184 protein-coding genes, 3 tRNA genes and 1 pseudogene (1 of these 188 only partly in view) are annotated in these 200,631 nt (G+C 31.8%); 63 read left to right on the forward strand and 125 right to left on the reverse strand.

Translation table 11 applies throughout. The features are described 5' to 3' along the window. On the forward strand, positions 1-422 hold the final stretch of the coding sequence (locus tag BUC29_RS11190; protein WP_073416264.1) for a glycoside hydrolase family 130 protein. 1,045 nt of this gene lie to the left of the window's left edge; the window shows 422 of its 1,467 coding nt (coding positions 1,046-1,467); its start codon lies beyond the left edge, outside the window; the stop codon is at positions 420-422. A 38-nt stretch (positions 423-460) separates the two neighbouring features. On the opposite strand, the gene BUC29_RS11195 is transcribed toward BUC29_RS11190, so the two are convergent. After that, positions 461-1,237, reverse strand: coding sequence for a TIGR03915 family putative DNA repair protein (locus BUC29_RS11195; RefSeq protein ID WP_073416265.1), 777 nt, complete (start codon positions 1,235-1,237; stop codon positions 461-463). A 5-nt stretch (positions 1,238-1,242) separates the two neighbouring features. Further along, entirely contained in the window at positions 1,243-2,502 is a 1,260-nt protein-coding gene (locus BUC29_RS11200; protein WP_073416266.1) for a putative DNA modification/repair radical SAM protein, read from the reverse strand. A gap of 339 nt (positions 2,503-2,841) precedes the next feature. Here BUC29_RS11200 and BUC29_RS11205 point away from each other — a divergent pair, with 339 nt between their 5' ends. Further along, positions 2,842-3,084: a hypothetical protein gene (locus BUC29_RS11205; RefSeq protein ID WP_073416267.1), complete on the forward strand. Its 243-nt coding sequence runs from the start codon at positions 2,842-2,844 to the stop codon at positions 3,082-3,084. A gap of 11 nt (positions 3,085-3,095) precedes the next feature. Here BUC29_RS11205 and BUC29_RS11210 read toward each other — a convergent pair whose 3' ends face one another. Continuing rightward, entirely contained in the window at positions 3,096-3,695 is a 600-nt protein-coding gene (locus tag BUC29_RS11210; protein WP_073416434.1) for a 5'-methylthioadenosine/S-adenosylhomocysteine nucleosidase family protein, read from the reverse strand. Positions 3,696-3,867: 172 nt separating this feature from the next. Between BUC29_RS11210 and BUC29_RS11215 the strand changes: the two genes are divergently transcribed. The 3 genes from BUC29_RS11215 (at position 3,868) to BUC29_RS11225 (ending at position 5,625) form a co-directional block, all read left to right on the forward strand. Further along, positions 3,868-4,431: a DUF6642 family protein gene (locus BUC29_RS11215; protein WP_073416268.1), complete on the forward strand. Its 564-nt coding sequence runs from the start codon at positions 3,868-3,870 to the stop codon at positions 4,429-4,431. A gap of 2 nt (positions 4,432-4,433) precedes the next feature. After that, complete coding sequence (locus tag BUC29_RS11220; protein WP_073416269.1) at positions 4,434-5,354, forward strand: AraC family transcriptional regulator; 921 nt, start codon at positions 4,434-4,436, stop codon at positions 5,352-5,354. Between the two features lie 70 nt (positions 5,355-5,424). Further along, positions 5,425-5,625 (forward strand): hypothetical protein, encoded by a 201-nt coding sequence (locus BUC29_RS11225; protein WP_073416270.1) that lies wholly within the window; start codon positions 5,425-5,427, stop codon positions 5,623-5,625. Between the two features lie 123 nt (positions 5,626-5,748). On the opposite strand, the gene BUC29_RS11230 is transcribed toward BUC29_RS11225, so the two are convergent. The 4 genes from BUC29_RS11230 to BUC29_RS11245 all read right to left on the reverse strand — a co-directional run bounded on the left by BUC29_RS11230 (position 5,749) and on the right by BUC29_RS11245 (position 14,134). Continuing rightward, complete coding sequence (locus BUC29_RS11230; protein WP_084538629.1) at positions 5,749-7,323, reverse strand: DUF5123 domain-containing protein; 1,575 nt, start codon at positions 7,321-7,323, stop codon at positions 5,749-5,751. A 38-nt stretch (positions 7,324-7,361) separates the two neighbouring features. Further along, the gene (locus BUC29_RS11235) at positions 7,362-9,152 is read right to left on the reverse strand and encodes a RagB/SusD family nutrient uptake outer membrane protein (protein WP_073416272.1); all 1,791 of its coding nucleotides are present in this window, start codon (positions 9,150-9,152) and stop codon (positions 7,362-7,364) included. A 20-nt stretch (positions 9,153-9,172) separates the two neighbouring features. After that, entirely contained in the window at positions 9,173-12,388 is a 3,216-nt protein-coding gene (locus BUC29_RS11240) for a SusC/RagA family TonB-linked outer membrane protein (protein WP_073416273.1), read from the reverse strand. Between the two features lie 579 nt (positions 12,389-12,967). Further along, complete coding sequence (locus BUC29_RS11245; RefSeq protein WP_073416274.1) at positions 12,968-14,134, reverse strand: MFS transporter; 1,167 nt, start codon at positions 14,132-14,134, stop codon at positions 12,968-12,970. A 103-nt stretch (positions 14,135-14,237) separates the two neighbouring features. On the opposite strand from BUC29_RS11245, the gene BUC29_RS11250 reads away from it, so the two are divergent. From BUC29_RS11250 to BUC29_RS21530, 7 genes are all read left to right on the forward strand, one after another. Continuing rightward, positions 14,238-15,071: an AraC family transcriptional regulator gene (locus BUC29_RS11250; protein ID WP_073416275.1), complete on the forward strand. Its 834-nt coding sequence runs from the start codon at positions 14,238-14,240 to the stop codon at positions 15,069-15,071. 70 nt (positions 15,072-15,141) lie between these two features. Further along, positions 15,142-15,525 (forward strand): hypothetical protein, encoded by a 384-nt coding sequence (locus tag BUC29_RS11255; protein WP_073416276.1) that lies wholly within the window; start codon positions 15,142-15,144, stop codon positions 15,523-15,525. A gap of 155 nt (positions 15,526-15,680) precedes the next feature. Further along, the gene (locus tag BUC29_RS11260) at positions 15,681-16,211 is read left to right on the forward strand and encodes a DUF3347 domain-containing protein (RefSeq protein ID WP_073416277.1); all 531 of its coding nucleotides are present in this window, start codon (positions 15,681-15,683) and stop codon (positions 16,209-16,211) included. Position 16,212: 1 nt separating this feature from the next. Then, positions 16,213-16,773 carry an AraC family transcriptional regulator gene (locus tag BUC29_RS11265; protein ID WP_073416278.1) on the forward strand — a complete coding sequence of 187 codons (561 nt, stop codon included), beginning with the start codon at positions 16,213-16,215 and terminating at the stop codon, positions 16,771-16,773. 231 nt (positions 16,774-17,004) lie between these two features. Next, entirely contained in the window at positions 17,005-19,533 is a 2,529-nt protein-coding gene (locus BUC29_RS11270) for a heavy metal translocating P-type ATPase (protein ID WP_073416279.1), read from the forward strand. A gap of 9 nt (positions 19,534-19,542) precedes the next feature. Then, positions 19,543-21,777, forward strand: coding sequence for a multicopper oxidase family protein (locus BUC29_RS11275; RefSeq protein WP_073416280.1), 2,235 nt, complete (start codon positions 19,543-19,545; stop codon positions 21,775-21,777). Positions 21,778-22,198: 421 nt separating this feature from the next. Next, complete coding sequence (locus tag BUC29_RS21530; RefSeq protein ID WP_167369535.1) at positions 22,199-22,354, forward strand: hypothetical protein; 156 nt, start codon at positions 22,199-22,201, stop codon at positions 22,352-22,354. A gap of 114 nt (positions 22,355-22,468) precedes the next feature. Here BUC29_RS21530 and BUC29_RS11280 read toward each other — a convergent pair whose 3' ends face one another. Both BUC29_RS11280 and BUC29_RS11285 read right to left on the reverse strand, forming a co-directional pair. Continuing rightward, positions 22,469-25,864: a trifunctional glycoside hydrolase family 18/polysaccharide deacetylase/glycosyltransferase family 2 protein gene (locus BUC29_RS11280; protein WP_073416281.1), complete on the reverse strand. Its 3,396-nt coding sequence runs from the start codon at positions 25,862-25,864 to the stop codon at positions 22,469-22,471. A gap of 385 nt (positions 25,865-26,249) precedes the next feature. Further along, positions 26,250-26,702, reverse strand: coding sequence for a DUF4442 domain-containing protein (locus BUC29_RS11285; RefSeq protein ID WP_073416282.1), 453 nt, complete (start codon positions 26,700-26,702; stop codon positions 26,250-26,252). 247 nt (positions 26,703-26,949) lie between these two features. Between BUC29_RS11285 and BUC29_RS11290 the strand changes: the two genes are divergently transcribed. The 5 genes from BUC29_RS11290 to BUC29_RS11310 all read left to right on the forward strand — a co-directional run bounded on the left by BUC29_RS11290 (position 26,950) and on the right by BUC29_RS11310 (position 31,262). Continuing rightward, positions 26,950-27,408 carry a DUF4870 domain-containing protein gene (locus BUC29_RS11290; protein ID WP_073416283.1) on the forward strand — a complete coding sequence of 153 codons (459 nt, stop codon included), beginning with the start codon at positions 26,950-26,952 and terminating at the stop codon, positions 27,406-27,408. A gap of 126 nt (positions 27,409-27,534) precedes the next feature. Further along, positions 27,535-27,867, forward strand: a complete 333-nt coding sequence (locus BUC29_RS11295) for a PadR family transcriptional regulator (RefSeq protein WP_017498072.1) — start codon at positions 27,535-27,537, stop codon at positions 27,865-27,867. Positions 27,868-27,870: 3 nt separating this feature from the next. Continuing rightward, complete coding sequence (locus BUC29_RS11300) at positions 27,871-29,604, forward strand: PspC domain-containing protein (RefSeq protein WP_073416284.1); 1,734 nt, start codon at positions 27,871-27,873, stop codon at positions 29,602-29,604. Between the two features lie 3 nt (positions 29,605-29,607). Further along, on the forward strand, positions 29,608-30,342 hold the full coding sequence (locus BUC29_RS11305) for a head GIN domain-containing protein (RefSeq protein ID WP_073416285.1): 735 nt from the start codon (positions 29,608-29,610) through the stop codon (positions 30,340-30,342). A gap of 86 nt (positions 30,343-30,428) precedes the next feature. After that, positions 30,429-31,262 (forward strand): GIN domain-containing protein, encoded by an 834-nt coding sequence (locus tag BUC29_RS11310; RefSeq protein WP_073416286.1) that lies wholly within the window; start codon positions 30,429-30,431, stop codon positions 31,260-31,262. 147 nt (positions 31,263-31,409) lie between these two features. On the opposite strand, the gene trxB is transcribed toward BUC29_RS11310, so the two are convergent. Continuing rightward, positions 31,410-32,357 (reverse strand): thioredoxin-disulfide reductase, encoded by a 948-nt coding sequence (gene trxB / locus BUC29_RS11315; RefSeq protein WP_073416287.1) that lies wholly within the window; start codon positions 32,355-32,357, stop codon positions 31,410-31,412. A gap of 176 nt (positions 32,358-32,533) precedes the next feature. On the opposite strand from trxB, the gene BUC29_RS11320 reads away from it, so the two are divergent. Further along, positions 32,534-32,608 (forward strand) — tRNA-Pro (locus BUC29_RS11320). Between the two features lie 174 nt (positions 32,609-32,782). Then, entirely contained in the window at positions 32,783-32,911 is a 129-nt protein-coding gene (locus BUC29_RS21840; protein ID WP_394332991.1) for a hypothetical protein, read from the forward strand. A 280-nt stretch (positions 32,912-33,191) separates the two neighbouring features. Here the strand turns inward: BUC29_RS21840 and BUC29_RS11330 are convergent, their stop codons facing one another. Continuing rightward, positions 33,192-35,360, reverse strand: a complete 2,169-nt coding sequence (locus tag BUC29_RS11330) for a pectate lyase family protein (protein ID WP_073416288.1) — start codon at positions 35,358-35,360, stop codon at positions 33,192-33,194. A 203-nt stretch (positions 35,361-35,563) separates the two neighbouring features. Here BUC29_RS11330 and BUC29_RS11335 point away from each other — a divergent pair, with 203 nt between their 5' ends. The 7 genes from BUC29_RS11335 to BUC29_RS11365 all read left to right on the forward strand — a co-directional run bounded on the left by BUC29_RS11335 (position 35,564) and on the right by BUC29_RS11365 (position 41,513). Continuing rightward, positions 35,564-35,965: a septal ring lytic transglycosylase RlpA family protein gene (locus BUC29_RS11335; RefSeq protein ID WP_073416289.1), complete on the forward strand. Its 402-nt coding sequence runs from the start codon at positions 35,564-35,566 to the stop codon at positions 35,963-35,965. A 249-nt stretch (positions 35,966-36,214) separates the two neighbouring features. After that, complete coding sequence (locus BUC29_RS11340) at positions 36,215-36,982, forward strand: ParA family protein (protein WP_073416290.1); 768 nt, start codon at positions 36,215-36,217, stop codon at positions 36,980-36,982. A gap of 5 nt (positions 36,983-36,987) precedes the next feature. Then, complete coding sequence (locus tag BUC29_RS11345; protein ID WP_073416291.1) at positions 36,988-37,890, forward strand: ParB/RepB/Spo0J family partition protein; 903 nt, start codon at positions 36,988-36,990, stop codon at positions 37,888-37,890. Next, positions 37,890-38,450: a DUF5683 domain-containing protein gene (locus BUC29_RS11350; RefSeq protein ID WP_073416292.1), complete on the forward strand. Its 561-nt coding sequence runs from the start codon at positions 37,890-37,892 to the stop codon at positions 38,448-38,450. Before BUC29_RS11345 ends, BUC29_RS11350 begins: the two co-directional genes overlap by 1 nt. A gap of 39 nt (positions 38,451-38,489) precedes the next feature. Further along, entirely contained in the window at positions 38,490-39,191 is a 702-nt protein-coding gene (dapB, locus tag BUC29_RS11355) for a 4-hydroxy-tetrahydrodipicolinate reductase (protein WP_073416293.1), read from the forward strand. 56 nt (positions 39,192-39,247) lie between these two features. Further along, positions 39,248-40,801 carry a signal peptidase I gene (gene lepB / locus BUC29_RS11360; protein ID WP_073416294.1) on the forward strand — a complete coding sequence of 518 codons (1,554 nt, stop codon included), beginning with the start codon at positions 39,248-39,250 and terminating at the stop codon, positions 40,799-40,801. A gap of 97 nt (positions 40,802-40,898) precedes the next feature. Beyond that, positions 40,899-41,513 (forward strand): WbqC family protein, encoded by a 615-nt coding sequence (locus BUC29_RS11365; RefSeq protein WP_073416295.1) that lies wholly within the window; start codon positions 40,899-40,901, stop codon positions 41,511-41,513. Here the strand turns inward: BUC29_RS11365 and BUC29_RS11370 are convergent. The 7 genes from BUC29_RS11370 to BUC29_RS11395 form a co-directional block, all read right to left on the reverse strand. Then, a complete protein-coding gene (locus BUC29_RS11370; RefSeq protein WP_073416296.1) occupies positions 41,510-42,562 on the reverse strand; it encodes an endonuclease/exonuclease/phosphatase family protein in 1,053 nt (350 codons plus the stop codon). The genes BUC29_RS11365 and BUC29_RS11370 overlap by 4 nt on opposite strands. 16 nt (positions 42,563-42,578) lie before the next feature. Then, the gene (locus tag BUC29_RS11375) at positions 42,579-43,442 is read right to left on the reverse strand and encodes a rhomboid family intramembrane serine protease (RefSeq protein WP_073416297.1); all 864 of its coding nucleotides are present in this window, start codon (positions 43,440-43,442) and stop codon (positions 42,579-42,581) included. Positions 43,443-43,487: 45 nt separating this feature from the next. Continuing rightward, a complete protein-coding gene (locus BUC29_RS11380; RefSeq protein ID WP_084538631.1) occupies positions 43,488-44,285 on the reverse strand; it encodes a rhomboid family intramembrane serine protease in 798 nt (265 codons plus the stop codon). After that, the gene (gene mutL, locus BUC29_RS11385) at positions 44,282-46,198 is read right to left on the reverse strand and encodes a DNA mismatch repair endonuclease MutL (RefSeq protein WP_073416298.1); all 1,917 of its coding nucleotides are present in this window, start codon (positions 46,196-46,198) and stop codon (positions 44,282-44,284) included. The genes BUC29_RS11380 and mutL overlap by 4 nt, the downstream gene beginning before the upstream one ends. A 163-nt stretch (positions 46,199-46,361) precedes the next feature. Next, entirely contained in the window at positions 46,362-46,739 is a 378-nt protein-coding gene (locus BUC29_RS21345) for a hypothetical protein (RefSeq protein ID WP_139260488.1), read from the reverse strand. 6 nt (positions 46,740-46,745) lie between these two features. Continuing rightward, positions 46,746-47,318 (reverse strand): 6,7-dimethyl-8-ribityllumazine synthase, encoded by a 573-nt coding sequence (gene ribH / locus BUC29_RS11390; protein ID WP_073416299.1) that lies wholly within the window; start codon positions 47,316-47,318, stop codon positions 46,746-46,748. 80 nt (positions 47,319-47,398) lie between these two features. Continuing rightward, entirely contained in the window at positions 47,399-48,178 is a 780-nt protein-coding gene (locus BUC29_RS11395) for a tetratricopeptide repeat protein (protein WP_073416300.1), read from the reverse strand. Positions 48,179-48,418: 240 nt separating this feature from the next. On the opposite strand from BUC29_RS11395, the gene recF reads away from it, so the two are divergent. The 12 genes from recF (at position 48,419) to BUC29_RS11455 (ending at position 57,972) form a co-directional block, all read left to right on the forward strand. Further along, positions 48,419-49,498, forward strand: a complete 1,080-nt coding sequence (recF, locus tag BUC29_RS11400; protein ID WP_073416301.1) for a DNA replication/repair protein RecF — start codon at positions 48,419-48,421, stop codon at positions 49,496-49,498. Positions 49,499-49,611: 113 nt separating this feature from the next. Next, positions 49,612-50,286, forward strand: a complete 675-nt coding sequence (locus BUC29_RS11405) for a DUF2461 domain-containing protein (protein WP_073416302.1) — start codon at positions 49,612-49,614, stop codon at positions 50,284-50,286. A gap of 90 nt (positions 50,287-50,376) precedes the next feature. Continuing rightward, positions 50,377-51,420: a glycosyltransferase gene (locus tag BUC29_RS11410; protein ID WP_073416436.1), complete on the forward strand. Its 1,044-nt coding sequence runs from the start codon at positions 50,377-50,379 to the stop codon at positions 51,418-51,420. A 9-nt stretch (positions 51,421-51,429) separates the two neighbouring features. Further along, positions 51,430-51,972: a hypothetical protein gene (locus BUC29_RS11415; RefSeq protein ID WP_073416303.1), complete on the forward strand. Its 543-nt coding sequence runs from the start codon at positions 51,430-51,432 to the stop codon at positions 51,970-51,972. Between the two features lie 96 nt (positions 51,973-52,068). Beyond that, a complete protein-coding gene (gene murB / locus BUC29_RS11420) occupies positions 52,069-53,082 on the forward strand; it encodes a UDP-N-acetylmuramate dehydrogenase (protein ID WP_073416304.1) in 1,014 nt (337 codons plus the stop codon). A gap of 32 nt (positions 53,083-53,114) precedes the next feature. Continuing rightward, positions 53,115-53,615 carry a hypothetical protein gene (locus tag BUC29_RS11425; RefSeq protein ID WP_073416305.1) on the forward strand — a complete coding sequence of 167 codons (501 nt, stop codon included), beginning with the start codon at positions 53,115-53,117 and terminating at the stop codon, positions 53,613-53,615. A 10-nt stretch (positions 53,616-53,625) separates the two neighbouring features. After that, positions 53,626-54,084 (forward strand): GNAT family N-acetyltransferase, encoded by a 459-nt coding sequence (locus tag BUC29_RS11430; RefSeq protein ID WP_084538632.1) that lies wholly within the window; start codon positions 53,626-53,628, stop codon positions 54,082-54,084. Positions 54,085-54,093: 9 nt separating this feature from the next. Beyond that, positions 54,094-54,708 (forward strand): FMN-binding negative transcriptional regulator, encoded by a 615-nt coding sequence (locus BUC29_RS11435; protein ID WP_073416306.1) that lies wholly within the window; start codon positions 54,094-54,096, stop codon positions 54,706-54,708. Between the two features lie 83 nt (positions 54,709-54,791). Beyond that, the gene (locus BUC29_RS11440) at positions 54,792-55,898 is read left to right on the forward strand and encodes a glycosyltransferase (RefSeq protein WP_073416307.1); all 1,107 of its coding nucleotides are present in this window, start codon (positions 54,792-54,794) and stop codon (positions 55,896-55,898) included. After that, entirely contained in the window at positions 55,889-56,440 is a 552-nt protein-coding gene (locus tag BUC29_RS11445) for an RNA polymerase sigma factor (RefSeq protein WP_073416308.1), read from the forward strand. The genes BUC29_RS11440 and BUC29_RS11445 overlap by 10 nt, the downstream gene beginning before the upstream one ends. 155 nt (positions 56,441-56,595) lie before the next feature. Continuing rightward, positions 56,596-57,426, forward strand: coding sequence for an energy transducer TonB (locus BUC29_RS11450; RefSeq protein WP_073416309.1), 831 nt, complete (start codon positions 56,596-56,598; stop codon positions 57,424-57,426). A 165-nt stretch (positions 57,427-57,591) separates the two neighbouring features. Then, positions 57,592-57,972 carry a PH domain-containing protein gene (locus BUC29_RS11455; protein ID WP_073416310.1) on the forward strand — a complete coding sequence of 127 codons (381 nt, stop codon included), beginning with the start codon at positions 57,592-57,594 and terminating at the stop codon, positions 57,970-57,972. A 61-nt stretch (positions 57,973-58,033) separates the two neighbouring features. Here the strand turns inward: BUC29_RS11455 and BUC29_RS11460 are convergent, their stop codons facing one another. Next, the gene (locus BUC29_RS11460; protein WP_073416311.1) at positions 58,034-58,894 is read right to left on the reverse strand and encodes a M48 family metalloprotease; all 861 of its coding nucleotides are present in this window, start codon (positions 58,892-58,894) and stop codon (positions 58,034-58,036) included. A 195-nt stretch (positions 58,895-59,089) separates the two neighbouring features. Next, positions 59,090-59,953: a M48 family metalloprotease gene (locus BUC29_RS11465; protein WP_073416312.1), complete on the reverse strand. Its 864-nt coding sequence runs from the start codon at positions 59,951-59,953 to the stop codon at positions 59,090-59,092. Between the two features lie 296 nt (positions 59,954-60,249). Here BUC29_RS11465 and lipA point away from each other — a divergent pair, with 296 nt between their 5' ends. The 3 genes from lipA (at position 60,250) to BUC29_RS11480 (ending at position 64,415) form a co-directional block, all read left to right on the forward strand. Beyond that, a complete protein-coding gene (gene lipA, locus BUC29_RS11470) occupies positions 60,250-61,116 on the forward strand; it encodes a lipoyl synthase (protein ID WP_057124173.1) in 867 nt (288 codons plus the stop codon). Between the two features lie 102 nt (positions 61,117-61,218). After that, on the forward strand, positions 61,219-62,217 hold the full coding sequence (gap, locus tag BUC29_RS11475) for a type I glyceraldehyde-3-phosphate dehydrogenase (protein ID WP_073416313.1): 999 nt from the start codon (positions 61,219-61,221) through the stop codon (positions 62,215-62,217). 26 nt (positions 62,218-62,243) lie between these two features. After that, positions 62,244-64,415, forward strand: a complete 2,172-nt coding sequence (locus BUC29_RS11480; RefSeq protein ID WP_073416314.1) for a tetratricopeptide repeat-containing hybrid sensor histidine kinase/response regulator — start codon at positions 62,244-62,246, stop codon at positions 64,413-64,415. Between the two features lie 27 nt (positions 64,416-64,442). On the opposite strand, the gene lpxK is transcribed toward BUC29_RS11480, so the two are convergent. Beyond that, a complete protein-coding gene (lpxK, locus tag BUC29_RS11485; RefSeq protein WP_073416315.1) occupies positions 64,443-65,465 on the reverse strand; it encodes a tetraacyldisaccharide 4'-kinase in 1,023 nt (340 codons plus the stop codon). A gap of 104 nt (positions 65,466-65,569) precedes the next feature. Between lpxK and BUC29_RS11490 the strand changes: the two genes are divergently transcribed. The 5 genes from BUC29_RS11490 (at position 65,570) to rluF (ending at position 69,816) form a co-directional block, all read left to right on the forward strand. Then, positions 65,570-66,664 carry a Nif3-like dinuclear metal center hexameric protein gene (locus BUC29_RS11490; RefSeq protein ID WP_073416316.1) on the forward strand — a complete coding sequence of 365 codons (1,095 nt, stop codon included), beginning with the start codon at positions 65,570-65,572 and terminating at the stop codon, positions 66,662-66,664. 3 nt (positions 66,665-66,667) lie between these two features. Then, positions 66,668-67,447: a zinc ribbon domain-containing protein gene (locus tag BUC29_RS11495; protein WP_073416317.1), complete on the forward strand. Its 780-nt coding sequence runs from the start codon at positions 66,668-66,670 to the stop codon at positions 67,445-67,447. Positions 67,448-67,636: 189 nt separating this feature from the next. Continuing rightward, positions 67,637-68,497, forward strand: a complete 861-nt coding sequence (locus tag BUC29_RS11500; protein ID WP_073416318.1) for an alpha/beta fold hydrolase — start codon at positions 67,637-67,639, stop codon at positions 68,495-68,497. A 67-nt stretch (positions 68,498-68,564) separates the two neighbouring features. Further along, positions 68,565-68,909, forward strand: a complete 345-nt coding sequence (locus tag BUC29_RS11505; RefSeq protein ID WP_073416319.1) for an antibiotic biosynthesis monooxygenase family protein — start codon at positions 68,565-68,567, stop codon at positions 68,907-68,909. Positions 68,910-68,994: 85 nt separating this feature from the next. Next, the gene (rluF, locus tag BUC29_RS11510) at positions 68,995-69,816 is read left to right on the forward strand and encodes a 23S rRNA pseudouridine(2604) synthase RluF (protein ID WP_073416320.1); all 822 of its coding nucleotides are present in this window, start codon (positions 68,995-68,997) and stop codon (positions 69,814-69,816) included. 32 nt (positions 69,817-69,848) lie between these two features. Here the strand turns inward: rluF and BUC29_RS11515 are convergent, their stop codons facing one another. The 11 genes from BUC29_RS11515 to BUC29_RS11565 form a co-directional block, all read right to left on the reverse strand. Continuing rightward, positions 69,849-71,240 carry a DUF4153 domain-containing protein gene (locus BUC29_RS11515; RefSeq protein WP_073416321.1) on the reverse strand — a complete coding sequence of 464 codons (1,392 nt, stop codon included), beginning with the start codon at positions 71,238-71,240 and terminating at the stop codon, positions 69,849-69,851. Between the two features lie 59 nt (positions 71,241-71,299). Further along, positions 71,300-71,590: a winged helix-turn-helix domain-containing protein gene (locus tag BUC29_RS11520; RefSeq protein ID WP_008464519.1), complete on the reverse strand. Its 291-nt coding sequence runs from the start codon at positions 71,588-71,590 to the stop codon at positions 71,300-71,302. 4 nt (positions 71,591-71,594) lie between these two features. Next, positions 71,595-72,209, reverse strand: coding sequence for a hypothetical protein (locus BUC29_RS11525; RefSeq protein WP_073416322.1), 615 nt, complete (start codon positions 72,207-72,209; stop codon positions 71,595-71,597). 718 nt (positions 72,210-72,927) lie between these two features. Next, entirely contained in the window at positions 72,928-73,854 is a 927-nt protein-coding gene (locus BUC29_RS11530; RefSeq protein WP_073416323.1) for a magnesium transporter CorA family protein, read from the reverse strand. Positions 73,855-74,072: 218 nt separating this feature from the next. Beyond that, positions 74,073-74,960: a bifunctional 5,10-methylenetetrahydrofolate dehydrogenase/5,10-methenyltetrahydrofolate cyclohydrolase gene (locus tag BUC29_RS11535; protein WP_073416324.1), complete on the reverse strand. Its 888-nt coding sequence runs from the start codon at positions 74,958-74,960 to the stop codon at positions 74,073-74,075. A 130-nt stretch (positions 74,961-75,090) separates the two neighbouring features. Next, complete coding sequence (gene ffh, locus BUC29_RS11540; protein WP_073416325.1) at positions 75,091-76,455, reverse strand: signal recognition particle protein; 1,365 nt, start codon at positions 76,453-76,455, stop codon at positions 75,091-75,093. Positions 76,456-76,710: 255 nt separating this feature from the next. Continuing rightward, the gene (locus tag BUC29_RS11545; protein ID WP_073416326.1) at positions 76,711-78,390 is read right to left on the reverse strand and encodes an MBOAT family O-acyltransferase; all 1,680 of its coding nucleotides are present in this window, start codon (positions 78,388-78,390) and stop codon (positions 76,711-76,713) included. 1 nt (position 78,391) lies between these two features. After that, complete coding sequence (locus tag BUC29_RS11550) at positions 78,392-79,720, reverse strand: GDSL-type esterase/lipase family protein (protein ID WP_244160821.1); 1,329 nt, start codon at positions 79,718-79,720, stop codon at positions 78,392-78,394. 82 nt (positions 79,721-79,802) lie between these two features. Next, entirely contained in the window at positions 79,803-81,284 is a 1,482-nt protein-coding gene (locus BUC29_RS11555; RefSeq protein WP_073416328.1) for an SGNH/GDSL hydrolase family protein, read from the reverse strand. 279 nt (positions 81,285-81,563) lie between these two features. Then, positions 81,564-82,646 carry an HmuY family protein gene (locus BUC29_RS11560; RefSeq protein ID WP_073416329.1) on the reverse strand — a complete coding sequence of 361 codons (1,083 nt, stop codon included), beginning with the start codon at positions 82,644-82,646 and terminating at the stop codon, positions 81,564-81,566. Positions 82,647-82,664: 18 nt separating this feature from the next. After that, positions 82,665-84,776: a TonB-dependent receptor plug domain-containing protein gene (locus BUC29_RS11565; RefSeq protein ID WP_073416330.1), complete on the reverse strand. Its 2,112-nt coding sequence runs from the start codon at positions 84,774-84,776 to the stop codon at positions 82,665-82,667. A gap of 103 nt (positions 84,777-84,879) precedes the next feature. Between BUC29_RS11565 and BUC29_RS11570 the strand changes: the two genes are divergently transcribed. Further along, entirely contained in the window at positions 84,880-85,782 is a 903-nt protein-coding gene (locus BUC29_RS11570; protein ID WP_073416331.1) for a DUF6607 family protein, read from the forward strand. Between the two features lie 71 nt (positions 85,783-85,853). On the opposite strand, the gene BUC29_RS11575 is transcribed toward BUC29_RS11570, so the two are convergent. From BUC29_RS11575 to argS, 3 genes are all read right to left on the reverse strand, one after another. Continuing rightward, positions 85,854-87,293, reverse strand: coding sequence for a RagB/SusD family nutrient uptake outer membrane protein (locus tag BUC29_RS11575; protein ID WP_073416332.1), 1,440 nt, complete (start codon positions 87,291-87,293; stop codon positions 85,854-85,856). A gap of 4 nt (positions 87,294-87,297) precedes the next feature. After that, positions 87,298-90,489 (reverse strand): SusC/RagA family TonB-linked outer membrane protein, encoded by a 3,192-nt coding sequence (locus tag BUC29_RS11580; RefSeq protein ID WP_073416333.1) that lies wholly within the window; start codon positions 90,487-90,489, stop codon positions 87,298-87,300. A 485-nt stretch (positions 90,490-90,974) separates the two neighbouring features. Beyond that, positions 90,975-92,753: an arginine--tRNA ligase gene (gene argS / locus BUC29_RS11585; protein WP_073416334.1), complete on the reverse strand. Its 1,779-nt coding sequence runs from the start codon at positions 92,751-92,753 to the stop codon at positions 90,975-90,977. Positions 92,754-93,075: 322 nt separating this feature from the next. Here argS and BUC29_RS11590 point away from each other — a divergent pair, with 322 nt between their 5' ends. Then, a complete protein-coding gene (locus BUC29_RS11590; protein WP_073416438.1) occupies positions 93,076-95,493 on the forward strand; it encodes a TonB-dependent receptor in 2,418 nt (805 codons plus the stop codon). A 95-nt stretch (positions 95,494-95,588) separates the two neighbouring features. On the opposite strand, the gene BUC29_RS11595 is transcribed toward BUC29_RS11590, so the two are convergent. The 6 genes from BUC29_RS11595 to BUC29_RS11620 all read right to left on the reverse strand — a co-directional run bounded on the left by BUC29_RS11595 (position 95,589) and on the right by BUC29_RS11620 (position 100,522). Continuing rightward, on the reverse strand, positions 95,589-96,260 hold the full coding sequence (locus tag BUC29_RS11595; RefSeq protein WP_073416335.1) for a copper homeostasis protein CutC: 672 nt from the start codon (positions 96,258-96,260) through the stop codon (positions 95,589-95,591). 104 nt (positions 96,261-96,364) lie between these two features. Next, on the reverse strand, positions 96,365-96,688 hold the full coding sequence (locus BUC29_RS11600) for a GIY-YIG nuclease family protein (RefSeq protein WP_073416336.1): 324 nt from the start codon (positions 96,686-96,688) through the stop codon (positions 96,365-96,367). Positions 96,689-96,995: 307 nt separating this feature from the next. Continuing rightward, complete coding sequence (locus tag BUC29_RS11605) at positions 96,996-98,003, reverse strand: 3-oxoacyl-ACP synthase III family protein (protein ID WP_073416337.1); 1,008 nt, start codon at positions 98,001-98,003, stop codon at positions 96,996-96,998. A gap of 251 nt (positions 98,004-98,254) precedes the next feature. Further along, complete coding sequence (locus BUC29_RS11610; protein WP_073416338.1) at positions 98,255-99,205, reverse strand: ABC transporter ATP-binding protein; 951 nt, start codon at positions 99,203-99,205, stop codon at positions 98,255-98,257. 105 nt (positions 99,206-99,310) lie between these two features. Continuing rightward, on the reverse strand, positions 99,311-100,006 hold the full coding sequence (locus BUC29_RS11615) for a YiaD family glycine zipper/OmpA-like lipoprotein (RefSeq protein ID WP_073416339.1): 696 nt from the start codon (positions 100,004-100,006) through the stop codon (positions 99,311-99,313). A gap of 18 nt (positions 100,007-100,024) precedes the next feature. Beyond that, positions 100,025-100,522, reverse strand: coding sequence for a lipocalin family protein (locus BUC29_RS11620; protein ID WP_073416340.1), 498 nt, complete (start codon positions 100,520-100,522; stop codon positions 100,025-100,027). 203 nt (positions 100,523-100,725) lie between these two features. On the opposite strand from BUC29_RS11620, the gene htpG reads away from it, so the two are divergent. The 3 genes from htpG (at position 100,726) to BUC29_RS11635 (ending at position 104,476) form a co-directional block, all read left to right on the forward strand. Then, on the forward strand, positions 100,726-102,609 hold the full coding sequence (htpG, locus tag BUC29_RS11625; RefSeq protein WP_073416341.1) for a molecular chaperone HtpG: 1,884 nt from the start codon (positions 100,726-100,728) through the stop codon (positions 102,607-102,609). Between the two features lie 175 nt (positions 102,610-102,784). Continuing rightward, positions 102,785-103,603: a hypothetical protein gene (locus tag BUC29_RS11630; RefSeq protein WP_073416342.1), complete on the forward strand. Its 819-nt coding sequence runs from the start codon at positions 102,785-102,787 to the stop codon at positions 103,601-103,603. Between the two features lie 135 nt (positions 103,604-103,738). Further along, positions 103,739-104,476 carry a DUF4369 domain-containing protein gene (locus BUC29_RS11635; protein ID WP_073416343.1) on the forward strand — a complete coding sequence of 246 codons (738 nt, stop codon included), beginning with the start codon at positions 103,739-103,741 and terminating at the stop codon, positions 104,474-104,476. Between the two features lie 54 nt (positions 104,477-104,530). Here the strand turns inward: BUC29_RS11635 and BUC29_RS11640 are convergent, their stop codons facing one another. From BUC29_RS11640 to idi, 8 genes are all read right to left on the reverse strand, one after another. Then, the gene (locus BUC29_RS11640) at positions 104,531-104,983 is read right to left on the reverse strand and encodes a DUF5362 family protein (RefSeq protein ID WP_073416344.1); all 453 of its coding nucleotides are present in this window, start codon (positions 104,981-104,983) and stop codon (positions 104,531-104,533) included. Between the two features lie 207 nt (positions 104,984-105,190). Continuing rightward, positions 105,191-105,264: transfer RNA gene (locus BUC29_RS11645), tRNA-Thr, on the reverse strand. A gap of 107 nt (positions 105,265-105,371) precedes the next feature. Further along, positions 105,372-105,445: transfer RNA gene (locus tag BUC29_RS11650), tRNA-Thr, on the reverse strand. 76 nt (positions 105,446-105,521) lie between these two features. Continuing rightward, positions 105,522-105,788: a hypothetical protein gene (locus BUC29_RS11655; RefSeq protein WP_012022371.1), complete on the reverse strand. Its 267-nt coding sequence runs from the start codon at positions 105,786-105,788 to the stop codon at positions 105,522-105,524. 57 nt (positions 105,789-105,845) lie between these two features. Further along, complete coding sequence (locus BUC29_RS11660; protein WP_073416345.1) at positions 105,846-106,817, reverse strand: type I phosphomannose isomerase catalytic subunit; 972 nt, start codon at positions 106,815-106,817, stop codon at positions 105,846-105,848. 63 nt (positions 106,818-106,880) lie between these two features. Further along, positions 106,881-107,339 carry a peroxiredoxin gene (locus tag BUC29_RS11665; protein ID WP_073416346.1) on the reverse strand — a complete coding sequence of 153 codons (459 nt, stop codon included), beginning with the start codon at positions 107,337-107,339 and terminating at the stop codon, positions 106,881-106,883. Positions 107,340-107,342: 3 nt separating this feature from the next. Beyond that, a complete protein-coding gene (locus BUC29_RS11670) occupies positions 107,343-107,753 on the reverse strand; it encodes a 6-carboxytetrahydropterin synthase (RefSeq protein ID WP_012022374.1) in 411 nt (136 codons plus the stop codon). Positions 107,754-107,774: 21 nt separating this feature from the next. Beyond that, positions 107,775-108,302 (reverse strand): isopentenyl-diphosphate Delta-isomerase, encoded by a 528-nt coding sequence (gene idi, locus BUC29_RS11675; protein ID WP_073416347.1) that lies wholly within the window; start codon positions 108,300-108,302, stop codon positions 107,775-107,777. A gap of 292 nt (positions 108,303-108,594) precedes the next feature. On the opposite strand from idi, the gene msrB reads away from it, so the two are divergent. Next, positions 108,595-109,149 carry a peptide-methionine (R)-S-oxide reductase MsrB gene (msrB, locus tag BUC29_RS11680; RefSeq protein ID WP_073416348.1) on the forward strand — a complete coding sequence of 185 codons (555 nt, stop codon included), beginning with the start codon at positions 108,595-108,597 and terminating at the stop codon, positions 109,147-109,149. A 7-nt stretch (positions 109,150-109,156) separates the two neighbouring features. Then, on the forward strand, positions 109,157-109,762 hold the full coding sequence (msrA, locus tag BUC29_RS11685; RefSeq protein WP_073416349.1) for a peptide-methionine (S)-S-oxide reductase MsrA: 606 nt from the start codon (positions 109,157-109,159) through the stop codon (positions 109,760-109,762). 60 nt (positions 109,763-109,822) lie between these two features. Here the strand turns inward: msrA and BUC29_RS11690 are convergent, their stop codons facing one another. Beyond that, positions 109,823-110,260: an META domain-containing protein gene (locus tag BUC29_RS11690; RefSeq protein WP_073416350.1), complete on the reverse strand. Its 438-nt coding sequence runs from the start codon at positions 110,258-110,260 to the stop codon at positions 109,823-109,825. 272 nt (positions 110,261-110,532) lie between these two features. Between BUC29_RS11690 and BUC29_RS11695 the strand changes: the two genes are divergently transcribed. Further along, positions 110,533-111,936 carry an aminopeptidase P N-terminal domain-containing protein gene (locus tag BUC29_RS11695; RefSeq protein ID WP_073416351.1) on the forward strand — a complete coding sequence of 468 codons (1,404 nt, stop codon included), beginning with the start codon at positions 110,533-110,535 and terminating at the stop codon, positions 111,934-111,936. A gap of 188 nt (positions 111,937-112,124) precedes the next feature. After that, positions 112,125-113,084 (forward strand): quinone oxidoreductase family protein, encoded by a 960-nt coding sequence (locus BUC29_RS11700; protein ID WP_073416352.1) that lies wholly within the window; start codon positions 112,125-112,127, stop codon positions 113,082-113,084. 365 nt (positions 113,085-113,449) lie between these two features. Here the strand turns inward: BUC29_RS11700 and BUC29_RS11705 are convergent, their stop codons facing one another. Then, positions 113,450-114,541, reverse strand: coding sequence for a DUF6630 family protein (locus BUC29_RS11705; protein ID WP_073416353.1), 1,092 nt, complete (start codon positions 114,539-114,541; stop codon positions 113,450-113,452). A gap of 66 nt (positions 114,542-114,607) precedes the next feature. Beyond that, complete coding sequence (locus BUC29_RS11710; RefSeq protein ID WP_073416354.1) at positions 114,608-116,167, reverse strand: NAD(P)/FAD-dependent oxidoreductase; 1,560 nt, start codon at positions 116,165-116,167, stop codon at positions 114,608-114,610. Positions 116,168-116,472: 305 nt separating this feature from the next. Between BUC29_RS11710 and BUC29_RS11715 the strand changes: the two genes are divergently transcribed. Next, positions 116,473-116,715 (forward strand): hypothetical protein, encoded by a 243-nt coding sequence (locus BUC29_RS11715; RefSeq protein WP_073416355.1) that lies wholly within the window; start codon positions 116,473-116,475, stop codon positions 116,713-116,715. A gap of 63 nt (positions 116,716-116,778) precedes the next feature. On the opposite strand, the gene recQ is transcribed toward BUC29_RS11715, so the two are convergent. Then, complete coding sequence (gene recQ, locus BUC29_RS11720) at positions 116,779-118,974, reverse strand: DNA helicase RecQ (protein ID WP_073416356.1); 2,196 nt, start codon at positions 118,972-118,974, stop codon at positions 116,779-116,781. Between the two features lie 88 nt (positions 118,975-119,062). Here recQ and BUC29_RS11725 point away from each other — a divergent pair, with 88 nt between their 5' ends. From BUC29_RS11725 to lptB, 4 genes are all read left to right on the forward strand, one after another. Continuing rightward, the gene (locus BUC29_RS11725) at positions 119,063-120,028 is read left to right on the forward strand and encodes a KpsF/GutQ family sugar-phosphate isomerase (RefSeq protein WP_073416439.1); all 966 of its coding nucleotides are present in this window, start codon (positions 119,063-119,065) and stop codon (positions 120,026-120,028) included. Then, positions 120,028-120,843, forward strand: coding sequence for a twin-arginine translocase subunit TatC (gene tatC, locus BUC29_RS11730; protein ID WP_073416357.1), 816 nt, complete (start codon positions 120,028-120,030; stop codon positions 120,841-120,843). Before BUC29_RS11725 ends, tatC begins: the two co-directional genes overlap by 1 nt. Beyond that, complete coding sequence (locus BUC29_RS11735; protein WP_073416358.1) at positions 120,836-121,189, forward strand: carboxymuconolactone decarboxylase family protein; 354 nt, start codon at positions 120,836-120,838, stop codon at positions 121,187-121,189. The genes tatC and BUC29_RS11735 overlap by 8 nt, the downstream gene beginning before the upstream one ends. Before the next feature lie 86 nt (positions 121,190-121,275). After that, positions 121,276-122,016: an LPS export ABC transporter ATP-binding protein gene (gene lptB / locus BUC29_RS11740; RefSeq protein WP_017494919.1), complete on the forward strand. Its 741-nt coding sequence runs from the start codon at positions 121,276-121,278 to the stop codon at positions 122,014-122,016. A 108-nt stretch (positions 122,017-122,124) separates the two neighbouring features. Here the strand turns inward: lptB and BUC29_RS11745 are convergent, their stop codons facing one another. After that, positions 122,125-122,979, reverse strand: coding sequence for a glycoside hydrolase family 25 protein (locus BUC29_RS11745; protein ID WP_073416359.1), 855 nt, complete (start codon positions 122,977-122,979; stop codon positions 122,125-122,127). A 9-nt stretch (positions 122,980-122,988) separates the two neighbouring features. Next, positions 122,989-123,723 (reverse strand): CDP-alcohol phosphatidyltransferase family protein, encoded by a 735-nt coding sequence (locus BUC29_RS11750; protein ID WP_073416440.1) that lies wholly within the window; start codon positions 123,721-123,723, stop codon positions 122,989-122,991. 206 nt (positions 123,724-123,929) lie between these two features. On the opposite strand from BUC29_RS11750, the gene BUC29_RS11755 reads away from it, so the two are divergent. Further along, positions 123,930-124,997 (forward strand): putative type IX sorting system protein PorV2, encoded by a 1,068-nt coding sequence (locus BUC29_RS11755; protein ID WP_449403971.1) that lies wholly within the window; start codon positions 123,930-123,932, stop codon positions 124,995-124,997. 33 nt (positions 124,998-125,030) lie between these two features. Beyond that, the gene (locus BUC29_RS11760) at positions 125,031-126,170 is read left to right on the forward strand and encodes a lipoprotein N-acyltransferase Lnb domain-containing protein (RefSeq protein WP_073416360.1); all 1,140 of its coding nucleotides are present in this window, start codon (positions 125,031-125,033) and stop codon (positions 126,168-126,170) included. A gap of 4 nt (positions 126,171-126,174) precedes the next feature. Here the strand turns inward: BUC29_RS11760 and BUC29_RS11765 are convergent, their stop codons facing one another. The 69 genes and pseudogenes from BUC29_RS11765 to BUC29_RS12105 all read right to left on the reverse strand — a co-directional run bounded on the left by BUC29_RS11765 (position 126,175) and on the right by BUC29_RS12105 (position 199,672). Further along, entirely contained in the window at positions 126,175-127,569 is a 1,395-nt protein-coding gene (locus BUC29_RS11765; protein WP_073416361.1) for a sugar transferase, read from the reverse strand. Positions 127,570-127,633: 64 nt separating this feature from the next. Further along, a complete protein-coding gene (locus tag BUC29_RS11770; RefSeq protein WP_073416362.1) occupies positions 127,634-128,968 on the reverse strand; it encodes an O-antigen ligase family protein in 1,335 nt (444 codons plus the stop codon). Positions 128,969-128,982: 14 nt separating this feature from the next. After that, positions 128,983-130,071, reverse strand: coding sequence for a glycosyltransferase (locus tag BUC29_RS11775; protein WP_073416363.1), 1,089 nt, complete (start codon positions 130,069-130,071; stop codon positions 128,983-128,985). Further along, positions 130,068-131,186, reverse strand: coding sequence for a glycosyltransferase family 4 protein (locus tag BUC29_RS11780; RefSeq protein ID WP_073416364.1), 1,119 nt, complete (start codon positions 131,184-131,186; stop codon positions 130,068-130,070). Before BUC29_RS11780 ends, BUC29_RS11775 begins: the two co-directional genes overlap by 4 nt. Further along, positions 131,183-132,184: a glycosyltransferase family 2 protein gene (locus BUC29_RS11785; RefSeq protein WP_073416365.1), complete on the reverse strand. Its 1,002-nt coding sequence runs from the start codon at positions 132,182-132,184 to the stop codon at positions 131,183-131,185. The genes BUC29_RS11780 and BUC29_RS11785 overlap by 4 nt, the downstream gene beginning before the upstream one ends. After that, complete coding sequence (locus tag BUC29_RS11790; protein WP_244160822.1) at positions 132,181-133,731, reverse strand: glycosyltransferase family 2 protein; 1,551 nt, start codon at positions 133,729-133,731, stop codon at positions 132,181-132,183. The genes BUC29_RS11785 and BUC29_RS11790 overlap by 4 nt, the downstream gene beginning before the upstream one ends. Positions 133,732-133,733: 2 nt before the next feature. Then, entirely contained in the window at positions 133,734-134,879 is a 1,146-nt protein-coding gene (locus tag BUC29_RS11795) for a glycosyltransferase family 4 protein (RefSeq protein ID WP_073416366.1), read from the reverse strand. A gap of 4 nt (positions 134,880-134,883) precedes the next feature. Further along, complete coding sequence (locus BUC29_RS11800; protein ID WP_073416367.1) at positions 134,884-135,765, reverse strand: hypothetical protein; 882 nt, start codon at positions 135,763-135,765, stop codon at positions 134,884-134,886. Then, positions 135,765-137,198 (reverse strand): MBOAT family O-acyltransferase, encoded by a 1,434-nt coding sequence (locus tag BUC29_RS11805; protein WP_073416368.1) that lies wholly within the window; start codon positions 137,196-137,198, stop codon positions 135,765-135,767. Before BUC29_RS11805 ends, BUC29_RS11800 begins: the two co-directional genes overlap by 1 nt. Positions 137,199-137,229: 31 nt before the next feature. Continuing rightward, on the reverse strand, positions 137,230-138,624 hold the full coding sequence (locus BUC29_RS11810) for a UDP-glycosyltransferase (protein ID WP_073416369.1): 1,395 nt from the start codon (positions 138,622-138,624) through the stop codon (positions 137,230-137,232). Next, on the reverse strand, positions 138,624-139,751 hold the full coding sequence (gene neuC, locus BUC29_RS11815) for a UDP-N-acetylglucosamine 2-epimerase (protein WP_073416370.1): 1,128 nt from the start codon (positions 139,749-139,751) through the stop codon (positions 138,624-138,626). The genes BUC29_RS11810 and neuC overlap by 1 nt, the downstream gene beginning before the upstream one ends. Position 139,752: 1 nt before the next feature. After that, on the reverse strand, positions 139,753-140,793 hold the full coding sequence (gene neuB, locus BUC29_RS11820; protein WP_073416371.1) for an N-acetylneuraminate synthase: 1,041 nt from the start codon (positions 140,791-140,793) through the stop codon (positions 139,753-139,755). 5 nt (positions 140,794-140,798) lie between these two features. After that, positions 140,799-141,467, reverse strand: coding sequence for an acylneuraminate cytidylyltransferase family protein (locus BUC29_RS11825; RefSeq protein WP_073416372.1), 669 nt, complete (start codon positions 141,465-141,467; stop codon positions 140,799-140,801). After that, positions 141,467-142,480, reverse strand: a complete 1,014-nt coding sequence (locus BUC29_RS11830; protein ID WP_244160823.1) for a glycosyltransferase family 4 protein — start codon at positions 142,478-142,480, stop codon at positions 141,467-141,469. The genes BUC29_RS11825 and BUC29_RS11830 overlap by 1 nt, the downstream gene beginning before the upstream one ends. Before the next feature lie 96 nt (positions 142,481-142,576). After that, complete coding sequence (locus tag BUC29_RS11835; protein WP_073416374.1) at positions 142,577-143,662, reverse strand: glycosyltransferase family 2 protein; 1,086 nt, start codon at positions 143,660-143,662, stop codon at positions 142,577-142,579. Further along, the gene (locus BUC29_RS11840; RefSeq protein WP_073416375.1) at positions 143,659-144,678 is read right to left on the reverse strand and encodes a glycosyltransferase family A protein; all 1,020 of its coding nucleotides are present in this window, start codon (positions 144,676-144,678) and stop codon (positions 143,659-143,661) included. The genes BUC29_RS11835 and BUC29_RS11840 overlap by 4 nt, the downstream gene beginning before the upstream one ends. Positions 144,679-144,781: 103 nt before the next feature. Then, the gene (locus BUC29_RS11845) at positions 144,782-145,522 is read right to left on the reverse strand and encodes a glycosyltransferase family 2 protein (RefSeq protein WP_073416376.1); all 741 of its coding nucleotides are present in this window, start codon (positions 145,520-145,522) and stop codon (positions 144,782-144,784) included. Continuing rightward, complete coding sequence (locus BUC29_RS11850) at positions 145,515-146,414, reverse strand: glycosyltransferase family 2 protein (protein WP_073416377.1); 900 nt, start codon at positions 146,412-146,414, stop codon at positions 145,515-145,517. Before BUC29_RS11850 ends, BUC29_RS11845 begins: the two co-directional genes overlap by 8 nt. Continuing rightward, entirely contained in the window at positions 146,411-147,562 is a 1,152-nt protein-coding gene (locus tag BUC29_RS11855) for a glycosyltransferase family 4 protein (RefSeq protein WP_073416378.1), read from the reverse strand. The genes BUC29_RS11850 and BUC29_RS11855 overlap by 4 nt, the downstream gene beginning before the upstream one ends. Continuing rightward, complete coding sequence (locus tag BUC29_RS11860; protein ID WP_073416379.1) at positions 147,541-148,434, reverse strand: NAD-dependent epimerase/dehydratase family protein; 894 nt, start codon at positions 148,432-148,434, stop codon at positions 147,541-147,543. The genes BUC29_RS11855 and BUC29_RS11860 overlap by 22 nt, the downstream gene beginning before the upstream one ends. Next, positions 148,431-149,069 (reverse strand): acyltransferase, encoded by a 639-nt coding sequence (locus BUC29_RS21715; RefSeq protein ID WP_084538633.1) that lies wholly within the window; start codon positions 149,067-149,069, stop codon positions 148,431-148,433. Before BUC29_RS21715 ends, BUC29_RS11860 begins: the two co-directional genes overlap by 4 nt. After that, entirely contained in the window at positions 149,066-150,244 is a 1,179-nt protein-coding gene (locus tag BUC29_RS11870) for a glycosyltransferase family 4 protein (protein ID WP_073416380.1), read from the reverse strand. Before BUC29_RS11870 ends, BUC29_RS21715 begins: the two co-directional genes overlap by 4 nt. After that, on the reverse strand, positions 150,245-151,045 hold the full coding sequence (locus BUC29_RS11875) for a TylF/MycF/NovP-related O-methyltransferase (protein ID WP_084538634.1): 801 nt from the start codon (positions 151,043-151,045) through the stop codon (positions 150,245-150,247). 15 nt (positions 151,046-151,060) lie between these two features. After that, positions 151,061-152,014 carry a hypothetical protein gene (locus BUC29_RS11880; RefSeq protein ID WP_084538635.1) on the reverse strand — a complete coding sequence of 318 codons (954 nt, stop codon included), beginning with the start codon at positions 152,012-152,014 and terminating at the stop codon, positions 151,061-151,063. Positions 152,015-152,022: 8 nt separating this feature from the next. Further along, positions 152,023-152,166, reverse strand: a pseudogene (locus tag BUC29_RS21845) (DapH/DapD/GlmU-related protein); the annotation flags it as partial. Positions 152,167-152,629: 463 nt separating this feature from the next. Beyond that, positions 152,630-153,916: an ABC transporter ATP-binding protein gene (locus BUC29_RS11890; RefSeq protein WP_073416381.1), complete on the reverse strand. Its 1,287-nt coding sequence runs from the start codon at positions 153,914-153,916 to the stop codon at positions 152,630-152,632. Between the two features lie 77 nt (positions 153,917-153,993). Beyond that, positions 153,994-154,860 (reverse strand): ABC transporter permease, encoded by an 867-nt coding sequence (locus BUC29_RS11895; RefSeq protein ID WP_073416382.1) that lies wholly within the window; start codon positions 154,858-154,860, stop codon positions 153,994-153,996. A 164-nt stretch (positions 154,861-155,024) separates the two neighbouring features. After that, complete coding sequence (locus tag BUC29_RS11900; protein ID WP_073416383.1) at positions 155,025-156,992, reverse strand: polysaccharide biosynthesis protein; 1,968 nt, start codon at positions 156,990-156,992, stop codon at positions 155,025-155,027. Positions 156,993-157,076: 84 nt separating this feature from the next. Then, the gene (rfbA, locus tag BUC29_RS11905) at positions 157,077-157,961 is read right to left on the reverse strand and encodes a glucose-1-phosphate thymidylyltransferase RfbA (protein WP_073416384.1); all 885 of its coding nucleotides are present in this window, start codon (positions 157,959-157,961) and stop codon (positions 157,077-157,079) included. A gap of 42 nt (positions 157,962-158,003) precedes the next feature. Beyond that, a complete protein-coding gene (rfbD, locus tag BUC29_RS11910; RefSeq protein ID WP_073416385.1) occupies positions 158,004-158,849 on the reverse strand; it encodes a dTDP-4-dehydrorhamnose reductase in 846 nt (281 codons plus the stop codon). Further along, the gene (gene rfbC / locus BUC29_RS11915; protein WP_073416386.1) at positions 158,849-159,397 is read right to left on the reverse strand and encodes a dTDP-4-dehydrorhamnose 3,5-epimerase; all 549 of its coding nucleotides are present in this window, start codon (positions 159,395-159,397) and stop codon (positions 158,849-158,851) included. Before rfbC ends, rfbD begins: the two co-directional genes overlap by 1 nt. 27 nt (positions 159,398-159,424) lie before the next feature. Then, on the reverse strand, positions 159,425-160,558 hold the full coding sequence (locus BUC29_RS11920) for a DegT/DnrJ/EryC1/StrS family aminotransferase (RefSeq protein ID WP_073416387.1): 1,134 nt from the start codon (positions 160,556-160,558) through the stop codon (positions 159,425-159,427). Further along, positions 160,551-160,976: a cupin domain-containing protein gene (locus BUC29_RS11925; protein ID WP_073416388.1), complete on the reverse strand. Its 426-nt coding sequence runs from the start codon at positions 160,974-160,976 to the stop codon at positions 160,551-160,553. The genes BUC29_RS11920 and BUC29_RS11925 overlap by 8 nt, the downstream gene beginning before the upstream one ends. Then, positions 160,973-161,938: an MraY family glycosyltransferase gene (locus BUC29_RS11930; RefSeq protein WP_073416389.1), complete on the reverse strand. Its 966-nt coding sequence runs from the start codon at positions 161,936-161,938 to the stop codon at positions 160,973-160,975. The genes BUC29_RS11925 and BUC29_RS11930 overlap by 4 nt, the downstream gene beginning before the upstream one ends. Before the next feature lie 18 nt (positions 161,939-161,956). Further along, positions 161,957-162,889, reverse strand: a complete 933-nt coding sequence (locus tag BUC29_RS11935) for a GDP-L-fucose synthase family protein (protein ID WP_073416390.1) — start codon at positions 162,887-162,889, stop codon at positions 161,957-161,959. Positions 162,890-162,937: 48 nt separating this feature from the next. Further along, on the reverse strand, positions 162,938-164,056 hold the full coding sequence (gene gmd, locus BUC29_RS11940; RefSeq protein ID WP_073416391.1) for a GDP-mannose 4,6-dehydratase: 1,119 nt from the start codon (positions 164,054-164,056) through the stop codon (positions 162,938-162,940). Positions 164,057-164,079: 23 nt separating this feature from the next. Continuing rightward, positions 164,080-164,979, reverse strand: coding sequence for an NAD-dependent epimerase/dehydratase family protein (locus BUC29_RS11945; RefSeq protein WP_073416392.1), 900 nt, complete (start codon positions 164,977-164,979; stop codon positions 164,080-164,082). Further along, positions 164,976-165,719 carry a glycosyltransferase family 2 protein gene (locus BUC29_RS11950; RefSeq protein WP_073416393.1) on the reverse strand — a complete coding sequence of 248 codons (744 nt, stop codon included), beginning with the start codon at positions 165,717-165,719 and terminating at the stop codon, positions 164,976-164,978. The genes BUC29_RS11945 and BUC29_RS11950 overlap by 4 nt, the downstream gene beginning before the upstream one ends. Then, positions 165,716-166,687 (reverse strand): NAD-dependent epimerase/dehydratase family protein, encoded by a 972-nt coding sequence (locus BUC29_RS11955; protein WP_073416394.1) that lies wholly within the window; start codon positions 166,685-166,687, stop codon positions 165,716-165,718. Before BUC29_RS11955 ends, BUC29_RS11950 begins: the two co-directional genes overlap by 4 nt. A 22-nt stretch (positions 166,688-166,709) precedes the next feature. Further along, entirely contained in the window at positions 166,710-167,828 is a 1,119-nt protein-coding gene (locus BUC29_RS11960) for a glycosyltransferase family 4 protein (RefSeq protein ID WP_073416395.1), read from the reverse strand. Positions 167,829-167,890: 62 nt separating this feature from the next. After that, a complete protein-coding gene (locus BUC29_RS11965; protein ID WP_073416396.1) occupies positions 167,891-168,718 on the reverse strand; it encodes a glycosyltransferase family 2 protein in 828 nt (275 codons plus the stop codon). Further along, entirely contained in the window at positions 168,681-169,934 is a 1,254-nt protein-coding gene (locus BUC29_RS11970) for a hypothetical protein (RefSeq protein WP_073416397.1), read from the reverse strand. Before BUC29_RS11970 ends, BUC29_RS11965 begins: the two co-directional genes overlap by 38 nt. Then, positions 169,934-171,187, reverse strand: coding sequence for a glycosyltransferase family 4 protein (locus tag BUC29_RS11975; RefSeq protein WP_073416398.1), 1,254 nt, complete (start codon positions 171,185-171,187; stop codon positions 169,934-169,936). The genes BUC29_RS11970 and BUC29_RS11975 overlap by 1 nt, the downstream gene beginning before the upstream one ends. A gap of 110 nt (positions 171,188-171,297) precedes the next feature. Further along, positions 171,298-172,326 (reverse strand): hypothetical protein, encoded by a 1,029-nt coding sequence (locus BUC29_RS11980; protein ID WP_139260490.1) that lies wholly within the window; start codon positions 172,324-172,326, stop codon positions 171,298-171,300. Next, on the reverse strand, positions 172,323-173,729 hold the full coding sequence (locus BUC29_RS11985; RefSeq protein ID WP_073416400.1) for a lipopolysaccharide biosynthesis protein: 1,407 nt from the start codon (positions 173,727-173,729) through the stop codon (positions 172,323-172,325). Before BUC29_RS11985 ends, BUC29_RS11980 begins: the two co-directional genes overlap by 4 nt. Positions 173,730-173,774: 45 nt before the next feature. Further along, on the reverse strand, positions 173,775-174,800 hold the full coding sequence (locus BUC29_RS11990; RefSeq protein WP_073416401.1) for a hypothetical protein: 1,026 nt from the start codon (positions 174,798-174,800) through the stop codon (positions 173,775-173,777). A gap of 10 nt (positions 174,801-174,810) precedes the next feature. Next, positions 174,811-175,860 (reverse strand): pseudaminic acid synthase, encoded by a 1,050-nt coding sequence (gene pseI / locus BUC29_RS11995; protein ID WP_073416402.1) that lies wholly within the window; start codon positions 175,858-175,860, stop codon positions 174,811-174,813. 4 nt (positions 175,861-175,864) lie between these two features. Beyond that, the gene (locus BUC29_RS12000) at positions 175,865-176,806 is read right to left on the reverse strand and encodes an ATP-grasp domain-containing protein (protein WP_073416403.1); all 942 of its coding nucleotides are present in this window, start codon (positions 176,804-176,806) and stop codon (positions 175,865-175,867) included. A 76-nt stretch (positions 176,807-176,882) separates the two neighbouring features. Further along, positions 176,883-177,578: a metallophosphoesterase family protein gene (locus BUC29_RS12005; RefSeq protein ID WP_073416404.1), complete on the reverse strand. Its 696-nt coding sequence runs from the start codon at positions 177,576-177,578 to the stop codon at positions 176,883-176,885. Next, entirely contained in the window at positions 177,575-178,261 is a 687-nt protein-coding gene (locus BUC29_RS12010; RefSeq protein ID WP_073416405.1) for an SDR family NAD(P)-dependent oxidoreductase, read from the reverse strand. Before BUC29_RS12010 ends, BUC29_RS12005 begins: the two co-directional genes overlap by 4 nt. Positions 178,262-178,283: 22 nt before the next feature. Continuing rightward, positions 178,284-178,931, reverse strand: a complete 648-nt coding sequence (locus BUC29_RS12015; RefSeq protein WP_073416406.1) for an acetyltransferase — start codon at positions 178,929-178,931, stop codon at positions 178,284-178,286. Beyond that, positions 178,921-179,949: a UDP-2,4-diacetamido-2,4,6-trideoxy-beta-L-altropyranose hydrolase gene (pseG, locus tag BUC29_RS12020; RefSeq protein ID WP_139260492.1), complete on the reverse strand. Its 1,029-nt coding sequence runs from the start codon at positions 179,947-179,949 to the stop codon at positions 178,921-178,923. Before pseG ends, BUC29_RS12015 begins: the two co-directional genes overlap by 11 nt. Positions 179,950-179,964: 15 nt before the next feature. After that, complete coding sequence (locus BUC29_RS12025) at positions 179,965-180,600, reverse strand: SGNH/GDSL hydrolase family protein (RefSeq protein ID WP_073416408.1); 636 nt, start codon at positions 180,598-180,600, stop codon at positions 179,965-179,967. Positions 180,601-180,636: 36 nt separating this feature from the next. Beyond that, a complete protein-coding gene (locus tag BUC29_RS12030; RefSeq protein WP_073416409.1) occupies positions 180,637-181,089 on the reverse strand; it encodes a YhcH/YjgK/YiaL family protein in 453 nt (150 codons plus the stop codon). Between the two features lie 17 nt (positions 181,090-181,106). Continuing rightward, positions 181,107-182,879, reverse strand: coding sequence for a cytidylyltransferase domain-containing protein (locus BUC29_RS12035; protein ID WP_073416410.1), 1,773 nt, complete (start codon positions 182,877-182,879; stop codon positions 181,107-181,109). A 6-nt stretch (positions 182,880-182,885) separates the two neighbouring features. Further along, the gene (pseC, locus tag BUC29_RS12040) at positions 182,886-184,046 is read right to left on the reverse strand and encodes a UDP-4-amino-4,6-dideoxy-N-acetyl-beta-L-altrosamine transaminase (RefSeq protein WP_073416411.1); all 1,161 of its coding nucleotides are present in this window, start codon (positions 184,044-184,046) and stop codon (positions 182,886-182,888) included. After that, positions 184,046-185,056 carry a UDP-N-acetylglucosamine 4,6-dehydratase (inverting) gene (gene pseB, locus BUC29_RS12045; RefSeq protein ID WP_073416412.1) on the reverse strand — a complete coding sequence of 337 codons (1,011 nt, stop codon included), beginning with the start codon at positions 185,054-185,056 and terminating at the stop codon, positions 184,046-184,048. The genes pseC and pseB overlap by 1 nt, the downstream gene beginning before the upstream one ends. A 32-nt stretch (positions 185,057-185,088) precedes the next feature. Next, the gene (locus BUC29_RS12050; RefSeq protein ID WP_073416413.1) at positions 185,089-186,156 is read right to left on the reverse strand and encodes a Wzz/FepE/Etk N-terminal domain-containing protein; all 1,068 of its coding nucleotides are present in this window, start codon (positions 186,154-186,156) and stop codon (positions 185,089-185,091) included. Positions 186,157-186,161: 5 nt separating this feature from the next. After that, on the reverse strand, positions 186,162-188,570 hold the full coding sequence (locus BUC29_RS12055) for an SLBB domain-containing protein (protein WP_073416447.1): 2,409 nt from the start codon (positions 188,568-188,570) through the stop codon (positions 186,162-186,164). A gap of 13 nt (positions 188,571-188,583) precedes the next feature. Beyond that, the gene (gene rfbB / locus BUC29_RS12060) at positions 188,584-189,630 is read right to left on the reverse strand and encodes a dTDP-glucose 4,6-dehydratase (protein ID WP_073416414.1); all 1,047 of its coding nucleotides are present in this window, start codon (positions 189,628-189,630) and stop codon (positions 188,584-188,586) included. A gap of 5 nt (positions 189,631-189,635) precedes the next feature. Beyond that, on the reverse strand, positions 189,636-190,643 hold the full coding sequence (locus BUC29_RS12065) for a mannose-1-phosphate guanylyltransferase (RefSeq protein WP_073416415.1): 1,008 nt from the start codon (positions 190,641-190,643) through the stop codon (positions 189,636-189,638). 27 nt (positions 190,644-190,670) lie between these two features. Beyond that, a complete protein-coding gene (locus tag BUC29_RS12070; protein WP_317043486.1) occupies positions 190,671-191,954 on the reverse strand; it encodes a nucleotide sugar dehydrogenase in 1,284 nt (427 codons plus the stop codon). 278 nt (positions 191,955-192,232) lie between these two features. Continuing rightward, positions 192,233-192,697 carry a UpxY family transcription antiterminator gene (locus BUC29_RS12075; RefSeq protein WP_073416417.1) on the reverse strand — a complete coding sequence of 155 codons (465 nt, stop codon included), beginning with the start codon at positions 192,695-192,697 and terminating at the stop codon, positions 192,233-192,235. A gap of 86 nt (positions 192,698-192,783) precedes the next feature. Next, positions 192,784-194,175 (reverse strand): UDP-glucose 6-dehydrogenase, encoded by a 1,392-nt coding sequence (locus BUC29_RS12080; RefSeq protein ID WP_073416418.1) that lies wholly within the window; start codon positions 194,173-194,175, stop codon positions 192,784-192,786. Between the two features lie 24 nt (positions 194,176-194,199). Beyond that, on the reverse strand, positions 194,200-195,183 hold the full coding sequence (locus tag BUC29_RS12085) for an SDR family oxidoreductase (RefSeq protein ID WP_073416419.1): 984 nt from the start codon (positions 195,181-195,183) through the stop codon (positions 194,200-194,202). A 9-nt stretch (positions 195,184-195,192) separates the two neighbouring features. Continuing rightward, positions 195,193-197,643: an exopolysaccharide transport family protein gene (locus BUC29_RS12090; protein WP_073416420.1), complete on the reverse strand. Its 2,451-nt coding sequence runs from the start codon at positions 197,641-197,643 to the stop codon at positions 195,193-195,195. A 16-nt stretch (positions 197,644-197,659) separates the two neighbouring features. After that, positions 197,660-198,451 carry a polysaccharide biosynthesis/export family protein gene (locus tag BUC29_RS12095; protein ID WP_073416421.1) on the reverse strand — a complete coding sequence of 264 codons (792 nt, stop codon included), beginning with the start codon at positions 198,449-198,451 and terminating at the stop codon, positions 197,660-197,662. A gap of 70 nt (positions 198,452-198,521) precedes the next feature. Next, positions 198,522-199,142 (reverse strand): recombination mediator RecR, encoded by a 621-nt coding sequence (gene recR / locus BUC29_RS12100; RefSeq protein ID WP_073416422.1) that lies wholly within the window; start codon positions 199,140-199,142, stop codon positions 198,522-198,524. Positions 199,143-199,306: 164 nt separating this feature from the next. Continuing rightward, entirely contained in the window at positions 199,307-199,672 is a 366-nt protein-coding gene (locus tag BUC29_RS12105) for a CoA-binding protein (RefSeq protein WP_073416423.1), read from the reverse strand. Positions 199,673-199,822: 150 nt separating this feature from the next. On the opposite strand from BUC29_RS12105, the gene BUC29_RS12110 reads away from it, so the two are divergent. Further along, positions 199,823-200,452: a MarC family NAAT transporter gene (locus tag BUC29_RS12110; RefSeq protein WP_073416424.1), complete on the forward strand. Its 630-nt coding sequence runs from the start codon at positions 199,823-199,825 to the stop codon at positions 200,450-200,452. Between the two features lie 74 nt (positions 200,453-200,526). Here BUC29_RS12110 and BUC29_RS21350 read toward each other — a convergent pair. Continuing rightward, the coding region (locus tag BUC29_RS21350) for an arginine deiminase-related protein (protein WP_244160825.1) at positions 200,527-200,631 on the reverse strand (105 nt) is incomplete at its 5' end.

A 200,631-nucleotide genomic window follows, 5' to 3' on the forward strand; every position in this document is an offset into this window, starting at 1 on the left:
ATGGAGTAAACAATTACATCATGTATTCAAATCGCGTTACGCAATGGAATAATCCTGTTTTATTGCAACAGCCACGTTATACCTGGGAACTTACTCAAATAGGAAACTGCGGATCACCGCTATGGACCGAAGAAGGCTGGCTGGTTATTACGCACGGTGTGGGCACAATGCGTCGTTACTGCATTGGTGCATCGCTTTTTGATCTTAATGATCCTTCAAAAGAAATTGGAAGACTCAGCGAACCTTTGCTTTCACCTCTTGAAGACGAACGTGAAGGTTACGTACCAAATGTGGTGTATTCATGCGGAGCTATTATTCACAATAACAGCTTAATATTGCCGTATGCCGTTTCTGACTATTCGTCTACTTATGGTGTTGTAGATTTGGTTGAATTACTGGATGCACTGAAGAAAAGTAAATAGTAAATTTAAAGTCTTTGTGCATTTTTACGGAATAAAACTTATCTGTTTAAATCCGGAATTTTCTCTGTCAAATTTTTCCAGTAACGTTTTGGCATGTGCTGTAAGTGCAGTTTTGTATTTTTTCTCGATTCGATATTAACACTTTTAAAAAACTGTCGCCAAAGATTCTGGAAAAATTCTTCATTGTCATCACTTATCTCGGCTAAAAATTTAGATGAAGTAGAATTGGCATTAAATTCCAATTGTACAGAGGTAGTATTTTCAAGATCATAATAAATTCCGTATTTGCGTTTAGTATCATAAATTAACCAGCGTTGGTCTGCATAACGATGTTTAAAATGCTTTTCAATTAGAGGAAGTACATCACAGTCGGGCTCTACCATGGCATAATACAAATTATCTTTTGTTAATTTAAACCGCACAAAAGCTTTCATTCTGTGGCTTTCTTTTCCGGTTAAATATGCCGCTTTGCTAATTGCCAAAACTGCAGCATTAGACAAATCATCTTCTATATTTACAGTACTTGAAAAAATATACTTTACATATTGAAACAGGGTTTCGTCTATTTTATCAATGTCTGATAAAAATGCTTTATAAATATTCGCAAAACCTTGTGATGAAAGCTTTTCTTTTAATCCTTTTAAAACACGTTTTGCTTTTTGAAAATCGGTTGTTACAAAATATCTTTCAGAAAAAAGTAATGTATTAGAAACTTCGCTTTTAGCAAAAACAACATCTTCGAATTTCAGTTCGTAAATTTCAAATACAGCCGTCAGCCAGCCTTCAAAAGTACTATCGTAAATTACTTGTGTCATTTGGTTTAAAATAAAGAAAGCTGATTCGAAAAATCATTTTTGTATTTGCTATTCTGCGTATTCAAAATATGATCTTTTATTTGAATCGAAGTTAAATCCCGCTGTAATTGAAAAGGCGATGCAAAAGCCAAAAAGTATTTTGAACGACTGTAAGCGATTCCTAATTTTTGTAAATCTTCTGGCTGAAGACGTTTAAATTTTCGGGCCGCGACAATTTTTTTGGCACCCGAAACACCAATTCCGGGAATTCGCAGAATTAACTCTAAATCGGCGGTATTGATATCAACAGGAAATTTTTCCAGATTTCGCAAAGCCCAGCCTAGCTTTGGATCAATATCCAAATCAAGGTTTGGCTGATCAAAGCCTACAATTTCATTAACGTTAAATCCGTAAAAACGAATTAACCAATCGGCCTGATACAAACGGTTTTCACGAATCACAGGCACGGGCGTTCCAATTGCCGGAAGCCGATTGTCGTAACTTATGGGTACATATCCCGAATAATAAACCCGGCGCATATTCATCTTTTCGTAGAAATAATTGGCCATTCCGAGAATTTCCAGATCATTTTCTTTAGTTGCGCCAATTACCATTTGTGTACTTTGTCCTGCTGGAACAAAAAGCGGGGCTTTGTAGTTTAGCTTTTTTTCTTCTTTATAACCAACGATTTCATTTTTTAAATATTCCATTGGTTTAATCACATCAATATGATTTTTATCCGGAGCTAATAATTTAAGGCTTTGTTCTGTTGGCATTTCGACATTTACACTTAAACGATCGGCGTAAAGACCGGCTTCTTTGAGAAGTTCTGCACTCGCGCCCGGAATTGCTTTGAGATGAATGTATCCGTTGAAATTTTCTTCCAGCCGAAGTTTTTTTACGATTCTCACCAAACGTTCCATTGTATAATCGGGATTGTCAAAAATACCCGAACTCAAAAACAAGCCTTCAATATAATTTCTTCGGTAAAAACCAATCGTTAAATCTACCACTTCCTGAACCGTAAAAGCGGCACGTTTTATGTCGTTGCTTTTTCTGCTTACGCAATACGCACAATCGAAAATGCAGTGATTGGTAAGTAAAATTTTAAGCAAAGAAACACAGCGCCCGTCTTCGGTATACGCATGACAAATTCCGTTTCCGGATGCATCGCCCAAGCCTTTGTCTTTATTTTTCCGTGTGCTGTTACTTGATGAACACGAAACATCATATTTTGCCGCATCGGCCAAAATTGCCAGTTTCTCCATTACTCTTTCGTGTACCATTTTGAGTTTTATTTGTTTTCAAATGAAATTTTATTACTTCAAAATTAGGGATTTGGCATTGAGAAATATTCGAAATCACTGTTCTAAATTGTATCAAATTTTTAGACTCAAACCCAGTAATAACAAAGCTTTTCTTAATAAATAAACATCTGAAAAATAAATGCATTAAAACTCAAAAACAGGTATAAATACGTGGTGTAGATTTTTTGATTCTTTATACATTGAATGACCATTTTTTAAAGAGAAAAAATTATTAGTCCCCCTGTAATTATTTTTCAACTTTATTTGATGACTTGAGTATACTCATTAGCGAATTTATAATTAGAAAAAGCTGCAAAAATGAACTTTTTAAATGGACAAGATGTATCCTACACAACTTTAAGTGGGAGATCTTATAGGGCGACAGTAATAGAGAGAAAAATAGATTTCAAAAAAGGACTTATAAAGAAATCTGCAATCAAAGAAATGACATATCATTATTTGATTGAAATTCAAAAAAATAACTTTACGCAAAGAATTCTTTGCACAGAAAATCAAATTACGGTTTTAGAGAAAAAGGAGTGCGCGCAGAAAGCGGCTTAGTTTTTATTAAACTAAATCAAAACATCTTTACTCAAACCCAAAATTTTACCATAGGCAACTGCCGCTTTATGTACCTGAACTGTCCAGTCTTCGGCTGCGTTATCGTCTGCGCCATCAGAAACGTATTTGAGACATAAAAACGGGATATTCTCTTTCATTGCGATCATGGCCAAAGCATAGGCTTCCATGTCGACAACATTATAAGCATCTGAGCAATGCCCCATTTCAAAATTGTCGCCGGTTCCGCAGATACCTTCCTGCAGACCATCCATCGTTAAACCGTATTCCAAAATCGGCGGAAGTCCGGACAATGGTGTTTCATATTGTGCAAAACCTAAACCACGAACATCCATATCTCTCTGTACAAATTTGGTACAGCAGATAACATCTCCTTTTTGATAGCAGCTGCTTCCCGCCGATCCGAGATTTATAATTATGGAAGGCTTTTTCTTTTGTATTGCTTTTGACAATTCATAAGCAGCATTCACCTTTCCAATTCCTGTGATTAATGTCTGGCAGTTTTTAAAAACTTTAGCAGCTTCAGATTCGAGTGCAAAAGTGAATAAGATATCTTCAATAGCAAAAGACTGTTCTGCGTTAATTTGTATCATTGGTAATTTTGATTTTTCAGTCTGCAAAAATACGCTTAAAAAAGTTTTTTCCTTTAAAGTATTTCTTCTAATTCTAAAAACCACGTTAAAATCCCAATCTCATAACGGTTTTTCCATATAAAAAAATATATTTGTCAAAAGCAGTTTTTCCAAAAACCGAAATGACATTTGTATGGATAATGAAAAATTTATTTTCTGCCTTGAAGGCGTTCAGGACGTAGATACCGTTACGACTACTGATGTGGTTAAAAATCTGGAAGAAATTGCTTTTGATCAGGGTATTGCAAGTATTTATAAAACCTGTGATACTATTGAAGGTTTAGAAGAAAGTTTAAACACTTTACTTTACGATGATCATAATTTTAAAGATTATGAGATCATTTATCTTGTAATGCCGGGGCAGGAAAATAATATCTGCCTTCATGATTATTATTACAGTCTTGAAGAAATAGCCGAGCTTTTTGAAGGAAAGATGAAAGGAAAAATTATTCATTTTGCCAATAAAAAAAGACTCGACCTCAACGAAGAAGAAGCTCAATATTTTCTTGATATTACGGGTGCTCGTGCCATATCTGGTTACGGATCAACTTATAATAAAATTGCCAGCTGCAGTACGATCGACAAAGCTTTTTTTAGTTTGTATCAGGAAAACGATGATCTTACGGAAGTGGTAGAAGATTTGTTTCAAAAACATTATGCGCTTTGCAAATTACTTGATTTTAGATTGTATTATTAAGTATGGGCGCAAAGACAATCGAAAAAATAAAAACTTATAACCCATCAGGATTTAGAGAAAAGTTTTTGGGAGAAGACAATCCGATTCATTTGCTTTTCAAGTCAAATTCGGATCATTTTTTTTGTTTGGAAATTGAGGAAATCATGCAGATGCAGCATCCGGTACCGCCTTGCAAACATTCTTGCCATACTTTGATTTTTATTTCCTCCGGCCAGCATGTTATGAAGCTGGGGTATCAGGAATACATTACGACAGATAATGAAATAATTGTGATTCCGGCGGGTCAGATTTTCTCTCTTGAAAATGTCAACAATATACACAAAGGTTATATCTGCCAGTTTCATCCCGATATTTTAATTGGGAAATACGGAAGCCGTGAAATGATTAATGAATTTGATTTCATGAAAATTTCAGGAAATCCAAAAATTACTTTAGCTCACAACGACGTTCCTAATATTACGGCTATCCTGAGCCGGCTTCAAAAAGAATATTCTGAAACAACAACAGCAAACTTAAACATCGTACAATCATATCTGATTACGTTGTTTTATGAAATGAATAAAAATTCGGCTACGAATTCTAAAAGCATTTCGGCGGCTGAGGTTATTACAAATAAATTCAAAGAATTGATTCATCAGAATATTAAAACCCATCATTTGGTTCATTATTATGCTTCGCTGCTGAATGTTACACCCAATCATTTGAATAAATCGGTTCGAACCGTTACTGGAAAGTCAGCAGCAAAATGGATTGACGAGACCATACTGCTTGAAGCCAAATATTTACTTTTTCAAACAACTCTTTCTGTAAGCGAAATCGCCGTACAAGTTGGGCATGAAGACCAATCATACTTTAGTCGTTTTTTTAAAAAGCATGAAGGAATTAGTCCTATTCAATATAGAAAAATGATTGATAAATGCTAAGTATTGATTATTGAATCCTAATAAAATGCTAGTCTTTTTTCAGAAATTTGCGGCTTCAAAAATGCAAATTATGATTTATGTATTTAAAACTTCTGTTGATAGTCCGTCAAAATTTGAGTCGGCTTCTACCCTGCTTAACGCATTACTTCCCAATACGATATGGAATTTTGATCTCGAAGACTGTGATAATATTTTAAGAATCGACAGCGAACTTGATATTCCGTCTTTAATTCAAAACAATGGCATTTTTGACTGCATTGAATTAGAATAGAGATTATCATTCTCGGTTTGTGCGTTTGAATCACTGATTTTCGCAGATTTAAACGGATTTATTTTTATACAAAAAAGGAATGCGTTTTGCATCCCTTTTTTTAACTAATATAAAAATGAATTATTAATCTAACCATCGAGGATCTCCAATATGATTATCGATCAGGGTTTGATTTTTTACTGTAAAGTCCCCTCCGGCTGCATTTACAAACTGTGGGTCTGCTGTAGTTCCAGAAGCGTCAATTTTGTTTAAATTGATCGTTGCATCCATAAAACCTGGGGCACTGTAATAATAGTTTTTAGTAAATACAGGAGCTGTTGTTCCTGCCTGATTGGAATAAATTGCCGTGGTTGATACTATCAATGTATTTTTTACTGTTGATGTATTGTTTGCAAAACGAACGTATAAAATTCTTTTTGGCGCTGCAGTATTTGAAACATTATACAATGTACAATTTTCGATTAATACATTTGTTGTTAAACCAGTTCCTGAGAATCCATTTGCAGGAGCTACAGCATCTGCACGAACAAAATCACGTCCTGTTGAACAGGTATCAAATGTGCTGTTTTTAAGAACTATGTTTGCTGCATATGTATTTCTGAAATCAATAAAATCGGCACCTGCGTTTGTATTTACGTTTTTAACGACACTATTATCTACTGTAAACGAGCTTACTTTTGATCCGCTTGCATTTGCTGCGATTAATGCACGTGTATAATCGTGAATCTGACTATTACTTATTAAAATATCGCCATAAGTTGCAGCTGTTCCAGCAATTGTTATTACAGCCGCATTATCCATTCCGGTTCCATCTAGATTTAAATCGATTAACGAAAGATTTGATGTTCCTGCATTTACAGTAAATTTCACATACAATTTTGGTTTATCTGAAGTACGTAAACCTCTTATCGTAATTGATTTATTTAAAGCAATTTCTCCTTTAAACACCTGATAATCTCCCGGCATTAAGACTAATACAGAACCAGAAGCTGCTTCTGTTATTTTAGCATTTAAATCATCTTCAGGTTTAACCAAAATCCCGGTTCCAATATCAATTCCGGTTGTAAAAGTTACAATACCTCTTTTCTTCGTTCCGTTTAATAATACTGCTGTATAAGCGGTTTCTCCCGTAAGACCTGTAACAACAGCAGTTCCTGCTGTTTTTTCTGCTGGTGTTATTGTATGGGTAATTCCGCCCGGTTCAACAGAAATTTGTGTAACGGCGCTGTTTGGTGTCCATCTTAAAGTAACTTGTTTTGCTTCGATATCTGCATCCTGAACTGCTGAAAAAAGCTGTTCTGATAATGTCGCTGCTGTTGTAACTGACCATTTAGAATCTGCCAAACCTGTAGAACTAACTGCTTTTACTCGAATAGAATAAACGGTTTCTCCTTCTAGAGGAACCTGAACCGGCAACTCTGCTGCAGTTACGTTTACGGTTTTATAAATGGTTTTAAACTCAGGATCATCTGCACTAAATTCTATCACATAATGATCTGCATCTTCATCATCTTTTATAGTCCAGTTTAGTTCGACTGTTGTTTGGTTTCGCACTTTTGCTGTTAAGCCAATCGGTGAAAATTCCCTGCTTACGTCTAAGGTATCTATCACACCTTCATTATAACTCTCGCAGCCCGAAATAACAGCTGTCAAAAGTAATGAAGCTATTAATCCTTTTATTATATATTTTGTTTTCATAAACATAATGCCTTATAATTAATAATAATTGGGTGAAATTAATAACCGTAATCGTTAACCAGTTTACCGTTACTTCCGTCAATAAATACCTGCCAGATTGGCCAGAATTGTCTATTATCAGGATTTACACCAACTTTGTACAAAGAATTGATTTTTGTATCGGCAGCAGCTCCTGTCCATGTCCATGCGAATGAGGTGTAATCTGCACCCGGATTTGTAGTTTCTCCACGGTTTAATCCATAAATATCTAAGCTGACATTATCGGCTTTAAATTTATAATATAAGGTTGTTGGTACAGTTGCATATTCGCCGGAACGCTGCGATAAGTTGGTCATTTTAACTTTGGCTTCGTCTAATTTTGTTTTTAGAAGATTCCAACGAATAAGCGCTTGTTTGCGTTCCATTTCTCCTGTAAACTCAAATTTATTTTCTTCAACAAGCGCATTAAACATAGCCGTTTTGCTTGTTAAAGCATTTACGTAAGCATCTACTTTTGTAGCATGAACTGCTGTTGGGAATGCTCTTTGGCGAATTTCTTTTAAATATGGTGCTGCTGCACTTGGCCCCTCTAATTCGTTTGCTGCCTCAGCAGCGATTAAAAGAACCTCTGCATAACGCATATAAATTTTATTTACACCATCGTCGTTTGTTGACGTTACAAAACGCGTCATCCATTCGTAACGATATTTTCCAAAATACCAGGTATTTAAAGCTCCTAATTCTTGTTTCGCAATATTGTTTACTGCTGTTCCGTATTTATAAGGAACGCAGGTTACATCTCTTCTTGTATCAGCCTGATCGTAATCATAAAAAACAATTGGAAGCGGTCCTGCAGTTCCTCCACGATTTGCTCCATTGGCATGAAACTGGTCATTTGTAGTATGACGAACGGCAAACGTAAATAACATACGTCCGCGGCCTTCTGAAAATGGAAGTTCCCAAAGAGATTCTCCACCTGCAACTAAATATTCCTGATTGTATTTTTTCCAGAATGTTTCAAAAGAAGGTTCTAAATGTGCAGATCCGCTGGCAATTACTGAGCGGCATTCTGCTAAAGCCAATGCGTACATATTGGCTATAGAAAGCTGCGGATCTGTACTTCTTCTAATTCCGTCAGGATATTGCTGATAACCGCTGGCAGCCATTGCCAAACGCGCACGAAATCCTTTTACAAAAGCTTTATTGATTCTTTCTACACTGCTTGTTGCTGTTGTTTCTCCCGGCCAGGGTACTAATGTGGCAGCTTCTCCTAAATCTGCAAGAAGCTGTTTGTAGATTTCGTCACGACTCGTTTTGGGTACATAAAGATTGTTATTGTTTAAAGGTTCAAATCTATACGGAACATCTCCCCATGCTTTTATTAAATCTGCATAATAAATAGCTCTTAATGTTAAAGCTTCTCCTAGTAAATATCCTAATTGTGATCCCGGTGTTGGATTTCCATACGCACGTAAACCGCGAATGCAAATATTGGCACGCTCAATTCCTGAATACATCATGGCCCAGGCATTGTTTGCTGTATTCATTTGAGAGTTATTTGCTTTCGTATCATACGTACATAAATCTGATGCATCACTTACAGTCTGCGAAGAATTATACCATTCAACATCTGTGTTTAATCCATAAAAAGGAAGAAAACGGCCTCTGTACGAGTTAGTTTCGGCAAACGGAATTTTAATTCCGTCTATTGCTCCTGCCGCTAAATCAGGGCTGGAAAAAATAACAGATTCATCTAAGGTCGATTGTGCCGGAGCATCTAAATAATCGTCTGAACAGGAAGTAAAAATACTCGCTAAAATTAATCCTGCTATTAATATCTTATGTTTCATCTTGTGAAAGTTTTACTGAATTAAAAATTAAGGTTTAAACCAAATATTAACTGTCTGCTTCTTGGGTAAGCCGAATAATCGACTCCCGGAGTAAGCGGCGTATTTCTTCTTGTAGAAGATTCAGGATCAGGACCTGTGTATTTAGTCCATACAAAAACATTACTTGCAGTAAGATAAAATCTAAGCTTAGAAACCCCTAACGCAGACGTTAATTCATTTGGCGTAGTATATCCTAAACTCAGCGTATTAAGTCTAAGAAAAGAACCGTCCTCAACTGCCCAGTCACTAAAAACATAACGAGGCATATATGGCGACCACATTGTAGTGTTTGCATTTAATGAAGCCAATGCTGTTGGGTCTGTTACTAATTGTCCCGTATTCGGGTCAAGGTTTGTCCATCTTGTTCCATCAGCCATTTCAGAATTCAAATTTCTATATTGTCCGTTGGGAATTGAAGTCGAGAATTCAACTTTGTTTGCATTATAAACATCATTTCCAATACTATAGTTAAATGCTGCCGAAAGGTCAAATCCGTATGCATTTGCATTTAATACAAAACCTCCTGTAGTTTTTGGGTTTGCATTTCCGATAACCGTAAGATCATTTGCATCTACTTTATTATCACCTGTAATATCTTTCAATTTCATTGCTCCCGGTTTCATTGGGCCTACAATTGTTGTTGCATCTGCCACACCAGGTTTTAAAGTATACGTTCCTGCGTTATAATCAAAGTCTGAAACTTCGTAGCGTCCGTCACTTTTATATCCATACATGATACCGATTGGCTGACCAACATTTACTAAATAATCATTTCCGATAGCGGTAGAAGCCCATCCTGAACTTGCTCCAAAATTACTCATTACACCAAGAGAATTAATTCTGTTTGTGTTGAATCCTGCATTAAAAGACAAACTCACACCGTATTTCTCTCTTTCTATAAGATTAAGATTTAAAGTAGCTTCGATACCGCTGTTTTCAACTTCCCCCATATTTCTGTATTGGAAATCATATCCTCCGGAAATCGGGAAGTTGATTAATAGATCCTTAGTGACATTTTTATAAAACTCTACAGATCCTGTTACTTTGTTTTTGAATAAATCAAAGTCCAAACCTATATTTTGTGTTACTGTAGTTTCCCATTTTAAATCTGGGTTTGCCATAGTTTTTGATGCTGCCCAGTAATTATCAACACCGTTAATCCATGTAGATGTAGAAGAAATGAAACTTTGAACCATTTGTCCTGTTGGAATGTTATTGTTTCCTGCTTCACCATAACTTACTCTTAATTTAAGAAGGTTAATCCACGAAGCATTTTTCATAAATTCTTCTCCTGAGATTTTCCAGGCTGCCGCAGCTGCAGGAAAAAATCCCCATTTATTGTCACCTAAGAATTTACTAGAACCATCGGCACGGTACGTTGCTGTAAAAAGATAACGGTCTTTGTAATCATAATTTACACGACCAAAGAAAGAAAGCAGTTTATCATCCGGAAAATAGAAATTATCAACTGCAACCGGAGTTCCCTGTGTAGTTAATTTTTTAGCCTGATCTAAACCAAATGTTAACGGATAACCGTGAATTGCAGTATTTACATCATTCCTTTTATACTCAATAGATTCTTCTCCTAAAAGTAATTTTAAACTATGATTTTCTCCAACCAATTTTTTAAGATCATAGTTAAGCGTATTGGCATTTCTAAAACGAGTATCTTTTCTGTCTCCCAAAATCATGGCTGGCATTCCTTGTCTTTCTGCAGCCGGATTATTTTTTACATAGTAAGTTGAACGTCCGAAATAACGATAATCTAAATAATTGTAGTTATCTAAACCTAATTCTGTTTTAAAAACTAAATCGGAAGTAAGTTTCCAGGAAAAACTTCCCAGCATATTAAAGTTTTTTCTGAATTGCTGGCGATCAGTATCGGCAATAGCCACAAAAGGATGTGTCAAATTTTCAGAAACTGCTTCATCAGTATCATCTGTCGTTAATCCCGGAACCGGAATTGGAGCATATCCAACCACATTTTTCAAACGAGAATCTGCAGAAGAAACTTCATTTTGTTCGTTCATACCGCCACCGTTAATTTCAGTATCTGAATAACGCATTGTAAAACTTAAATCTATTTTATCAGAAGCTTTGCTGTTTAAAGCAAGAGACAAGTTATTTCTATTAAAATCTGACCCTCTCATGATTGCTTTTTCATCATAATGAGCGTAGTTGAAATTATAATTCATTTTCTCAGAACCACCTCGAATAGATAAATCACGGCTCTGAACTTCACCGGTACGTCCAAAAACCTGTCTTTGCCAATTATTTCCTTTCATGCCTTTGTACATATCATAATCCTGCCATGAACCAAAATACTTTTCATACGAACTCAGATCGGTATTATCTTTAAGCAAAGCATATTCATATTGCCATTTTACGTAATCTTCAGGCGATGTAACATCAATAGTATTGGCAATTTTTTTCATTCCGTAAAACATATTATAGTTTACAGAAATTTTACCGTCTTTACCTTTTTTAGTAGTAACAATTACAACTCCATAAGCACCTCTTGAACCATAAATTGCAGTAGATGACGCATCTTTTAATATTGTCATTGTTTCGATATCAGAAGAAGAAATGTCGTTAATATTATTTACCGGAAATCCGTCAACAATGTATAAAGGCGAAGCATCTTGTGTTAAAGATCCGTTTCCACGAATTCTAATCTGAACGTTTGAATCCGGCGATCCTTCAGAAGAAGTTACCTGAACCCCTGCAACACGTCCTGTTAAAGCTTCGGCTACGTTTGGAACCGGAATTTTTCGCATTTCATTTCCAGAAAATGTAGACACAGCACCCGTTAAATCAGATTTCTTTGATGTTCCATATCCAATTACTACAACTTCATTCAGGTTATTAGCATCTTCAGACATGACTGCATCTACTTTATTTTTTCCGGCCGCACTAACATCAATACTTTTAAAACCTATAAATGAGAAGCTTATGACAGCCTTAGGATTATTTAATTTCAATTTATAGTGACCGTCAAAATCTGTAGAAGTCCCGTTCTTTGTTCCTTTTTCCAGTACATTAACCCCCGGCAAGGAAAGTCCGGCTGCATCTTTAACGGTTCCTTCTATTGTTACTGTCTGAGCAAGCGCACGATTGCTCAACAGCAAACACAATAAAAAAACAAGAACATAGCAATGATTTGCGCCCTTGTTTAATAAATCTTTAAAAAAATTCATGGTTGATTGTTTAAGTTAGTAAATTGTTTTTTGTGGTTTGTTTTTGTGTTTGCAAATCCAGTTTTTACAATGTTTATAAAGACTGAGACTTTGCAGTATTTAAAATTTAAATATTCATTTTTACAGGAATTAAAACTTTATAATTTCACGTTTAAAAAAAGTTGTAATCGATTACACAAACATAGATATTTTTTTTATATAAAAAATTAAAATTCATAAAAATTTCATAAATTGAACTAAATATTAAAAATAAAAGCGCTTTTTTATACGACATGTATAATTTTATCGAGATATAAATATTAAATATATTATTGTTATTTGAACATTTTATATGTTTTTATCAAATAAAACAATCGATTACATGCTTCATTTAAAACATTTTTAAGTGTTGTTTTAACATTTAATTTTAGTCCAATAATTTTATATTTTATCTAATGCGGGCAATATTTAACAAGTTTTTCTTTTAAAAACATTTTCCTAACTCAAGTTTGGATTATCATTATTAACGAAAACATTTAGGCATAAAAAAAACCCTTAGAAAAACTCTAAGGGTCTAATATTATTATATTACTATAAAACTTATGCGCTTTGAAGCTGCAGATTGTTTTTGCGTATTCTTATCAATGTTAAAGTTATAATCATCCCAATAACAGACATTCCAACACCAATAAGATTTGGCGATGCGTAACTATATCCTAATGTTAAGGGTAATCCGCCAAGGAAAGCTCCCAAAGCGTTTCCGATATTAAAACTTCCCTGTAGAGAAGCTGAAGCGATCATCTCTGCTCCTTTTGCAGTTCGAATCATCAGCATTTGAATTGGTGCAATAACTGAGAAAGAAATAGCTCCGGTTAAGAAAGTTAAAAACAAAGAAACATATTGATTTGATGAAAAGAAATAAACTAAAATTAAATCAACCGCCATTACAAACAATAATGATAATGTAGTTGGTGCAGGGGAATATTTATCAGCCAGTTTTCCTCCGGCAAAATTTCCAACTACCATTCCGAGTCCGGCAAGGATTAAAATATAGGAAACATCACCTTCAGCAAATTTGGAAACATTGGTTAATAAAGGAGCAATATAACTTATCCACGCAAATAAACCTCCAAAACCAATTGCCGTTATTCCGATAATTAACCATGCTTCGGTTCTTTTAAAAAACTCTAACTGTTTTTTCATATTTACAGTTTCTCCTTTCTCTAACTGCGGCATCCACAATGAGATAAGCAAAAAAGTAAGCAGACCAACAGCCGCTATTAATACAAAAGTATATCGCCATATAAAATTATGACCTATATAAGTCCCAATAGGAACTCCAATTAAATTTGCCAGCGTTAAACCCGAAAACATAATCGCGATCGCTTGTGCTTCTTTTCCTTTATCTGCCAAACGGCTTGCAACTACAGCACCTACTCCAAAAAATGCTCCATGCGGTAATCCCGATAAAAATCGCGAAGCAAATAAAAAATTATAAGTAGGCGCTATAATTGAAAGCGCATTAAAAACCGTTAACATCAATGCCAAAATTAAAAGCATTTTTTTGGGTGGAAAATTTCTTCCAAGGATTACTAATAAAGGAGCGCCAATAACAACTCCAAGCGCATAAGAAGAAATTAAGTACCCGGCAACCGGAATACTCACTTTCATATCTGAAGCAATATCAGGAAGAAGACCCATCATTACAAATTCGGTTATACCGATTGTTAAACCTCCAAAAGAGAGTGCAATAAGACTTTTTTTCATTTTGATTTCATGAGAAAGGGAAAGACTTTCTACGTTGCAAATTTAATACCATTAGACAAGAAAAAAGTTGTACATTTACAACATAAACTTGTAATAATAAAACATGCCGAAATTAAATCAGTTTGAAACTCTTGTGATTCACGAGTTCGAAGATGAAAAATTTCATCTGCCGCCGCATACGCATACTTATTATGAAATCATTTATATAAAGAAAGGAAGCGGAGTTCATCACCTCAACAATAATCTTCTCCCATACAAATCCGGAGACTTATTTGTGATTTCTCCAGAAGACGAACATTATTTTGATATTAAAAAATCGACCCGGTTTGTTTATATTAAATTCACAGACAATTATTTCAATTCCAAACAAAATTTAACCTGCGACGAATTTCTGATTCATACACCGGAAAATTTTATGCGTGATAAATTATTAAAAGAAACCGTTTTAAAATTAGACGATCCGTGCAAAACGATTCTTAAAAACACAATCGAAAACATTACGGCTTATAATTGTAAAAGTGATATTTCGACTTCGCCAATAATCTTCTATCAGATTCTTTCTATTTTTGGTTTAATAAAGGAAACTATAAAATGTATGAATCTGCGAATGGAATCAACGCATATTGATAATGAACAAATTGCAACTTATATTCACCAGAATATTTATAATCCAAAACTGGTTCAGATAAAAGTTATTGCCAGTCATTTTAATATTGCTGAAACTTATTTCAGCGCTTATTTTAAAAGAACCTTTTCTATCAGCTATCGCGAATACATCAATAATCTGCGAACGACTTTAATCGAAAAACGTATTCATAACGACAAGCTTTCCATTAAACAAATTGCTTATGAATTTGGTTTTACAGATGAAAGTCATCTTTCGAATTACTTTAAGAAAAAGAAAAACATGAAACCGACAGACTTTAAGAAAACATAAAATTTGAAATCTTAAATAAAGAACAGCTCTTAGAAAAATTATCTAAATTTGTATTTCAAAAGCATTTTCATTGAAGAAAAAAATCCACATATTATTTTTCATTTTAACTCTTGGCTTCTTTATGATGTCCAATTCAGGTTACGCATGTGAAAAATCTGCAGAGAAAACTTCATGCGAAAAGAAAACCGTTTCTAAAAAAGAGAATTCAGATTCTTGTCAGGAAAATTGCTGCAAGAAAGGTCATGACTCTAAAGATCAGCACGGCTGCAGCGGAAAATGTGATCATTCGGGCTGTACAACAACTGCTTTACAATTTAGTTTGATAACAACAAACGAATTTGAATTCGAAAATAATCTCTTTAATTTTTCTTCAGAGAAATCTATTTCGTACTATAAAACTGCCGGTATTTCTGATGGTTTTACTTCTATTTGGTTAATTCCTAAAATAAAGTAATTCTATTTGTTACAGCCATAATTGCGTTTGGTTTAACCACAATCCCGATAGCCTTCGGGAGCAAAGATTTACGCAAATCGCATTTTTTTTTCGAAGTAAAAAAATTTAACTTAAATATAAGGATTTTTAATTCCTTTCAATAAAAACCACATAAAATGAAAAATTCAATATCAACTATAGCAGCAATAATCACATTATTATTTTCTGCAAATACTATTCAGGCAAACTCAATAAAAACTACAGAAACAGGATTTGAAATTGCTGATTCAAGTCAGTTACAAACTGTTTATGATGCCTATTTTACTGTAAAAGATGCTTTAATAAAAAGTGATGCAAAATTAACTTCGGCGAAAGCCAAGGATTTATTAGACGCAATTACTGCCGTAAAAATGGACAAACTAAAAAGCGATGAACATACTGCCTGGATGAAAGTAGTTAAAAAATTAACTGCCGATGCTAAAAGTATTTCGACTACGGCTGATCTTAAAAAGCAGCGCGAAACTTTTAAATCATTATCTAAAAATACTTACACTTTAATTAAAGTTTCAAAATCTGGCGAAACTGTTTACAAACAATATTGTCCAATGGCCGATGCCGACTGGTTAAGCAAAGAAAAAGCAGTTAAAAATCCGTATTACGGTTCTTCGATGTTAACGTGTGGAAACGTGGTTGAAACCATTAAATAACATGACGCTTTACATCAAAAATATGGTGTGCGCCCGCTGCAAAATGGTTGTGAAGTCTGAATTTGAAAAACTCGGACTTCAGACTGTTTCTGTAGAATTGGGCGAAGTTGAACTTCAGGATGAAATCAATGATGCTCAAAAAGAAATTTTACTCAAAAACCTACAGTCTTTAGGTTTTGATTTTCTGGATGACAAAAAGACCAAAACAATAGAAAAGATAAAGAATCTTATTGTCGATTTGGTTCATCAAAAAAATGGAGAACTTAAAACTAATCTGTCTGATTATCTGGCAGAAAATCTAAATCAGGATTATAATTCGTTGAGCAATCTTTTTTCGGAAATTGAAAATACAACCATCGAAAAGTATTTTATAAGTCAAAAAATTGAGAAAGTAAAAGAATTATTGATTTACAATGAGCTTTCTTTAAGTGAAATTGCTGATCTTTTAAACTATAGCAACATAGCACATTTAAGCAATCAATTCAAAAAAATTACAGGCTTTACTCCTACTTCTTTCAAACAGCTGAAAGATAAAAACCGTATTGAGATAGAGAATTTGTAGTTTTTTTATTTAACCGCAAAGAGCGCAAAGGTTTACGCAAGGTTCGCAAAGATGTTTTAAGACAAAGCTTTGCGAACTTTGCGTTTTTATATAAACCCCAGCATATCAAAAATTCTTGCGTGCTTTGCGGTTAATAAAATAGTAAATCTTACAAATCATTCCCAAAATTCTACAAACCGTTGTAAATCTTACTTCGGAAATTTGCATTGTAATATCCTAAAAACTAAAACAATGACTCACCAATATATAATTTCAGGAATGTCTTGCAATGGATGCCGAACTAAAGTGGAGAAAACGTTAAATGAAATAGAAGGAATTCATGCAGAAGTAACATTAGACCCGCCATTGGCAACCATAACAATGGAAAAACATGTTCCGACAGAAAAGTTTCAGGAAGTTTTATCTGCTGCCGGAAAATATACCATTGAAATGGATTCTCGTAAAAATGAATCTGAGATAAAATCATGTTGTTCAGCTCATAAAAAAGAAGATCATTCCGGACATTTGCACAAAAAAGAAAAAGCTGCAATACCTCATAATGCAACAGGAGTTTTTTACTGCCCAATGCATTGTGAAGGCGATAAAACCTACAACAAACCAGGAGATTGTCCAGTTTGTGGAATGGATTTGGTACCGCAAATTGCCATTGGAACTCAGTATACATGCCCAATGCATCCAGAGGTTATTTCGAATGAGCCAGGGGACTGCCCAATCTGCGGAATGGATTTAGTGCCAATGCAGGCATCTGAATCTGAAGAAAATAAAACATATACCGACTTATTGAAGAAAATGAAGATTGCAACCTTGTTTACGCTTCCTGTTTTCATTATATCCATGTCGGAAATGATTCCTGATAATCCACTTTTTAAATTAATGTCAATTGAAAAATGGAACTGGGTTCAGTTTCTGTTTTCAATTCCGGTTTTGTTTTACGCCGGATGGATGTTTTTTGTACGTGCTTACAAATCAATTGTAACCTGGAATTTAAATATGTTCACTCTAATCGGAATTGGAACCAGCGTCGCTTTTCTATTCAGCATTGCAGGAATGTTTTTTCCTGATCTTTTTCCAGCTGAATTCAAATCACATCACGGAACTATTCATCTTTATTTTGAAGCTACAACCGTTATTATAACATTGGTTTTATTAGGCCAGTTATTAGAAGCCAAAGCTCATGGACAAACCAACGGCGCTATTAAAGCATTATTAAAATTAGCGCCAACCGAAGCGACTTTGGTAGAAAACGGAACTGACAGAACCATATCTATTCACGACATTAAAAAAGGCGATTTATTACGAGTAAAACCGGGAGAAAAAATTCCGGTTGACGGAAAAATAACTTCTGGCGAAAGCAGTATTGACGAAGCTATGATTACCGGGGAACCTATTCCTGTTGATAAAAAAACAGGCGATAATGTAATTTCCGGAACCATCAACGGAACCAAATCTTTTGTTATGACGGCTGAAAAAGTAGGTTCAGAAACTTTGCTTTCGCAGATTATTCAAATGGTAAATGATGCAAGCCGTTCGAGAGCGCCAATTCAAAAACTGGCAGACCGCGTTGCTAAATATTTTGTCCCAACAGTTGTTGCCATTGCTATTTTGACTTTTATTATCTGGGCAAAATTTGGCCCTGAACCTTCTTATATATACGGATTAATAAATGCGATTGCTGTTTTAATTATTGCCTGTCCTTGTGCTTTAGGATTAGCAACTCCAATGTCGGTTATGGTTGGTGTTGGAAAAGGTGCACAACACGGAATTTTGATAAAAAATGCCGAGGCACTCGAAAACATGAACAAAATCGATGTTTTAATTACCGATAAAACCGGAACAATTACAGAAGGAAAACCAACTGTCGAGAAAATTTATGCGATCGATAATAATGAAGACTTTCTACTTCAAAATATTGCTTCTCTAAATCAGCACAGCGAACATCCTTTGGCGCAAGCCGTTGTTAATTTTGCTAAAGATAAAAATCAATCTTTGCTTGAAGTTCCGGATTTTGAAGCCGTTGCCGGAAAAGGAGTTTTAGGAACCGTAAATAATTCAAAAATTGCATTAGGAAATAAAAAGCTGATGGAACAGATTAAAGCTTCGATTTCTGATGATTTTGAAAGCAAAATTACAGCCGAACAAAATCTGGGAAAAACAGTTTCGTACATCGCAGTAAATAACATCGTTTCGGGCTACGTAACTATTACAGACGCCATAAAAACAAACAGTGCCAAAGCAATCAAAGATTTAATCGATCAGGGCGTTGAAGTGATTATGCTTACGGGAGATAATAAAAACACAGCCAAAGCGGTGGCAGATCAACTTCATTTAAGTTCTTTTAAAGCCGAATGTCTTCCCGAAGACAAACTGAAAGAAATTGAACGTTTACAAACCGAAGGGAAAGTTGTAGCGATGGCGGGCGACGGAATCAACGATGCTCCGGCTTTAGCCAAAGCTGATATTGGAATTGCAATGGGAACCGGAACTGATGTTGCGATCGAAAGTGCTAAAATTACACTCGTAAAAGGAGATTTAAACGGCATTGTAAAAGCTAAAAAATTAAGTTTCTCCGTGATGAAAAACATTAAGCAAAATTTATTTTTTGCCTTTATATACAATGTTTTGGGCGTACCTGTTGCGGCAGGAATTTTATATCCTGTATTCGGGATTTTGCTTTCGCCAATGCTGGCCGCGCTGGCTATGAGTTTAAGTTCCGTTTCTGTAATTGCAAATGCTTTACGATTGCGAAATCAAAACCTTTAAAAAATCAATATGAAACTATATACTTTTCTAATAGTCTTTCTAATTGCTTTGAGTGTAAAAGCGCAAAAAGTAGTTCGTTACGATCTGCATGTTCGTGATACGATTGTCAATTTTTCGGGTAAAGAAAAACGTGCGATTGCAGTAAACGGGCAAATTCCGATGCCAACACTCACTTTTACCGAAGGCGATATTGCCGAAATTTATGTACATAACGAACTAAAAAACGAAGATACAGCGATGCATTGGCATGGATTATTTCTTCCTAATAAAGAAGACGGCGTTCCGTATTTAACGCAAATGCCCATAAAACCCGGAACAACTCATAAATATACTTTCCCAATTATCCAGAACGGAACGTATTGGTATCATAGTCATTCAGGGCTTCAGGAACAAATTGGTCTTTACGGACTTTTTATCATCAATAAGAAAAAAGACGATTCAACGATTAGAAAAGGAATTGACGATTTACCAACTGTTCCAATTATTTTAAGTGAATGGACGGATCTTAAACCTGAAAATGTGCAGCGAATGCTTCATAATGCCAACGATTGGTTTGCTATAAAAAAAGGCACAACTCAAAGTTATTTTGAAGCTCTAAAACAAGGTCAGTTTTCGACAAAAGTCACTAATGAATGGAAACGTATGAACGCCATGGATGTGAGCGATGTGTATTATGAAAAATTCTTAATTAACGGAAAAAACGAAGATCAGCTTTCGCAGTTTAAAGCCGGTGATAAAGTCAGATTGCGAATTGCAAACGGAGGTGCTTCAAGTTATTTCTGGCTAACTTACGGAGGCGGAAAAATCACAGTTGTAGCCAGCGACGGAAATGATGTAGAACCTGTAGAAGTCGATCGTTTGATTATTGCAGTTTCTGAAACTTATGATGTTGTGGTTACGATTCCGGAAGACAATAAATCCTTTGCATTTTTGGCTACAGCCGAAGACAGAACAGGATCGGCTTCTTTATTTTTAGGCGGCGGGACTAAACAATCTGTCAAACATCTTCCCAAATTAAAATATTTTGAAGGGATGAAAATGATGAACGACATGATGAAGATGAACGGCGAAATGAATGATATGGGTATGAATATGTCTTTGAATAAAATGGATATGAATGCTGTAATGTATCCTGAAATTTCCGGAGAAGAAGAATCTGAAAAAACAGAAGATCATTCGATGCATATGGAAGGTATGGAAATGTCAGATGATTCTACGAGTACTTCTGAAATTGTAACATTGAATTACGGAATGCTGAAATCTCCAACCAAAACAACATTACCAAAAGATGCTCCGGTAAAAGAATTACGCTTTGAATTATCCGGAAATATGAATCGTTATGTTTGGAGTTTAGATAATAAGGTAGTTTCTGAAACGGATAAAATTTTAATTAAAAAAGGAGAAATCGTTCGTATTACTTTGTACAACGGTTCTATGATGCGTCATCCAATGCATTTACACGGACATGATTTTAGGGTTTTAAACGAGCATGGCGAGTATTCTCCGCTAAAAAATGTTCTGGATATTATGCCAATGGAAACCGATACGATAGAATTTGCGGCTAATGCTGATGGTGACTGGTTTTTTCACTGTCATATCTTATATCATATGATGGCCGGAATGGGACGCATTTTTAGTTACGAAAATTCGGCACCAAATCCGTTGATTCATCATCCCGAAATGGCTTTTAAAATGCTAAAAATGGATGATCTCATGTTTCATTTAATGGCCGAAAATGATTTTGCCACAAACGGAAATGATGGAGAAGCGATGTACAGCAACACACGTTGGAGCATAGGCACGGAATGGCGATTGGGATACAACGACAAACATGGTTATGAAACCGAAACACATATTGGCCGTTACATTGGCAAAATGCAATGGTTTATGCCTTTCATTGGTTTTGACTGGCGATATCGAAAAATGGGAATGGATGAGCAGGAACAAAATCTTTTTGGACAAAAAAATACTAAAGACAATCGATCAGTTTTCAGCATCGGAGCCGAATATACTTTACCAATGCTTGTAAAAGCGCAGGTCGAAATGTATACGGATGGAAATGTGAGAATTCAGTTTGAACGAAAAGATATTCCGCTTTCGAGACGTTTGCGAATGAATTTAATGTGGAATACTGATAAAGAATATATGGCGGGTTTGAAATATATTGTCGCCCGAAATTTTGGAATTACAACGCATTATGACAGCGATATGGGAATTGGTTTTGGTGTTAATTTAAATTATTAAAAAAGAAATGTGTAGTCCCTACGGGACATTTTTTACGGACGCTATTTTATTTTTCTACCGATATTATACTCCTAACGGAGTATTCATTAGAAATCTATTAACAATCTGATACAAATTAAGATATTGGTAAAAACTATTTCATTTATTTTTCTACCGATATTTAATCTCTACGAGATATTTCTACTGAGGAAATATTCCTAATGAAGTATTGACTAGAAACCTATGAAGATATCTCGTAGAGATTAAATATCGGCAACAACATAATAATCGGCATTTAAAATTGTCCCGTAGGGACTATATTAACATCTCCATATTTATCTATTAACTTATCATTGACAATTTTCAAAATTAAATCCTCTTATATTTGAACCAACATCTTCAATCAAAAAAGAAAAATACCTAACAATTAAATTATATAAAAATGCAAAAATTATTTACCGTTTTAGCTATCGCTTTATTTACAATTGGATTACAGGCACAAGACACTACGCCAGCTAAAAAAGAAAATGCTAAAAAAGAATCATGCTGTAAAAAAACAGCGGATAAAAAAGACAAAAAATGCTGCGCTAAAAAATAATTAAAGCAGTATAATTTAAAAGGCCTCAAATATTTGAGGCCTTTTTTATGATATTTTTTCCGCCACGAATTCACAAATTTTTATAAATTAATTTGTGAATTCGTGGCGGAAAAACTATTTTAAAGTCGCAACATTTCCTGTTCTGGTAAGTACTCCCCAGCTTTGACTTTCTCCTTTTATGGCTCTCCTTAAAGCTCTGAATAAAATTACATACATTAATTGTCTGTATACAAACCGCTGCGGAATCAGCCATATTAGTTTCGTTAGTTTTTCTTTTTCAAAAATAAACGCAATTACACTCACCAACATATCTACCAGCATAAATGCTATGTAATAAATCATTATTTTATGAAGACTGTCCGGATCATTATAATTCCAGAATAAACTTAAAATAAGAACCAAATCGGCTAAAGGCGCAAAGATTGGCAATACAATCTGAAAGAGAAGAATATTGGGCAGTGCAACCATTCCTAAACCTTTATATCTCGGATTAAAACACGCATCTCTGTTTTTCCAAAAAGCCTGCATAATACCATAACTCCAGCGAAAACGCTGTTTCATAAATTCTTTTAAGCTTTCGGGAGCTTCTGTAACTGCAATTGCCTCTGTACAATTTGTAATATGATAACCGCTTTTCAAAATTCTAATAGTCAGATCGCAGTCTTCTGCAAGTGTATCGGTTGTAAAACCTCCTGCTTTTTCTATTGCTTCTTTTCTAAATGCGCCAATTGCTCCGGGAACAACCGTAATTCCATTGATTAAATCAAAAGCTCTTCTGTCAAAATTTTGTGCTGTTGTGTATTCAATACTCTGCCATTTGGTAAGAATTGTATTTTCATTACCAACTTTTACATTTCCTGCGACAGCTCCAATTTCTTCATTATTTTTCAATTGAACTGTAAATCTTTTCATCAATTGCGAAATGGCATCGGTTTTTAATTGTGTATCGGCATCAATACAAACAACATAATCGTTTTGGGTTAATTTTATTCCGTAGTTTAAGGCAGATGCTTTTCCTCCATTTGTTTTTGTATATATTTTTACTTTTGGATTATTGGCAAAAGCTTCATTTATCATGGCAAAAGTTTTGTCTTTAGAACCATCATCGACAAAAACCACATCAAAATCAGGATAATCCTGATTTAATAAATTTTCGATGGTTTTTACAGCATTTATTTCTTCATTATACGCAGGAACAATAATACTAACTTTTGGAAAATTCCCTTCAGGAGATTTATAAACTGGTGGATATTTATGATCCTTCCATTTTTTTATAAAGGCCATTACTGCCATTAGCGCAATTCTAAAAAAGCCAAGAAAAATAGCGACCCAAAATGTTGCGGTAATAAATTGTCCAAACCAATATCCAAAATCAAAAATTAAATTATCAACCGTAATAAAAGGTCCTTCTGCTTTTGGCATAATTTCGTCTTTAGTTTTGCCTAGCAAATGATAAACGGTTGTAAATTCAACATTTTTGCTTTTGAAATATTTAATAATTCTAGGCAAAGCGTCGACTGTCGCTTGCCTGTTTCCTCCAGCATCGTGTAGTAAAATAATTCCCTTATCAGGATTTGCTTCATATTGCTGTACAGTTCTAATGTAAACCGAATCGGCACTAACGCCTTTTTCCCAATCATTAGGATCAATACTTTCGCCCACACTATAATAATTTTGTGCTTTGCTTAGGGCAATTGGTTTCAGTTCTGCTTCTGTTGTTGGTTCTGCATCTGCATTATAAGGTGCTCTAAAGAGTACGGTACTTTTTCCGGTTATGGCTTCGATTAATAATCGTGTTGTTTCCATTTCTTTCGCAGCACGCTCCGGACTTACCAATGCAATATTAGGATGCGTAAAAGTATGATTTCCTATTTCATGTCCTTCTTTATAAATTCTTTGCAATATTGGAATATTATTTTCTGCCTGAATACCAATAACAAAAAATACAGCTGGTACTTTTTCTTTTTTTAAAATATCTAAAATCTCCGGTGTATAAACAGGATCCGGACCATCATCGAAGGTTAAAATGACTTGTTTCTTTACATTTCCAAATTTACTTATAACATATTTGGTTGGTAATTCTACATATTTCTGTTCTGTAATCGTAATTTCGTCTTTGTTTATTTCCAGTTCTATTTTTCCCGGTGCCGGACTTGCAATAACATTTAATACTTCGCCGTCTCCAATATAAGCAGGACTTTCGATTCGTGTGTTTACACTTTTCATTACATTAAAATCAAAAGGTTTTTTCGCAAGACTTTCGTTTGTTAAGCTTCGATGGTAAAAACTCCACAAACGCTGATCTTCGCTGCCCAAACGCCACAAAGCAGTTCCTGCCAAACCATATTCGTCACTAAATCTTATTGTGTTAAAATTTGTTGCTGCATCTTCAAAATTTACAATATGTTTTTTGCCATTACTGTCTTTATAGCTAAATGAGTTACTGTAGCTGTCGTTATCAAATTTTATAAACGCATTATATTGCTTTGCAATGGCAATTGCGTGATCGTAAGTTACAGTTTCTCCTTCTTGCTTTTCCTGCCAATCGTAGCCATAACCTGCAAAACAAAGTATAATTTTATCTGATGAAATTTCCTTGGCTGTTTTATCTACGATTCTTTCTATCCATTTCTGGTCGCTTATATCTCCGGGAATACTTCCGGCATAATGCTGATCATAAGCCATAAGGAACATATAATCATTGTATTTTGCTAATTCTTTTATATTAAAATCATCGTCGCCCGCCATTATATCCTGCGAAACAAGATATCCAAGCGGATGAAGTTTTTCGTATAATTCTTTTTGAAAAGCAATTATAGGTTCATCGCCTTTTTCCTTAAACTCTTCAAAATCAACATTTATTCCTTGTAAATCATATTTCTTTAAGTTTTTTACGATATCATTTATGAGTCTTTCTTTTTTGTTTTTGTCATGAAGAATACGATGAATAAGGTCACCATCAAATTCGCCTTCGCCTAAAGATTCATTGATGTTGTTGATTAATGGAAGGATTTTTACTTTTCCTTTTTTCATCACTTTTAATGCCAAGGTATCAATATCAGTTTTCAGCAAATCGGTTTTGGGATCAATAAAAAACCATTCCGGAACTACCATATTGAGCTTGTCGATATTTTTTTCGAGAGAAAATAAACTCTGCGGATCCCAATCGACATAAAATGCAGCCCGGACTTCTTCGTTTGTTTTAGGTATAGCCGGCAGCTTTTTTAGTTTGTCTATTTTTGTTTTTTCTCTCAAGAAATAATCAAAACCTTTAAATTGTTTGAGGTCTTTATCACTTAATTTACTGGGCACAAAAGGATTATCTAAACTATGTCCGGTTCGACTATGAACTGCCAAAAGCGGAAGCGGTGGTTTTAATCCTTTCTTTAAAGTGATAAAGAAAATTGGCACCATTAAAATAAGAAGAAACAAAATAAGCCGGCTTGACCATTGAAAAGTTTTCCAGCGCTTTTGGGTAACGGTCTGAAATATTTGTTTTTTATCATCCATACAATCTTACTTTTAGGCAAATTTTATTAGAAAGATAAATCGAAAAGTTAATTTCAAATCTTTAAAACCTTAACGTTCTAATAAAATTTTATTCTTAAATGAAATATTTATCTTACAAATATAATTCAATTTGAATATAAATTTATTATTATTAAATGAAGTTTGAATTAACGAATTGAGCTTCTTGGAATTGAAATTATAGAATAAATTTACGAAAGAAAAGGTTTAAAAATCAATCAACCAGAAACAAAAACAATTGAAAAACAATACATTAAGAATAAACAAAAAAAGACCTCAATAAATTGAGGTCTTTTCTATTTCTAAATCTTCCAGCCAACTTTATCAGAGTTCTTCGGCCAGAGTTCTTAATTATTTTAAAAAGAGATTATTTCAATCTAACACTCCATTCAAAATCCATTTCAGAAACCTGAACACCTTCTTCATTTGTTCCGATAGATTTCATCCAGAAAGTTTGTCCTTCACCGGTTTCGATTGTATTTTTTATAGCATCGGCAATTAAGTGGCCGTCATTGCAAACGAAAGTAATTCTTCCGGTTGCTTTTTTGGTAAAGTTTCCTTTATTATTGGCAACAAGCATAGAGATCTTTTTTCCGCTTTGCTGAATCTGCGAAATGACTAATGCTCCTGTTGTTAACTCTGCCGCCATGGCCTGAACTGCAAAATACATCGAATTAAATGGATTTTGATTTATCCAGCGATGCTTAACACTTACGACACATCTGTCTTTATCGATTGCTTTTACACGCACACCGCAAAAGTATGCCGACGGTAATTTGAATAATACAAATTTGTTGAGTTTTGATACAGATATTGCCATTTGATATATTTTTTAGGTAAAAATACAAAAAAACTATGCATGCACAATAAATTGACAATACTTTCTAAAAATGCTAGTAAATACAATACTTAGCAATGATTTTCAGCAGATTAAACTTTTAAATTCAATTTAAAATTTGTTAAATTTTTGTTAATATTTGGTACTATGTAAAACAAGATACTGTTTTTTGGACATATATTTGCATAAGAAATTACTATATGCTTTTAATCAATCAAAACCACTCATCATGGAAAAATCATCAGAAAAGAATACTTCGGCATTCGCACATTTAAGTACATTAAGTCAATACATTATTCCGTTTGGGAATTATATTTTCCCAATCATAATCTGGTCAAGCTACAAAGACAAATCAGAATTTGTAGATCATCACGGGAAACAGGCTTTGAACTTTCAATTGAGTTTATTGCTTTACACATTAATCTTAGCTTTAATCGCCATTCCGATTTTTGTTACAGTTTTTTTACAAAACCTGCCCATTGAAGCTGTTTTTAATGACAATGAAGATTTCTATATCAGAAATTTCAATTTTGAAGGAAACATTGGACTTTTAAGTATTGGAGCTACTGCGGTAGTACTTTTTGGACTTTTAAAATTTGTTGAATTCTTTTTAGTGATTTATGCTTCTATAAAAGCTTCAAACGGAGAATTATACAAATATCCAATGACGATTTCTTTTATAAAGTAATTGACAAAGGTTAAAAGTTATATGTTATACGAACGAGTTCTAACAGAATAAATTCGAAATCAATCATCAATCAATATCATCAATCAAAAAACGAATTGTTCAATCTAAAAAAAACAAAATGAAATTATGAACATTGAAAACACAAAAGCACAGATGCGCAAAGGTGTTCTTGAGTTTTGCATCTTATCAGTTCTAAAAGAAAAAGACGCATATACATCTGAAATATTAGACACTTTAAAAAACGCGAAATTACTAGTTGTTGAAGGAACAGTTTATCCGCTTTTAACTAGATTGAAAAACGACGGTTTACTTAATTATCGATGGGAAGAATCTACATCTGGACCCCCTAGAAAATACTATGGATTAACCGAAATAGGGCAAACATTTTTAAACGAACTTAGCGGTACCTGGACAGAGCTGTCAGACGCTGTAAAACTAATCACCAATCAAAATCAATAAGTCATGAACAAAACAGTAAATATTAACTTAGGCGGTATGTTTTTTCACATCGATGAAGATGCATATTTAAAATTGTCACGCTATTTTGACGCTATAAAACGATCACTTAACAACTCATCTGGACAAGATGAAATTATTAAAGATATCGAAATGCGTGTTTCTGAATTATTAACAGAAAAACAAAAAAGCGAGAAACATGTTGTTGGACTGAAAGATGTTGACGAAGTGATTGCAGTAATGGGACAACCGGAAGATTACAGAATCGAAGACGAAGAAAATACAAATCAGTCTTTTAATAATTATAGCGGAAGAAGCCACAAAAAATTATACCGTGATAAAGAAAACGGAATGATTGGCGGTGTTGCAACTGGTTTGGCTCATTATTTTGGAATCGAAGCTGTATGGGTTAAAATCGTATTCTTAATATTTGTTTTCGCAGGTTTTGGAACCGGAATTTTAGCTTACTTCGTTCTTTGGATTGTAACGCCTGAGGCAGTTACAACCTCTGAAAAACTGGAAATGACAGGAGAACCGGTTACAATTTCGAACATCGAAAAAAAAGTTCGTGAAGAAATAGAATCGTTATCTGATAAATTTAAAAATGCAGATTATGATAAAATGGGAAACCAGGTAAAATCGGGAGCTGAGAGAATAAGTAGTTCATTTGGAGACTTTATTATGACGGTTTTTAAAATCTTCGCTAAATTTTTAGGAGTAGTTTTAATCATGTCTGGAATAGCAACTTTAATCATGTTGTTAATTGGAGTTTTTACTTTAGGGACTAATGCTTTTGTTGATTTCCCTTGGCAAAACTTTATTGAAGCCGGAAATTTTACAGAATATCCTATTTGGTCTTTTGGGTTATTGATGCTTTTTGCGGTTGGAATTCCATTTTTCTTCTTAACATTATTAGGATTTAAATTGTTGTCTCCAAACTTAAAATCAATCGGTAACATTACAAAATACACCTTACTGGCAGTATGGATTATCGCTGTTGCCATTGCTATTAGTTTTGGAATTAAACAAGCTACAGAAATCTCTCGTGACAATAAAGTAGTCGAAAAGAAAATTATTACTATTACTCCAAAAGATACTTTGCATGTAAAATTTAGATACAATGATTATTACGCTAAAGATTTATACCGTCACGGAGACTTTGAATTTGTACAGGATTCAGCCGGAAATGATTTGATCTATTCAACAGATGTGCGTTTACACGTTTTACGAACTGATGAAGCTTCTCCTTATATTCAGATAGAAAAAAGTGCCAGAGGGAATTCGTTAACTAACGCCAAAAAAAGAGCAGAAAAAATCAATTTTAAATACCAGATTAACGGAAATCATTTAATTTTGGATAATTATTTTCTGACAGATGTTAAAAACAAATTCAGAGGCCAGGAAGTAGATGTATTCTTATATTTACCACAAGGTCAATTATTTAAACCAGATGCATCAATACAAGAATATGATGATACTGATGACAATTTCTTTGACTTACATTTCAGCGGAAATTACAATTATAAGGTAGAAGGTTCAAAAATTAAATGTTTAAACTGTCCTGCTGACGAAATGGACGATGAAGATCATGACGGAGATTATAATGAAGAAAACCATATTGAAAAAGATACCGTAAACGAAGTTTCTATTAAAGTAAATGGAAAAGAAATTTTAAACGGTAAAAAAACGAACGGAAAGCTAACCACTGATAAAAACGGAGTTATAATTAAAATTAACTAAGCCATGATCAAAATAATCATTCATATTACGAAATTTATTATTGCCACGCTTACTGCATTGTTGTTTGCTTCATGTAATTTTAACATGAATACAATCGAAGGAAGCGGGAATGTAACAACTGAAAAAAGAATTGTTGAGGGAGATTTTAAAAACATCGAAGTAAGCAATGCTATAGATTTAGTTATACAACAATCAGATTCTGTAGATATTACAGTCGAAGCTGATGATAATCTGCAAAAAGAAATCATTACAAAAGTTGAAAACGGAACTTTGATTATTAAATGTAAATTCTCTTCTTTCCGAAATGTAACCCAGAAAAAAGTAACGGTAAAAATGCCGCATGTTGGTAAAATTGAAGCATCGAGTGCTGCAAGTGTTGTAAGTAAAAATACAATTCAGGGAGAAAACATAGAATTAGAAACTTCAAGTGCGGCATCAATGCATGTTGATGTTGAATCTGATAATATTTCTTGTAACTCAAGCAGCGGAAGCTCAATTGATATCAAAGGAAAAGCATTAAAAATACAAACTTCTGCCTCAAGCGGCTCTTCAATTGAAGCAGGAAGTTTATTAGCAAATGATGTTGATGCCCAGGCTTCGAGCGGAGCAGTTATTAGTGTTCATCCTATTTTAAGTTTAAAAGCTCAGGCGAGCAGTGGTGGAAATATTAACTATAATAATGTTCCTAAAACAATTGATAAAACAGCAAGTTCCGGAGGAAGCATTAGTCAGAGCTAACATTTTTTAACTGTTAAATATAAAAGAAATCATCCATCTAAAGTGGATGATTTCTTTTATATTTGCCAAAATCAAATCTAAAATAAATGAAAAAAAATACAGCACTTTTCCTGTTACTTTTGGTTACAACATTAACTTTTGCTCAAAAGAGAGAAAAAGTAAAAGGGTCTAAAATTGTAACTACATCTGTTAAAGAAGTAGGAAGTTTTGATGCTCTTGAAGTCGATGATAACTTAGAAGTTTATCTTGAAAAAGGAGAAAAAAACGAAATCAAGATCGAAGCCGATGACAATCTTCACGAAATTATCGGAATGGATCTGAGAGATAAAACACTTCGTTTATATACATCCAAAGAAAGTACTATTTTCAAAAAACTTTCGGTAAAAATCACCTACACAAGTTCATTGAATAAAGTAATCAGCAAAAATGATTCTAAAATTTATGCAATTCAGGAACTTCAGTTAGACGATATTACTTTTAATAGTTTTGATTATTCTAAATTATACTTAAATGTTAATGCAAAAAAATTCAGTTTAATTGCAGATGACAAATCAAAAACAGAATTAAACTTAAAAGCTGATGATGGAAATTTACAATTAAGCAAAAACGCTTCTATCAAAACTTTAGTTTCTGCTATTAAATTTAAATGTGATTTGTACCAAAAAGCAAATGCTGCTATTGAAGGAATTGCTGAAAAAGCTACTATACGCTTAGATAATAATTCGGTTTTCACCGGAACCAAATTCACTTTGAAAGATGCAAATGTTACGGCCGAAAATTATGCTGTTGCAACTATTCTTGCCGAAACTACAGTTTCTATCGCTGTGGGAGATAAAGCTGAATTGTCTTTATTTGGAAATCCAAAAATCGAATTAACCCGTTTCTCTGAAGAGGCTAAACTGATTAAGAAGATAAAATAAGTTTCAGGTTTCAAGTTGAAATTAGAAACGTTAATCATAAAAAATAAAATCCCGTTCCAAATTATTTGGAACGGGATTTTTTATTACTGTTTTACAGATATAGGCAAACTTGAAACAAAGAAAAACCTGAAACCTGAACTAAAAAACTTATTCTTTTGAAGCTAAATATCTTTCAGCATCAAGCGCTGCCATACAACCTGTACCAGCAGCAGTAATTGCCTGACGGTAAACGTGATCTGCTGCATCTCCGGCTACGAAAACACCTTCAACATTTGTTTTAGATGTTCCTGGAGTATTTACGATATAACCAGTTTCGTCTAGTGTGATGTAATCTTTAAAAATATCTGTATTTGGTTTGTGACCAATTGCTACGAAAAATCCAGTTGCAGGAATTTCAATAGTTTCACCTGTAGTTTTATTTAATGCTTTAATGGCGTGAACTACGTTATTATCTCCCAAAACTTCAACAGTATCGTGATTCATTAAGATCTCAATATTTTCAGTTTTGCGAACGCGCTCTTCCATAATTTTTGAAGCTCTGAATTTCTCGCTTCTTACCAACATCGTTACTTTTTTACAAAGTTTAGATAAGTAATGTGCTTCTTCACAAGCAGAATCTCCTGCTCCAACAATTACTACTTCCTGATTTCTGTAAAAGAATCCGTCACACACAGCGCAGGCAGAAACTCCTCCACCCATATTTAAATAATGCTGTTCTGATGGTAATCCTAAATATTTAGCCGATGCTCCTGTAGAAATAATTACAGTTTCGCAGTGCAATTCGATTGAATCATTAATCCAAACTTTATGAATATCTCCAGAGAAATCAACCTTTGTAGCCCAGCCATCGCGAATATCCGCGCCAAAACGTTTTGCTTGTTCCTGTAACTGAACCATCATTTCTGGTCCAGTAACTCCATCAACATAACCTGGAAAATTTTCTACTTCATTAGTCGTTGTCAGTTGACCTCCAGGCTGCATTCCTTGGTATAAAACCGGATTCATGTTTGCTCTGGCGGCATAAATAGCTGCAGTATAACCTGCAGGGCCAGAACCTATAATAAGGCATTTAATTTTTTCGATTGTATCTGACATAATGTGTATTGTTTTTTTGTGATGCAAATGTAAACTTTATTATAAAAAATAAAGCCTAAAATAAATCTGAAATACCTATCTCAAAATAAGTTTTATTTATTTTCGATTTTTCCTTTTGTAAACGAAATTTATTTATATCTTTGCATCCGCTTTCGGGCAGTATACTAATACATCTTCGGGGTGTAGCGTAGCCCGGTTATCGCGCCTGCTTTGGGAGCAGGAGGCCGCAGGTTCGAATCCTGCCACCCCGACAAAAGCCGAACAGAAATGTTCGGCTTTTTTATTGTCTTTAATTTATTATTTATGTTTTTCGTTTACATTCTTTATAGTATTACAAATGAAAAGTTTTATATAGGTCAAACAAATGTATCAACGACAGACTTAAAAGACATAATAGCGGGCAGTCATTATCTACAAAGAATGGCATTACATGGAAAATTATCTATACGATTCAACTAAATTCAAGATCTGAAGCAGTAACTTTAGAAACCAAAATAAAAAAACGAGGTGCAAAAAGATATCTTCAAGATATAAGTTTTGATTGTAAATTGTAGCGAAGAACGGTGATAGCGTCCCGCCTTAAAGCGGGAAGCCCGCAGGTTCTCCCGAAATCTTTTGGGACTGCCACCCCGAAAAAAGTCTTTTCATTTTTAGAAAGACTTTTTTTTTTGCAATAAACTCAAAAACAAACTATTTAAAACATAGCCCGTGGTTTCAACCACGAGACACATTATATATTACGATATGTTTCCCGTGATTGAAACCACGGGCTATGTTAAAAAAAACCTCTAAAAATCAATTGATAATTAGAGGTTCTTAATATTAAATCCTATTTTATTTTTCCATACTAATATAAGCAGGATATGATTCTTTATTCGGTAAAGTAAATTCTTCATCAAATGGCTGAACGCCTTCTCCATTATTATATAGTTTCACCCGTTTTACACCCGTTTCTGTACTTCCGCCGGTACTATTAATAACATTTTGAATATTCCCTGAACCGGCAAAGCGAGTAGTACACATTTTTTCCAGTTTCACATTAGGGCTATTTGGTATTTCAAAACCATTTTTCTTATTTACTTTTCCATCAGTTCCAGTAAAAACTGCATAAGAACCCATTCCTATAGTATGATGCTCTTTTACAGTATTAGCAACTTTAAATGCCGCATAACCATCAACTTTTCCATTTTGGCTGCTCCATGCAGCTTGGTTTGGAGCATCATATGGCGGCTCGTTTTGGAAGAAATAAGTTCTGCCTCGTTCACCCATCCACAAAACTTCATATTCCTGAAAATGTTCAACAAAAAGAGCGTAAAGCGTAACATCATAACCCGTAACAATTAGTCCGTTTTTACATCTGTCCCTAGTCCAGCGAACATCTCCGCCTTTTTGCGAACCATGATCAGCACGCCATAACCAGAAATGATCTCCTACTACATTATTACTATTTATCTGCATTGAAGCTTGTATCTGGATATTTTTTGACTGAACTCCACCCACACGACAAGTAATATCTGCAAGCAAAATAGGATCTGCAGAATGATCAGCATGCGCTCCTTCATTCCCAATTCTAATTTGATAAGTTGTACTATTAAATGAATCCATAAGAAGTCCGGCAATAATAATTCCGTCTTTATCATCAACATAAATACATCCCCACGTATTTTTCTCCGTAGGCTCTAATGTTACCGAAGCTATACCCGCACCCAGAAGTATTGCATCTTTTCTATTCACCTGAATTGGTGCATTCAAAGAATAATGTCCTGGCGTAAAAAATATATTTTTTCCAGCTTTTAACGCATTATTAATTTCGACATCAGTATCTCCATGTTTTGCAACATACCAATCAGTAAGTAAATCCTGAACTTTTCCTTTACCCATATCAGCAGATGTCCATGAAACACCTACTCTATCCTTTTGCCAGGCCGGAACAAATACTTTATATTCGCCCTCCTTATCTATAAAAAGAAAAGGTTTTTCTCTAATAATGGGTGTAGTCGGAATTGGAGAATTGGCATCATCTTCCTGAGGAGGATTAACACAGCCCTGCCAAACCATATTATAAGAACCTCCCATAGCACCCGAACCAGAAGGAAAAATAGCATTTCGGGTATACCATTGCTGCTGACCTCCCCAGTTTGGCCTGTTTGAAGTATAATGAGTATCGGCAATAAAACCACCGCTTCCCCAAAAATTAGTATTTCCAATATCCGAAATATATTTTGAAGTACTTTCAATCAACAATCTTCTCGCACTAGTCGATTGAGAAACTGTCCATGCAAAATCCCTCATTACTTCAACATTTTCAACAGAACGCCAAAATGTACACGTAGCATTTGCTCCTCCCGAAAGATGAGGCCTCGTAAAAACAGATCCAAGTTTAACATCAGAAGGCACTTTCCCCAGACCTCCAATATGAGAATAAAATCCTAATTCTATTGAGTTTGCTTCTGCAGATGATGCCGAACCCGATCCTCCAGCATCATACGTTTGACCTTTAACATTAGCTTTTAAATAATATGCCTGACGCTTAGTGGTCCATTCGCCATTTGCACCGCCTAAACCAATAGAACTAAATTGTGAATTTATATCATTACGTGCTGTTTCTGCTTTTTCATATTTTCTGTCGTAGAAATACATATTATCACCAAAAATTTGTTTTTCTAATGAAATTATAATCGTTACATCGTTACGAGTTACTTTATAATAGTTTTCGTATTTGTCTTTATTTGGTTTATTATCTGTGAATGTTAATTTGGAAGTTGAGCCAATTAATACAAAATCTGATGCTAAACGACTACCTCCTCTCGTAATTACATAATTCCCCGAAGAGCCAAATGCCGTCCACGACAATGTTATACTGTGCTTTTTTTTGTTGTAAACAATCTTGCTCTCTGTCTTATTCTCCAGTCTTTTTTCATAAGACAAATCCGATGCTGCAAAACTGCATAGAATCAGCATAAACGTAAATGCTGTAAATGCTGAGATTACTTTTTTAATCATAAATAGTGTTTTTGGTTTAATAGTTTTTAGGGATCCTAAAATACTAATAATCCTCAACCCGCATCTTTGTTTTTGTTTCCGATTTTCTTATCAAAAACTATACAAAATGTACTAAATATACCTTTTAGTAACACAAATAAACCGTATAGAATATCTTCTTGTTCCTTTAATGATTTTTTTTGCGCGTTGATAGAATTTAGAAGATGAAAAAAATTATACTCTACATCGCTTTAGTTTTTTCCGGAGCAGCTGTGGCACAAGAAAGTTCAATTGATACAGATCCTATTATCGAAAACGAACAATGTATCTTATACAAAACAAATGTGCACGCTTCCTATTACCATGATAAATTTAATGGAAGAAAAACCGCCAGCGGCACAAGATTCAATAATAATGATTTGACAGCGGCTCATAAAAAATTTCCTTTTGGAACAATTTTAAAAGTCACAAATGAAACAAACAACAAATCTGTTATCGTAAAAATTACAGACAGGGGACCTTTCATTAAAGGTAGAGAAATTGACCTAAGCAAAAGAGCCTTTATGGAAATAGCTTCTAATAAAAGGAGCGGTCTAGTATATGTGACTATTGAAATTCTAAAATAAACCATTCACTCAAATTTTAGAAACAAGCAAAAGCATTTCTTAAAGCAAAATTTAATTTTATTCCTTTTTACAACAATAATGTTGAGTAAATTGATTAAATTTTAGCAGGCATTTCTACTCATAACTAAAATTATTTTGTTTCGAAGACCCATGAAACAACGAATAAGCGAGGTTTCACAAATGTTAACAAAATAGATTTTCAAAAACCATAAATAATTGTATTTTTACGGTTCAAAATTCAGAAAATAAATGGGCAAAATCATTGCTATTGCTAATCAAAAAGGAGGCGTTGGAAAGACTACTACATCAGTAAATCTTGCTGCCTCATTAGGTGTTTTAGAGAAAAAAGTATTATTGATCGACGCTGATCCTCAGGCCAATGCTACATCTGGTCTTGGAATCGACGTTGAATCTGTAGAACTTGGAACTTACCAGATCCTTGAACATACCGTAACACCAAAAGAAGCCATTTTAAAATGTACAGCTCCAAACGTTGACGTGATTCCTGCTCATATTGACCTTGTGGCGATAGAAATTGAATTGGTTGACAAAGAAAACCGTGAGTACATGCTTAAAAAAGCATTAGAAACTGCAAAAGAAGAATATGATTATATCATTATCGACTGTGCACCATCTCTTGGCTTGTTAACCCTAAATGCTTTAACAGCTGCTGATTCTGTAGTTATTCCTATTCAATGTGAATATTTTGCACTTGAAGGATTAGGAAAATTATTGAACACAATTAAAAGTATTCAAAAAATACATAACCCTGATCTTGACATCGAAGGTTTATTATTAACAATGTATGATTCAAGATTACGTTTATCTAATCAGGTTGTTGAAGAAGTTCAAAAACACTTTAACGATATGGTTTTTGATACGGTTATTCAGCGAAATGTAAAATTAAGCGAGGCACCAAGTTTTGGAGAAAGCATTATTAATTATGATGCCACAAGCAAAGGTGCTGTTAATTATATTCATTTAGCTCAAGAAATTATAAAGAAAAACAGTAAATAGTTTTTATGACAAAAGCAATTAAAAAACAAGCCTTAGGAAGAGGATTATCTGCATTATTAAAAGATCCGGAAAACGACATTAAATCAGTAGAAGACAAAAATGCTGATAAGGTTGTTGGAAATATTATTGAGCTTGAAATAAGTGCTATCGAGATAAATCCGTTTCAGCCTAGAAGCAATTTTAATGAAGAATCATTACGCGAATTAGCCACTTCTATTAAAGAACTTGGTGTAATTCAACCTATTACTGTTCGAAAATTAGATTTCAATAAATACCAGCTAATTTCCGGAGAGCGCCGTTTGCGTGCTTCAACTTTAGTTGGGTTAACTCATGTTCCGGCTTACATTCGTATTGCCAATGACAATGAGTCTCTTGTTATGGCTTTGGTTGAGAATATTCAGCGCCATGACTTAGACCCAATCGAGATTGCACTTTCTTATCAGCGTTTAATTGATGAAATTCAATTAACACAAGAACAAATGAGTGAGCGTGTTGGAAAAAAACGTTCTACGATTTCTAACTACTTACGTCTTTTAAAACTAGATCCCATTATTCAAACAGGTATTCGTGATGGTTTTATCAGCATGGGACATGGACGCGCCATCATCAATATTGAAGATTTAGATGTTCAGACCGATATTTACCAAAAAATCGTAAGTCAGAATTTATCAGTTCGCGAAACAGAAACACTAGTAAAAAATTACCACGAGAGTTTAAAACCAAAAGCAGAAGGAAAAGCCAAACCGGATTCTTCATTTTTGGTGAGAGAAACACAAAAAAATACTTTCAACGACTATTTTGGTGCGAAAGTTGATATTAAAGTCGCTGGCAACGGAAAAGGAAAAATCACAATCCCATTCAATTCTGAGGCCGACTTTAATCGAATAATAAAATTAATAAACGGATAGTGAATAAAATTGTCCCCATAAGTATATTGTTCTTTCTCATAGGAACCGTTTCTCTTTTTGCCCAGGTAAAAAAAGACACGGTTTTAGTCGTTAAAGACACTTCTGCATTACAAGAAATTGATCCGCTTACACCAGCAAAAGCAGCTTTTTATTCTGCTATTTTACCGGGTTTGGGTCAGGCATACAATAAAAAATACTGGAAAATTCCGCTTGTTTACGGAGCAATTGGTACCAGTTTATACTTTTACATCGACAACAGTAAAAAATATCATGAATATCGTGACGCCTACAAACGAAGATTAGAAGGCTATCACGATGACAAATTCCAGTATCTGGATGAAAGCCGACTTATTGCCGGACAGAAATTTTATCAGCGAAACAGAGATCTTTCTGCCCTGTTTGTTGTTGGTTTTTACGTTTTGAATATTATAGATGCCAATGTTGATGCAGCCTTGATTCAGTTTAACGTAAACGAAAGACTATCACTACGCCCGGAAATATATCCGGCAGATGTAACATTTAAACCAAATGTTGGACTAACTTTTAATTATCGTTTTTAAATAGTTCTCCTATTTAAAAATTACACAAATACATACAAAATGAAAATTGCGCTTTTAGGATACGGAAAAATGGGTAAAGTAATCGAACGAATTGCTTTAGAAAGAGGTCATGAGATTGTTTTAAAAAAAGATGAATTTAATACTTATGACGGACTTTCTTCTGCAGATGTTGCGATTGACTTTAGCGTTCCGTCTGCGGCAGTTAGCAATATCTCTGCATCTTTTAATGCTAATGTACCTGTTGTTTCAGGCACGACCGGCTGGCTTGAACATTATGATGAAATGATTGCGCTTTGCAATGAGAAAAAAGGAGGTTTTATCTCTAGTTCAAATTTTAGCTTGGGAGTAAATATTTTCTTTGGATTAAATGAATATTTAGCCAAAATTATGAGCCAATTTGATTCGTATAAAGTATCTATGGAAGAAATTCATCATATCCATAAACTTGATGCTCCAAGCGGCACGGCAATTTCTCTGGCTCAAGGCGTTATTCAAAACAGTAATTATTCTAACTGGACTTTAGAAGAAGCAAAAAATAACGAAATTCATATTGAAGCTAAAAGAATTGGAGAAGTTCCGGGAACACACACGGTAAATTACGATTCAGCAATTGACAGTATCGAAATAAAACATACTGCTCACAATCGCGAAGGATTTGCTCTTGGCGCGGTTATCGCTGCGGAATGGCTTGCAGGAAAGCAGGGAATTTTTACAATGAAAGATGTATTAAACTTACAATAAACAGAATATCATTTTGAATTACATAATTCAAAATTTGAAACTTAAAATACAATATTATGACACTTTACTCTTGGTTCGTATTTTTCTTAGCTGTTCAAATCATTCATTTTGTTGGTACATGGAAATTGTACCAGGCAGCAGGAAGAAAAAGCTGGGAAGCAGCAATTCCTGTTTATAATTCGATTGTTTTAATGAAAATTATCAGCCGCCCTACCTGGTGGACTTTATTACTTTTCATACCAATCATCAACTTGATTATGTTTCCTGTAGTATGGGTTGAAACTCTTAGAACATTTGGCAAAAAATCAACTTTAGATACAATTTTAGGGATTTTTACTCTCGGTTTTTACATCTATTATGTAAACTATACACAAAAATTAGAATACAATAAAGACCGAAAATTAACTCCTGAAAATAAAACTGCAGATACTGTAAGTTCATTACTTTTTGCTATTATCGTAGCAACTTTAGTACATACTTATGTAATTCAGCCTTATACAATCCCTACTTCTTCATTAGAAAAATCTTTATTAATTGGAGATTTCTTGTTTGTAAGTAAAGTAAATTATGGCCCTAGAGTTCCTATGACAACTGTAGCGCTGCCAATGGTTCACGACTCAATTCCGTTAACAAAAAGAAAATCATATTTAAGCTGGCCGCAATTACCATATTTTAGACTTCCGGCTTTTGAACAAATAAAAAGAAATGATATTGTTGTATTTAACTGGCCTGTAGATACAGTACATTATTTTTATGAGCCAAAAGGAAGACCCGGAGTTATAAAACCAATCGACAAGAAATCAAACTACGTAAAAAGATGCGTTGGTATTCCTGGAGATAGTTTATCAATTAAAGATGGCTTTGTTTTCATCAACGGAAAAAAATTAATTTTACCTGAAAGAGCAAAACCTCAATATTCTTATTCTGTCGCTTTAGACGGAAAAACTTCTATTGATTTTGAATCTTTATTCAAAGAATTAGATATTACTGATCCTGCAGGTTTTAGAAGTGAAAAAAGAGACACGCTTTATTTTAGGGCTTTAACAGAAGCTGGAGCTGAACGACTAAAAAATACTCCTGGCGTTACTGCTGTAAAAAGAGAAATCGATCACGGCAACGACAATGCTATTTTCCCGCATATTAACAAATGGAATCAGGATAATTTCGGGCCAATTTACATTCCGCAAGCTGGAAAAACTGTTGCGCTGACAAATACATCTTTGCCTTTCTATAAAGAAATCATTACCAATTACGAAGGAAACACTTTAGAATTAAAAGGTTCTAAGTTTATCATAAACGGTAAAGAAACTAATACTTATACCTTTAAACAAAACTACTATTGGATGATGGGAGACAACCGTCATAACTCTGAAGACAGTCGTTATTGGGGTTATGTTCCGGAGAATCATATCGTAGGAAAACCAGTTTTCATTTGGATGAGCTGGGATACAAACGGAAAAGGTATCAACAAAATTCGCTGGAGCAGGGTTTTCACAACTGTTGACGGTGAAGGACAGCCGCAATCTTATTTCAAATATTTCCTAATTGTTCTTGCTCTTTACTTTGTTGGAGAATTCTTCTGGAGAAAAAGAAAACAGAATAAAGCATAATTAAAAAAAAGTTATTTTTGTCTCAGGTTTCAAGTTTCAGGTTTTGCAAAAAAACTTGAAACTTGAAACCTGAAACTTTTAAATAAAAATATACATCATGAATTCCTTATTACTTCCTACTTATTTTCCATCAATCAGCCACTTTGCAGTTATGGCTCAATCTGAAAATATAACTTTTGAAATGGAAGATAATTTTCAAAAACAGACTAATAGAAACAGAACTTATATCTATAGTCCAAACGGAATTCAGTTATTAAATATTCCTGTTAAACATTCAAAAACAGCACATCAAAAGACAAAAGATATTTTGATAGAAAATGAATTTGACTGGCAGAAACAGCATTTTAAATCATTAGAAGCCGCTTACAGAAGTTCTCCTTTCTTCGAATATTTTGAAGATGATATTGTTCCAATTTTCGAAAAGAAACACTCATTTTTAATCGATCTTAATTTTGAAGTTTTAGACACAGTAACAAAGTGTTTAAGAATGAAATTAGAATTCGGAAAAACTGCTGAATATTTTCATGAAGTAGAAAATATTTCAGATTTTAGATATTTGGCAAACGGTAAAAAAGACCAAAATTCATTCGAAAAATACACTCAGGTTTTTGACGATAAACATGGTTTTATAAACAACTTAAGTGTTTTGGATTTACTTTTTAATGAAGGGAAATTTGCAATGGATTATTTAAAAACTCAAAAAGTAATCTAAAATTGATCGATCGAAAGTCTGGTCATAATTGGATAATGATCTGAATTTTCGAAATCAGAAAAGCTTTCAAACTGCTTTACTTTCATTTTAGTATCGGTAAAAATATAATCGATTCGGGCTGGATAATACTTAAACTTATACGTTGCACCAAAGCCTTCACCAGCTTCTTCAAAAGCGTCTTTAAGTTTTCCTTTAATATTACGGTAAACGTATGAAAACGGACTGTTATTCATGTCTCCGCAAATAATAATTGGGTATTTGCACTTTTTTATGTGCTCTTTAAAAATTTCAGCCTGTTCTTGCTGCTGCGTAAATCCTTTGCTGATTCTCGTATAAATACGCTGGGATTTCTTCTGATTAACTTTATCAATATCGTCTGAAATTTCACTTACATCTGGAGATATTTTAATTGACTGCAAATGCATATTATAAACACGAATCACATCTTTTCCTCTTTTAATATCAGCATAAACAACATTATTATCTGATTTAGGAAAAACAATATTTCCTTCGTCGATAATAGGAAATTTAGAAAAAATAGCCTGGCCCGTTTTTATCTGTTTCCCATCAATAAAGATATAGCGATGTGGATACACTTTTAAATCAATATGGGCAGAGTTAGAATATTCCTGAATACATAAAATATCCGGATCTTTTTCGTCGATAAAAGTTTTTATATTTTCTGGAATATCATCCCGATCAAGCCATTTAAACACATTAAAAAGACGTACATTGTAACTCATTATCGAGAAATCTTTTTCGTCTTTAATATATTCTTTAGCAGAGAACTTGTAAAACTTACTTATAAAAGTTATTCCGGTTAGCAAAACCAAACCAGACAAAATAAGGCGTTTTTTAAACTGAATTGCCCAGTAAACGAAGAACAATCCATTAGCAACAAAAAATGCCGGCATAAACAGCGTAAGCACCGATAAAAGGGGAAAACTTTTAGGTGCTAAAAAAGGTAAAATATAGACGCTGAATGTAAGCACAGTCAGTACTATATTCAAAAAGAACATTATTTTATTAAACCACGAAAGGTTTTTCATATTTTTTGGCTAAGGATTATTTTCCAGCTTTAAATAAAAACTCTTTTTCTTCTTTTGTCAGACAATCATAACCAGACTGGCTGATTTTATCTAAAATCTCATCAATTTGCTGCTGCGTTTTGTCTTTTGTAACAATTCTTGATGTAGCTTTTTCGGTAGGTTTTTTATAATTCTTATGAACGGTTTTAAATGGGGTCGTTGGGGATTTTCTAAAAAGATTGGCGAAGAAATCTAATGTTCTGGAAACAATATGGCTTAGATCTGTTCCGTTTTGGAGCAATTTTATGTAAACAAATCCAAAGAAAGCTCCGGCAAGATGCGAAATATGTCCGCCCATATTATCTAGACGAAATTGCATTAAATCTAAAATTAAAATTACCCCTGTAATGTGCCAAAGTTTAACATTTCCAAAAAGAAACAACCGAACATTCATTAAAGGCTGATAGGTCGTTGCCGCAACCAAAATTGCCATTATTGCAGCCGAAGCTCCAACTATAGAAGCCGACGTTCCTAAAACATAGAAACTCAGCGCAAATACAATTCCTGAAAAAATGGCACCTAAAAGATATAATCCTAAATATTGTTTTTGTGTAAAGAAGGTTAAAAATAAATTACTTGCAAAGTTTAAAACCATCATATTAAATAACAGATGCAAAAATCCGAAATGGAAAAATGCATATGTTAAAAACGTCCACGGTTTAAACATAAAAACCTGAGGATCTGAAGACAAAGCCAGCCAGCCCGGATAATCAAAACCTCCTCCTGAATAATTATAGAAAAAAATCAGCGAAATAAGAAAACAAGCGATATTCCAATAAATAACCTGCATGGCAATGCCGCCTAATTTATATTGAAGTTTTAAATCGTCAAGAATGTTCATAAAGTCTTCTTTTGGTTCTTAAATTTAATTAATTAAAGTTAAAAATTAATTCCATCGATTGTTGTTAAACTGATTTTTTTTCCAATATAACATCATTAAAAAACCAGCAACAGCACCACCAATATGTGCAAAGTGAGCAATTCCTGTTCCGCCGCTGCCAAACAAAGAACTTCCTTTTAAACCTAAAAACAAATCTATTGCCAGAAGTCCTGGAACAAAATACTTTGCTTTAATTGGAACCGGAATGAACAATAAAGCAAGCTGTGCATTAGGAAACATAAAAGCAAAAGCCGTAAGCAAACCGTAAATAGCTCCAGAAGCTCCTAATACACGAGACTGTACAATTGCGGCAGCCTGTCCTAAAACATTAAATTGTTCCTGAGTACAATGTGCATTTTTTAGAATAGCAGCAACTTCACCTTGTATAATTTCTCCAGATTCATATCTTGTATTCAAAATTAAATGTAAATCAGCTTTAGACAAATTTAAACCAGATACAGAATCAAGAAGCGAATGTAATTGCAAATAATTTATTCCGGTATGAAGTAAAGCCGCCCCAAGTCCGCAGGAAATATAGAAAAACAAGAATTTTTTGCCTCCCCAAAAATGCTCTAATGCAGATCCAAAGCTATATAATGCAAACATATTGAATAAAATATGCGCAAAATTTGGCCATGGCGCATGCATAAACATATGCGTAAAAATCTGCCATATCCTGAAATCATTGCTTTCCGGATAAAACAATGAAAAATATTCGTAGGAAATCGGCACCATTTGAGCACCAATAAAAAATATAATATTAATAATTAGCAGTTGTTTAACTACTGGAGTTATATTCATCATAAGGCAAATTTTTTATCTATATCTTCCACCCGCATGGTAATGAAAGTAGGTTTTTGAAAAGGTGAAATATTTGGATCTTTACAGGCAAACAAACCGTTTACCAAATTATCTTGTTCTTTTTCGGTTAAATAAGATCCGGTTTTAACCGCTAAACTTTTTGCCATCGATTTGGCAATGGTATCGTTTTGGCTGTAACTATTGGCAGGAATTCCGTCTTGTAAATCGCTTAATAACTGTTCGATTACAATAGAAACTTCACTTTCGGTAATATTTACCGGAATTCCGGAAATTACAATATGATCTGATTTTGCTTCTTCAAAAACAAATCCCGTTGTTTCTAATGAAGGTTTTAATTCTTCAATTAATTTCATCTCTGAAGAAGAATAAAACAAATCGAGCGGAAAAAGCAATTGCTGGCTCGAAGCCTGATTAACCGTCATATTAAGCAAAAATTGTTCGTATAAAATACGCTGGTGTGCTCGCTGCTGGTCAACGATTATCATCCCGGATTTAATTGGCGAAACAATATATTTTTTATGTATTTGATAGGTTTTCTGACTTGCCTGCTCTACTTCATCATCATTAAACAATGACGATGTTACTTCTTCATTTTCAAAGGCAAAAGGAAAACTTTCAACACTTTCAGGATTTTCGGTATCCAAACCAACATATAAACTTTCCCAGCTTGCTGTTGGTTCTACTCTTTTTGAATAACCGGAATATGAAGAACCCGATGATGATGAACCTGAACTATAACTTCCGGAACCTGATCCCGATTTTGTATAATGCTGATTGGTTTTATCATCTGTAAAGGGGTTAAATGTTCCGTCTACTTGAATTGTAGGAATCTCCGCTTCTACATCTTTATAATGATATGGCGTATCTAAATTAGCATCACGGTCAAAATCTAAAACCGGAGCCACATTAAACTGACCTAAACTATGTTTTATAGAAGCTCTTAAAATTGCATATAGAGCTTGTTCGTCATCAAACTTAATTTCTGTTTTTGTCGGATGAATATTGATATCGATTGTATTTGGCGGGACCTGCAGATATAAAAAATAACTTGGCTGACAACCATCTTTTAAAAGTCCTTCATAAGCAGCCATAACTGCATGATGCAGATAACCGCTTTTAATGAAACGATCGTTTACAAAAAAGAATTGCTCTCCCCTGTTTTTTTTGGCAAATTCGGGTTTGCATACAAATCCCTGAACATTTATAATTTCTGTATCTTCATTTACAGGAACTAACTTTTCATTGGTTTTGCCCGACATAATCCCAACAATTCGCTGACGATATCCCGAGGACGGAAGATTATACAATTCGCTTCCGTTATGATAAAAACTAAAATGAATATTGGGATGTGCCAGTGCTACACGCTGAAATTCGTCCATTACATGGCGAAATTCGACCGTATCTGATTTTAAGAAATTACGACGTGCCGGAATATTAAAAAACAAGTTTTTAACTGCAAATGAAGTTCCTTTTGGTAAAACCGCTACTTCCTGTGATACAAATTTACTTCCTTCAATAATAATATGCGTTCCCAGTTCGTCCTGCTCTTGTTTTGTTTTCATTTCCATGTGTGCAATTGCAGCGATAGAAGCCAGAGCTTCTCCACGAAAACCTTTTGTAGCAAGAGAAAATAAATCTTCGGCCTGACGGATTTTTGAAGTGGCATGACGTTCAAAACATAAGCGTGCATCGGTAACCGTCATTCCAACACCATTATCAATAACCTGAACTAATGATTTGCCGGCATCTTTTATAATCAATTTAATATCAGTTGCTTTTGCATCAACAGCATTTTCTAACAATTCTTTTACAACAGAAGCTGGTCTTTGAACCACTTCTCCTGCAGCAATTTGGTTAGCAACGTGATCAGGAAGTAATTGAATAATACTCGACATTAAGCAAAAATAGTTTTAAAGTTTAAGGTTTAAATTAGAAACCAAGAAGCACAAATTTAGTGAATTTCTCTTGGGTTTTTGAATATCGTCAATCATAAAAAAAACAAAAAACCTATACTATTATGACACAGTATAGGTTTTAATATTTTTAAAACAAATGTGTTTATTCTGTAATATAAAAGTGATTACCAAGTATATCTTTTAATCCGGCCAAAACCAACCAGATAAAGGTTGCAAAAAGCAATATTCCATATCCTGGTTTTAAACGACCAAGAGTCATATAGACAAGAAAGAGAGCAAATATGAATGAACTTACGCCAACTAAAAAAAGAAAAAATCTATTAGAGTCTTGTTCTCTAAATTCATTGATCGCAATTATTACCATACAAACTCCATAAATCCACATAAATATACTTATTGGAGAATCTGAAGACTCAGGATAACGTTCTAAGGTATTAAAAGAACTCCAAAAAATAAAAATGCTTAACAGGATTCTGGAAATTGCCCAAAAGACTCTTGTTTTACAGAAAAACTCATCCATAAATACTTATTCGTTCTCGATTTTTATTGGGGTTTCCTCTATTTGAAGTGCACCTGAAGACAATAAAGGCTGATTAAAAGGATGTGAAATAGATGCCTGCTGACGAATATAAGCCATTTTTATGGCAGCAATTGCAGCTTCGGTTCCTTTGTTTCCGTGAGCACCACCGCTTCTGTCAATTGACTGCTGCATATTATTATCTGTTAAAACGCAGAAAATAACCGGAATATCAGTTTGAACATTCAAATCTTTAATTCCTTGTGTAACGCCTTCGCATACAAAATCAAAATGTTTGGTTTCTCCCTGAATTACGCATCCAATTACAATAACCGCATCGACGTTTTGTGTTTGGAGCATTTTTTTTGCGCCGTAAATTAATTCGAAACTTCCCGGAACATTCCAGCGAATGATTTGCTGTGCAGGAACATCACAATCAATTAAGGCTTCAAAAGCGCCATTGTAAAGTCCTTCTGTTATAACATCGTTCCACTCAGAAACAACAATCCCAAATCGAAAGTCTTTCGCATTTGGGATTGTGTTTTTATCGTATTCTGATAAATTTTTATTTTCAGTAGCCATCTTTAATATTTTAGATATTGATTTTAGAATTTAGATTCTTAAATACAAATCTACAATCTTAAATCTAAAGTCTAAAATTTTTATTGCGCTAATCCAATCAAAGCATCTACAGAAGCTGCTTCCGGAGCTGCATCGAAGTTATCTTTAATATTGTTTAAGTATTTTAAAGCATCTTCTTTTTGTCCTAAAGCGATAGCAGTTTTAGCAGCTTTTAACAAGAAACGTGGCGTTGTAAAATCGTTTTTGTTAGACTCAGCAGCTTTTACATAATAATCTAAAGCTTCTTTTTGGTTATTTTTTTGAGAATAAGCATCTCCAATTGCTCCTTTTGCCAAAGCACTTAAGATTAAATCATCTGATTTAAATTCTCCTAAATACTTAATAGCATCATCAAATTTACCTGTATTTAAATATGCCATACCAGCATAGTAATTTGCTAAATTTCCAGCATCAGTTCCAGAATATTCGTCAGCAATTTTTACAAATCCGAATTTACCTTCAGATCCGTTTAATGCTAATTTGTATAATGAATCACTAGCAACACCATCAACAGCTTTTTGAAAGTTCTGTTGTGCAACAAACATTTCGTTTGCAGCTTCGTCTTGTTTAGGGTTTTCAATAAATTTTTGGTAAGCCAAATAACCAATAGTAGCAACTGCAATACCAGCAACTAAACCAATAATGATTTTTTGATTTTTAGCAACCCAATCCTCAGTTCTTGAAGCAGTTTCATCTAATTTAGAAAAAACACCAGCTGTTGTGCTGTCTTTTTCATCAATTACTACCTGTTGTTCTTCATTTACTTCTTTTACTTCCTTTTCTTTTGGTGCTTTATATCCTCTTTTATTGTAAGTAGCCATTTAAAATTAATTTAGTGAACGGCAAAAATAAAATTTTTCTTGAAACTGAGGCAAAAAAAATCAAAATTATCACTATTTTAAAAAAAATATTTTTGCCAAAGCTAAGTCCTTTCGCATCAGCGGTAAAATAAATCAACTTCAAACATTGCAAAAGCCCTTTATATCAATAAAATTAGATAATTTTACAGTCTCAATTTTACTGGTTCAAAACAGTAATTTCCTTTTAGAGTCTCTTAAAAAATGCATTTAAACAAAATTTCTTTATTCAATTATAAAAATTTCTCTGAAGCCAGTTTTGATTTCGACATCAAGATCAATTGTTTTGTTGGAAAAAACGGAATTGGAAAAACCAATGTACTGGATGCCATTTACCATCTTGCATACGGAAAAAGTTATTTTAATCCGCTTGCCGTTCAGAATATCAAACACGGAGAAGAGTTTTTTGTAATCGATGCTGAATTAGAAAAAAATGAGAGAGCGGAACAAATTGTATGCAGTTTAAAAAAAGGACAAAAGAAAGTTTTAAAAAGAAACGGAAAGCCTTATGATAAATTTTCAGATCATATAGGATTTATTCCGCTTGTAATTATTTCTCCTGCAGACCGGGATTTAATTGTTGAAGGAAGCGAAACACGCCGAAAATTCATGGACAGCGTTATTTCGCAGTTAGATTCAGCTTATCTGCATCAGCTTATTCAATATCAAAAAGTAATTGTACAGCGAAATGCCCTTTTGAAATATTTTGCTCTCAATCATATTTTCGACAACGACACCTTATCTATATATAATGAACAGTTGAATGAATATGGAAAATCGATTTTTGAAAAACGAAAAGATTTTCTGGAACAATTTATACCTATATTCAATAGACACCATCAGGCGATAACCGGCTCTGAAGAATCGGTACAATTGGTCTACGAAAGTAATTTGTTTGAAAAAGATCTTTTAACACTTTTACAGGAAAACATAAACAAAGACCGTGCATTACAATATACAACATCGGGAATTCATAAAGATGATTTGTCTTTTGAAATTGATTCTCATCCTATAAAAAAATTTGGTTCGCAAGGCCAGCAAAAATCATTTTTGATTGCTTTGAAACTAGCACAGTTTGAATTTTTAAAAAAACAAAGCGGTGTAAAACCTATTTTATTGTTTGATGATATTTTTGACAAACTCGACGAAACCCGCGTTGCTAAAATTGTCGAAATGGTAAACAGTGAAACTTTTGGACAGCTTTTTATTTCAGACACGCACCCTGAAAGAACAGAAGCTATTGTAAAATCGACGCACCAGACTTATAAGATATTTAACTTGTGATTTTTACAAATTAAAATTGATATAATTTGTACCAGCTTTTATAACTCATTAGAATCGGGAAATCATTAAATTAGCCTGAAAAACTTAAAAACAACTGCAATAAATTAAGAAATATGCTAACGAAAGAATCATTGCAATTTTTAGACGATTTAAAAAAGAACAACAATAGAGATTGGTTTCAGGACAACAAAAAACGTTATGAAATCTTCAAAAAAGATTATCATCAATTAGTAAGCGATTTTCTCGATGTAATGAAACCGCTTGATCCTTCTTTAGAATTATTAGAAGTCAAAAACTGTACTTTTAGAATTAATCGCGATATTCGATTTTCTAAAGACAAATCACCTTATAAAGCTCATTTAGGCGTTTGGATGTCGGCTGGTGCGAAAGGCGCAAATCGTTCCGGATATTATGTTCATATCGAAAAAGGAGCCAGTTTTATCGCCGGCGGGTTTTATTCGCCCGATGCTGAAGATTTAAAGAAAGTGCGTAAAGAAATTGCTTTTTTCTATGATGATTTGCAAGAAATCCTAAGCAATAAAGATTTCAAAAAAGAATTTGGAAGTCTGGATACAAACGAAAACAATTCCCTAAAAAGCATGCCCCGCGGTTACGAAAAAGATCATCCGGCTGCAGAATTCTTAAAATTGAAAAGTTTTACAGCTTCGCAAGTATATGATATTTCCGAAGTTACTCAAAAGGATTTTGTTTCAAAAATGAGTAAAAAATTAATTGCTCTAAAACCTTTAAACGAATTCATAAATCGTGCTTTAGAAACTGAAGAATAAAAAAAGACAGATCGCCACGAATTCACGAATTAATACTAATCAATTTTGCCAAAATAAATTCGTTAATTGGTGGCGAAAAAATATTTTACAATGAAAAGAAAAATACTTTTTCTTGGAGAATCGTATCGCGCTGATGCCATAACATGGATGAAAGGCTTAAAAGAATTTGGCGATTTTGAAATTATTACCTGGGAGCTTCAAACCCCAAACAACAAGAGATTCAAACGCATTTTAGAATATTTCTTCGCTCCAGTTTCTATTCGAAAAACCATCAAAAAAGAAAAACCAGACATGGTTATTGCTGAAAGAACCACAAGCTATGGTTTCTTAGCTGCATTGTCTGGTTCAAAAACCATTGCAATCGCACAACAAGGCCGAACCGATTTATGGCCGGAAACTTCCGTTTTGTATCCGTTTAAAAAGTTTATTCAGAAATATGCTTTCAAAAAAGCGCATTTAATTCATGCCTGGGGACCTGTTATGGCAATTCACATGAAAGCAGCTGGTGTTGATATGAATAAAGTTTTAGTTCTGCCAAAAGGAATTGACTTATCTCTTTTTACACCTTTTACAAATAATTCTAATAAAATTGAAGCGATTGTAACACGTTCTCTGCAGCCAGAATATCGTCATGATTCTATTTTAAAAGCTTTTGGAATTTTACATCAAAAAGGAATAGATTTTTCTTTGACGATTGTTGGCGATGGAACCCGATTACAGTTTTTAAAAGATTTAGCTACAGCACTTCAAATAGAAAATAAAGTAATTTTTACAGGAAGAATTCCGAATACTGAACTTCCTAAATTATTACAGCAATCAAATATCTATATCAGTATGCCAATAACAGAAGGCGTTTCGGCATCTCTGTTTGAAGCCATGGCTTGTAATTGTTATCCTGTAGTTTCTGATATTCCCGGAAATCAAAGCTGGATTACGCATCGTGAAAATGGTCAATTGATTACAATAGATGATATAGAAATGCTTGCAGATGAATTAATCTGGGCTTTTGAAAATCCTGAATCCCGAAATAATACAATTATCCGAAACAGAAAATTTGTTGAAGAAAATGCTAATTATGATATTAATATGAAGGTTATTTCGGAGAAATATCATGAGTTATTGGATTTAAAATAAAACAAAACCATGTCTCAACATACTTATAAATCTTCTATTGATTTTATTACTGATTTATGTTTTGAATATATTGAAACCTATTCATTTCAACGCGGGGAAGAATTTGAAAAGAACAATCAATTAAATCTAAGTGAATATGAAACATTACAACGAAGAAAACTTAGAAAAAATGATTTAACCAGCCCTCAAGAATTAAAGCTTAACGAATTAAAAAAACTTGTAGGTTTTACTCAATATATATTAAACGAAGAAGGAGAATTTCATTTTTCGAGTAAAAAAATAAACTCGTTTAAATCTACAGATAAGGAAGCAATTAATTTAAAAAACATTCTGAAAACGGAAATCAACGAAATTCCAGATTGGCTGTGTGCTCCCAAATATCGAGATGCTGTTGTATTCTATGACAAAAACAATAAAATAATTACAAGTCTAAATATTTGTTTAAGCTGCCAGTATATGGAAACAGAAATGTTTAATCATATAAATGGTGACAAATTAACTTATGATTTATTAAAACAATTCTTTATTGAGATTGGACATGATGTCGAATGACAAGCTTATTTTTAACAAAAACACATTTTAGTCAAAAGTGAACTCAAACAAATTATAATCCTTATTTTTGACCCAAGATTAAAACGCCTTTTATTTATGCAAATCCAATCCAATTTTTCTTTAAAAAAATATAATACTTTCGGCATTGAAGCCAGTGCTAAACAATTTGCCGCTGTTCATTCTATTGATGAATTGAGAACAGTTTTAGCAGAAAACAAAAACGAGAAAAAGTTTATTTTAGGAGGTGGAAGCAATATGCTTTTAACAAAAGACATTGATGCTTTGGTAATTCACATTGATTTAAAAGGCAAAGAAATCATTAAAGAAGACGATGATTTTGTCTGGGTTAAAAGTCAGGCTGGCGAAGTATGGCATGATTTTGTTCTCTGGACAATTGACAATAATTTTGGCGGACTGGAAAACATGTCTTTAATTCCCGGAAATGTCGGCACCACTCCGGTACAAAATATTGGCGCATACGGAGCCGAAATCAAAGATACTTTTGTTTCGTGCGATGCTATGAATATCGAAACTCAGGAAACAAAAACTTTTACTAATGCCGAATGTAATTTTGGATATCGTGAAAGTATTTTTAAACATGAAGTAAAAGACCAATTTATTATCACTTCGGTTATTTATAAATTGACTAAACGGAATCATAAAATCAATACATCTTACGGAGATATTTTGGCCGAGTTAGCTAAAAACAATATTTCTCAACCTACATTAAAAGATGTAAGCAACGCTGTTATTGCAATCAGACAAAGTAAGCTGCCAGATCCAAAAGAACTGGGAAACAGCGGCAGTTTCTTTAAAAACCCAATTTTATTGAAATCTGATTTCGAAAAAATTCATCAAAAATTCCCGGAAATGAAGTTTTATGAAGTTTCTCCAACCGAAGTAAAAGTCCCTGCGGGCTGGCTGATTGAACAGGCTGGTTTTAAAGGAAAACGTTTTGGCGATGCCGGAGTTCATAAAAATCAGGCTTTGGTTTTAGTGAATTACGGAAACGCAACCGGACAGGAAATTTTAGCTGTTTCAAAACAAGTTCAAAAAACTGTTTTTGAAACTTTTGGTATACATATTGAAGCAGAAGTAAACGTGATTTAAGACACTTTTACCAGCTTACCAACTAAATTTTAATGAAAGAATTAAATATCAAAGTTATTTTACTTCAAATATCAGGACTTATTTTCCTGATTAATGGTGTTTTACAACTTAAACTGTATACTGTATCCGAAAAAATTATCTGGGCAAAAACACATACACAGTATAAAAATTCAGAATATTGGAACAAATTACTGCCTTCAAAAGAAGGTATTTTTAACTTCTGGCCCAATGTATATGTCTGGATATTTGTTGGTTCGCTAATTGGTATTTGTATTTTAGCTTTTATAAATTGGAAAAGTAAACTTTCATCTTTAAACACTATTCTGGTTGCAATAATTTTATACATTCTTTTAAGACTGAAATTTTTTAGAAAAGAAATAATATCTCAATTGTTTCGTCCTGTAAGAACCTTATGTTCTGATGATTTTGGAACACAATGCTTAATCGAAGGCATAATTTTTACTTTTATTGGAGTAACGATTTTGTATTTAAGTGTTATTCAAATCTATCTGAAATCAAAAAAACTTAGCTGAAATTAGAATAATGACAGAAAAAATTTCCATCAAAATAACAAAACCAAATGAGGAAAAAGTTTTGTCAATTATAGAAGAATTGTCTGCAAATCTTTATCTTCGTTTCGGAAGCGATGGAAAAAATTCTTTTACAGACTGGCAATATAATAATTCGCATTTTGTATTTGTAACCGCAGAAATTGACAATGAAATTGTTGGCTGCGGCACCATTCGGCCAATAGAGGAAAATACCGGAGAAGTTAAACGAATGTATTCTAAATATTCTGGAAAGAAAATTGGACAAACTATTTTAATTTTTTTAGAAAATCATGCAAAAACAATTGGTTTTAAAAAACTAGTTTTAGAAACAAGAGTTAAAAATCAGGAAGCAATTCAGTTTTATCAAAAACAAGGATACAATATCATACCCAATTACGGCAAATACAAGGATAGACCAGAAGCCGTTTGCTTTGGAAAATCTTTAAAATAAATCCTAAAAATGTATACACCAGAATTATATAAGGATGAAGACCCAGAATCTATCAGAACTTTTTTAAGAGAAAATAGTTTTGGAATTCTGATTAACCAAACCAACGGACGATTATGTGCTACACATATTCCGATAGAATTAGAAATTAATGCTAATGGAAAAGAAATGCTGCAGGGACATATTTCTAAACTGAATCCACAGGCAGAAGGCTTTAAAGAAAACGATCAGGTTTTGGCCGTATTTACCGGACCACATAGTTACATTTCTTCTTCCTGGTACGATCACGAAAATGTACCTACGTGGAACTATATAGCCGTACATGTTTATGGACGAATAAAAATTGTAGATTACTCAACTTCGGTTGAACAGTTAAAAAAACTGGTTGATAAATACGAAGCCAATTCTAAAAATCCGGTTCGCGTTGAGAATTTATCCGAAAAAACAATGCGCGAAGCAAGAGGAATATTTGGTTTTGAAATAGAAATTGACGAAATTCAGGCGACAAAAAAGCTTTCTCAAAACCGCGACGACCATAATTATAAAAACATAATTTCGGAATTAGAAAAAACAGAAAACCCTCAGTCTATTGCTGTTGCAAAAGAAATGTCGAAATACCGAAAGTAAATTGGGAATTATATATTGTAAATTAGTAATTCATAACTACATTTGTTCTCGCAAAAATTCAATATTAACAGACATTAAATTATATGCTTATAACTTTATTTTACTTCTTTATTGCTGTTGTTTTTATCCAACTTTTCTATTATTTAGGGATTTTTGGAAAATTTGCTTTTGCTAAACCTCAAGACGTTACACCAAAAAACATTCCGGTTTCTGTAATTGTCTGCGCAAAAAATGAAGAAGAAAATGTAAAGAAATTTATTCCGTTATTGGCAGAACAAAATTATCCTGATTTTGAAATTGTCTTAATTGATGATGCTTCGAGCGATGAAACTCTGGAAGTTTTTGAAGAATTTGAGCAAAAATACCCTAACATTAGACTTGTGAAAGTTGAAAATAACGAAGCTTTCTGGGGAAATAAAAAATACGCTTTAACTTTAGGTATAAAAGCTGCAAAAAAAACTTATTTATTATTTACAGATGCAGACTGTTATCCAACTTCAAAAGATTGGATTACTTCAATGACATCTCAGTTTACTCAGGAAAAAACCATTGTTTTAGGCTATGGAGGATATGAGAAAATTGAAAATTCATTATTAAATAAAATAATTCGTTTTGAAACAGTTTTAACGGCTGTTCAGTATTTTTCATGGGCAAAAGCAGGGCTTCCATATATGGGAGTTGGAAGAAATTTAGCTTATAAAAAAGAAGAATTTTTTAACGTAAACGGATTTATTGACCATATTCAGGTACGTTCCGGCGATGACGATTTGTTTATCAATCAGGCGGCTAACAAAGACAACACTACAATAGCCTATATTCCGGAAAGTTTTACGTATTCAAAGCCAAAAGAGTCTTATAAAGATTGGTTTACTCAAAAAAGAAGACATATTTCTACAGCTCAATATTATAAGTTTTTTGATAAATTTCAATTGGGACTTTTCTTTTTGTCACAATTATTTTTCTTTTTATCAGTTATAGTTTTACTGGCTTTTCAATTTCAATGGATTGCCGTTGTAGCTATTTTAGCAACACGTTATACTGTAGTTTGGACCGTAATAGGTTTTTCTGCTGGAAAACTTAAAGAAAATGACATTAAAATTTGGTTTCCGGTATTGGAAATTGTGCTTATTATTACACAAATTAATATCTTTATAACTAATATCTTTTCAAAACCTGTATATTGGAAATAAATTCTAAAATAGAAAAAGCAAAAAAAGGTGACCAGGTCGCCTTTACTTTTTTATTAGATTATTTCTGGAACGAAGTTTACAGCTTCATGCTTAAACGTACAGAAAATGAAACTACTGCAGAAGATATTACCATTGAGACTTTCTCAAAAGCTTTTGACAGAATCGCTTCTTATAATCCGGAATTTCAGTTTAATACCTGGCTTATTGCTATTGCAAAAAATGTCTATATTGATTTATTGCGTAAAAAGAAAACCAATCTTTTTATAGAGATCACTGATACAGAAGATCAGCAGGCATACAATATTGCCGACACTACTCCATCTGCAGAAGATGCATTAATTAAAGAGCAAAATCTTTCCCGCTTGCTTTTATGCATCAAAGAATTAAAACCCCACTATCAGGAAGTAATTCAGCTTCGTTATTTTCAGGAAATGTCCTATCAGGAAATTGCTGACAAGATTAATGAGCCTTTAAGCAACGTAAAGGTAAAATTACTACGTGCTAAAAAATTACTTGCAGAAATCATCGAACGTAATAGATAATTTATTATCTTTAGAAAAAGAATAAGATATAATCATATTTTTTCTTAAAAAAACTATTTATTCACACACTAAAACAACAACTCTCACGTTGTTTGCTTAAACCCAATCCTAAACGCGTATGATTTAAAGTTACTTAACCTTAAAATCCAAAAATCATGTCTAAATTAAGCATCTATGAAAACAAGTGGACCGATCTTGTTTTCGAAAACAAAAACAAAGAGTACGGAGCGTATCAATTACGTCAGGAAAATTCTAAAACAACAGTAACTGCCTTATTTATGGCATTGTTGTTATTAACAGCCTTAGGAAGTGTATCGATGCTGATTAATAAATTCAGAGGGCATGAAATCATTGAGCCTGCTCCAGCTCCTTTTGACCCGGTTATCCGTTTAACCGATGTTGATCCTATAGTAATTCCAAAAACAAAGGACCCTGTTGCTCCTCCGGTACAATCAAATCCTCCGGCAGCAAATATCGAATCAACTCAGTTGACAAATCCGGTTATTGTATCACCTGATCAGGCTACACCAGACATTGCACCAAATACAGCCAACACTCCGCATGTCGACAATACAAACGGAACATCTGGTACTGTAACAAATACATTACCTGGAAACGGAGGAGAACCAGCAATTGCTGATCCGGGTGATGGTGGCTCTACCATTGTAAATACAAGTGTTTTAGACAAATTACCAGAGTTCCCTGGAGGAATGAAAAAGTTTTATACTTATGTTGGTAATAATTTTACTAAACCAGAATTGGATGCGGAAAGAACTTTGAGAGTTTATGTTTCATTCGTAATCGAAAAAGACGGTACAATGACTGATATTGTTATAAAAAATGATCCAGGATTTGGAATGGGAAAAGAAGCTGTTAGAGTTTTAAAATCATTAAAAACAAAATGGGTTCCAGGTATATTAGAAGGAAAACCGGTTCGTACGTTGTACAATCTTCCAATAACTATAAAAACAGGAGAAACTGAATAAAAAATATAAAAACATAACTTGTAGAGAAAAGCAGAACCTAAGGTTCTGTTTTTTTTTTATGGTTTAAACATTAAATTTCTTAATAATTCGAGAACCTCTTCTATTTTCAATTTTATTACTTTTACAATTCTAAAAGCAAAGCATTTAATCTTAAAATCAAATAAAATGGGAATATTTTCAGCTCTTATGGGCAATGCAGGAACTGTAAGCCAGGAAGACTTAATTAAAAAATACGGTCAGCTTTTGACTGATAACGAAGAAATTGAAATGGGTTTTAAACTAATCCGTGACACTTTTATCTTTACGAACAAAAGATTAATTCTTGTTGACGTTCAGGGATTAACCGGAAGCAAAACCGAATATAAATCTATTGCGTACAAAAGTATTACTCGCTTTAGTGTAGAAACTGCAGGTACTTTTGATCTTGATGCCGAACTGAAAATCTGGGTTTCTAGTGAATTAAATCCAAGCATTGTAAAACAATTCAACAAATCTGTAAATGTGTATGATGTACAAAAAGTTTTAGCACATCATGTTTTAGGTTAATTATGAGATAAAAAAACGGCAGATTAAATCTGCCGTTTTTAGTTATATACCAAAGAAAAAACTATTTTTTCTTTGTTGTTTTTTTCTTTGTTGTTGCAGCTTTTTTTACCGGAACTGTATTATCAATTTTTTGCTGAACATATGGTTTATACAATCCGTCTTTTTCAGCTCTAGCTTTTGCATCATCAGCTCTTTTCTTAGAATCCGGATGAGAACTCATCATTTGATCAATAAATGAAGCTTCAGATCCTTCGCTCATTTTTGCCAAAATTCTAAAAGCAGATTCTTCAGCATTTACATTGTAACCGTTTTTCTTTAAGAAGTTATACGAATACAAATCTGCTTCTGTTTCTTGCTTGCGGCTGTGTTTACTATCAATTAAAGCACTTCCGATTTTTCCTAACTGACTGTCAGTAACTGCAGAAATTTTAGCCGATTGAGAAGAAGCTCCATCAATTAATGCTTCTTTTTGATATGCCGCACGCATTGCATCTCTTGAATCGTTATTTGCAACGTGACCAATTTCATGACCAATAACAGCAAGCAATTCATTGTCATCCATAATATCCATTAATCCTGAATATACACGAACACTTCCATCAGCAGTTGCAAACGCATTTACTTCTTTTAATTTATAAACTTTATAATTTAAAGTAAAACCGTCACCTGCTGTGTGTTTTCCAAAAACTCTGTTCAATCTCAAAGTATAACCGTCGTTTGGTCCTGCTACCTGATTTGTAGAATCTAATTTTCTAACCGCTTCTTTAGATAATGCGGCTGCATCTGCATTTGTCAGAGTAAAAGCTGTTACACCTTTTTGAACTGCTCCTATCGCTTTTTCACCAAAATTAATCTGTGCATTCATTTTTGTAAAACCAAATGCTGCAAATAGAATCCCTGCTATTATAAATCTCTTTTTCATCTTTTAAAAATTACAATTTAACAACAAATGTAAATAACAAAATGCTATTTCATTTAACACTAAGTTTATTTTTTTAACAAATAAAGATATGAATTTTAGATGAGCTGCAGCGTGATATTTTTAAGTATTGATTATCATAAAAATAAAAAAAGCCGGTAACTTTTAAAAATTACCGGCTTAAATTTTATTTAAAGATTACTTCTTTTTAGTCGTTTTCTTTTTTACTGGTGTTTTAGGAGTGGCTTTTGCTGGCGCTGTATTATCAATTTTCTGTTGTACATACTCTTTGTACAAACCATCTTTTGTTGCCCTCTTTTTAGCATCATCCGCTCTTTTTCCTGAATCAGGATGCGAACTCATCATTTTGGTAATAAAAGATGACTCTGCTCCTTCGCTTAAATTTTGTAAAATTCTAAAAGCAGATTCTACAGCGTTAACATCGTAACCATTTTTTTTCATGAAATCATATGAAAACGAATCAGCTTCAGATTCTTGTTTACGACTGTGTTTACTGTCAATCATTGCACTTCCTATTTTACCCAATTGAGATCCTGTAAGAGTTTCAATTTTTCCTGATTGAGACGAAGCTGCATCAAGTAAAGCTTCTTTTTTATAAGCTGCTTTAATAGCATCTCTGGTATCATGATTCACTACGTGTCCAATTTCATGTCCAATAACGGCTAATAACTGATTATCATCCATAATATCCATTAAACCAGCAAATACGCGAACACTTCCGTCTGCGCAGGCAAAAGCATTAATATCTTTTACTAAATACACTTTATAATTTAAGGCAACTCCATCTGTAGAAGCGTGTTTACCAAATAAACGATTTAATCGAATAGAATAACCATCTGTTGGACCTGCTACAGGATTATTGGCATCCATTTCAGCGATAGATTCTTTAGCCAGAGCTGCTGCATCTGCATCACTAAAAGTAAATCCCGATACACCTTTCCCTAAAGCACCCATCGCTTTATTTGAAAGTATTTGTGCATTCATTTTCGCAAAACCAAAAACTGCAAATAGTATCCCTAATACAATAAATTTTTTCTTCATGTTTTTTTGATATTAATTAACAACAAAAATACTACATAATTAATTTTACACAGCCCGAAGAAGTCAAATTCACAATAGATTAAGACAACATATGAAATTTTAAAAAAGTCAGCAAAACCTCAAAATATTAAACAAAACAAGAATAGATAAAACTCAAAACATCTTTTAATACAATTAATTAAGATTTATTCTTCACAATTCTAAATTATATTGCAAGATTTGAAACGCAAAGGAAAAGCAAATTAGCATCTCAAAATAAACAACATTCCGTATCTTTGTATTCAGATTTATGATATATGGAAACAGTCATTGAAAACATACCACCTGCAAAACCTAAATGGTTGAAGGTTAAATTACCTATCGGACAAAAATATACTGAACTACGTGGTTTGGTTGACAAATACAGCTTAAATACTATCTGCACCTCTGGAAGCTGCCCAAATATGGGAGAATGCTGGGGCGAAGGAACGGCAACATTTATGATTCTTGGAAACGTTTGTACACGTTCATGTGGTTTTTGCGGCGTTAAAACCGGAAGACCTGAAACTGTAGACTGGGATGAACCTGAAAAAGTAGCACGTTCTATAAAAATCATGAATATTAAACACGCTGTAATTACAAGTGTTGACAGAGATGATTTGAAAGACGGCGGGTCTATTATATGGATGGAAACTGTAAAAGCAATCAGAAGAATGAATCCGGAAACCACTCTTGAAACTTTGATTCCTGATTTTCAGGGAATTGAAAGAAACATTGACAGAATTGTGGAGGCAAACCCAGAAGTAGTTTCGCATAATATGGAAACCGTTCGTCGTTTAACACGCGAAGTTCGTATTCAGGCAAAATACGATCGCAGTCTTGAAGTTTTACGTTACTTAAAAGAAAAAGGCATTAACAGAACCAAATCCGGAATTATGCTTGGCCTTGGAGAAACAGAAGAAGAAGTTTACCAGACAATGAGAGATTTACGTAATGCAAATGTTGATGTTGTAACCATTGGCCAATATTTACAGCCAAGCAAAAAACATTTACCTGTAAAAGAATTTATTACGCCTGAATTATTTGCTAAATACGAAAAATTTGGTCTTGAATTAGGTTTCCGTCATGTAGAAAGCGGACCGCTTGTTCGTTCTTCATACAAGGCACAAAAACATATTTTATAATTTTCAGGTTAATCGTTTAACTGGTTAATCGTTTAATCGCAAGACGTTTAACGGTTTAAAACAAGTAAACGATTTCAACAATTAAACGAATAAACCAAATAATTGAAAACAAGAATTGCCATTAATGGTTTTGGAAGAATTGGTAGAAATTTATTCCGCCTTCTTATAAACCATCCTGAAATTGAAGTCGTTGCAATTAATGATATTGCAGATAACAAAACCATGTCGCATTTAATAAAATACGACAGTATTCACGGAGTTCTGCCTTTTTCTGTAAGCCATGACGAAAAAGGAATTATAGTAAACGAAAAACATTATTTATTCTTTCACGAAAAAAACATTTCAAATCTTGACTGGAAAAGTCAATCTGTTGATTTTGTAATTGAATCAACAGGAAAATACAAAACTCACGAAGAATTAAATGCACATATTGAAGCGGGAGCAAAAAAAGTAATACTTTCCGCACCATCAGAAGTTGATACTATTAAAACGGTAGTTCTTGGAGTTAATGAGAATATTTTAGACGGAACAGAAAATATTGTTTCAAATGCAAGCTGTACGACAAACAATGCCGCTCCTATGATAAAAATTATCGAAGAATTATGCGGAATTGAGCAGGCTTACATTACAACAATACATTCTTATACAACAGACCAAAGTCTTCACGACCAGCCGCATAAGGATTTACGCAGGGCACGAGGTGCAAGTCAGTCGATTGTTCCAACAACTACAGGTGCAGCTAAGGCATTAACAAAAATTTTTCCTAAATTGCATGAAAAAATCGGAGGCTGCGGCATTCGTGTTCCAGTTCCGGATGGTTCATTGACAGACATCACGTTCAATGTTAAGCGTGCTGTAACTATAGAAGAAATTAACATTGCATTTCAAAAAGCCTCAAAAACAAATTTAAAAGGAATACTAGACTATACAGAAGATCCTATCGTTTCTGTTGATATAATTGGCAATACACATTCGTGTTTGTTCGACGCACAACTAACCTCGGTTATCGACAAAATGGTAAAAGTTGTGGGCTGGTACGATAATGAAATTGGCTATTCATCAAGATTAATAGATTTGATTTTACTGCTCAGAAAAACATAAGATTCATTGTAAATGCGCTGTCATACATGAAGTACTATTTTTTATTTGTAGTTTGTTTTTTTAATTCATTTTTGTATTCTCAAATCAAACGGAATACAGACAGCATTTCCTATTACAACAAACTGGCAAATAAAAAACTTAATAGTAAAGAATACGGAAAAGCCGTTTTTTATACTCAAAAATCAATAGATTTTTGCGAAACGAATAACATTCCCGAAAATTTAGCCAATCAAACTTTTAAGCTTGGAAAAATTTATTATAATCAGCAAAAATACGATGAAGCATTAAAAAACTTCCATAAAAGTGTTGCTTCGTTTGACAGCATAAAACCGTCTTGTACTAAAGTTTTAGCTTTAAATTACATAGGCGCCGTAAATACTGTAAAAGGCGATTACCAAACTGCAAATATTTATTACGCTAAAGCACAACAACTTTTAAAAGAACTTGGTATTGTTGATAGTTCTGAAATTTTAGATTATCAAAGAGCAATTGCTTTTAAAAACAATAAAAATTTAAGCTCTGCAGCCAAAACTTTTCATAAAATAACCAAAAAACCTGACAGCCCTTCAATCTTAAGAACAAAGAGCGATTCTTATTACCAGCTCGGATTAATAGAATCTCAGCTTAAACGAAACGATTCGGCCATCGTTTATTTTGAAAAAGCTTTGGATTATACGGATAAAACAAATGATCTTTCGCAAAAATCAAAAATTACTTTAGCAATAAGTCAATATTACAAACAAAACCGGAATTTTGATTTGGCTTATTCCTATCTGGACGAACATTATCAGCTGGAAAATTATATTTTAAAATTAAAAAATGCCAAAATTGATTTTAACGAATTTCAAAAATTCAAAAAAAACCAATCTTTAAACAATACTCTTAAACGCGAAAGCGAAGAAAAAATTCAGCTTAAAACCTATCGTTATTCTAAATTAGTAAGTATTTTGGCAATCGCGCTGATTTCTATATTGTCACTTTTGAGTTTGGCCTTATACAAAAACAACATCATTAGAAACCAGAACAATTTACTTTTAAGAGAAAAAAATAAAGAACTTATCCTGGCAAAAAATAAAGCCGAAAAAGCATCAAAAGCAAGATCTGAATTTCTTTCAACTGTAAGTCACGAACTTCGAACTCCGCTTAACGCAATTAACGGAATCACACATTTACTTCTTGAAGATAATCCTAAAAAAGCACAGCTGAAATATTTAGAATCGTTAAAATTCTCCGGAAATTATTTAACAACATTTATAAACGAAATTCTGGAGATTAATAAAATTGATTCCACAAAGGTTGAAATCGAGAATATAAGTTTCAATTTAAAAGAATTGCTTTTTAACATTCAGAGTTCCTTAAAAGAATTAGCTACGGCCAATAAAAACTATTTTAACCTTGAAATTGACGATGCGATTCCTGATAATTTAATTGGAGATCCTACCAAATTATCTCAAATTATATTAAACTTAATAAACAACGCTTTAAAGTTTACCCAAAACGGACATGTTAACGTAATTGCAAAATTATTTGCTCAGGAAGATGAAAATGCAACTGTTTATTTTGAAATAGTCGATACCGGAATTGGTATTCCCGAAGATAAATTGCAAACTGTTTTTGAAAGCTTTTCTCAAGGCTCTATCGAAGTAAACCGAAAATATGGCGGAACTGGTCTTGGACTTGCTATTGTAAAAAAATTAATTGAACTTTTGGGAGGCGAAATCAAACTAAAAAGTGAAGTTGGAAAAGGGTCAACTTTTACTTTCAAATTAAATTTTAAAATTAACAACGAACCTTTGGAGGTAATTACTGAAGAAAAACCATACAACGATAAACAACTGGAACATAAATCAATTTTATTGATCGAAGACAATAAAATCAATCAGATGATTACACGCAAAATGCTTGAAAACAAAGCAATTTGCTGTGAAATTATCGATAACGGAGAAGAAGCTGTTGAACTTTTAAAAGTAAAACGTTTCGATATGATTTTAATGGATGTTCATTTGCCAGGAATTAACGGAACGACTGCAACACAGCAAATTAGAGATTTTGACAAAAAAACTCCAATTATTGCGCTGACAGCTATTTCGCTTGACGAAAACCGAGATATGCTTTTATCTTTTGGAATGAACGATGTAATTACAAAACCCTTTGTTCCAGACGAATTTTACAGTACTATTGCTAAGTTTTTTGATTGATTTTTTAGACTCTAAGTAACTGCAATTCTAATGCTCTAAGTTTTCTTTTACATACTCTAAAATCGAAATATCAAAATTTTGCTGATGATTTATAAATGTGCTTTTTATTGGCAGATAATATAACTGAGAAATCAGCTTCGAATCTTTTAAACGCACATAATCTTTCTCTGTTGAAATAATTTTTCTGCCATTTGCTTTATTCTGAATTGAATCTAAATCAGCATCCGAAAAATGATGATGATCCGGAAAAGTCAGACATTCATCATTTTGATTTTTTAAATGATCGAAAAAAGGTTTTGGTTTTGCAATTCCGGCCAAAAGTAGTTTTGACTCTAATTTAATTTCGTTAACGGCTATTTTCTCTTCTTTTCCATAAATTACTGTATCATAATCTATAAAAGTAAAAAAGATTTGCTGTGAACAATTTAGCTTTAATTTCAGTCGAATTTCGGCTTGTTTTTCTTCAGACAGATTTTTTGGGCATTTTGTAACTACTACAATATTTGCCCTATTTGCCCCGTTTCTGCTTTCTCTTAAATTTCCTGTTGGAAGCATAAAATCGTCAGCATACAAATCATCAAAAGAAGTCAGCAAAATATAAAAACCCGCCTTTACTTTTCGATGTTGATAAGCGTCATCTAATAAAATTACCTGTGGTTTTTCTTTTTGGGAAAGTAACCGTGTAATTCCGTTGGTACGATTTGCATCAACTGCAACCTGCACATTTGTAAATTTTTGATAAAACTGAAAAGGTTCGTCTCCTAAAATTTCAGCATTAGAATTTTCATCAGCCAAAACAAAACCTTCAGATTTTCTTTTGTAACCGCGGCTTAAAGTCGCGATTTTATATTTATTAGACAATAAACGAATTAAATATTCAATTTGCGGTGTTTTACCCGTTCCGCCAACACTTAGATTTCCAACAGCAATAACCGGAACATTAAATGAAGTTGATTTTAGAATTCCCTTATCAAAAAGAAAATTACGAACGCTTGCAATCAATCCGTATAGAATGGCAAAAGGGAAAAGTATTTTTCGAAGTAAGTTCATTTTACGAAAGTATAATTTTTTTCGTTAATTTGTTTTAAAGTTTTAAGTAACACAAGAACCTGACCCGAGGCTTTAGCCGAACAGACGAAGTAAACAAAAATTACATGAAAATCAAAGACATTATAACCGTACTCGAAGAAATGGCGCCTCTCGCCTATGCAGAAGATTTTGATAATGTTGGACTTTTAGTTGGAAATCCGGAAACAGAAAGCACAGGAATTTTAGTCTGCCACGACGCTCTCGAAAATGTTATTGACGAAGCAACAACAAAAAACTGCAATCTTGTAGTTTGTTTTCACCCGATTTTGTTCTCGGGAATCAAAAAGATTACAGGCAAAAATTATGTTGAGCGTGCTATTTTAAAAGCTATAAAAAATGATATTGCCATTTATGCCGTTCATACAGCATTAGATAATCATTCGCAAGGCGTGAATAAAATTTTCAGTAATGCATTAGGTTTAATAAATACCAAAATTCTGGTTCCGAAACAGCAGTTTATCCAAAAATTAGTGACTTACACCGTTCCTGATAATGCTGAAAAAGTTCGTAATGCGATGTTTGAAGCCGGAGCCGGAACAATTGGAAATTATGACAACTGTAGTTTTAATTCTGAAGGATTTTTTACTTTTAGAGGAAATGAAAAAAGCAATCCGACAATTGGAGAAAAGGGAAAACTTCATACCGGAACTGAAATAAAAATTGAAGTTATTTTTGAAAAACACCTTCAATCCCGAGTTTTAAAAGCCCTTTTGGCGAATCATATTTATGAAGAAGTGGCTTATGAAATTTATGATTTACAAAACTCACATCAAAACATCGGTTTGGGAATGATTGGCGAACTGGAAAATGAAATGGACGAAAAAGAGTTTCTTTTATATGTACAAGATATTATGATTGCCCGTGGTATTCGCCATTCTGCTTTTTTAGGAAAAAAAATAAAAAAAGTGGCTGTTTTAGGAGGTTCAGGAAGTTTTGCCATTAAAAACGCAATAAGCGCTGGAGCCGATGCTTTTTTAACAGCCGATTTAAAATATCATCAGTTTTACGAAGCAGAAAACAAGTTACTTTTGGCCGATATTGGTCATTTTGAGAGTGAACGCTATACAAAAAACTATATTGTTGATTATCTTCGAAAAAAAATTCTTAATTTTGCGATCATTTTATCGGAAGAAAATACAAATCCAGTTAAGTACTTATAGAATATGACGAATACGAAAGAATTAAGTGTTGAGGACAAGTTAAGAGCAATATATGATTTACAGCTTATTGACTCTAGAATTGACGAAATCAGAAACGTTAGAGGAGAACTTCCTTTAGAGGTTGAAGATTTAGAAGATGAAGTTGCAGGTTTGAGCACTCGTTCAGAAAAACTGAAAGGTGAACTTGAAGTGATTGAGGAGCAAATCAAAGCAAAAAAAATTGCTATTGAGGAGCATAAAGAGGTTATCAAGAAATACACTAAACAACAAGAAACAGTTCGTAACAACAGAGAATTTAATTCTTTGACAAAAGAAGTTGAATTTCAGGAATTAGAAATTCAATTAGCTGAAAAGCAAATCAAAGAAATGAAAGCTTCTATTGAGCATAAAAAAGAAGTTATTTCTAACTTAAAAGAAAAACTTGATGCTAAAAGCTCTCATTTAAAACATAAAAAATCTGAATTGGATGCAATTATGGCTGAAACTCAAAAAGAAGAAATCTTCTTAACTGAGAAATCTGCTGAATATGCTGCACAAATCGAAGACAGATTATTAGCTGCTTACAACAGAATCAGAAGCAGTGTTCGTAACGGTTTAGCTGTAGTTTCTATCGAAAGAGGAGCTTCTGCAGGATCTTTCTTTACAATTCCACCACAAACTCAGGTTGAAATCGCTTCAAGAAAGAAAATCATTACTGATGAACATTCTGGAAGAATTTTAGTTGACACGCAATTAGCAGAAGAAGAAAAAGAAAAAATGGAACAATTGTTCTCAAAATTCTAAATATCAAGTCCCGATTAAATCGGGACTTTTTTTTTGCGTTTAATTTTGCCACAGATTAAAAAGATTATAAGGATTATTATTTCGGAGTTGAATGAATTAATCTGCGTTAATCTTTTTAATCTGTGGCAAAATATTTTTAAGCAAGTTTAAAATCATATTTTTACCTTTACAAGAATAAAAATTTAAGTTTTGAAAATTAAAAAAGGAATACGCTTTATCACATTAAAATCGGTTGGCTCATATATAAACTTTCTTAGTTACGTTCGTCCGCAAAAAGCGATGGAACTTTCTTATGCACTTTTTAGCCAGCCCCGAATTGGCCGATTAAAAAAAGAAGATCTTCCAAAAGTATTACGAAATACAGAAACTGAAACTTTTCACCATAACGAACATCATTTTCAAACTTATATCTGGAAAGGAAACGAAACTAAAATCCTGCTGGTTCACGGCTGGGAAAGCAATGCTGCGCGCTGGAAAAAAACTTTACCTCATCTTCAAAAATCCGGAAGCACTATTATTGCTATTGATGCTCCTGCCCACGGACAAAGCAGCGGAAAGGAATTTAATGTTCCGCTTTATGCCGAATTTATAAATAAAGCTGTCGAAAAATATCAGCCCGAAATTATTATTGGGCATTCTATTGGCGGTGCAGCCTGTGTTTATCATCAATATTTATTTCCAAATACGAGTATAAACAAGATGGTAATTCTTGGCGCTCCTTCAGACTTAAAAACTTTGATCGACAATTACATTTCAATGTTGAGCCTGAACACCAAAATGCTGCCTCTTTTAGAAAGTAAATTTATAAATCGTTTCAATTTTAAACTCGAAGATTTTTCAGGACAAAAATTTGCGTCAGAATTTACAATTCCCGGTTTTATTGCTCACGATACTTCTGATAAAATAGTTGCTTTTGAAGAAGGAAAAAAATTAGCCAGCAATTGGAAAAACAGTCAATTTATCGAAACCAGTGGTTTAGGTCACGGAATGCACGATGACGAATTGTATGATAAAGTGATTGAGTTTCTTTTTTCTGAAGGTTCAAAGTAACAGAGGTTCAAAGTTACTGAGCCGCTAAGGTTCTGAGTTTTTTTTTCAATCTAAAATCTACAATTAAATGATAGCAGTAATTTTTGAAGTTATACCCAACGAAGGAAAAAAAGATGAATATCTGGATATTGCGGCGAGTCTGCGTCCTGAATTGAATAATATTGATGGTTTTATTTCTATAGAAAGATTTCAAAGTCTTAATGATCCCGGAAAAATTTTGTCTTTATCTTTTTGGAGAGACGAAGAAAGCATTCAGCAATGGCGAAATCTCGAAATGCACCGTCATGCACAGACAAAGGGCCGAAATGAGATTTTTAAAGATTATCATTTACGAATTGCTTCTGTAGTTCGCGACTACGGAATGTTTAAAAGAAAAGAAACTCCGGACGATAGTTCGATTTTTCATTCTTAAGCGGCTAAGATTCTAAGAGACTAAGATTCTAAGAATCTAAAATTTTAATAATCTAAAAAGTCTAAATTTTAGCTACTTTTGCAGTATGGAAGAAAATCTTAAACGTCTTAATAAATTTATTTCAGAAACGGGCTATTGTTCTCGTCGCGAAGCTGATAAATTAATTGAAGAAGGACGCGTAACAATAAACGGTATTGTGCCGGAAATGGGAACCAAAGTTTCGCCGGATGATGAAGTACGCGTAGACGGAAAATTAATCGTAGAAAAACACGAAAAAATGATTTATCTGGCTTTCAATAAACCTGTTGGAATTGAATGTACGACAAATCTTGAAGTAAAAAATAATATTGTTGATTATATCAATTACCCAAAACGCATTTTCCCGATCGGAAGGCTGGATAAAGCGAGTGAAGGTTTGATTTTTATGACGAATGACGGCGATATTGTAAACAAAATTTTACGTGCCAGAAATAATCACGAAAAAGAATATACCGTTACGGTAAATAAACCCATCACAGAACGTTTTATACAAAGAATGGGAAATGGCGTTCCGATTTTGGATACGGTTACTAAAAAATGTAAAGTTGAACAAATCAGCAAATACACCTTCAAAATTATTTTAACGCAGGGATTAAACCGTCAGATTCGAAGAATGTCTGAATATCTGGGTTATGAAGTTACTGCTCTTAAACGTATTAGAATTATAAATATTTCTTTGGATGTTCCTGTCGGTCGTTATCGTGATTTAACAGATGCCGAAATCAAAGAATTAAATAAATTAATTGAACCTTCAAGCAAAACTGAAGAAGCTAGTCTGCCTAAAGCTGAAAGCACACCTCCAAATCGAAGAAGGACGTTTATTTCTAAAAATGATCCTCGATTTAGAAAAAGAGGAGATAATAAATAGGAAAATCCCATTCATACGAATGGGATTTTTTATTATTTCTTTTCTTTATCCAAAAACTCATAATATAAAGCTTTTGACAAAAAGCCTGAGTTTTGATAATTCGAAATCAATTCTTCTCTTACGGCTTCTGCATATTTTCCATCTAGCTTATTTTGTTTAAAATATTCACGGCGAACATCGTCATTAAAATTTAAACCGCTCAAAAATACTGGGTCTACGCCCTTGTTGGCAGAAATATTGTAATTAGTAATTAGATTTCCCCAATTTACATAACTGCATAAAAGAATTGTTCCATAGAAATACCACACCATTTGGTTAAAAAGATAAGCGTTGGTTTTCTGTTTTAGGATTTTTTGAAATGAAACTATCAATCCAATAGTAGCTAAAATTAAAAAAGCATAAACTCCAAGTCGTTTATATGTTAAACCATAAAAAGAAACGTATTCTGAGTTTTTAACCATAGCACTTATAATTAAAACCACATTTAAAGCAAGCCACACTTTTGCCAGATTTTTTAATGCTTTGGCCTTTTCATCAAAATTAAATCCGCCTTTAAAGTAAAATAAGATTACGCCAACTGCCATTAATATTGAAAATATAACTGCATTAACACGTTCGTGAGTATCGGCGCTTAAATTTGTTTTTTCGACAACTTCAAAAAACTGTTCGTAATTATATGTTCCGATAAAAATTAAAAGCATAATATTTAGCATAAACAATGTGATTTCGCCGCTCTTTCTTTCAAAATCAAGATCAAGAAATGAAAATGTACTTTGATTTTTTACTTCAGAAACATTAGTGAACTCATTATTTAATTTAGAATTGTATTGATAGCAGACATCCGGGACCCAGTAATTCCAAAAGCTAAATGAAATATAAAATCCCAAAATACACATAGCAATTAATTGTGGCAGATTGATATCTAATGTATAATCTGTGAATAGTGATGAGAAATGATTACTCCCAAAAGAATAAACGATAAAAAACAAGCCGAGAAACATTACCGGAATGACAACAAATGCTACAAGTTTTTTGGCGAAATCGTTATGTATTTTTCTTTCCGGAAGCCATTGACTGAAAATGAAAACACGACCTAATGTAGTGATTCCGTTTAAAAATATTAATGGAAATATCTGTACGATTTTGAGTTCTTCATTCTGAGTTTTAAATTGTAAAAATAAGATTGACAATGCCAAAGCAAAAAACGAGGCAGCATCTCCATACCATGCAAAAGCGAAACAAGATAATATAGAGGTCATTACTAAAACTAAATGAGATCTATTAACGAACTTTTCCTGAAAGAAATAACTAATTAAAAGAGTAAGAATTACTCCAAAAATAGAAATGTTGATTCCAACAGATTCATTGTAAAAAAGCAGTATAAAAACCGCTGTACAAGCTAAAATAATTTGATGTTTTTTCATGATTTTAGTTTTTAAAAGTACTTTGTAATTCAAAGTTTTTAGGTAAAAAATTTTAGATTCTAAGATTTCATTAATTTTTCGAGGTAAGAAAGGTGCTCTTTAAACGCCGCGCGGCCAAGCGGTGTTACCTGATAAGATGTTTTAGGCTTTTTACCCACAAATTCTTTCTTAATCTCAATATATTCAGATTTCTCCAATGCAGAGGAATGACTCGCTAAATTACCATCGGTGATATTCAAAAGCGTTTTCATCTCGGTAAAATCTACCCAGTCGTTAACCATCAGAACGGACATAATACCCAGTCTGACACGGCTTTCAAAATCTTTATTTAGTTTATCGATAATTCCCATTGGGTTATTTGTATTTTTTGAACATCACTAATCCATAAACGATATGCAAGATACCAAATCCTATAATCCAAAAGATTAAACCATATCCAATGTAGAAAAGAGAAATACATCCTAACAAAAGTTCAGAAAAACCTAGATATTTTATATCTGAAAATGTATATTTTTCAGCATTTATTACTGCAAGTCCGTAAAATATTAAAGTTGAAGGTGCGATTAAACCATAATATCCATGATACATTAATGCCAGGCAAAATATCCCGCCTGCTGCAAGCGGCACTGCCAAGTTAAACAGCATATTTTTTGTTGCCGAAGTCCAAATTGGTAAATTATATTTTCGACTTTTTCTAACCGTAAAAAAAGTTCCAAATGCAAATGCGCAAATTAAAATTACAACTCCAATCCAAAATAATTCTGAAACCAAGCTGCCTTTTAATAGCAGATGTTCATCAGTAAAATATTCGATTCCATTTACTTTAAAAAGCTGATAAACATACAATCCGCCTATTAATGCCGAAAGTCCAGCGAAAACGCCCGAAAGGCCGCTTAACGATATAAATCTTGAAGAACGCTCCATCATGGAACGAATATGTGCTAAATCTTCTTGGTGCTTTTGATTCATAATTAAAGTGCTTTGCACTACAAAGTTAGTATTTATTTTGAATTGACAAATAAAAATTGAGTTTTTATTTTATAGAAGTAATTAATGAATTGCGTTCATAGGAATGAAATATATAATCCCTACGGGATTTTTTTACTGGAGACATCAATATTATGCTACCAATATTTAACTCCTAATGGAGTACTCCCTCAAAGATTAATATCAAATGTAGATGATTCTCATACGTTTTATCTACCGATATTTAACTCCTAACGGAGTATTTCCCAAAAATTAAATATTGATTATTCTCATACGTTTTATCTACCAATATATAACTCCTAACGGAGTATTTTACAAAGATTATATTAAATACTAATTATTGTTATTCATTTTTTCGATCCACATATATTTACAGTTCACAGCGAATTATCTCGGAGAGATTAAATATCGGTAGCAAGAATCATTTACAACGGATTTTTGTCCCGTAGGGACTACACATTTAATTGATCTTGAAATTATGCCTACAAGGTTTTGGAAACCTTGCAGAAACGGGATTTGATTTTACCTTACAGTTGCGTGAGGGATAGGAGCTGGCTACCGAAGTAGCGCGGATAGCCCGACACCGACCTGTTGAGAGGGCGTATAAGCGTAAAATATGTTTGCCCTCTCAACGGGTCGGGGTCACGCCCAAAGTATAAAAACGGAAAAGCTCATTCTGAACGAACAGGCTTTTTAATGTTTAGAACCATCTTCTGCGTTTGAATAAAAATACGCCGAAAGAGGATAGAATAATTGAAATTAAAAGCAGAATCCAGATTCCATATTTGCTTTCTTCTAAACCGTTTGGGACGTTCATTCCGTACAAACTGGCAATTAGGGTTGGAATCATCAAAATGATTGAAATTGATGTCATTTGCTTCATGATGTTATTCATGTTGTTTGAAATTACCGAAGCGTAAGCATCCATCATTCCGGTTAAGATGTTGTTGTAGATATTGGCTGTGTCCTGCGCCTGATTTAATTCGATTTCGACATCTTCCAGTAATTCCGGATCATAACTGGCTTTGTGTGCTTTTAGATTTTTGATTCTTTGAAACAAAACGTCATTTGCTTTTAGCGACGTGATGAAAAACACAAAACATTTTTCGATTTGAAGCAGTGCCTGTAATTCTTCGTTTTTGATGGATTTCTCTAAATTATCTTCTGCTAGTTTTATTTTCTGGTTGATTTGTTTCAGGTATTTCAAATACCATACGCTTGATGATAGAAGCAATCTTAAAACTAAATTGAAATTGTCTTCTATCTCGATGTTTTTGCGCTGTGAATAAGCCACAAAATCTTTTATGATTTCTGTTTTATAAAAACTGATTGTAACGCAGATATCGTCTTTAAAAATGATCCCGAGCGGAACGGTATGAAATGGAATTTTGACATCGCCGCTTTTAATGGGAATACGCATGATAATCAAAGTCCAGCCGTCTTCGATTTCGATACGAGGTCTTTCGTCGATATCCTCGATATCATTGTAGAAAGCTTCGGGAACCTGAAGTTCTTCTAATAAATAATTTTTATCTGATTCTGTTGGAGATTCGATGTGAATCCAGCAATTTGAAGTCCATTTTGGGATTTCTACTAATCCGTTGTTGTTTGTGTAAAAGGCTTTCATTTCAAAATACAGGTTTTTAGCGCAGCATTTTGAAATTTCAAAAGCTGCTTAATTTAATACTAACGAATAATAATAATCGTCCATTTGGAGAAGTGTTTTTTTAAGTGGTGCAAAAGTATCCTTTATTTTTAAGAACCGAAACTTTAAACTATTAATTATATATTAAAAACACAAAACCCGTTCGTTTGAACGGGTTTTGAATATTATTCAGGAAGAAATTATTGATTTCTTGCGCTTCTCATTTTTCTTGCTAAAAGTGTATTTTTAAGCAGCATTGCAATTGTCATTGGCCCTACTCCACCCGGAACTGGTGTAATGAACGATGCTTTTTTGCTTACACCATCAAAATCAACATCGCCTTTGATAACGTATCCTTTTGCGTTTGATGCATCTTCTACACGGGTAATTCCAACGTCGATAACGGTTACTCCTTCTTTTACCATATCTGCTTTTAAGAATTCTGGAACTCCTAAAGCTGTGATAATGATATCAGCATTTTTGGTGAATTCCGCTAAGTCTTTAGTTCGACTGTGCGTTAATGTAACTGTCGAGTCGCCAGGATTTCCTTTACGGCTCATTAAGATGCTCATCGGACGTCCTACAATGTGACTTCTACCAATAACAACAGTATGTTTTCCTGATGTTTCAACTTTGTAACGCTCAAGCAATTCCATAATTCCGAATGGTGTTGCTGGAATAAAACTTTCCATTTCAAGCGCCATTCTACCAAAGTTAGTCGGATGAAATCCGTCAACGTCTTTGTCTGGATCGATTGCTAATAAGATTTTTTGCTCGTCGATATGTTTTGGCAAAGGCAACTGAACGATGTATCCATCAAGGTTATCATCTTCGTTCAATTCTTTGATTTTTGCTAAAAGTTCGTCTTCTGTAATAGTTTCTGGTAAAGCAACTAAAGTTGAATCAAAACCGATTTCTTGGCATGATTTTACTTTACTTCCTACGTAAGTTAAACTTGCTCCGTTGTTTCCCACTAAAACTGCTGCTAAATGAGGTACTTTTCCTCCAGCTGCTTTTATAGATTGAACCTCGATTGCAATTTCGTTTTTAATGTCGTTAGATGTTTTTTTACCGTCTAGTAGCTGCATTTTGTTGTGTTTATTTTGTTTCAGGTTTCAAGTTTCATGTTACTGTTGAAACTTACTATTTATGTAATTAAAAAAGTTTCAAGTTTTGGCCTCTTAACTTGAAACCTTAAACTTGAAACTTTTTCTTATTTTATCTCGGCATTCCTCCTGGCATACCACCCGGCATCCCTTTCATACCTCCCATCATCTTCATCAGATTTTTTCCGCCTGGGCCTTGCATCATCTTCATCATCTTGCTCATTTGGTCAAACTGCTTCATCAGCTGATTTACCTGCTCGATTTTTGTTCCCGAACCTTTTGCGATTCTGGCTTTTCTTTTTACATCAATAATGGCTGGCTTACTTCTTTCTCCCGGAGTCATCGAATAAATGATTGCTTCGATATGTTTGAAAGCGTCGTCTTCAATTTCAACGTCTTTCATCGCTTTTGAGGCTCCTGGTATCATTCCTACCAAGTCTTTCATGTTACCCATTTTCTTTACTTGCTGAATCTGTGTTAAGAAGTCATCAAAACCAAATTCGTTTTTAGCGATTTTCTTTTGAAGTTTTCTTGCTTCTTCTTCGTCAAATTGTTCCTGAGCTCTTTCAACAAGAGACACAACGTCTCCCATTCCTAAAATACGCTCGGCCATACGTTCTGGATAGAAAACGTCAATTGCTTCCATTTTTTCTCCAGTACCAACAAATTTGATTGGTTTGTTTACAATCGATTTGATTGAAAGCGCCGCTCCACCACGAGTATCACCATCTAATTTCGTTAAGATAACTCCATCAAAATTCAAGATATCGTTGAAAGCTTTTGCTGTGTTTACAGCATCTTGTCCTGTCATAGAATCGACAACGAACAAAGTTTCTTGTGGCTGAATTGCTTTGTGTACACGTGCAATTTCGTCCATCATTTCCTGATCTACTGCCAAACGACCTGCTGTATCGACGATCACAACATTGAATCCGTTTGCTTTGGCGTGTTTGATTGCGTTTTGAGCAATTTCAACAGGATTTTTATTTTCTGGTTCTGAGTAAACCTCAACACCTATTTGATCTCCAACAACATGTAACTGATTGATCGCCGCTGGACGGTAGATATCACACGCTACAAGTAATGGTTTCTTATTTTTCTTCGTTTTTAAGAAGTTGGCTAATTTTCCTGAGAAAGTTGTTTTACCAGAACCCTGAAGTCCTGACATCAAAATAACAGTTGGATTTCCTGATAAGTTAACACCAGCAACATCTCCACCCATTAATTCTGTCAACTCATCTTTTACCAGTTTTACTAATAACTGTCCTGGCTGTAAGGTTGTAAGTACATCCTGACCAATTGCTTTTTCTTTTACTTTGGTTGTAAAATCTTTAGCAATTTTAAAGTTAACGTCGGCATCAAGTAAAGCACGACGAACTTCTTTTAAAGTATCGGCAACGTTTACTTCTGTAATTTTACCGTGTCCTTTTAATATATGGAACGCTTTATCTAACTTATCACTTAAATTATCAAACATACTATTTTCTTTATTTGAAGTGCAAAGATAATCTAATTAGATATTTCAGGCAATTTATTTTTTAAGGTTCAAAGTGACATAGGCTCATAGCAACAAAGGTTTTCAGTTTCTCGCAGATTTAACAGATTAGGCAGATTATTTTTTTAGATTATATATGATAAAATCCGCTAGATCTGCTAAATCTGCGAGAGAAAAAAAGGCGCAAAGAATAAAACCTCTGCACCTTTGTAACTTTGTCCCTTTGAACCTTAAAAACTAAAACTGGAAATAAATAAACGGCTGCGAACCTGCAACCGCAGTTGCATATACAATCCAGTAAACGAAACCTAAAATGATTGCTTTTACTAAAATTGGCGTTTTATCAAAAACAGATTTCATTCCATTTGTGAAAGTTTCTGGTAAGAAATGCCAAACATATCCGAACAACATTAATCCAAATACATTTTTATAACCAATTATAATTGCTTTCCAGTTTTCTGGTTCGAAAGTTAATTGTCCAATATTATTGATTACCTGCAATGCTGTTTCAAAATCTCTGGCGCGGAAAAAGATCCAGCAGAAAACTACAAAATGGAATGTAATTACGATTGAGAAAAATCTCCATAAGAAATTTGAACCTTCTTTTTTAGATGGAAAAAATTCCATAAATATTTTATGAACCGCTAATGCTAATCCGTGTAAAGCTCCCCAAACAATAAACTGTGCTCCTGCTCCATGCCATAATCCTCCTAAAAGCATTGTGGTGAAAAGATTAAAGTTGGTTACTAAAGTTTGTTTTCTTTTGCTTGAAAGCAAAAATGACAAACAAAATAACGCAATTGAACTAAATGCAATTATAAGTGGAATTATGCTTGTATTGTAACTCGTAATTCCCCAAAGCAATAATCCAAAAAAGAATAAACTTGGAAATAAAAATCCTGCGAACGAACCTTCCCTGTTTCCTCCAATAGAAATATACAAGAAATCTTTTAACCAGGTTGAAAGAGAAATATGCCATCTTCTCCAGAAGTCTGTTATAGAAGTTGACTTATAAGGTGTTCTAAAGTTGGCTGGTAATTTAAATCCTAACAATAAAGCGATTCCGATTGCCATATCTGAATATCCTGAAAAATCACAATAAATCTGGATTGCATATCCATAAGAAGCCATTAAGTTTTCGAATGACGTATAGTTCATTGGTGTATCAAAAACACGATCGACAAAGTTTACTGAAATGTAATTTGAGATAACCGTTTTTTTGATTAATCCACCTATAATTAAAAACAAACCGTTATTTACATCTTGTCTTGTCAGGTTTAGTTTTTGATAAATCTGTGGAAGAAAATCTTTTGCACGTACGATTGGTCCGGCAACTAATTGCGGGAAAAATGAAACGAAAAATAAATATTCGATGTAGTTTTTTGTCGGTTTAATTTCTTCTCTGTAAATCTCAATAATATAACTCATCGATTGGAACGTATAAAACGAAATCCCAACCGGAAGAAAAATATCATGAAATTTAAAATGACCATTGAACATATCGTTGTATGTTCCAATCATAAAATTCATGTATTTAAAATAACCTAATAATCCTAAATTCAGAATTACACTTATTACCAAATAGATTTTCCTTGTACTGTCTTTTGTTTCTTTATAAATAATCTGGCTTAAACCATAATCGACTACAGATGAAAGTAATAAAAGTAAAAAGTAAACTCCGCTCGATTTGTAATAAAAGAAAAGCGAGAATAGAATTACGTAGGTCAATCGTAAATAAAATGTTTTACGCAGAAAGCCATACACAAAATAAAAAACAAGAAATAATCCTAAGAATAACCCCGTGTTGAATAATAATTTTTCATCTGGATTATAAATAAACCAGCCTTTAACCTGTTCTATTGTAATTGCACCAAAATTTTGAATGAACCAATTATTGATGTTATCTAATGTTGTCAACTTAATTCTGTAATTTAAAATTATTGTATGCCTTTAAAAATGCTTCTGAGAATAAATTTCCTTGTTTTTCATATCCTTTTTTAGAATAATGAACCCAATCCGGACCAATTAATCCCGCTGATTTAAGACCTCTAATTCCTTCCATTCCGCCAAATTCATCATATAAATCCCAAACTGCAAAACCGTCTGTCTGCGCAATTTCTAAAATCTGTTTTGTGTATTCGTGAATAAAAGTATTGGGTCTTTTTCTAAGCAGCGATGGCGGCGGCGTCATTACAATTATTGGAACATTTATGTTTTGTGCTTTTACATTGCTTATAAATTCCCGTAATTGTTTGATGTAATTTGCCGATTCCAGTTTCTCGTAACTTTCGTTTGTTCCGAGTGAAAAAACCAGCATATCCGGATGCAAAGCTTTTAACTGCTCAAAAAACAAAGGATATTTATTGTAATCAGAATATTTAGCACCGTTTACTCCAATTCCGCTATAAATAAGTCCCGGAGCATCTTTCTCTAAGACAATTCCGTTTAGCTCAAATTTTGAAGCATTTTTATTCGGAATCAAATAAATTTTTTCTAAAGCTTTTTCAGAATTATAATAATGTGAATATGAATCTGACTGCAGATTTAAAGAAACAAATTCTGATGTTTTAATATTCTTTGGCTGTGTTTCGTTTGTTGGGATTTTTAATATTCTTCCTGCACGAATATTATTTGATTTTAGTGAATTTGCTCTTTTTATTTCTGCAATAGAAACGTTGTATTTATCAGCAATTACAGAGATTGCTTCTCCTTTTTTAATTTTATGTGTAATTACTTTTCGTTCTTCAGTTTCAATAAATTTGGTTTGAGATGCTGTCGACAACTCAAACATATCTTCGTTTTTAGGTGTAATTATTCGAATTGAATTAAATTTATAGGATGGATCTTTGATGTTCAATTCTAAAACAAATCCTCCGGCATCTCTCCAAAGTGCAATTCCGCTTAAACCAATAGGATAATTTCTAACAGGGTAAATATTTCGATATGTTTCCCAAACCCTATTGCAGCGAAAACGTTCGTTATAAGATCCGTTTGTTTTTGCCAATTGATAAGGAAAAACTAATCCTCGTCCTGCATTTCCAAATTTTTTCTGCAATTTTTTTCTGATTTCATTGGTCATTAAATCTCCCTGAATGTGAGAATCTCCAATATGAACGATATTTATTTTTTGATTGTTATCGCTCTCATTATCTTTTAATTTCTTAAAAAGACTTTCTAAAACTTTTGCATTATAAATGTGATTTCCTTCAGAAGATTCAGTCGCTGCCGAATCGATTTTGCTAACCATATTTTTAGTAATTGGAGGTGAAACTGGATCTTGAGGTTTATCATTTGTTGAGAAAAAAAGACAACAAAAGAAAATAATAAGTTTATTCATTTACGCTATCTTTTTTTACAGAAACAGAATCTGCTTTGGGTTTTCGAATTGCTTTTGGTTTAACGCCCGCTTCACGTTTTTCGCGTAAAACTTTATATTGTTCGTAACCTTGATTTAACTGACTGTACAATAAATTACCAATTGCCTTTGCACCTCTTTGGTTAAAGTGGGTGTAATCTTTATTGGCTTTAGCCGGAGATTCATCAACCCATTTTACCATCGATCCGTCTCCGCCCATTAAAGTGTATAAATTTACAAATCCTGATTCGGTTTCTAATGCATATTTTTTCTGCGCTTTCATTAAAGGTACAACCGCTGAATCTGTTTTCATTTCTAAATCATATTTTGTTGATTTATCAGCAGTTGAAACAATTAAAATAGAAACGCCCGGAAACGATTCTTTTATTTTATTTACTGTTTTAGTCATACCTTTTTCGTACCAAAAATAATTCTTGGTTCCGTAATTCAATACGTTTGTTCCGTAGTGAAGAATGATTAAATCATATTTCAAATTATTATTAAAAGCCTGCATTACGTTTGCATCAAACATGGAAATTGGCAGTCCGGAGTTTCCTCTTTGAGAGAAATTATCAACATGAATTCCGCTTCCATTATCAAAATTAAATCCATAAATTGGAATTGAATCTGCATGAATAAAATTAGCTTTAAAAGATTTCACACTTCCGGAAGTCACTTTTAAACTATTTACCAAGTTATTTGGAGTAAGGCTTTTATGAAGTGTATCTTTTCCGATAATAAAATCTACGTTTCCTTTTTTAGACGCTTTTCCGTAAAATAATGTTGGATTATTTAATGATGTAGAATATTTGTTCAATCCAGCTTCATATTGAACCCAAGTCGCATTTGTTTTATCATTAGCAAAAAACACATGACCATTTACTCCAAAAGGACTTATTGGTCTTTTTACATTTAAGTACGATTGTATTTTCCAGTTTTTAGAAAAAAGCGTTTTTACAGAACCTCTAGATGCCGAAGATTCTGAAATTATCGAAACAAAACCAACTCCGTTTCCGCCAAAACGTTCCTGATAATTCATACGAACATCTTGCACGATTAAATCCCCATCGGTCATAGAATCTCCATAATAAGCAATTCTAACATGATTTTGCGGGTTTTGTTCCAGTTGATATAATTTTTCGTAAAAGGAAATCAAGTACTGATATCCTTTGTAATTATCGAAAGTTTCAGATGGAAATTCGATTCCTTGAGAAGCATCGTAAACAATTTTCTGCTGGCCTAGTCTTCGTTCACTTTCTTCGATGCTGTCACTTTTTAACGACAATGAATCTTTCGCAACAGATTCCAGAAGCAGACTGTCTATAAGTACATTTTTAGAATCTACTTTACTATCTGAAAAGATTTTATTTGGTAAAACCTGTTTAAAACCAATAAACGCAAAAAAAGCTAATGCAACAATTGCAAAAGACTTGAAGAAATATGATTTTGTATTCACTTAATAATTATAAATTTAAAGAAAAGAACTACAAAAATTAAAGAATATATAAAATTCCTGTTAATTCTTAAGACATAAACACCTGCAAAGATAGAATTAAACATTCATTTTCAAGTCATTTTAACAATAAAGAAAATTAAAAAAAAGAGGTTAGATAACTCTAACCTCTAAATCAAAAAAAAATAAAAAAACAAAGCTAATGATTAACTAATTTTTTGATGACAAAGCATCATAAACCATAATGAATATCTTTATCCTTTTTAAATTTTCATTATATAATTAATTCAGGATTGCATATTCTAAAGCTGGATTTCCTCTTTCACCCGCATCGTTTGTCATAGCAAGGAATTTAACTTTATAATAGTTTCCTGCAGCATCTTTAACTACATAAAAACGGTCAGTTCTAATACTTGGTAAAGTATTTGGTCCTCCTCCACTTCTCCAGTTCGCACCAATAATTCTTTGATCTGTTACAGAGGCTTTAAAATTAGCTTCAACAACTTTAGCTTTTGTAAAATCTGCATAAGATCCACCATCAGCTACTAAAACCTGATAGGCCTGCGTACCTCCTTTTGAATTTGTAGTAATAAAATCTGAATATCCATAAGTAACTTCAGTACCTGCATTTAAATAATTAGTAAATACTGTAAAGTTTAAATCCCATTTGGCTTTTTGAGGCTCAACAGAAACTGTATTTCCTGTAGATAGACTGAAAAATGTGAAGTTAAAATCAGTGTCCTTTGATACAACTTTCTCAGTATAAGTAGCTGAAGCTAAATCTGCATATTGAATTTTATATCCATTTCCGCTTCTTAAAATTCTAACTTTTTTCCATCCTCTTGCATCTCCATCTACACTAACAGATCCTGTTGCTGGTTTAGTGGTAGAAACTGCAAATCCCAGATTTACTAAATACACTTTATTTTCAGCGTCTATAGCCGAAATTTCTGCAATTGCAGTTCCAATACCTGCTCCTGCTCCTGTTAAAACACCTGTTGGATTATCTACATAACCATTCGAAGCTGCTGTTGTCCCAGCGCCAACTGCTACATTAGAATCACTTTCTTGTGGTAATGTAATATCCGAAGTTTCTAATTTTTTTACAGCCATTTTTAGAGATCCGTTGATTACAACTCTAAATTCTGAGCCAGATGAAAATCCGAAATCCCAAGCAGCTCTATTTACTGCTTTTGCTTCTTTGGTGCTTAAGTCAAGGTAAACTTGATTTGGCTGGTTTGCCCCACCTACCGCTGGCTGTAAAGTTGCTCCAACTGTTGGAATTTCAACTTCAGGAGTATCGTCATCACTTGAACAAGCTGCAAGAGATAAAAATGCGAATGATAGTAATAATAATTTTTTCATTTTATTTCTGTATTTATATTAAAGATTAAGGTTATATGCTAATTTTAAAAAGTAAGAACGTCCATATGCAAGCATTAAATTTGATGCTGAAGCATGTCCGGCTCCTTCACTGGTTCGTGTTTGATTTACATTGGTTACATCCAAAATGTTTCTTGCTCCAATACTTACTTCAAATTTGTTTTCAAAGAAATTCTTTCTAATAGAGGTGTCCAGCCAGTTACTTGGAGCAATTTCTGATATAATATATTCTGAATTTCCTTGTATGAATTGTTGTGTTCTTCCGTTATATTTATAATATCCCGAGACTATTGTTTTCCATTTTGAAATTGTATATGAAAAACTTGCGTTTAGATTAAATGAGTATAAAAATTGATCACTTGAACTAAAAACCAGATTGTCGATTTGCTGAGAAATCCCAATCAGAGAAGCTCCTATATTAAAAGTCAAATTATTTTTACGGAACTGATTCATTGTCGAAAAATTCCACATTTTATACTTGCTTATATTTATATATTCGTATTCCGGACTTCCTGTATCAGGATTAGTACGAACAAATGCCATATCAATTCTGTCATCAACATTTAAATAACTTACAGCAATTGTATTTGACAATTGAAATCCTGATGTCAATATGGTCAATTTTTTCACACTTGCTTCATATGAGGTACTGGTTTCTGGAATTAAGTTTTCGTTTCCGGTAAAGAAATGTCCATCAAAAATTTGTTTTGAATACAATTCATCAAAGTTTGGTGTCCTAAAACCATTTCCGTAAGAACCACGAACTTCAAGTCCTTTATCAAATAAATATCTTAATCCAATAGAAGAAGCATATTGGTTTTTAAATTTTGACTGCGCAGAAAACCTTAATCCTGGTTTAATAGAAAATCTATCTGAAGCCATAATTTCTGAAGAAGCAAAGAAATCATAGTTTTCTAGTCTTTTTCGAACAGGTACAAATATATTATTGGCTTCCTGAACAAGCGAATAACCTTGATTATTTACAAATTCATATCCTAATTGAAGATCTACTGTTTTGTCTGAAAAGAAATTACTTATAGTCCCGGTAGAAGAAAGAACTTCCATAGACTGATCTTTAATCGTTATATTATTTGCCTCGGTTTTAGTATATAAATAATATCTAAAGTCTTCTACATCTCGTTGTTGTTTTTGGTGGGTAGCAGAAACATTATAATTTAATTGAGAAAACAATTTTCCTGTAACATTTAAATTATGAAAGTATCTATTGGTAAAATATCTGCTGTCTTCAGCATAACGATAAGATCCTAAAGCACTGCTAAAACCAGATTGTACGGTACTATTATAATAATCCACTTTTTCATCTAAATATTCAAACTTGTAAAAAAATCTGAAATTATCTTTATGATATGACAATAAAGCGCTTCCGTTTAATTGATCTTTTGGCAGCCACGTATAACCTCTTGAAGTATCATTTTCAAAATAATCCTTTCCATTTTTATCTCCTAAATATCCTTGAAAATCATTTCTATTTGCTCCAACACTTATAAACCAGTTTTTACTAAATGTATGTGCCACTCGTAAAGACTGTATGTGCCGCCCCTCTTTAAAAAGAGAATATTCGTTATTTACGGTTTCTTCCTGAACAGCTGCATTAATGTCCCATTTATATTTGGATGATTTTTTAGTAATTATATTAAGGACTCCACTTACTGCATTTGCTCCATAATTAACTCCCATAGATCCTTCAACAATCTCAATATGATCAACGTCGTTAAGGTTAATCTGCGATAAGTCAGTATTATTCCCTAATCCACCCTCATTTACTAAAGGTACATTATCAACTAAAATTTTAAAATATTGTGCATCTAATCCAAATAACGAAACTGTAGAGCGACCGCTTGTACTACTTGGCCTTACGGTAATATTTAAATATTGATTAAGAACGTCTGATAAATTATTCGCCGCTAAATTTTGTATATCTTGATTTGATATAACACGCACATTAAATACTGATTTCTTAATCGATTGTGGTTCAAATTGGCCGGTAACCACAACTTCAGAAAGTTTTTCTCGTGATGCAATAGTATCTTTTTGCTGAGCAAAAGAAATTTGACAAACAAACCCAGCAAAAAGGAGTAATTTTATTTTCATTATTTTTATTCAGTCTTAATAATCGAGGCAAATATATAACTATTTTTAATTATTCTAAATAAAATTTATATATTTGCCTCAAATTAAAAACAAATAATAAGTTATGATTTCAAAAAGCCTTTATTTCTCAGCCATTATGGCTTTAACATGTGGTCTTGGTTTTAGTCAGGACAAGAAACAACAAGACATAAAATCAATTAAATCTATGTGTGGTTGTTATGAAGTGAAATTTAATTTCACAGAAACATTCTCATATCCAAAGGATTCTCTTACTTATAAACCATCTGAAACTAAACATGAAACTGCTTTAGAATGGGTAGAGTTATTAGAAGATACTCCCAATAAAATCTCAATGCAGCATTTATTGATTGTAAGTGATGATATGATTATTAAACACTGGAGACAAGATTGGTTATTTGAAAACACAGACTTATACTCATTCGATAAAGGAAACTCATGGAAATATATAAAACTTGACAAAAAAGCTGTTAAGGGACAGTGGACTCAAAAGGTATATCAAGTAGATGACAGCCCACGATATGAAGGATCTTCAACTTGGGTACATGTTGATGGACAAGACTATTGGTCTAACGTTGCCGACGCACCGCTTCCTAGAAGAGAGCAGACAAAACGTAACGATTATAATGTTTTAAAAAGAAGAAATATTCACGAAATCACTGCTACAGGATGGAATCATGAGCAAGATAATGACAAACTTATTCGTGATGATGCAGGAAAAGATATTTTATTAGCACAGGAAAAAGGATTTGATGTTTATACTAAAGTTCCAGATATTAAATGTATTGCTGCTCAAAAATGGTGGAAAGAAAATAATGCTCTTTGGAAAAATGTTCGTGACAAATGGCAAACTCTCTTTGACAGACATAAAGACTTAAACTTAGAAGCTAAAGTTGACAGAAAAGCGCTTTATTCTCTTTTGTTTGATTTAAAACCAACAGCAACAAAAGCTGAATCTGATGCAATTATCGACAAATTTGTAAAATAAAAAATGTTTGTGTTAGTTGTAAAAAAGCCGGTAATTTGAAAATTACCGGCTTTTTTTTATTTTTAATTTTTTTATAGTGGATTCTGAACAATCAATGGATTAGCATCAATTTCAGCTTGTGGAATCTGAAAAATAAACCTGTTATCCGAAGCCGGTATATTAAATTTACCAAATGCTGTATGATTTGATCCGGGATAATCCCTATTTAAAGCTACTCCCAATCTCTTCATATCAAACCATGCGTAACCTTCACCCCACAATTCAATTCTTTTTTGAAGTATAATTTCATCTATTAAAGCTGTACCTGAATTAGTTGATAATACATATGCAGGATCTCTTGTTATTGTTATATCATATAAGACTTTTCTAGCTAATGATTCTTTCCCTGATCTTGCATATGCTTCTGCTTCGATATAATACATTGCAGCAGCCCTTAAATAAATATAATCTCCAGCATCAATTGTTGGATCTATAAATTTCAAATTAGCATAAGCTGGTAATGAAGGATATGTTGAATTACCACCAGGAGCCACAAATGCATTCTTTCTGAAATCAGTTCCTGAAATACTATTGTATAAATTGATATCGATATTTTTATAAATCCCAAGTCCGCCTGCATATCCTGATTCATTAGTATTATCAAAATGAGAGAAAAAATTAGCAACAAAAGAACTCTGCGCTGAAGTTATTGATGCTCCCCACATAGTATCTTTATTACTAACATCATAAAATCCTTGCATCCATTCATTTTGTGTTAACAATGGATATTTTTGTCTCGCAGCATTTGCTAGAATAGCTGCCTCAGAGTATTTACCCATTTCTAAATACACATCTGCTAAAAAAGCCTGAGCAACAGATTGATCAATTGCATTATTATTTTTACGCTTATATCCTTCTAACAAAGCAATAGACTCTGCCAAATCCTTTTCAATTATATTATATACTTCACGTACTGTAGATCTTTCTCTTCCTTCAAAAGTAATTTCAGTATAAAGAGGTACACATAATTTATTTTCATTACCTCCATATGTTGGTCCATAAATACGTGCCAGCATAAAATAAAAATAACCCCTTAGAGCCAAAGCCTGTCCTCTAATTCCTTTGAGTTTCTCATCAGTAGTTCCTTCTGGAATTCCTGCTAATACTACATTTGTGGTTTTAATTTGTGGATAATATGTACTCCATGCTAAGCGCGATCTAGTATTGGTTTGCTGTCTTCCCTGATAATTATAAAAATTACTATACCAACTAGATTTTGTCATTAACATATCATTTGACATTAAATCAGTAGCTGATAAAATAGATTTATGACCATAGTCTTCATGATTAGATATGGATAAGCCATAAGATCTTAATGCTGAATAAATCCCATTTATTATTGCTTCATTTGCTTCTGCTGAAGTAGCTAATTGCCCATCATTGATAGTGGATTGTGGCATCGTATCAAGAAAATCACTTTCGCAACTTGTAAAGATCAACAACGACAATGATAATATTATTATTTTTTTCATGTTTTTAAAAATTTACAGTTAGACCAAGTGATATAGATTTCATAACACCATACACATTTAAAGATTGACCGTTATTTGTTCTTGCTCCTAAATTATTCAATCTAGGATCCATTCCTTTTCTTTCGGACCATAAAGCTAAATTTGATCCCATCAAGCTAAACTTAGTTGATTGAACACCTAGATCTAAAAGCTGCTTATTTTTAAAGTCATATGATAAAGAAACATCTTGTAAACTGATATAGTCTGATTTTATTAAGAAAAAATCAGAAGCTGACATTTGAAGAGTAGAAATATGATCTATTCGCGGGATATTAGAATTAGGATTATCAACAGACCAGGCTTTATTCACATCTTTATGATAATTTTGTCCAATTCCATCTGATCCCGAGTACATAGCTGTTTGATAAATATTATCGTACATATATCCACCAAATTGGTATGCAAAACCGGCTTGTAATGTTAGATTTTTATATCTAACCACTGTACCAAATCCACCATATACATCAGGATTCGCATTTTTCTTACTCAAATACTGAGTTGCTTTTCCATAAACATTCGTTGGTATTTTTCCTATTACATTTCCAGAAGCATCTTTTTCATCCATATACCATAATGCATTTCCATTTGTCTTGTCTACGCCCGCAAATTCTCTCAAATAATAAGAGTATGCTGGAGTTCCAACTTCAAATCTAAAAATGCCATTTGTAAAAGGACTTGGTAATGCTGTTATTTTATTTTTGTAATGTGTTGAATTAGCCCAAATATTGAAATCGATATTTTCAGATTTTAATATGTCAAGTCCTAAATTAATTTCAATTCCTTTATTCGACATATCACCAATGTTTTCAGTAATAAATGAAACCCCAGTTGAAGGTGAATTAGGACGATTATATATCAAATCACTAACATTTCTTTCAAAATATTCAGCTTCAATATTTAATCTATTAAATAATTGTACATCAAATCCAATATTTAGATTTTTAGATTTTTCCCATTTAATTTTATCATTTCCTTGATAAACATTCAAAACACTTGCATTCCCTTCAGCATCAGGGACAATTTCATATTGAGTTTGGTATGCGTAATAGTTTCTTGAGCTTCCAAAATAAGAACGGTGAGTTATTTGTGATGTAGATGGATAATATATATTATCATTACCTTGCTCTCCGTAACTACCTTTGATTCTTAAATCGTTAACCCATTTAGTTTTAGGGAAAAATGATTCTTTTGCAACAGACCAAGCTCCTCCAAATCCATAAAAATTCCCCCATCTGTTTTCTGGTGAAAATACCGATGAGCCATCACGTCTAAAACTACCATTGACAAAATATTTATTTTTATAATTATAGTTTAATCTTGAAAAATATCCTTCTACTTTATACAAATCATTGTATCCATCAAGATAATTATAAACGGTCGCATTACTTACAACAGGTAAATCAGGTATTACAATACCACTTTTTTGTCCTGTTAGCATTTTTGATGTAAAGTCAGATGATTCATGACCAATCAGAATATCCAAATTATGATCTCCAAATGTTTTTTTCCAAGATAATAATTGCTGATTTGTTATTGTATATTCATTTTTTGTCGCTGTACCAATTCTACCATTAACTCCCATATCATCTCCACCAAGTCCTGTAGTCGAATTTAAATAATATCCAGACAACAAATCATACCCTAGATTATATCTAAAATTGAAATTTTTTAAGAAATCAATAGAAACATAGCCTCTAGCTCCAAATTTATTTTCTTCGTTTAAATTTGTATTTAATAAGGTTGTAGCATATGGATTCAGGTTTGAACCATATGGTCTATCCCCAGATTTATTAAATTCATATAACTTAGAGCCATCTTCATTAGTAATAAAATTTCCATTATTATCTCTTTGCCAAATTGTATATATAGGTGCTATACTTCTAGCCCAATTAAATAAATTACTATAAGTTGTAGATGAAACTTGTGATATTGGAGCATTTTGGTCTGAATTTGCGTAATTTAAATTTGCTCCAACTTTCACTTTACTGTTTAAAGTATAATCAACATTTGCTCTAACTGTTGCACGTTTAAAATTGGAGTTAATTGTATATCCATTATCTGAAAGATAGCCTACTGATAAATAAGTATTAAGATTTTCTGTACTCCCAGACATACTCAAAAAATGTTCTATTCTTGTAGCGTCTCTAAATAGATTTTTAGACCAATTGTCATGATACAATAATTTTGCATTTGGATTTAACTGACCTGTTTCTGGGTTTATCACCTGATCATTAGGTACATTATAATTATTATATCCTAATGAGTAAGTCTCTCCACTAATTAAATTTTGAGCAGCCGTTGCTGAGGCATTTGCAGGAGTCTGTCCTTGATAAATTAAACCATTTCTAATTCTATTATAAACAGTTTTATAATATTCTCCTGGATCGGTAATCATATCATACTCAGGAACTGCTCTTGAATTAACACCGATTTTTGTTTCATAAGTTACATTCAACTGGCCTTTTTTACCTTTTTTAGTTGTAATTATAATTACACCATTTGCTCCTCTACTTCCATATAATGCATTAGATGATGCATCTTTTAAAAAACTAACGGATTCAATATCTTGAGAAGAAATTGCATTGACATCTCCATTATAAGGTATACCATCGACAACATATAATGGTTCATTTGATGATGAAATCGATCCAATACCTCTAAATCTTACTTGTGGTTTATCTCCGGGTTGTCCCGAATTTGCAGCAATTTGAACACCAGCAACTTTACCTGTTAAAGATTGCACCGCATTTGATGATTGGGTATTTTCTAATTGCTTAGCATCAATCTTACTAACAGCACCTGTAATTTCTTGCTTTTTTTGTGTTCCAAATGCGACTTGAACTACAACTTCTTTTAATTCTTCACTGCTATCTTTCAATTTCACATTTACAGAAGATGACGCATTCACAACTGCGCTAGTATCTTCCATACCTACATAAGAAAAAACCAAAACATCTCCAGTCTTTGCTTTAATAGAATACTTCCCATCAAAATCTGTTTGTACACCATTGTTTTGACCTTTTACCACAACATTTGCACCAGGAATTGGTCCGTTTCCATCCGATACGATTCCTGAGATTGTTCTTTCTTGTGCAAAAAACAATTGCGTCATAAGAACAGAAACAAGAATCATTAGCCCTTTAATTTTTCTTTTCATTATAGTTTATTTGAATTAAGGGGCGCAACTTATAAAATTAAATTAATTTTAACAAGAATTTATTTCAATTTAACAATGTAAAATATAGTCTATTTCTTTCAAAATAATATTTTAAAATAAAAAAACCGTCTAAATATATTTAGACGGTTTACTATCCTTTATTATTTCTTACTAAAAGGGGTACTAATTCAAAATAGTTAAAAATGAATATAAGGAAGATATTTTAAAAATGCTACAATTGCAATTACATAACTCCTCAACAAAAAGAATATCAATACTTTATACAATTCAAATAAGTAATAATACAAAATAATTATTCTTTACAGAGTACAAAATTAACATGAAAAATCTTTATTTCATATTCATTAACACAATTTAACGCAAATTGTGTCTTATTATGATATTTTTTGCTTTTTAAGGGATATGTAAAAACAACAAGGCCGATAATCTTAAAACTATCGGCCTATATCGTATTTATATTTTTCTTACATTCTCTCCGGAACTTCAATTCCAAGTAAACTAAAAGCTGATTTTATAACTTCGGCAACTTTCTGCGAAAGCTGTACTCTAAAAATTTTTTTAGTTAAATCAACTTCTCCTAAAATATGAACTGATTGGTAGAAAGAATTGTACTCTTTTACTAAATCATAAGTATAATTTGCAATCAATGCCGGACTGTGATTTTGTGCTGCATTTTGAATTACTTCCGGAAAAAGTTCAATTTGTTTTACCAATTCTTTTTCTTTTTCATGAAGTTCTTCAATATTTATTTTTGCAGAAAAATCAAAATCGGCTTTACGAATAATTGACTGGATTCTTGCATAAGTATATTGGATAAACGGTCCTGTGTTTCCAGCAAAATCTACAGATTCTTCCGGATTGAACAAAATACGTTTTTTAGGATCTACTTTTAAAATGTAATATTTTAAAGCTCCAAGACCAATTGTTTTGTACAATTTTGCTTTTTCTTCATCAGAATAGCTGTCTAATTTCCCTAAGTCTTCTGAGATTTGTTTAGCTGTATCTGTCATATCCTGCATCAAGTCATCAGCATCTACAACTGTTCCTTCACGGCTTTTCATTTTTCCTGAAGGTAAATCAACCATTCCGTATGATAAATGGTACAGACTTGAAGCCCAATCAAATCCTAATTTTTTCAGAATTAAAAACAGAACTTTAAAATGATAATCCTGTTCGTTTCCAACTGTGTAAACCATACCACCAACATCTGGCATGTCTTTTACACGCTGAATTGCTGTCCCGATATCCTGAGTCATATAAACTGCAGTTCCGTCAGAACGTAAAACAATTTTACGATCTAAACCTTCATCTGTCAAATCAATCCAAACTGAACCATCCGGGTCTTTTTCAAAAACTCCTTTATCAAGACCAACCTGAACAACATCTTTTCCTAATAAATAAGTGTTGCTTTCGTAGTAATATTTATCAAAATCAACTCCAAGGTTACTATAAGTTGTCGCAAAACCATCATAAACCCATTGGTTCATTTTTTTCCAAAGGGCAATAACATGCTCATCTCCAGCTTCCCATTTTTTAAGCATATCCTGTGCTTCAATGATAATTGGGGCTTGCTTTTTTGCTTCTTCTTCGGTTTTTCCCGCTTCGACTAATTGGTTAATTTCTGTTTTGTAGGCTTTATCAAACTCAACATAATATTTACCAACTAATTTATCGCCTTTTAAATTTGAACTTTGTGGTGTTTCTCCATTTCCAAATTTTTCCCAAGCCAGCATTGATTTACAAATATGGATTCCACGATCGTTGATGATCTGCGTTTTGTAAACTTTTTTACCGGATGCTTTTAGAATTTCTGCTACAGAATATCCTAATAAATTATTACGAACGTGACCTAAATGCAGAGGTTTATTTGTATTTGGCGAAGAATATTCGACCATAATCGCTTTTTCAGCAGGATTTGGTGTTACATATCCAAATTGTTGCTTCTCTTTTATTTCATTAAAGAAATTTAAATAGTAACTGTCTGAAATTACAATATTCAAAAAACCAGAAACTACATTAAAGCGCGCAACTTCGGAAACATTTTCAACCAGATAATTTCCAATTTTATTTCCTAACTCGGCAGGATTACTTTTAATTACTTTCAACAAAGGAAAAATTACCATAGTAATATCGCCTTCAAACTCTTTTCTGGTAGTCTGAAACTCGATTTTATCGACAGAAACGTCAAATAATGCCTGTATTGCTTTTTGTATAGAAGGTGTTAGAATTTGTGATAATGACATGTAAACTTATTTTAAAGTGAGCAAAGATACTGCTTATTCATCAATTAGAGAAAATGAAAAAGATATAAAATCACATAATAGTGTTAGAATTTCTTAAAAATTGAATTGTTTTGAATGTTAAAATTATCAAAAAATCAAAACGCTAAACTGCTCCAAAACAGAACTTCCCGAAAAAAGTAAAAGTTTTTTATGATTTTCTTGTAACATATTGGCAACAAAATAGTCTTAATAGAGACTTTAAATTTATTTGAAGCCAAAAAAATCAAAACAAAATAAAAAAACATCTCATCATCAATCAAATCAAAATAATCATTATCAAGCTATGAAATTAAAATTCTTTCTGTTTGCATTACTGGGGGTAATTGCAACAGCACAAGCCCAGAATACCGGAACGGTCTCGGGAAAAATTATTGAAAAATCAAACAACGCGCCTATTTCTTACGCTACTGTTTCTCTAAAAGAAAATGGAAAAGTAGTTTCAGGCGTAAATACAGATGATAACGGAGATTTCTCATTTAAAAATTTAGCTTTAAAAAACTATACAATCGAAATTCAGTATATTGGTTTCAGAAAATATATTGGTTCTGTTCTTTTAAATGAAAACAAAAAAACGGCAACTGTAAATGTTTCTCTTGAAGAAGAAGCTACACAATTAAAAGGTGTAAACATTGTTGCAGAACGTTCGACAATTGAACAAAAAATTGACAGAAAAGTAGTTACAGTTGGAAAAGACTTAACAACTGCCGGAGCTTCTGCATCTGATATTATGAATAATATTCCTTCTGTGAATGTTGATCAGGATGGAAAACTTTCCCTTCGCGGAAATGATAATGTTCGTGTATTAATTGATGGACGTCCATCTAACATTGATCCTGCGCAGTTATTGAAACAAATTCCATCAACTTCTATCAAAAAAATTGAGTTGATTACAAATCCGAGTGCAAAATACAATCCGGAAGGAATGTCTGGAATTATCAATATCATTTTACACAAAAATGCTAATACGGGTTTTAACGGAAGTTACAGCGGTGGTATTACTTTTGGTGAAACGGCAAAATACAATCAATCTTTAGATTTAAATTACAAAACCGGAAAAGTAAATTTCTTCGGGAATGCCGGAAATAACTTTGGAACTTATTTTAACGATGGTCATATCCAAAGATTAGATCAGGATGTATCTCAGAAATTAGAAATTTCAAATGATAACGATAATTATTTGTATAAAGTAGGTATGGATTATTTAATCAATGATCACAACACTTTATCTTTCTATACAAATCAGAATAAATCTACAGGAACAGGTATTGTAAATACTGATATTGATTACAATAACGGTGATCCTGATATTAAAAACATTTATCAAAAATCAAGATATCAGGGACCAAACGAAACTGGAACTTATAACTTAGCATACAAACACATATTTAAAAAAGAAGGACATACACTTGATTTTGAAGGAAATTATAGTAAAACTACCGAAGCTCAAAATGCGAATTTTGACACGCAGACTACAACTCCTGCAAATGCCATCAATAGTGTTGTTTACAACGATTACATTCATGACAGCAGAAAACTGGGAACTTTAAACGTTGATTATGTTAATCCGCTAAATGACAAAACAACACTTGAAGCTGGTGCAGAAGCGAGAATAACCAGAACTGAAAATATTTACAACACAAGTAATCCGACAGTTGCAACTGCAAATCAAGCTTCAAATTATACTTACGATACAGATATTTATTCTGCTTATGTAACTTTTGGGCAGAAATACAAAAAATTCAGCTATCAGTTAGGAGCCCGTTTTGAAAGTTATAAAGTAGAAGCAAATTTGAATCACGGTCAGACAAAATTTGATGATGACTACATTACATTGTATCCTTCTGCTTATTTAACATATAATTTAAATGAGAAAAACGTTTTACAATTAAGCTACAGCCGTCGTGTTGACAGGCCAAGTTTAGAGCAGACAAAACCTATTCGTGAGTTTTCTACTCCTTTAGTAACATCATACGGAAATCAGGAATTAAGACCTCAGTTTACAAATTCGGTTGAAGTAAATTATACTAAAACTCTAGAAAAAGGAAGTATTACTGCTGGAGTTTTCGTTAGAAGTATTAACGATCAAATCAGTAGAACCTTAAGCCCAGATCCAAACGATGCATCTGGCTATAAACAAATTTTGAGTTTTACAAATTTTGATCACAATAGCGCTTATGGTTTTGATATTTCGGCAAACTATAAACTTACGAAATGGTGGGATATTCAGCCGGCAATTGATTTTTCTAGCATTAAACAGCAAGGTGTAGTTTTCGAGTATGATCCTGCTACTAAAACAAGTTCTCCTTTAGAAAGAAGTGTTACAACTTCAGCATTTAATGCCCGTATGAACTCAAACTTTAAACCAACAAAACGTTTAAGCTTTTTATTATTTGGATTTTTCAGAGGTCCTGTTGATGAAATTCAGCAAAGAAGAAACGAAATGTACAAAATTGATGTTGGTTCACGCTATACTTTGTTAGACAATAAGATGAATATCAGCCTACGTTTTAATGATGTTTTCAATACAATGAAATTCTCATTTGATGGTGTTTATCCTTATCCTCAAACGGGTCAGTTTACTTGGGAAAGCCAGACCGTTTATTTAGGTTTAACTTATAACTTTGGAGGTGCTAAAATCAAAAAATTAGAGCGTAAACAAAGAGAAGACAATACTAATCAAAGTGGCGGCGGAATGTTCTAATCAACGCTTTATTAGACGATATTTTAATAATTTTGAATAATTTTCTTGTAGAAAGAAAAAGCCTGGAGTATGCCAACTTCAGGCTTTTTTATTTATTAAAGAAAATTTCGTAATTCTCTTATTTCTTCAGGATTTGCAATTTCTGAATCATTTGTAATAGCTGACGAATGATAAAAAGTTAAATCCAGTTTTTCTTGCAGTAATTTAATGTTTGAAGATCGCAAACCTCCGCCGGGCATAATTTCTATTCTGTCTTTGGCAAGTTTTTGAATTTTTTCTAAAGCTAAAATTCCTTCTTCGACATTTACGCATTGTCCAGAAGTCAGAATGGTTTTGAATCCGCAGTCAATAACATCTTCCAGAGATTTCTCAACATCTTTCACAACATCAAAAGCACGGTGAAAAGTACAGGAAAGAGGATGAGCTAAATGTACTAATTCTCTATTTTGCTTTTTATTGATACTTCCGTTTTCTTTTAAAATTCCAAAAACAAAACCATCAACTCCAAGTTTTTTATATTGCTTGATATCCTGTTTCATTTCTATAAGTTCTTCATCAGAATAAACAAAATTACCGCCGCGAGGTCTGATAATAACATGCATTTTAATATTTAGGTTTTCGCGGACTTTTACAACTAAAATAGAATTTGGCGTTGTTCCGCCAAGTTTCATGTTTTCACACAATTCTATTCTGTCTGCACCATTCTCCTGAGCAATTATGGCCGATTCGTAATTAAAGCAGGCTATTTCTAGTTGATTTTTTTTCATTGTAAATTATTTAAAAGGCTTCAACTTCGCTCAGCCCGACAAAAGGTTTTCCAGAAACCTCAACACTATTGTCATACTGAGCGAAGTCGGAGGCTAAATTACAATTATAGTTCTTTTTTATTAAAATTTTTATGATTGGATTCGTTTAAACATTCTGACAATTTTTTCAAATCTTCCCACCTGTCATTTATTATTGCTTCTTTCTTTTTCCGACTCCATCCTTTTACTTGTTTCTCAAAAGCAATAGCTTGATTTACATCATTAAATTCGGTGCAAAAAACTAATTGTAATGGTCTTTTATTAAAAGTATAACAATCTTTATTTGCTCCATAATTATGTTCATTAAACCTTCTTTCAATGTTATTAGTAAATCCTGTATAATAACTATTATCAGAACATTTTAGTATATAAACGTAATATCGTTTCATTATTCAAAATTTTTTAATTTGAAATTAAAAATAAGAAAAATACCACTTATTATACAGTTTAAAGTTACGTTTGTCAGGCTGAGCGGAGTCGAAGCCCACGCTCCAATTGGCACGCCTTTGATTTCAAAACTGATTTTAATAATTTGCATTGATTAAATAATATTGTGGTCAATCATGACGTAGGCTTCGACTCCGCTCAGCCTGACAAAGCGTATAATACTTCGACTTCACTCAATCTGACAAATGAATATAAAAAAACCTGCTCCAAAAAGAAGCAGGTTTAAAATATAATGTAAGATGAATTAATTTACCATTTGATGATTGCACTTGCCCATGTGAATCCACTTCCAAAGGCTGCCAAAACCACTGTATCACCAGATTTGATTTTACCTTCTTCCCAGGCTTCGGTTAAAGCAATCGGAATAGAAGCTGCAGTTGTATTTCCGTATTTCTGAATATTATTATGTACCTGATCGTCTGTTAGTTTAAATTTATTCAGAATGAACTGTGAAATTCTCAGGTTTGCCTGATGCGGTATCAGCATATCAATATCAGAAACCTGAAGTCCATTTGCTTCTAAACCTTCATTGATAACTTCTGCGAAACGAACAACAGCATTTTTAAATACAAACTGACCATTCATATATGGATAATAACTTTCATCATTCGGATCATTGTCAGCAATAATATCAGTAACCCAGCGTGCACCCATTCCCGGCGCCTGCAATGCCAATTCTTCCGCATGTTGTCCTTCTGAATGTAAATGTGTAGATAAAATTCCTTTTGTTAAATCTTCTTCACGGCTTAAAACCGCTGCTCCTGCTCCGTCTCCAAAAATAACGGAAACACCTCGCCCGCGTGTTGTCATGTCTAATCCAGTTGAGTGAACTTCTGAACCAATAACCAAAATATTTTTATACATTCCGGTTTTAATATATTGATCTGCTACAGAAAGAGCATAAACAAAACCAGAACATTGGTTTCTAACATCTAAAGCTCCAACTGTTTTTAATCCTAAATCACGCTGAACTAAAACTCCAGGACCTGGAAAATAATAATCCGGGCTTAATGTAGCAAAAACTACAAAATCAATATCTTCTTTAGCTACACCAGAACGTTCTATTGCAATTTTAGCTGCTTTTACTCCCATCGAAGTTGTAGTATCTTCTCCGCGAATGATGTGTCTTCTTTCCTGAATTCCTGTTCTTTCCTGAATCCACTCGTCATTGGTATCCATTATCTTAGACAAATCATCGTTTGTCACAACATTTGAAGGAACGTAATATCCTAAGCCTGCTATTTTTGAATGATACATATAGTATTGTTATTTGTTAAAAATTTAGATTGCAAATTTACGTATACTTTAAAACATAAGAGTACAAATTACTATTTTTTTCGTTATTAGCAATTTAATATACTTTAATTATCAGACTGTTTAAAAACAATTACTTTTTGAAAAAACACTTTTTAATCCAAATCATTGAAAAGAATGAAAAATAAGATTTAAGAACAAAAAGTTTACTGCAAAAAGAAACCCGACAATTTCAAAACTGCCGGGTTTAAATTTTATAGATAATTCAGACCAAGAAATATTTCCTGTTCAAGTGGTAAATCAATTTCACTTTCAAAAAATATTAATTGCCTTTTATAAACCGTTTCTACTAAATAATGTCCTCCTCTAAAATACGTTCTCCTGATTTTTACCGGAAGTTTAGACTCCGAAACCATTTTAAACTGGTGCGGATATACTAATGTTTTATGTGTTTCATCTTCGTATGGAAGCAGCAAATGTGTTGGAACTTCATTAACCTCTCCAAATAAAGAGGCTACATATTTCGTCTGCGGGTCTTCGTATATTTTGGCAGGATCACCTTTTGTTATAATTTCGCCGTGTCGCATGACAATTGCTTCATCTGCAAAAGACAAGGCGTCTGTACTATCATGCGTTGCGATTATGCAAGTAATTCCTTTTTGTTTCAAATATTTAAACAAGTTTCGACGCAAAGCATTTTTACGAAAGGCATCAATCTGGCTAAAAGGTTCATCCAGCAAAATTACTTCTGGTTCAAGTGCCAGCACTCTAACCAAAGCCACTCTCTGCTGTTGTCCTCCACTTAAAAATTTTGCTTTTACATTAGAAAACTGTTCCATCTCGACCATTTCCAGCAATTCCTGAACACGAAGTTTTTTCATGTTAGCAAAGCCATTAGAGAGAAACTTTCCAACATTTTCTGCAACAGTTTCATAAGGAGACAAATCGAAATCCTGTGCCAGATATTTCATAAATGGCATTCCGGGAACCAAATTATATTTTGGATCGAGAATAGGTTTTTCATTATAAAATATTTTTCCTTCATCTAAATCATACAAACCGTATATAAGCTTTAAGAGTGTGCTTTTTCCGCACCCGCTTTCGCCAATAATGGCAATATTTTCACCTTTGTTGATTGTGAAAGAAATATTATTGATAACTGGTTTATCAGTATACGAAAAAGATATATTTTGAATATCGAGCATGAGTTGTAATTAGAAAGGTCAAATTTACAATGTTTAATTTCTAAAGTCAAAAAAAAGCCGCTTCAATTAAGAAACAGCTTTTTTTATCTTTTATTTTATCTGAAATTATTTTCCTGCTTCAGCTTTTGCATCATTAACCATTTTGTCGTTTGCTGTAATTGAGAATTCAACACGACGGTTTTGAGCTCTTCCTTCCGGAGTATCATTTGTTGCAATAGGATCAACAATTCCTAAACCTGAAGTTTTAAAACGGCTTGATTTTAATCCTTTTGAAACTAAATAAGATTGCACAGATGCTGCTCTTTGTCCTGAAAGGGTAAGATTATATTCAGGTTTACCTGTATTATCAGTATAACCAAAAATTTGAATATCAGTATCTCCATACTCATTAAATACAGGAACTAATTTATCTAAATTTGCTTTTGCCTGAGGAGTAAGAGTTGATTTGTTTGTATCAAAACGAACTGCATTTTCATTTAAAGTTAAGTGAATTCCTTCACCTACTCTTTCTACAGAAGCGCCTGGTAAAGCCTGATCGATTTCACGGGCTTGTTTATCCATTTTATTTCCAATCAAGGCTCCGGTTCCACCACCAACAGCAGCTCCAATTGCCGCTCCCAAAGCAGCATTACCACCTTTTCCTAAATTATTTCCTAGTACAGCACCAATAACTCCACCAGCAACAGCACCAATTCCGGCACCTTTTTGTGTATTATTTGCATTTTTTACTGAATCACAGCTCGCAAATAAACTAACTAATACAAGTAAACTACTTAAACCTAAAACTGTTATCTTTTTCATTTTTTATCTTTTTAAATATTAATTAGCTCTTTGAAATTGGTAAGTCACATCTTTTACTTGTCCGCCAACATTAATGTTGTCAATTAACTGAAAAGAGCTCTCAGTCACACCTGCAACTTTAAGTAAATAACCTTCTCTTACTTTTTTAGCTTTTTCACCGGCATCAAGAATTTTAAGAATAAACATTCCCTGATTGTTGATACTCCATACAATTGGTGAAGAAAATGAAGTACAGCTTGGCGATGTTAAAGCCATATTTCCTTTATTATTATTTGAAATAAAACTCCAGGTACTACCAATAAAACATTTTGAATCGGCAAGATCAAATGAATTTACTTTAATATAATCAGAACCCGGATAAGTTACATTTGTAAGCACCCAGTTTCCTTTAATAGCAACCTGAGTTGGTCTGTCAAGCTTTTTTGAAAGCGTTGTGTCTGTTGAAGCTGTGGACGAAGCAGATTTACACGCAAAAAACATAGCGGCAATCATACATATTAAGATACTCTTCTTCATTTTATACAATTTTTTAAATTATTATTTTGCTTTTTTAACAATTATTGTACCACAAATATACGATTCATTCAGACAAGTTATGTTTTAGAATCTATTTATTTTCTTTCAAAATTAACATTTGCGACAATTTGTCACTCTTTTAAAAATGGTATTTTATTTGAAAGAATGAAAATCATCAAGTTAAATTCAAAAAATAAAAAAATATGACAACAGGTAAAATTAATGTTTCAGTAGAAAACATCTTTCCCTTAATCAAAAAGTTCTTATACAGCGATCATGAAATCTTTTTGCGCGAGCTGGTTTCAAACGGAACTGATGCTACTTTAAAGTTAAAACACCTTATTAGTATTGGTGAAGCTAAAGTTGAATATGGAAATCCTATTATTGAAGTTAAAGTTGATAAAGAAGGAAAAAAAATCCATATTATCGACCAGGGTTTAGGTATGACGGCCGATGAAGTAGAAAAATACATTAACCAGGTTGCTTTTTCCGGTGCTGAGGAGTTTTTGGACAAATACAAAGATTCTGCTAAGGATTCTGGAATTATTGGACACTTTGGTCTTGGTTTCTATTCTGCTTTTATGGTTGCAGAAAAAGTAGAAATCATTACTAAATCATACAAAGATGAACCTGCAGCTCACTGGACTTGTGACGGAAGCCCTGAATTTACTTTAGAACCGGCTGACAAAACTTCACGTGGTACAGAAATTATCCTTCATATTGCCGAGGATTCTCTTGAATTCCTGGATGATTCTAAAATCGCTGGTTTATTAAACAAATACAATAAGTTTATGCCTATTCCGATTAAATTCGGAACCAGAACAGAAACACTTCCTAAACCGGAAGATGCTCCTGAAGATTATGTTAATGAAACTGTCGAAACTGACAATATCATTAACAACCCAAATCCGGCGTGGACAAAACAGCCTTCTGAATTATCTGATGAAGATTATAAAAATTTCTACAGAGAATTGTATCCAATGCAATTCGAAGAGCCATTGTTCAACATTCACTTAAATGTAGACTATCCGTTTAACTTAACTGGTATTTTGTATTTCCCAAAACTGGGTACCGATATGCAAATCCAGAAAGATAAAATTCAATTGTATCAAAATCAGGTTTACGTTACTGATAACGTAGAAGGAATTGTACCCGAATTTTTGACAATGTTAAAAGGTGTTATCGATTCACCGGATATTCCATTAAACGTTTCTCGTTCAGGTTTACAAGCTGACGGAGCTGTTAAGAAAATTTCTAACTACATTACCCGTAAAGTAGCTGACAAATTAAAAGCTTTATTCAACGAAAACCGTGCAGATTTTGAAGCAAAATGGAACGATATTAAAATCGTCTTAGAATACGGAATGCTTTCTGAAGAGAAATTCTATGAAAAAGCGGGTGCATTTGTTTTATACCCAACTGTAGATGATACTTACTTCACTTTAGATGAATTAAAAGAAAAACTAAAAGAAAACCAAACTGACAAAGATGGTAAATTAGTTATTCTTTATGCAGGAAATAAAGATGCACAACACTCTTACATTCAGGCAGCAAAAGATAAAGGTTACGAAGTATTGCTTTTAGATTCTCCAATTATCTCACATTTAATTCAGAAAATCGAAAACGATAATAAAGATCTGACTTTTGTTCGTGTAGATTCTGATCATATTGACAATTTAATCAAAAAAGAAGAAAATGCGATTTCTAAATTATCTGAGGAAGAAAAAGCGACTTTAAAAACTTCTTTAGAAGCATACATTCCAAAAGCATATAGCGTTCAATTAGAAGCTATGGATTCTCAGGCAGCTCCGTTTATCATTACGCAGCCAGAATTTATGCGTAGAATGAAAGAAATGAGCCAGACAGGCGGAGGCGGAATGTTCGGAATGGGAAATATGCCGGAAATGTACAATTTGGTTGTAAATACAAATTCGGATTTGGCATCAAGCATTCTAAATACTGAAGATAAAACACATCAGGAACATTTAGTAAAACAAGCATTAGATTTGGCTAAATTATCTCAAAACCTACTAAAAGGAGAAGCATTAACTGCCTTTGTAAAAAGAAGTTTTGAAATGATTAAATAAAAATCTTTCATAAGAATATCTTTAAAATCCTGCAGATTAATTTCTGCAGGATTTTTTTATATTGATTTAATAAATTAAAAAGAAATTGCAAATGCAGAAATTTCAGGATTGTTTATGAATTATTTTTTTTCTTACATTTGAATGCCTTTTAATCTAATCTTAAACAAAAACCAATATGAAAAAAACTGTTATTTTAATTTCAGCAATCTGCGCTTCTGCACTTATGTATGTATCATGTTCAAGTGACGAAGTTGTTAACCAGGCAGACACAACAGCTGTTAGTGCTTCGGTTGTAATCGATGCCGTAAACGAAATGGACGTTAAAACCGGATTAACGGTAACAAACTCAAATCCTGCTGCAAAACCATCTGAAACTTCGCCTGCTGTCTGTGCCAATATTACTGTTGAAACTCCAAACGGAACTGCTTATCCAAAAGTATTTACTGTAGATTATGGTACAGGATGTGCTGTTAATCAAATTACAAGAAAAGGAAAATTAAAAATTACGCTTTCGGGCCCGGTTACTACAACTGGAAGCAAAATGACAATCGAGAGAATAGATTACTATATTAATGGCCTTAAACTGGAAGGCACTATTGAATACACAAATACTACAACTGTTGCAACTGTTCCGCAGTGGACAAGAAAAGTCACAAACGGAAAATTTACAGATTTACTTGGAAGAGTTTTCACAAACTCAGGAACAATTACAGTAAAACAAACTGCAGGTGTCGACACTCCATATGTTTTAGATGATAATATTTATGAAATGCCAGAAGGAAATCATACTGTAACTTCTGAAAAAGGCGGAAGTTTAACACTTACAATACAAGAAACTTTAGTTAAAAAATATTCTTGTGAATATATCTCTAAAGGAAAATTAAAAATTCAGGGAGGCTATTTAAACGGTGTTGTAGATTACGGAAACAACGACTGCGACACTAAATATACTTACACTCACGAAAATGGAGCAACTTACACTTTAGCTATGTAATTGATTCATTTTTAAAAAAATATATCAATCCCAATTTAGAAATAGATTGGGATTTTTATTTTTCATAAAAATTAAACAACGGCATATTTACATTCAAACTATTTTCTTTATTTTGCACCAAAATCCAATAAACTAATGAAAAAATCAATTATTGCCTTTGTTACACTTGCAGTACTTGCATCGTGCAGCAAAAAAGAATCTGCTCCAGATAACTTACACCTTACCGGAAATATAAAAGGTTTAAAAACCGGAACTTTATATATTCAAAGAATTGTTGACACATCGCTTGTAGCAATCGACAGTATTAAAATTGATGGAAATGCAGCCTTTGAAAGAGATATTAAATTAGAATCTCCGGAAATGCTTTATTTATTCCTTGATCGCGGAGTAACGAATTCTTTAGACAATAATATTTTATTTTTTGCTGAACCCGGAAACATCAATATTGAAACTAATCTTGATAATTTTATTTCAAGCGCTAAAATCACCGGATCTAAAAATCAGGAATTATACGAAGAATATAAAAAGGTAAATTCTCGTTTTATCGATGAAAACCTGTCAATGGTAGAAGCAAGATTTAAAGCTATAAAAAGACAAGACCAAAAAGCTATTGACAGCATCGATGCAAAACAACAGTCAAATATTAAAAGAAAATACCTGTACGCTACAAACTTTGCCATAAACAATAAAGATCACGAAGTATCGCCTTATATTGCTTTAGCAGAGATTTATGACATCAACATCAAATTCTTGGATACGATTCAGAAATCAATGACTCCAAAAGTAGCACAGTCTCTTTATGGAAAAAAGCTTACCAAATATGTAGCTGACATTAAAAAAGAAGAACAAAAAGCTCCAGCAGCTGCACAATAAAACTAAAAACGCCCTGAAATTTTCAGGGCGTTTTTTTTATCTTAAAACTTATTTCTATCTTCCGAAAAGAGCTCCTAAAACTCCAAAAACTATAGCAAGTCCATAAAATGCAAGCATTATAATCATCAAAATTCCGATGAATTTATAATGTGATTTTAAATAACTAAATGATGAAGTTAATGCTTCTGAATCATTTTCTCTAAATGCTTTTTTTCCGTTTGAAGCGAACTTAAATAAATAATAAACCGGGAAGAAATAAAGCCCCGCTAGTAATAAGTAAATAAAGCTAAAAATTGCCCCAACAGAGCCTCCTCCAAATCCAGGCATCGTACTTCCCATTGTAGAGAAAATTGCTCCGGCAAAAATTGCTATAAGCACTAAAAAAGCAATTCCAACAAAACCAATGATTGCAATAAAATAAGCCCATTTTACGGTTTCCTTTAAAAAGTCTTTTGCAGTTGAATCGAGATGCAGCTCAAATTTTTCAAATACTGAAGTTTCTTCCATTTTTTATGTTTTTGGTTAAGAAACAAACATAAGAATTAAAATTTTAAATTTTAAAATCCCAAGTTTGAAATTCCATTCAATCAAAATATAGCAATACATTCATTCGAAACTTGAAACCTGAAACCTGAAACTTGAAATCTGGAATTTTAAAAAAATTAGGATTTATTCCAAATAAAAAAACCACCACATTTCTGTGATGGTTTTTTGAGCCGATAGAGGGACTCGAACCCACGACCTGCTGATTACAAATCAGCTGCTCTAGCCAGCTGAGCTACATCGGCGTTATTTCGGGTGCAAAGATAAAATTGTTTTTTAATATTCCAAAAATAATTTCACACCTCTCTCTATAATTAAAAAAACCACCACATTTCTGTGATGGTTTCCGTTGAGCCGATAGAGGGACTCGAACCCACGACCTGCTGATTACAAATCAGCTGCTCTAGCCAGCTGAGCTACATCGGCGTCATTACGGGTGCAAATATAAAGCGGTTTTTCAATTTCCCAAAATAAATTTGCACTTTTTTACACTTTTTTTTGCTTAAAGCGCGTTGATTTTTTCAATCAATTGATTAGCAGTTTGTTCTAATTCAACATTGATTTGTTTGAAATGTGCTTTTTTATTTTCAACGTTTTTTGCGTTCACTTTTGTAATCAAAGTATCAAATGCAGCGATAGCTTCATCGATTAAAGCATTCGTTTCCGGAGTAGGATTTCCTGTTGTAGACATCTCAAACAAGTAAACTGCCTCAATAATATCTCCTAATACAAAATTGATGTCTTTCTTTAAATTCTTAACGTTTGCCATTTTTATTATAATTTTAATTTGCGTTTGCAAAAGTACACATAATCTTTAGATTAAGTGCTATGAAATGTAAATTTCTAAAATTGAAGCTTTTCCAGTTAAATTAAATGCATTTATCGCAGCAGGAACTAAAACTGTATCACCTTTAATGTAAGTGTGTTTGAATCCGTCATATTCGATTTCGAAGCTTCCTTCGATACACATATAAACCGTAAATGTTTCACCATTTTTCGAAACCTCAACCTTATCTTCTAACGGAATAAAATTTGTCGTAAAATAAGGACAATCTACAACTACATTTGAAGTATTGGCTTTTGAATCGTATTTTTTCTGAGTATCAACTTTATTGTAGTTTATCGCATCAAGTGCTAAATCTACATGTAATTCTCTTTTGTTTCCCTGCGCATCTACGCGATCAAAATCGTAAAGACGGTATGTAATATCAGATGTCTGCTGAATTTCGGCAACAACAAGTCCTGCTCCAATTGCATGAACGGTTCCTGTTTCTAAAAAGAAAACGTCTCCTGCTTTTGCTTTTACATCATCAAGAATAGAAACTAAAGTATTGTCATGCAAATGTTTCAAATATTCTTCTTTACTTGAATTTTCTTTAAAACCAACAATAATTCTGGAATCTGTATCGGCCTGCATTACGTACCACATTTCGGTTTTTCCGAATGAGTTATGGCGTTCTTTTGCTAATTTATCGTTTGGATGAACCTGAATCGAAAGGTCTTCTCTTGCATCAAGATATTTAAAAAGCAACGGAAATTGTTTACCGAAACGCTCGTAAACCCTTGTTCCAAGAATTTCATTTGGTGTTTCATTAATAAGATCCATTAATGATTTTCCCTTTAGTTCTCCGTTGGCAACAGTACTTACATCACCTTCTACGGTAGACAATTCCCAGCTTTCGCCGGTAATTTTAGAAGTAATTGGTTTATTTAATAATGTTTTTAGTTTTTCTCCACCCCAAATTCTTTCTTTCAGGATTGGCTCAAATTGAAGCGGATATAATTTTTCTGGTTTCATAATTTCTAAATTTCGGCTAATATCTATATTAATTAAACAATGATGTAATACTATTTTCTAAATCTACAATACTAATTCTTTTATTATTTCCAGTGCTTTCGGAATATGTTTTGCGGCATTCATACTATCAAATATATAAATAACAACTCCGTTTCTGTCAATAATATAAGTTACTCTTCCCGGTAAAAGCCCGAAAAGGTTATTTTTTACACCAAAAAGATGTCTCAATTTTTTATCCTGATCCGAAAGTAAAATGAATGGCAGTTTGTGTTTATTGGCAAATTTATGATGCGATTTTACACTATCAGCACTTACACCAATTACTTCTGCGCCTAAATCTTTAAAATCTTCATACTGATCTCTAAAACTACAGGCTTCTGTTGTGCAGCCTGGTGTATTATCTTTTGGGTAAAAATAAATCACCAGAGGTTTCCGTCCCAAAAAATTTTGGCTTTCAAAAACTTCTCCGTGATTATCTTTTGCAGTAAAATTCGGAACTATATCTCCTATTTTTAATGACATTTATTATTCTCCTTTATAAGTTACAAAATTGCGGTCTGTTTCATAAAGCACGACTTCTAAATCAAAATCGGGCTGAATTCTTTTTCTAATTTTATTCCATATCACAACAGCAATATTTTCTGCAGTTGGATTCAAATCCTGAAATTCCGGAACATCCAGATTCAGGTTTTTGTGATCAAACGGAATTTCTACTTCTTCAAGTATAATATCCGCTAATACTTTCACATCTAAAACAAAACCAGTTTCCGGGTCAATTTTTCCTGTAACACTTACTGTTAAACCATAATTATGACCATGAAAATTAGGATTGTTGCATTTTCCAAAAACGGCATTGTTTTTTTCTAATGACCAGTCCTTCCTATGCAGTCGATGTGCAGCATTAAAATGTGCTTTTCTTGATATGGTTACTCTCATCTAGGTCTTTGGTTAGTTTGGTTATAATTTATGGTCTTCGAGATAATGATCAAATTCATCAAAAATTATCTTAAACCATACGGTATAAATTTCGGGCTGTTTTTCAATATCTGCTTTAACATCTTCAATACTCATCCATTTCCAGTCTTCAACTTCGTCTGGGTTTATATTTGGTTCGCCATTATAGTAACCAATCATAACATGGTCAAGTTCATGTTCTGTTAAACCATTATCAAAAGGTGCTTTATATATAAAATGAAACAACTCTTTCAATTCAGCTTTAAATCCCATTTCCTCAAACAATCTTCGGCTTCCTGCATCGATATTAGATTCGCCTTCACGCTGATGACTGCAGCAGGTGTTTGTCCAAAGCAAAGGAGAATGGTATTTATGATGAGCACGCTGCTGCAGCATAATTTCGTTTTTATTATTTAAAATAAAAACCGAAAATGCACGATGCAAAAGTGCTTTTTCATGTGCTTCTAATTTTGGCATTAAGCCAATTTGTTCATCTTTCTGGTTGACTAATATTACGTTTTCTTCTGTCATAAGGCTTCTTAAGCAAACAAAAATACGAAAAAAGAAATGGCTTAAAAACGATGCTCAAAGATTGATAAAAGCTTAAGCAAATTGTAATTTCTATTTTTCTGATTTACAACACAATAATTTACACTAAAAATTAAAAGCTGTTAAAATTAAGACATAAAAACTAGATTGCCTTGTTTTACGTAACTAATAAAAAGTTAAAACATACTTAAATAAATCTCAATTGTAATATAGCCGACATTTTGAATATAAAACTCAACGTATCTTTGAAATACATTTAAGAATCCAAAAATTTATGAAATCTAAAAACCTCATTTTCAGTCTTTGCTTTCTGGTTCCTCTTTTTATTTTACAAGCCTGCGGGCAAAACACAAAAAAACAACCTGCAAAAATGGTTACTATGGAAAATAAAATAAGTAAACCCGGAAATCCTTATTACTCGAATACCGACACAACAAAACTTCACGTAAGCAACGCAGAATGGAAAAAAGTTCTCCCGGAAGATGTTTATGCCGTAATGCGTGAGGCAGATACCGAAAGACCTTTTACCGGAAAATATTGGAACTCTAACGAAAAAGGAACCTATTACTGCGCTTCTTGTGGTAACCTTCTTTTTAGATCGACCGCTAAATTTTCGAGCAGCTGCGGCTGGCCAAGTTTTTTTGAACAGGAAAACAAAAAAAGCATTGTTTTTAAAGAAGATAATTCACTTGGAATGGAAAGAATCGAAACACTTTGCGGACGATGCGGCGGGCATCTAGGACACATTTTTGACGACGGTCCTGAACCAACCGGAAAACGCTACTGCATGAATTCGATTGCTCTTGATTTTATTCCTGATAACAAATAATATACAAATGAAAAATATACTTTTAATCTGCGTTCTTGCTTTATCAATGAGCGGATTTTCTCAAAATAAAAAACCAGATCTTGAAACTATTACACTTGGCGGCGGCTGCTATTGGTGTGTTGAAGCTGTTTACGAAAATCTTGACGGGGTAAAATCTGTAGTCTCGGGATTTTCAGGAGGAAAAACCGTTGACCCAACTTATGAAGAAGTATGTACAGGAACAACCGGTCACGCCGAAGTAGTACAGATTACATATGATAAAAATGTAACCGACATTAATGAAATTTTTAAAGTCTTTTTTACGGTTCACGATCCAACGACTTTAAACCGTCAGGGTGCTGATGTTGGAACACAGTATCGTTCTGTAATTTTCTACAAAAATGCCGAACAGAAAAAAGCTGCAGAAAGCATTATTGCAGAATTAAATAAAGCTAAAGTTTACAACAATCCGATTGTTACAAAAGTTGAACCTTTTAGAGTTTTTTACAAAGCCGAAGATTATCATCAAAACTATTATGCAAACAACAAAAACCAGCCGTATTGCAAAATGGTAATTCAGCCGAAATTAGAAAAATTCGAAAAAGTTTTTAAAGACAAATTGAAAAAGAAATAACAAACACAAAAAAGGGAAATGAATTAACTCATTTCCCTTTTTTTATATTGGTTTGTAAAACTATTGTTTTGCAACTTTTTTAAATCTCATCATTGGCACATCGCCCTGAATTAAATTTAGTTTTCCGTCTTTATCAATAGAATAACTTGTAATTAGTTTCATTTGTTTTAAAAATTGCTGCTCTCCGCCGCCCTCGCAAAACATCATTGTTGTTGGTCCCGGTTCTCCAAAAGTCAGCGATTTTCCATTTAAAGTATAAGGCGCACTGTAACCATTGCAACCGTTATTTCCATAAACTTTTGCTTCTTTTTGGTCAAAAGTAATCTGCGGTTTTTTATTCGGATACAATCCTTCAAAAGCAATTCTTGGTCCCGAAATATATTCCAGTTCCCAAGTTGTATCATAAATATCGGCCGTGTTTTTAGTATCTTTTGATGCCATACATGACGTTATTAATAAAGTTAAAAATGAAACGACTGTAATTGTATATTTTTTCATAAAATGTACTTTTAAAATTAATATTTGTTTTTTGAAATTGTTTTACAAAACATTCTTCTCAATATTCGTGCCTGATGGCAGGTCTTTTCAAAATTTAAATTTTACAAAGAACCCGCATATTTGATTATTAATTTAAAAATTCGTGATCTCTAAGTTACATCATTTTTATTAAAAAATTAAAAACCAACCACTTAAATTAAAATACTCGATTGCATTTTTTTCGTAATTTGCAATGATCAAAAAACTAAAAATCATCAATAAAAAACCAAAAAATGAAACAGTTTCTTTTATTGTTTACTTTCTTAATTAGTACGTTCCAAATTCAGGCGCAGGAAAACCTTCCAACAGATTATCTTTCTAAAGAATTTCATCAGGGGCGTCGAGACGCTTTTAGAAATTTAATGCCGGCCAATTCGGTAGCTGTAATTTTTTCTTATCCCGAAAGAGTATTTTCAAAAGACATCAATTATAATTACCACGCAAATCCTGATATGTATTATCTGGCTGGTTACAAAGAACCAGATGCTGTTTTATTAATTTTTAAGGAACCGCAGGGAACTGAAAAATACAATGAAGTTCTTTTTGTGAGAGAACGAAATGCCACCAGAGAAATGTGGACCGGAAGACGTTTAGGGATTGAAGGCGCAAAATCGAAATTAGGATTTACAACGGCTTTCAACGGAAAAGATTTCAGCAGCTTTGCAATTGATTTTAAAAAATTCGACAAAGTTATTTACGATAAAATCCCAACAGATGTTGAAATAAATAATAATCCTGATAATCTGTATTCATTATTACAATCTTTTAAAACCAAAGCAGAAATAACAAAAGATGATGAAGGCTCAATAAATTTGTATACAAACATCACAAACTCACTTCGCGAAATAAAAACTCCGGAAGAATTAGTTTTAATGCGTAAAACCGTAAAACTTTCCTGTGTAGCACACAATGAAGTTATGAAAGCTGTTGGTCCTGAGATGAGCGAAAATGAAGCTGACGGAATTCATGCTTATATTCATAGAAAATATGGTGCAGAAGATGAAGGTTATCCGCCAATTGTGGGTGCCGGAGCAAACGGATGTATTTTGCATTACGGAGAAAACAATGCCACAAAAATCGACAATCAATTATTGCTAATGGATGTAGGTTCAGAATATCACGGTTATTCTGCAGATGTTACCAGAACAATTCCGGCAAACGGAAAATTTACAGAAGAACAAAAAGCAATTTATCAAATCGTTTACGATGCTCAGGAAGAAGTTTTTAAACTTTGTAAAGAAGGAACTCCAATTCAGGATTTAACCAAAAGATCCAGAGAAGTTGTAGCGGCAGGATTAATTAAATTAGGAATCATTACAGATCCTAAAGATGCCCGAATTTATTATCCGCACGGGTGTTCTCACTTTCTTGGTCTTGACGTTCACGACAAAGGAAATTACAGCGGAACGTTAAAAGAAAACATGATTTTGACTGTTGAACCAGGAATTTATATTCCGGCAAACAGCAAATGCGATAAAAAATGGTGGAATATAGGTGTTCGCATCGAAGACGATATTTTAATCAAAAAAGATTCCTACGAAAATCTTTCGGCAGAATCTCCAAGAAAATGGCAGGACATCGAAGCTTTAGCAAAACAAAAAAGCACATTTAACGAAATGAAATTTCCGAAAATATAGTTTATTTTTTAGCTGCAGATTAAAAGGATTTCCACAGATTAGATTTTTAGTTTTCAGCTCTTAAAAAATCTTTTTAATCCTTTTACTCTCTGGATAACAAAAAAACAATTAAAAGCCTCATTTAACTTTTTAAGTGAGGCTTATTTTTTGATTTTTCACGTACTTTGTATTCTTAAATTAATTAAAAAATGAAAGCACTTACCTTCTCTACTTTTGGAGATTCAAATGTTTTAGAATATATCGAAATCCCTAATCCACAATTAAAAAACGATGAAATTTTAGTCGAGATGAAAGCCATTGGACTAAATTTTGCAGACGTTTACCGCCGAAAAGGAAATTACCATTTAAAAGGAAATCCGCCTTTTATTGCCGGTTACGAAGGCGCCGGAATTGTTGTTGATGCTAACAATCATCCTGAATATAAAGTTGGCGACCGTGTAGCTTTTGCCGATGCCCCATTTGCCAATGCCGAATTGGTTGCCGTAAATATAAATCATGTCCTTCCTTTGCCTGAAAATATTTCGTTTGAAACTGCAGCATCCGTTTTACTACAAGGATTAACAGCACATTATCTTGCAACTGACAGTCATAAAACGCAAAAAGGCGAAACAGTTTTAATTCATGCCGTTGCTGGCGGAGTTGGGCAGATTCTAACGCAAATCAGTAAACTTTTAGGCGCAAATGTCATTGGTTTAACCTCATCTGCCGAAAAAGCAAAAGTTGGTTTTGACCAAGGCGCAGATTATGTTTTTCTGTACAATGAAGATTGGAAATCGCAGGTTTTTGAAGTTGTTTCAAAAGGAGTTGATACTGTTTATGACAGTATTGGAAGCACTTTAAAAGATAGTTTCGAAGTCACAAAAGAATGCGGACAAGTTGTTTTCTTCGGAATGGCGGGCGGCGATCCGGAACCTGTAGATCCAAGAATGTTAATGGATAGCTCTAAAACGCTAACCGGAGGCGATTTATGGAGTTACCTAAATTCTAAAGAAGAAAGAATTAAACGCGCAACGCAATTATTCAATTGGATTATCGAAGGAAGAATCAAACTTTCTGAACCAACTTCTTTTAAATTATCCGAAGGAAAACTGGCGCACGATTATTTGGAAAGCCGTAAAAGTACTGGAAAAATAATTTTGATTCCGTAATAATCTGGACGTGCCACCAATAAAAAAAGGGGCTGACTATGCAAACCGCTTAGTCGCCCCTTTTTTTATTGCTGTCGGGCTATCCGCGCTACTTCGGTAGCCTGCTTCTATCCCTCACGCAAAAATATATTGCGTACAAGTGTAGTCCCTACGGGACATTTTTCCATTTCTGATTATATAAGTTCTACCGATATTTAACTCCTAACGGAGTTATTTGAGAACAAAAATTATTTAAGAATATCTAGTAGAGATTTCATATTGATCTACTCTTCACTCAAAATATCTCGTAGAGATTTCATATCGGTAGCTCAAAAGAGAAACATAACACCAATTTGTCCCGTAGGGACTATACAGATCACAAAATTCTACAATTTATCAATTTCAATATTAGTCAATTCAGATAATTCTAAAATCCTGTCAACGTCATTTTTATTGGCCACAAAAAACAAATAATTATCTCCTTTTGTATCATAGCTCATCAACTCAAAACCTCGTTTTTCTAATGCCGATTGAATGTACGGAAACAAATCATGACTATAAGTTTCTTCTGGATATTCGAAATTAAAATCCTCACCAATCATTTCCGAAATAAAACACTCAGCATCTTCGGGATTAAATTTCCAGTCGCTGTTCCATGTATTTACACTTTCGAAGAGATCAAAATGTCCTTCAATAATTTCGTGATATTCTTTTGTTTCCTTTTGATAATTTTTTAAAAGCTTTTTTGACTGCGTCTTCAATTCCTTTTCTTCGGCATTTCCTCTGGAAACTAAATTTATAAACTCTTCAAAAGTTTTTGCAGTAACCTCTTCAGTTTCTATTAAATTTTCTAACGAAGGAAGTTCTATAGTTTCAGGAATTTCTATATTTAAATATTGACAGATACCTTGCAAAACCAATTTAAAATCTCTAATTCCGATTTCCTGACTTTCATTTTTTGGATTAGTTATATCTAAAAGTTCGCTTTCCAGAAGTCCTTTTGTGTAATCAAAAAAATATGTTCCTGAGTATAGAATTCTAAAATCATTTATTTCTAAACTATTATCCGTACAGCAAAAAAAGATAATGAAGTTTTTTATTGCGCGTTTAAAAACCTTTTTTTCGTCAGTCGTTGGCTCTGAATAAAACTGAATATGTATAAAATCATATTCTAAACCTTCCTGAATCATTTCATCAGAAAGAATACCAATATTCATTTTTTTATAAAGCTCATTTAAAACTTCGTAAGAAGTATTGAAGCCCGCTTTTTTAATTTCCGCCTGAGCTTGTTCATGATCTAAAGATCCTGGAAAATAAAATAAATTAACGAAAACATTGTCCTGAATTCCTTTTACTTTAAATTCAAGATTGGATTTCTCATTATATAAATACGAATATATGGGATCAATAATATCAAAAGATATTATTGATTTTGGATCGTTATTTTTATTAAATAAATTGGAGAAAAAGTTTTTCATTGGGCCTGTAATTATTAAAACTAAATATATTACAAATTTTAATAATCAGAAAACCAAATCAACAAATCACTTCAAAGATTCTGCAATCATTAAGGCACATTTTTCACCATCAATCGCTGCAGAAATAATTCCGCCGGCATACCCTGCGCCTTCTCCGCATGGATACAATCCTTTTATTTGCAAGTGCTCTAATGTAATTGAATCCCTCGGAATTCTAACTGGTGATGAAGTTCTGCTTTCCGGTGCGTGCAAAATAGCTTCATTGGTTAAATATCCGCGCATTGATTTTCCAAACTCCTGAAATCCCTGACGCATAATCTGCGTTAAAAAACCTGGAAAAACCTGTCCCAATTCAACCGAAGTTGTTCCCGGAACATAAGATGTTTTTGGAATATCTGCTGAAACTTTACTTTGCGTAAAATCGATCATTCTTTGTGCCGGAACTTTTTGAGTTTGTCCCGCCAAATACCACGCTTTTTGCTCGATACTTTTTTGAAATTCCATTCCGGCCAAAGCTCCGAATTTTACAAAAGGTTTGAAATCTTCTAATTTTAATTCGACAACAATTCCAGAATTTGCCGTTGCCTGATCACGTTTCGATGGTGACCAGCCGTTTGTAACCACTTCTCCCGGACTTGTCGCGCATGGTGCAATTACACCTCCCGGACACATACAGAACGAGTACATTCCGCGGCCGTTAACTTGTTTTACGATAGAATATGGCGCTGGAGGCAAATGCTCTCCACGGAAATCACAGCTGTATTGAATACTGTCAATTAATTCCTGTGAATGTTCTGCACGAACTCCCAAAGCAAAAGGTTTTGCCTCAATTAAAATTTTCTTTTTATCTAATAATTCAAAAATATCTCGAGCCGAATGTCCTGTAGCTAAGATTAATTTATTAGCATGAATTTTATCTCCATTTTGAGTTACAATTCCTTCAACTTCATTATTTTTTACTAAAATATCATCAACACGGGTTTCAAACAAAACTTGTCCGCCGAATTCTCGGATTTTATTTCTGATATCTTCAATAATTTTAGGAAGTTTATTGGTTCCGATATGCGGATGCGCTTCTACCAAAATATCTTCAGAAGCCCCAAAAGCTACTAAAAGTTCTAGAATTCGGGTTACATCTCCACGCTTTTTAGATCGGGTATATAATTTTCCGTCAGAATAGGTTCCGGCTCCGCCTTCTCCAAAACAGTAATTGGAGTCTTCGTTAACGATATGCTCTCGGTTTATCGCTTTTAAATCGCGTCGGCGCCCGCGAACATCTTTTCCGCGTTCGATTACTATTGGCTTTAAGCCTAATTCAATTAACTGCAAAGCTGCAAAAAGTCCGGCTGGACCGGCACCCACAACAATAACTTCCTGAGCAGAAGAAACGTCTTTATATAACGGAAGTTCAATTTTGGTTTGCTGAAAAGGTTCGCCTTTTAAATAAATAATAACTTTCAAATTGATTTTAATCGCTTTTTGGCGTGCATCAATCGAACGTTTTAAAATTGAAATATGCTGAATTTCCTGCGGAGAAACTTTTATTTGTTTAGACAAATGGTTTTTAAGCAGCGATTCATTTGCTGCAATTTCCGGCGTTACCTGAAGTAAAAGTTCTCTTGGCATTTTTTATTATTTATCTATTAGCTTTTCTTTCTATGAAAAGAAGTTGCAAAAGTACTATTTTGAAATGAGATTTTATCTTTGCTCTAAATTTTCACGCAAATTCACACAGATTTAAGCAGATTTATATTTTTTTTTAGCCACAGATTGTGTATTAAAAAGATTTCTTTTAAGAACTGTTGGAGTTAGACGCACTGCAGTGTGACTCTAAAGAAAAAAAACTTAGAGCCTTAGCTTCTCAGAATCTTAGAACCTTAAAAAAGACTTTGTACCTTTGTCACTTTGAACCTTTGCACCTTTTAAAAAAAATGTCTAGAAAAATAAAACTGATTTGGGATTTTCGAGGTCCTGCTTCTGCAAAAACTGCAGAGCATCACGAAATTCATCTTAAAGAATATATTGCAATTGAAAAATTGCCTTTAAATATTACAGGATTTAAAATCATAAACGAAATGCACGCCATTGCTTTTATGGTCGTTACTGACGAAAATATGATTCCGGTAAGAGATGCTTTGAAACCGCATCGAGGGGAAGTATTTGTCGAAAGTTAAAAGTCTTAAAGTCGAAAGTGCAAACACAGGACTTTAAGACTTTCGACTTTATAAACTTTAAGACTAATTAGCTACTTCACTAATAAATTTAATACGCATTAAACGCAATTCATCAATATCGTAATCGCCATCAAATTCTTTAAGTGCGTCTTCGATTTTATCAGATTCTGATTCCATGAAGTAATCGTGAATTTCTTCCTGCTGGTCGTCGTCTAAAATATCATCCAGCCAGTATTTGATATTCAGTTTTGTTCCAGAATAAACAATCTGTTCCATTTCTTTAATTAAAGCATCCATCGTTAATCCTTTTGCAGAAGCGATGTCACTTAATGGAAGTTTTCTATCAATATTCTGAATGATGTATAATTTGTTGGCAGAGTTTACTCCTGTAGATTTTACGACTAAATCATCTGGACGAATAATATCATTATCTTCAACATATCGGCTGATAAGTGCGACAAATTCGCTGCCGTACTTTTTAGCTTTTCCTTCACCAACTCCATGAATATTGTACAATTCCTGTAAAGTTATCGGATATTTAAGGGCCATATCTTCCAGAGAAGGATCCTGAAAAACAACAAACGGAGGAACTCCTAATTTTTTAGCTACTTTTTTACGAAGTTCACGCAGCATTCCTGTTAAAACTTCATCTGAAGTTCCTGAAGCTTTAGAACCCGTTACGACAGTTTCGTCATCAGCCTCCGTGTATTCATGATCTTCAGACATCATAAATGAAACCGGGTTTTTGATAAAATCTAAACCTTCCTGCGTAATTTTTATTACTCCATATGTTTCAATATCTTTAGACAATAATCCTGTTACCAAAACCTGCCTTAATAATGCCATCCAGTATTTTTCGTCATGATCCGATCCGGTACCAAAATAAGGCTGCGTATCTGTTTTGTGTGCTTTAATAACTGCATTGATACGACCTATTAAAGTAAACACAATTTCTTTTGATTTATAAATATGTTTGGTATCGCGAACAATTTCGAGAAGTTTAACGACCTGCTCTTTTGCTTCGACTTTATGTTTAGGGTTACGAACGTTGTCATCCATGTCTGCTCCTTCTCCAGTTTCGCTGTCAAATTCTTCTCCAAAATAATGAAGAAGGAATTTTCTACGTGACATTGAAGTTTCGGCGTAAGCTACAACTTCCTGTAAAAGTGCAAATCCAATTTCCTGCTCGGCAACTGGTTTTCCAGACATAAATTTCTCCAGCTTTTCTACATCTTTATAAGAATAATATGCTAAGCAATGTCCTTCTCCACCGTCACGTCCGGCACGACCTGTTTCCTGATAGTAACTTTCTAAAGATTTTGGAATATCATGGTGAATTACAAAACGAACGTCTGGTTTGTCGATTCCCATTCCAAATGCAATTGTTGCTACTACAACATCAACATCTTCCATCAAAAACATGTCCTGATGTTTGGCACGGGTTTTAGCATCCAAACCTGCGTGATAAGGAACCGCACTGATTCCGTTTACTTGCAAAACCTCAGCAATTGATTCTACTTTTTTACGGCTTAAACAGTAAATAATTCCTGATTTGCCTTTATGCTGTTTTATAAATCGAATAATATCCGATTCTATACTTTTTGTTTTTGTACGTACTTCGTAGTATAAATTTGGCCTGTTAAATGATGCTTTAAAAGTGCTGGCATCGGCCATATCCAGATTTTTAAGAATATCTTCCTGAACTTTTGGAGTTGCAGTTGCGGTAAGGCCAATAATTGGCACTTTTCCTAATTGCTTAATAATATTTCTTAGATTTCTGTATTCCGGTCTAAAATCATGTCCCCATTCAGAAATACAGTGCGCTTCGTCGATTGCTACAAAAGAAATGGGCACGCTTTGCAAAAAAGCAACATATTCTTCTTTTGTTAACGATTCTGGTGCCACGTATAAAAGTTTTGTTACACCAGATGTAATATCTTTTTTAACCTGAGCAATTTCTGTTTTGGTAAGAGAGGAATTCAACACATGTGCAATTCCGTTTTCTGATGAAAGGCTTCGAATCGCATCTACCTGGTTTTTCATCAAAGCAATTAAAGGAGAAACAACAATGGCTGTTCCGTCCTGAATTAAAGCGGGTAATTGATAACAAAGAGACTTACCGCCGCCCGTAGGCATAATTACGAAAGTATTCTTTTTATCTAAAATACTCGTAATGACTTGCTCCTGCAAGCCTTTAAATTGGCTAAAGCCGAAATACTTCTTTAATTCCTTGTGTATTTCAATTTCGTTTGAATTCATTCTTTATTTAAATGGATATTTTTGTATAAATTTGCAACACATAAAGATACAACTTTCTTTTATACATACAAATTTTAAATATTCTGTTTTGATCTCAAAAGAAAATATACTGGCTATCGCCAAAAAAACAATTCTCTCTGAAAGTGAAGCAATTACAAAGTTAATTGATTTTCTGGACGAAAATTTCTTCGAAGCAGTCCAACGTATTTACGAAACTAAAGGCCGATTAATTGTTACCGGTATCGGAAAAAGTGCCATAATTGCTCAAAAAATGGTGGCCACTTTTAATTCTACCGGAACACCGTCGATGTTCCTGCACGCTGCAGAAGCAATTCATGGTGATTTGGGAATGATACAAAATGATGACATTATTATTTGTATTTCAAAAAGCGGAAACAGTCCTGAAATAAAGGTTTTGGTTCCGTTATTAAAACGTTTCGGAAATACTTTGATTGGAATAACCGGAAACATCACTTCGTTTCTGGCAAAAGGTTCTGATTATGTTTTAAATACAACAGTAGACACAGAAGCCTGCCCTATAAATTTAGCCCCAACAAACAGTACGACAGCGCAGCTTGTAATGGGCGATGCACTAGCGGTTTGTTTAATGGAAATGCGTGATTTTAAACCCGAAGATTTTGCAGTTTATCATCCGGGAGGTGCTTTAGGGAAAAAACTTTTGCTTCGCGTAAAAGATATGATAGAGCATTCGTTAAAACCAACTGTTACGCCTGATACTTCTATCAAAAAAGCAATTTTTGAAATTTCTGAAAAAAGACTAGGCGTTACGGCAGTGGTTGAAGACAATAAAATTGTTGGAATTATTACTGACGGAGATATCCGAAGAATGCTTAACGATCGTGATTCTATAGCAGATTTAACAGCAAAAGACATTATGAGCAAAAACCCAAAATTGGTTTCATCTGAAACTATGGCGGTCGATGCCTTAAATATTTTAGAAGATTTCTCTATCACGCAATTGATTGTTGCAGATAATGGAGAATACAAAGGCGTATTACATTTACATGACATTTTAAAAGAAGGAATCGTATAATGGCAAAGAAAAACCTTGGCGAGATGTCATTTTTAGATCATCTTGAAGAACTAAGATGGTTATTAGTTAGAAGTACAATTGCAATATGCATAATGGCATTTGTTACTTATTTTGTTAGTGATTATTTATTTGATCAAATTATTTTAGGACCAACAAGACCTAGTTTTTTTACTTACGTTTGGTTTTGTGATTTATCACATCAATTAGGTTTTGCGGATAGTATTTGTATTACTGAATTAAACTTTATCATTCAGAATACCGAAATGGAAGGTCAGGTAAATATATTCGTTTGGATGTGTCTTTTGGCTGGGTTTATATTAAGTTTCCCTTATATATTATGGGAGCTTTGGAAATTTATCAGTCCGGCTCTGTATGAAAAAGAAAGAAAAAATGCTAAGGTTTTCATTTTTACTTCCTCCCTGCTTTTCTTTTTAGGAGTTATATTTGGGTACTATGTAGTTATCCCTATGTCGGTAAACTTCGTGGCTACTTTCTCTATTAGCGAAATGGTGGTCAATCAATTTACTTTAGACTCTTACATGGGAATGGTAAAAACCAGTATTTTGGCGAGCGGATTGTTTTTTGAACTGCCTATTATCATTTATTTCTTAACCAAATTAGGATTGGTAACACCTGAATTTTTGAGAAAATATTGGAAATACGCTGTTGTAATTATATTAATTATTGCTGCGATTGTAACTCCGCCAGATGTGGTGAGCCAGACTATTGTAGCTATACCAATGTTAATTATCTACGAAGTAAGTATCTTTATTTCAAAGATTGTATATAAAAATAAATTAAAGGAAAATGTCTGATTTAATTCAAGAATTTAACGACTATCGTTCTAAAATGAACGAAAAATTATTAGCTGACAATAACAAAATTGTAAAGCGAATTTTTAATCTTGACACTAATGCTTACGCAGAAGGTGCTCTGGATGTAAAAACAAAAGAACTTTTAGGTTTAGTTGCTTCTACCGTTTTGCGTTGTGACGACTGTGTAAAATACCATTTAGAAACAAGTTATAAAGAAGGCGTTTCTAAAGAAGAAATGATGGAAGCCATGGGAATCGCAACTCTTGTTGGAGGAACAATCGTAATTCCGCATTTAAGACGAGCTTACGAATTCTGGGAAGCCCTTGAAGAAGCTGGAAATAAATAATTGTTAATACGTTTAACTGTTGAATCGTTTATTCGTTAATTTGCAGCGACTAAACGATTTATCGATTAAACGATTAAACTTAAAAAATGAAATTAAGAGCCGATAATTTAATAAAAACATATAAAGGCCGAAGTGTTGTAAAAGGAATTTCTGTCGAAGTAAATCAGGGAGAAATTGTTGGACTTTTGGGGCCAAATGGTGCCGGAAAAACAACATCCTTTTATATGATCGTAGGATTGGTAAAACCAAATTCCGGAAATATTTATCTTGATGATTTGAATATTACTGATTATCCGATGTACAAACGTGCACAGCAGGGTATTGGTTATTTGGCACAAGAAGCTTCTGTTTTTAGAAAATTAAGCATTGAAGATAATATTTTGAGCGTTTTGCAACTAACTAAACTTTCGAAGGAAGCTCAAATTGCTAAAATGGAAAGTTTAATTGAAGAATTCAGCTTAGAACATATTCGTACTAACCGAGGTGATTTACTTTCTGGAGGTGAGCGTCGTCGTACCGAAATTGCCCGTGCACTGGCAACCGATCCTAAATTTATTTTATTGGATGAGCCTTTTGCAGGAGTTGACCCGGTTGCGGTTGAAGACATCCAGAGAATTGTAGCGCAGTTAAAAAATAAAAATATCGGAATTTTAATTACCGATCACAACGTTCAGGAAACTTTAGCGATTACTGACAAAACATACTTAATGTTTGAAGGAGGAATTCTAAAAGCCGGGGTTCCAGAAGAGCTAGTAGAAGACGAAATGGTTCGTAGAGTATATCTGGGACAAAACTTTGAGCTTCGTAAAAAGAAACTTGAATTTTAAGAAAGTTATATATTAATGGTAAAAAGTGAAATGTAAATTGCTTTTTACCATTTTTAATTTCACATCTCACTTTTTACATCTCACTTTTTACATCTTACTTTTCACATCTTACTCTACAGTAATAAACTGCAGCTGCTCAATATCACCATTATAGATATTCACATCAACACGATGTTTAATTCCAGGCAGAGAAGCTTTTTCTGTAAACTGCCAAAAAAGCCAATCGTCTTCAATTTTTTCGCGATAGAAATTGTAATTAGCAATCCAAAACAGATATTCCCCAAATTCTTCTTTTAAGAAATCAGAATAATATCTTTCTCCTGAATAAATAATAGGACGAACCTGATAATGTTTCTCAACTTTAGTTAACCAGCGTTTTAAACCTTTTTTCAAACTGTCTAAAGGCTGATTTTTGGGTAATTTTTCGATATCTAAAACTGGCGGAAGATCGCCTTTTTGCAACTTTACGGTTTTGATAAAAAGATTCGCCTGTTCAATAGAATTTTCGTTTGGACGATAATAATGATAAGCACCGCGCATAATTTTATTCTCTTTAGCGCCTTTCCAATTTCGTTTAAACTGACTGTCTACACGATCGTTTCCGGCAGTCGCACGAATGAAAACAAATTGTACTGGATATTTTTCATCTAGAATTTCAACTTCTTCCCAATCGACTTTTCCCTGAAATTCAGAAACATCAATTCCAACGACTTTTCCTTTATGATTTTCGAGAACGCGAATATTTCTAACATCCGAAAGATGCTTGTCTACCTCATCTTCATCCAGAACTTTTTCTGACTTAAATCCTAGATAATAAGCCAGCCCTTTACGATAGTGATAAAGAGTTCCTATAAAAAGAAGCGCGAAGAAAATCAACAAAAGAAATCGAAAAATCCTGCTTAGAAATGATCTTCCTGCCGGTTTTCTCGAATATGTTTTACGGTAAGTCGTTTTTCTTGCCATTCGAATAAATTACTTTTTTTTCAAAAACAAATTATTTACGATCGAAAGTAAAACGTAAAAAATAATAATTAAAGGAACAGCTCCGAAGTGAAATAATAAAAGTAACACAAAAGAAATAACTAAAAATACAATCTGTAACGCATTATCTTTAAAATTAAACTTTTTCACTTTTAAAGAAAACAACGGAATTTCTGCATTTAAAATATAAGCACTGCATAGCGTTATTACCAATAAAACGTATTGATTAGTCAGGATTTCCAAAAGCATTAAAGAATCTGAAAACTTTAAGACCAACGGAAGGCTTAGAATGAAAAGTGAATTTGCAGGTGTTGGCAAGCCGATAAATGAATCTGTCTGACGTGTATCAATATTAAAATTTGCCAATCGATAACAAGATCCTAAAGTCACGATAAATCCTAAAAATGGAATTGCCGGGCTTGTTCCTAATTCGTGTGCGCTGTTTGCAAACAAACTATACATTACATATCCAGGCGCAACTCCGCTCGTAACCATATCAGCCAGGGAATCTAACTGTAGACCAAGCGGACTTGAAACTTTGAATAATCGGGCAAAAAAACCATCAAAAAAATCAAAAAAGATTCCAAGACAAACCATGTAAAAAGCCATTTCGTAATTAAAAGAATCTCCAGTTTCGATTGCTTTCGAAACAAAAACTATTGCCACGCAGCCACAAAAAAGATTTATTAAGGTAATTAAATTCGGAATGTGCTTTTTGATATTCATGTTTTGGTTTGATAAAATTTGAATGACAAATTTCGCATAAATAAGCGACATTAATAGAAAAAATTTCTATTAAAATTTCTATTAGATAAAAAGCTGGCAAAGATGGATTTTATAAACTTAACTTCTATAATAATTAAATTAGATGCATAAAATATTCTATTTTTGAGGAAAATTAAAATAGACATTCGTCTGCAAAAAACTATCGATTGAAAAAACTTTTTGCATTTTTATTATTTTGGAGTTTTGCTTCGCAATATGCACAAACCGTTCGGAAATATTCGAATGAGTTTATGAATATTGGCGTTGATGCCGCAGCTCTGGGAATGTCTAGTGCTGTGACCGCTTCTACAAATGATGTAAATGCAGTTTATTGGAACCCGGCTGGTTTAGTTCATCTTGAAGATCATCAGCTTTCTTTGATGCATGCGAGCTATTTTGCCAATATTGCCCAATATGATTTTATTGGCTATGCTAGTCCAATTGACGATCGAAGTGCCTGGGGAATTTCTATGATTCGTTTTGGTGTAGATGATATAATGGACACAACCGAATTAATAGACAGTCAGGGAAATATTGATTATAATAGAATCCGTTTGTTTTCTACTGCCGATTATGGTTTTACTTTTTCTTATGCGAGAAAACTTCCTGTTGAAGGTTTTCAATATGGAGTAAACGCAAAAATTATCCGTAGAGTTATTGGTAAGTTTGCCAATTCGTGGGGTTTTGGTTTTGACGTTGGACTTCAGTTTGAGCATAACGACTGGAAATTCGGACTGATGCTTCGTGATATTACGACAACCTATAATGTTTGGAATATTGACGAAGAAGAATATGCAAAAATTGCAAATGCTATTCCGGGAGAAAACAATGAATTACCAGAAAGTACTGAAATTACTTTGCCAAAAGCACAATTAGGCGTTTCAAGAAAATTTGAATTTCATGGCGATTACAGTCTTTTGGCTGCCGGAAACTTAAATATGCGTTTTGAGCAGACTAACGATATTATTTCATCAAAAGTTGTAAGTATTGATCCCGCTCTTGGTTTTGAGTTTGGTTATACTGATATTGTTTTTTTAAGAGCCGGCGCCGGAAATTTTCAAAATGTAACGCAGTTGGACAATACCGAAAAATTAAGTTTTCAACCCAATATTGGTCTAGGTTTTAAATACAAAGGCATTCAGGTTGATTATGCATTGACTGATTTAGGAAACCAAAGCGCGGCTTTGTACTCTAATATATTTTCGATAAAAGTAGATTTAGGCATTTTTAGATAATTACAAACCTTAAACTTTTTAAAATTTTAAATCATGAAAAAAGTCCTTTTCAAAAAAACACTTTTTAGTTTACTATTGTTATTAAGTTTTACTATTGGCTTTAGCCAAAATATACCTTTATCAAAATATGCAAAAATAAGTGTAATTACCTGCGGATTAGGAAATGAAACTTATTCTTATTTTGGCCACACAGCTATACGTGTAGAAGATCCTATAAACAATCTCGATGTAGTTTACAATTACGGGGCTTTTGATTTTAGAACGCCAAATTTTGTTGCCAAATTTGCAAAAGGTGATTTACAATATTTTGTAGTAGTTCATTCATTTCCTGATTTTATAAATGATTATACTTATGAAAAAAGAAGTGTTTTTGAACAGGAATTACTTATTTCTCCAGAATTGAAACAGAAGCTTTTTGACAAACTAAACGCTGTTTTGCTGTCTGAAGAACGTTATTATACTTATAAATTTATTGATAAAAACTGCACATCGATGGTTGTGGATATTATCAATTCGACTTTGGGAGGAAATATAATTGTAAAAAAAGAGGATACTGACAAAACCTATCGTTCTGTTTTGTTTCCTTATTTTAAAGGGCATTTTTACGATCAACTAGGAACTAGCATCATTTTCGGAACTAAAGTTGACCAATTGGCTACCAGAATCTTTTTGCCTTTTGAATTAAAAAACAGTTTAGATGAAACAACTTTTCAGGGACATCTTTTGGCTGGAAAAAGTAAAACGCTTTTAAATTTTGAGAAAGAAACTCCAACGTCTTGGTGGAACAACATCTATACTTATCTTTTTATCTTAGGGTTTGTTATTGTAGTGCATAATAAAATTGTAGATAAAATTTATCTTTTGATTTTGGCCTTAATGGGAGTATTTTTTGTTTCGGTTGGATTTTATTCTTTTCACCAAGAACTGGCGATGAATTACAACGTATTGCTGTTTAGTCCGCTTTTATTGATTTTGCTTATATTTTCAATTGCAAAAAACAAAAAATGGACTTATCGATTTGCTGTTTTACATTTACTGTTTTTAATTGTTTACAGCATATTTATGATTAACAAAGCACATTTTTTAATTGTACTGCCAATGATCATTACAAGTGGTTTTGTTTTAGTGAGAGTTGCTATAAGAAACAAAAAACGTATTCCGATAATTATCTAATTATTTATTGTCCGCGGTAAAATAAAACGGTAGTAATTGTTTTGAATGTAATACTGAGATCAAGGAAAATGCTGCGGTGTTTGATGTAATAGAGATCATATTGTAGTTTTATTAAACTCTCTTCAATCGATTCGCCATAAGAATAGTTGACCTGAGCCCAACCTGTAAGTCCTGGTTTTATGACGTGGCGTGTTTCATAAAAAGGCATTACTTTGGCAATTTCATCAACAAAAAATGGTCTTTCGGGTCTTGGTCCAATTACGGCCATATCGCCTTTTAAAACATTGTAAAACTGTGGCAATTCGTCAATTCTTGATTTACGCATGAATTTTCCAAAAGGAGTTATTCTTTTATCATTAAAAACAGCGAAAACAGCACCGTGTATTTCAGAAGCCTCGATCATGGTTCTGAATTTATAAATTTTAAAAACATTTCCGTTTTTACCAACTCTATCTTGTGTGTAAAACAAACTGCCTCTGTTTGCTAAAAGATTTCCAATAAAAATAAAAGGAATAAAAATCAAACAGATTAGTAAGCCTGCAAAAGAAAACAAAAGTTCTAAAAAACGAATTAAAAACAAATATAGTTTATTGTTATTGCTTCGGCTAAAAGGAAAGAAACGATAAAAATCGCGTGAAATGTAATGTACCGGAATGCGTTGTGTTTTGCTCTCGTAAACCTGAGTATATTCTCTAATGATATTTCCAGATTCTAATAAATGAAGTAATTGTTGATATAAATCTGCTGTAATACCATCTGTTTTTTGAGAGGCGATTACAATTTCTGAAATGCTGTGATTGACAACAAAATCTTCTAATTCACTTTTATCAATTTCTTTTACATAATGAAAATCAACATTGGTTGTCGAAGTCGAATCAGAATTTACAAATCCAATTATTTTATAATGCGGATCAACGTTTTCTAATCCTAAAACTAGTTCTTCAACCTGATCCTGATCACAAATCAAAACAACATTTTGTGAAAACCGATGTGATGCCAAAAAAACTGCGTAAAAGAAACGCCATAACAAGACTGTAAACAGCAACGTAAGATAAAAAATCAATATTACTAACCGCTGTTTTGGCAGTTCTGGCGATAAAATTGGTGTAAGAAGGTATACTAAACCTGTTGTAGAAACTGAAAGAACAACGCTCTTAAGTATTTGAAACTGATTGCTTGCAACCTGTAGATTGTACATTTCGAAAATTGTTCCAAATATGTATAAATATCCAATAAGAATTAATGGTCTATAAATATTTTGTATTTCGAATGCAAAATAATGGTAATTGAAAAAAACATTTAAGAAATATAGTGCAGACAAAATAAATACTGCATCAAAAGCAAAAAGTAAAACTTTTCGTTCTGAAAATTCAAAATGCATTTTATTATTTGAACGCATGCTTATGTAGGTTTAGGGGCTTAAACTGAAAGCAAATGTATTATAAAAAACCAAACTAGAAAGGTTATGTTTCTGTTTTTTCAGTAAATTTAACTTGTACGGAAAGAAGTGTCAGAGCGTATACAAAAGCTGGGGCGGCTGTTCGCATTGCAGCATGATTTATAGTTAGTAACCAAAAAACATAAAAAGATAAAAAGTAAAGATGTTGAAGATTGTTTATGTAAGATATAAAAGGAACTAATAACAGCAGAAACAACCCGATTATACCAAATAAACCATGCTCACTAAGCATACGTGAAATTTCATTATGAGAAGCAACTTCTCCCAAATCTTCTTTTCTCAATTCCTTTCCTACACCAACTCCCACTCCTAAAATAGGGTTATCTACAAAAAGCTTCAATTCAGCATCTATAATTGCTTCTCTTCCTCCTAAACGATCTTTTTTCTCTCTTCCTCTTGCATCTTGATTAGCATATCTTTTTGTAATTAATCCATTAGTTTGCAAGGAAGTATAAGTCCAGACTCCTAGAGCAAGTCCTCCCATCAAAACAACAACCAAACCAATCTTATTTTTCCCTATTCTATTTGAAAAATAATACATTAGGCCTAACAAAAGAACTATCATTACTAATCCTGATATTACACCTCCTCTTGAAAATGTCACAATACCTCGATAACTGACAAAAATCAATAGAAAACCATTCAAAATTATTTCTTTTTTTGTTTTTGAAAATAGAACGAACTGCGAAAAAAAAATAAACATCCCCAATCCTAAGATGGTAGAAACCTGATTTGGTCCAAATCCTCCCGACGTTTCAAAATTAGATTGTGTTCCGGTTACAACATCACGAACACTCGGATTATACAAAAACAAATAGACTGTAATCGTAACTATAGGCAATCCCATTAAAAGAACTATATTTTGAAGTGTTGAAAAAGAAATTCTTCTTGCATACATATACATAGAGCAGAAGGATAAACAAACTGGTCCAGATAAATTAAACATCAAAGCTTTTTTTATATCTGTATTTAAGCTTGCCATTTCAAAAGTTACCAAAATTCCCGGTATCAATAATAGCATTAACAACAAATAGACAAGACCTTTTTTTGAAAAATTACTGTAAATCATTCCTAAGAACATAAAGAAAGTAATTAGGATTTTTACATATTCATTATTAAAATTCCCACCAGTCATTCTTAAAAAAACTTCTGCTCCGACAAGGTATGCTGCTACAAAAATAACTTCGTTGTTTCTGTTTTTATTTCGAATAACAAAGTACAAACCTACAGCAGGAATCGCAATCGAATATAGTTTTGACAAAAAAGGCAAAACAAAAACCGCAAAAGCAATTAATACATGAAATATAAGAATGTAATATGGCGAAAACTTTTTACTCATTTATTCAGTAATATTTATTTGGCAAAATTAGGCAAAGAATTCAACCATAAAATGTAATCATTTATTATTGCTTCTTCACTATAATTAAACGATACAACTTTATTAAGGTTTTGTCCTAATTCAATCCTTTTCTTTTCATTGTCGATTAAACTTTGAAGAACTTCATTAAATTGTTCAATATTGTTTGATTCAATTACAAATCCTTCTTTTTCAGAAATAATAATTTTTGAAATCTCGCCAACATTTGTTGCAATAACTGGTAATTTATACAAACCGTATTCTAATACAGCAAGTGGTAGTCCTTCAGATATAGATGGTAAAACTGCTATATCACACTGCTCTAATGCTTTCCCAACATTATTGATACTTCCGTAAAAAAAAACATGCTCTTGAAGTTTTAAATCATTTACTTTTTTATAAAGCAATTCAGAATGAGAATCCTGAAAATCTTTTCCTAATAAATGAAAACTCCAATCTGGATTTTTTGAACATATTAAATAAGCTGTATCAATTAAAAACTCATGATTTTTTTGGGGACGCAGGTTGGCTAAACAAATTATTCTTTTACCATCATTACCTTTTAAAACCATTTTTTCACTTGTACTGTACAACTCACCTATAAAATTAGGAAAAAATTCAGCATTAGGGCATGATAAATAAGATAAGGCCCAGTTTTTCAAAGAAGAGTTTACAGAAATTATTCCACTGAAGAAAAATGATCCTAGCTTTAAACTTAAATTTTTTCTTAAAGATAAATCCTGAGAAATCCCATAATGATCATGCCAAACTATTTTAATCTGTGGCAATACAAATTTTACTAAAATTGCAATAAAAAATGAAGAACTGTGGGCATGTATAACTTCAACTTTATTATTCTTCAAATACTGTCTTAATCGGGAAACAGCTTTCAGATCTATGCTTTTATTTTTTTTTAAAAACAAATATGAAACTTGTTTATCAATTTGTGATAATAGCTGACCTTCTTTTCGAGTTGCAATTAATCCTGAAAATTCTATTTTCTTGCACAAAGCATTTGCATAATTAACCGCCATTCGCTCAGCTCCTCCTGATTCTAGAGAATCTATAATTTGAACAATTCTCATACAGTCAATATTTTTTTTATTTCAGAATCAAAAAGATCAGTTGTATACTTTTGAGACCACTGCATTGTAGATTCCTTTTTAGCTTCAAGAATATTTTTATTCAGCAAAATTTTTTCTATCTGGTGAATATCTTTTTCTAAATCTTTTTCTAACATAACTCCACGATTACCATAATCTAACATAAAAGGAACACAAGAAACACTTGTTGCCAAAGGTATACATCCCCAAAACATTCCTTCTGCAATTGCTTTAGGCCAACCTTCACTCTTAGATGGTAAAATAACAAAATGACTTTTTTTATAAGCTTTTTTGAGAGTTTCTTTATCTTGATTACCTTGAAAAAAAATGAATTTGTCTAGTTTATTTTCCTTAGTATAGTTTTCTAAAGATTCTCTTTCTATTCCTTCACCATATAAACTTAATTTTACATCATTGCCTTTTTCCAACAGCGCTTCTATAAGTTTTATAGCATACAGAGGATTCTTTCCTTTAACCAAACTTCCTGTAAAAATAAAATTTATACCTGATTTTATATTTTCCTTTTCAATACTTTCTTTTTCAGATTCCGAATAAGTTGCTGTAAAAAAAGATTTTATATTTCTCGATTGATTATCCCAGTTTCCATAAACCAAAACTTGTATATTTTTAGTTAAAAAAGGATGATTTAATATCCATCTTTGTAAACGATAAGTCCATGGCTGTTTGCTTTTTGGGTCCCAATTTCCAGCATACTTGGCAGTCTTAATTTTCTTTGGGAATAAAATTTGGACAAAACAAGCAATTAATCCAACATTGCCGGGACATCGAAGATGTATATGATCGGCTTCTTTCATTACCCAAAAAATTCTCCAAAAAATAAGAGGTAACTTAAAAAGTGACCTTAAATTGTTTCTGAAACTAGTAAAATTAAAGTCTGGTATTCTTCTAAAATCTATCTTATCATGTGCATAAGGAACGTCTATTGCATTAATATTGGTCTTTTCTAATGGAGCAACGATAATTACCTCATCAACATATTTTAACCAAATATTCATTTCACGAACATATGGCGCATAACCTAAATATTCGTTTCCTTTTTTGGCATGATTTACATGAGTAATGACAGCAAATTTCATTTTATAAATTTTGGTTTATTAAATAATAAACTCCACAGACCAACAATTCTCCCTAAAGCTTCTGTAAATGCTTGTTTTTTATTTTTTTCAGTTATTACATTCGTTAAGCGGATTATCGTTAGCAAAACGGTAATAGAATTCCATTTAAATTTAGCATTAAAATTTGGAGTTGGATTTTTGATTCTCCATACATACCAACCATTTCTAACTACCATTTTTCCATATCGATATTGATTTGGCCTTCCCGACGGATTGTGAAAGTGGTATAGTCTCGCAGCAGTGTTTACATATAAATTTCCCGTTTTGGCTACCCGCAATGTAAAATCCGCATCTTCATATAAACCATAACCTTCAAAATAAGTTGAAAATGAAAAAGTTTCAAAAACTGATTTTCGGAAAGATGAAACTCCGCCCATCAATTGCTCAACATTGTAAGTTTTACCACTTGGAGGTAAAAAACTAATACTCCTCCCATGTGAGAATAAAGGCAAAAATCCAGGAGGACAATCACTATTTAATTTAAGTCTTTTTCTTAACACAAAACGGCTTCCGTCTTTGCGTTTCCATCCATCAAAACTAAACTCATTTATTAGTGGTTGATAACCCTGACTCACTTGTTCCCATTGGGTTTCATTGGTAATATACCCCCCTACGCCCAATGCAAAAGGGTATTGGTTATATGTAGCTAAAAGATTTTCAAAATAATCTGATTCTAAAACCGTATCATCATCTAAAAAACAAATGATTTCAGAATTACCATCTACTTTTGAAATTCCAAAATTACGCTGTCTGGTGAGACCGCGATCAGATTTAGAAACTAAAAAATATTTTAAATTGTGAAATTCATTTTGAGTTAAAACAATTTGTGTTGCATCATTTAATGAACCATCAACAATTATAATTTCATTGGGATAAATAGTTTGCTTTTGAACCGATTTTAATAAAACCAACAAAGGTTCCGGGCGCATATATGTACAAATAATCAACGAAAAATTCATTCTTTTTTATTTAATTCATTAGCCCAATAAATACTGCTTTTCCATTGCTTTTTGAAAGTGGAAAAATATGCAAACGGATTTTTAATAGATTGAGATTTATAGTATTTAAAAAATAAGGTCGTTTTATAACCATTAATTTGTTCTGAGGTTAAATACAATATTTTATACAACATAATAGTTGGAGAAGGTTTTGGCTGTATTAAATCTTTTTGCCAGGCTAAAACAGGTTTAATTCTGAAGCCGCCAATAGGAGCTTTAAGATGCAAAATTTCAGGTTTTGGAAAATATAGAACATCAAATCCCAAATTTCTTAATTGCATACCAAAATCAGAGTCCTCTCCAAATCCAAATTCAAATTTAGTGTTGTAAAATATCTGAGCTATGTTTTTTGACTTAACAATACTACAACCTGAACCAAAAGCATTCCACTGAAAGGTTTGGTTTATTTTTTTATTTTTTGGATAATTGGAAGTATAACAGCCAAATGTAATTTGTTCTCCACCTTGCTTTTCTATCAATAAAAAGGCTTCTTCTAAAAAATTATTCTCAATTCTTATGTCATCGTCTGCCATAAAAGTCCATTCACTATCAACTTCGGCTATAGCTAAATTTCTTGCATTACACGCTCCCATTTCATGTATAAAAATATGTTTTATTTGAAATGGCCAATTTTCATCTTTTAAATAATCAAGTTCAGAAACACTGTTTACATCAGGATTCTGTTCAACAATTATTACTTTTTTGATTAAATGTTTTTGATTCGATAAATCTTTTAAAAAATCGTATAAATATTTTTTCCTGCCAAGTGTTGGAATTATAACATCAACATTTCTAGTAGTTACAGTCTGTTTTAAAGAATGAGGTTGGATTTTATCTAACAGATCGTTTTTGGATTTCCTTTTACTATAAAAAAGACTCGAAAGTACAGGAAGAACTAATAGTTGATTTTCATAGAGAAAAATATTTAAAAATAACAAGAAAATCCAACGTGTTTTATAGTGTTGTTTTACAAATCTAAAAAGTGTAAAATTTGAAAACTTTTGCGGTATAATTAAATCGTGATTATTAAATAGTCTTGGTTCAGAATAACATAACAATCCCAAGGGCATACCTATTTTAGCAATAGAATTTAGAAAATAATCCAAATTTTTACCTGCCTTAATAGAATCTTTTATAGCTAACAATACTGAAGCATGAATAACTCCAACATCGCTATTCATTTGCCACGTGGGGAAAGTTACTTTTTTATTGACTTTTATAAATGGAGATTCTTCAACATACCCAATCATTTTACCTAAATAATTCAAATCATTTGAGCAATATGATAACATCATTTTATTGTGATGGAATATTTTTTCAATTTCTCCTAAATTCAAAAAACCCTTAAAATTAATATTACACCAAACTATTTTTGCATATGAATACTTAAAAGCTAATTCTGTCATAACAGATGCAATAGTAATGGTAGTATCAAAAGATAAAACGTCATTATTTTGAGTTATAACTTTTTGTACTTTATTTCTGTTATGATATAATATTATTATCAAAATTAAGAGATTAGCGATTTATAAAATTCAATGTTTTTCTTTGCTAAAACTTCTATGTCAAAACATTCTTCAACTTTTTTTCTTGCTGATTTTCCTGCTTCTAAACATAGTTTCTCATTATTTAGAAATTCTATTATTCTTTGAGAATACAAATTATGATCTTTCGGATTAACTAAAAATCCATTTTTGCCTTCCTCAATCATTTCATTAGCCCAGCCAATATTTGAAGCAATAATTGGTTTTTCCATAGCCATCGCCTCTAACCAGGAAACAGGAAATGCTTCGGCAAAAGATGGAAAGACACAAATTTTTGACTTTTCAATTACTTGTTTTACCTCTTCATAAGGAACACTTCCTAAATATTCTACATTTTTTAGTGCCGAATCAGAGAAAAGTGGCTGCATCATTTCCCATGTTGAAGATTTTCCAGACATGATATCCGGAACGTCTCTTCCAACTAAAATTAATTGAGCTTCTGGATTTTTCTCTATTACTTTATTAAAAATTAATGGCAACTCTAAAAGTCCTTTTTTACGAATCAAACTTCCAAAGTACAAGATGTTTTGCCCCGTGTTATTATTTGAGTTTCTATTTTGAAACAATTTAGAATCAATGGGATTTGGTATAATTGCAAATTTCTTATGTAAGTTAAAAACAGCATTAGTTTTATCAGCTGTGAACTGACTTACTGATAATAATCCATCTGCATTTTGTAAAGCTTTTTTTTCATGAAATTTGTTCTTCCACTTTACCGGGCGATCATCTAAATGACAGAAATAAGTATCAGAGCCGTTTAATCTTATTATTATAGGACATTTTTGAGGTTTTATAAAAGAAGTTATTCCTGTCCAATCTGGAGCTTCAACTACATCAATTTTATTATTAGAATGTAATTCATTAATAATTCTTTCGAGTTTTTTTCTGGTAAAAAACCAAGAAAGACCTTTAAATTTTACATTTTTAACCTGTTGAACCAAAATACCATTATCATCAAAAATGGCATCTTCTTTTTGACCATAAACAAGAATTCTTACTGAAACGCCTTGAGCCAAAAGACCCACTGCTAAATTTTTAATACTTGTACCAATACCACCTGAACTTCCCGTTCTTGAATGCGGGTATTCAGGAGTTAAAAAAGCTATTTTCATAAAATTATTTATTAAAAAAATCTTTTAGAATTCTTGCTGTAAATATTTTTGCTCCATTATCAGTCATATGGCCACAAGATGAAAAATATTTATCCTCGATAACTACGTTTTCATAATTATGAATTTCAGGATAAGCTTTTTTTACTTTCTCAAAATAATTCATCCCTTTTACATTCTCACACATAGGTGTCATAACAGCAATGAAATTTATTTTGTGTGATTTGCAGATTGCTTTAATTTCTTCGTAATATTTATTATGAGGTAATGGGTTTAAATTTACAATGTTGTTTTTCATATTGCCATTTTTATGTTTTTCTAATGGGTAATAACCCAGATTATCAAGCGTATTTGTTTTTTCTTTCACAAGGATCTTGTAAACTTCTCTAAAACCAATTTTACTATCAAATTTTATAAATCTATAAAAAGGCAAATAATACAACTCATTAAAATTATCTTGTGTTTCAAAATGTTTTTTTATCACTTTAGAACTATGAATGAACGGTAAAAATTTAGCTGAAACACCTTCGGCTTCTTTTTCATTAGAAAGATTCAAATCTGCCTCCAAAATTACATTTTTGATTTCATATTTTCTTTCTATCATTAATTTCAACATTAAGGAAGCTTCAAATAAATGTCCGCCGCTCATGCCATAATTAAAGGTTTTTAATCCTTTATCTTCAAACATTTTTGAAACAAAATGATTATTTGCCCGAGACGATCCAAGAATAACCACATCATATTTTAGGGCTTTGGAATTTACAACAGTTTCGACTTTTCCGCGGTTTTTAGATTGAAAAAAAACTACTGTATAAAAACCATCTAAAATGATTGCTATTAAAATTGCTAGTAGAAATATTTTGGCTGTATAAATTAAAAAACGCTTCATTAAAACTGAAAATATATAAATTCTTTATAATCTGAAAATGTTCCAAACGCCATGATCGCTAATATTGCTAAAGCTATTTTAAACGAACTTCTTTTTCCTGAAAGGGGTTCAATTTTAGTACGACTATTCCATTCAACCCAAACAAATGCACCTATTAAAAGAACTAATTCATAATTATATCTTTCGTTGTCTAAGTATTGGAAACTAAAATCATGGTTTAGAACTAATCGTTTTAGATATAATACTGCATCAGTTATTGTTTTTGCTCTAAAAAAAACCCAGGCAATGCAGGTTATAATAAAAGTTGAAATAATGCTAAATATTACTCTTAAAGAAGTAAAATTCCATTTTAGGCTTATAGAATCTATATTGTTTCTATTACTGTTTGATAAAAGTAATGGTAAAAAATAAACTGCATTTATAAATCCCCATACGATATATGTCCAATTAGCTCCATGCCAAAAACCGCTGACTATAAAAATGATGAATGTATTTCTAATTTTCATCCAAAGTCCGCCTTTGCTCCCTCCTAATGGGATATATAAATAATCACGAAACCAAGATGAAAGTGAGATGTGCCATCTTCGCCAAAACTCAGCAATATCTCTTGAAAAATAAGGGTAATTGAAATTTCTCAGCAAATCTATTCCAAACAATTTTGAGACTCCCAAAGCAATATCCGAATATCCTGAAAAATCACCATAAATCTGAAATGCAAAATAAACTGCTCCCATAATCAATGAGAACGAATTCATTGATGGATAATTATCAAAAATGGCATTGGCATAAACCGCACAAGTATCTGCAATAACTACTTTTTTTACTAACCCCCAAATAATTTGACATATACCATCTTTAGCATTTTGAATATTAAATTCACGCTTAACTTTTACCTGCGGAAGTAAATGTGTAGCTCTTTCGATTGGACCTGCAACCAAAAGCGGAAAGTAGCTAACAAATAGCGAATAATCGATAAAATTATACTCCGCTTTTATTCTTTTGTAATATATATCAATTACATATGATAATCCATGAAAGGTGTAAAATGAAATTCCAACCGGAAGAATAACTTTTAATAAAATCGGACTCGCCTGGAATCCCAACGCAGAAAACAAATCTGCAAAAGAAGATGCAAAGAAATTATAATATTTAAAAATCCCTAAAAACCCTAAATTGGCAGATATACTTAACCAAAACCAAAACTTTCTACTTCTTTCCGACTTTCCTTTTTCAATTTGAATTCCGGTATAATAATCTAAAAAAGTGGAAAAAACCAACAGAAACAGAAATCGCCAATCCCAACAAGAATAAAAGTAATAACTAGCAACTATTAATAAAGCATTTTGCGTGCTTTTATTTTTATTAAAGACAAACCAATAGAGCAAAAAAACGATTGGTAGAAAAATAGCAAATGCTAAAGAATTAAAAAACATAAATTAATTAAGAATTTATTGAAAATGGAAATTAGTTAATAATTGATTCTATTGCTTTCCATATTCTTAGTGAGGCCTCTTTTGGAGGATGTTGATTTATAATCTCAAACCAACTTTTAGCATATTCGATTGTTTCATCCGGTTGATATAATCCTAGTTTTATTTTATCAGCGATTTCTTCGGCAGAGTCAAGCCAAATTACTGCTTTTTTATTTGGCATTGAACGAAAATGAACGTAGTTATAGATTTTAGAAACTGACCAATCTGCATCAATTTTATTTGAAACATCATAATTAATAAACGCACAGGCTTTTTGAAAACAAGCATAATCAAAAACCATTGAAGATCCTAAATTTACTACCATTTCAGTATGAAAGATAGTGTTTGCCAAAAGTTTAATATCAGAATTAGTAGGAAGGATTGTGTTCCAGCCTTCTCCTATTTTTTTCCATAATGGATTTACAGAAACAATGATGTCTTCGTTTTTTTTTAAAACCTCATCATATCTGTTAGAAAAATCTACAGGGCAACGTCTGAATATAATTCCTAATGATTCTCCTTCGATATTTAATTTTCTAACAGCATCAGCAACATCAGATAAATATTTGGCATCATCTGGACAAGTAGTAATATCATCGCCTGAATAACAGATATATTTTTTGTTTATATCCAGTTTATGTTCTTCAAAAAAATGCTGCTTGTCAATAATTATCTCATTTTCGAAATGACTTTCGAATTGAGGTGTTCCTACAACAAAAACATCTTTTTCATTTATATAAGGATAATAATCAAGAAGTTCTTTTTTCATATGTTCGCTCCAAACGAAATAATAATCTGTTTCAACAACCATTGTTGCTTTTGGCAGATTATCCCACGAAAAAATAAAAGTGCCTGTTGGTATTTGAAGTTCCTTTGCGGCCAATAATGGTGCAATGGCTAAAACGGGACGTTGATTCGTACAGAAAACAAAATCAGGTCTTTCTTCCTGAAGAGTTCTTAAGCAATTATTATAATATGCACTTTTTTTCTCGCTATTTTTTATTTTTTTACGAACTTTTTCCAATCCTTTTTTTGAAGAATGTGTTGCTATAAAAAATCTAGATGCATAACTTTTAATAGCAGTTTTAATGTTTTTATAGGAAAATGGAAAACGGTATGTATCGTAAACTAAATCGCCTTTGTCTTTTATACTTAGATTAAGCTCGATCTGTTTTCGGGCATTTTTGTAACTATCTGTCAAAGGATTTGATTTTGCGCCTCTAATTTTGATATCGTCAAATCCTAAATCTGTTAAATTAAAAGGAGTATTATTCCAATACTTAATTTTAATTTTGAGATCTAATCCAATTTTATAAAAATTAGAAAAAGCAAAATTTCGGAGTCCAACCCCATCAGGAAATAAAATAAAAACTTTTTTCTCAGGCATTAATTATCTCTAAATTGTTTTTGATGATTCAGCTGCCAAATATCTGATTTCTGCAAACAATTAAGAAATAATTCTGCGCTATTTCCTTTGCCAAAATCATTATTTGATATTTGTACTTTATGTTTGTCAATAATCGAAAGAGCTTTACTAATCTCTTTTTCAGAATAATCAACATTTATAATATCAGCATGAATTGCTCTATTTTGCTGTCTGGTTCCAATATTTATAATTGGTATTCCGTAATATGGTGCCTCACGTATTCCTGCGCTGCTATTACCTATAATGAATTGGCTGTTTTTTAATAATGTCAAAAAATATTCAAATCGAAGAGAGGGAAAAATCCTGAACCTTTCATTCTGTTTTAATTTCTCATATGCTTTCAAAACAAATTGACTGCCAAGATCATTGTTAGGATAAATTACAACATAATTATGATTGTCTTTTAAAAGAGCTGACACAAAATTTTCTGCATATTGTTTCATTAAATTAATTTCGGTCGTTACCGGATGAAACATTACAATTGAAAAATTGTCAAATGGAATATCATAATAGCTTTTAGCTGTTTCTAAATCAGGCAGCTGATTAGAAAACATAATATCAATATCTGGAGAGCCAATCGTAAATACAGATTCTTTAATTTCCCCCATTTGAATAAGTCTTTTTGAGGCTTCTTTATTAGAAACAAAATGAATGTGACTTAATTTACTAACGCTGTGTCTTATTAATTCATCTACAGTTCCTGATATTTCTCCTCCTTCAATATGGGCTACCAGAATATTATTAAGAGATCCTACAATAGCTCCGGCAAGTGTTTCAACGCGGTCGCCATGTACAATTATCATATCAGGCTGAATCGTTTTAACATAATCTGAAAATCCTTCAATAGTTTTGGCTAAAGTCAAATCCATTGTAGTTTCGTGTGTATGGTTGACGAAAGTATAAATATTCTTAAAATTACATCTTTCAATTTCCAGTAAGGTATAACCATACTCTTCTTGTAAATGCATCCCTGTAACAAATAGAAAAACCTCAAATTCATTTTGAGTTTCTAAAATTGTTATTAATGATTTAATTTTTCCAAAATCAGCTCGGGTACCGGTTAGAAAAAGTATTTTTTTCTTTGACATATTATTGAATATCTTCCCAAATCAATTGTTCATCATTTTCAATATCTCTTGTTGCTGCTTTACCAATTATAGCATTGAAATTTTCTGCTAAGATTTTCCCCGTTCCAGGGCGTTTTACCCAAATATTTTCTTTGGTAAAAATCTCCCCTTTTTTTATTGGAGCGATTGTACACACAGTTGCGAAAGCAAAATCTATTGTTACTTGTTCTTCTTCTGCAGGTTTTTTAGATCCTCCGCGCATTTGCGCAATTTCGGCACTAGAAATTATTAATTCATGACATGCTTCTTCATCCATACTGCAAATGATATCTGGTCCTGTACGCTGCATATGATCTGTAAAATGTCTTTCTAAGATACTTGCCCCTAATGCAACTGCCCCTAAACAAGCATTATTATTTAAAGTATGATCACTTAGTCCAAAAACTTTGTCTGGAAAAGCTTCATGTAATTCTAACATTGCACCAAAACGAACTAAATGAATTGGCGTTGGATATAAATTTGTAGTATGTAATAATGCGACCGGAATATTGTGTTTATCAAAAACAGCAACTGCTTTTTGTATACTTTCAATCGTATTCATACCAGTACTCAAAATAACAGGTTTACCAAAAGAAGCTATATGTTCTAATAATGGATAATTATTACATTCTCCTGAACCGATTTTATAAGCGGGAATATCAAATTTTTTAAGTCTTTCGGCAGCTGCACGAGAAAATGGAGTAGAAATAAAAATCATGCCTTTGCTTTCAACATAATTTTTAAGCTCTAGTTCTTCAGCTTCATTTAGTGAACAGCGTTCCATGATTTCATAAATAGAAACATCTGCATTTCCCGGAATTACTTTTTTTGCGGCACCAGTCATCTCATCTTCAACAATATGAGTTTGATGTTTTACAACTTCAACTCCCGCTCTTTTTGCTGCGTCAACCATTTCTTTAGCTACTTGAAGCGAACCTTCATGATTAATTCCTATTTCGGCAATCACTAACGGAGGATAATCAGGTCCTATTTTTCGGCCCGCAATTTCTATATATGGATTCATATTAATTAAGCAATTTGATGTTTTTGGTATAAATATTCTGCGTAATCAAGGTCTTCTTGTGTATCAATATCAACATTGGCAAAAATATGATTTACTTCGAATGGTAAAGCATCATTTGAAATAATTATATTTTCTAAAATTAATTTTGATTTTGTTATATAAAGTAAACCATTTTCATAATAAAGAGGTTCAAGATCCTGGCTCCTCTGCCCTATCTCATAATTATATGGAACAAATTTATCTACATTTATTTTCCCTAGTTTTTGATAGTTTCTGGAAACAGTAAATAAGCTATTATAATTTCCCTTTTCATAAACCTGAAATGCTTCTTTTAACAAATTATCTGGACGTAAAGGATTCGTAGCCTGTAATAAAACCACATTTTCTACATCAAATTCAATTGATTCTAATACATGTTTTAATGCTGAAACTGTAGGTTCTAAATCTCCTGATAAAGATTCTGGTCTATCAATAACTTTTGCCCCAAACTTCAATGCTGTTTTTTTTATTTCTTCATCATCTGTAGAAACATAAATTTCGTCAATTATACTGCTATTTTGCTTAGCAAATAAAATACTGTGAACTAACAGTGGAATTTCTCCTAAAAGCATTACATTTTTTTTAGGTAACCTTTTAGAACCTCCTCTGGCCGGAATGACAGCAATGGTTTTCATTATTTTAAAGTCTTTTTAGCATTTTCAATAATTTTATTCATTCCTAAATTCCAGCTTTGAGCCGAATATAAATTATCTGGAATTATAGTTTCGTTTATTTCTTTTTGATTTAAAAATTCTAAAATTGCATCTTCCCATTCTTGTTGAAAATGCGGATTTTCAATTAGTTTTCCTAATTTCCCATATTGCAATACCTCGGGAACACCTCCTAATGCAGATGCAATACAATAACACCCTGAATGTAAAGCTTCGATTAAACTTAAACCAAACCCTTCATGCCAAAGTGTTGGGAACAAATAACAATCTGACATTTGGTAATATTTAGGAAGTTCATTGTTTGGAACGCTACCTAAAAAATGAACTCCTTCAATTTGAATATTTCGTTTAGCGCCTACAACCAATAAAGCTGTATTTTTATATTGTGAATATATATTCTTCCAAACTTGAAGTATAAAATCTAATCCTTTTTTCGGAAGATCTTTTGAACACCAAATGAAAACTTTTTTGTCCTTTAAATCTAATTCGTTTCTTAAATTTATTTTTTGCTCAAAAGTAGCTTTATTAAATTTTGTAGTATCGATCCCATTATGAAGTACAGAAAATTTACATGGCAAAATGGTATAACAATCCTTATGCACTTTATAACTATCATGAGTGAGTAAAACCATTTCGTCTATACTTTCAAAGAACCATCTTCCACGAAAATTTTCTAAAAAAGGAGGATATCCATGATAAAAAAACTGAATTTGAAAATTTTGTCTCAAGCCTTTTTTAACTAAAAACTCTTGTAAAGGTTTAACTATTCCAAAATTATCTACAATTTGGATAATATATTTATTATCAGGCTTTATTACTTGATTAAGCGCCTTTAAATAACCTAAATATCTTTTTTTAAAAAACTTTCTTTTTATTTTATCAATTATATCTTCAGACGCGATTTGATATTTTACATTTTCAAAAAAGGTTTCTGGTTTAGAACAAATGATATGATCTATTTGATGATCACTTGTCAAATAGTTATAATACATAGTTGTCCAGCTGCCTGTTTTAGAATAAGGAAGTGGAAATTGTGAAAAGAGTATTACTTTGACCATTTTGTTTTTTACAGATTAATAATTCTTTTTTATTTTGAAACTTATACTTTTTAAATCTGGATTAATTTTATATGTGTACGGAAATTGATGATAAAATGAAATAATATGTAAGAGTAGTTTATCATTAATTTCTTTTAAGCTATAATATTTAGGCACTTTTTTACCTATTGCTTTTTTGATTTTATATTTTAAAGATTTTTGAAAATTATCTTCGACAAAACGAACTGCTAAAATTCCATCTTTAAATTTAGGTAATTCAATAAATAAAAAATGCTCAATTATTTCCATTTTATTTATCAAAATCAATTCATTGTCAAAACTTCCCAATTCATTAAATTCTGATTCTGAAATAACTTCTCCCCAAACTTCTGAATTGATAGTTGCATTATCACTTTCATAATTATGCATCAAATGACGGTGATTTATCTCAACTGTCAATGATAACTGCAATTCTCTGTTTAAATGTAAAGTCTCTCTATTTCTATAATTTTTATGCCATTGATGAAGCATCAATACTTGCAGATCATAAAAAAACAATTCACATCCTGTTTTTTTTAGTCTGTTATGTATTTCCGTATCCTCAGCTCCCCAAAAATGAAAAAACTCATCATAACCTCGAATCATTTTGAGTTTTTGAACTGGAAAAAGTGTCATTCCTGTTGCCTCTTCGTTGCTCAAAAATTTAATTTGATAATCGTTAAAACTATCAACGTTTTTATCATTTTCTTCTTCTGCCAAAAAGCCAACCTGAAAATAAGTTGCTTTATCCAGATTACATTCTTTTTCTAAAACGGTCGTAAACTCTGGATGAAAAATCATATCTACATCAGCAGTAAAACAATATTCAGAATCTATATTTTTTAAAACATAATTAAATGCCTTACTCTTGTTCCATGGTTGGTAACAAGTATTTAAATAACAATATTGAATAAAGGAATATTCTTCTGTCAAACTTTTTATTTGACCAGCAATTGATTGTTCAGAACCATAATCGATAAAAACAACTCTAAAATTTTGTTTGTTTTGAGAAGCCAATGAATCTAAAGATTTTTTAATTCTTTTAAGATCACGATTACGATAGGCATAAAGAATTGTAATCATGATAAATAATTTTTAGATTCATTCCAGGTAAGTCCTTTAAAAAATAAAAAACATCTCAAAATTTTCTTGTTTAAGATAAACTTTCCAAAAACTTTGCTCTTAATAAAATAAGACAAGTTAGACTTAGATGTAATCTGTTTTATATTATAGTCAATATTTTTATTGCCTTGAGATAATTTAGAAACTTCGTCATGCATCCAATCTTCCATGACATTTCCCATATGATATGCGAAATTATCTATTGTAGACAATCGCCAAAAGCCTTTTTTAACTACCGGTAAATCAAACAAATCATCACTGTTTCCTCCTAGTACATAATCTGTATAACGTTTTTCTAGTTTATCAAAAATACTCGAACGATATGTTACTATAAAATGTCCTGCTCCAATTACTGCTTTGCATTTTTTACTGGTCAATGTTAAATATTTTTTTAATTGAATAGCGTTATAAAAATCGGCATTCCCTACACTGAGTCCAAATTTTTTTAAAGCTTCGGGATTTACAACATGATTGAATTGGATTTTTTTATTAAATAAATTATCCCAATAAATATTAGCAGTATGATTTCTTAAAGATCGGGAAGATGGTGTTGGACATACGGCTCCTGCTTTGGGAAAACTTTCAAATATTGTATAAGTTTCACTTTGCCAGCCATTCAAAAAAAAGACATCTGCATCAGAAGTTGTAATCAAAGAAAACTTCTGACCCGCTATTCCCTTTAACATTGCATTTATATAACCGATATTGGTAACGTGAATGATTTCTTGTATTTTATTTTGTCTATGTAATTCGTTTAAATAATCTACAACTAAATTACAGCTGCCATTATTAACAATCGTTACATATGTTTTACTATGAATGGTTGCAAACAAAGATTGCAGACATATTTTTAATATTTCAAATCCATCTTTAAAATAGCCTTCCTGATTTGGAATGTAAACAGGAATAACAATCTGATGGAAATAATCTGAGGCAATTTGAGCTTTATCTTTATGTGGATTGTGACCTATTCGCACTTTTAAAATCGATTTTTATATTCTTATTATGAATTGAAAAAATTAAGTTATTATTTCTTGTTTAACCCTAAACTTATACCTTATTTTTAGTACAAAACTCTGCTTATATTTTTAAAATTATCTTTACTACTTTGTAAAGAACTCTTAAATTGGTTCCATAATATTTAAAAAAATAAAACGGAAATGCTAAAAACTGAACTTTTAATCGTTCTTTGTGTGCATTATATTTTGTTTCTCCGTTGCTAGTCAATCCATTTAAATCATATATAGCAAATGGAATATTGAAATGAATAAAATTATTTTTCTTTTTAAATAAAGAAAAATGCATTTTCCAGTCAGAAATATATTTGATTTTTTCATCAAAAAAATTATTCTCAAAAACCGAAGCATGATATATTACCGCCTGCTGACATATTGTATTTGTAAATGCAAATTTTTCATCTACTTTTAATGGATATTCAATCTTTTTTCTAGCCCCATTATCATATTCTAAATATATGGGAGCATAATACACTGCTTTTTCATTTAAATTGAAAATAACCTTTTTAAGTATTTCCTGATCGTCTAACAATATATCGCCACTATTTAAAAACAATATATATTCTCCTTTCGCTTTTAAAATACCTTTATTCATAGCATTATAAATACCTGAATCAGGTTCACTTATCCAATAATCTAAATTTTGAGCCTGAGACTGCAGATATTCCCTACCACCATCATTAGATCCTCCATCTATTACAATATATTCAAACTCTGTGTTAATCTGATTAGCAACACTTTCAATGGTTTTTTTTAAACCTTCTCTATTATTGTAATTAATTGTAATGATTGATAATTTAGACATTAGAATCAAATTTAAATTCTTGTTTTATTCTATCAAAACTAATCACTCGAGGGCAGCTAAAATATAATTCTTTCTTTTTAGAAATCATGGCATAAAAAATCACATCTATAATTCTTTTTAAGAAACTAAAATGTATTTTTTTTACTAAATTATTATGCCTTTTTATTTTCTTTACTAAATTCCTTTCGTTTTCCGGAATATTATTTTCCACTTCCCATTTTATTTTACTTCTTGCTTCTTCTAAATATTCATTATGGAAATTTAATGACAATTGCTCTTTTGATCTCATTCTGAAACCAGCTAATAAAGCACCAGTAACAAATAATTTTTCATATCTAAAGAAACGGAGCCACAATTCTAAATCACTGGCATATTTCATATCTGTTGCCAATTTTGCACCAGAAACCTCCCATAACGAGCGTCTCCAGAAAACAGATTCCTGTTGAATCCATTTAAAATTTCCTAAATAGTAATCTAATTTAGACCATCTCTTTATTTTATTAACCGCAACTGTTCTTCCTTTTTGATCAAAAATTGACGGAATTCCCTGAAGCCAGTTTACCCCTTCAAGATTAAATATTTCAGCTACTGTAAAGAAAGCTTTTGGGTGATATAAGTCATCTGAATTTATCCAGGCCATAATTTCGCCGGAAGATTTATCAAATCCTTTTTGAATTGCATCATACAATCCTTTGTCTGGTTCACTTATCCAATACACTAATTGACTTTCATATTTTTTAATTATATCAACTGAACTGTCTGTACTCCCTCCGTCAATAATAATATATTCTAAGTTTGGATAATTTTGAGACAAAACCGATTTAATAGTTTCCTCAAGATATTCAGCCCCATTAAAATTTGGTGTTACAATTGATATTTTTGGGTAGTTCATTTTGTAATATGTAATATTGCTTTCATAAATTTTTCTCCAAACAAATGTCGTTTTTCATTATAATTAAATTCAGGTTTCTTTACAGAATTTTCGATAAAATAAATTATTCGGTTCATCAATTCATCATCGTCTTGAGGATTAAAATAATATCCTTGATTTTCTAGTTGTTCTACATGCACACTTAATGATGATGCAATAACATTTTGATTCATCGCTTTTGCATCTTCAATTACACTGCTCCAGCCTTCAAATAAAGAAGGTTGTATAACGGCTAACGCATTATTCATAAAGCATAATTGCTCGCTTCTGTCTATAAATCCTAGGAATTTGATAAATTTTTCTAATTTATTATCTATTACAAATTGCTTGATATCGTTAAAATATTCAGGATTTCTATGATCAAATTCTTTTCCTGAAAAAAGTATCTGGAAATTAAAATCATAGAGATCTCTCATTTTTTTAATCGCTTTTAAAACGACAATATGGTTTTTGTGTTTCCAAAATTGATTTGGAGAGAAAAAATAAGGGATATCATCTAATTGATATTTCTTTAAAAGATCTTCAATTTTAATATTAAAATAGTTTGGATGAAAAACACAAAAATTTACAACATATTTATTGGTCTCAGCAGCTGGGTATAATTTTTCAAAATCCATACAAGCGTCATTACTGCTAAATAAAATATGATCGTTTACAGATAGGATTTCTTGCTGCTTTTTTTTTCTAAAATCTAAATATTCTTTAGAAAAAAAATGAGGCATATAAATTTCCTGAAAATCTGGAATCCAGTATAAATGCTTTTTTATTGAATTTGGAATTTCAATTTCACTTGGATGAAATAGTACATCAATACCACAATTTATTTTTTTTGCACCTCTTTTTTTCTTTATTATTAACTCAATGAGTTTACTAAAACATCTTTCAGCGAAAGATGTTTTTTTATAAAGCACTTTATAGGTAATAAAAGGATAATCCAATTCTTTTATAGAATTAAAAGAAATGCTATTATTACTTAAAATAACCAAATGTGGTTTCTGTTCCTCTGGTAATAACTTTAGAGATTGTATAAGATTTTGATAATAATAAGTTCCTCCAATCCAGTTTTCATCGTAAGAATAAACTATTCCTATTTTAATTCTTTTGCCCACGCTGCGTATTTTTTTATACCTTGATCTAATCCTACTGATTTTTGAAAACCCATATCTATAATTTTTGAAATATCGGCTACCCAATTATTTGGGTCTCCAATTTTTACTTCTCCATTAAAAATGATTTTTTTATCTGCAGAAAATTCTTTTATAAAAATAGCAGCAGCTTCAGCGATAGTGCTTTCAACATTACTCGCAACATTATAAATAGAGCCTTTAAAAGGAGATTTATCAATCACTAATTCTATAATTTTTATTAAATCATCAATGTATATAAAATCTCTGGTTTCGCTGCCAGTTCCAAAAAGAGGAACCTCATCGCTTTTGATCGCTTTTTGATACAGATCCCAGAATAATTGTTTTTTCAATCCCGGGCCATAAGCAGAAAAAACACGTAAACTACAAGTACTTAATCCAAAAAAATTATGATATTCAGTCAATAAAAGTTCACTTTGTAATTTATGAAAACCGTATGGAGAAAGTGGTTTGCATGAACTGTTTTCTGTTATGGGCAATATCTGCGGATTACCATAAACTGCGGCGCTAGAAAAATTAATAAACTTACAATTACTATTATAATCTCTAATTGCTACTAATATTTTCTGAACATTTACAACGTTTAACTCAAAATCCTGTGAAGGTTTTTCAAAAGAAAAACCAACATGTGCAGAACCTGATGCATTGATACAAACATCAAATTGATTTTCTTGAAAAGGTTTTGAAAAATTAGAATTTTGACGGTCTAATTTGTAAAAATTCACATCTTCAGAATCATTAACATCAGCCTGAAAAATTTCATGCCCTCTTGATTTAAAATAATTTACACAGTGGCTTCCAATAAATCCATTAGAGCCTATAATTAATATTTTCATTGGTTTCTATTATATTCCGGAAGATATTTTACTACAACTGCAGGATTTCCGGCAACAACTGTCCAAGGTTCTACATTTTTTGTTACTACACTTTTTGCTCCAACTACTGCACCTTCACCTATTTTTACTCCTTTTAAAATTGTAACATCAAAACCAATCCATACTTTGGATTCAATAATTATCGGAGCATCTGCAACAATTGACCAATTCTTATTTGTGACATTATTGCCATTGCAATTTACATAATCGTCATAGCATTGATGATTATCATTTTTTCTTTCTTCCCAGTAAATACTATGTGAGTTATGGTCATAAATAGTAATTCCCCAGGCCATTGTAACATCGTCGTGTACTTCTATACGATTTCGACTAATAAAAGTAACACCTCCTAAATGAACATTATTACCTATAATTACTTCTCCTTTTTCTGATTCAAAGATAAAATTGGCATTTATAATTCCTTTTTCTCCTATCGTTATATATTTTCGGTTTTCAATTTTTCCCGGAACATCAAAACGAATATTTGAATTTTTCATAAAAGTAGAATCTTCCTTTGTGAAATAATTTTTATATTTCACAAGAGAGGTTTCTATGACTTTCTTTTTTTTTAAAATATTCAAAACTCTGCGAATCATTTAAATTTCTTTTTTAAATATCGATAAACTCTAAAGCTGAAAGCAACAATTTTATTACTTTGATATTTTTGTTCTATTTGAAAAAGGGTAAGTCTTTTGGCTTTATGTGTTTTTTTTAAGTTTTTCCAATCTTTATATAAATCAAAATATTTTTCTGCCTGTATCTTTATATTAAATTCTTCTTCAACTTTTTGCAGGGCATTTTTACTTAAATCAAACAAAAAATCTCTGTCATTATTAAGAATTTCAATTTTGTCTGTCATGCCATTTATGTCGTGTAAATCTACTACATATCCTATCTCTGGAGTAATTACTTTTTTTATTCCTTCGCTAAAATTATAAACTATAGGAACACAGCCAACACTCATAGACTCAAGTAAGGAAACCGGAAGACCGTCGTGGGATGATGGTAAAATATAAAGATCTTGAGTTTTTAAAACTTCCAAAACATCTGCATCCGTTTTTGGGGTTTCAAAGCGAAAATTTGAAAAACTTCTTACTTCATTTTTAAAATTTTCTTTTTCTTCTCCATCTCCTAAGATAGTCCAGTTAACTTCAATATTTTTCTCTAGAAGTTTTTGATTTATAATGGGAAGATCATAAATACCTTTTAATTTCACGTGTCTGGCCAGAAATACTAAATTTAATTTTTGGCTTTTATCTTTTCTTTCTTTTTTAAATTTTTGAACTTTTACACCATGCTGAATAAAATGGATATCATTAATTCTTTTAGGAAGCATGGTTTTTATATTTTCATAGATTTCAGCATTATGAGCTATAAAAACATCTATTAGATAACTGTATTTTTCTATTAAATGCAAAAATCCTTTATCGTGACAAATAAAATAAATCGTTTTATTAGATTTATGAAAATAACTCATAGCTAGCAATTCCTGAGGCAGATTTGCAATAAGAGCTCCTTTTTTATTCGAAATATGATTATTTAATCTTTTTGCCAAATCATATTCGCGTTCATGCTCGAACTTAAAAATAAGATCATTTTCCCCTAGTGTAACATCTTCGAGCCTTTTAGCTTCCCAATGCAGAGGATCTAAGTAAATACATTTAATATCAAAATAATCATCAGGTTTATTAGCTATCATATTTCTATGAAAACTTGAACCGCCTCCCATTAAATTCTGACTAATTACAATTAATTCAGGTTTAAAATCCATTTATTTTTTTATTATAATACCCTGACCTGTAGGCAATGAAAGTATACTTTGTCCTTTTTCTAATGCAAATAAATCAAAAGCTTTCTTTTGTTCGATATGCAATGGGAATCCATAATCATCTAATATTATAACTCCTCCGGTTACTATTTTATCCCAAAAATAATTTGCTGCTGCTATCTCTGGTTCAACACAGTTCATATCTATAGAAAGATAGCTTATTTTTTCAGCATCACATTCTTTTAATGTATCAGGAACAATCCCTTTAATAATTTTAACATTGAAATTCGAAAAAGTTGTAACTACCCTATCATAAACATTTTCGTAATGGCCATTTAGATACACTTCAATTCCTGCTTGCTTTTCAGCTTCTGTGATCATTGCAGGAACTAATCCCTCATATGTATCTAACAAATAAAATTTTTTATTTGTTTTTTGAAAATCAATATATTCAATTATTGCTCTTGAATATGCTCCTGTATTTACTCCACACTCTACAAAATCACCTTCCAGATTTTTAACAAGATCTGCAAACCAACAAACAATATATGTTCGCCATTGTAGCGTAAATCCATCCCAAGGTTTTGTATCTACAGCAGTTTGATAAGCTTTGGCAAATCGAGGTTCTGTTATAAAATCACAATTATTACTTGTTGTTAAACTATCGGTATCATAAGTAATTGGACCTAAATAATGATTTGATTTTAAATCTCTTTTTAATCTTGATTCTATACTATTGATTCTATTATGATTTTTTAAAAACCATTTTAACTTATCTATTTGTCTCTTGATTTTATTTATCATTGATAGATTTTTTCCTTAAATTGAATTAATAATTTCTATTCTATTAGTTTTTGTATTATAGATTTCTTTTCCTAGCAATGTATCCATTTTCTGAAAATCTGAAAATTGTTCTCCATCAATATTTCTACTTAATGAAAACTGAGATTTGACATATCCGTCTTCACATGATATTTTCTTTAAATCTTTCATTTTATCATTTCTGATAAAATATGCATTATTTCCCTGTGAATTGCAACCAATAAAACTGTAATCTTTTTGTTCTGCTAAATCACATAAAGACTTGAGTGAAGTCCCCCAATAATAAATATTTTCTTTTTTGTCCCATACAAAATCCTCTTGATAAGGTATTGTCCATGGATTCAAACCGAATTCTGCATTATATTCTGAAATAACAATAACGGGCTTAATATCATCTAAACATTTCCATATCCAATAATCATTACCATCAATATCAATACTAAGCAATCCAAGTTCTTTATCAAAATTTCTTGATTTTATCAATTCATTAATATTATCTTTTGTAATAAAAGAGGCTATTGACTGAAGATCAAAACTTGAACTAACTACATCATTTTTTATATAAGTTATATTTCTTTGTTCACCGTCAATTACCAAACCTTTCCATTTATTATTAAATAATAAAAATCTGGTGTTTGATTCGATATATTTTTCAACTCCAAACTCGACAAATGTCTTATTCTCTATATCTAGATTATTTACCAACCATTGAATTATTCCATCATCACCAAATTGAGAAAAAACCTGAAATTCAACTTCTGTAAGGCTAGCTATTATCTTTTTTTGTGAATTAAAACTTGATTGAATTTGTCCTAAATTAACTTTAGGACTTTTGTAACTATATAAATCCTTTTCATAGTTATCTTTTATTTTTTGAACTTCAGAATAAATAGAGTTAACTTTTTGAATTGATTTTATAATCTGATAATATTTTCTTGTAATTAAATTCATGTTGTATATTTTATTATTTGCATTGGATTTCCAGCACAAACAGCATATTCTGGAACATCTTTAGTAATAATTGTATTTGCCGCAATTATTGCCCCTTTCCCAATTTTAACCCCTTTCATTATTGTAGAATTAAAACCAATCCAAACATCATCTTCTATGATTATCTCTTTTTCATTAAGGTCAGATTCCTTCTTTAAACCGAAGGCAGTGATATATTTAAAATCTTCATGACGCAATTTCGAATCCAAAGGATGGGAATTATTGTCATGTATATTTACATTATGTGATATTAATACTCTATTGCCTATACTTATTTTTTTTGCAGACCAAATTTTTGTTCTTTCTCCAATAAAAGAATAATCTCCAATAATAATCTCCCCACCATGTCCAAATATTAGAAGTTCTCCTCTAATATCACAGTTATTTCCTAAAACAATTTTAGTTCGATCTCCGAGGTTATTGTGTATACCAGCTTCATTAAATATTCTAGTATTTTCTCCTATCAAAGCATTATCATTATTAAATTTGCTTAAAAGATTCTGCTCTTTTGATTTTAGAATTGCATGATTCTTTTCATGCATTCTGAAAAAAAAATTATTTAATATTGACTTTATTTTATTCATTATCCAAGATTTTCCATTTAGAATCTAAAATAACATTTCCATAATCAATACCTTCAAATTTCGAAAACATTGTACCGGTATCATGTATTTTTATTGGACATGCATTCTCTATTATGTCATGTGTTTTTACATTATGTTCGTATAAAGCAAAAATAAAATTGTAGTGGTTCGGCGCAATAATATCATTGGGTAAAGTAACTTCAACGTTAAAATTATCTTTTGAGTTATCTGTAATAATATCACTTAAATTATTCATAAATGTACAAACTCTAACATTGAATTTGTCTTGAAGCCCAATACCTAAAACTACATTTTTGATGTCTTCCTTAATTGTGACTGTCAATCTGATTTTTATTTTTTCATTAAACCCAAAAAAATCGGTGATTTGGTTTTTAAAATTAATTGTTTCAATTTTTGTGAAGAATATTTTTTTATTCTTTAAAGATTCTATATTTGGAATATATGAATTGACTGTAGATTCATTCGTACTTGGAATCAAATATTTTTCAATAACATCTGCAACTGCACCATATTCAACAATACCGCCTTTATCCATAAGCATCCCTTTATTACATAACGTTGCTACAGATCCTAATTGATGGCTTACAAATAATATTGTTCTTCCTTCTCCTTTAGAAATATCCTGCATCTTACCAATTGCTTTTTTCTGAAAATCAGCATCGCCAACTGCCAAAACCTCATCGACAACTAATATTTCAGGTTCCAAAAAAGCAGCCACAGCAAAAGCCAATCTTACCGTCATTCCAGAACTATATCTTTTTACCGGAGTATCTATATATCGTTCGCAGCCCGAAAAATCAATAATCTCATCAAGCTTTGAGGTAATTTCTCTTTTAGTCATTCCTAAAATAGCTCCATTAAGATAAATATTTTCTCTCCCTGTCATTTCACCATTAAATCCTGTACCAACTTCTAGAAGAGATGCAATACGTCCACGTGATTTAATAGTTCCTGTAGTTGGAGCTGTTACTTTAGATAAAATTTTCAAAAGGGTTGATTTACCAGCTCCATTTTTACCAATAATTCCTAAAACTTCGCCGCGCTCAACTTCAAAATTAATATCCTGCAAAGCCCACACATAATCTGAACTCCCTTTTGTTGAACGATCGTTCGTATCACCAATTTTTAAATAGGGATTTTCCTTTCCCCTTATTTTATACCACCAACGATTTACATCATGGCTAATTGTACCGCTGCCTACTTCACCTAAACGATATTGCTTAGAAACATTTTCGGCTTTTAAAATAATATCTTTCAAACTACTACTAAGTTTAGAAAATTACAAATCATAAAGAATGTTGTTTTTTTTATTAATTTCCGGATTTTGTTGCTGAACTAAACAGTGTCTATGAAACTTTTTTCTGCGCTATTAAAAATCAGCAATCCAATAAAAAAAACTGCGATTGTTAAAATGAAAGTATACATTAAACCTGGTACAGAAATTTGCCCAAAGTTTAAAAGCATGTATCTTGAGGTTTCTATTATATATGCTAAAGGGTTATATTCTACAATCCACCCATAAGATGGGAGTTTACTTTTAATCAACTCCATTGGGTACATAACCGCCGATAAATACATCAATAATTGTATTCCGAAAGTAATCAAATAACTAAAATCCCGGTATTTTGTTACCATTGATGAAATAATCATTCCTAATCCTAATCCCAAAAGTCCCATAACAGCTATTAGCAATGGAAAAAATAAAATAGAAGGATTCAGTATCAAATTGTATCCGTTAAAATAATAAAATATATAAAATGCAATAAAAATCAAAAACTGAATTCCAAATTTCACCAAATTAGAGATGACTACAGAAAGTGGTGTAATAATTCTTGGAAAATAAACTTTCCCAAATATATTGGCATTTGTTTTAAATGTATCAGCAGTGCCGGTTAAACAAGCTGCAAAATAATTCCAAACTGTAATTCCAGCCAAATTAAATAAGAAAGAGGGAATTCCGTTTGTTTTGATTCCAGCAACGCTATTAAAGATTATTGTAAAAATTACTGAAGTAAATAAAGGCTGAATTAAGTACCAAAGTGGCCCTAGGACAGTTTGCTTATATACAGTAATGATATCTCTTTTTACAAAAAGAAATAGTAAATCTCTATACTGCCAAATTTCTTTTAAATTAAGTGAAAAAAAATTACTCTTTGGTTTTATTTCAAATAACCAGTCATTTGACGAATTAGTATTGTTCATTCTATTATTAATTAAATTTGAATTGCAAATTATTTTTATCAATTCAAAACTGCTTTAAATTTTAAATTAACAGGATTTTTACTCCTTTCCATTTTGTTTAAAATGCAAAAAAGGCGTTTAAAAAACACCTTTTTTGATATACCTTTTTTTAATTTATTTCAGAGCTATTTGTCAAGAACTTCAAACGCAGAGTTCATACTTTTAAATTCCGGAACAATTTTTTTCATTTTTGCTACTATGTCTTCATTATCATAAAAATCTGCAATACCTATTAGCTCATCGATATCGGTATGCAGGTTTTCATATTCATCTTGAATTTCCTGAGCAATCATAATCTTATTGTGATAGGTTGGCAATGTTTTAGAAGTATCATTTAATAATTCTTCATATAATTTTTCACCTGGTCTCAATCCCACAATTTTTATTTTAATTTCTTTATCTGGGATAAATCCTGCAAGTTTAATCATTTTTTTAGCTAAATCAATAATTTTTACAGGTTTACCCATATCAAAAATATAGATCTCGCCACCATTACCCATTGCTCCGGCTTCTAACACCAACTGGCAAGCCTCAGGAATAGTCATAAAATATCTTATAATATCCTGATGGGTAATTGTTACTGGTCCACCTTCGGCAATTTGTTTTGTAAATAAAGGAACAACTGAACCATTGGATCCTAAAACGTTTCCAAAACGAGTGGTGATAAACTTAGTTATTCCTAATTCGTTTTCTTTTTGATTTTTCAAAAATAATGACTGAACATATTTTTCAGCAATTCGTTTACTGGCCCCCATTACATTACTAGGGTTCACAGCTTTATCCGTAGAAACCATAACAAACTTTTTAACATGATATTTACATGATAAATCGGCTAAATTTTTAGTTCCTTTTATATTTGTTAATATAGCCTGTGATGGATTTTCTTCCATCAGAGGTACATGTTTGTATGCCGCAGCATGAAATACAACATGCGGATTATAGTTTTTAAATACTTTTTCTAATGCTTTTTTACTTTTTACATCAGCAATAACAGCCACAATTTTTGCAGTTGTGTTCATGCTTAAAGTCTCCAAACATAAATTGTGTAAAGGAGTTTCTGCATGATCAAGAATAATTACTGTCTTTGGATTAAAACCAAGAACTTGTCTCACGATTTCACTGCCAATGGAACCTGCAGCTCCAGTAATAAGAATCGTTTTATCTTTTAATTGTTTAGAAATTGATTTGCTATCTAAAACAATAGGTTTTCTTTCTAACAAATCTTCAATCTGGATATTTTTTACCTTTTGAGAAATCTCTTTTTGATTCTCCCAATCTGATATTAAAGGAACTGTATAAACCCTGTAATTGAATTCAAGACATTGATCAACAATTATTAATTGCTCATCTTTTGTCAAGCTCTTATCTGCAATAATAACACCTTCTGCAGCAACAGAACGCATCAAAGCAGGGAGTTTCTTTCTTAAAATCAAAATAGGAAGATCCAGCATTCTCTTGGATGCATTTTGATTATTTTTATCTACAAAACCAACAATTTTGAATCGAGACGGAGTTTCAAATTTTAATGCGTTTGCTACAGAAATCGCATTTGCATCTGTTCCATAGATTACTGTTCTAATAAGTTTTGAATTTGTTTTTTCTGAAAAATACAACTCAAAAGTTTGTTTAACCACTACCCTATATAGAAATAACCCACAAAATGATAAAACTAAATTGATAAATAATGCCGTATTTAAAAAAGCTTTTTGTCCTGTATATAATTCGTAAACTAAGTTTACGAACAAAAAGAATACTAAAACTGACATTTGTGAGAACAATAACTTAATCGCATCTATATATGATGAATGCCTTATAATTCCTGAATATGTTCTAAAAAGCCAGAAAAAGAAAACATTAACAACTATTAAACTCGTAACAAAATAAAAATCATGAGAAATAATGATATATCCTAATGCTGTTCCTTCAAACAGCATATAAGTAAATGTAAATGAAAAAATAAGCACCATTACATCTATGGCAACAATAATCCACCTTGGCAAGTAACTAAGGTTATTAATATGTGCTCTCAAATTCCTTGGTGAGAAAGAATTATACAATATGGATGCTATTTTGGTTGATTTATCTGTATCCAATTTGGTTTTATTTTAATTCTGCAAACTTTGTATAGTTAACAAAAATACAAATTAAAGGTTTAAAATTTTACTTATTAATTAAAATTAAACTTTAGAGCCTTTTTTCTTTTGTTCTAAAAATTCTAGTAAATATGCTCCATAACCAGATTTTACTAAAGGCAAGGCTAAATTCTCTAATTGCTCGTCATTAATAAATCCTTGTCTCCATGCTACTTCTTCAATACAGCCAACCTTTAAACCTTGTCTTTCTTCAAGTACCTGCACAAATTGACCTGCCTGCATTAAACTATTAAAAGTTCCAGTATCAAGCCAAGCGGTACCACGGCTCAAAATACCTACTTTTAGTGCTTTTCTTTCTAAATATACTTTATTAACATCAGTAATTTCATATTCTCCACGTGCACTTGGTTGAATATTTTTTGCAATTTCTACTACTGAATTATCATAAAAATATAATCCTGGAACAGCGAAATTAGATTTAGGATTCTCTGGTTTTTCTTCAATACTTATGGCATTAAAATTTTGATCAAACTCTACAACACCATAGCGTTCAGGATCTGAAACGTGATATGCAAATACAACTCCTCCTTTTGGTTTTGTATTAGACTTAAGTAATTGTTGCATATTAGCTCCAAAAAATATATTATCGCCTAAAATTAGAGCTACATCATCATTCCCAATAAATTTTTCACCAATAACAAAAGCCTGTGCCAAACCATTTGGCACTGGTTGTTCTGCATAACTAAATTTACAGCCTAAAGTTGAGCCATCACCAAGTAATTTTTTAAAATTTGGTAAATCATGCGGTGTCGATATAATTAATATTTCATTAATTCCTGACATTATCAACGTTGATAATGGATAATAAATCATTGGTTTATCGTAAACTGGCATCATCTGTTTACTCATTGCAAGTGTAAGTGGGTGTAAACGCGTGCCAGAACCTCCAGCTAAAATTATTCCTTTCATAGTATATCTTTAATTTAAGAAACTATTAATCTTGAAGTCAGTTTATATAAACATTTTTTTTAGACTTTCCTTATAATTAGGAATATGTAAATTATAAATTGATTTTATTTTTTCTTTATTTAATAACGAAAACTTCGGACGCTTTGCAAGGGTTGGGTATAATGATGCTGAAATCCCTTTAACATTGCATTTATACCTCCCAAAATTTTTTATTGTCAACGCAAATTCATACCAGCTTATTTCTCCTTCATTTGAAAAATTATAAATTCCTGGAATCCATTGTGGGGATTGTATAATTTGAATCATAGCATCTGCCAAATCAGCGGCATAGGTTGGTGAACCAACTTGATCATTCACTACACTAATTTCTTCTCTCTCTTGCATTAATCGCTGCATCGTTTTAACAAAATTGTTTCCAAATTTACTATAGACCCAAGAAGTTCTTATAATAATTGAATTCGGATTTTCTTTCAAACAAGCTATTTCACCTGCTAATTTACTTTCTCCATATACATTTATAGGATTTGTTTCTGAATCTTCATTTAAAGCTATTGAAGAAGTACCGTCAAAAACATAATCGGTGGAAATATGAATTAAATCTACTTTATTTTTCTCAGAATATTTAGCAATTACTTCTATTGCTAAATGATTTATTGTAAAAACTAATTCTTTTTCAGTTTCGGCTTTATCAACTGCTGTATAAGCTCCACAATTAAAAATTATATCTGGTTTAATTTCTGTTAACTGGTCATGAAGCAAATCCAAGTTATCTAATGTTACTTGGTCTCTATCTGCAAAAATCCATTCATATTTAGAATATTTTTTAGACAAAACCGCTATTTCAGATCCTAATTGCCCATTTGCTCCAGATACTAATATTCTTTTCATCAAAATAAACTGTTACAACTTTCAATAAAAGGAAGTGACTGATCTTTTTCAGAAATAATAGCATCTTTTAAGTCAATTCTCCAATCGATATGCAATGAGGGATCATTAAATTTTATTCCTCCTTCTGATTCTTTGTTATAAAATTGATCGCATTTGTACATTACTGACGCTGTTTCGCTAATAACCGAAAAACCATGGGCAAAACCTTGAGGAACTAATAATTGTTTTTTATTTTCTTCAGATAATAAAATAGTAAATACTTTCCCATAAGTTAAAGATTTTTTTCTTAAATCTACAACAACATCTATAATTTCTCCCTCCAACACACGAACTAGTTTCGTTTGCGCAAAAGGAGGATTTTGATAATGAAGTCCTCTTAAAGTTCCATACCTTGAGAATGATTGATTATCCTGAACAAAATCGATTTCAATTCCTGAATCTTTAAATTTTATTTTACTATAAGATTCAAAAAAATATCCTCTCTGATCTTTAAATATTGTAGGTTCAATAATTAATAAATCCTTTAGAAATGTTTCTATAATTTTCATATTGAATTGTAATTCTCTTTTTTGATCTTAATTGAAAAAACTTGTTATTACTTTTTCAATTCTATCCTTATTTTCCATCGTAAGATTCGACCCTGAAGGTAGACATAAGCCTGTTTCAAACAATTGTTCAGCTACTTTATTTCCATAGTATGGATATTTTTCAAATAAAGGTTGCAAATGCATTGGTTTCCAAAGTGGGCGACTCTCAATATTTTCTTCTTCTAATCTTAATCTAAAAGCTTCTCTTTTCTCATTTTTAGAATCTGCTCTAATCAAAATAGCATTTAGCCAATAATTGGAAAAAAAATCATCATTAGCAGCTTCAAAAAGTTCAACTTCCTTAAAAGGCTGAAGAATATTTTTATAAAATAAATGATTATCTCTTCTTTTCTCAATGTTTTTATCCAGCATTTTAATCTGTCCCAAACCAATTCCTGCACAAATGTTACTCATTCTATAGTTGTAACCTATTTCACTATGTTGATAATGTGATGCTTTATCTTTTGACTGAGTGGCATAAAAAATCGCTTTTTCTTTTAGATTAGATGAATTACAAATTAATGCTCCTCCACTTGATGTTGTTATGATTTTATTGCCATTAAATGATAAAATTCCAAAAGTCCCAAATGTACCACATTTCTTACCTTTATATTGACTCCCTAAAGCTTCGGCACTATCTTCTATAACTGGAATTTCATATTTATCAGCTATTGCATGAACTTCATCAACTTTATAAGGCATTCCATATAAATGAACTGCAATTATCGCTTTTGGTTTTTTGCCTTTTTTAATTCGATCTTTTATAGCAATTTCCATCATTTCCGGACAGATATTCCATGTTTCAGACTCACTATCAACAAAAATAGGAATAGCTCCCTGATATAAAATAGGATTTGTTGATGCTGCAAATGTCATAGATTGACATATAACCTCATCACCAGTTTTTATTCCTAATAGAATTAATGCTAAATGAATGGCCGATGTTCCAGAATTTAAAGCAGCTATAAAAGGAATGTCATTAAAATAGCTTTGAAGTTGATTTTCAAAATCATTGACATTTGGCCCGCCTGAAGTTATCCAATTTGAATCTAATGCTTTTTGAACATATTTATGCTCAAAACCACTTTGTTCTGGTAGTGATAAATAGATTTTGTCATTCATTTATATTCCAATAATCAGAAGGGTAACGTGCATCATCCTCTTTTACCTTTGTCAAAGGTAAAGTAGAAAATGAAATTAATTTTGAATTGGATTCTAACGATTGCACAGCATTTGCATAACCGGGCGGAATTTGTACAATTTTACTATCTCCCTCAGAAACTATTATCGTTTCTACCGGAAGATTCTTAGAAGGGCTTTCCCAATTATCAATTTTGACAAAATGGATTTTAAAAGATCCACTTACACAATAAAAATTTTTCGAATCTAATTTATGCCCCTGCCAGGCACGAATAGGGTTTTCTTCTGAATTAGTAATGATATAAAATCTTTCAATATCATTAAAACTAAAATCATTTACGTATGAAATAGTTCCTCTGTGATCTGAAAAATTTCCTCCCTGAATTACTTCTGGACTCATACTTGTAATTTCAAGTTGCTTTTATTTATTAAATAAAATTTTAAAGAATACACCAAAAGTAGTGGAACAATTATAATCGCAAATAATATATAATCGCTTATTTTTTGATAAAATGATATTACTAAAATAGAAATTCCAATTTGTGCCAATGCATAATATAGCGAAACTAATCTATGCTGTATTTTGTATTCATTGCTTAGAATTTGGTAGAAATGTAAACGATGCGCTTCAAATATATTTTGTTTTAAATAAAGCCTGTGTAAAATAGTACAAATAGCATCCACTCCATAAACTGCTAAAAACAAGAGCCAAATAATAGTATTTGTGCTTAAAATTAATTTTAAAACTAAATAAATAATCCAAAATGCAATTGCGATACTACCAACATCTCCTGCAAAACATTTAGCCTTTTTTCTGTAATTAAAAAACAAAAACACCAGACTTGCAATCATTCCATATTTTATGAAACTGCCATCTGTAAACAGTTGAATTTTGGTATTAACATATAATAAAGATCCAAGTACAACTAAAGTATAAAGTCCTGTTATACCATTAATACCGTCCATAAAATTATAAGCATTTATTAATCCAATGGCAAGTACGTAAGATATAACAACTCCCCAAATTGGTATAAGAGTAAACAAGTTGAGATCTAAGAAAATCAATGTAATTGCAAGAAAATGAATAGAAATTCTAATTTTATTGGAAAGACTTTGAATATCATCCCAAAAACTTACTAAACTCACTAAAGTAATTCCTGTAAAGAAAAAGTAATTAGTCTCTATATTTTGTACAAAATATAACAAAGAAGAAAACCAAAAAATAATTCCGCCACCTCGTAAAGTTATTTCTGTATGAGAGCTTCTTTGATTTGGCTTATCAATTATATTAAATCGATCTGCTACTCTAAAATAAAGTAACATCAAAACCATTAAAATTAAGCCTATTATTATGTATTGCATTTTTTATTAATCCTTTGTTTATTCCCAATTAGTATCTTTAATTTCATCATAAACTTTCTGAATTCCTTCTTCTAAAGTTATCGTTGCTTTCCAGCCAAAACTATTCAATTTAGAAACATCCATTAATTTACGCGGAGTACCATCTGGTTTCGTTGTATCAGTCAAAATTTCACCTTCAAAACCAACAATCTTTTTAACTAAAATTGCCAAATCTAAAATAGAAATATCTTCACCCACACCTATATTAACCAAACCAGAATCATTATAGTTTTCCATTAAAAATAAGCAGGCTTCTGCAAGATCATCTGCATGCAAAAATTCTCTTTTAGGACTACCTGTACCCCAAATTGTTACAGAAGCATCACTATTGCGTTTTGCTGTAATGAACTTTCTTAACATCGCTGGTAATACGTGTGAGTTTTTTAGATCATAATTATCATTTGGACCATATAAATTTGTTGGCATTACCGAGATAAAATTGCATCCAAACTGGTCTCTGTAGGCATCACACATTTTTATTCCTGCAATTTTCGCAATCGCATAAGGCTCATTTGTAGGTTCTAATTCTCCTGTTAGCATATATTCTTCTTTCAATGGCTGAGGAGCCATTTTAGGATATATACATGACGAACCTAGGAACATCAGTTTATCGACTTTATTTAAATAAGATTGATGAATAATATTATTTTGTATCATCAAATTTTCATATATAAAATCTGCTTTATAGGTGTTATTAGCAATAATTCCTCCAACTTTTGCGGCGGCTAAAAAAACATATTTAGGTTTTTCTTTCTCAAAAAAATCAGCTACCGCTTGTTGATTTCTAAGATCAAGTTCTGATGAAGTTTTTAAAATAAAATTATTAAATCCTTTGCTTTTTAATTGGCGTAAAATAGCTGAACCTACCATTCCTCGATGTCCAGCTATGTATATTTTATCATTTAAATTCATAATACTACAATCTTTATTCAAGAATAAAATTATTGATTTATATCTAACTTAATATTTAATTGTTGATCTCACTTCTTTTAACATCTTTTCTTTTTGTACATATTGAAGATCAGATACCATCATTTCTTTTACAAGTCCTCCTAAATCATATTTCGGAACCCATCCTAATTTTGTTTTTGATTTTGTTGGATCACCAATCAATAAATCTACTTCTGTAGGACGGAAATATTGTGGATCAACAGCAATAACCTGTTTTCCTATTTCAATTTGGTATGCAGGATTACTACACGAAGCAACAAATCCTTTTTCATTCACTCCTTCTCCTTTAAACTCGATGTCTATCCCAACTTCTGCAAATGACATTTTAACAAAATCACGTACATAAGTTGTTTCCCCCATGGCTATTACATAATCTTCAGCAGTGTCTTGTTGCAAAATCCTCCACATTGCTTCTACATAATCTTTGGCATGTCCCCAATCACGCTGAGCATCTAAATTTCCAAGATATAAACAATCTTGCTCACCCAAAGCAATAGCAGCAGTAGCCATGGTAATTTTACGCGTCACAAAAGTTTCCCCTCTACGTGGCGATTCATGATTAAACAAAATTCCATTACAAGCATACATATTATAAGCCTCACGATAATTTTTAGTTATCCAAAAACCATAGATTTTAGCTACTCCATAAGGCGAACGCGGATAAAATGGTGAGTTTTCATCATAAAAACCTTTTTCATTTTTATTTTCTGCCAAACCACCATATAATTCTGATGTTGATGCTTGATAAATACGTGTTTTCTTTTCTAATCCTAAAATACGTACAGCTTCTAAAATTCTTAATGTACCTATTCCATCAACATTTGCAACATATTCTGGTGAATCAAAAGAAACTTTTACATGACTCATTGCTCCTAAATTATAGATTTCATCAGGCTGTACTTCTTGAATAATTCTAATAACATTCGTAGAATCTGTTAAATCTCCATAGTGTAATTTAAAATTCACATGAGCTTCATGTTGATCCTGATAAATATGGTCAATACGTTGTGTATTAAAAGAAGAAGCTCTTCTTTTAACTCCATGAACCATATAACCTTTCTCTAATAATAATTCTGCCAAGTATGAACCATCTTGTCCTGTAATCCCTGTTATAAGAGCTATTTTCATATTCAAATTTTTAACTATTCTATTTATTTTTTATTTTTAAATGACTTAAAAGTAATTGTCAAACCTTCGCGAGTTGATACAGGTAAAGGTTTTTCAATAGCTTTTAATATTTTATTATTACTTACCACGTAATTTTCAGTCAATTTTTGAAGTCTCTCTGAATTTAGAGGTAATTTTAAAAAGTCTCCAACTCTTGAAATCCCATATACAAACGAAGTGGGAATTTTCAAAATATTTGGTTTTTTCTCTAGAGTTTCGCACAAATTTATAATTAATTGATTTGTAGAAAGAGCTAAATCATCTGCAACTTGATAAACGCCAGAAATAATCGATTCGTTTTCAATCATTTCTTTAACTACAAAACAAAGATTTTCTATACTAAGAAATGATCTTTGATTTTCAAAAGAACCAAGCGGCCACGGAATACCCTTTGAAACTATATTATATAAAAGATTTAAATTGCCTTTATTGCCAGGTCCATGAATCATGCAGGGCCTAACAATATATACTCTTTTTCCTTCTGGAAGTTCGTTACTTAAAATATATTGTTCTGCTTTGTATTTTGAAATCCCATAATGAGTTTGGGGATTAGGCGTAATTTCTTCGGTTAATATTCCGTCAACTTTATCAGAAGATGCTTTAACACTGCTCATAAAAACAAAAACACTAGCATCTGAAACTAAAAATGCATCAAATAATTGTTTCGTCAATTCAAAATTTGCCTCATAATAGTCAGATGGCTTCGAAACTTTCTTTAAATCATGTGCTTTACCCGCTAAATGAATTATTGCATCCGTTTCAAATTTGAATTTTTGATCATTTTCAAAACGTACTTTCAATGCATTTATTTCGTGATGATTTCTTAAATAACTCTGAAGGTTTAACCCAACAAAACCCGAAGCCCCTGTAATTGTTACTTTCATTTTTTTAAGAAACCTATTATTTTCCAAAAAAAACGCATTTTAATCTTAAAAGGAGAAAATTCAAGCTGATTCATTTTTAATGCTTTCTGAATTTCTTTTGTAATTAACTTATAAGATGAAGATCCTGAACTACTCAAACCTCCAACAAGCATAGCTGTTGTCGTTATATTTGAATATTTCCATGATATATTATTTTTTAAAAAAAATCTAGTGATCAGCTCGTAATCGGCACCAATTTTAAAACCAAGTTCATAATTGCCAAACTTGGAAAATAATTTTCTTTCAAAAAAAATCGAAGGGTGTGGAGGCATGAATCCTATACGCAATTTTTCAGGACTCCAAAATTTGGATGAATACATCCTCACAACTTTGCCATCTTCTTTATGTTGAATAATATTTCCAACTGAAGCGTCTATATTATTATTTTCATGAAATTTTGCAATTTCTTCTATAACATTGACAGAATAAAAAGTATCGTCAGAATTTAAAATCCCTATTAAATCTCCAGTTGCCAAAGCCAATCCTTTATTCATCGCATCATAAAGTCCTTTATCTGGTTCTGAAATCCATTTAGTTATATTATTTTCATATTTTTTGATAATATCAATTGTATTATCTTTAGAATTACCATCAACAATAATATATTCGATGTTTTGATATCTCTGACTAGCTACAGACTGAATTGTTTTTTCAATTGTTGAGGCGCTATTATAGCAAACAGTTATTATAGAAATTTTCATATTCTTCTATCAAGCATCCATTTTAAAGTTATTTTTACTCCTTCTTTCCTTGAATAAGGTAATATTGGGGCAACTTTATAAGTATTTTCTAAATTTATAATATTATTAGTTGTCATATTACGAAGACGAAATGAACTCATGGGAAAATTTATTTTCAAAAAATTCAAACCATCACCAACGAAAGCAGCAGTTTTAATGACAAAATAAGGTAGTTTTTTAATTTTTTTTCCTAACTCATCTGCAATCTCATTTCCCCATTCTTCGATATTTATTGCTGGATCATCACCTATAAAGAAAACTTTTTCTTGTTCGTTAAGTGTCTCTTTAAAAAGAATATTTTCAATTTGATAAATTGCATTACCTATAAATCCATATGTTTTAGTACAACCTCTATTACCGATGTGAAAATATTTACCTGAAATAACCATTTCAAAAAAATTCTTATATGGCGCACCAAACCATGGTCCCCAGATTGATGTTGGCCTTAAAATTGCCCAATCACAAGCAGGCTTATTATCCCAAACTATTTTTTCTGTTAGTACTTTACTTTCCCCATAAATTGTTGATGGGGTATAATCAAACTGATTTTTCGGATAATAACCTGTGTGACAAACTAACATTGAAGACGTTATTAAAATTTTTTTTAAATTCTTTAATTCATTTGCTATCTTGAGTAAATTATTAACTCCCAGAACATTTGCATTATAGTCTTCTAATTTTTTTCCATCTAAATCAGTTCTAGCAGCAAGATGAACAATATAATCCGGTTCAAACTTTAAAACGATTTCCCTAAAATAATGTAAATCATTAATATCTACTTCTTTCCAATATTTTGACAATTCATCATTTTGCGGTTGTTTAAGGTCAATATTTAAAACTTTATGACCATCGCGAATTAATTTATCTGTCAAATTTGTCCCTATAAATCCCGAACCTCCTGTTATTAATATTTTATGTTTGATAGACATTCCGTTTTAGTCTTTATTTTTTTTAATTTTCTACTCTTTCTAGATATTGTGAGAATAGTGATTTTATTCTAAAATTGAATTGTTCTGGTGAAAATTCTAATTTTGCGTGTTCAATATTGTGTTGTTGAATTTTTAAAAGTGTTTCTAAGTTTTCAAGAAAATATTTTACTGCATTATAGGTACTTTCAACATCATTTGGTTTAACCAGAATACCTTCATCTTTTGTCACAATATCAGATAGAAAATTATGATCTGTTGTAATTACTGCATTTCCTGTTCTCATAGCCTCAACATTAACCAGTCCGAATGATTCTGTTTTAAAGAAAGTCGGAAATAATAGTATATCACTGTTTAAAAATAGTTCCTTTTTATCATTTCCTTTTACTACACCATGATACTTAAATCGTTCGGGATAAATTTGTTGTAGTTTAGATAATTTATCTTCAAACAATAGTTTTACTTCTGCAGATGACATTAAATAATCAGATAAAGGTTCTCCAGCTATATGAAATACAACATTTGTATATTCTGAGGCTATTTTTTCAAATGTATCCAAGGCTACAAAAACACCTTTGCTTTTCATCAAAAAAGAAATATACAATATCTGTATTTCATCTTTTTTATTTTTATGGTTAAAATCAACATCATCTAAAATTGAATCATAACAATTTGGAATGACAATTTTTTTCATATTTGACAATGATAATGGCATCAATTCTTTTTGGCGCTCCGTTACAAAAATTGTCACATCTATTTGCTTATATGCCAAAGTAATTATTTTTGAAAAAATATCATTTTCTTCAAAGAGATCCATAATCTCATTACCATGTAAATGATTTATTACTTTAATCCCACGCAACTTACACAGAAAAAGTAGAAACACATCTTTTATAGCACCTATTTTACTTCTAGTACAAGTAAAATAAACCAAATCAACTTTACGGAAAATTAATATTAAAAAGGTCCTGAATAAAGTTATTAATGTCCCAAAATATTTACTTTTTACATTTGTATCAATTAAAAATTTAGGTTTGATTAAATTATATACAATACTTGAAATCAATGCCTGCCCTCCAATTGGTGGTGGGATTGGACAAAAAAATAAAATGTTTTTTTTCATTATATTTTTATAATTTTTCATTATTTATTAGCTGGTCTTAGCCTTTAAGATTTGTTAGAATAATGAAATAATAATTTGTAATTTTAAATTTCTGATTGATTAAAGTTTTCTTTTTGGGCCCCAGTAATTTTATATTTTAATTTATAAAATTTCACAAAAAATGAATTCGGCATTAATTTTTTAAGTGTTCCTACTAAATATAAATATGAAGTGCTTTTAAAATAGTTGAAATAGTTACTTAAAGAAGGTATTAACGTATTTTTTATTTTTAACCTCTCTTTAAAAACTTTTATTCGATTTATATCTGATAGTCCTCCATTTGAAATAGTGGCTATTTCTTCTGAAATTCTAAGAAAAACAGCTCCCTCTAAATAACTTTTTAATAAGAAATCATAATCGGCACAAATTTTATATTTTAAATTATAATAATTTTTTTGATGTATAGTTCTTTTTATAAGACAGGCCTGATGACTAAAAACCATATCTTTTTTTATATTCTCAATATCATCTGCATCACGAACAAAACTAAAATCTAAATTTTCAGACAATACGTTGTAATTTCCATAAATAATATCAACATTCTTGTTTTGTTCGATGTAACCAGAAATTTTATCTAGAATGTTTTTATCATGAAAAAAATCTCCGGAATTAAGAAAAAGAATCCAGTCTCCTGAACACAATCCAATTCCTTTATTCATAGCATCATAAATCCCGTTATCTTTTTCAGAAACAAAAACATCAATATTATTAATATATTTGTTAATGTTATCTAATGTTGTATCAGTTGATCCACCATCAATTATCAAATATTCTATATTACCATAAGATTGATTAATTACACTTTCGATGGTTCTTGATATATTAATGTGGTCGTTATAAACTACTGTAATAATGGATATTTTTGGTAACATTTTTAAAATTTAATGAAGTTAAGGTTAAGAGACATACTGTTAGATAGGTCAATATTCCTCCAATATAATCAGGTCTTTGTAATATCAAAACTAAATATATCAGACAGCATTTTTGAGGAACTGTCAGCCATCCTCTTTTTTTAAAACAAACATAGATATAATAAAATACATGTAAGGAAAATATTAATCCTCCAATTATCCCATGTATTCCAAATATTCCAAGAAAATTTGCTGACATAAAAGTCCCATAAAACTTACTATCTTCGTTTGAAGCATATGAGATTCCTTGGCCAATTATTGGGGAATCAATAATTGCTTCTTTGGCATTTGATATTAAATTTGATCTATTATCTGCTTGAAAATTGTCCGATGCAGAACCTGGATTAATTATACTCTCTAGTCTTCCTATTGATGACCCATATATAACTCCTTGATATTCGCTATCCAATTGTGAGTATAAATAAACAGAAATAAAAGAAATGAAGAAAAAAGAGATCAAAATTTTTATCAAACTTTTTTTACTTAAATATAATAATCCGTAAAGGGTAAGAATTAAATAAAATGCTACTGAGAATGTAAAAAGTCCCACTATCATTAATGTAGTTTGAATCTTTGTATTTTTTATCGTTAAATCATTTAGCAGTATTCCAACTATTAGATAAAAAGCAAGTGTTCCAGGCTCATCAAAAAAACCTGCCGGACGAATAAATTTACCAAAACCGTAATCAACATTAGTATTTGTAAATGCTATAATAAAATTAAATCCATCCCTTCCATCAGGATTTTGAAAAACTGAATAATACGGCAAATTGATTGTTAAACAAAGTATAAAACATATGGCAGATAGCACTCCCATAACTAGTGTTAACTTAATTAGCAACTTTGATAAAATTTCTATATCCAAAAATAGCAATATATACATATAAATTATGAATGGCACTAAAATTTGAAACAAGAGATTTATATAAGCCAAATCTTTATGCATAAATAAATATATAAATGATGTAAAAATTTGGAATAGAAAGATAAAAGACATAGTTGTATTTACCTTAATATCTTTCAATTTAAGCAAAAGGCCTAGCGTCAAAAGAGTAGTAAACAAAGCCATTATCATTTTTGCAGGCAAATTATAAGCTTGAGCAATCGAGAAAGGAAATGCCATAAAAATAATAATCCATATTACTGCATAACCAATTTTATTATTCTTTAAAACCATTATTGCTTAATTTTATTTGCCATCATATCCTCATACAATTTTATATACTTATCTGTTACATATGAACTGCTAAAACAATTTACAATTTTATTTCTGGAATTTATTGATAAACCAGAATGGTTATTTTCATCTAAAACCCAGTTAATCCCATCAGCTAATTCTTTATTATCAAATGGCTTTGCCAAATAACCCGTTACATTGTGTTCAATTATATCTAACAATCCAGTATGTCCAAAAGCAACAACTGGAGTACCACATGACATTGCTTCAATGGCCACTTGAGGCAATGTTTCCTGTAAACTTGGCAATACAACCACATCAACCGAATTGTATAATGAAACCAAACTAATATCATCATTAAGATGACCAAGATAATGCGTCTTAAATTTTAAAAAGTCTTTCTCTTTAGGCTCACTGCTACCAAAAATCACTAACTCAACATTCTCATTATGTAATAAGTCAAGTGCATTTTTTAATTGTTGATAACCTTTATTAATATCGCTTGTTGCTTCTATAGCTCCAAATAAAACCAATTTTTTATCTTGCGGAAATCTCCATAAATTTCTTGATAGGGTTTTATCAAAAGGGTAAAACAAGTCAGTATCTATGGGATTTGGTATATTTATAATTTTATGATTTCTAAAAAGAGTACTTTTCCTTGCACAATTAGTAATCCATTCACTTAAACCATTAATGACCATATTTGGCATTTTTTTATAAGTCTTCTCTTTTCTTTTGAAAACATCTCTACTTAAATCATTCTCTTTAGTGCTTCCAAGTCTAGGACAGGTTCCGCAATTTCCAGTGTATTTTTCACAATCCCACATAATATGACATCCACCTGTAAAAGCCCAATTGTCATGTAATGTCCAAACAATAGGAGCCTTAATTCGTGCTAAATCTTCCACTTTAAACATACCATTACAAATCCAGTGAAGGTGAACAATGTCAGGATTAGCTGAATTAATTCGATCAACAACATTGTTAAATCCTAACCAAGAAGGACTAAAAAGTATTTTTGTTTTGTTTTTATAAAACCTTAATGGAAGCTGATCTAATATATGTTTAACTTTTGCAAGTAACTCTTGGAAAAGACTAGTGGGAAAAGACTGAACAGTATAATCATCACTTAACTTACGCTGTACAATCATATTACTGTCAATTCCTTTTGATAATAATGATTTGTGCAACCTATAGGCTGCTCTAGCAGCTCCACCAACATTATCATATGAATTAACTATTATTATTTTCATTATTTATAAACCTAATATATTATTAAAGGATTAATTATTTTTTTTTAAATTATTTAATTAATATCAAATCAACAACATTAACTTAAAAAAATTAAAAATTACATTTAAATTCAATTGATTAATTTTCTTAATTCTGATGAGCTTTTTAAATAATTCAGTCCAAAAAAATCATTTACAAAGACTTTGTCTCCCTCAGTCATGTTTTCTACTGAGAAAATAGACATAAGTTTTTCTTGTATTTGATAATAACTTATCATATGATCTTCAATCTTTAAAAAATTTATTTTATTGATATGTTCCTCATTACCCTTTTCATCAGTAACTTTACTTTTTTGATTAATCAGCCTAATTTCTTTTTTTAAGCATAAACAATAAGCGATATAGCTGCCTATCTCATTTGAAAGTACAAAATCTGCCAATTCAATAATAGATCTAAGTCGATTCAAAAAAAATCTGTCATTTATGTGTCCCGCAGTGGTAACTTTGTAACCTTTCCTAATATAGTTTTCTGCCCGGCCAATCTGAATATCTTTCCAATATAAACAAACTAGAACCGTATCAAATTTATTCTTGATCTTGTAATTTTCTATTTCTTTTATAAAGGTATCTGTATCAAAACTACTTATAACGCCATCAATAGAATGAAAGGGAAAAACTAATAATATTTTACCCGTTCCTTTTTTAATTTCATCCTTTTCTTCTCTCGACAATAAAGAATCTGCATAATGAATATAAGGCCCAATTTTAACGATATTCAATTTATCGGAATATTTATTTTTCAATTGTTCTTCTCTGTAATCACTAAATGTTAAAATAATGTCGTTTTTTATATATTGATCAGAAGCAAATGTTGAAAATATAAAACCATGTTCATTTGTGACTCTGCTGTTCAAACTAGACATACCAAGGTATTTAGAAATAACATGATTAAAGCCATAAAATTGTATTTCATTTGGATAAAAAAAAGGAGCAATATTTTTGGCCAATTTATCGTATTCAAAAAGACTCATTTTTTTTCTCAAATTACATTCATTTCTCATTCTCTGAGTTCCATTGTAATTTTTCAACCTTAAAAAGGAATACAAATATTTACGAGATAATGGGTATTGCAAAAAATAATTTATAATCTTCTTTTTCATATTTTTCTTTCATGTCTGTTTTTAAAAAAAAATGTCGCTACGAATACTAATATAATACAAGTTGAAATCAGTTTTAACCTATAGTCAAGATCTACTAAAAATAAAACTATAATAAAACTAAATATTGTCATAAAAAACCAAATTAATGGCTTTAAATCTACAATTGCGCTTTCACGGTAATCTTTCAGGAAGAATACGCCATAACCCATAACTAAATAACTAAAAAAAAGCACATATACAGGAACTTTAAATCCAAGAAATGGAATCAATAAAAAATTTGCAGCAACACAAAATACTCCGGCTCCAAAAGTAACTTTCCAAAGATTACGCGTTTTTTCATTGTAAAATAAAAAGCTTCCTGAACCAAAATACATTGGTCTATAACAATGTCCCATAATAAAAACTACAGCTAGAAAGTATGTTGCTTGCAAATTTTCATTTTTAACTACTATTTGAAAAATTTCTTTCATCCACATGCACCCTAACACTACAGCAATTAAAAAAGCTCCTTGAATTGTCCAAATCAAATTACGAATGTTTAAATATTCTTTATTTCTCATCATTTGAAATAATATAGGAACCACAGCTGTATTTATTGCCCCGACAAATAATGCCATTAAGTTTCCAAAGGTAGCTGCAAAGCCATAAAATCCTATTTGCACTGTAGCCACCATGTAATACTTTAAAATTAAGCTATCGGCAGAACCAAGTAAAAAAGATCCATAGTAATGAGGGATCATTGGTAATGAAACCTTTAACCCATTTTTAATAACTATAGTTTTAAAATGATAGACAGGCTTAATCTTAAGCTTATAATGCAATGGATACCAATAAGATACATTCAAAAGTAATGTTGAAACGCAGGTTGAGAAGAACCAGCCCATATAATGTAGGTTCAATACCACTATTGTAATATAATTTAATACAATTGTAATGAATGATATAATTACTGTTCTAATAACAACTTGCTTAGGCTGTTGGGTTAGTTGATAATACAATTGGCCTAAATCAGCAGTAGGACCAAATAAAACAATAGGAATTACATTAAATACTATTATTAAAAATACATTTCCCTTAGCTTCAATTGGTACAATACAGTAAATTATTCCCGCTAATAGTATTGCATATACTATCATCCATAAATTTAAAAATCCATAAAATTGTGACCATCTTTTTTTATAATGATAATTATGTTTATAGAATGCATTAGTTAAAGGGAGATTTAATCCTAACATGGCCAACACACCAATCAATCCCATACTAGAATTCAAAAGGGATTGAACGCCATAATCTATTGGATTTAAAACTGCCGTAAAAATTGGCAGCATTAGTAAATTAATTATCTTAGGTATAAATGGGGCTAAACCATATATTAAACTATGAGAAATTACTTTTTTGAACATAAAAATGGCATTTCCACTTACAGTGAAAATATAATAGTAATAAATTTAAAACGTAAGTGTAGTTAAATCTATTCGTGAAAGATAAATTGATGTACCTGATTTATTTTCATGGCCTGAATAATAGCTGATCCATAAAATATCATTTTTGAGTACCATCCCAGGGTATGAACAGTCTCCTGCGCTTTTTAAAGTATATAATTTTTTGTATTCATTAGTCGTTAAATCGTAATATCCTAAGATGACTTTATGATTCTCCCTTCCACTTACTAGTAAGCCGTCTTTATAAAATACAAAGTCAGGTCCTCCAAAACTATAAATTGGAATTTCTCCAAACCATTCAAAAGTACTTCCAGAATTTGTTGATTTTCCAATGATTGCTCCTCCATCATCTCTTCGAGAAAGAACATAGAATACACCTTTACTATCTATTTCTAAAGTTGCCTCTGTAGGTATCCCTTTAATATTCTGATCAAAAAACATATTCTGAAAATTAAGCCCGTTTGAACTCGTATAAAAGTCAAAAAAACTATCTTTCCCATAAGCAAAAGAATATGCTTTACCTTTATACCAAGTAATTTTCCAAGGCCATGCCTGATTACCTTCGATTTTACTTGTGTAATCTTTTCTTTTATCTAAAAGAACATTTTGCAAATCATTCCAGCCCTTTTCTTTAGTGTAATCTGATTTAAAATCTTTAAACATAACTAAATTAGTACCTTCATATCGAGATCCATGTACATAAGCCATTAATTTATCACCATTAATTGCAAACATAGCATCTCGTAAATCTAAATTATCTTCTTTAAACTCTCTGATGACACTCCAGTTAATACCATCAGAACTAGTAAGTATCTTAACAATACCGTCAAGTCCTAGTGCATGTTTATCAGATTCTCTATATGAAAGAAACCATTGATTATCAAAAAAAACCAAATCAGTAAAAGCGTTATTCAACCCTTCACTTCTAGTAATTTTTTGAGTATTAATTTTAACCGAATCATCTTCATCTTGTGCAGTGCAGGAAAGACACAATACAAAAGCAAACAAAAAATTTAGTAATTTTAATTTCATATAATTATTATTATTTAATAATATAATCCCATTTTAAAGCATCACCTTTTTCTAGATTTGAATTGATTTTTTTGCCTAAAACATCTTTAAAATATTTAGGATGCATGCCAAATCCCGGTCTGATTGATCTAACATTTTCTTCTGTAATTACACCACCTGCTTTAATATCCTCAACTACATATAATGATCTGGAAAAATCTTTACCCTGCAATTGCTTTTCTGTCAATGTGTAATCTACTACTCCTATAGCACTTTCTGCTTCACGAATTGCTTTTACCATTTCTGTAAACTCAATTTCGTTCATTGAAAAAGATGCATCTGGTCCTCCTATTGATCTGTCTAAAATAAAATGTTTTTCTATGATTTTAGCACCTAATACTGTTGCTACAATTGGCACTGTTGATCCCATTGTATGGTCAGAAAGCCCCGCAATGACATCATATCTCTCAGCTAAATCTTTAACCATTGCCATATTTGCTTCTTCTATTGGTGCAGGATAACTAGTTGTACATTTTAATAAAGAAATATTATCATTCCCTAGATCCCTGCAAGCCTTTACTGCCAATTCAATATCTTCTTGTGTAGCAATTCCTGTTGAAATAATAATTGGTTTACCTTTAGATGCTGCATATTCTATTAATGGAATATCGGTAATTTCAAGAGATGCAATTTTATAAGCGGGTACGTTTAAACTCTCTAATAAATCAACCGCGGTTTTATCAAATGGAGAAGAAAAATAGGTTAACCCTTCTTCCTTAGCTACACGAAAAAGTTCTTCATGCCATTCCCATGGAGTATAAGCTTCTTGATACAACTTGTGTAAATTTTGACCTTCCCATATTGTCCCTTTTATTAGAAAATCCTCTTTATTACTATCAATAGTTATTGTATCTGCCGTGTAGGTTTGCAATTTAATACAATTGGCTCCTGCTCTTTTTGCTGCACGAATTGTTTCAATTGCAGTTTCAATACTTCCATTATGATTTGCAGATAATTCTGCAATAATAAAACATGGATATCCTTCTCCTATAAAAGTATTATCTATACAAATTTTTTTCATCTTTTTATTGAATATACTCACTAAATCCTTTATACAATTTTTTTCCAATTGAATTATCTTCGTAATTAGAAATTTCTAAATTTAATTTATCCTGTATTGACCACTCTAAATCTTTAAAACCAAGCAAATGTCTAAATCTAACTGTACTTGAGAATCGTGGATTAATCTCAAAAACAATTGGTCCTTTTGAAGTCAGTCTTAATTGTACATTAATACTCCCTACCAAATTAATTTTTTCTGCTAAGGATTTTAACAAATCACTGATCTGATTATTTTCAATTACCTCTCCATATCCAGTAAAACCACCCATCAATTCTCTTTTAAGTATAATTGAGCGTATTATTCCTGTTTTACTTCTAAAAAGGCCACAAGTATATTCACCATTATCTCCATCCAAAAATGCTTGTATAATAAAATCTGGATTATTTTTTTTAACCGAAATAAAAGTGTCGTAATCTTTAACTATATACACGCTTGAACTACCTGACCCTGTTCTTGATTTTAATATTACTGGATACTCTACTGGTTCAGCATTTGTAATGGAATTTGTAACTGGAAAAGGAAGATTATTATTTTTTAAAAAATTTGCAGTTTCTAATTTATCAAAACCTATCTCAAGAGCATTTGAAGAAGCTAAAATTAATTCTGCTTTTCCAATTTTATTTATTTTTTCTCTAGAAAAAAACCTTAATTCTGGCTCAGAAATAGGAATAACTAAATCTATGTTTTTCTCATTTACAAAGTTTTTCAGATTTTTAATATATTCATTATCAGTACATTTTAAACCTAAAAAAAAATTAGAATAAATAAATTTTGCTGCATTTTTATCTGAGATATCGCAACCATATAAATTATTTACTAAAGTATATTCGTTAAGAATTTTGCCTACACTTTGTCCTATATCTCCTCCACAACCTGTAACGAGAATATTTAATTTTTCTTTCATAATGTAAATTAGTACAACTTTTTATTTAGTTTCTATTTAAAAAATTCAAAACTACAAACGATTTTTTTAATGTTCTTTATCGCTCTAAAATTTTTGAAGAGTATCCTATTTTTGATTCTATTGATTGAATGTCCTGAATTAATTTTGCGGGACTATAAGAAGTAACTCTTATTTTATAATCTTTATTATCTGTATTTATTAATGCCCAATATGCCTTTCCTCCTTTTTCTCGTGATTGTCCGACAGATCCGCAATTTATCAAAATGCTATCAATACATTTATATGAAAATGAGTAATGAGAATGTCCTATTAATACAAAATCATGTTGTTTAGAATTACACTTTTCTAATTGAGCAATTGGGGCATCTGGATAAATATATTCATCAATACTTGAAGGACTACCGTGATTTAACTGAAAAGAAACACCATCTATAATAAGTGATTTTTGTACTGGAAGTGAGAATAACCAATCTAGCTTATCCTGAGGGATTTTTTTTAACGCATATTCATGCCCTCTGCCGTATTTTTCAACTAATATTTCAGTGCTGATTTTCTTTTCATAAAGTTCTTGGAGGATCACTTCATGATTACCTTTGATAATTTCATAATCCCATTCTGAAAGCAAATTCAAAATTTTTTCAGGATAGTAATAATACCCTACGATATCACCTAAAACCAAAATTTTATCAACTCCAATATTCCTTGCTTCGTTTAAAACTTCCTGCAAAGCATAGTGATTACCATGAATATCTGAAATGACGGCTATTTTCATGAATAAAAATTAATTTCAGTAAGTATTTTATTAGCTGCATCCTCAGCTTTCATAAGTTTGTTATCTGATTTTAATGAATTAAAATATTTTTGCTCAGGAAAATGATTTTTTCTTATATCCTCTTGCATCTTAGTATCTAAAACTCCTGGATCAATACTAAAAATTTTTAGTTTTTGATTATTTAAGTTTTCTTCTTCTAAAACTTTAAAAAACATTTTTAAATAAGCCTTTGCGGAACAATATAATGACCAATACGGTATTGAATTGTTTCCAGCTCCAGAAGTAATGTTTACTAATACAATTTTATTGTCTAAAAAATTATATAAAAGTTGATTTATTAGATTTACTGGATAATTAATATTGGTATTAATTGATAATCCAATTTCCGAAACACTAAAATTACTTATTTTATTTATGGGTAAAATTACACCAGCATTATTAAAAAAATAAATAATAGAAGTTTGGCTAATTTCTTTTTTTACTGTATCAATAACTTCCATTGAGAAGGGTTCAGACAGATCTGTTTTGATTAATAATAATTTATCTGAATTTATCCCTTTATGATCATCATGTAATGATCTGGATAAAGATATAATCTTAATCTCTTCGTCAATTAATGTTAAATCAACTAAAGCTTTACCAAGTCCTCTACTTGTTCCTGTTATTATTATAATTTTTTTCAATTTTAATCTATTTCACTATCCCTTAATATAGCGTGATGTTTTCTTTATGCTTAAATGGATTTCCTATTACAAAACTATCTTCTTTAATATCTTTTGTTAAGCAAGTCCCAATTGCTATTGTGCTATTTCTTCCTACTGTTACATTATTTGCAATTGTTGCAGCTGTACCAATAAATGAAAGCTCACCCACATTTATAAAACCACTTAAACAAACTCCTGGGGCAATATAAGTACATTTCCCTACATGAGTATCATGAGCGACAATAGATGAATTCAGTATTATAGTTCCATCCTCTATCGTTACACCTTGATCAATATTACATAAAGGATAAATAATCACTCCTTTTCCAATTTTAGCATTTCTACTGACAAAAGCTGTTGGATGTATAAATGAAAAAATATTATATTCCTTTTCAATCAAATAATTAAGAATTTCATATTTCAAATTTTTACTTAGATACCCTAATGTTGGTATAAAATGTAAATTTTTAAAAACGTCTAATTTAAAATCATTAAATCTATATCTTCTTTCTTTATCGTTTGGAGTTATATCATCAGCAAAAATATAGATGTTTTTTTCCTGATAATTATTTTCTAATAGTGTATTATATAATTGCTTACCAACACTACCGAAACCAATTAAACCAACTTTTATTTCACTACAAATCATAGAACACTTTTTTTAGATTAGCGTACTGTTGATAATTGTACACTTTTTTTTGATTTTCAATTAAAAAAGAAGATTCCATAACTTCTTTAATTTTAGTTTTAAATGAATTAAAATCAACGTTTCTATAATCTCCCACTCCAATCGCTAAATTATTATCGACAAAGTGATTATAGGGTTGAATTTGATTCTCTGCAAAATAACCGACCAAAATTTTACTTCCTACAGATGCTGTTTCATTTAAAAGGCTGCTGGCAGGTACAATACATATATCAGAGCCTGCTATTAACAAAGCAACTTCATCAGCATTTATATTTTTATGAATTTTTAAATTTTTAAACTTTTCTAAACTGGGGAAAAATTTATAAGCATCTCCAATCAATAAATTTATTTCAGAAAAAGAACCAATTTCATTTAAAAAACTTACTATTTTTTCTGAAATATTAAAAAAATCTGCCCCTCCAAATGACATAAAAACAGTATTAGGCTTTTTTTTAATTGATCTGTATTTCGAATTAAAGAATTCTTTCCTTAACAAAGCATAATTGGTTCCTAAATATAATTTTGTATAACTTCTCTTTCTAAAAGAATTATACGCAAATCCTGGTATATTATTTATTAAAGCATCACAAACATAGTCCTTATCATTATGATCATCTATGTAAATTAATTTACATCCTTTCTCTCTTATTTTAGTTTGATATTCCGAAGTAAAAAAATAATTATCTAATACAACTATGTCGCCTTCATCCAAATAATCTAAAAATTCTTGATAATGATCATCATTATCACTTAATTCTATAACTTCAGTACAAAATTTATGAATTTCATTTAATTGATATTCTGTCGGTTTTTGAGTAGCATATATACAATTAAATTCCTGATTTATTAGTTCTGCAAGTCCAAGTGTTCTAACAAAATGACCGTACCCAATTCGCGAATTGCCATCTGCTCTAAAAATTACTCTTTTATTCAAAATCATCATACCTCTACAAAAAATAACAATATTTTCTAAAAACAAAAACCATCTATTAAATTATCTTAAGCGATTGACAATAATATCTTCAATTTTTTCAAAAATCAATTGATGTCCTTTCTCATTTAAATGATGAAAATCAGAGATGATTCCATCAAGAGGAAAATCATCATTACTAATAAATTGAGTCTGCCCTTTTAATAAATCATTGTATTCTTTAGCATTTTTTTTTATTCCTGGCACTATCATTTCATATTGATCACAAATTTGTAAAATGCCTAAGGAATAAAGAGGAATATGTTCAAATGAGCTTTTAATCTGTATTAATGAATCCAAAAAAAGTTTTCTATTGGTATAAGTACAATTACGCAAACTCCTTAATTTTTTGTCAAAAAATTTTGTAATATAACGTAATCTAAATTTATCAATTAATACTTTTTCTAGTACCGTAAAAGATCTAGGGGCACAATCGACTATACCACATTGAATAAAAACAAGATCAGGCTTAAATTGTTTATAATAAAAACATTGACCAACTAAATCCGTTATTCTTGCTCCACCCATTGCAAAATCACAAATAACTAATTCTGGATATTTTTTCTTGAGCAAATGGATATAAGTATCTTCATAATTAACTTCTCCTTGATCGTATTTACGAGGCAATGATAATGAATCTGTCAAAAACAATATTCTCATTTTTTATTATTTCAGATTATAATAAAAATCTATTTGTTATAAATCAGCGCGCAATTTAACTACTATTTTTTTCACATCAGAATGACCTTTATATAAAGCCATGTGAGCAAAATTATTAGGGATAATACAGAAATATCCTTTAGGAATTATAATTTCTTTAATGGTATTAGACTTAAACAATGCGTAATCATCTGCCTCAATATATTTTTTATATTCCTCCACTTCTCTATTAACATCTGCATATGCAATAACATCGATGCCGTTTAAAGTTATATGAATATCCATCAGTTTTTTATGTGCCTCTAAAATATTTTCATCAAATGACTCAGATACCTTTTTGCTTTGTATTGGGATTAAAGTTATCTCATTACTAATCGTTTTTTCATGCAACGATTCTAAATCACTCTTTTTGAGAATATCAATTAATTCGGTAATCTCTGGGTATATAACTTTATAATTTGATAGATTTTCAATTGTATCAGTTATCATAATATTCTTTTTAAACTTTAACTACTTTTAATTTTTGTGTTAGCATTTAAAGTATCTATTAAACTTTGATCTGTCTTATATTTAAGTTTAATATGACCATTTATTTCTGGCAGTTCTGGATTTGAATCTAATAAATTAAAAATATCTTTAATAGTATAATTACCTGTTGAAGAAAGATTATCATGAATTTTATTAAACAATATTATATCCTCATCATAATCTAAAGTAAGCCTATAATCTCTAATCAAACTTTTAGGAAGATCTACTAAATTGATTTTGAAATATTCTGGATTATTAATAAAATACCAAGTCATATATTCTGAATAATCTGCAGAAGGAAAATAGCTCTTTACTTTTTCCATTGCTTGTACATTTATAATTTCAATATTTGTACCAACAGCAGCATCTTTTGCAGCAGTATAATCAGCCCCATTCTCAAAATGAGACTTTAATAAAATTTCACAAATTTCATTATCAATAAATGGGCAATCTGCCGTTACTCTAATTACAACATCAATTTTTAATTTTCTTGTAATATCTAAATATCTTTGTATAACATCTTCCGGGTCACCTTGATGAAAAACTACAGACTCATTATAAGTATAATCTTTAAGTGACAAATCTGATTCTAAATTTGAAGTAGCTAAAATTACATTACTAACATTCTCAAATTTACAAGCATTTTTAATACATAATTCAACTGAGGTAAGGTCTCCAATTTTAAGTAAAGCTTTTTCTTTTAACCTTGTAGATTTTAATCGACAAGCAATAATTACAGCAATATTTGCTTTTTTAAAATCTTCTCTCTGTAACGTTTCTCCTTTATCTTTAGAAACTGAAAGTAAATGAAATGCTGAAATTAGATCTTTAATTTGTTTCGAATTTAGTCCATTTTTACCAGATCTTTTAAACTCGAAATCTTCATTAATTGACAAATATTGTCCCTTTTCTTTTGCTTCTTTCAATAAAGGTTTCATAATAGATTTCTCTAAATACAAAAGTTCTCTATCATTAATGAATTCTGCTTTTAAAAGATCCTCATAATTATTAATTACCTCAATCATTTTAGTAAACTGAGAAAAACCAAGGCTTGAATACATATCATATTTGGTCTCAGCATTTTCCAACAATACATGTTTCTCTACAATATCAGCTCCAGATGCAATTGCTAAAGCAGGTAACCATATGGCATAATCAGATTCACGATCAACATGATCAGCAAAAACTACTTTCTTTGAAAATGTATTCTTAACTTTATTAATCTTAGAAATGCCCGAATCTTGCAACAAAGTCGGATAACCCTGAAATCCAACCTCAATTAATATTTCTTCTGGGTTAAGATTTTCTTCATATTTGTTCAAAAAATACTCTATTTCATTCAAATCAAGAGAGGCTACATTAATTATTAGCTTCTTATCAGAAAGATTGATTTTAGACAAAGCATTTAATACCGCATAATTAAACAAGACTGAAACCTGCAACTTGATTCCATAAATTTTTGAATGATTTTCTTCTAAAATCTGTACTCCATACTCATCAAATATATCCAACCAAACGTCCTTTGTTTCTTTTGCTAAATTTATTATATCATTCCATTCTGATGAATTAAATAATAATTCTTCATAAACCGAATGCCATTCAAAATCTTTTGTTGCTAATTTATCTGGATGCAATGGTTGAAATTTAATCCCAAAATTTTCCTTGAATACTGAAAATTGTGAAACTAAACTTTTAATATATTTTATATCTCCTCCATGAGTATTTGCTACTTCAATAATTGTATATGCCATGAAATCTTATAAGTTATTAGAATAAAATAAATTAATTTTGTCAATTACAAATTCTTGTTCCTCAGCTGTCAATGTAGGATACATTGGCAGGCTTATGCACTTTGAATAGTAATCTTCTGCTTTACTTAAATCAGTATCATTATTATATCCAATTTCTCTATAATAAGGCAATTGATGAACAGGTATATAATGAATTTGAGCATAAATCTTATTTTGATGTAAATAATCATAAAGCCCTTTTCTATCTTCAACTTCAATTACAAAAAGATGATGTGCATTTAAAAATTTATCCGGTAAGCTTTGAAACGTAATCTTTCCTTCAAACGCTTTTTTATACTTCTGAGCAATTTCATTTCTCTTTTCTACTCCCTTTTCATTTCTTGCAAGTTGAGAAATTCCTAGTGCTGCTTGAAAATCAGTTATTCTATAATTATATCCTAATGTCTGCATTTCATAAAACCAACCACCCTGATTTTCTGACATATTGTCTTTTGTAATTCCATGAGAACGTAAAAGCAATAATTTTTTATAAACTTCATCAGAATTGGTAGTTACCATTCCTCCTTCTCCACATGCAATATGTTTTACAGGATGGAATGAAAAAACCGCAGCATCTGCATAAACTCCATTTCCACAAAACTGTTTTTGGTTTTTAGAATCCATAAAATACCCTCCAGGGGCATGACATGCATCCTCCAAAATCCATAAGCCGTGTTCATCAGCTAATTTTCTAAAAGCTTCTAAATCTACTGGTAATCCAGCAAAATCAACAGGAATTATTCCTTTAAAAAAACCTTTTGGTTTGCTTTCTATTAATTCTTTGGTTTTTTCAAGAGACAATAAATAAGTATCTCTGTCAATATCTGCAAACCAAACTTCTGCACCTACAAATCGTGCACAATTTGCTGAAGCCGCAAAAGTTATTGGAGTAGTGATTACTCTGTCTCCTTCTTGCAACCCTAAAGCCATAACCCCAATATGAAGACCTGCAGTTGCATTGTTAACTGCTACAGCATATTTAGAATTGACAGATTTTGCAAATTTCTCTTCAAATTCTTTTATTTTAGGCCCCTGAGTTAAAAAATCTGATTTTAAAGTTTCTATTACAACTCTAACATCTTCATCTGTTATATCTTGCCTTCCATAAGGAATAATTTTATTTTCCATTATACTTCAAAATTAGCATCAACGTGTTCTGTAATCAAAGTTCGCAAAGTATCAACAGTCTCCCAGTCTTCATTTGAACCAGAGTTGTAATTAAATCCATCTTCTACTTTTTTAGCATTAAAATGACTTAAATATTCCTGCAGTTTGAAATTAGGAACAGATGGAAGAATTGTATAATATTTACCTAAATCGTACGTATAAAAGGAATCAGAAGCTGTAATCATTTCTTCATGTATTTTTTCACCTGGTCTAATCCCTACAATTTCAAGAGGGCAATCTGGTGCTATTGCTTTTGCTACATCTGTTATTCTATACGATGGTATTTTAGGTATAAAAATTTCTCCCCCCCAAGCATGTTCCATAGCATGCATAACCATATCAACTCCTCCTTGCAGAGATATATTGAATCGTGTCATAGACATATTGGTAATAGGTAGTTTTCCTTCTTTCTTTTTATTAATAAAAAACGGAATTACGGATCCATTTGATCCCATTACGTTTCCATATCTAACTACTGAAAATTTTATAGGATTAAATCCCTTTATATTGTTTGCTGCAACAAATAACTTATCAGAGGTCAATTTTGTAGCTCCATAAAGATTAATTGGCGCACAAGCTTTATCAGTTGATAAAGCGACAACATTTTTCACATTGGTTTGCATTGCTGCATGAATAACATTCTGAGCACCTCCTATATTTGTTTTTATGCATTCATCAGGATTATATTCAGCCAGATGCACATGTTTCATAGCTGCTGCATGGATCACATAATCTACTCCTTGAAAAGCTCTTACTAATCTTTGTTCATCTCTAACGTCACCCAAAAAAAATCGAATCTGAGGATAGTTGCTTAATGGATATTCCTGAGCCATTTGAAATTGTTTTTGCTCATCTCTAGAGAATATAATTACTTTTTTAACTAATGGGTAAGTACTAAAAATATGCTTTGTTAGTGCTTTACCAAGAGATCCTGTTCCTCCTGTTATTAAAATTGTTTTATTGTTCAACATATAATAGTTGTTATAAATATTAAAAAAAAGATTTAAATTAATCGTTTAACTATACGTTTAATAATTAAATAAATCAACATTAAAAAACCTCCTAAAAAACCTCCAAAGATTATACCTTTTGCTTTACCAAAGCGTTCTTTAAACAATGGCAATATAGGCTTATCTATTACTTGAATAAGGGGAGTTTCTCTACGCAAAGTAACTTTTGCTAATTCTGTTTGTTTTACCAGTTCTGTAAGGATAGCTGTATTAGCCTGAACATCTACCTGTCTTCGAACTGATGGCGCTTTCCGAACATTAAGAGCAGGATTTAAGTTAAAAGTATTATCATTAGCTACAGCAACACCCGTAATTGCCCCATTAAGCTCACTTCGAATAGAATCAGTTTGTCTTTGAAGTATATTCATGTTTAATCTGGCTTTTTTGCTTTTGGTATCTATGTAAAAATTTCCAACTTGTTGAACCAACCCTTCACAAAAATATTTTGAAAAAAGCTCATCGCTTGAAGAAACTTCAACAGTGATGATTGATATTTTTTTATCTTTTTGATCAACACTTAATCCCCCTTTTGATAATCTGTCAAAAATAATCCCTAAAATACTATCTTGAACTCGATTAAAATTTTGACGCTGTGAATTAGGTAAAAACTGAATCTTTTTTAATTTCAAATCTTTATCCCATTTTTCTCTCCAGTCATTATTTTTAATATACATCTCAGCCAAAGAAATAGTCTTACCATCTACAGTAACAGGTGATAAAAGTGTTTTTTCAACCATATATCTTGATTTAAACAGCTCAGTTAAATTACTCCCGGAAAACATTCCCCCACCACTTCCGCCTAAATCTAATCCAAGTGTACTAGCCAAGCCTAATGCTCCACCAAATCCTCCTCCAGCTTTTTCATCTTCTAGAGCAAAGGATAATTTGGCAGTATAAATTGGCTTTTTTATTAGTGAGTAACCAATTCCTAAAAATGCTCCTAATATTCCTGCCAGCATTATAATTTTCCATTTAGAAAATAGATAGGCTGTCCATTCTTTTAATTTTATAATTAATTCTTTCAATGAAATTTCATCATTTTCAAAAGCAATATTATCCATTTAATTTATTTAAAAGCTGTTACTATTAATAATGCCAGACTAGTTAATACACTTCCAATACTAACCCATTCTCCTGTACTCATTTTTTTAGTTTCAGGTTTTTCAGGAACAACAATTTGTGAATCAGGTTCGACTGAAGGATATGCTCTGAAAAATAAAAATGATTTTGTTACATCTGCCTTACCATTTGGATATATAATATATGCCTTTCTCTTCCATCCTTTATTATTAACTCCCCCTACAGCATTAATGTAATATTTAAATCCTTTTCCGCTTCTATATGGAATTTCAGATGTTAATAATACATTTCCTGTCACTTTAACACCTTCATTATATACAGCTACTTCAATCTCATCGCCTGGAAATAATGTAACATTAGAATAATGATCTTTATCTTTCTCTATTTTTTCCCAGTTAATAGGAATTGTAGAAAATTTTATATCCGCTAATTTTTCTTTTAAAGAATCATTTTTAGATAAATTTAAATCTACACTTTCTAATTTTTCTAATTCGTCTTTCTTAATAGGTCTTTTTATTTTCATTCCCTCAACATTTGATATAGTAGTTAATCCTCCAGCTCTCATAACTATATCATATACTTTCTCTTTCTTGTTTGCTAATACATATTTTCCTGGGTATGCAACTGCACCAGAAATAGTTACCATTTGAGGTTTTTCATAAACAGCTATTCTACGAATATTAATAACATCAAAAGGTTTTAAAATAAAGTTTTTCGCTTGCTCATTATTATCGGACGAAATTTCAAGCTGCAGCAATTCAATACGTTTTGGATCTTTATCATTTATCACATCTGACTTAACCATTCTAGCAACTTCTACTCGTTTAGATGCAGATCCAGTTAATCCACCTACTTGAACTATTAAATCATTTAAAGTCAGATTTTCAACATAATCATATACTCCAGGTTTTTTTACTTCTCCATCTATGGTTACTTTATATTCTTCTCTAAAATCCAAAATAGAATATACAGTAACAACATCTTCTCTCTTTAATTCAATATCCGAATTTAGATCTCCTGTTAATGCTGCATTCAAATCAACATTTACAATCTCTACTGTTAAATCTGATTTCAAGCGAATTATCCTTGCTCTTTTACTATATGCATCTTCCTTTAATCCTTCGGCTCTGGCAATAAGATCGGAAATCCTCATACCTTCTGTAAAAGAATAATAATCCGGTCTGAAAACTGCACCTTCAATTTTAATACGATTTTCAAATCTATCTAAAATTTTTGTTACCCTGAAAACATCACCTGAATGCGGAATATAGGAACTAAAATCACTTTCGTTTATATCGTGAACTTTAAATTCTTTTCCAGTTTTTTGCAATACATTTACTGATGCTGTATAAGCAAATTCGTTAAATCCTGACGCAAAGTTTAATAAATCTGAAAAAGTTTCTCCTTTTTTCATTTCAAAAACACCAGGACGCTTAACTTCCCCATCAACTTTAACTCTTTCACTATAAGCAGGGATTCTGATAACATCATTGTCTTTTAAATTAACATTATCTGATTGATCTCCTTTTACCAAAAATCTATAGATATCTATATTTTTAAAAACTTTATTATTTCGTATCAATTCTATATTTCTATAACTGCCATTTTTACCCGGTCCGCCAGCTAAGTGTAGAGCGTTATAAACTGTAGCTAAAGAAGAAATTGAATAATTTCCGGGTTGTTTTCCTCCTATTACTGTAATTTTAATAGTACGTATTTGATTAAGACTGACGCTCACTTGAGATTGTCCTGAACGTACTGTGCTGTAAACATTCGCAATTGCTGCTTTAATTTTTTGCGTGGCCGCTTCAATTGGCATTCCTGCAACAGCAATTTGTCCTACATATTGAATACTTATTCTTCCTTCTGTACTAACAGGGATACTTGCACTAAATTCTTGTACACCATATATACTTATTTGTAGCTCATCACCTGGCCCTAAAATATAATTAACTGGTGTGGCTAATTTTAAATCTGGTTCAAAATTTAAATTAGGAGTATCAAAAAGTTCCGAGCCAAAGATTAAAGCATTCGTAGAATCCTTTACTTTATTATTAACAATTTTTTCCTGAGTTCTTCCAAATTCAGCTTTAGTTTTATCTTTATCTAATGAATTGTTCTTATTTGTAGAACTATTAGACATAGCATTTAATCTTATTTTTAGCTTCTCAAATTCTTCTTGACTCATACCTTTTGATATTGCAATAGGTTCAGCTTCATCAATAGTCATATTGTTGCTTTTTAGTTGTGCACTAATTTTAGCAATATCATCTTGTGATAAATAATCTACCTTTATTGTGCTCAAGTCTTTAGATTTGAGCACATCTTGTCCATAAACATTCAAAGATGTTACTAAAACTAAAAATAGGGTAAGAACGTATGCTATTTTTTTCATGTAAATAAAATGTTTAAGAATATTGTTTTTGATAATAATCTTTGTATGATCCTGAAGTAACATTTTTCAGCCACTCTTGATTATTCAAATACCAATTTATTGTTTTTTCTAATCCTTCTTCAAAGGTTACAGATGGTTTCCATCCTAATTCCTTATTTATTTTTGATGCATCAATTGCATAACGTAAATCATGGCCTGGTCTATCTTTAACGTATGTAATTAGTTCTTGAGAAGTCCCTTCGATTCTACCTAACTTTTGATCCATTAAATTACATAATAGTTTAACTAATTCAATGTTTTTCCATTCATTAAATCCACCAATATTATAAGTTTCATGATTTTTTCCCTTGTGGAAAACTAAGTCTATTGCAACAGCATGATCTTCAACAAATAACCAGTCACGAGTGTAATTTCCATCTCCATACAAAGGCAATGGGTTATTATTTATAATATTATTAATAAATAGTGGGATCAATTTTTCAGGAAAATGATACGGTCCATAATTATTAGAACAATTTGTTAAAATATAAGGTAAGTCATATGTTTCTCCATAAGCCCTAACAAAATGATCAGAACTGGCTTTTGATGCAGAATAAGGTGAATTTGGATCATACGGAGTATCCTCTGTAAAAAGCCCTTCCGTACCAAGAGAACCATATACTTCATCTGTACTAATATGGTGAAATCTTTTTCCTTCAAAATTCCCTTTCCATTGATTTTTTGCAACATTCAATAAATTCATTGTTCCAACAACATTTGTTTTTACAAAAGCTAATGGATCTTCAATAGAACGATCAACATGCGATTCTGCAGCTAAATGCAAAATTCCATCAAAATTATGTTTTGAAAAAAGATCGTTAATAAAACTTTCATCAACAATATCTCCTTTTACAAAAGTATAATTTGGTTTATCCTGAATATCTTTTATGTTTTCCAGATTTCCTGCATAAGTTAATGCGTCCAAATTAAAAATCTGATAATTTGGGTATCTATTTACGAAACGTCTTACTACATGGGAACCAATAAATCCAGCCCCGCCAGTTATAAGAATTTTTTTCATCTTAATTAATTTAATAAATCTGAATTTTGTTTTTCCAATTCACTATAGATATCTTTCACATCTTGCGAACTTTCTTTCTGAAGAATTAAATTTGCAGTTTTAGTATGAACAAATATAGTGTTTTGTAATCCTAAGAAAGTTGTATGATCATCACAACCGATAACCATGTTGCCATTTTTATCTATAGGATGCCCTTTTGTAATCAAATATTCATAAACAGATTCAAACGATCCTAAATCTGACCATGAAAATGAAGCTGGTACAACTTTTATCTTTTTACTACGCTCCATAACTGCATAATCAATACTGATGGATGGAATTTGTAAAGATAAATCCAAGTCTAGAAATCCTTCTTTGTGAGCTTCCCAAACAGCTTTAGATGCTTCATATACATCTGGCTGAAATTGTTTCAATTCATCGAGTAATACCCCTGCTTTAAAGCAGAACATTCCACTATTCCATAAAAAATTACCTCTTGCGATAAATTCTTTTGCAGTAGTTTCGTTTGGCTTTTCTCTAAATGACAGAACTTTATCACCTTTTGATTCAATATATCCATAACCTGTTTCAGGTTTGGTTGGAATAATTCCAAATGTCACTATAAAGCCATCTTTTGCTTTGTTAATAGCTTCTTGAATTGCATTATTATAGTCATCCATTTTATCAATAATATGATCAGATGGAGTTATAATTAAAATGTCTTCGGGATTTGATGCAAATGCTGCAAATGCAATAGCAGCTGCTGTATTTCTTGGAGTAGCTTCGACAATGTTCACATAATCAGTTTTGGTTTTATCCATAACTTTTCCGCTTAAATGATGATTATCAACATTTCCAACAACCATTACTTTATCAGCAAGGTGACTATTACGTTCTACAGTCATTTCAAATAATGACTTGTTTTCAAAAATTTCCAAATATTGTTTTGGCTGGCTTTTACGAGAAAGCGGCCATAATCTACTTCCTACTCCTCCAGTTAAAATAACATGTATAATTGAGTTGTTTTTTTCCATTTTTATAAATTAAATAAGAATTAAAGTTTATAGTCTATTATCTGCTAATTCTCCTAAAACTCCTTTTACATCATATAATAGACTACTTTCTTTTTGCAATTCAGAAAAATTTAAATTTAAAAATTCATTATGTGCTACTCCTAAAACTATAGCATCAAATTTTTCTGTTGGCAAAGAATTTTTAGTATCTAATTTGTATTCTTTTTTGACTTCTTCGATACTAGCTAAAGGGTCAAAAATTGTAACTACTATTCCGTATTCTTTTAATGCTTTTATTACATCAACTATTTTAGTATTTCTTACGTCAGGACAGTTTTCTTTAAACGTAATTCCCAACATTAAAAGCTGAGCTCCATTAACAGAAACTCCTTTTTTAATCATAAGTTTTACAATTTGTGAAGCAACATATTCACCCATGCTGTCATTTAAACGTCGTCCTGCTAAAATTATTTCAGGATGGTATCCAAATTCTTGCGCTCTTTGTGCCAAATAATAGGGATCAACTCCAATACAATGACCACCTACCAAACCTGGTTTGAATGGCAAAAAATTCCACTTTGTTCCAGCTGCCTTCAATACTTCCTGAGTATCAATATTCATTAAATTGAATATTTTTGCTAATTCATTAACAAAAGCTATATTAATATCACGTTGAGAATTCTCAATTACTTTTGCGGCTTCTGCTACTTTTATAGAAGGTGCTAAATGTGTTCCTGCAATTATAACTGATTTATATAATGAATCGACTTTCTGGCCAATTTCCGGAGTTGAACCTGATGTAACCTTTAATATTTTCTCAACAGTATGTTCCTTGTCTCCCGGATTTATTCTTTCAGGCGAATAACCAACGAAGAAATCTTCATTAAATTTTAATTCTGAAATTTTCTCCAAAACCGGCACACATTGCTCTTCTGTTACTCCTGGATATACGGTTGATTCGTAAATAACAATATCTCCCTTTTTTAATACTTTTCCAACAGATTCGCTAGACTTGTATAAAGGAGTAAGATCTGGACGATTATTTTTATCTACCGGAGTTGGAACTGTTATTATAAAATAATTACAGTTTGAAATATCCTCAAGAGAACTTGTACAGTAAAGCCCAGCTTCGTTATTGATATCCTTTACCAATACTTTTTGTAGAGTTTCTTTGTCGACTTCTAATGTTGTATCGACACCTGAATTTAAGCTTTTAACTCTAGATTCATTAATATCAAAACCAACAACTGAATATTTTGTAGCAAATAATCTGGCTAACGGTAATCCAACATACCCCAAGCCAATAATAGCTATTTTTATATTTTCTTTCAATTTAATTTTTCAATTTATTAGTTTCAATTACTAAAACTCACGGCTTCGCCCTTCTGAGTCACAAACTAATGACTCAGACACCCTAAAAAACAATTTTGGCAAATATAGCATATTCATTCTGTTTAATCAATACAGTTTATGGTATAAGTAAAAAGAAATCGTATTAAATTTTTCTAAAAAACAGCAACAACCTTTCAATCAGTATGTTAAGAATTTTACTACAAAACAAAAAAGAGAGAAAATATCAACCTATTTCTCTCTTTTATATTTTACAGCCTTTATTTATATTTTATTTTTAAAACACATCCCAATGATTCAAGCACTAAAATATAATGCGTATTTGAAACTTCCTGTACGATTGCATTTTGATTATTAAACACTCCAGACTCTAGCTTTATTTTATCTCCTACCTGAAATGATGTTACAGAAATATCGGCTATATTTGGGGCTTTAAGACTGTTCTTTATAATATTTATTTCTTCATTGCGAACAATGGCTGGTTTTCCTAACCAAAACAAATACCTTACAACACCTGCAATCTGAAATACAGAATTCCTCTCATTATCCGGCAATTGCACAAAAACGTATGAATTAAAAAGCGGCGCTTCGACTTTCTTTTTCCTATCTGACCACTGCTTTATCTTTGTTATTAAAGGACAGTAGCATTCTATTCCCATTTCATTCAATCGTTCAGCTACTTTTTTTTCCCATTTTGGTTTTGTATAAATTACATACCAATCCATAATTTCTATTTTAGTATTAAAAATAAAACCCTAATCAAATCTCATTTTCTCTTTCAAATAATTCTACTTTTAATAAAATAGTCTAATTAAGAACCTATTCCATTATAAACAAAACCGATAGATTCTAATTTTTTCGCATCTAATATATTTCTTCCATCAAAAACAAATGCGGGTTTATGCATTGAATCATAAATTCTCTTCCAGTCATAAGTTGTAAACTCATCCCATTCTGTTAAAACTGCAATTGCATGAGCATTTTTACAAGCTTCGTAAGGGTCATTTAATATGGTTAAAGCCTCAAGATTTTTTTCTGCACTTCTAGTTTCTAAATAATCTAAATCGCTAAGCATTTTGTTTTTGGAAACTTTTGGATCATAAACCGAAATTTTTGCCTGCTCATTGATTAAATCATCAGCCACATATATTGCTGCTGATTCTCTCGTATCGTTTGTATCTTTCTTAAAAGCCCAGCCTAAAAAAGTAATCTTTTTATCTGCTACAGTATTATATAATGTCTGAACAATTTTACTTGAAAATCTCCTTTTTTGATGATCATTCATAATTATAACTTGCTCCCAGTAATCTGCAACTTCATTTAAGCCGTACGTTTTAGCGATATAAACCAAGTTTAAAATATCTTTTTGGAAACAAGACCCTCCAAAACCAACCGAAGCTTTTAAGAACTTTGGTCCGATTCTACTATCCATTCCAATTGCTTTGGCAACTTCATTTACATCTGCTCCCGTTTTTTCACATAATTCAGACATTGCATTAATTGAAGAAATACGCTGTGCCAAAAATGCATTTGCTGTCAATTTAGACAACTCTGAAGACCAAACGTTTGTTGTTAAAATTTTATCTTTACTTACCCAGTTTGCATAAACATTTACTAAAGCGTTTATTGCTTCTTCTCCATCTGGAGTTGTGTCACCTCCAATTAAAATTCTGTCCGGATTTAACAAATCGGTAATAGCTGTTCCTTCTGCTAAAAATTCAGGATTTGATAAAATTTGAAATTGAACACCATTTCCCGTATTGTCTAAAATACTTTTTATAGCTTCTGCAGTTCTAACCGGCAAGGTTGATTTTTCAACTACAATTTTATTTTGTTTTGCAACTTTGGCAATCTGTCTTGCACACAATTCAATATATTTTAAATCAGCCGCCATACCTTTTCCTTTACCATAAGTTTTGGTAGGGGTATTAACTGAAATAAAAATTACCTGAGCTTCATCTATAGCTTTCTCAACTTCTGTAGAAAAAAATAAATTTCTTCCTCTTGCTTCTGCTACAATTTCAGAAAGTCCTGGCTCATAAATAGGAATATTATCAGTATTTGGATCATTCCAATCTTTAATTCTTTGTTCGTTTAAATCTACAACTGTAACTTGTATATGCGGACATTTTTGCGCTATAACCGCCATTGTAGGGCCTCCAACATAACCAGCGCCTATGCAGCAAATTTTTGTAATTTCCATTTACTTAAATTATTATCTATTTTTTTATTTCAAATTATTCCAATACCAGCTTACTGCCTCTTTTAATCCTTCTTCTAAAGAATATTTTGGATTATATCCTAACAGTTTTTTAGCCTTATCAATACTTGCTAATGAATGTGGAATATCGCCTGCTCTATTTTCTCCATAAATTATTTCAACATCAGCAATTTTTGAATCCAACTCAGACAAGTATTTTTTTAAATACTTTACTAAATCATTTAATGTATTTCGATCACCAAAAGCAGTATTATATACTGTGTTAAAAGCAGATTGATTTTGCGTTGTAATTGCCAATTCATTCATTTGAATCACATTATCTATATATGTAAAATCGCGTGAATAATTTCCATCGCCATTAATTACCGGACTTTCATAATTCATTAATTGTTTAACGAATTTTGGAATTACTGCTGCATAAGCTCCATCCGGATCTTGTTTCCTCCCAAAAACATTAAAATAGCGAAGTCCAATCGTTTCCAGTCCATAAGTTTTACTGAAAATTTCAGCATATAGTTCATTTACATACTTGGTAATAGCATACGGAGAAAGAGGTTTTCCTATTACTTCTTCAACTTTTGGCAAACCTTCAGAATCTCCATAAGTTGATGAGCTTGCCGCATAAACAAAACGTTTTACTTTTGCATCTCTAGAAGCAATTAAAATATTTAGAAAACCAGAAACATTTACATCATTTGTAGTTATGGGATCATTTATAGATCTCGGAACTGATCCTAATGCGGCCTGATGTAAAACATAATCAGCATCTTCTACTGCTTTAATACAATCATCAATGTTTCGGATGTCACCTTCAATTAATTTGAATTTTGGATTATCTATAAAATCTTTTAAATTATGACGATGTCCTGTAGAAAAATTATCCAAGCAAATTACATTATGGCCTAATTTTAAAAAATGTTCGGTTAAATTTGAACCTATAAAACCTGCGCCGCCAGTAATTAATATTGTATTTTGAGCTGAATCTTTCATTATCTCAATTTATCTTTTTCTGAATTTACTTGTAATTAAATTCCAAAACCCACTTTTTCTTTCTTCTTCATGATATCCGTTTGAATAGGCTCCATAACCGTATCCATACCCATAGGTTGAACCATATTTTGCTTTGTTTTCAAAACCATTAAAAACAATACTTGCATTGCTTAATTCTCCTCTTTTAACTTTATTATTAAGCAACGTGATCATATCTTTTTTAGTATAATTCTGTCTTACTATGTATAAAGTTACATCTGCATATTGAACAAGTTCTGATGCATCAGAAACCAAACCAACTGGTGGTGTATCAAGAATTATATAATCATATTTCTGCTTTAATTCTTCTATTAATTCCTTCATTGCATCGCTCAAAATTAATTCGGATGGATTTGGAGGAATTGGCCCTGATAGTATAACATCAAGATTTGCAATTTGTGTAGAGTTTGTTATTTCTTCAAGAGTATTTTGTCTAATTAAATAATTTACTACTCCTAATTGATTACTTGTTAGACAAAATTCATCAGCTAATCTTGGTTTTCTTAAATCCAAACCTACAATAACAGTTTTCTTTTCACTTAAAGCAAAAACTGTAGCTATATTAACAGAACAAAATGTTTTTCCTTCACCACTTATAGACGAAGTAATCATCAATGTTTTTGATCCATTAACCTGTTGTTTCTTATATAAAAATTGCAATGATGAACGAATACCTCTAAAAGCTTCAGAAAGAGCCGATTTTGGCTTATCAAAAACAGCTAAACTTACCCCGTCTTTATTTAATCCTACTACGCCAATAATTGGTATTTCAGTCAATTTACTAATATCATCAGTATTTTGAATCGTATTATTTATAAAGAAAAGTATGAATACGAATATTAAAGGAATTAATATCCCTAGAAATAAGGCCAAAATATAATTTGCAGAAGTTTTAGGACCAATTAGCCCTTCGCCAATGTCTTTAGCCGGATCAATAAAATGAATATCTGACAAGTTTGAAGCCTTTACAATTTCTGCCTCATTTCTTTTTTGAAGAAATTCTGTGTAGATGTTATCATTTAAATCATATTTCCTTTTTATTTTCAAAAGTTCTTGTTGTTCTTCAGGTAATTTTCTAACAGTACTCTCTGCCTGACCAATTTTTGCGTTTACTAAAGACAGATCATACAAAAGAGATGCTTTTGCTGAAGCTATATTTTCTAACAACACACTCTTTACAGCCTGCATTTGATTATCAAAATCTTTAAAAATCTTATCGCTTTTTACAGCATAAGCCATTTCAGATCTTTGTGTAGAAAGAGCTATAAGTTTAGAAATATTTGTAACAATATTTGGATCTTCTATTCCTGCAACAGAAGGTGCCGGAAGGCGTGAATAATCAACGCTGTTATTTAAATATGATTTTAAAGAATTATAATAAGCTATTTTTCTGGTTACCTGATCCTTTTCTACATCAAAATCCATTATTTTATCTGAAAACTTTTCGCCTCCACCTTCTATTTGATAAATATTTTTATCTTTTCTGAAAGTCTTTAACTCATTTCCAGTTTGTTTAAGCTGCGCTTCCATAGCAACAAGTGTGCTGTCTATAAATCTTATAGTATTTGTTGCAAATTGATTTTTACCATCAAGCTGAATTTTGATTAACATTCTTACTGTTGCATTCAAATATTCAACTAATCTTGCCTTGTTTGTTCCCTGCATTGAAAGAGTCAATATTGACCCTCCATTTTTATCGCTGTCAATACCTATCCCTTTATAACGAGAAACAGTCCCATCAAAATCGTTAAACTTTACAAAATATTCTTTTCCTTTATAAAAACCTGGATTATCATTAATTTGTAGTTTCCAATTTAAGAAAGGTAAAGAAACTTGTTCGCCAACTTTATATTTTTTTATAAATGTTTCTGGCTGTACAGATGTAGTGCTGTATTTATTAGTAAAATATGTAATTAATGAAACAGAATTATTTTCAAATGGAATTTGAATTTGATATTCATTTTCATTTAAAAACTTAATACTTATTAAAGTATTTGCAAGCTGCCCTTTTGTTTTATCAATATCAACATAAAAAGGCACAGTTCCATAAGAATCTACTAAGTTATATTCTCCCTGCTCAAGGTAGTCAATATAATATTGAAGTTTATCAACAACTAATTCGTTATGTGATCTTGATTGTAATATTGTAGAGATTCCATTTACCTGATCTGAAATTCCTCCCCAGTTAAAAACCAAACTTGTGTTAGACGTAAAAAACGGATTACTTTCTTCTTTTATAGAAATCATGGTCTGCATTCCGTAAATTTTTTCTTTTCGAATATTTACCTGATATGCAATTGTAAAAGCAATGATTAAACTTACCAGAAACCATTTCCAATAGCTTAGGATTTTTAATAAAAACCCTTTGAAATCAAAGTTTGAATGATTCTCAAAAATGGAAAAATCTTTTATATCTAACATTTTAATAAATTATTTTTTAATTTCTGATTATCAAATAAACTGTTGTTGCCAAAGACAATAAAGTTATAACTGTTCCGATAGATTGTATACCTGTCTGACCTGTACCCCATGTTTTTTGTTTCAACGGCTTTACATATATATAATCATTTGGCTGCAGATAATAATATGGCGATTTCATTACATTAACATCAGTAAGATCAATACTATTCATTTGAACTCCCGTTGGTGTTTGACGAATTACCATTACTTCTTTTCTATTACCAACAGTTGTAATATCGCCGGCATTTGCAATCGCTTCCATTATATTTACATTATCTTTAAATAATGTTTTTGTACCAGTATTACCAACCTCACCATTTATAGTATATCTGAAACCTGCAAGTTTTACGGTAACAAAAATATTAGCTTCGCTTTTAAAATATTTTTCAAGTAATTCCTTTTCAATTTTCACACGAACTTCTTCAAGAGTATATCCTATAACGTTTATTTCACCCAAAATTGGCATTCTGATATTTCCATGATCATCGACTGTAAATCCATCAAAGTATAATGCAGATTCTGATTTTGCATCTAAATTGGTGTTTTCTTTTGGATTAAAAATAGAAACCAATTTAGGATCTATAGCTTTTATATTAATACTTAAAACATCATTTACTTGCAATCTATAAGGTTTAGATTCTACTGACGCAATATTATTTTGCTCTGATGAAGTATTTTTATCCTGCAAATACACAAGATCATTTAAGGGAATACAAGATGTAAACAAGGTACCGATGAGCAATAATATATAAAAGCTGTTTTTTGTCATTTTGAAAATTTTAACGCAAATATAGTTTTTCCTTTAATCTTCAGGAAATCTATATATCATTTGATGGCATTTAATTGCTTTTGAAAGTTTTTTCGAACGGAACCCGATGCAGAATACTTCTTCCAAGGGTAATTTCGTCTGCATATTCTAATTCGTCTCCAACCGAAATTCCTCTGGCAATCGTAGAGATAACAATTTCTGAATCGGCAATTTGTTTATAAATATAAAAATTTGTTGTATCTCCTTCCATAGTTGAACTCAAAGCAAAAATAATTTCAATTACCTTTCCCGATTTTACTTTTTCTACCAAACTGGAAATATTTAACTGACTTGGCCCAACTCCTTCTATTGGAGAAATTTTTCCTCCTAAAACATGATAAATACCTTTGTATTGCCCTGTATTTTCAATCGCCATTACATCTCGAATATCTTCGACAACACAAATAGTTTGATGATTTCTTGTACTATTTGCACAAATTTCGCAGACTTTTGTATCTGAAATGTTATGGCAGTTTTCACAAAATTTAATATCCTCACGCATATTTAATAATGCCTGCGAAAGAAATCCTGTTTGTTCTTTGGGTTGTTTTAGCAAATGAAGAACTAAACGTAATGCGGTACGTTTACCAATTCCTGGCAATTGCGACATTTCGTTTACTGCTTTTTCTATTAATTTTGATGAAAATTCCATGACAGCAAAAGTAATACTTTTAATGGTATCACTTGTTTTGATCTGTGCAAAATCAATACTTTAGAAAATAAAAAATATTTTTCTGTTCCATAAAAGAATCAACATCATTTTATAAAAATCATGAAGCTTTTAGAATCTTAAAATATATAACAGAAAAACGGAATTCAATATTGATTTGTAGCCAGCAAAACAAGAGTACAGGCAACTTCAACTTCGATATTGTTTAGTTCTAATAATTGATATAATTCCGGATTTTCAGTTCCCGGATTAAAAATTACTCTTTTCGGTTGTGACTCAACAATGTAGTTATAATAATCACGTTGGCGGGTAGGATTTAAATACAAAGTTACGGTATCTATATTTTTAACCGGAATAGCTTTCGTTTGAATTTTTACTCCGGCAACTTCTCCGGTATTTTGTCCTATTGCAATAACTGTATGTCCTTTTTGAGTAAGCATATTTATAGCTCTATAAGCATAACGGTCCGGCTTTGTAGTAGCACCAAGAAGTAAGGTTTTTTTATTTTTCATCATCTTAAAATATTCTACAAAAGTAGTCAAAAATGATTGCGTAAATTATCTTATTGATTTAGAATATTGACTCTAAAAAACAATATGATAATATTAATTTGAATACAGATATTAAAATTTACTTACTTTTACTTTATCAACCAATATTATATGGATCTATTTATTTACTTATTTGCTGCACTTTTTTCTGTACTTAACCCAATTGGAACTGTTCCAATTTTTGTTGGATTAACACAACATGATTCACAAAAAGAACGCTCGAGAATTTCTTTATGGACAGCCATAAACGTTGGCATTATTTTGTTGGTTTCTTATTTTATTGGTCAGTATGTTTTAACTTTTTTTGGAATAAGTATTGATGCACTTCGAATTGCCGGTGGAATTGTAATTGTAAATTCTGGTTTTTCATTACTTTCCGGAAAATTTAATAAAAAGCGAGGTATCAATAAAAAAATTGAAAATGAAGTACAGCAAAGAAACGACATTGCTTTAACTCCGTTGGCGATTCCGATGCTTGCTGGTCCTGGGTCAATTTCATTATTAATTGCTTTTTATCAGGAACATCACCAAATGGAAGAAATTATTTTTTCATGCCTTGCAATTTTAGCTATTGCTGTAGCCATTTTTGTTATTTTAAAAAGCGCACATTACTTAGCAAGAATTTTGGGAGCATCAGGAATTGTTGCTATTTCCAGAATTGTTGGGTTTATTGTAATCTCTATCGGAATTCAATACATCGTAAGTTCGATCGTAAATATCATTAAAGGAAATTTGATGTAAGCCTTTTCTACAAAACAGAAAAAGGGATAAAAAACTTCGTGTTTATATCCCTTTTTATTTTATATAACTAAAACCTAATTTCTCGGCAAAAATACTTCTGCCATCATACATCTGGCACTTCCGCCCCCGCAGGCTTCGATTGTATCCAAACTTGAACTTAAAATCTCAGCGTGTTTTTC

Origin of the sequence: Flavobacterium defluvii (genome assembly GCF_900129555.1) — a bacterium.
Classification (GTDB): domain Bacteria; phylum Bacteroidota; class Bacteroidia; order Flavobacteriales; family Flavobacteriaceae; genus Flavobacterium; species Flavobacterium defluvii.

Bases quoted from the DNA above. Each gene is read 5' to 3' on its own strand.
- BUC29_RS11195 (WP_073416265.1), bottom strand. From the start codon at position 1,237: ATGACACAAGTAATTTACGATAGTACTTTTGAAGGCTGGCTGACGGCT.
- BUC29_RS11200 (WP_073416266.1), bottom strand. From the start codon at position 2,502: ATGGTACACGAAAGAGTAATGGAGAAACTGGCAATTTTGGCCGATGCG.
- BUC29_RS11205 (WP_073416267.1), top strand. From the start codon at position 2,842: ATGAACTTTTTAAATGGACAAGATGTATCCTACACAACTTTAAGTGGG.
- BUC29_RS11210 (WP_073416434.1), bottom strand. From the start codon at position 3,695: ATGATACAAATTAACGCAGAACAGTCTTTTGCTATTGAAGATATCTTA.
- BUC29_RS11215 (WP_073416268.1), top strand. From the start codon at position 3,868: ATGGATAATGAAAAATTTATTTTCTGCCTTGAAGGCGTTCAGGACGTA.
- BUC29_RS11220 (WP_073416269.1), top strand. From the start codon at position 4,434: ATGGGCGCAAAGACAATCGAAAAAATAAAAACTTATAACCCATCAGGA.
- BUC29_RS11225 (WP_073416270.1), top strand. From the start codon at position 5,425: ATGATTTATGTATTTAAAACTTCTGTTGATAGTCCGTCAAAATTTGAG.
- BUC29_RS11230 (WP_084538629.1), bottom strand. From the start codon at position 7,323: ATGAAAACAAAATATATAATAAAAGGATTAATAGCTTCATTACTTTTG.
- BUC29_RS11235 (WP_073416272.1), bottom strand. From the start codon at position 9,152: ATGAAACATAAGATATTAATAGCAGGATTAATTTTAGCGAGTATTTTT.
- BUC29_RS11240 (WP_073416273.1), bottom strand. From the start codon at position 12,388: ATGAATTTTTTTAAAGATTTATTAAACAAGGGCGCAAATCATTGCTAT.
- BUC29_RS11245 (WP_073416274.1), bottom strand. From the start codon at position 14,134: ATGAAAAAAAGTCTTATTGCACTCTCTTTTGGAGGTTTAACAATCGGT.
- BUC29_RS11250 (WP_073416275.1), top strand. From the start codon at position 14,238: ATGCCGAAATTAAATCAGTTTGAAACTCTTGTGATTCACGAGTTCGAA.
- BUC29_RS11260 (WP_073416277.1), top strand. From the start codon at position 15,681: ATGAAAAATTCAATATCAACTATAGCAGCAATAATCACATTATTATTT.
- BUC29_RS11265 (WP_073416278.1), top strand. From the start codon at position 16,213: ATGACGCTTTACATCAAAAATATGGTGTGCGCCCGCTGCAAAATGGTT.
- BUC29_RS11270 (WP_073416279.1), top strand. From the start codon at position 17,005: ATGACTCACCAATATATAATTTCAGGAATGTCTTGCAATGGATGCCGA.
- BUC29_RS11275 (WP_073416280.1), top strand. From the start codon at position 19,543: ATGAAACTATATACTTTTCTAATAGTCTTTCTAATTGCTTTGAGTGTA.
- BUC29_RS21530 (WP_167369535.1), top strand. From the start codon at position 22,199: ATGCAAAAATTATTTACCGTTTTAGCTATCGCTTTATTTACAATTGGA.
- BUC29_RS11280 (WP_073416281.1), bottom strand. From the start codon at position 25,864: ATGGATGATAAAAAACAAATATTTCAGACCGTTACCCAAAAGCGCTGG.
- BUC29_RS11285 (WP_073416282.1), bottom strand. From the start codon at position 26,702: ATGGCAATATCTGTATCAAAACTCAACAAATTTGTATTATTCAAATTA.
- BUC29_RS11290 (WP_073416283.1), top strand. From the start codon at position 26,950: ATGGAAAAATCATCAGAAAAGAATACTTCGGCATTCGCACATTTAAGT.
- BUC29_RS11295 (WP_017498072.1), top strand. From the start codon at position 27,535: ATGAACATTGAAAACACAAAAGCACAGATGCGCAAAGGTGTTCTTGAG.
- BUC29_RS11300 (WP_073416284.1), top strand. From the start codon at position 27,871: ATGAACAAAACAGTAAATATTAACTTAGGCGGTATGTTTTTTCACATC.
- BUC29_RS11305 (WP_073416285.1), top strand. From the start codon at position 29,608: ATGATCAAAATAATCATTCATATTACGAAATTTATTATTGCCACGCTT.
- BUC29_RS11310 (WP_073416286.1), top strand. From the start codon at position 30,429: ATGAAAAAAAATACAGCACTTTTCCTGTTACTTTTGGTTACAACATTA.
- trxB (WP_073416287.1), bottom strand. From the start codon at position 32,357: ATGTCAGATACAATCGAAAAAATTAAATGCCTTATTATAGGTTCTGGC.
- BUC29_RS11330 (WP_073416288.1), bottom strand. From the start codon at position 35,360: ATGATTAAAAAAGTAATCTCAGCATTTACAGCATTTACGTTTATGCTG.
- BUC29_RS11335 (WP_073416289.1), top strand. From the start codon at position 35,564: ATGAAAAAAATTATACTCTACATCGCTTTAGTTTTTTCCGGAGCAGCT.
- BUC29_RS11340 (WP_073416290.1), top strand. From the start codon at position 36,215: ATGGGCAAAATCATTGCTATTGCTAATCAAAAAGGAGGCGTTGGAAAG.
- BUC29_RS11345 (WP_073416291.1), top strand. From the start codon at position 36,988: ATGACAAAAGCAATTAAAAAACAAGCCTTAGGAAGAGGATTATCTGCA.
- dapB (WP_073416293.1), top strand. From the start codon at position 38,490: ATGAAAATTGCGCTTTTAGGATACGGAAAAATGGGTAAAGTAATCGAA.
- lepB (WP_073416294.1), top strand. From the start codon at position 39,248: ATGACACTTTACTCTTGGTTCGTATTTTTCTTAGCTGTTCAAATCATT.
- BUC29_RS11365 (WP_073416295.1), top strand. From the start codon at position 40,899: ATGAATTCCTTATTACTTCCTACTTATTTTCCATCAATCAGCCACTTT.
- BUC29_RS11370 (WP_073416296.1), bottom strand. From the start codon at position 42,562: ATGAAAAACCTTTCGTGGTTTAATAAAATAATGTTCTTTTTGAATATA.
- BUC29_RS11375 (WP_073416297.1), bottom strand. From the start codon at position 43,442: ATGAACATTCTTGACGATTTAAAACTTCAATATAAATTAGGCGGCATT.
- BUC29_RS11380 (WP_084538631.1), bottom strand. From the start codon at position 44,285: ATGATGAATATAACTCCAGTAGTTAAACAACTGCTAATTATTAATATT.
- mutL (WP_073416298.1), bottom strand. From the start codon at position 46,198: ATGTCGAGTATTATTCAATTACTTCCTGATCACGTTGCTAACCAAATT.
- BUC29_RS21345 (WP_139260488.1), bottom strand. From the start codon at position 46,739: ATGGATGAGTTTTTCTGTAAAACAAGAGTCTTTTGGGCAATTTCCAGA.
- ribH (WP_073416299.1), bottom strand. From the start codon at position 47,318: ATGGCTACTGAAAATAAAAATTTATCAGAATACGATAAAAACACAATC.
- BUC29_RS11395 (WP_073416300.1), bottom strand. From the start codon at position 48,178: ATGGCTACTTACAATAAAAGAGGATATAAAGCACCAAAAGAAAAGGAA.
- recF (WP_073416301.1), top strand. From the start codon at position 48,419: ATGCATTTAAACAAAATTTCTTTATTCAATTATAAAAATTTCTCTGAA.
- BUC29_RS11405 (WP_073416302.1), top strand. From the start codon at position 49,612: ATGCTAACGAAAGAATCATTGCAATTTTTAGACGATTTAAAAAAGAAC.
- BUC29_RS11410 (WP_073416436.1), top strand. From the start codon at position 50,377: ATGAAAAGAAAAATACTTTTTCTTGGAGAATCGTATCGCGCTGATGCC.
- BUC29_RS11415 (WP_073416303.1), top strand. From the start codon at position 51,430: ATGTCTCAACATACTTATAAATCTTCTATTGATTTTATTACTGATTTA.
- murB (WP_073416304.1), top strand. From the start codon at position 52,069: ATGCAAATCCAATCCAATTTTTCTTTAAAAAAATATAATACTTTCGGC.
- BUC29_RS11425 (WP_073416305.1), top strand. From the start codon at position 53,115: ATGAAAGAATTAAATATCAAAGTTATTTTACTTCAAATATCAGGACTT.
- BUC29_RS11430 (WP_084538632.1), top strand. From the start codon at position 53,626: ATGACAGAAAAAATTTCCATCAAAATAACAAAACCAAATGAGGAAAAA.
- BUC29_RS11435 (WP_073416306.1), top strand. From the start codon at position 54,094: ATGTATACACCAGAATTATATAAGGATGAAGACCCAGAATCTATCAGA.
- BUC29_RS11440 (WP_073416307.1), top strand. From the start codon at position 54,792: ATGCTTATAACTTTATTTTACTTCTTTATTGCTGTTGTTTTTATCCAA.
- BUC29_RS11450 (WP_073416309.1), top strand. From the start codon at position 56,596: ATGTCTAAATTAAGCATCTATGAAAACAAGTGGACCGATCTTGTTTTC.
- BUC29_RS11455 (WP_073416310.1), top strand. From the start codon at position 57,592: ATGGGAATATTTTCAGCTCTTATGGGCAATGCAGGAACTGTAAGCCAG.
- BUC29_RS11460 (WP_073416311.1), bottom strand. From the start codon at position 58,894: ATGAAAAAGAGATTTATAATAGCAGGGATTCTATTTGCAGCATTTGGT.
- BUC29_RS11465 (WP_073416312.1), bottom strand. From the start codon at position 59,953: ATGAAGAAAAAATTTATTGTATTAGGGATACTATTTGCAGTTTTTGGT.
- lipA (WP_057124173.1), top strand. From the start codon at position 60,250: ATGGAAACAGTCATTGAAAACATACCACCTGCAAAACCTAAATGGTTG.
- BUC29_RS11480 (WP_073416314.1), top strand. From the start codon at position 62,244: ATGAAGTACTATTTTTTATTTGTAGTTTGTTTTTTTAATTCATTTTTG.
- lpxK (WP_073416315.1), bottom strand. From the start codon at position 65,465: ATGAACTTACTTCGAAAAATACTTTTCCCTTTTGCCATTCTATACGGA.
- BUC29_RS11490 (WP_073416316.1), top strand. From the start codon at position 65,570: ATGAAAATCAAAGACATTATAACCGTACTCGAAGAAATGGCGCCTCTC.
- BUC29_RS11495 (WP_073416317.1), top strand. From the start codon at position 66,668: ATGACGAATACGAAAGAATTAAGTGTTGAGGACAAGTTAAGAGCAATA.
- BUC29_RS11505 (WP_073416319.1), top strand. From the start codon at position 68,565: ATGATAGCAGTAATTTTTGAAGTTATACCCAACGAAGGAAAAAAAGAT.
- rluF (WP_073416320.1), top strand. From the start codon at position 68,995: ATGGAAGAAAATCTTAAACGTCTTAATAAATTTATTTCAGAAACGGGC.
- BUC29_RS11515 (WP_073416321.1), bottom strand. From the start codon at position 71,240: ATGAAAAAACATCAAATTATTTTAGCTTGTACAGCGGTTTTTATACTG.
- BUC29_RS11520 (WP_008464519.1), bottom strand. From the start codon at position 71,590: ATGGGAATTATCGATAAACTAAATAAAGATTTTGAAAGCCGTGTCAGA.
- BUC29_RS11525 (WP_073416322.1), bottom strand. From the start codon at position 72,209: ATGAATCAAAAGCACCAAGAAGATTTAGCACATATTCGTTCCATGATG.
- BUC29_RS11530 (WP_073416323.1), bottom strand. From the start codon at position 73,854: ATGAAAGCCTTTTACACAAACAACAACGGATTAGTAGAAATCCCAAAA.
- BUC29_RS11535 (WP_073416324.1), bottom strand. From the start codon at position 74,960: ATGCAGCTACTAGACGGTAAAAAAACATCTAACGACATTAAAAACGAA.
- ffh (WP_073416325.1), bottom strand. From the start codon at position 76,455: ATGTTTGATAATTTAAGTGATAAGTTAGATAAAGCGTTCCATATATTA.
- BUC29_RS11550 (WP_244160821.1), bottom strand. From the start codon at position 79,720: ATGGTTAGCAAAATCGATTCGGCAGCGACTGAATCTTCTGAAGGAAAT.
- BUC29_RS11560 (WP_073416329.1), bottom strand. From the start codon at position 82,646: ATGAAAAAATTATTATTACTATCATTCGCATTTTTATCTCTTGCAGCT.
- BUC29_RS11565 (WP_073416330.1), bottom strand. From the start codon at position 84,776: ATGAAAATAAAATTACTCCTTTTTGCTGGGTTTGTTTGTCAAATTTCT.
- BUC29_RS11570 (WP_073416331.1), top strand. From the start codon at position 84,880: ATGATTTCAAAAAGCCTTTATTTCTCAGCCATTATGGCTTTAACATGT.
- BUC29_RS11575 (WP_073416332.1), bottom strand. From the start codon at position 87,293: ATGAAAAAAATAATAATATTATCATTGTCGTTGTTGATCTTTACAAGT.
- BUC29_RS11580 (WP_073416333.1), bottom strand. From the start codon at position 90,489: ATGAAAAGAAAAATTAAAGGGCTAATGATTCTTGTTTCTGTTCTTATG.
- argS (WP_073416334.1), bottom strand. From the start codon at position 92,753: ATGTCATTATCACAAATTCTAACACCTTCTATACAAAAAGCAATACAG.
- BUC29_RS11590 (WP_073416438.1), top strand. From the start codon at position 93,076: ATGAAATTAAAATTCTTTCTGTTTGCATTACTGGGGGTAATTGCAACA.
- BUC29_RS11595 (WP_073416335.1), bottom strand. From the start codon at position 96,260: ATGAAAAAAAATCAACTAGAAATAGCCTGCTTTAATTACGAATCGGCC.
- BUC29_RS11600 (WP_073416336.1), bottom strand. From the start codon at position 96,688: ATGAAACGATATTACGTTTATATACTAAAATGTTCTGATAATAGTTAT.
- BUC29_RS11605 (WP_073416337.1), bottom strand. From the start codon at position 98,003: ATGTATCATTCAAAAATAGCAGGCTTAGGATATTACGTTCCTTCAAAT.
- BUC29_RS11610 (WP_073416338.1), bottom strand. From the start codon at position 99,205: ATGCTCGATATTCAAAATATATCTTTTTCGTATACTGATAAACCAGTT.
- BUC29_RS11615 (WP_073416339.1), bottom strand. From the start codon at position 100,006: ATGAAAAAGATAACAGTTTTAGGTTTAAGTAGTTTACTTGTATTAGTT.
- BUC29_RS11620 (WP_073416340.1), bottom strand. From the start codon at position 100,522: ATGAAGAAGAGTATCTTAATATGTATGATTGCCGCTATGTTTTTTGCG.
- htpG (WP_073416341.1), top strand. From the start codon at position 100,726: ATGACAACAGGTAAAATTAATGTTTCAGTAGAAAACATCTTTCCCTTA.
- BUC29_RS11630 (WP_073416342.1), top strand. From the start codon at position 102,785: ATGAAAAAAACTGTTATTTTAATTTCAGCAATCTGCGCTTCTGCACTT.
- BUC29_RS11635 (WP_073416343.1), top strand. From the start codon at position 103,739: ATGAAAAAATCAATTATTGCCTTTGTTACACTTGCAGTACTTGCATCG.
- BUC29_RS11640 (WP_073416344.1), bottom strand. From the start codon at position 104,983: ATGGAAGAAACTTCAGTATTTGAAAAATTTGAGCTGCATCTCGATTCA.
- BUC29_RS11655 (WP_012022371.1), bottom strand. From the start codon at position 105,788: ATGGCAAACGTTAAGAATTTAAAGAAAGACATCAATTTTGTATTAGGA.
- BUC29_RS11660 (WP_073416345.1), bottom strand. From the start codon at position 106,817: ATGAAACCAGAAAAATTATATCCGCTTCAATTTGAGCCAATCCTGAAA.
- BUC29_RS11665 (WP_073416346.1), bottom strand. From the start codon at position 107,339: ATGTCATTAAAAATAGGAGATATAGTTCCGAATTTTACTGCAAAAGAT.
- BUC29_RS11670 (WP_012022374.1), bottom strand. From the start codon at position 107,753: ATGAGAGTAACCATATCAAGAAAAGCACATTTTAATGCTGCACATCGA.
- idi (WP_073416347.1), bottom strand. From the start codon at position 108,302: ATGACAGAAGAAAACGTAATATTAGTCAACCAGAAAGATGAACAAATT.
- msrB (WP_073416348.1), top strand. From the start codon at position 108,595: ATGAAATCTAAAAACCTCATTTTCAGTCTTTGCTTTCTGGTTCCTCTT.
- msrA (WP_073416349.1), top strand. From the start codon at position 109,157: ATGAAAAATATACTTTTAATCTGCGTTCTTGCTTTATCAATGAGCGGA.
- BUC29_RS11690 (WP_073416350.1), bottom strand. From the start codon at position 110,260: ATGAAAAAATATACAATTACAGTCGTTTCATTTTTAACTTTATTAATA.
- BUC29_RS11695 (WP_073416351.1), top strand. From the start codon at position 110,533: ATGAAACAGTTTCTTTTATTGTTTACTTTCTTAATTAGTACGTTCCAA.
- BUC29_RS11700 (WP_073416352.1), top strand. From the start codon at position 112,125: ATGAAAGCACTTACCTTCTCTACTTTTGGAGATTCAAATGTTTTAGAA.
- BUC29_RS11705 (WP_073416353.1), bottom strand. From the start codon at position 114,541: ATGAAAAACTTTTTCTCCAATTTATTTAATAAAAATAACGATCCAAAA.
- BUC29_RS11710 (WP_073416354.1), bottom strand. From the start codon at position 116,167: ATGCCAAGAGAACTTTTACTTCAGGTAACGCCGGAAATTGCAGCAAAT.
- BUC29_RS11715 (WP_073416355.1), top strand. From the start codon at position 116,473: ATGTCTAGAAAAATAAAACTGATTTGGGATTTTCGAGGTCCTGCTTCT.
- recQ (WP_073416356.1), bottom strand. From the start codon at position 118,974: ATGAATTCAAACGAAATTGAAATACACAAGGAATTAAAGAAGTATTTC.
- tatC (WP_073416357.1), top strand. From the start codon at position 120,028: ATGGCAAAGAAAAACCTTGGCGAGATGTCATTTTTAGATCATCTTGAA.
- BUC29_RS11735 (WP_073416358.1), top strand. From the start codon at position 120,836: ATGTCTGATTTAATTCAAGAATTTAACGACTATCGTTCTAAAATGAAC.
- lptB (WP_017494919.1), top strand. From the start codon at position 121,276: ATGAAATTAAGAGCCGATAATTTAATAAAAACATATAAAGGCCGAAGT.
- BUC29_RS11745 (WP_073416359.1), bottom strand. From the start codon at position 122,979: ATGGCAAGAAAAACGACTTACCGTAAAACATATTCGAGAAAACCGGCA.
- BUC29_RS11750 (WP_073416440.1), bottom strand. From the start codon at position 123,723: ATGAATATCAAAAAGCACATTCCGAATTTAATTACCTTAATAAATCTT.
- BUC29_RS11760 (WP_073416360.1), top strand. From the start codon at position 125,031: ATGAAAAAAGTCCTTTTCAAAAAAACACTTTTTAGTTTACTATTGTTA.
- BUC29_RS11765 (WP_073416361.1), bottom strand. From the start codon at position 127,569: ATGCGTTCAAATAATAAAATGCATTTTGAATTTTCAGAACGAAAAGTT.
- BUC29_RS11770 (WP_073416362.1), bottom strand. From the start codon at position 128,968: ATGAGTAAAAAGTTTTCGCCATATTACATTCTTATATTTCATGTATTA.
- BUC29_RS11775 (WP_073416363.1), bottom strand. From the start codon at position 130,071: ATGAGAATTGTTCAAATTATAGATTCTCTAGAATCAGGAGGAGCTGAG.
- BUC29_RS11780 (WP_073416364.1), bottom strand. From the start codon at position 131,186: ATGAAATTTGCTGTCATTACTCATGTAAATCATGCCAAAAAAGGAAAC.
- BUC29_RS11785 (WP_073416365.1), bottom strand. From the start codon at position 132,184: ATGAATTTTTCGTTGATTATTTGTACATATATGCGCCCGGAACCTTTG.
- BUC29_RS11795 (WP_073416366.1), bottom strand. From the start codon at position 134,879: ATGAAAATAGCTTTTTTAACTCCTGAATACCCGCATTCAAGAACGGGA.
- BUC29_RS11800 (WP_073416367.1), bottom strand. From the start codon at position 135,765: ATGAAGCGTTTTTTAATTTATACAGCCAAAATATTTCTACTAGCAATT.
- BUC29_RS11805 (WP_073416368.1), bottom strand. From the start codon at position 137,198: ATGTTTTTTAATTCTTTAGCATTTGCTATTTTTCTACCAATCGTTTTT.
- BUC29_RS11810 (WP_073416369.1), bottom strand. From the start codon at position 138,624: ATGCCTGAGAAAAAAGTTTTTATTTTATTTCCTGATGGGGTTGGACTC.
- neuC (WP_073416370.1), bottom strand. From the start codon at position 139,751: ATGTCAAAGAAAAAAATACTTTTTCTAACCGGTACCCGAGCTGATTTT.
- neuB (WP_073416371.1), bottom strand. From the start codon at position 140,793: ATGAATCCATATATAGAAATTGCGGGCCGAAAAATAGGACCTGATTAT.
- BUC29_RS11825 (WP_073416372.1), bottom strand. From the start codon at position 141,467: ATGAAAACCATTGCTGTCATTCCGGCCAGAGGAGGTTCTAAAAGGTTA.
- BUC29_RS11835 (WP_073416374.1), bottom strand. From the start codon at position 143,662: ATGATTACAATTCTTTATGCCTATCGTAATCGTGATCTTAAAAGAATT.
- BUC29_RS11845 (WP_073416376.1), bottom strand. From the start codon at position 145,522: ATGTCTAAATTATCAATCATTACAATTAATTACAATAATAGAGAAGGT.
- BUC29_RS11850 (WP_073416377.1), bottom strand. From the start codon at position 146,414: ATGAACTACCCAAAAATATCAATTGTAACACCAAATTTTAATGGGGCT.
- BUC29_RS11860 (WP_073416379.1), bottom strand. From the start codon at position 148,434: ATGAAAATATTAATTATAGGCTCTAATGGATTTATTGGAAGCCACTGT.
- BUC29_RS21715 (WP_084538633.1), bottom strand. From the start codon at position 149,069: ATGATTCGCAGAGTTTTGAATATTTTAAAAAAAAAGAAAGTCATAGAA.
- BUC29_RS11870 (WP_073416380.1), bottom strand. From the start codon at position 150,244: ATGGATTTTAAACCTGAATTAATTGTAATTAGTCAGAATTTAATGGGA.
- BUC29_RS11875 (WP_084538634.1), bottom strand. From the start codon at position 151,045: ATGATAAATAAAATCAAGAGACAAATAGATAAGTTAAAATGGTTTTTA.
- BUC29_RS11880 (WP_084538635.1), bottom strand. From the start codon at position 152,014: ATGAATTTAATTACAAGAAAATATTATCAGATTATAAAATCAATTCAA.
- BUC29_RS11895 (WP_073416382.1), bottom strand. From the start codon at position 154,860: ATGAACAATACTAATTCGTCAAATGACTGGTTATTTGAAATAAAACCA.
- rfbA (WP_073416384.1), bottom strand. From the start codon at position 157,961: ATGAAAGGAATAATTTTAGCTGGAGGTTCTGGCACGCGTTTACACCCA.
- rfbD (WP_073416385.1), bottom strand. From the start codon at position 158,849: ATGAAAAGAATATTAGTATCTGGAGCAAATGGGCAATTAGGATCTGAA.
- rfbC (WP_073416386.1), bottom strand. From the start codon at position 159,397: ATGAAAATTATAGAAACATTTCTAAAGGATTTATTAATTATTGAACCT.
- BUC29_RS11920 (WP_073416387.1), bottom strand. From the start codon at position 160,558: ATGAATGACAAAATCTATTTATCACTACCAGAACAAAGTGGTTTTGAG.
- BUC29_RS11925 (WP_073416388.1), bottom strand. From the start codon at position 160,976: ATGAGTCCAGAAGTAATTCAGGGAGGAAATTTTTCAGATCACAGAGGA.
- BUC29_RS11930 (WP_073416389.1), bottom strand. From the start codon at position 161,938: ATGCAATACATAATAATAGGCTTAATTTTAATGGTTTTGATGTTACTT.
- BUC29_RS11935 (WP_073416390.1), bottom strand. From the start codon at position 162,889: ATGAATTTAAATGATAAAATATACATAGCTGGACATCGAGGAATGGTA.
- gmd (WP_073416391.1), bottom strand. From the start codon at position 164,056: ATGAAAATAGCTCTTATAACAGGGATTACAGGACAAGATGGTTCATAC.
- BUC29_RS11945 (WP_073416392.1), bottom strand. From the start codon at position 164,979: ATGAAAGTAACAATTACAGGGGCTTCGGGTTTTGTTGGGTTAAACCTT.
- BUC29_RS11950 (WP_073416393.1), bottom strand. From the start codon at position 165,719: ATGAAAATTTCTATAATAACTGTTTGCTATAATAGCGCCTCAACAATT.
- BUC29_RS11955 (WP_073416394.1), bottom strand. From the start codon at position 166,687: ATGTCTATCAAACATAAAATATTAATAACAGGAGGTTCGGGATTTATA.
- BUC29_RS11960 (WP_073416395.1), bottom strand. From the start codon at position 167,828: ATGAAAAATTATAAAAATATAATGAAAAAAAACATTTTATTTTTTTGT.
- BUC29_RS11965 (WP_073416396.1), bottom strand. From the start codon at position 168,718: ATGTTACCAAAAATATCCATTATTACAGTAGTTTATAACGACCACATT.
- BUC29_RS11970 (WP_073416397.1), bottom strand. From the start codon at position 169,934: ATGGTTTTAAAGAATAATAAAATTGGTTATGCAGTAATATGGATTATT.
- BUC29_RS11975 (WP_073416398.1), bottom strand. From the start codon at position 171,187: ATGAAAATAATAATAGTTAATTCATATGATAATGTTGGTGGAGCTGCT.
- BUC29_RS11980 (WP_139260490.1), bottom strand. From the start codon at position 172,326: ATGAAAAAGAAGATTATAAATTATTTTTTGCAATACCCATTATCTCGT.
- BUC29_RS11985 (WP_073416400.1), bottom strand. From the start codon at position 173,729: ATGTTCAAAAAAGTAATTTCTCATAGTTTAATATATGGTTTAGCCCCA.
- BUC29_RS11990 (WP_073416401.1), bottom strand. From the start codon at position 174,800: ATGAAATTAAAATTACTAAATTTTTTGTTTGCTTTTGTATTGTGTCTT.
- pseI (WP_073416402.1), bottom strand. From the start codon at position 175,860: ATGAAAAAAATTTGTATAGATAATACTTTTATAGGAGAAGGATATCCA.
- BUC29_RS12000 (WP_073416403.1), bottom strand. From the start codon at position 176,806: ATGAAAGAAAAATTAAATATTCTCGTTACAGGTTGTGGAGGAGATATA.
- BUC29_RS12005 (WP_073416404.1), bottom strand. From the start codon at position 177,578: ATGAAAATAGCCGTCATTTCAGATATTCATGGTAATCACTATGCTTTG.
- BUC29_RS12015 (WP_073416406.1), bottom strand. From the start codon at position 178,931: ATGATTTGTAGTGAAATAAAAGTTGGTTTAATTGGTTTCGGTAGTGTT.
- BUC29_RS12025 (WP_073416408.1), bottom strand. From the start codon at position 180,600: ATGAGAATATTGTTTTTGACAGATTCATTATCATTGCCTCGTAAATAC.
- BUC29_RS12030 (WP_073416409.1), bottom strand. From the start codon at position 181,089: ATGATAACTGATACAATTGAAAATCTATCAAATTATAAAGTTATATAC.
- BUC29_RS12035 (WP_073416410.1), bottom strand. From the start codon at position 182,879: ATGGCATATACAATTATTGAAGTAGCAAATACTCATGGAGGAGATATA.
- pseC (WP_073416411.1), bottom strand. From the start codon at position 184,046: ATGGAAAATAAAATTATTCCTTATGGAAGGCAAGATATAACAGATGAA.
- pseB (WP_073416412.1), bottom strand. From the start codon at position 185,056: ATGTTGAACAATAAAACAATTTTAATAACAGGAGGAACAGGATCTCTT.
- BUC29_RS12050 (WP_073416413.1), bottom strand. From the start codon at position 186,156: ATGGATAATATTGCTTTTGAAAATGATGAAATTTCATTGAAAGAATTA.
- BUC29_RS12055 (WP_073416447.1), bottom strand. From the start codon at position 188,570: ATGAAAAAAATAGCATACGTTCTTACCCTATTTTTAGTTTTAGTAACA.
- rfbB (WP_073416414.1), bottom strand. From the start codon at position 189,630: ATGAAAAAAATTCTTATAACTGGCGGGGCTGGATTTATTGGTTCCCAT.
- BUC29_RS12065 (WP_073416415.1), bottom strand. From the start codon at position 190,643: ATGGAAAAAAACAACTCAATTATACATGTTATTTTAACTGGAGGAGTA.
- BUC29_RS12075 (WP_073416417.1), bottom strand. From the start codon at position 192,697: ATGGATTGGTATGTAATTTATACAAAACCAAAATGGGAAAAAAAAGTA.
- BUC29_RS12080 (WP_073416418.1), bottom strand. From the start codon at position 194,175: ATGGAAATTACAAAAATTTGCTGCATAGGCGCTGGTTATGTTGGAGGC.
- BUC29_RS12085 (WP_073416419.1), bottom strand. From the start codon at position 195,183: ATGAAAGATTCAGCTCAAAATACAATATTAATTACTGGCGGCGCAGGT.
- BUC29_RS12090 (WP_073416420.1), bottom strand. From the start codon at position 197,643: ATGTTAGATATAAAAGATTTTTCCATTTTTGAGAATCATTCAAACTTT.
- BUC29_RS12095 (WP_073416421.1), bottom strand. From the start codon at position 198,451: ATGACAAAAAACAGCTTTTATATATTATTGCTCATCGGTACCTTGTTT.
- recR (WP_073416422.1), bottom strand. From the start codon at position 199,142: ATGGAATTTTCATCAAAATTAATAGAAAAAGCAGTAAACGAAATGTCG.
- BUC29_RS12105 (WP_073416423.1), bottom strand. From the start codon at position 199,672: ATGAAAAATAAAAAAACCTTACTTCTTGGTGCTACTACAAAGCCGGAC.
- BUC29_RS12110 (WP_073416424.1), top strand. From the start codon at position 199,823: ATGGATCTATTTATTTACTTATTTGCTGCACTTTTTTCTGTACTTAAC.